Here is a 230,686-nt window from a genome sequence, read left to right on the forward strand (position 1 = left end):
CCACGATCGACCCAGCGACAGGCACCCTGACCTACACCGCAGCGCCCAATGCCAACGGCACCGCGATCGTCACCGTGCAGCTTAAAGACAACGGTGGCACCGATCTGGGTGGGGTAGATAGCTCCGCACTCCAGACCTTTACCATTAACGTCACGGCAGTGAATGATGCTCCGATCTTCACCCTGCCCAATCCACCAACCGTTGCCGAAGATACCACGTTGGCGATCGCAGGCCTCAGCCTCACCGATGTGGATGCAGGCAGCAGTCCACTGGTCGTCACGCTCTCGGTGACAAACGGCACGCTCAAGCTAGGCAATACCGCTGGACTCACCATCACCGCTGGCGCTGATAACACCAGTAGCGTTGCCGTTAGAGGCACTCTCAGCGATATCAACGCAGCGCTGGCAGGACTCAGCTACCGTGGCAACCTCAACTTCAACGGAGCAGACACTCTGGTGTTGAACGTGAGCGATCAAGGTGCAACGGGTTCTGGGCCAATCGGCACCGATAACCGAACGCTGGGCATCACCGTTACGCCCGTCAACGATGCTCCTGTCATTACCGTTCCTGGTAGCCAGACCGTTGATGAAGATACTAACTTAACGCTGTCTGGCGTGAGTGTTGCGGATGTCGATGCCAACAGCACTCCCATTACTGTGACGCTCACAGCCACGAATGGCACCTTAACGCTTGACCCAGTGGTTGCGGGCAGCAGTACACTGACCATCACTGATACGGTCACGAACATCAACACGGCGATCGCCAACCTCACCTACCGAGGCAAGCTCAACTACAACGGGGCCGACACAATCACGATTACGGCAAATGATCAGGGCAATACAGGCTTTGGTGGTGCCTTGTCTGACACCAAGACCATTAGCGTTAACGTGAATGCTGTCAACGATCCACCCGTGCTAACCGTCCCAGCAGCACAGACGGTCAACGAAGACACCAATCTGGTCTTCAACGGGGGGAGAGCCATTACCCTAACCGATGTAGACTCCGGCACCAGTCCCATTCAAGTGAACTTCACCGTCAGCAACGGTACTTTGACGTTGGGTGCCGTTGGCAGCGGCGGCACACTCACGGGTAATGGCACGGGCGCTGTCACCTACATTGGCACCCTGGCAGCGCTGTCACCTATCCTCAACACCCTGACCTATCGCGGTAAGCAGGATTACTTCGGTGCCGACACGCTGAATGTCACCGTCAATGACCAGGGCAATACAGGCTCCGGTTCACCGGGCATTGCGACTGGCTCTGTTGACATCAGCGTCGCTTCAATCAACGACGCGCCTGTCTTGCTGACAAACCGTGCATTGACACTGAGTGAAGGGACTTCTGGTGTGATCACCAACTCTCAACTCCGCACAACGGATGTAGACAATACAGCAGGGCAACTGGTCTACACCCTGTTTAGCGCACCGAATCCACTGACCAGTGGCAGCTTGCGGTTGTCCAATGGGGGTGGCACTACGGCAACGCTGGCGGCTGGTGGCACCTTTACCCAGGCCGATATCAACAGTGGCTACCTCTCCTACCTCCAAAATGGCAGTGAGACCACAAGTGATAGCTTTACCTTCAGAGTCTTTGACAATACACCTGGTAGTATCACCGTTCCTGGTAGCGGCAACGCCACCTTCAACATCGTGATTAATCCGGTGAATGATGCACCGACGATCGTCAACAACGCCAGACTCAACCTGACCGAAGGCGCAACGAGTACCATCTCTAACACCTTGCTGAGTGTCAGCGATGCCGACAACACAACGGTGCAATTAAAGTACACCTTGAGCAGTGCCCCTAATAACGGGAATCTGCGCTTGAATGGTGCGGCTCTCAGCCTCAACCAGACCTTTACTCAGGATGATATCAACAGCAACCGGATCTCCTATCGCCACAACGGTAGCGAAACCACCAGCGACAGCTTCATCTTTACGGTGAACGATGGTGCAGGCGGCACGACGGGCAGCAGAACGTTTAATGTTGGTATTACCAACGTGAATGATGCACCGACGATCGTCTCTGCGGGGCCTGCAACGGTGAACGAAGGCGCAACGCTCAACGTCACCAACACGCTACTGCGCACGTCTGACCCAGATAACCTTACCTCAGAGTTGCTCTACACCATCTCAACAGTGCCGATCTCAGGCACCCTCTTCTTGAATGGGACGGCCCTGGCGAATGGTGCAACCCTGACGCAACAGCAAATTGATCAGGGTGCGCTGACCTACGTTCACAACGGTAGTGAGCCAAGCGGCAACGACATCTTCGTCTTCCAGGTGTCGGATGGCACGACGACTTTGAGCAGTCGCGTCTTCAATATCAACGTCAACCCGGTTAACGATCCACCTGTACTGGTCAACAATACAGGATTGTTGTTGGCTGGTAATACGCCCTCATTAACGGTGATTGGTAGCGATCTGCTTCAGGTGTCAGATGTGGACAACACAACGGCTCAACTGACCTACACGCTCACCTCTGTTCCCAATCCAACGGTAGGTATTCTGCGGCTTAATGGCACCCAGATCAATGCCGGAGGCACGTTCACTCAAGCCGACATTGATTCGGGTAACCTCAGTTTCGATTACCTCGGTAACGGCAGTGGTGAAACCTTCCAGTTCACAGTCTCAGATGGTGGTGCTGGAGGCACGCTCTCTAATGCGTTCTTCTACATCAACTTCAACTATTCGTAAGCTGAATCGCCAATGACGTAACGTGATGTTGATGGGTGCTGTGCCATGATGGTGCAGCACCCATTTTTGATGGCATGGCGATCGTAGGGGCACCGTGAGCCGCATATTCAGTTTTGAGTTTTGAGTTTCAGGAGAGGTGATACCGATTTAAAGAATGACGGCTACAGATCAATCGGTGGGTAGGGGCAAGGCATTGCCTTGCCCCTACAGGATGTGTCGCATTTTCAATTCAAATTGGTATGAGAAGTGTAAGAATTTTGAGTTAAATTTCCGTCTTCTCCTGCTCCCCTAGCTCCCTCCGCATCCCAACTCCCAACTCCCTCTCTCATGCCCCCTGCCCTTCTGCCTCCCCTGCTCCCCCTGCCCCCTTAACTGATCGCTCTGCACCAAAAAGGAGATCGTCAATCCATCCGCTATACGCCAAAATCTTTATAGGGAACTAGTAGGTAGTTTGCAGCATGGATATCAAGCATGGCTTCGTTAGCGCGATCGGCAACACACCCCTGATTCGGCTGAACAGCTTCAGCGATGAAACAGGTTGCGAAATTTTGGGCAAAGCCGAATTTCTCAATCCGGGTGGCTCGGTCAAAGATCGGGCAGCGCTCTTCATCATTCAAGATGCCGAAGCAAAAGGGCTACTTAAATCCGGTGGCACTGTTGTTGAGGGTACCGCAGGTAACACAGGGATTGGGCTAGCACACATCTGCAACGCCAAAGGCTACAAGTGCCTGATTGTCATTCCTGAAACTCAGTCGCAGGAAAAAATTGACTTGTTACGAACGCTGGGTGCCGAAGTGCGTACCGTTCCCGCTGTGCCCTACAAAGACCCCAACAATTACGTCAAGCTCTCTGGCAGACTCGCCGCCGAGATGGAAAACGCGATCTGGGCAAACCAGTTTGACAACCTGGCAAATCGTCACGCCCACTACGCCACGACAGGCCCCGAAATTTGGGCACAAACGGATGGAAAGGTCGATGCCTGGGTAGCAGCAACGGGCACAGGCGGCACGTATGCTGGAGTTTCTCTTTTTCTAAAGGAGAAAGATCCTAGCATTCAATGTGTTCTTGCAGACCCAATGGGCAGCGGCCTCTATAGCTATGTCAAAACAGGTGAACCAAAGATGGAAGGCAATTCGATCACTGAAGGCATTGGTAACAGCCGTGTGACTGCCAATATGCAAGGGGCACCCGCAGATGATGCCATTCAAATTGATGATACTGAAGCTGTGCGCGTGGTGTATCAACTGCTAGAAAAGGACGGGCTGTTTATGGGTGGCTCTGTGGGTATTAACGTAGGAGCCGCGATCGCCTTGGCAAAGCACCTGGGGCCGGGACACACGATCGTGACGGTGCTTTGTGACAGTGGCAGTCGCTATCAATCCAAGCTCTTCAATCGGGAGTGGCTAGCGACAAAAGGACTGTTGCCAGCAGCATGAGGCAGGTGTGATGAACGATGCATACACCCTACGGGCCGCTCTTTCGCCAGATAGATTTATCGTGAAACAGTATAAAGTTTCGCTAAACTGCCGATTTCGTCAAATTCGGTAGCTTATAATACAGATATAAATCAAATCGTTCATCTAGCCGATACTCATCTAGTCAATCTTAGTTTCGGTAGACGGAAGTAGGGAGAAGTCCCGAAGGAACGCGCCTCAACTCACAACACGCATTAACCAAGAGGCGAAGACCATGCAACTGACTTACCGGGGCGTTAACTACGACTATCATCCTCGCAGCGCTGAAGCCGCCCGCGAAACAACCGTTTATCGCACGATTCGCCCCATTTATAACCTGCATTATCGTGGCGTTGTTTATGCAGTTGACCCGAACGCAGAGCCTGTTTTGCCCTCCGTTCGGTCATCGGCACAGCTAACCTATCGTGGCGTTGCTTACGCCTTGAATGGTGGTGAGCACCCTATTGCTGTACAAAACAGAGCGAGTGCTGTCTCCAGCAAGCCGCACTTTCAGAGGAAAGCCTCTAATAATGCAGAGTTTGTTACGACACATCGCAGTAATCTCCGCACCAATGTACAGCGTCGCCTGCAAATTGCACGCGAACAAGGTGATCAAAACCTGGTTTCGTTGCTTGAGCGTGAGCTACAGCAAATCGTTTAAGGCTGCTTGCAAACTCTGACTTGCTAAATGATTTAGGACTTACGCATTTGGCCTCCAAACCTCCAATTCTGGGGGCTTTAACTGGCTCAGTTCTCTCAAAAATGGGGGCTAGGGGGCGAAAGATGACTGCTCTTGCATAAATCCTAATGATTAATGAATCCTGGGCTACAGTATCTGTTGCTCAGGATTTTTTAGTAAGAGGGCGATCGTGCAGCCTAGCCTTCATATTCGCTATCAATCTCAATCTCTAGCGTTTCTTCGTCAATGCGCACATAGAGAATGTTCGGTCGGCAGCAAACCTGGCAATCTTCTACATACGACTGCTGACTACCGCCGCTAATATCGACAAACGTTGTATTTTCCTCGCCACAGTAGGCACAGTAGTATTCCGCTGTATTCTGCATCCCTCTCCCCCTCAACCCTGTCCCCTATACCCTACACCCAACCCTACGGTGAACCAGATAGCGCGGCCATTGGTTGCTGAAACGATGCCTCTGCGGTTGCCAAATGCTTCAGCAGCGTTGCTTGCGGTAGTGGCCCCTGCAAATGGCTCCAGGGAAGCACTTGCTCGTGGTTCCAGTTGGTGTGAACGTAGAAATCCAATCCAGGCAGTTTGCCGCGCAGTGCTTTAAACGCACGACGGTAGCTGCCGAGCGAATCGCCATAGTGACGGGTTAATTCGAGGAGGTGAGACAGGCGACGATCGCCCCTGGAAAGCAACGCCTGGATGATTGACCAGTTGTAGCTTTCAGGACGAAACTCAATGCCTTGCGATCGCAGTTGTTTCTGTAGCGATTGCAACCGCTTTTCGGCTTTTGTATTGACGCCAAACCACTGAAAGGGCGTGTGGGCTTTAGGGACAAAGGTGCTGCATCCAAAAGTTAGCCGCAAGCCGGGCACCGTTTTTTTGATGTCGCGCAGCATTGCCACCGTTTGATCCAGGTCTTCTGGTTCTTCATCTGGTATGCCAACCATGCCGTAGAGCTTGAGATTACTCAACCCACCTGCTTTGGCATTGATGGCTGCCTGAATAATCTCGTCATTGGTTAGCTTTTTATTGATAATCTGACGTAAGCGATCGCTTCCACTCTCCACCGCGATCGTAATCGAGCGGGTGTCATGTTTGGTCAGCGTTTCTGCCAGCTTAGGCGTGACAGTGTTTGTTCTCACTGAAGCAAGACTGAGCCGTACTTGATCGTATTCAGGACGATTGAGATAATCGAGCAGCGTTTCAAATTCGGGATGTTGAGTGACAGACGCGCCCAGCAAGCCAAGGCGATCGGTCACGGTCAACCCCTGCGCGATCGCGGGTATTAGCGACTCGTCTACGCTCGCTGTCCGAAACGGGAGCGTGAGATAGCTGGCAAGGCAGAAGCGACACATTTCTGGGCAGCTCCGCACCACTTCAATCATGTAGATGTTTTCCCACGCCGCTTTCTCCGTCACAACAGTGGAGGCTGAGAGTGTATTGCCTCGATAGGTTTGCTTTTCGATCCGCGCTGGAATGCTGGTATCAACGGGTGCGATCGACTCCAGCGCACCATCTAGACTGCGATACGTCATGGTGTAGAGACTGGGGACATAAATTCCTGGCACTTGCGCGAGATGGCGGAGTTGGGTCGCGCGATCGGCATGACGGATCGATCGATACGCTTCGATAAATTCACCCAGCAGCCGTTCGCCATCGCCCAGCAAAATCACGTCAAAAAAGTCTGCAAACGGTTCTGGATTTGCTGTTAGCACTGGGCCACCACCAAATACAAGCGGATGCTCATCTGAGCGCGCGATCGCCCGAATGGGAACCTCCAACTGTTCCAGCAAGCTCAGAATGTTTACATAGTCCAACTCCCAGGACAGAGAAAAGCCCAGTAACTCTGGTCTGGCGGGTAGCGGCTCCTGAGCATCAGTAAACAGGCGGCTCACCTGCACATCCGTCCGCGTTGCCAACGTTGCCCACACCACTTGATAACCCAGGCTTGTAATCCCCACGCTGTACTCATTGGGAAACGCAAAGATCGTCGGCACAGCATCAGACCCTGGCGTTGCTGGGGTAAATAGTAGACGTTCGGCTGCAAAAGGAGAAGTCATGAAAGCAACAAGAAGGGAACCACAGATCAGAGGTATTACAGCAGCAATGAAGCCCTTGCAACCCTCTCTTTGTTGTAGCCTTTCTTGCCCACATCAGTCCTAAATCATTTGTGAAAAGCATACTGGGTTTGGCTCAATTAGTAATCAGCGGTTAGTAATCAGCGGTCAGCCGTCAGTTTCCTTCTTGGTCGCCCCCTTTTCTTGTATGCCCAAAGGGCTTTAAGCTCCCAATTCTGGGGGACTTTGAGTTCTTGCTCCCCAAGTTGGGGGCTGAGGGGCTGGTTTTAGAGAATTTGCGTAAGTCCTGCTTCTAAAAACCAACCACTTTTCTGGTATGCCCAAAGGGCTTTACAACCAACAACTTCATTTAGCTCTCAGCGGTCAGCCTGAAATTTTAAGCTGGTAGCTGAATCAAAAGCAAAGCAGAGAAGCTTAACACAAAGGCGGAAACGCCTGAAGCAAGGCAAAAGGTTTTAATGTTAAGACAAAAAAATTCAGCATGAAGTCGAAGAAACTCACACGCTCTTTATAGAAATTACCCTGATTACTTTCTGATTGCTGGAATACAGGAGTCAGTTACCTCAGTAATTTACGCAGGGTTGGTATGAGCGCACCTTGATTGCGCCCCACATTAAGTCCTCGCTGGAAGCACTGAAGGGAATCGTTCTAAGACTCATTTACGGCAGACATCATGCCATCCGTGACCCACCGTTGGCTAGACTCCCCCTGTTGATGGCACTGATGCCTCAATCGATTTCGTTCTGCTAGCACTTATTTTCTGTTTGTTGCTAAGCCAACTGCTGCACACAGCCCACCTTCTCAGGCTTGTGACGGGTGCGATCGCCCGATCGTCCGTTGCAGCACTGAGCCGTATGGGATGGCCCTCCCCAACCAGGATGATGACTTTGAAGACATACCCGACCCAGCATCCGCCGAGGTTAACGCGACCAAAACGCATGCGGCTCCATCCCTTTTTACACCTTGGATTAACAATGGCTATCCTGCTGACGGCTGGAGCCGCAGAGACGCTCAGCCACTGTTCCACAGCCCTTGCAGAATCAACAGGCCTTGCAGAATCAGCGCCAGAAACGGATGATCGCCCAGTGCTGCCATCGGCTGTGGCGTTAACCCTTGCTTCGACGTCAAACTCGACAGCCAGCCAGACCTTTGCCTATAGTGCGCACACCACAATAATTGACGCACTGAAGGGTGAAATGGTGCCCCCGGCGCAACTAAATGGATCGCTCACTGCCGATCGTGACTTTGCTCTCTACGTAGACGCGTCTCAAACTCAGATTCAACAGTTAACGCCACACGTCAGGCGATCGTCTCTACTCTTAGCCGATTCAGGCGTGCCAGCTCCGTCAGATAAAGTGCTGAAGCAAGGCAGTTCAGTACTGGGTGTGCCGTCGATTCAATTACAGGGCGTATTTAAGCAGGAAGGCAGCGACACCTCGGCACGGGCACGAGTCACCACCTTCTACCCCGTCACTCCCAACGCAGGCTTTGGCGCAGAAGTGGATTTGACGACAGGTAGGGGGTTTGCTGATTCGCAAGAAACCGGGCTGAACTTGAACGAACTGTATTTTGCTGGATCGCTGCCGTCCCTGCCGACCTTGCGGTTTGTGGTGGGGTTGATGGATCTCACATCCTACTTTGATCGCAACAGCTTTGCCAAAGATGGCGCGACGCATTTCTTCAATTCGGTGTTTCAAACGAACCCAGCGCTGGCCGCCGCAGGTATTGCCTCCCGGCCGGGCTTGCTGGTGAACTGGAGCATAACGGACGATATTGACCTCAAAGCAACGACGTTTTCCTCAACACGCAACCTGGGTGACTTTCATCTGGATGGGTTTGCGGGTGAAGTGGGGGTACGCTTTGGCACTGCCATCATTCGTGGCACCTACGTGTCCTCTCGTGATGCCAGACAGCGCAGTGGCTTTCGAGAAATTTTTGATATTCCTCGATCAGGCCGATTAGGGCCTCAACCGGGCGATCGTGAAGAAGCCTATGGCATCAACGGTGAAGTCTACATTCCCAACCTCAAATTGGGACTCTTTGGGCGCTATGGACGCTACACCAATCTCGCTCTGGATGCCAGCGGCACAACCTACAGTGCCGGGTTGAACTTCTTAGATATCTTTTTGCCGAGCGATCGTCTGGGACTTGGCTACGGGCGGCAACTGTCGAATGATGACCTGCGGCGCGATCGGGGCGACAACAACCCCGATGTGCTGGAACTGTTCTACGACTTCCGCATCACACCCAATTTACGAGCAGCCGTGATGCTTCAAGAGCGCAATAGCTTCTCAGACACCGTTTTAGGTGTACGTGTCCGGACAGATTTTGACATTTCGTCAGTATTCAGGAGGTCGAGATGAAGCGTGAGCAGAAGGCAGAAGGTAGAGGGCAGAAGGCAGAAGGCAGAAGGCAGAAGGCAGAAGGCAGCATTCATTCAGAACGCAAAACTCAAAACTCAAAACTCAAAACTCTTACACCTCTCACCTCTCACCTCTCACCTTTCCTGAAACGCAAAACTCAAAACTTAGAACTCAAAACTCTCACCCCCCACTCCCTACTCCCCACTCCCCACTCCCCACTCCTGCTAGGTTTAGCCAGTAGCTTACTCATCGCGTTGTCTGGAATGCCGTCTCAAGCGCAGACCGCATCTGCTGGGCAGGGCTATACGCTGCTGAACCAGGGGTATGTGAATGATGCGATCGCCGCGTTTCAAAGGGCATTGCAGCAAAACCCCCAATCGCTAGAGGCCAAGCTTGGGCTGGCGATCGCCTATCAGAAAGCAGGACAGGATGCCAACGCCTGGAAAGCCTATCAGCAGGTGTTGGTGCAGGACTCGAAGAACCTGACGGCGCTGTCTGCGATCGGTGTGCTGGGTGGCTATCGACCGGAATGGCAGGCACGCGGCATTGAGGCGCTGACCACGTTGCTCACGCTGGCTCCAGAGCGAACGAGCGATCGCACGCAGCGGGCCGTGCTGTACGGCTACCAGGGACGTTTTGCTGAAGCTCTAACGGATTATCAGATTCTGCTGCAAAAGCCTACTCCAGCCGTGCTTTTAGGAGCGGCTCAGGCATATACCTACAGCGGCAACTACACAGAAGGCGTCACGTTATTTGAGCGCTACCGTGCAACGGGTAAAGCGTTACCAGCCGATGCCGTGATTGCCTACGCAACGGCCCTGCGAGAAACGGGCCAGCCTGATCAGGCTATTCCTTTGCTGGAGGAGCAACTGGGGCAGTTAAAACCAGCGGATCGACGATCGATTGAAGTGCGATCGTCCCTGGCAGCCGCTTATGAGGCCAATCAGCAGTCTGATCGGGCGATCGCTGTCCTCCAACCGTTACGCAATCAGCCAGGAGCCACACTGCCTTTAGCACGGGCACTCAGCCAGGTCGGTCGGCAAGCGGGCGATACCACGCTGTATGCCGAAGCGATCGAGCAGTATCGACAGGCCTTGCGTCAGACGGCGAACCCATCACCGGGATTGGTGGCAGAAGCGGCGGATGTGTTGAGCGAATTTCCACCCGCACGGCAAGAAGCGCTGTCGCTGTATGAGCAGTTGCTTACCCAAAAGTCAGAGCCAGGATTGGTGGTGAAGCGGCTGATCATCGCCCGTCAGCTTGGGCGAGTCACCGCGACTGAACTACGCCAACAGCTTCAGACCGTTTTACAACCGCTGCCTGCTAGAGCGGTAGAACGTCAGGCGATCGCGCTGGCATTGGTTCGCCTTGATCCTCCTGATCCAGCGCTGCTTCCCCAGTACCAGGAACTTTTGCAAAGTGGAGTCGATGCACCGTTCTTGCGCTTCCGCGTCGCCCAAATTTGGGTAGACAAAGGGGATTTTGAACAAGCACGGCAAGCAATTCAAACATACAGTGCGACCTCGGCAGGTGCCCGCGATCGTGCACCTCAACTACTGCTAGCCGAGATTGAGCGACGCGAAGGCAAACTGGATGCCAGCGCTCAACGATACGAAGCCGTAATTGCCAGTAACCCACCTGCCCCCGTCTTGTCAAACGCCCTGCTGGGTTTGGCAGATGTGCGACAGGCGCAGGGGCGATCGGACGAAGCCTTGCGCGTATACGACCAGGTTCTGGCAAGCAGGCCGCAGGATCTACGCACCCAGCTTGGTCGCGCCAGCGCTGCCTACCGTGCCGATCGCATCACCCTGGCTGAAGCCGAGACGGTGCTTGCGGCATGGCTCCAGTCACCGTCTGCTACAGAAACACCACCAGAGTTGTTTAGCCTCGTCGAGACCCTGCCAGCCGACCCCAAGCGAGAAGCCCTTTACAACACGCTGCTGGCTGTGCAGCCCGATAATCTTCCCATGCAGCGGCGTGCCCTGCAAGTGCTAGCAGTTCGTGACCCGGCTGGAGCACGATCGCAAGTCGAACAATTTGCAACGCGCAACAAGGGCAATCTCAACGCCTACTTTGTGCAAGGTGATCTGGCGCAAACGCTGGGCGATTTGCCGCTGGCAGACCAGGCATACAGCGCTATTTTGCAGCAGCAGCCCAATAATGTGGACGCGATCGCCGCTCTGGCAGGAGTGCGCTTTCAACAGCAGCGCTATGCCGAAGCCCAAACGCTTTACCACCGCGTGCTGGCATTACGCCCCAATGACCTCGATACCCGTCGCATTCTCGGTGAACTCAGCCTTGCCCAAGACCATCCAGGTGTTGCATTACAGCAGTTCAAAGCGTTACGAGCGCAAAGTAGCAATGCTCCCACTGCAACAGCGACCCAGAGCAACGCAACCGATCGCAAAATCGAAAAAATTCAGGTCGATCTTCTAAGACGACGCGGCTTTCAACCCTCATGGGAGCGGTACTAGAGGGTTTTTAGTTCTGAGTTTTGAGTTTTGAGTTAGAGAGCGGTCAGCGGTCAGCGGTCAGCTTGCTTCCAACAACTAACAACTCCTCTTCTACCTTCTACCTTTTGCCTTCTACCTTCTGCCCTCATCCCTCATTCCCCGTCCCTCTGCTCCCCCTTCTGCCTTTTACCTTTTGCTTTCTACCTTCTACCCATGCACCCTACCCGCTTTTCCCCGCCCCGCCTTTTGCTATCGATCGCCCTCTTCCTCTTAACCCTCGCCTTGAGCCTGGGTTTGGGGTGGCAGACTGTCACCATTGCTCAGTCCAATCCGCCTGCTGAAGCGCCTGCGACATCGGGTATTGATAAAGTGCCAGCGCCACCGCAAGTCTCTGGTGAAGCAGCCGCGAAAGATCCGGATGTTTCGGATGCGGCGAAAAAAGGGACGATCGTGTCGCCATTGGCAGCGGGTCAGTATGTGCTGGAGTTTAACCGCAGCCCAGTGGTGGGCAATCGGTTGCGGCTGCGGAGCATTTATGACGAAACGCGGCTGCGCTTTACGCGTCCTCGTGCCTGGAAGCCCAAAACAGCGAAGCTCCAGGTTCGGTTTCGGCACTCGCCTGCGCTGTACGCCACTCGATCGAACCTGACCGCTTATATCAACGGTGCTAGCGTAGGCAGCCTGCCGCTAAACAAAAAGCAGGCGGAAATCGGTAGCGCCGTGTTTGACATTCCGCCAGACATTATTCAGGACTACAACGAAGTCGTCTTGGCCGCGCTGCAAAACAACTCGCCTACCTGCACGCAAGACCCGTTTGACCCATCGCTGTGGACGGAGATTTTACCCGATTCCAAGCTGGTATTTGACTTTCAGCCCCAACCGATCGCGCTCAACTTCAGCCGCTATCCCTATCCCATCTTTGATGATCTCAGCCTGGAACCCAACCAGCTTGCCTACCTGCTGCCCAACACGGTGGAAGAACCCTGGCTCACAGCGACCACTCGCTTTCAAGCAAATATGGGGCGGTTTGCGCAATACCGTCCGCTCAATACGCGCCTGCTCACGACGATCGACCAGATGCAGCCCAATGAGCGGCTGGTTATCATTGGCACTCCCAAAATGCAGCCTGCGCTGGCGCAACTCTCCCTACCGCTGTCCGTAAAAGACGGGAAGGTACGGGACAAGGAAAAGAAGGTTTTGCCGAACGATGTGGGTGTGGTCATGCTCACAACAACGCCCGATAAGCTCCACCCCGTTCTGGTGATCACAGGCAACGCAGCCGAAGGCGTGGCAAAAGCGGCACAGTTTCTCATGCAGCCGCGCGATCGCCAGTTGGGTACCGGACAGGCGGTCGTGGTGCGGCAAGTCACCGATGTCCCGACACCATCGTCGCGCGAGTGGGCAGGCTATCTCCCCACTGGCAACCGCTTTCAGCTCAAAGATTTAACCACCTTTGACAGCAAGCCCTACGAAGATATGACCGTTCGGGGTGCCGATGCCCCGGTGATGGAGTTTGACTTCCGCGCTCTGCCCGACGACCAGTTTGCGACGGGCAACTTCATCAACCTCAACTACAGCTACAGTCCCCAGGTCAACCCACTTACCTCTCTGGTAGAAGTGCAGCTAGACGGGTTGGCACTTGTCGGTAAAAAGCTCGATTCGGTCACGGGCGGATCACACGAAACGCTGAGAGTCGCCTTACCCGAAGACCGCATCAAGCCCAACTCCAAAATTCGCATTCGCTTTCAGCTTGACCCTCGTGAACGTCGTTCCTGCAACCGGGCGCTAGACCAACAGCTTTGGGGTACCGTGCATGCTGACACCAGCTTTGAGCTAAACCGTACCAACGTCGCGCAGGTACCCGACTTGAAACTGCTGCAATTTGGCTATCCCTTTGCGGCTCCCCAGGATCTGTCCAAAACCACGATCGTCCTCCCAGAGACACCCACTCAAACCGATCTGGCACTGCTCCTCGAAATCAGTGCCCGCTTAGGACGACTCAGCAAAGCAGAAGCTGTCAAGCTAGAGGTGTTCCGTGCTGGGAAGTTGCCCACGACCGAACGGAGCGATCGCCATTTGATTGCCATTGGCACCCGTGAGCAATTTCCCCTTCCCGATGCTCTCCAGTCCGAAGGGTTCACCCTCCAGGAAGCCTTTCGCCGTCAACGCGGGCAAAGCCAGATCCAGACGCTCCCGGATGCCGAAGGCATGGTCAAAGAAATTGTGTCGCCCTGGAACCGCGATCGCGTCCTCCTCCTACTCAGCGGACAGACCCGCACCGGGTTAGATCAAGTGCGCGACCTGCTGAACCGCGATTTCCTCTTCTTCCAACTGCGCGAAGATACCGTGCTCATTGGCGCTGGTGAACCAGACCCCAACCCGTACAACCCCAACGCCTACACGCTGGAGTTTTTGCAACAGGCAAAGCAGAAACAGCAATTGAGCGAAACCAACCTCCTCGATCGCTTCCTGCAAACCCTCCGCGTGAGTTGGTTTATTCTCGCCCCCGGTTTTGTAGTCGCGGCACTGCTGCTGTATGCGATCGCCCAGTCGTATTTGGGGCGGTTGGGGAAGAAGAGGTGAGAGGAGAGGGGGCAGGGGGCAGAGGGGATCGGGAGATGGGAGAAGGTAACAGGTAAAAAATCAGGACTTATGTACTTTGACCAAAACCTCTGAGGTTTGCGTAAACCCTAAGAATAAAGCTCGACTGATTAAGTTCTAAGCTCAACCGATCGCATTACAAGCTCGACTCAGCAAATTACAAGCTCAGCCTATCTAATCACAAGCTCAACCTATCTAATTACCAGCTCAACCTATTCAATTACAGGCTCGACTCAGCAAATCACAAGCTTGACCAATTCGATTTCAAGCTCAGCCTATCAAGTTACAAGCTCAGCCTATCAAGTTACAAGCTCAGCCTATCCAATTTCAAGCTCGACTCAGCAAATTACAAGCTCGACCTATCCAATCACAAGCTCAACCTACTCCACTCCACGCTCGGCCTATCACTAAGCTCGACTTACCCAATTTCAAACTCAAAACGCCCCTGCCTCCCCTGCCTCCCCTGCCTTCCCTGCCTCCCCTGTCTCCCCCCTTCCCCCTTTCCTCCCATGCTCAAACTCCCCCTCCGGGTACATCAGCAACCAACCGAAGCCTCACCAGTCTGGCAGCAATGGCTTGCAACGTGGTTGGTCGATCGCGTGCCTGCCTGGTCTGAGCGCACGTTGCAGTGGCTGACTCGCTACCAACTCTTGCTCCTGTCAGGTGCATCTTTGTGGTTGTTTGTTCCCCTAGTGACAGAACGCCCCCCTACCTGGCAGCAGGCAGTTCTTGCCGCAGTCTTGGTGGCGATCGGCTACACCATTGTGAGTCTGGAAGAGCAGCAGGATGAGACAGAGCGGAGTGAAAAGCTGCACCTCTTTCTCATTGCGTTGAGTGTGCTGACGACCCTGCGGTATCTCTACTACCGCACGGCGTACACCATGAACCTGGATAACTGGCTCAATGGGTTTTTCTGCCTGTTGCTGTATGTGGCAGAACTGTACGCGATCGGCACGTTGATGCTGGCTTATTTTCAAACGTTGAAGGTGCGCGATCGAACCCCTATTGACCTCGCTACCATTCCGCAAGACGACTGGCCTACGGTCGATATCTACATCCCCACTTACAACGAAGATGTGGAAATTGTCCGCAAAACGACCCTGGCTGCACTGGCAACAGATTATCCTGCTGACAAAAAGCAGGTGTATGTGCTGGATGATGGTCGAGCCGAAAAGTACAAAGAGCGTCGGGAAGCCCTGCGTCAGATGTGCGAAGAACTCGGCTGCATCATGCTCACACGCGACAACAACGACCACGCCAAAGCGGGCAATATCAACACGGCCCTGACCAAAACGACGGGTGACTTGGTGATGATCCTCGATTGCGACCACATTCCAGTGCGCCACTTTCTGCAACACACCGTCGGCTTCTTTCAAAACCCTAAAGTAGCCCTGGTTCAAACCCCACACTGGTTCTATAACCCCGACCCCTTCGAGCGCAACTTGCTCACTGGGGGACAGGTACCTGTGGGCAACGAGCTGTTTTACAAAGTGCTGCAAAAGGGTAACGACTTCTGGAATGCGGCCTTTTTCTGCGGCTCGGCGGCTGTCATTCGCCGGAGCTACATTCTCGAAATTGGTGGCATCGCAACGGAAACCGTGACGGAAGACTGCCACACCTCGCTGCGGCTCCATTCCCTCGGTTACGAAACGGTCTACTACGACAAAATTATGGTGGCGGGGCTGGCACCCGAAAAGTTTTCGGCCTACGTGGGTCAGCAGGTGCGCTGGGCACGAGGCATGGCGCAAATTCTGCGGCTCGAAAACCCCCTCTTTAACCGCAAGCTCAAGCTGCGACTGGCGCAACGGCTCTGCTATTTCAGCGCGACCTCCCACTTTTTCTTTGGCTTTCCCCGGTTGATGTATGTGATTGCCCCAGTGCTATATCTCTTGCTGGGCATCAATTCGGTGAAGGGGTTGGGCTTCGAGACGCTGTGCTACGCGCTGCCGCACATTCTGCTGTCGATGCAGACCAATCACATTCCTTACAAACACGTCCGGTTTTCGTTTTGGAATGAGATTTACGAATTTGCCTTGTCCTTTCAGGCGGGCATCGTCACCATGCTGGCGTTGGTGAATCCCAAATTGGGGACGTTTAACGTCACGGATAAAGGGCTGACGGTCACGAAGCGCAGCTTTGATTTAGAGAGCGTGCGCTACCTGGTGTTTTTAGGTGCCATTACAGGGGCATCGCTCATTGCCGTGCCCTTCTGGTTTGTGGTCAGTCCAGAAGATGGTCAAGCGGTGATCATCAATGCGCTCTGGTGTGTCTTTGATCTGATCCTGGTGCTGGCGGCCTGTTTGGTGGCGTTTGAGCAGCCTCAACTGCGGCAAGCGCATCGACTACCGCGTCAACTGCCCGTCGTCATTCACAGCGATCGCCAAACGTGGACAGGTACTACCACCAACGTGAGCGAAACAGGCGCACGGATTTCACTGGATGTGTGGCCTAACATTCCAGATATCGTGCGGATTGAAGTCATTGGTGATTACGGGGCACGGGTATTAGTTGATGCCCATGTGATTCGCGCGATCGCCACTGACAAATTGCAAACCGTCCTCTCCGTACAGTTCATCAACCTGAGCCGCATCCAGCAAGATGACCTGAGCGTGGTGATTTATTCTGATGTCAAAGAGTGGTATTCGCAAAAGCGCGCCACAGCGGATAATCCGCTAACGTCGCTTCAGTTTATTATGAGCAGCTTTGGGCGAGTGTTTCGTGAATTTCAACCCGAAACGGGCATTAAAATTCGTAAGCAAGTATGTGCGGTTGCTCAACTGTACTGGGACGGTTGGGAAGGGCAATCTTACTCAGCTACCGTAACTGAAATTGGCATTCGGGATCTTCGCTTAGAGCTGCATGAAGAAGCCGTGCCAAAGTTAGCGCAGCTTCAACAAGCAAAACCGCAAATTGGGCTGCTTATTGCGCGTGATTCTGATAGCTCCTTTGCACAAAGCCTGGTGGCTGAAGTGCAAAGCGTCGAAGGTTTCCTGCCTGCTTTAGATGCATCATCTCTGGTAGAAGATCATCTGACAACACCCGATCGCACGGTCATGGAGTTACGTTTTCCCACATCGCTAGATCGTCAACAACAAAGCAAAATTAAGCAGCTATTGCGATCGCTAGATTAGCTCGATCGATTCTGAACAATAGCAGGTAACAATGATTAGTCTCCAGGCTACCTCGGTTTCATGATATCTACTGAATCGTGTCACAAAATCAAACACTAAAAAAACAACCCGCGAAGCATCAAAGGCTGAAATTAACTATTGCTCAGAGGATGGAAAATGTGCCTTAGAAATTTTACTGTCCGTAAGTTTAAACTACTTTCAAAATTATTTATGCTTCATAGACTTCAGTCTGAGTTAAATGCTTCTTCATCATTTCTTTATAAGTTTTTCTTCTTTTTGGGATATGCTCATTAATAACTAGGAAACATCTAACTTTAAGTTGATTTCAATCAAGCATTACCAGTTTCAAGAGGCTGCATTTCTACCGCTTCACTGAGCTCAATTGCATTTACCTCTCAAACTGACCTCTGCTACCATCAATTTGATGACCGAACCTTTTCTAATTGAACAATAAGACTGCAACCACGATCAAGTAATCAGTTTGATTGACCCTCAGCATCCATCTCTATAGGGTTGTAACCACTGATGTGAATTATAAAGGTTGCTGTCCCTATGTGAATGAATGGTTGCTCCTTTTGCGGTGCTTTTCGATAGGGGTTAACAGCTAAAAGTACTGAAGCAACGAGGCTTGTAGTTCTCAAAGTCTTCCTGCACAGCCGATTGACTTCTGTTCAGCCGCATTACTTGAAGCAGAAAGTTTATTTTTTCCATCTTTGCACTGAGTATGCATCTAGTCTGCAGATATTTTAGTTGAAAACATTTAGCAAACGTATTTGCCCTTTTAAGCGCTTAATTGCCATTGATTGTCCTGAAGCCGTCTATCAGGCTGTGCTGTATTAACGATGAAATTTTATTCTTCCACTGATCTTTTTGAACGCATCAGAGCCGATTATCATGAACACCATGTCTATGGTTGACCATAAACCTTCTCAACGATTGCATCCTTTAAGCCTTTTAGCGCAAGCTAAAAGCCGTCAGGTTAGTGGCTGTTTGCGAGTTTCTAGCAATGCAGCACTATGGTCGATTTATCTTGATCAAGGCGAACTAATTTATGCATCCTATTCCGTCGATCGCTTTGAACGGTTGGATCGCCACCTGCGCCAAATCAGCCGACAAGCGCCAAGCCTGGTGAGCGCTGTGCGGGTACAGGTGCGCCTCTTGTTTGAAAGTGCTCCAGAGATGCGATCGAAAATCTGTACGGATTATCGTGCTCTTTGCTGGTTAGTAGAACAGCAGCATCTGACCTCTGAGCAGATGGCGAGTCTCATTGAAGAGTTGGCTAAGGAAGTCATCGAATCGTTTCTTTCGGTGCAGGAGGGCAGTTATGAATTGATTGAGAAAGAGAAGTTCGATGAGTTTCCCATCTTTTATCGGCTTGACTTGCGCCCTCTAGTTGAGTTTTGTCAGGAGCGGGTACGACAACAGCGATCGGTGAAGCCATCGCTGCCATCACCCAATCAGCGTCCTAATTTTGTATCACAAACAAAAGTGCTTCAGCCCCCTGTAGCACCCGGCAATTTGACAGATCAAGCGCCTGTTTCTACTACGGCAGAAAGCTCTAGAAATGGTGTTAAATCGCCTGAAAAGGAATCGCTTACCGCTCAGTATACGATCGTGTGTGTTGACGATAGCCCCACCGTTTTGCAAGCAATTAATAGCTTTCTGGATGATACAAGCTTTGCCATTGTCATGGTGAATGATCCAGTACGAGCACTGATGCAAGTTGTTCGTAGTAAACCGGATTTGGTACTGATGGATGTGGAGATGCCAAATCTGGATGGGTATGAACTATGTTCCCTCTTACGGCGACATCCAACCTTTAGAAATACCCCCATCATTATGGTGACTGGTAACACGGGCTTTATCGATCGAGCCAAGGCGAAACTTGTTGGTGCATCGGGCTACCTCACAAAACCATTTACACAATCAGAACTGCTCAAAATTGTATTCAAACACCTTAGTTGTTAGTACCCGTTTTTAATTGTTAGTTTTTGGTGCTTAGAAGAGAAAGGACGCTGCATCATTCCAGGTCGCTAACGACTGGCTTACTAAAAACTAACAACTAACACCTACATCGTTCGCAGATTACGAAGAGGAATTGTATGAGTTTAACGCTGATGATCACGATTTTGGTGGTTGAAGACACCCCGTCGGAACGAGAGCTGATGAGCCACTACTTACGCGAAAGTGGCTATACCGTGATCAATGCTGTGAGCGCCCAAGAAGCGTTGAATAAAGCCGTTGAGCAAAAGCCCGATGTCATTATCACGGATGTTGTCATGCCCGGTATGAGTGGGTTTGAACTGTGCCGCAGTTTGAAGAAACATCCGGTGACTGAAAACGTTCCCATCATTATTTGCACCTCTAAAAATCAAGAAATCGATCGCCTGTGGGGGATGAAGCAAGGAGCTGATGCCTATGTCACAAAGCCTTTCACCCGTGAACAACTGGTGCGAGCTGTAAAAGCGATCGTGGGTTGAGCCAATGACAGTATCAGCATTGACCCTGCCTAAAAACCGCCAGCCTCATGCATTGGGAGAGGCGTACCTCAAGTTTTTGCTCGACCCTCAAACGCCGATCGTGCTGCCCATGAAGCAGGTACAGGAGGTGTTGGTGCTGTCGGCCAATCGCCTCACGCCCATGCCAAACATGCCTGCCTGCATTATTGGGTTGATGAACCGCCGCAGCCGTGTGCTTTGGGTCGTCGATTTGACGCGAATGTTGGGCACCCCAGCGCTCGACTTGAATACCCAGCAGCACTCTCTGGTCATCATTCGTCCGGGCAATCTGTCGCTGGGCGTTGTGGTGCAGCAGGTAGAAGGCATGGTGTGGATGACACCTGACCAGATTCAGCCGCCACCCAGCCATGTGCCATCCAGCGTGCTGACGTATCTGCGGGGATGTGTCTTGCAAGAGCAAGAGATCTGGTTTGTGCTGGATGCTCCGAGCGTTTTTCAATCACCCGTTTTTCATAATTCGTCCGATCTACCGTAAGTGTTGCTCAAAATCTTACTCAGCAGTTTGCGATCCTTCTCCCCTTAGTACTTTGAGATGCCTGCCCTATGGTTAACCGAATTGATGCTGCGAACCACTTAACAGATCGAAACTCGCACCCAAATGGCACAAATCAACTGAATGGCGATTCTCGCGGCGAGATGCTGCGCGATCGTGGTAGCCTGTCAGCGGATCAGCCTGAGGCACTGGAGGCTGATTTCCTGCCAACGCCAACGCTGGTTAAACGCCGACCCTTCTTGATCCAATTGTTCTGCAATTTGCCGATCGGTCGCAAGCAGGCCCTAGCGCTCATTGTCTGTGAACTGGTTCCCATTTTGGGTCTGGGTCTTGGGTCTATCTTTGTACTGACCAGCAGTTTGCGGACACAGCTACTAGAGCAGGCCAAGTCAGAAGTTTCCGTTGCGGAAACTAGCTACAACAGCAAGCTTGACCAGATAGGCTATGGCTCACGGGGGCAAGCTGACAACACCACGCTGATTAATGCTGCACGCACTCAGTCTCAGAGCGGTAAGTTGAATGCGGATCTGTCAGCCCAGGCACGGCAGCTTTTGCGAAACGAAGTCAAAGCCCGCAAAATGGAGTACGCCACGCTGGTGGATAAAGATTTGCGGATTGTGGCAAATGCCAATGCCGATCGCCAGGGCGAAACGTTTGACCCCAATGGGTTAGTCAGCAAAGTGCTGAAAACGCCTGCTCAGATCAAGGCAAGCGCCATTGTACCCTGGTCTGAACTGGCGAAAGAGGCACCTTCGCTACCCAGTGGTCTGGAGAAACAGGATGTGCTGGTACGGTACGTGGTGACACCCGTCAAAGACCCGGACACCAAAGCCATCGTTGGAGCACTGGTGTTTGGTGACATGGTAAATGCTAAACTCTCGACCGTGGAAGACATTAGCAGCGGCTACAACGCTGTGTATGCCCGTCAGCCTGATGGGTCGTTTACAGTGGCAACTGCCCTTAACAAGGTGCCGTCTGATACTAAGGCCAATACTCCCACTAAACTGACGCTCCCTAAGACAGACCTGCTGGCACAGGCCGCCGCCGCCAGAGGGGGTACGGTTACACAGCGGCTGAACATTGGGGATCATGCCTACACGATCGCCGCTAAGGCTATTCCTGAGCAAACCGTAGAAACGCCTGATGGTGCAGCATCTACCTTTGGCGACAAGCCCACTGTAATTCTGGTCAGAGGCGCGCTAGAAGACGGACTCAATGGACTGATCTCCAACAGCTTGCGGCAAGAAGCGGTGGTGCTGGTGCTGACGCTGGTAGTCGTTGCGCTCTGGTCAGCCGCCTTCCGACGATTGGTGCTGCGGCCTCTAGAGAACCTGGAACGAGCTACCCAGGCGTTTGCTGATGGCGATCGTACCCAGCGTGCTCAAGTCTCCTCGTTAGATGAAGTGGGGCAACTAACCATTGCGTTCAATGCAATGGCAGACAGTATTGTGCGCTCTGAAGCCGCCCTATCTAACCAGGGACGGCAGCGCGACCTGCAAGCACAACAGTCAGAGTTGCTGAGTAACGTGGTGGTCAAAATTCGTCAGACGCTCAATTTTGATGACATTGTGCAAACCGGGGTGGATGAAATCCGCGAGTTTTTAGAGGTCGATCGTGTCCTGATCTACCGCTTTAACGATGACTATAAGAGCGGTATCATTACGGCTGAATCGGTTGGTAGTGGCTGGATACGTGCTCTGGGGCAAACCATTGAAGATCCACTAGTGGACGGGGCGATCGAACGCTACAAGAGTGGACGCGTCTGGCACACTACCGATATTGCTTACAGTAATTTGAGCCACTGCCACTGCGAAATTTTGGAGCGTCTTCAGGTAAAAGCGAATGTGGTAGCACCCATCAAGGTGAATGGCAGACTGATGGGTCTGGTCTGCGCTCACCAATGCTCAGGCCCCCGCAACTGGCAACCGTCTGACATCGACTTCTTTAGCCAACTGGCTGCCCAGATCGGTTATGCCCTGGATCAGGCTGATTTGCTCAAGCAGCAAGAAATTGCGGCCAGACAAGCGCGTCAACTCAACGAAATCACCTCTCGGATGCGCGAAACGCTTGATCCGCAGCAGATTTATAACGCCACCCTCAAAGGGACGCGGGATGCACTGGGAGTCGATCGCACGCTCATCTACTTATTTGATGAAAACTGGCAGGGAACGATCGTGGCTGAATCCATAGCGCCAGGGTTTCCAGTGGCCCTGGGTGCCCAGATTGCTGACCCCTGCTTTGCCCAAAGCTATGTCGAGAAGTATCGCAAAGGACGCGTGCAGGCAACGGCAAATATCCACGACGCTGGCCTGACCGACTGCCACCTCAGTCAACTTGCCCCCTTCCAGGTCAAGGCAAATCTGGTTGTGCCCATTCTGGTCGAAGACTCGCTGCTGGGTCTGCTGATTGCCCATCAATGCGCTGAACCCCGTCAGTGGCAGGAAGGCGAAATCAACTTCTTTCAGCAGGTGGCGATTCAGCTTAGCTTTGCGATCGAGCAAGCAAAACTACTGCAACAACGCGAAGAAGAAGCCAGACTCGATCGTCAGCTCAACGAAATCACCTCACGGATGCGCGAAACCCTTGATCCACAGCAGATTTACAACGCCACCCTCAAAGGGACGCGGGATGCACTGGGAGTCGATCGCACGCTCATCTACTTATTTGATGAAAACTGGCAGGGAACGATCGTGGCTGAATCCATAGCGCCAGGGTTTCCAGTGGCCCTGGGTGCCCAGATTGCTGACCCCTGCTTTGCCCAAAGCTATGTCGAGAAGTATCGCAAAGGACGCGTGCAGGCAACGGCAAACATCTATACGGCGGGGTTGACTAACTGCCATCTCGATCAACTTGCCCCCTTCCAGGTCAAGGCAAATCTGGTTGCGCCGATTTTGGTGGAAGGCACACTGCTGGGTCTGCTGGTGGCCCATCAATGCGCTGAACCCCGTCAGTGGCAGGAAGGCGAACTCAACTTCTTCAAACAGGTGGCGATTCAGCTTGGGTTTGCGATCGAGCAAGCCAGAGTGTTTGAAGAGAAAGAGTGGGCACAAGTGAGTGCAGAAACGCTGTCTGAAGAACGACGACTGCAAACCGAAGCCCTTCAGATGCAGCTAGTGCAGTTGCTTGGCGACATTGAAGGAGCAGCCAGCGGCGATTTGACGGTGCGTGCCGAAGTCACAGCGGGCGAAATCGGTACAGTGGCAGATTTCTTCAACTCGATCGTGGAAAGTTTGCGGCAGATTGTCACCCAGGTAAAAACTTCTGCGCTGGAGGTTAACGCCTCGCTGGGTCAAAATGAATACGCCATTCAACAACTGGCGGAAGAAGCCTCCAAGCAGGCCGCTGAAACCACCCGCACGCTGGATTCAGTCGAACAAATGGTCAACTCGATTCAGACAGTTGCTACAAGTGCACGTCAGGCGGCGGCTGTGACCCGATCGGCGGCCACAACGGCTGAAGCTGGAGAAGATGCAATGGATTTGACCGTGCAGAACATTCTGGCGCTACGAGACACGATCGGCGAAACGGCAAAGAAGGTGAAACGCTTGGGTGAATCTTCGCAACAAATTTCCAAAGTGGTGTCGCTGATTAACCAGATTGCCCTGCAAACCAACCTGCTGGCAATCAACGCAGGCATTGAAGCGGCCCGTGCTGGAGAGCAAGGTCAGGGCTTTGCAGTGGTAGCTGAAGAAGTGGGTGAACTGGCGGCTCGCTCTGCGATCGCCACCCAAGAAATTGAGCAGATTGTAGACAACATTCAGCGCGAAACCAGTGAAGTCGTGGAAGCCATGTCGCTTGGCACCACGCAGGTTGTCGAAGGAACACGGCTCGTCGGCGATGCCAAACAAAGCCTGGGACAACTGCTGGACGTTTCACGCCAAATCGATACCCTGGTGCAGTCGATCTTTAACGCGACGGTTTCTCAAACGCAAACCTCAGATGCGATCGCGGCCCTCATGCGCGATGTCGTGCAGGTCTCTGAACGCACCTTCGACTCGTCTCAAAAGGTATCCAGCGCACTCCGTCAAACGGTCGAAGTCGCCCAAGAGCTACAGGAATCAGTCGGCACGTTCAAAGTGGGATGAGGGATTGGAGAGTTTTGAGTTTTGAGTTTTAAGTTTCGAGTTGCAAGCTGTTTCCGCACAACTCAAAACTCAGCACTCAAAACTCAAAACTGCTTGATGTCTAACAACGAACAGCTAACAACTAACAACTACCTAGCGTCATGCAGGACAAAGAACTCGAAATCCGGCGGCAGTTTCTCGATGAGGCGCAAGAGTATCTAGACCTTCTAGAATCATCCGTTCTGGGACTGTCAAGCAGTCGCATTGATATACAGCAGATTAATGCAGCACTGCGGGCCGCTCACTCGATTAAGGGTGGGGCTGGCATGATGGGCTTTTTGGCGCTGAGCGATCTGTCGCACCGCCTGGAAGATTCGTTCAAAGTCCTGAAGATTCAGAAGTCCATCGAAGTGGATCTGGATCTGGAACGGCTTTTGCTGGCAGCGATCGACTGCTTGCGGCACCTGGTCACCTGCGATCGACAGCATGTTCCGCTTGAAGCAGACTGGCTCACCGCCCATGCAACCCCTATTTTCGATCAACTGTACGATCGTCTGGGTGAACCACAGGCAGAAGATGCTGCCTCGATTCTCTCGCCTGACAGTGATGGGCAGGCGGTAATTGCGCTGTTGTTTGAAACGGAAGTTGAAGGGTGCCTTCAGCGCTTGGAAGCGGTACTATCCAACCCCGCTCAGCCCTGCCTGCGCGAAGAGTTGACCATTTTGGCGCAAGAATTGGGCGGACTGGGCGAAATGCTTCAGCTTGAAGCCTTCATTAGCCTGTGTCGATCGGTCACTGAGGCCCTTGATGTAGCGCCCGATCGCACAGAGACAATCGCCCAGTCAACGCTGCAGGCCTGGCGATACTCACAAACCCTCGTACTGGCAGATGCGTGCGATCGCCTACCCACCGCGATCGATTTGCAAGCGCTCAACCTGGCACCTGACGAGACGGAAAACCTTACAGACGCAGGCACCTGGCACGAAGACGCAGAGGCAATTGATTCACCTGATGCCTTTGACACCTGGCACGAAGACGCAAACAGCTTTGATTTCTTCCCCTCTGAGGAGCCGCTAGCCGATGTGCCACTGGCCGATGTGCCGCTGACCGAGGTGCAGTTAGGTCAGGAATCTGGCGCAGACGAGACGGTGCATGCCACGCCAGAGCCAGTCCAATCGTTGGCACGGCAGCAGCCAGTGAACACCGAATCGCAAGCCACCGACTTTCGGGTGTTGGACACAAACACAGACGTGAATGCCCCACCAGAGGAAGACTCGAATGCGACAGTGCGAGTGCCCGTCAAACAACTCAATCAACTGAACGACTTGCTGGGTGAACTGGCAATCCAGCGCAATGGGATGGATATGTATATCCAGCGGATGCGCTCAATGACCCATACCCTGACGCGTCGGGTTCGCTCTCTGGAGCAATCCAATGCCCGCCTGCGATCGTTCTACGATCAGGCAACTCCGCGCGCAAGCAGCGACTTTAAGCTACTCGCTCTCCGCCCTGCCTTACCAGAATCCAGGCAAAGCACGTCCCCACTCCCCACTCCCCACTCCGACACCCGCTTTGACAGTCTGGAAATGGATCGCTACGGCAAACATCATCTGCTGTCGCAGGAAATGATGGAAACCATCGTTCAAATTCAGGAAGTCACCAGCGACATTGAGCTAAACCTAGACGACACAGAGCAAACCGCGCGCGAACTGAACAAAACGGCAAAGCACCTGCAAGCCGGACTCACGCAGGTGCGCATGCGCCCACTGTCAGATGTGGTCGATCGCTTTCCTCGTGCCATCCGTGACCTGGCGTTGCAGTACGGCAGGCCAGCCAAGCTCAAGCTCAACGGCAGCAATACCCTGATCGATCGCAATATCCTAGAGGCGCTTAATGATCCGCTGATGCACCTGATCCGTAACGCTTTCGACCACGGCATTGAAGATCCTGAAATGCGCCGTGCTCGCAATAAGCCTGAAGAAGGAACGATCGAAATTCAAGCGAACCATCGCGGTAACCGCACCTTTATTACGGTACGGGATGATGGCGGTGGCATTCCCATTCATAAAGTGCGCGCTAAGGCCGAGCAGATGGGGCTAGATCCGTCCTTACTAGCGGCTGCTAGTGACCAAGAACTGCTCTCCCTCATTTTTGAACCGGGCTTTAGCACCAGCGATCAGGTGACCTCACTGTCTGGTCGCGGTGTCGGGATGGATGTGGTACGTGACAACCTCAAGCAAGTGCGGGGCGAAATTGCGGTCGATACGAAAGCGGGGCTTGGTACCACATTCACCCTTTCGCTGCCCTTTACGCTTTCAGTGGTGCGCGTCTTGTTAGTTGAGAGCAACGGCATGTTGCTAGCACTGCCTGCCGATGCGATCGGCGAACTGATCTTGCTTCAGACAGAGCAGGTCATTAACACGGCTGGCAGCGAGGTCCTCAACTGGGGCGGCACGCTGGTACAGTTGATTCGGTTAGCTCGCTGGCTGGTCTTCAATTGCCCACGGCAGCCCTATGCGCTGGAATCGCCACCCAGCATTAACGAAGCCACCGTTTTAATGGTGAGCCAGGGCACACAATTGTTTGGGCTACAGGTCGATCGCTGCTGGGGTGAGCAAGAAGTTGCCATTCGCCGCATCGAAGGCACACTGTCTCTACCAGCAGGCTTTGCCAACTGCACCATTATGGGAGATGGTCGCGTCGTCCCTCTGGTCAACGTCCCCGAACTGCTCCACTGGATCACAAGCTGCGAACGCTCCGGTTTAGCAACTCCGCCCAGTCCGCCTGCCATGCCTGCTATTGCGGGCGATCGTGCCTCCCGCCCCCCCTTACCTTCTAAAACCGCCGCCAAAATCCTCGTCATTGATGACTCCATCAACGTGCGCCGCTTCCTCGCCTTGACGCTAGAGAAAGCAGGCTACCGGGTCGAACAGGCAAAAGATGGTCAGGATGCGCTCGAAAAGCTTCAGGCCGGACTATCCGTGCAGGCCGTCATTTGTGACATCGAAATGCCCCGTCTGGATGGCTATGGCTTTCTCACTAAAGTCAAATCAAACCCTGCACTGGTACATCTTCCCGTCACGATGCTGACCTCCCGCAGTGGCGACAAGCACCGTCAACTGGCAATGAACCTGGGTGCAACTGCATACTTCTCCAAACCGTATAACGAACATGATTTGCTGCAAACGCTAGAACGCGTGATTAAAGGCGAGGTGAAGGTGTAGGAAGGGGGATGGGGAAGAGGGGGATGAGGGATGAAGGGTAAAAGAGGAATGGTACTAACTCAAGGAGGGTCGGCAGTGCTCACTCTACAAAATACTATAGGACTTACGCATTTGCCCCCAACCCCCCAATGCTGGGGGCTTTAATTGGCTCGGTTCCCCCAGCATTGGGGGCTAGGGGGCGAAAGATGATCGCTTTTGCGTAAGTCCTATACTAATGTTTTCGATCGGTGGTAGCAGCTTGTTTCAGTGACATTCGATTAAACAGGTCTTCGGAGTGCAGCGTGTGACGCGATCGTCTTCTTTGAACCTTAGAACATCACCGACGAAGCTCGAACCATCACCGATGAACCTCAGACCATTACCGACGAAGCTTAGAGCATAAAACACGAAGCCTTCATACCCAAGCACCAAAATTAATCCCTCATCCTTCATCCTTTAGCCCTCATCCTTCATCCTTTAGCCTTCACCCCTCACCCCTCACTCCCCTCCCCCATGTCCCTCCAACTTTCCCCCAAATCACAACGACTCCGAGCGCGCAAAGCCGAAGTGACTCACCAACTCATCGTCTTTCGCCTGCGTCAAGAGTGGTTTGCCTTACCCATTCACGTCGCCCAAAAAGTCATTCCGCTAGGCAAGCTCTACGGTGCTGGTAACGGCACAGATGTCAGTCTGGCACTGTACCAAGACCGAGAAATTCCTGTCCTCGACATCCAACGGCGCATCTTTGGTACTGGCAGTCAACCATTGCTACCGGGTAAGGCTGCATCCTCGCACCCTACTAACCATGCTGAACTTTCACCGGCGACGCCACTACTTTTACTGGTGCAAACTAGCGCTGAAACAACGATCGGCTTCCCGCTTGATACCCAACCCAGCCTACGCCGCGTCCCAGAATCCGCCTTTGTGCCACTCTCCCCTACTTACCTCGCTGGAGGACAGGTGCGCTGCGCTAAATGCCTGATCGTTCTCGACTCAGAGCAACCACCCATTTTCCTGCTGAACCTCGATCAGCTCCTGCAACTGCAACCAACTCTGCCGCCGCAAGAAAACATAGCGCTTCCAGGGTGAGAAGGCAGGGATGTTTTGAGTTTTGAGTTAAACAGCGGTCAGCGATCAGCCGTCAGCCGTCAGACATCAGCAGACAACTGTCCAGTTCCTTGTCTAATACCATTTCTATTTAATTAGGCTGCAGATCAAGAACCTCAAAGAGTGATGAAACAAAGCTTCTGTAACTCAAAACTCAAAACTCAAAACTGGTTTAAAGTCCAACAGCTAATAACTCCGCTATGAATGCTGCAACCCTGTTAGAACACTACGCGATCGGCGAACGAGATTTTAGTGGCATCGATTTAAGCTGGGCTGATTTCAGACAGGTCGATTTGTCAGCCGCTGATTTTTGGGAAGCCGACCTCAGTGACGCTGACTTCAGTGAAGCGAATTTGGCTGGCACCAGTTTCAAAGCGGCCAAGTTGACCAGAGCCAATTTGGTAGAGACAACGTTGACAGCCGCCGATTTGCGATCGACCGATTTAAGCGACGCTACCCTGCACGCTGTGAACTTGCAACAAGCGCTCTACGATCGGATGACTCGCTTTCCTGAAGGCTTCGACCCTGCGATCGCCAACGCCTACCTGATTGCACCCAAAAGTGTGTTGCAGAACGCTATCCTCACCCACACCGATCTCAGCGGCGCTGACCTGAGTGATGCCGATCTCAGACACGCCAATTTACAACAGGCTGCTTTGTTCGGAGTGAGTTTACGTCAGGCTAATCTCAGTGCAGCCGTCTTGCAACAGGCCAACTTACAGGAAGCTGACCTGCAACAGGCCAACCTTAGTGGAGCCAACCTGACCGAGGTAAATCTGACTGAGGCAAACCTGCAACGCGCCGACTTAAGCGGCACTACGCTGACAGATGCTGACTTAACAGGCGCAAATTTGCGGAAAGCCAACCTCTTTGGTGCCGACCTCAGCGCTGCCACCTTGCAGTCCGCGACGCTACAAGGAGCCGTTTACGACAGCCGCACTCAATTCCCCCTTGATTACCGTCCTGAACAGCACGGCGCATACCTCATTGCACCCCACGCGGTGCTGCACTATGCCGATTTGCGTCACGTATCACTCTCAGGAGCCGACCTGACCGAAGCCGACTTGACTGGGGCAAATCTCTCTGCTGCCGATCTCTGGGGCGCAAACCTCACGCAAGCCAACCTGACCGACGCAAACCTGACCGATGCAAATGTGTGGGGCGCAGATTTAACCGAAACCAACCTGTGCGGTGCCACCCTGACTGGCACAGACCTACAAGTCACTGCGTTGCCTGATGCGCTTTTAGATACGCCGGGACTGTAAGAAGGCAGAGGGTAGAAGGAAGGCTAAAGGATGAAAAAGTTACCAGAAGGCAGAACAGAATGACTAGAGGCTGAATTAACTCAAACTGCTCCTGACTTCTGACTCCTGACTCCTGACTCCTACCTTCTGCTTTTACCTTCTACCTTCTGCCCCCTGCCCCTCTCTCCTCCCTGAGGTTAGAACCGCTGACCAAAGCCAAACTGCAAGCGTGTGTCGCCTTGATTGGTGATGCCAAAATCGGCGCGAATGATGCCAAAGGGTGAATTTACCCGCACGCCCACGCCAAAACCCGCACCTGTTCCAGGCTTACGGCGCTGAACTCCTGGTTCGCCTAACACCTCATCGCTAGTGCCTAAATCAGAGGCAAAATCGGTAAACACAACGCCACCAATAAAGCGGTAGATGGGAAAGCGATACTCCGCCGATGCGAGAAAATAGCTGCGGCTGGTCGCCACATCTCCCACGCCATACCCACGGACTGAATTAGGGCCGCCCAGTACGTAAGCGTTGTAAGGTGCTAAGTCACCGATCGTGGTGCCACCCTGAAGATTGAAGGCAAAGACTTGGGGCAGTTGCGCGTCTGCTCCTGCTTTGATGAGATTGACTGGGATGAAGGAGGCGTAATTGGCCTGTAATCGATTACCCAGTGCTTCACCACGCCCGATCGGGAGTGACTGTTCTGTGCTGAGCGTTAAAACCGAGCCACGACTGGGGTTAACCACACTGTCGCGCAAATCTTGAAACGCTGTAAACGAGAGGGTTGTCAAGTCATCAATGCCCGTACCGCTGAGTGAAAGGGGATTGCCTCTGCCATCTCTGGCGAAGACATTGCCATCGCGATCACGCAAACTCACGTTTGTATAATTCAGTCCCACCGTCCCTTTCCAGGTTGGGCCTAACGGCTTGGTCGCATTAATGCCGCCACCAATCTTGCGTTCTCGGACACGGCTGCCATTGGACAGCTTAATGTCATCATCAAAGACCTGAGAAAGACCCTGCCGTCGAAAAAAGTTCGCACCATAGCCTGGTGTACTTGGGTCTGTGTCACGATACGGACTATCGAAGCGGGCATCGAACTGCGTATCAAGTGTTCCAGGCTGAACATTGGCACTAAACCGTTGCCCTAAGCCCGCAAAGTTGTTGTCCTGAAAATTAATAGAGGCGAATAAGCCCTGCTCGTCGTTATACCCGCCGCTAAAGTTGACCCGCCGTGCGGACGCTTCCAGCACGTTGTAAATCACTGCGACCCGCCGTGCATCCCCTTCAAAGGAAACGGTGGCCCCATCAAAAATGCCCAATTCGCTAAGTCGTCGCAAATCAGCACGGGCCACATCGTTACGGAATACCTGCCCTGGTTGCAGCTTAATCTGACGACGCAAGAAGTCTGGTTGGGTACGTCCTTTGATGGGCTGCCCCTTGTCATCAACAGGCTTACCCTCTTTATTTACAAAGCGCACCTGCACATCGCCAATGTAGCCCTCAGCGACCTCGACGGTGACAACGCCTTCTCGTGTGGGTTGTAGAGTCAACACGCGGGCCAGGGTGTAGCCATTTTGGGCATACCACTCGTTGATCCGCCTGACGCTTTCATTCAGCAGAGAAGGCTTAACCGCCGCACCCAGTTGTTCGCCAAATAACTGATTGGCAACCTCCAGCGTCAAGGCTTGTGCACCAGCGAGTTGGAGCGATCGCACCACGATCGGTTCAACCTGAAACACCACACTCAGCCCTTGAGGATTGGTACGACTGCTGACGCTGGCATTCGCAAACAGCCCGGTACCCAAAATATCGGCAACATCTTGTTTTAGCTGACTACCGCTCGTCCCACCACCAGGTTTGGTTTTAATTGTGTTGCGAACGACTTGCTGTAGCTCTGCCTCCACTCCCACAACCTGCACATCGGTAGCGGTTACCACCAGATCAGGCACTCCCCGATTAGGCGGAACGATCGTGCCTGTAGGAGCACGTTGGGTAGGCACAGGTGTCGTATTGGGGATTGTGGGGATCGCGGTTGGCGTGGTAGACGGCAGCGGCGGCACTGTTACCTTATCTGGTAAGGTCTCTGGTGCGGTTTCAGGCAAGGATGTACTGTCAGGGGTCGTCGCTTGCTGGGTCGGGACAACCCAAACTGGGGTATTGATCGAGGTTGAGGACGGTGTGGACGTGGATGACGACGCTGGTACTGCTGGTGCAGCAGGCGATAGAGGCGCACCAAAGGTGATGGCGGGTTGATCAGACCCAACAGGCAGTGCAGGGTTGGGGGGCGAGATCGAGGGTTCAGAGGACGGAGTCGCCTGCGGTACTGGGGCGATCGGCTCATAGTCCTGATAGTACTGGGTGCTGGCTGTTGTCGTCTGAGCCTCAGCAGTCGTCTCACTCGGTACGTTGGCAGGAGCCGTGCTTGCCTGAGCGATGGTGTTGCGCATTGGCTGGCTGCGGCTGGCTGATGAAGGCGGAGCGCTGGCGCTGGCGCTGGTTGTATGCACCCCTTCGCAAGTGGCGATCGCCGCTAGCGTACAGGCTGTCAGTATCTGTAGGTGCGTTAACGTCACGTTGCGGATAACCGATAGAGCATTCAAACCAAGTCAGAGGCGATCGCCCTAGCTGCTTTGATAGCGATGCTATAGGGAAAATGGACGCCCTGCCAAGTTAGCTCTTAACATTTTGCACGCTTACCCCGTAATTACGACGTTCTTTACAAAAAAATGTAGAACAACACTACATATAGTAGGGAGCTCAGAGCAAAGCTATGGGGTAGGGAGATTACGCGTAGGTAGAGCGGCTATAAGTCGATGAAGGTGGCTGCACAAACTGGAACTGAGCTTCGGCAAACGCAAGATTGCAAGAAAAAGACGTGTAGCCGTTCAGTCGCTTCAGCGAAATCACATTTCCGCTGCACTCTATGACGCGATAGAACGTTCCATTCTCAGCCGTCAGAATATCTCCAAGCTGAATTTTCATAGCGTCAACTTATCGGTATGAGAGAATTTATACTCCCAGTATTGCCGTATAGCGAATCGCTTTACGCTTGGCTCTGTGAAGAGTTAAACACGGTTCATAAACGCGCTGTGATCCTTTGCAGCGGCGAAAATATGTCTGTTCAAACTTAAACGTCTTCAACCATAGAGTTAAGCTACGTCTGTCCTTGATTGAGGCGACGCTGCCACTCGGCATCAATTTTGTCAGTCTGTTCCACATCCTGCTCCAACAGATCGCGCTCAGTTGTGTACGCCAGGTCGTCAGTGCCAATCACCATCTCAGTGGCAAATTGTTGAGCATACGCCATTTTTCCCTGGAGCTTGGCATTCGCTCGATTCAACTGCACCGCATACTCCTGACGTGCTTCATTACGTGCAGCAATTTTGCTGTTGCGCCATTGAATCCAAAAATAGCGTACCAATGGCACCGCTAAGAATGCAGAACCATAGCCCAGCAGCAGCCAGTAGATGGATTGTACAAACGCCACCAAGCCACCCAACGCAGCCGCTGCCGCACCACCCGCCAACAGTTTGCCCAAGGCTAATGCGCCCACCAAATTGACACCACCCAACCCGATCGCCAGCATCACTTGCCCTGAACTCGCCTGACTAAAGCGCCACGGAAATTCTTGAAAATAGGCTGAAACAGGCTTGGGATGAGTTTGGGTGGCTGTTGCTTGAAGTTCCGGAAAATGATAGACCATATCACCTTCAGGGCTAACTTCCGGTTGCCCATTAAAGCGAGTTAACACAGGCAGCATGTACTCCTCGTATTCCCGACTGTAGCCTTGACCAATGTTGTCGAGATAAGGTGCAATTTGCTCCGCAACAACGGCTCCACGCTCGTTTCGGATAACGGTGCCGATCGCCTGCCAGCGTCGTTCTTCTAAATCGGTATTAGGGTTGCCATCTCCAAACAAGAAGGAAAAGATGGCCTCTAAAAAGTTCAACTGGGGCTTTTCGTCATAGCGTGAACGCCGAAGGGTGGCGCGCTGCGGCTGATCATAATAGTTCGGGGAGAAGAACCAAAAGAAATCTGGCCCAAACCATAGATTTGGCATCCAGATGTCACCACCAGAATTTTGGCGATCGTCCCCATCACGACCTGCACTGGCGGCGGCCACAATGAACGCAATCGTCAGCAAAATCAGCGCGATGGAAACCATCAGCACAACGCCAAAGGAAAGCCGAATTAAGTAGAACAGCACTTTCCAAACTTTGTTCCACCATTCTTGAAGCTGCAACCGCAAATATTTTTGACGCAGCACCGCACGGAAATTTTGCGGAAACAAGTAAACGACCTCACCGGATTCTGCGACCTGGAGGTGCCCACCTGCTTCGGAGGCCAGCGCTAACAAACCCTGCTGCGCCACGTTTACGTTTAACCCTGCCTGACTGGCAACATCGCCAACGGTGACCCGGTAATCAAGCCGTTCCACCGCCTGCATAATGGTGGGATTCGGAGCCATCTTTGTGCCTCTGAAAAACCGATTCTCTCTCCAGTATAGAAGCTACATTTTTCCATCTGGGAGGAATCACGGCTAGGACAGTCACCACACGTTGGTTGCTTTGCGTCTAACCGTTGCCCTGCTCTCCGGTGTCTTCGCTTGCCCCTGTATCGCTCTGTCCCGTAGACCGAGATTTAAGGTTTGCGACTTGTGACCCTAAGATCGCTTCAGCAACAACACTCCAATAGCCCCCCGATGAACGCGACTCTGTTTCGTGCTACCCAAGATCATTGAGTGACCGCTTGCTTTTCTGATGCGGATGAAAGGACTTGAACCTTCACTTCTTACGAAACTAGAACCTAAATCTAGCGCGTCTACCAATTCCGCCACATCCGCTTATCTGGCTTAACTACTATAGCAAAAGCATGCTTTGCGATCGCGCGTCGTTTTCGACATGAGGACGGTTCAGGCTTATTAAAGCAATTGCTGCGTTTTGTAGTACGGCTCAGGTAATCTTTCCTTAACCATCGCCCGTCACAATGCCAGAGCTATCTGGTCGCAAGCCAACTCAAGCTCATTGTCCAGCCGTTTTGCGTCCAAGGAGACGTTCTAGCGGCTGCCATTTCCTGCTTTTGCTGGCACGTTTGATGAATTCCGAATCATCGCTTAAGGTTGTAGTGGTCCTCTTTACACTCTTGAAAGAATTCAAGATGTGCACCCATGCAGGGCTTAAACTGATGCGATTCGCTGTTGTAAATGGCTACCGTTAACGGGCGATTGCTCTGGCTGAAATGCTAGTCTTCGAGTAATCTAGCCTGCTTTATTCAATTTCAAGGAATTTATTTATGACTGCTACTCCTGTTCGCCCGACAGAACAAAAATACGAAGTCAAAGACCTGTCTCTCGCGCCTTTGGGACGGCAACGGATTGAATGGGCAGGACGAGAGATGCCAGTTTTGCGGCAAATTCAGGAGCGCTTTGCAAAAGAAAAGCCCCTTAGCGGTATTCGTCTGGTTGCGTGCTGCCATATCACAACGGAAACAGCACATTTGGCGATCGCGCTCAAAAACGGTGGTGCAGATGCTGTGCTCATTGCCAGCAACCCGCTTTCTACCCAGGATGATGTGGCAGCCAGCCTGGTAGCCGACTATGGTATTCCGGTCTTTGCTCAGCGCGGTGAGGACAGCGAAACTTACCTTCGTCATGTGCAAATTGCCCTGGATCACCGCCCCAACATTATTGTGGATGATGGGTGTGATGTCGTGGCAACGCTGGTGCAAGAGCGTCAGCAGCAGCTTCCTGAACTGATTGGCACCACCGAAGAAACCACTACCGGGATCGTGCGCCTACGCGCCATGTTCAAAGCGGGTGTGTTGACCTTCCCGGCTGTAAATGTGAACGATGCTGACACCAAGCACTTCTTTGATAACCGCTATGGCACCGGACAATCGACCTTAGATGGTATTATTCGTGCGACGAATATTCTGCTGGCAGGCAAGACGATCGTCGTAGCAGGCTATGGCTGGTGCGGTAAGGGTACTGCCCTCCGTGCGCGTGGCATGGGTGGCAACGTCATCGTCACTGAGATTGACCCGGTACGGGCGATCGAAGCCGTGATGGACGGGTTCCGCGTGGTGCCCATGTCAGAGGCGGCAAAACATGGCGATATCTTCATCACCGTGACAGGTAACAAGCATGTGATTCGCGGTGAGCACTTTGAAGCTATGAAAGACGGCGCGATCGTCTGCAACTCTGGTCACTTCGACATTGAAATTGATCTCAAAGCACTCGGCGCACAGACTACCGAAGTGAAAGACGTGCGGAACTTCACGCAAGAATATCGCCTGAAGAGTGGCAAGTCGATCGTCGTGTTGGGCGAAGGCCGCTTGATTAACCTGGCTGCGGCTGAAGGACACCCCAGCGCTGTGATGGACATGAGCTTTGCGAACCAGGCACTTGCGTGTGAATACCTCGTTACCAACAAAGGCAAGCTAGAACCCGGCATCCACTCAATTCCAGTGGAAGCTGACAAGGAAATTGCACGCCTTAAGCTTCAGGCAATGGGTATCGCGATCGACTCTCTCACTCCAGAGCAGATTGAGTACACCAACTCCTGGACATCGGGAACTTGATTGCGCCAAGCACCTGCACAAAGGTTGACTGCTAGCCTGACTAGCGTGAATTTACTATCCTGCTCTGGCAACGTCTGGGGCAGGATTTTTTAGGGAGGTGGGGAGTGGAGAGTGGGTGGTAGGGCGTTTTGAGTTAAGAGTTTTGAGTTAAAGAGCTATCAGCCGTCAACTGTTTAACTTCCTTCTAAAAACCAACAACTAACAACTTCTTCTACCTTCTACCTTTTTAGCTACTTCCGCGTTTTAAACAGCACCTCTGGGTCTTCAAGTTCGGCGTAATCAATGAACGTCGCAGAGCGGGGTTCGGTTGTATTAAAGCGAGCAAGCACTTCAGGGTGAATGGCATCAAGGGCGCGCGATCGGTGGCTGACGTAGAACGTAAAGTTGATGCTACCAACTCGAATGCGATCGCCATCTTTGAGAATACGACGTTGCCGAATCCGCTCACCGTTGACAAAGGAGCCATTCATGCTGTTCAGGTCAATCAACTGAAAGCCTACATTTTGCATGTACAGAAGCACCGCATGGCGACGGGACATGGCCCGGTCTTTCAACGGAATAGCGGCTTCTCGGTTACGCCCGATCGTCCAGACCATCTGAGGTTGGGCCAATGTCTGAGACTCATCTGGCAGATTGGTGATGATAAACGCTTGCTTCCCCTGTACCACACCCTGAATATACTTCAGCGGCTCGGAAGCTGTCTCCACCGCTTCGACTTTTGGTTGGCCTGCGGGCAAGTCCATCATTAACGTTGCCGCTTTGGCTAACGAAGCATCATCTCCGTCGGCAAACAGATCGAACGGTGCTGACGGTGCTACGGATGTGGCTACCAAGGGTGAGTCTACTAAAGGCTGCGGTGCTGCTGGCTGCCGTTGATTTTCAAATGAGCTAAGGTTTGAGTTCATTTGCGCTTCTAAACAATGGGTGTGTAACGACCGTTTCGGTTTAGGTTAGAGTGCCCTGGCAGCCATCGTAGTCTAACGGCAACTTGCCCCGCAGTGGACAGAAGCTGAACTGTCACGAGTATCGAACAAGTGACAGGGTTTGGAGAATGTCTGATTCAATTGTCGATTAACGAGGCGAGTGCTTTGAGGTGCAAGTGATCGATCGCAGAGGCAATTAACTCGATCGCAGAAGCAAGTAATAGAGGTACCCTGTATCGTTGATGAGTCCTGCTCGATCGCCTGCTTGTTTCCCGGTGCCCATAAACACATCAACGCGACCTGCCCCTTTGATTGCGCCGCCTGTATCTTGATCGAGCACGTAGCGGCTGACTGCGCGTTTGGCAAGTTGACCCATTGGATTAGCATTGGGAATCTGTGTTTGAATCAACGCTAGAGCACCGGGTGGAAATTGGGTTTTGTCCGTGGCGATCGACCGTTCTGCTGTGACGGGTACGCCCAAACTGCCAATGGCAGCGGCACCACCCGTTTCCTTAAAGAAAACAAAGCGGTTATTGCGAGGAAGGTAGATGTCGCGATCGGCTGGATGATCCGTCAGGTATTGAATCAGCAGAGGCAGCGTCAGGCCTTCGAGCTTAAATTTGCCCGCTTTGACGAGTTCTCGACCGATGCCCGTATAGGGATAGTCCGTTGTGCCAGCATGACCAACCGTCATGACACTGCCATCGGTGAGTTGCAGGCGTGCGGAGCCTTGCACCTGAATCAGAAATGCTTCCAGGCGATCGTGCAGCCATACCAATTCCAAGCCCTTCAGCCACCGATTTTGAAACTGTAATCCATTGGCTCCTTCTAGCTGGAGGCGGGTAGGGTGAGGCTTTGACCAGCTTGACAAAGCAGGCGGCTGGCGAAACAGTGGATAGCGAAAGTCCGCGGTTGGACGGCGACTGGCGACATAAACAGGTTCAAAATAGCCTGTAAACGCAACAGTGCCCTGACCATCCTTACCCGCAGCCCGGTAAAACACAAATTCGCGCTCGATCGCAGCTTGCAACGCCGTTTTAGATGCTGTGGTGAGCAGCAACTGTCGGAACCGCTTGAGACTACGAACAACTCGCTCACGGGTAATGCCAGGTGTTCGAGATAAACGATAGGCCGCGATCCCTTGCTCGGTTTGTAGGTAGCGCAGGCTGTAGTCGATGGCTTTTAGCAGCGATCGACGCTCCTCTGGTGTCTTGAGATCACCCTCAAATGGAATGCTTCCCGACTGGCGAAACGGTGCGATCGGTAAAGGCATCAGGGGAGGGATGGCTTTCGCTGGAGTAGAGGGCGATGGTTGTGCTGAGCGATTAGGCGTGGCTTGGTTCTGCGATCCTGCTGGCGTAACGCCAGCAGCCCAAAACGTACCCGCGCAGACAATGCTGATCCAGCGGCTTGCAGTTGTTCCCCTTACCCTCATCATGCTGGTACTAAAACCGCTCTACGCTGGAGCTAAAGACGGGTTCAACGCGAATGCCCAAGACTCGTGCGGGACGCAGCACCATATACTCGCCCTGCACATTCTTAATGGGCACAGTAATGAAGTCATTTGAGGCCGCTTTTGGCACCAGTTCACTGCTGTACCACTTCTGAAATTCTTGAATCGTGGCAAACCGTACTTCTTCGCGGTGTCCGCCATCAATCAAGATGTGCACCGCGTATTCGGTGGGTGTGCGAGCATACTTGCTGCGTCGTTGTTCACCCGCAGCCGCTCCCTGATTGGGCGTTCCCCCAGCGACAGCATCGCCTGGTTGTGGTTGGTTGAAATTGTTTGTCATAAGTTCGTTCCCTTAAGCGCGTGAGAACCTTCCCAATTATCAATGCAGTTGGGCTGATTACATAACATTGCCCAGAAATCGGTTTTAGCTATCAGCGGTCAGGTATCAGCTCTACCCTTCGGGAAGGCAAAGCCTATAGAGGACTTCCTGCTGTCAGCCCGCACTTTGAGTGCAGAGCGGGACAGGCGATCACGGAAAGTTTTATCAGCGGCGGTATGAGTTACCGGACACGATTGAACTGAATGTACTAGATTGGCTCAAAGCTGACCGCTGACCGCTGACGGCTTTAACTCAAAAGAGATTGAACCGTTGAAGCTGCGTTTGCACTAGCGGCGGTAGGCTTTTGTGGAGTTGCGCTTTGTCTTTGAAAACTAATCGATGTTGGCTGGGGAGATCAAAGGGAAACTGTCCGGGCTGGTCAGATCGCTCCATTTGCGTGAGGATAATCTGGTCAGCGCGTTTGCACTGTAAGGCATAACCCATCTCGACACATACTTTGGGGCTGGGGATCAGTTGAGGCGGGGTGCTGTCGATGTAAGCGATCGACGTACCATCAGCAATAAACAGTAGGCTCTGGCGGATCGATCGCATCATCTTGCTGCTCAAGCGTGTGGGGCCATCTGTAAGGCGATGGGATTCGACCAGTGTTAAGGTTAAGCGCGATCGGGGGTTGAGTTTTTCCACTAAAGCTTGCAGTTCATCGCGGAGTAACTCGCTGGATTCGGCATATTCCGTTTGGTAGCAGAGAAAGATCGTGGGTTCTAAATGCGTCAGGGCATCTTGTTTGGAGAAGTAGATTTCATGACTTTGCAGATCAATATTGGCGATCGCATAGCTGCCGCTTCCTTCAATGTAGAACTCGACAGCTTCCCCTTCGAGGTAGCGCTGAAACCAAAGTGCTTGCTTGACTTCTATGCTATCTTCCAAAAAATCTGCCCGCAGCCCTGATTTCAAGAGGCTATTTTTGCTCAAGCGCAGATCATGGGGACGCTTCTCTAGTTCTTTAATCGGCTCGTATTCCTGGAGATACCAAGCTTTGAGGGCAATAATAGCCATTCTGCGTTCCGCCTTATGGAGTTTAAAACAAGAGTGGCATTACAGCCCTTATGGTCTGAGCAATCGTTCGTGTGGGCACAACCATGCGTGTGGGCACATTGTATCTAGAGATGAACCGCTTGCACTAACCAATCTGGTTCCTTTGTTAAATTAATACAATTGTACTAAAAATTAGACAATCAATCCAAAGACAGACCTGCTCTCTATAAATTTTTGTTAAGCTTGCTGCCGATATGGATTGGTCGCAATGCTGCATGGCGGTGCTTTACCGTAAAGCAGCATTGCCTTGTCTAAGCTGAGTGGAGCCTGCTGTGATGAACAGAGTTATAGGTTGGAGGCAGATCGCTCGTCTGGTTTCACTGCCGATCGCAATCGCCATTGGGCTGGCTGCTTGCCAAGCACCATCAAGCCAGCGTGCATCATCCCCGCAATCAGATGCGGCTTCTGCGGCTCAACCATTGAAACTAGGAGACGCAACTGGCGAACTGGTTTATCAGGGGCAGCGACGGACGTATCACCTCTACACGCCAAAGTCGTACCGCCCCGATCGCCCCCTTCCCCTCGTGCTGGCTTTTCATGGCTACGGATCGCAAGGTAAAGACTTGGCAAATGGCTCTGGCTTTAACGACACCGCAGAGCAGAAAGGGTTTGTAGTGGTTTACCCCGATGGCATCGATCGCCGTTGGAATCCACTAAACAAGTTTTTGACGGGCGTTGATGATGTGGGCTTTGTGCCTGCATTGATCGACCATATCAAGCGCATTCGAGCGATCGACTCGCGCCGGGTGTATGCAGCGGGGGTGTCGAATGGTGGCTTTCTGGTGCAGCGGCTTGCGTGTGAATCGTCCTTTCAAATCGCGGCCTTTGCGTCTGTGGTTGCTACTCTTCCCAGTCAGTTGCAAGGCTCCTGCAACCCTCAAGTGCCCACCCCAATTTTGATGATCAACGGCACGGACGATCGCAAAGTGCCCTGGCAGGGTGGCAATTTGAGCTATGGCTCTATTTTGTCTGTCCCTGGGACGATCGAGTTTTGGCAGCGTCACAATAGCTGTCCCTCATCGGCACAGGTGAAGCAGCTAACGGGCGGGCGAGTCGAAGTGGCTCGCTATGCAAACTGCCAGGGTGGCTCAGAAGTCGAGCTTGTGACCTTGAAGGGGGTTGGTCATGTATGGCCCAGAGGTGGTTCGGGGCCATCGCAACTGCTCAATGGTAGTGAGGAAATTTGGAGTTTCTTTCAGCGCCACCGCTTAGGGCAGGGATGAAAGGGAGAAATCAGGAGCAGATCTGGCAGGGGCGATCGAGTTGGTTATGGAACCATAACACTGCAAATTTGCCCTGATTAAGTGCCTGGATGAAATACACAAGAACGGCCAATTGGAATTACTACAACGTTGAATGTCTAAGCATTAGCGCTATTTTTCGTCAATCTTCTTCAATGCTTCGGCTTTGTGGATGGCTTCCTTGCCGCTCTTCTCACTTTCAACCCGATACTCAGGCTGCTGTTTGGATGCGTCAAAATGGTGATTTTTGAAGTCCGTCGGTTCCGTAATGACCTCTTTAATCACCCCGCGCGACGTGCCGCCAGAAGAATGCCACTCCACACGATCGCCCTTCTTAAACTGCTTTGACATGATCGGTACTCCTTTAATGAAAGAATGCCAGCGTCCTGTACACTCTCAAACGCTTGTATGGCTGCTATTTCAGCTTTTCTGATAGTAAAAAAGCGATTGAGTAGATACGTCTTTCTGATGACAGATTCCGCTGTGGCCCTAAAGTGATGCTGTTAGGCCAAGCGAATTGATCTAAAGACGATGCTGACAGGCAAAACGAGGCGCTTTTCTATCATCCTCACTGTAAAAATTCTGGTCGTGCCTGTTGAGTCTGCTTCAGCAACGCTTCCAGCGATCGCCAGTCAGATTGCTCAATGTGGGCAATCATTTGGTTGAGCGTATCGCGGTAGGCATGGAGCGATCGGATGAGGGCAACCTGGTTGTATTGTGCCATCATGAGGCCGAGTTCGGGATTGCCGCCGCCAACGCGACTGGTATCTCGAAAGCCAGAACTGGCAAGACCACAGGCCAACTCTAAAACGGCTGGATCTGCTTCACCGATACAAGCAGCGATCAAGCTGGCACTGGTCATGACGGGCAGATGTGATATCCAGGCAACGGCGCGATCGTGATCATCAGGACGGCAGCGATAGATCCGGGTTTGCAAGGGTCGCACCAAAGCTTCGACAAGCTGAACTGCTCCTGCGGGTGTCGTTTCAGTCGGCGTTAACACGTAAGGCGCATTGCTAAATAAATCTGGTAAGGCTGCCTCAATGCCACTTTCAGCCGTGCCTGCCATTGGATGCCCGCCCACAAAGTTAGACCAGAGAGGCGCGATCGTCTTTACGACCCAGCCCTTCACCGATCCCACATCGGTTAACACGGTATCAGCAGTTAAGTGTGGCACTAGCTCAACAACAGTTGCTTGCATCGCTGCTAACGGCGTACAGAGAAACACCACTTCAGCAGATTGCATCAAATTAAGACTGAGGCCAGCATCATCAACGGCTCCGCGTGCGATCGCGCGTTGACAGGTGTGGGACTGACGGCTTACGCCTAAAACTGTGTGACCGTGCGATCGCAACGCCAGCCCTAGCGAACCTCCAATCAGCCCCAGCCCAACAATGCCAATGTTCATCTAGCAGTCCCAAATCCTTTGTAAAAGTGAAGGGGCCGTGAGTCAGGCTTGCATCAGAATCCACACTCTCAATCCAAGCAGATTGCGGTACGACGATGCCGCCCCATTTAACCTCAAAGCTTGTAGCCTATCGTAAGCTGCCGCAGGTAGTCGATCGCCACAGAGAGGCTTACCCTGATCACCAATTGATCACGCAGGCTCATTCACGCCTGGATCAGGAGCGCCATCACGCTAATTTGAGAACCACATACGGGCAATCTAGAGGGTGGACTGTAAACGCCCCGCTCGTGCTGATCACTTTATCGCTACACTAAAATACTTTAATGCATGATCTAATGGCTTTAGAGCAGCCTGAGCGCGTTGTAAAGGTAACCTGGATGAAACCTGAGGATGTTCTAAAACGCTATGCCGATGGCGATCGCGCCTTTGCAGGCATCAACTTGAATGAAGCCAATCTGAGCGGGGTGGATCTGAGTCATGCAGATCTGAGTGGAGCTGACTTAAGCGTGGCAAATTTAAGCGGAGCCAACTTGAGTGAGACGAACCTGCACCGCGCCAAACTCAATGTGGCGAAACTCAGCGGCGCTAACCTGACGAGCGCTAACTTGAGTGAAGCCATTCTCAACGTTGCCAATCTGACGCTGGCTGATTTGACTCGCGCTGAGCTAGGCCAAGCCTCTCTCGTCCGCGCCGAAATGTCCAGAGCAGATCTGAGCAGTGCCAACCTGAGCAATGCCAATTTGAGCGGTGCCGATCTTAAAGATGCCAAACTTCGCAATGCCAACCTATCAAATGCCAATCTCAGCCGCGCCGATTTGAAATGGACGGTGTTTACCGGGGCAAATCTGGCGGAAGCCAACCTTCATGGGACTGATCTCAGCAGCGCCGATTGCAGCGGAGCTGACCTCAGCAGTACAGAATTGCGGCAGTCTAATCTCAGCCGTACAAATCTCCGAGGGGTCAACCTGAGTGGCGCAAACTTGCGGTGGGCCGACCTGAGCGGTGCCGATCTGAGTGGCGCTGATCTCAGCGGTGCTAAGCTCAGCGGGGCGAATATGACAGGCGCGAACCTGAGCAACGCTAACCTGATTGGCACTACCTTAGTGCATGTCGATCTCACGCGGGCGAACCTGATTGGTGCCGATTGGGTAGGCGCAGACTTAAGTGGCGCGACGCTAACTGGCGCAAAACTCTACGACGTGCCTCGCTTTGGCATTAAAACGGACGGCATTATCTGCGATTGGGTTGATCTCAGCCCGATCGGTGACCAGAGCAAGATTTATCGGTTCTCTGATGATGCGGCGTTTTTTCATGCGGCACCGCCAACTGTGCGTCTGATGATTGATGAGGTGTTAAATCAAGATGCGCACTACGCCCTAGCCGTGACCTATCGCCAGACGGGGCAACACTATCATTTGGATGTAAATCCCCCCAATATTCAGGTGGGTCGTCGTCGCACCACGCTAGCGTTTGAGCTGAGCCGCGATGAGCAACTGTTTGCAATGTGTTGCATTGCCCTGTTTCCGTTTAAAGATGCAACTGAGGTAAACCAACGAACGATCGCTCTCGTCAAGTTGCTGCTGTCACCAGAGATGGAACAGCGATTTGGTACCGCAGAATGGTTCCCACCACTCAAAACAGCCCTTTCAATGACGATCGCGCAAGTCAACGAGTTCAAACTTTCAGACACATCTTTGCAAACCCTTGCCAAGATTCCCTTTTTTCAAGCGCCGACCAAAACGGTATTGGTGAACTCCAGCAATCAAACGTTGCCGCTGTACAGCCATCCTTTGTTTGGGAAACGCGTGATGGCAAATCTCGATCCAACTGTGGCCCCGATCGTGCCTCCTCCCTCGGCAACCCACCTGCCACCGTTAATCAGCCTGGTTAACTTCATTCAGGGCTTTCATGGCGGGAGTTAGGGGCAGGGGAAGCAGGGGGAGAGACGGCAGAAGGCAAAGGGCAGAACGTAAGAACTGACCGCTGAAGGCTCAGGGCATTTAAGCTCAAAACGCTCTTTTCTCACCTTTGCCAGGCACCAAGGGCACACAAAAAGACTGTCAGCCAGAGCAAAACGCTCCAGTGGGTGAGTTGAAGGGCGCGATCAATGATATTCGCAGTGATGGGCTGTACTGCATCGCCCAGTAGCGGTTTAGGTTTCGCAACGCCTCGATACCAGTTAATACCACCAACTTGCACGTCTAGCGCCGCCGCATACGCACATTCGCTCCAACCGGAGTTGGGGCTGGGGTCTTGGGGCGCATCGCGTTGGCACAGTTGCCAGACGTGGCGTGGTCTGCGGGAGAGGAGGGCGATCGTCAGCACCGTTAAACGACAGGGCACCCAGGTCAAAGCATCCTCGGTTTTCGCGCTGAACCAGCCTAAGTCGGTATAGGGGGCTTCGCGGTAGCCCACCATCGAATCCAGCGTACTGGCTGCTTTGTATGCCAGTGCCAGCGGCACGCTGCCCACACTGGGCAGTACAACTCCTAATAGCGCATAGAACAAGGGCGCAAGCACGCCATCTGTCGCGTTTTCTGTGACCGTTTCAAATACAGCGCGTAGAATGTCTGGTTCAGTCAGGCGATCGGTATCGCGACCCACGTACTGGCTTAGGCGAAAACGAGCCTCATCTAACGCGTCTGCTTTTAAGGAACTCAACACATCGAAAGCGGCCTCTCGGAGACTTCGAGCCGCAAAACAGCTTGCCAGGAGCATGCTAGCAACAACGGTGCCAAGTATTGGATGCAGATGTTTGGCGATCGCCACCAGCAGCCAGCCTGCTAAGCCACTACCCACAATCACGCCGCTACTCAACAGCGTTCCAGCGCACCGGAGAGCCAAGGGTGTCTTTGCGGATTGGAATGCAAATTGAGACACAGAGGCGATGACCCAGCCCATACCTTGCACAGGATGCCACCATCCTTTAGGGTCGCCCACCAAATAATCTAGTGCGATCGCCAGAATTAGAATACTTGCAGTGTCGTAAAACGTGCTATAGAGCACACGATCGCAGCTCCTGGCTAAACATGAGGATAATATTACAAACTATTACACAGCATCAGGGACAGGGAACGTGATGCCGCAAAATTAACTACGGAAGGGAACTGAGTCTAAAGCACCTGTGCCAACCAAGTTCTCAGCAGCCTCAGCTTCAGCTTGTCTACAAGTTCTGAATGCTAAGGCGGATTGAATGCTTGACGGTACAGGTCAACGTCGGTGTAGCGTTATAGTGCCCCGATACTCCTTTAACACACGACCCGTAACATCATCGGTTACATTCTTCTGGAGGAATCCATCAATGAGTATTGTCACGAAATCGATCGTGAATGCAGATGCTGAAGCGCGTTATCTCGGTCCTGGCGAACTTGACCGCATCAAGAACTTCGTCAGCACCGGCGAACGGAGACTGCGGATCGCTCAAACGCTGACCGAATCCCGCGAGCGCATCATCAAGCAAGCTGGCGACCAGTTGTTTCAAAAGCGCCCCGACGTTGTTTCCCCAGGTGGTAACGCGTATGGCGAAGAAATGACCGCAACCTGCTTGCGTGACCTCGACTACTACCTACGTCTTGTAACCTACGGTATTGTCGCTGGTGATGTCACCCCGATCGAAGAAATCGGTGTCGTTGGTGTGCGTGAAATGTACTCTTCTCTGGGAACCCCCATCGCAGCAGTTGGCGAAGGTGTTCGTGGCCTTAAGAGTGTTGCTAGCTCTCTCCTTTCTGGTGAAGATGCGGCTGAAGCTGGTGCTTATTTCGACTACGTCATTGGCGCTTTGCAGTAATCATTGTTTCTGCAACTGCTAAGTATTTGAAGATTACGAAACTCTGAGGACCCAAAATCATGGCACAAGACGCAATCACTTCCGTTATTAATTCCGCCGACGTTCAGGGCAAATATCTGGACACCGCTTCCCTCGAAAAGCTGAAAGCTTACTTCAGCACTGGTGAACTGCGCGTTCGTGCAGCGACTACTGTGAGCGCTAATGCTGCGGCGATCGTCAAAGAAGCTGTTGCTAAGTCCTTGCTGTACTCGGATATCACCCGTCCCGGTGGCAACATGTACACCACTCGTCGCTATGCTGCTTGCATCCGCGACCTCGACTACTACCTGCGCTATGCAACCTATGCAATGCTTGCTGGCGATCCTTCCATCCTGGATGAGCGCGTGCTCAACGGTTTGAAAGAAACCTACAACTCCTTGGGCGTTCCTGTTGCTGCAACCATTCAAGCAATCCAGGCGATCAAAGAAGTTGCGGCTGGTTTAGTCGGTTCTGATGCTGGTAAAGAGCTCGGTGTTTACCTCGACTACATCTCCTCTGGCCTGAGCTAGAGCTAAGCTGACAGCTATTTTTGAATTGTCATTCTAAATAGCCGATCACTTTTTGTAGGTTTGGAAGTCTGGAGTGAGTGCTAGCTTGTCAAAGGCTACCGCCATTCGCGTTTTGTTTTAACGGTCTAACATTGGCTTCTGACTTCCAAACTTGCCTAACCTTGGAACGCACTCTACGCTAGGGATCGCGCTTTTCGGCACTGTAGCGGTAAGAGCGGCTAAACAACCTTCCCAAACTGAATTCTGTTCAGATCCAAAATTTCTTCCCTTTGTTACGCCCTTACTGGAGAAATCATTCCTATGCGCTTCTTTAAAATTACTGCTTGTGTTCCCAGTCAGACTCGCATTCGGACGCAGCGGGAACTGCAAAACACCTATTTCACAAAGCTAGTGCCTTACGATAACTGGTTTCGTGAGCAGCAACGCATTCAAAAGCAAGGCGGCACCATCATTAAGGTTGAATTAGCAACGGGTAAGCCCGGAGCAAACACAGGTTTGGCTTAACCCACCTGACTGTTGACGTTGGCTCTGGCACTACGCTACGCAGATGTCACGACAGTATTGATTTAGATTTTTGCCCCATTGCTCAACGCAGCATTGGGGCAGTTGTTTATGAAATTGGATGGGTCGGTGAGTTCAGGGTGCTTATAGGCGATCGATTAAATGCTCTCCAACCCGTAGCGCATTGGCAATGATCGTCAACGCTGGACTCACCCCCGCATTGGATGGAAAGAAGCTGCCATCGACAACGTAGAGGTTATCTACCTCATGGGCACGGCAATGGAGATCCAGTACAGAGGTGGTGGGGTCTGTGCCAAAGCGACACGTACCACATTGGTTTGCCACGACGGACAGGGGCACTTCGCCGCTGGGATGTATGCCACTACGTTGGAGAACGGTCTGTTTCACAGATTTTTCGATCGTTTTCAGCACTTCTGTCCAACGGTACACTAGGCGTGCGTGCGCCTCGGTGTTGTTAGCCGTGTAATCCACATGAAGTTTGTCTCCGTTTATGTGCACTCGATTGTTGGGGTCGGGCAAATCTTCGGTCTGCACCCACCAACCGATCGATCGCGTCGCCAACTGTTGGAGTCCAAAATTGGGCAGCACTTTGGCAAACACCGAGAGAAGGGGCGGCGATTCGGCAAAAATGACATCTTGCAGCAAGCCACCAGTATTTTGAATGTGGCCCATTGGGTAGGGAAACTCTTTTTCACCCCAGTAAAAATCATTGACACTGACGCTGCGCTGAAATTTGCCGGAGTTGGGAGCGCTCAACTGCACGACAGAAGAGATTTGGTGCTTCATCAAGTGACGACCTACGAGATCGGAACGATTGGCAATGCCGTTGGGGTGCACCTCGTTTGCCGATCGCAGTAGCAGCGCCGCCGAATTAATCGCGCCACATGCCACCACAACTAGATCGCCCAAAAACAAATGGGGCTTACCATTCACATCCGCCTGCACAGCCTTCACCACTCTGCCCGACTCATTAGTGTGCAGGTACATCGCTTTCGCGTTGGTTTTAAGCGTCACATTAGGGCATTTGAGCGCGGGTGCAATCCCGCTGACCTCCGCATCATTCGTTGGGTCATCCTGTTGTAGCGTCAGCCCCAGCGGAAGGGGTGCGGGATGAAGTCCTTGCTGGGCGATCGCATCCACCACTTCCTGAATTTGCGGTTCGTGTGCCACGGCAGGAAAGGGATAGTCGGCGCTGTGCGTTGGCTCGGTGGGGTCCCCAGCGGCATAACCATGCACTTTGTAAAGCTGCTCTGCTTCTGTGTAATACGGCTCAAAGTCCTGATATTTCAGCCCCCACTCTGGCGAAAGTCCGTCTGGGTGCTCGACAGCTTCAAAATCGCGTTCTCGCATTCTCAACAATGACGCACCATAGATTTTGGTGTTGCCCCCCACAGCGTAATTCGTCTGTGGTGAAAAGGGTTCGCCTGCAAGGTCATACCACTGCTCCGGTGCATGGTAACGCTCTTTGCGAAACACATCCACATTGCTGCGGTTTTGCTCCTCAAGCGGCATAAAATCGCCCCGCTCTAAAATGAGAATTTTTTTCCCGGTCGGTGCCAGTTTATAGGCCAGCGTACCACCTCCAGCCCCTGTACCAATGATGATGATGTCGTAATACTGATCGTCAATAATCATTCGTGATCTCCGCTTGAGTAGATATTGGTTGGTAGAGGGAGGCAGAAGGCAGAGGGTAGAAAGATAAGGCAGAAGATAAGAGTCTGTTTGAAAAGTAGTAAGGAGTACCCGTAAGGAAAAAAGCTTCCTGGGGTTATAGGCTGAATTTATTGAAGTTTCAACAGTCCTTCGGAAAGTTATGACTCTAGCCTACGACAGCGAACTGACATTAGAGCCATTCGAGTTGTTCCAAGCGCTTCAGAGTGCTGAGCCGAAAACGGGTAGACCCCGCATCGTTGACTTGATGCAAGTGCTGCAAGCAATTGTGTATGTGCGCAGATTCACGACCATTTAGTGCAGTGGGTACGAGTCGCAGAAGACACGCGGCTACGCCAAGTGCGGCTAGCCTTGATGCACAGACTGTGCCCACAGCAGTCATGGTGCAGCAAGCCGTTGGCTATGACGGCGGCAAGAAGATCAAGGGACGCAAGCGGTTTACCCTGGTTGATACGTTGGGACTGCTGATTGCCGTGCGCGTGGCGGCTGCCGATATCCCCGAACGCGAAAGCGCAAAGCAGTTACTGCAACGGCTGCACCAGGAACGCTAGCGCCTGCCTCGCTTGGTTTGCATCTGGATTGATGATGGCTTTGCGGTGCAGTCTTCTTAATGTGGGTGACGGATATTTACCGTTGGGTGATCGAGGTTGCCCTACACCTTGAGGGGGGCAAAAGGCTTCGTCCTGATGCCTAAGCGCTGAACAGTCGATCGCACTTACGGTTGGCTGCATTGGTGCCGTCGGTTCAATGTGATACCAATTTGAATTGAAAATGCGACACATCCTGTAGGGGCAAGGCATTGCCTTGCCCCTACCCACCGATTGATCTGTAGCCGTCATTCTTTAAATCGGTATGAATTATGAGCGTCTACCCGCTTCCTCAGAGGCATTCATTCACATTGCGATGATTCGCCTCATGCTCCGTCGCCTTGCTTGAACTTTTTTGACTTCTCCATATTTCCAAATAGCCTCTTACACTCGTTATTAAGCATCTCGACTAAGCTGCTCAATAACGTACCCCGGAAATAGTGTTTCAACAAAACAGTGATGGAAATAGAACAAACGCCTAACAGTCTGCGTATCAGAATGATTGGAATACAGTGGGTAGTAATAAACTCCTCGATCGGTTTATTGCTAGTCATTGCCAGTGCGTCTCTACTCATATCCGACAACTGGACTCCACGCCTTTGGGGAGCAGGTTTGTTGCTGTTAGGAGGTGCGGTTCTCTTGATAACTCTTCTTACGGTTCCTTTGTGGACGGTCTACACGTTTGACAAAATGATAGGAGTTGTTCGATCAGAGCACAAAACGATTCTGTACCCTAAAGTAATTGAATGGCGGTTACAGGACATTCAATCAATTCAGGTTGATGCAGAAGAGGACAGCGATCGCATGACTCACTATGTCATTAACCTCGTCTCGACTTCGGGAAAAATTTTACAGTTACGAGAAGTTACAAATAATCCTGATAAACAAGCATACGAACCTATTGCTAAGCAAATTCGTCAGTTCCTAGATTTGTCTGACTAAGCTATCAGAAGTAAAAGATTATCTTAGTAGTTAAAGCATTTCACATTCGTTCTGTCTTCTTTAATAAACTGGCGATCGCCATAGAACTTTCAGGTTCAACTCAGCAATCAAGTAGGGAGGCAAAGAAAGCCAACTATTGAATCCTGTATCAACGATCGCATCTTGCGTAAAGACTTTGCCATCAGCGCGACGAATGGATAATGGAATAATGGGTTCAAATTCGGCATTGACCAAGCCGTTAATCATGCAGGTCTCCGGCTGCGTCCGCCGAATCTACAAACATGGCGAGAGCCAATGCGAACAATCCAAATTTGGGCATCGGGGTGACGGGCTTCAAGGCGATCGCAGGCAGCAATCTCGCTCTTATCTACTTCAGAATCCCCAGTTTCGATGTCGTTCACGTAGTGTTGCATTAGCAAATCGCCACTATCTTGCCATGATTGCCTTCCTCAACCTGTTGGCACACCTGATTCTCATAAATCTCATCGCCACGTCGAGCAAATTCTTCTTTGCTGTAGCGGGGGAGTTGAACAGTCATCGGCTTGACCTCATTTCAACGTTGTCTCTACAGCTTAACCCTGAGCAATGTAGGGGCGATCGCGAAAGCAACGAAGGTGAGCAAACAAGAAGTTGTTGGGTTTCGTTTCTCAACCCAACCTACAAGATCGGCGATCGTACTCAGATGATAAAGATGGTTTGCTTTGCAACAACGCACCCTACAAGATCGGCTGCTGTAAAATTAGGTAGAGGCTCACAAGAACCAACTGATGCTTGATCACCACAAAGATACCTTAGTCATTCTTGCTAAGAACATTGCTGTAGAAATGCATCACCATCATGCGGTTCAGCTTGTTGTGAGTTTGGATAAACCCTACAATGCAGTACTAGATAATCAACCTATTAAATTTGTGAGAGGATTTTTGATTGATTCAGATATTCCTCATGCTTGTCAGTCTGCCGATTCTACGGTGTTAGTGATTAGCGTCGATGCAACCTCTGCAAAAGGTCGTTTGCTGAAGTCACAATTATCAGAACGAACATTTATTTTGCTTGATGAACTCTTTTCTGCTGAAGCGATTGATGAATTTTCAAACTTTTATTGGCGGTACTGTGACAATCCTCAGCATGAATTTGATCCCCTGTATCTTATTCATAAACTCACTTATGAACAAAGGAATATAACTCCATTCGATGAACGATTACTCATTGCGATCGATTTTATCAATCAATACATTAGCAGGACTATTAAAGTTATCGATATTGCCAGACATGTTAGCTTATCTGAAAGTCGGCTCCGCCATTTGTTCACAGCGCAAGTTGGCATTCCATTAACGAAATATATTTTATGGGTTCGCGTGAAAGTTGCTTTAAGAGCAATGCTAAAGTCAGATACGGCTTTGTCCGATGCTGCGTATCAAGCAGGTTTTACAGATCATGCCCATTTCACACGAACTTTCAGACGCATGTTTGGGGTTTCTCCCTCTTTACTTCTAAAGTATGGTCAGTTCCTTCAGGTTTTTGGTTTATGAGCCAAGCTACAGCACAAAGTGACTATACTTGGCTCATTCGTATACGCAAGAACAACGGTCAGCTTTGAGTTTGAAGCTGAACCAGTTTCAGCGTCATATAAGGAGACAGGGGAAACCTGTTGAACTGCTCCCTCACATAAGATTCATCACGTTCTTTTACTATGAGATAGGCCCCAGCTAGGTCATTTTGAACATAGATTTGCTCAATAAATCCTGTTTGGGTTAATTCAGCGACGACTTCTTGTTCTTTAGCAGCAAGTGTCTCAAACTGATTCGGATCAACACCCGATATAGTCACCTCGACCATGTAGCGATTCATGCGGTTGCTCCAGCTTGTTGAGACAGTTGTAGCAGTGGCAAACTCGGATCAACCTCAATCTGACGTAAAACTAGATACCACTGACCATCAATTTTCCTGACTTGATCTTTGACAAAGGCACTCCCTCCCCGCTTCAAATCTTCTCGATTAACGACGGTCAGATACGACTCCATTGTTGCTTCGTCAGAATTTCCTTGAATGAGGGCATTCGAGCTACAGTGCCGTTTTCCCCGTGCAAAGGTATCTAACATGGCATAGAAGCCCTGGCGCAGTTCTTCTTTCCCTTTTGCAATTCCCCAGAAGCCCTGCAAAGCACCCTCTTCAGCAAAGGTTGCGAGGTAATTCTCAACATCTTCCTTGTCCAGCGACATTTCAAACCGTGCCGCTAGCTCCATGATTTCGAGCTTATCTAACGCCGTCAATTCCATATTTGACCTCACTTCTTCATATCACTGAACTCGACTCATTGAGAGTCCCTGAGTACGTTAACACTGGTCACGATCGCCAATCTTGAACAAAGCGGCTATTATCCACTTCTGGGTAAAGTCTCAGTGTTATGCACAGCAATCAGTTGCCACTGCCCATGTTGTTGCTGAGTGACCCCTTGCGGGTATCTCAAAGAGATCGCAGTCAAAACTCCATGTTTTGTTGGCAGACTGGTTCCATCAAGACGAGTGAGTCCACTCATTTTCCAACTGCTGTGGCAGATTACCAAATCATGTTTGAGAAATTTGACGGTGGTATCAGGAAAACTCATGCGAGTGTTTTTCCAGATGACTACCAAAAACGTTGGCATGTCCCTGCTTTAGTTCAGTTCGACCTTTCCACCACCGCCCTGCAATGTTGACACAATCCGCATCCTCTGTGAATAACTCTGCTAATCGCATTGCGCCATAAGTGTTCCAGGCATCTGCAAAAGATTGCATGATTGCTTTGATTTCTAGAATGTCTTGCTTGTAATGGTTCATAAGTTCATATGCCTGACTCACTGCTTCAGCATGTAATTTAAGGCAATGGAATATGATTCTTCTCAAAGTGTTCGCACTCTGAACTCTGGTAGTTAGAGGGGGTAAATCAACTTTGAGTGCGCTCAAACACAATAACACTGGCAGTAAGCGTCAGGCTTGAACAAATCGGCTATGAACTTATAAGCTTCCCTTCGAGCAAAGTTCAATATTTTTACTGGTAGTCACTGATTACAGAACACTTTTTGCTTAACATGGGGAAGAATGCGATCGCCTTCAGTACAAGCGCAATACCTCAATGCAGAGCAAGACAACTTGTTATTAGATAGACTCCATCTGCCCACCTACCCTGGTTAGGGCATTTGGACAGGCTCTTGCAGTTTAAGATCCTTAATTTGGGTGATTAGGCTGAAACTTTACAGTCTAAAAGCCCGATCGAGGTCACTAGGCTGCAACTTGTCCGCATACTAACTTTGCACAAAAGATAAAACTTAAAACTTAAGGTTTTTTGGAGTGTAACGAGGTCTGCTCCTCATTCCCCTTTAATAGCTACAAGCTCGATTGCCCGCTTCATGGACAAGCCAAGCGTTCGCACATTGAAAACTCTTAGAACATGTACCCATTTCTCAAGATTCGATAAGCATTTCTCGATCTTAAGTTCGGTTTTCTTGATTTTATATAAGTATTGCTTAACTTAAGTAAGCGTTTCTTGATTTCAGGTTTGTGTTTGCCATATTTAGTCCAGGTTTCTTGATCTTGAGTGTGCATTAGTCGATTGCAATCATTCAAAAGCGACCAATCGATAAATTCACGGATGCAGTGGAGCCTCAAGCGTTCAAAGATCCGTAATTTTGCTAGAAAAAATATGGTTGAGGTTGTTTGCTGGTGGGCATTCTGGCGTTATCACCTTACCCATGATGAGGACTATTTATGGCACGCTTAAAGCGCAGTTCAACCAGTGTCGATAAAGCCGAGCGTCGGATCGCAGGCTTGAAATCCATTAATCCAGCGCTTGATTTGGGCAAGGGGCTCACCATTAAGGCTTTCTCAGAACAGATTGAGGCCACTCGTCAACGGGTAGCAGCCTACAATACAACGCTGTCCCTGTTAGATGCAGACCGTGCCGCGATGCTAGAAGCCGAAAAGTCCTTAATGGCACTGTCGGAGAAGATGCTGTTAGGTGTTGCCTTTGAGTATGGCAAAGATAGTGCTGAATATGAAATGGCAGGAGGTGTTCGCAAAAGCCAGCGGAAGCGACCTGTTCGCAAGGCAGGCGAGAAAATTGCCAGTTGAGCTGATCGCCTGCACGGTTGTACGGAAATTTCTATCAAACAAAATACCCGTAGGGGCAGGTTTGACACTAAAGTCACTGGGTACAGGCAATGACGCGGGCAAAACCTGCCCCTACCGCGTGGTAGATTCTTTCTCGAAAATCTCCTAAGAAGACGATCGCGTATCACCCCAAGCGATCGCCGTCTTGCGTGCCGTTCGCACATTTCCGTCCAAGAGTTTCGACGGCCAAAGGTGCTGAGCATGCAATCAGTCGTTAGAGTTTAGACAGCCGATGCAGCCAGATATAATCAGACCCTTCAGGGCTACATTTGCTTTGAATCAGGCTATTGGAATAGAAGAGGTTTTGCCCAGAGCGATCGGTGAGATAGCCCGATGCTGTCCATTCGCCGTAGGGGTCATTTACATAGAAGCCGCTCTGGTTGTAGCCACGAATGACCACAATGTGACCAAAACTGGTGAAGTAGCCGTGGACAATGCAGGGACGACCCTCGGCGATCGCCTTACGAATGTCTACTAAGCTTCCCCGCAGCGTGAGATTGTCCTGCACGCCATAGGCTTTTGCCATCTTGGCGAGGTCATCTGGATCATGACGGCTTAAGCCGCTCGCATCCATATACCGATACAGTTCGTCTTCAAATTGAGCGGCACTAGTGCGCTGTTTAATCCGAAAATACGCCATCACCATCGAGAAACTGGTGACATTGCAAGCTCCAGTCGGGTTAACAGCGTTATCGAGCTGACTTTTGTAGGGAATGTTGAGATTCTTGCTGGCAGGCAATGTGCCTGCGGGTGGTTTTGAGGGTGGCATTGGCTTGCTATAGACAACCTTTCCCTGACTGTCAATCAACTGTACATGATAGCCGTAGACAAACCAGGTATTCCTGGGTGGGTCGCCCAGAAACTCCCCTAAAATGGCAACCTTAAGATGATCATTTTCAACAAATTTCCAGGAGCTTAGCTTAAAAACCGTCTCTGCCGCAACCGCGACTTTATCTTTAGCAAGGAGTTTTGCAGAATCGCCCGCCGATTGCTTGAATACCGTGCTTTGAACAACTTTGAGTCTCATCAACAATGCCCCCTCAGCAAAATGAAAGCATCGAACGGTCTACGGTCTACTGTATCGATGGTATCGCTAGCTGCACACTAGCTCGTCAGCACGCTTCAGGTGTGACCCATAGACATGGAGCAGATCGCCGCAATCGCGATCGTTTTCCTTGCCATGATCAATCTTTGCGATGATCAAATAGTGCTGCCTCATCATACAACTCCAAGGAAAGGTAAAGAGAACTGTAGAGGGCACTCGATCGCGCATCTCGACCCCAGCGCTTGCTGCCAGAATGCCAAAAGCCTAAAAAAAACACGAGTTTCGCGGTTCAAACCGCTACAGGTAGCGTAAACTCACAATCGGACGCACTAAAGCAAGCAAAATTCGATATCATGAAGCTACAGCAAGCGTTGAAGCCTATGACACGCGCGGGAATTGGGATTCGGACAGCCAATGCACGCTCCGAGCGGCTCACAGGGCAAATTCATGTGTACGATGGAGCCGGAAAAGGAAAGTCTCAAGCCGCGCTAGGGGTCGTACTGCGCTCTATTGGTTTAGGTATCCACTCGGATTGGCAAACGCGAGTGCTGCTGCTGCGCTTTCTCAAAGGGCCAGGACGCACCTATGACGAAGATGGCGCGATCGAAGCCCTACAACGGGGCTTTCCACACCTGATTGACCAGGTACGTACTGGACGATCCGAATTTTTTGGGCCTGACGACATCACTCGCTTTGACCAGTTAGAAGCCCAACGTGGTTGGGATGTGGCAAAGGGGGCGATCGCGTCTGGCCTCTACTCAGTCGTGGTTCTGGATGAGCTGAATCCCGTTCTCGATCTGGGCTTGCTACCCATTGATGAAGTGGTGAGCGCCCTCAAACGCAAGCCTGATCATATGGAAGTGATTGCTACAGGTCGAGGCGCACCCCAACCCTTGCTCGATGTCGCTGACTTGCATTCAGAAATGCGGCCTCACTATCACGCAGGAGCCAAAGAACAGGGCATTGCAGGCATTGAAATCTACACAGGTGCAGGCAAAGGAAAATCGACCAGTGCGTTAGGCAAAGCGTTGCAGGCGATCGGCAAAGGCATCAGCCAGGATAAATCCCATCGCGTGCTGATTATGCAGTGGCTCAAAGGTGGCCGTGGCTATACCGAAGATGCAGCCATCTCTGCTCTCAATCAAAGCTATCCCAATCTGGTTGATCACCAACGCTGTGGACGGGACGCGATCGTCTGGCGAGGGCAGCAGCAAGAGCTTGATTACGTTGAAGCCGAGCGCGGTTGGGAAATTGCTAGAGCCGCGATCGCCTCTGGTCTCTACAAAACCATCATCCTGGATGAACTCAATCCAACTGTGGATCTGGAGCTATTACCAGAAGAACCGATCGTCCAGGCACTGCTTCGCAAACCCCGCGATACCGAAGTCATCATCACTGGGCGCTGCAAAAATCCACCCGCTTACTTCGACCTCGCTAGCATCCATTCTGAAATGATCTGTCACAAGCACTACGCCGAAAAAGGCATCGACCTCAAACGCGGCGTTGATTTTTAATGTCCAGCTATCAGCGTTCAGCTTTTCAGCCTACCCTTCGAGAGGCAAGCTACATCCTTCTGCGCCTGTCCCCTGCTAATAACTAACAACCAACAACTAACAACCTGCTTCCTGCCTTCCAAAGCTACTCCACCTGCCTCATGCGATAGCCTAACCCATGCACCGTTTCAATAAGAGCATCTGGAGCACCTGCAAGGCGAAGCTTTTGGCGTAGTGCTCTAATATGCGTCTTCACAGCTTCTTCGGTAGGAGACTCATCAAGCGACCATAGCCGCTCAATAATGCCTGGTCTGCTTAAGACTCGTCGCCCGTTTGTGACCAAGAGTTCCAGCAGTGCATACTCCTTCGGTGTTAGAGAGAGGGGACGATCGCAGTAAGTCACATCATACGTGCTGGGATCGATCAAGAGATGTCCCCAGGTGATCTTGGGTTTGAGCGTGGCATTACCACGTCGGAGTAAAGCTCGAATTTGCGCCATCAGCTCCCCAAGATCGAAGGGCTTCACAATATAGACATCGGCTCCAGCATCAAGACCAACAATTTTGTCTGAAACCGTATCGCGGGCAGTCAGCATCAGAACAGGAGTAGAAATATTAGATTCACGTAATTTTTGGCAAAGCTCAACACCGCCCAGCTTTGGTAGCGTCAAATCCAGCACAACCAGGTCATACTCTAGTGCTTCCAACCATTGCCATCCCGTCAAGCCATCCTGTGCCGTATCGACCTGATATTGCCGATTAGTCAGAGCTTCCGTGAGCAGATCGGCAATCTGTACATCATCTTCAACAACAAGAATTCGCATTAGATGCTTGCTATGGAAACCTTTAATCTTTAGAAACTTCAGAATGAGATACTCAGCCTTGAACAAACTTCGTCTCACACCTGAAAGTAGCATACGCATTATAACAATCTCCTCTTTATAAAACGCTTGAAAACAGCTTTTAACCTGTGAGTTGATGCTTTAAAGTAATGGTTCAGGCGCATGGTTCGCTGATATGATGAGATAAACCCTATGAAATGGCGATTGAGAAGTATTATCTCGTTTCTCAAGCGGATAAAGCGATTGCTCAAGCGATTGCGATCGAAGTTCAAGGGAAAATGGATTCCACTAGGTTTTGGTTTAGCCCTCATACTCGTAGCTAGCATTAGTTCAATCTCCTATCGAAATGCTAAGCGCTTAACGCTCAATGCGGCTCAACTTCGGGAAAGCAATGAGCGCTTGCAAATGCTTTCTGGTCTGTCTACAACCCTTGCCTATACAGAATTTAGATATATAGGAGATAGCCAACCCGGTTATTTAAGTGAATTAAAAGAAGATCAAAATACAATCAGAAGCTTTAAATTTCAGCTCAACAAACTTAAGCAATTTCCGCCCGGTCTAGTCAAACAACAACAAGGAATTGATGCTCTCAGCTCTTTAATCAATCAACGAGAGACTCTATTTCAGACACTCGTTGAGCAGCGACAGAGCGAACGATCGAACGTAGCTGTTCAAGTCTCGATAGCCGCTCAAATGAGGCAGAATCAAAATGATATTCGTCAAGCTATTCTTGAACTGCAAGCCAGCGAAGAAGAGTTTTTACAGAATCAGGCTGAATACTTTCAGACTGGCTTTGAAAACAGAATGATACTTGAATTGATCGGTGCGTTGTCTACATTCATACTGCTCTTTGGCATTTATGGCGTGGCATCTTACCAGAAGACAAAGCGACAGCAGGCAGAAGCACGACAGCAGACCTTAGCACAGGCAAAAGCACTCAGTGAACTCAAGTTGCAGTTTTTTTCTATGATGTCACATGAGTTCCGGACGCCCCTCAGCCATATTCTTGGATCAGCTCAACTTTTAGAGGAAACGCTTAAACCTCTAGTAGAACCAATTAAACTGAAGAATCTCTACCGCATTCAAGCATCAGCCAAGTTGGTGACTCAGTTACTCAACGATGTTCTCACGCTGGCGCGGGCCGATGCAGGCAAGTTAGAGTACAACCCAAAACAGGTAGAGATACAAACATTTTGCCTCAATCTTCTCGAAGATTTTCATCTCTCCGATGAGTCTCAGCATGTCATTAAGTTTTTTCACCAGGGCAATCGCACGCATGTCTGGGTAGACGAAAAACTAATGTACTCAATTCTAAGCAACCTACTTTCTAATGCCATAAAATATTCTCCGCCCTTAAGCACGATCGCCTTTACACTTGTCACTAAACCAGACTCCATCACGTTTCACATTAAGGACGAAGGCATTGGGATTGAGAAAGGCGATCTCGCCGAACTATATACTCCTTTTGTGCGCGGTAAGAATGCTCATAAAATTATTGGCACAGGATTAGGATTAACCGTTGTCAAAAAATGCTTAGATTTACATGAAGGAACCATTTCAGTGGAAAGCAAAGTAGGAATTGGGACAACTTTCGTAGTGATTGTTCCGCAGGATAGCGATCGCCACTAATGGAATTATCTCATTTCTCTGCCATTAAAATCATTGTTTAAGAGAGGCATCTTCTTGTCGATCGTTGTTAACGCTTACAGCTTGAAGCAACAAAATCGGTGCTACAAGGGATCGGCAAATCCCCCCGAAATCCCCCCGAAATTCTCTCGATTTCTGCCGCTTGATTCGGTAAGCTAGCAGCAAGTTGACAATTTTCTATGTGACTACTTGCATGTATTAATTCGCTCCTCATTGTGCAATACAGCTTGTTTTTTACGCGATTCTTACAGGAAATTGTGTCAATATCTATCGGTTTAACAGGCCTTTTTTGCTTAATCCTAATTGGTTAGTAAATCGTCAATATGCTTTACCTGGTAAAGTTCAGCCTGTTGTATAAAGCAGCTTCAATCCGTTAAATCAGCAGGGCTTGAGAACGGCTTCGTCACCGCTAATTCATCTTTTGGCTGAAAATTTTCACTAGTTTCACTCATCATTGGGCTAATTGCGATGTCATTTACACACTTTAAAGTTTTCAGTCTATGCTCACGTTTACAAGGGGTTCTGCTCATCACCTTATTAAGTTGGATTCCCAGACAGCCAGGAATCTTGTTACGTCGCTTTTTCTACAGTAACTTTTGGCTCAATGTGGGTGAGAATTTCACAGTTGATCGAGGAGTTGAATTTTTTAATCCGCCTAACATTGAAATGGGTCATCAGGTCTTTCTCGGTCATCATGTTTACCTGGATGCTTCTGAACCCAACACGCGCATTTCGCTGGGCGATCGAGTGCGCTTACGCGATAACGTTCACCTCAGTGGCGCAGGAGAATCCGCTCGCATTGTACTCAAGCATGGGGTAACACTCGATCGAGGAAGCGACCTCCGTGCTTTGGAAGATGGCTACATTGAAATTAATGACAATGTTTATCTTGGCCCTTACGTATGTGTTGCAGGCCCAGGTCACATCCGCATTGGCAAAAATTGTCTGATTGCCTCCCATACAGGCATTTATGCAAACAACCACATTTTTAACGATGCTGCGAGTGCGATTGTTGGGCAAGGCATAACGGCTCAAGGCATTGTGATTGAGGATGACTGCTGGTTAGGGGATGGGGTCAAAGTACTGGATGGGGTCACAATCGGTCGAGGCAGTGTGATTGGAGCTGGATCAGTGGTGACAAAGAGCATTCCTCCCTACTCTGTAGCTGTTGGGGTGCCTGCTAAAGTAATCAAAAAACGCGGTTCTCAGCGCGGTTCTCTCAGTTTGGCGTTGTAAGACGAACGAATAGACAATGTGACGCTCCTGAATGCCATTCGATGATTGTGCCACCACATGATCACATGCAGCCCATGCAGCCTCTTTGTGGTCTACCAAATTGCTCACCAAAAGCGGAATAAGGAGAACCATGAGATTTAGTGAGTTTTTTGATTGTGCCTTTGTGATCAATTTGCCAGCAAGAACCGATCGTCGCCGAGAGATCACAAAGGAACTTGAAGATGCAGGGATGCCATTCAAACCAGGCGACGTTGAGCTCTTTGAAGCCATCAGACCTGACAGTCCCGGCCCTTTTGCTTCGATCGGCTATCGAGGTGCGTTTCTCAGCCACCTAAATGTTCTCAAGCAGGCGAAAGCAAGAGGGCTTAAAAATGTTTTGGTAATGGAAGACGATCTCCAACTTCGCCAAGATTTCAACCAGTATGAGGAGATTCTCCTGGCGGAACTTTTTGAAACAGATTGGGATCTGGTTCACTTTGGCTATGGATGCGACGAACGCTTTGACACTCACAAGGTGAACGTGCCATTACTTCAACCCTTTTCGGGAGAAATCATTGGTGCTCAATTGTATGCCGTCAATGGCAAAGCCTTAGATCAACTCATTCATTTCTTTGAAGCAGTCCTTCAGCGCCCAGCAGGACATCCAGAAGGTAGCCCCATGTCACCCGATGGCGTTTTCAATGTATTCAAGTGGCAGCACCCTGCGATCGTCCGGTTGATTGCAATACCCAGTTTTGGTAACCAGCGGAGTTCCCGCAGTGATATTTCTACCCAATGGTTTGATCAGCTTCCGGTTTTGAGTTCTCTTGCAGGATTAGCAAGAAAGCTGGGTTTCGCAAGAAGCATCAAGAGCATACTCAGATCACTCATTCCAGATACATCGGGCTGAAGCGGCTAGTGACGACTTTAACTTTGCTCTCGTTGAATATCTCTCTGAGTAATCGATGTAATCAAGCGTACAGTGGGCACAAACTACAGCAGGCGAAGACGATGCGATCGCATTACCGTCGCCGTTCTGAATGTTTAGCTTTCTTCATATAATGAAGGAGCACAGCTTGTTCACACAGAGACGCTGTTATTCAGGACTGCCCCATGCCTTCAAACGTTGACTCAACCTCTATGACAGAATCTTCTTTTACAGAAGGATCTCAAACGCTTGCGGCATCACCTGGATGGAAGATTGAACTGCTCTATGACGGTGAGTGTCCCTTGTGCATGAGAGAGGTCAACTTTTTGCGGCGGCGGGATGCAGGGCGCGGGTTGGTCGCTTTTGTTGACATTGCAGACCCTCATTACAATCCCGCATTGTACAGAGGAGTTGACTTTGAAACGGCAATGGGACGTATTCACGCCGTGCTGCCTGATGGCACAGTCATTCAAAACGTCGCGGTCTTCCGGCGCGTTTACGAGGTTTTGGGCATGGGGTGGGTCTATGCCGCGACAAAGCTACCCGTGATTGGCACGATCGTCGATTTTGTGTATGGTCTTTGGGCCGATCGACGGCTGGCGCTCACCGGACGGGCAGATTTAGCAACCATTGTCGCGGCACGACAGCAGCGAGTTAATGGCGACGCAACACAACGCTGTCGGTTGTAAACGGTTGTCTGCTGGCACATTAACGCGTTCACCATTCCCGGAATGCTGCTCAGGTCTACTGTAAGTAGAGATCTGTAGCAAAAGGTGATTTGATGACAAAGCTGACGCGGTCGCTGACCGGATTGGGCCTCACAACGATGGCACTTTTGATGACCCTGCCAGCCCAGGCAGGCACCCTTGAGATGCAAGTTTATCCGGCGATCGACACTCAAACGGTACGCTGTCCTGAAAAGGTCACGCTAACGGAAAAGCCTCAGCCGTACCGGGAAGGCGGTTACACAATCGATGGCAGTGCGAATCTCAGTCAGCTAGCCGATCGCTTTTCCGTTGCCAGTGCCGATGAGTTTAGCGTGACGTGGGTAGGGACGCTCAAACCTACTTATCGGCAATGCAAAGCCACCGCTCGCATCGTAAAGAATGATGAAGAAGCCTATCTGAGCCATTCTTATTTACGTCTTAGATTTACAGGTGGCAAGGTCTATCTCATCCTCGATATGACGGGCATGAGCGATGCCAACGGTTTGACCACTGCCATCCTTCGTAAAGGCGTCCGCAATGGGAATCCGGTTTGGAGTTGGGGCGGCACAGATTAGTCCCTACAGAGCCACGATCGCCATCACCACACGCATGTCTTCCAACAGCACCCATCCTTTTGCTCTCGCTTGCCATGTTCTATTTGTCTCAGAAGCTCATTGGATACAGCCTGACCCTTTTGGCTAGCAGTGGCTTTGGGCTTGCGCTTGAGTCTCAGTCAGCCCCTTCTATTCAACCGTCTAGCGCGATCGCGATCGCGGTACAACCAGCCGCAGAGATCCCCTTTGAGGTGTGTGGCGAAGCTCAAAATTGGGTCCGCCCACCCAGGGCAGACCAGCTTAAGAAGCTTCAGAGCTTGCCGCGCTATGCCAATGATCCCAACAGCCAGCCCCTGCAAAGCTTGTCGAAGCGGTTTTGGCAACAGGATGTCTTTTCGTTTACCCAATATGGGTTGAGCCTGCGGGTAGAGCCGATCTATCTATCAGGGCTGTGGACAGTTGAAGACACGCTCTGGAGGTGCTACAACGCGACCAACATCACCCAAATCAATGCGGGCAAAACCGCTGAAGTGTGGGTGTTATCCCACCGGGTCACGCGCATTCAGTGGACAGGTGAGCAATATGTCATGACTGTGCAGCCTTCCCGCACAGGCGTTCAGTTCATTCAATTTCCTCGCCGCGAGTCGCGATCGTCCTTACCGCTCAAAGTCATCACCGATAAGGGAACCAAGCTAACCGTCGTCGCTGGTAATTAGCACACAGCTTTAGACCACTGCGCCCAAATTTGATTACTCTGGAGAAGATAAGCAATTGCTCTGTATCGTCTTCGATATACTGCAACCATCGACTGCCAGAAGGATGATTTGCGATGAAGCGTCAGCACCCAAAACTCGCTTTCCAATCTCAGAGTGGGATTACGCTCTCGGTTTTGCTGCTATCGCTCGGTGCTGTGGTCAACCCAGCACGATCGTTCACCTCAACAGACACAGACTATAGCGGTCAAAAGCAGCTACTGGCGCAACTTCAGCCTTCTGCGAGCATAGGGCAACGGAGCGAGGCTGATCGCTCCCTGGCGCGCATGACGACCCTGTTCAACATCCTGCTGGGCGTTTTGATTGTGCTGTTGGGTGGGACGATCGCTGCCTTGTGGCTTCTTCGTCATGCCGTCATTCAAGAAATTGCCACCCGTGCTAAAGAGCAGCTAGAAGGTTTGCAGGAGCTTGAAAGTCAGATTGCGAAGACCCGCGAAAACGCCAAGCTCATTTTAGAAGAAGTGGAAGCGATCGCAGACGATACCGCAGACGAAGCTGAGCAGTTTCAAAAGGACGTGACCAAAGAGCGCGAGACATTGTTTGGACTGGTGGCAGAACTGGCGCAATCCAAGTCGCACATGATTGCCGAACTGGAAACCCAGCTTCACGCCTCCAAGCAAACCCTTGAAGAATTGGGTGAGGCTCTCATCGCCCAGCTAGCTGGTTCACAGTCCAACATTAATCAACAGCAGACCACGGCGCTAGAAAATCTGGCCGCCTCCGAGCAAGACTTTGCCGCCAACCTTGCCAAGCTACAAGCCGCCGCCGTTGCCCAACAAACCCTAATGATTGGGCACCTGGAACAGCTTAAAGCGGATGTCGAGCCTCATCTAGCAGTCGTGCGAACAGAGGTAGGCCATAAAAAGGAGCAAACGCTCCAAAATCTGGCCGCCTCCGAGCAAGCTTTTGCTGAACAATTAGCCGCGTTGCAGTTGACCGTGACTCAACAGCGCGATCGCAGCCTCGACAGTTTAGAAACGCTCAAGGCCGACTTTGCGCCCCAATTATCGCGCCTGCAAGCAGAGGCTCAACAGCGACAGGAAGCAGTGCTGCAAAAGCTCACCACCTCAGAACGCGACTTTGCTGGTCAATTGCTGGATCTGCACATCGCGGCCCGTCAACAGCGCGATCGCATCCTGGAGCAGTTAGAGAGCCTAAAAATGGACTTTGTTCCCCAGCTATCGCACTTACAATCGGAAGCACAGCAGCGACAGATGGCTCTCCTGGAACGATTGGAAGCCTCCGAGCGCGAATTTGCGACTCAATTAGTCGAGCTACAGTCGATCGCGCAACAACAAAAAGATCGCATCCTGGAAAATCTCGATCAATTGAAAGCGGAAGTGACACCCCAGCTAGCTGATTTCCACTTAGATGTGCAAGACCGTCAGCGCCAGGTTTTGGATCGTCTGGAAACAGCCGAGCGTGACTTTACGGCTCAGTTATTAGATTTGCAAGCGATCGCGCAACAGCAAAAAGACCGCATTCTCGATCATCTTGAACAACTTCAAGCCGACTTTTCGCCACAGCTTTCAGAGTTAAAAACAGGCGTAGAAAACCAGCGCGATCGCCTTCTGCAAAAGCTAGAAACAGCTGATCGAGACTTTACAGAAGCTCTCTCCACTCTTCAAACAGATGCCCAAAAGCAAAAGCAAGCGATCTTAAGCAATCTAGAGCAGATCAAAGCAGAACTGGCTCCTCAAATTGCGGGTTTTCAGCTTGATGCCCAACAGCAAACTGAGGCAAAACGCGATCGTATCCTGGCCGATCTCACCGCTTTAGAAGCTGAGTTCACCGCTCAAATCACCGATCTCAAAACTAATCTCTCTGGTCAAAAAGACAATACCTTACAAACGATTGAAACGTTACAGTCTGATCTTGTCACCCAACTGACAACCCTTCAAACATCCGCGCAAACTCAAAAAGATGACATCTTGAAGCAGCTAGCAGAGGCATCTCCTGTTTCCGAAGAAGCGGTTGGCAAATTGCAGCAAAACTTACAAGAGTTAGTAGGGCAGCTTGAGTTGCTCAAAGCCAACCGTCCTGAGTTGTTTATTGATGTGAATAAATACATTGCTCAGGGACACGAACTATTTGCCGAAGAAAACTACGAAGCTGCCATCTTGCGCTATGACAAGGTGGTTGAACTTCAGCCAGAGAATGCAGAGATTTGGTATCAACGAGGGCTAGTCTTACAAAAAACACAGCGTCATGAACCCGCGATCGCGTCCTTTGATCACATGCTGAAACTCAAACCTAAGGACGATAAAGGTTGGTTTAGTCGAGGCGTTAGTATGGCGCGGCTCAAGCGTTATGACCACGCGATCGAGTCCTACGATCATGCACTGGAGAGTAAACCTGACTATCACGAAGCACTGGTCAACAAGGGGGTAGCGCTAGGCATTTTGCGCAAGCACCAGGATGCCTTTAATGTGTTCGATCGCGCCATTCAATTTAAACCGGATGATGCTGTTGCCTGGATGAATCGAGGCTTGGCGCTGGAAGCACTGGGACGCTATAAAGATGCAATGGCCTCGTTTGATGAGGTGATTCACTTTAATCCCGATTCTTACAAAGCGTTAGATAAACGGGGTTATGCTCTGGCTCAACTCGGTCGTCATAAAGATGCGATCGCTAGTTTCAACAAAGCGCTGGATTTGAAGCCAGACTACGCCAGTGCTTACTACAACCGTGCGATCAGCCATGCCTTTTTAGGTGAAGCCGACTTTGCGCTGGAGAGTTTAGAAAAAGCGATCGAATACAACCCCAATTACCGCGTTGAAGCCAAAACCGATGTTGCCTTTGACGAGCTTTGGAATGATGACTGGTTTCAGAAACTAGTCGGAGCGTAGTTAAGAAGTTGCTGGTTGCTGGTTATTAATTGTTGAATGTCCGCACTAAATTTAGAGCAATTTAGGAAAAGCTTTTTTGCTGCTTCATCCGTTTGCAATCAGCTTGCAGAAGCTCAGCTTAATCTCTAACTCACCTTAAGAAGACGCTTAAGCTAACAACTAACAACCTTTTACGTTTTCAGCCTTCACTGTTTGGCAGGGTGACTTGTACCGTTGTGTATTGTCCGGGCATGCTGTCGATCGCCAATGTGCCCCCATGCACTTCCACCAACCGTTTAGCGATAGCAACCCCTAGACCAGAACCCTGCTGCTCATAGAACTTGCGCTCAAACTGCATATAGGCTCCCAAACTGGCAATTTGCTCAGCTGTCATGCCACGCCCACGATCGCTGACGCTCAGTAACAGCCCTGTGGCTGTAACCCTTGTCCTCACAGCCACAGAGGTTCCGGTAGCTGAAAACTTAAAGGCATTACTCACTAACTCTTCTACAATTTTCTTCAACTTCAAATCAGAAATTTGAATGCTTCGGTTTTGCAGATCTAGCTCTAAATCGGCTTCACGCCCTTCCTGATGAGCGATCGCGGTTGCAACATTTGTAATCAAAATTTCTGGAAGGCGCGTTTCATCGCTGCGTAGCGCCAAAAGGCGATCGGGATCTCGTGCTGTAATCTCCAAGTCTGCGTAAAGCAAAAAGTTTTGGATGAGCCTAGAAAGCCGCTCAGCAGCATTGTGGATGCCTTGGGCAAGTTCTAACATTTCGTGCCGATCAATGCTCTGGAAATCGTCCATTAGCACCTCAGTCAGCCCCAAAATGCCATTCAACGGCGTGCGCAACTCGTGTGGCAAAGATAAGGCAATACTGCTGCGTAAGGCATCAAGTTGTTTCTGCGATTGCCTATCTACAGCGGCCTGTTTACTAAAGCGACTGGCGATCGCTGTCAGCAATTCGTCTGCTGTACAAGGCTTTGCCAGAAAATCGTCCGCTCCCAAGTCCATTCCCTGCCGAAAATCTTCTTGGGTTCCCCGCGCTGTAAGGAAAATGAACGGTATAGCAGACGTGTCTACGTGTTGGCGTAGCCGCGTCAGCACCTGATAGCCATCCAGCCGGGGCATGGTAACATCACACAAAATCAAATCAGGGATATGCTGCTGCGCTAACTGCACGCCCAGATGGCCGTTTTCTGCGCTCAAAACGCTAAACCCCTCTACCGCAAGCAGCTCTAACAGCGATTCACGAATAGATGTTTCGTCTTCAACTACTAAGATTTTCTTCATCGCTTGTTTGCCCTACTGCACAGACATTCTATTTGATCTGTTCGGCACCGTACAGAGCAAAAAGAGCTGCATTATCAAGCTCACAACATCATTAAGCTCACAATATATCATCGAGTTTGTGCAGACTTAGGCAAGGTTAATCTAATGACAAACTGCTAAACGCTCCATGCTTTTTATGTATAGCTTTTATAAATATGCTTGTCATTCAACGGGTTACCCTCACAACAAATTACTTCACCAGCGTCCACTTTAAGATTCCGCTTTTTGCATGAGCGTGACAGCGCCTTGGCAATCGCCGCACCAGTAACCGTTACTCTATACCATGCTTGATTGAGCCTAATTCTTTGAGACGATCGACTGAAGGTGTTGCAATTCTCGCTAGATTCGCCAAACGGCCCCCTCGCGGCTGATAGAGTAAGCAGTAGTCTTCCGTTGATTTGCAGCATGGGAACCAGCTCCGCAGAAACTCCCGCCGATCGTCAACTATTCATGCACCCTCTTGAGGCTAGCGATTTTCAGCCCTGGAGACATGTGCCCTCAGCCAAACAAATGTTGTTTGAACGCGCGCTGGCACCCGAAACCGCCATCGGTGGTATCGTATCTCCTCAGACTCCAGAAGCCTTAGCGACGGTCATCAGGGAGAGCGATCGTCAAACAATCTTACCCTGCGGTGCTGGTAGCAAACTTGCCTGGGGTGGCATCATTCAGCAACCGGAGACAGATAGCTCACTGCTTGTGCTGAGTACCGAGCGCTTAAATCGGCTCATTGATCATGCCGTGGGTGATCTGACCGTCACAGTTGAAGCAGGCATGCGGTTTGCAGACGTGCAGACAATCTTGGCAAAGGCAGGGCAGTTTTTGGCAATCGATCCAGCGCATCCAGACCAGGCCACGATCGGTGGCATCGTCGCTACAGCCGATACGGGTTCCTTGCGGCAACGCTACAACAGCGTGCGCGATATGCTGCTGGGGTTGTCATTTGTCCGCGCTGATGGTCAGCTTGCTAAAGCGGGGGGGCGGGTCGTCAAAAATGTCGCAGGCTATGACCTGATGAAGCTCTTGACTGGCTCTTATGGGACGCTGGGCATCATCACACAGGTGACCTTTCGGGTCTACCCTCTACCAGAAGCCTCGCAGACTGTTGTGTTGAGTGGGGAAGCGTCTGCGATCGCGCAAGCAGCCCAAACAGTACACAGTTCGGCACTCACCTCTGCCAGTGCCGATCTTTGCTCTGCATCAGTGGTTACAGAGCTAGGAATCGGCAAAGGGATGGGGTTGGCAATTCGTCTGCAAAGCATTTTGCCCAGCGTTCAAGAGCAAGCCAACCGTTTGATCCAATTGGGAGAAGCGATCGGGCTAGCCACGGTTCATCTCACGGGGCAGGATGATGTCACTCTATGGCAACGTTTGCAAGAACGCATAACGGCGGCTCACCAGACAGAGGTCATTACCTGCAAAATAGGAATACAACCCTCTGAAGCTGTAGCGCTGCTGACTGAGATCGATCGTCTCTCCACTCCACCCTGGTGTGGACAAATTCACATTGCCAGCGGACTGGGTAGACTGGTGTTCGATGCCACCACGCCGCCAGAAACCCTCTTAAGCATTCGATCGATCTGTCAAACCAATAGCGGGTTTTTGTCTCTGCTTCAGGCTCCGATCACGCTCAAGCAGGCGATCGATGTTTGGGGTTATGCAGGCAACGCGCTGCCTATCATGCGCCAGTTGAAACAGCAATTTGATCCGCATCATCGTCTCAGCCCTCACCGATTTGTAGGCGAAATTTAAGTCATGAGTACCCGTTACGAGCAGTTTGAACCAGTTCTCAGCAATGAAGAGGGAAAGTATGAAGGCTTAAGGCTAAAGGCTGAAGAGCCAAGCGTCAATTCATCCTTTAGCCCTTATCCTTTAGCCTTTGATTCCCATAACCCTCCCGATGCCAAGCTCATTGATGCGTGTGTGCACTGTGGCTTTTGCCTGTCTACCTGCCCTAGCTATCGCGTCATTGGCAAAGAAACGGATTCGCCACGGGGCCGCATCTATTTAATGGATGGGGTGAATGAGGGACAAATACCGCTCTCTTCGGCAACCGTGCAGCATTTTGATTCATGTCTGGGCTGCTTGGCCTGCGTCACCACCTGTCCGTCTGGTGTGCGGTATGACAAGCTGATCGAGGCGACCCGTCCTCAAGTAGAGCGCAACCATGCCCGATCGCTCCCCGAAAAGCTTCTACGACGTCTCATTTTCTCGACCTTCCCCTATCCCGATCGGCTACGGCTGCTGCTGCGACCATTAGGGCTTTACCAGAAGTCGGGGTTACAGAAATGGGTGCGATCGCTCGGCGTACTCAAGCAACTGTCGCCGCAACTCGCTGCGATGGAATCTATGCTGCCCAAAATTTCACCCCAGGCTTTTCAAGACCCTTTGCCTGCAATCATTCCGGCGCAAGGAAAGCAACGCTACCGGGTTGGCTTACTGCTGGGCTGTGTGCAGCGGTTGTTTAATCCTGAGGTGAATAACGCAACGGTACGAGTATTAATCGCCAACGGTTGCGAAGTCGTCATCCCTCAATCCCAGGGGTGCTGCGGTGCCTTGACCCATCATCAGGGGCAGGAAGCGCAAACTCAGGCATTGGCACGTCAACTGATTGATCGCTTTGATGACCCCACTCTGGATGCCATTATCATCAATGCGTCTGGTTGTGGACATTCCCTTAAGGAATATGGCAGCATCTTGCACGATGATCCGCACTACCGGGAGAACGCGATCGCCTTTGCCAGCAAAGTCAAAGATGTGCAGGAATTTCTCGCCGATGTCGGTCTTACAGCCCAGCTATCGCCCCTACAAGAAGCCCCTCTGACGCTGGTATATCAAGATGCCTGCCATATGCTGCACGGGCAGAAAATCAGCGTACAGCCGCGCCAACTCCTCAAGCAGATTCCGGGCGTACAGCTACGAGAACCTGTCGATGCAGCGCTGTGCTGTGGAAGTGCGGGTGTCTACAATATTTTGCAACCTGACGTTGCCGCAGAACTCGGTCAGCAAAAAGTAGAAAACCTGCTAAATACAGGCGCGTCTCTCATTGCTTCAGCCAATATCGGTTGCTTTGTGCAGATTAGCAAACACCTTGAGCTTCAGGGCAAGCCCATCCCTGTGCTACACCCCATGCAGTTGCTGGATTATGCGATTCGAGGCATTACCTTAGATGCGGCCCTGGCTGGGAAAACGGGTGCGATCGAGCGGGAGATCATCGCAAGCTAAGCCCACTGCTTGAGTACCTCTAACGCCTGAGAGAGCTTCATCACATCGGGAATTACCTCCAATGAAGGAGAACGCGACAAAGACCGCAGTCTTACAATGCGATCGTAATGACTCAAGCAAGTAATGAGGTGTCTTAATGAGTACTGGAATTTCGACGAACAACGACGTCAAAAGTAGTTTAAACGGGTCGATCGTCGTCAGTATATTGCTGATCTTGTTGGGAAGTGCTGCGATCGCTTTTCCATTCTTTAGCACACTGGCTGCTGAAAGCTGGATTGCCTGGATCATCCTCTTTAGCGGTATTTCAAAACTCGTCTACACATTTCAAACGCGAGAGCAGGGTGGCTTTGTTTGGCAGTTGCTGCTGAGCCTACTGTATATTGGTACCGCTGTACTGTTGTTCGTCTATCCCCTACAAGGCATCCTTACCTTGACATTAGCACTGGGTGCCTTTCTACTAACAGAAGGCGTGTTTGAAATTGTGTATGCTTTCCAAAAACGCAATCAGCCCAACTGGGTTTGGTCTTTGGCAAATGGCATTACAACGCTCGTTTTAGGTGGCTTGATCTGGTTTGAGTGGCCGTTTAACGGACCGTTTGCGATCGGTCTATTGGTCGGCATCAGCATTATTTTTACAGGTGTCTCCAGAATTTTTCTGGCGATCGCGGCTCGTTCATCCTTGAGCCAACCGCAAGCGAGTTAACGCATCTCCTGGTTCGCGAGCGATCTCGTCGCTGTAATGGACGCAATGAATCTAGAGCACAAACGCAACGCGCAACGTAGGGACGTTACATGTAACGTCCCTACAGATGGATCTGTCGTGAAGTCTACTTAACTCGGTTAGGACTTACGCAAAAGCGGTCATCTTTCGCCCCCTAGCCCCCTAATGCTGGGGGAACCGAGCCAGTTAAAGCCCCCAGCATTAGGGGGCTGGGGGCAAATGCGTAAGTCCTACCGGTATCAAAACATAAAGTCAGGGATTCACTGTGCCATCTGGCATGGTCGCTTCTTTCAGATAAGCGCCTGCAAGGTTTGTTTCTCGCACGTTAGCACCAGTTAGATTGGCTCGATGCAAGTTAGCGTCTTGAAAATTGGCTAGCGTCAAGTTCGCCCTACTCAAGTTGGCCCCTTGCAGGTTTGCCATCATCAGGTTTGCTCCATGCAGGCTAGCACCACTCAAGTTCGTCATACTAAGCGTCGATTCGCGTAAGTCAGCTTCTCGTAGGTTAGCGCCTGTTAATTGTGCTTTGTACAGGTTCACCCCAATCAGAGTCGCGCCTACCAAGTTGGCTTTGTGCAACGTGGCACCAATCAGATTCGCCATGCACAGATTTGCCAAACTCAGGTTTGCCTGCTTGAGCTTTCCCTCATAAAGCGTTGCCCCGATCAGGTTCGCCATACTCAAATTCGCCATACTCAGATTCGCCATACTCAGATTCGCTTCGCGCAAGTTTGCCATACTAAAGTCTGCCTCACGCAAGTCCGCTTTATAGAGACTGGCTTCACGCAGGTTAGCTTTGTAGAGAAGCGCGGTGTAAAGGGTAGCTCCTTCAAGGATGGCCGTGCTGAGGTTCGCTTCGCGCAAGTTTGCCATGCTGAGATCCACCTGGCTCAAGTCTGCCTCACGTAGATCCGCTTTATAGAGATTGGCTTCACGCAGGTTTGCTTTGTAGAGAATGGCGGTGTAAAGGGTGGCTCCTTCGAGCATGGCAATCCCAAGGTTTGCTCCCTCAAGGTTTGCCATGCTGAGATCGACCTGCTGAAAGCTCACTTCTCGAAGGTCAGCTTTGTAGAAATTGGCTTCACGCAGGTTTGTGTCCCGCAGGTTGGCACCTTCGAGATTTGGAATTTTCTTCGGATTGCGTCCCCACCAGGTGTTCCAGGCTGTTACACCCTGTTTGAGCAAAGCAAGGTGTCCCTCGTTTGCCATTTAGTCGTTCCTCTAAGTGTGGAAAAGTAAGTGTGCGGAAAAGCGGGTCGTCGTAAAATCTACTGAGTGTAGTGTGCCCAGTTCGATCGCACGCAGCAGCAGTTTTTTTCCAGAATGCGATCGCGCCGCCGTGCAAAGTAACCGCACCCTATAAGGCAACTGACGATGAGCTAAGGGGAAGGCTACTCACAGCAATCGACGAGCCGCATCACAATCCGCTTGGATCTGCGTTTTCAAAGCATCAAGTGAGGAAAATTTTTGTTCTGATCGCAAAAATGCTTCCAGATTCACAACGAGCGTCTGGTCGTACAAATCGATTGACCAGTCAAAAAGATGTACCTCGATCGTCTGTGTAGTGCCATCAACCGTTGGACGGTAGCCAATATTCATCACACCTCGCAACGTCGGCACCGCTGATAGATCAACCTCGCTACCGCGATCGCAGCGGTGTACTCGCACGGCATAGACACCAGAGCACGGTAAAAACTTGTCGGGAGGCAGTTGCAGATTCGCCGTCGGAAACCCTATGGTGCGCCCAAGCTGCTTTCCTTGAATAACCTTACCAATCAACCGATACGGGCGGCCCAAAAGCTGATTCGCACGCATTATATCCCCCTGCTGCAAAGCATGACGGATAGCAGAACTACTGATGCGATCGTGGTCTAAGTTTTTGAGTGGTGCAATGCTCACTGCAATCCCATACTTCGCCGCGATCACCTTTAGGGTTTCGGCGTTGCCCGATCGCTGTCGCCCAAAACAAAAATCGGCACCAATACTCACCTTTGTTGCTTTGAGCTGTTTCAAAAGAATTTTTTCGACAAACTCCTCTGGCCCCAAACTGGCAAGAGCCTGGTCAAACGACAGCAAAACAAGCTGTTCAACCCCTAAAACATTGAGCTGCGCTGCTTTCTCAATCAACGGAGTCAGCAAAAGGCGCGACTGCTTCGTAAAAAATTCTTGTGGATGGGGATGAAACGTGACGACCGTCGCATGGATACGATCTAATCGCTTGACCGACTCTGAAAATGATAAAACAGGTTGAATCACCTGCTGATGCCCTTGATGTATCCCATCAAAGTTTCCTAGAGCAACAGCAGTTGGAGTCAGAACAGTCGTTGGCGATGAAGTAACCCACACGCTTTACATTTTGACATACAAAGGGGAAGGACGATCGATGCAAGGAGAAGAGTTTTGAGTCGAAGTACTGAACTCAAAGCGTTCCATCTCTCTGCGCCTCCGCGTCTCTGGGGTTGCGTCCTCCGTCTGCCAACTAGACCGAAACCCCAATCTCAGCCTCGATCGCCGCTTCGATCGCCACGGGGTCGGGGCTGGAAACAGACGGCGAAATTGGGATGACTAACCCTTCTCGCGCCATTAAGCTATTGGGGAAAGCCGCTGCGACCTCTGCCCCAACCTGATCGAGAAAGTCATCACTGTGCAATGGGTCGTGATGAAAGATCACCAGCGTCTTGACGTTAGCGGCTTTCGCAATTTTGACAGCTTCTTGCCAAGTCGAGTGCCCCCAACCGACTTTACTAGATCGTTCAGAGTGATACTCTTCGTCGGTATAGGTCGCGTCATAGATCAGCAGATCCGCTTGATCAGCCAAAAACAGGACGTTTTCATCCAGGCGATCAGGGAAGTGCTCCGTATCGGTGACATAGGCGGCAGCATGTCCGCGCCAGCTTACGCGATATCCCACAGCTTGCCCTGGATGATTAAGCAACGCATTCTCGACCAAAATGTCGTTGATGCGAACGGCCTGCCCAACTTCAATGTCATTAAACTTCAGGTCGGCACCCATAATTTGTAGCGGCACTGGAAAGTTTGGATGCAGCATTTGATCATTTAGTCGCTGCTCCATCGTGGAACCGTTAGGCGCGATCGCTCCGTAGATATGAAAGCGATTCCCTTTAGCAAACGCTGGCACAAAGAAGGGAAAACCCTGGATGTGATCCCAATGGGAGTGGGTGAAGAACATATGGGCTTCAAGCGGCATCTGGGAAAGCAGTGATTGTCCCAAAACGCGAATGCCCGTACCGCCATCAAAAATCAGGCGATCGCCCCCAACCCTCATTTCTACACAGGGCGTATTGCCACCGTAACGCACCGTGGCAGAACCTGGACTAGCAATACTTCCCCGAACGCCCCAGAAGGTGGCTGTGAACTGATTTTCCGTGTTGGACATGGGTATTTTGTGCAAGATTCGATCAAGCTTCCAGGTTGTTCACGGTTCTCAACCGCTAGAATATCAGCCCTGGACAGACGCTAACGTTGAAACGGATACTCAATTTGCCCCTTCAAGGCAGCTTTATAAAAATTGCCTGTTGTGTCAGTGATCGCGATCGCATGACTCAGTGATCTCATGGTAGAGAGTGTAGCGTTTGATTAAATCAAACACCATAATGGTGGCAGATGCTTCAATGTTTCATCGAGCTTTTACTTAAGGTGCCCATTCAGCGACGCACGCACACAACGTTGGTTCATGATTTTTTATCTCCGCAGGGTTGTGCAACTAGCCACTTGTAAAAAATAACAGTTCCTTTGGGCTTGCTAATCAAGATCGACCACTGGTTTAGTACTCTACAGAAATTAAGTACCGCCTTTCGGAAACAGCGGACAAGCTAGTCACATTACGCTTTCTGGGCAAGCGGCAGATCAAACGTCCAGTGTTTCAAACTGGCTAACCCGGTGGCTGCCGTCAAGTTGTATTGCAGCGGAGTCACGGTGATGTAGTTTGCGCGAATGGCCTCTACATCGGTCGGGGCTTGATCGGTCACCTCCGAAGGTTCAGCAACGTCTTCCAGCAGTTCGCCTGCCAGCCAATAGTATGTTTTACCTCGCGGATCAAGGCGCTTCTCAAAGACATCAATGTAACGACGGACACCTTGCCGGGTCACTTTGACGCCCGCGATCGCCTCTGCTGCTACCGCTGGCACGTTCACGTTTAGTAACAGCAGTTCTGGCAGGGGTTGTTTGGCAAGTTGGGCAACCAGCGATTCTGCAAACGCGGCGGCTGGCTGAAATTCAGATGATGCAAAGCTGGCAAGGCTGAACGCAAGACTGGGAATGCCCTCAATCACGCCTTCCATTGCGGCTGAAACGGTACCAGAGTACAGCACATCCGTGCCCAAATTAGACCCGTGATTGATGCCAGACAGCACCAGATCGGGGGGACCATCCAACAGTGCCCACAGCGCTAATTTCACACAATCTGAAGGAGTGCCGGAACAGGCCCACGCTTTCACGTTAGGGTGAAACACCGACTCTACAATGTCCGCGCGAATGGGTTGATGCAAGGTGAGTCCGTGTCCAGTTGCCGATCGCTCACGATCAGGACATACCACGGTGACATGATGCCCTGCCTCAGCAAGACGGTTTGCCAGAGAGCGAATACCCAGAGCGAAAATGCCATCATCGTTGCTAATGAGTAGTTTCATGAATCGATAAGGAGTGGGGGTAGGGAGTGGGGAGTGGGGGGTAGGGAAAAGGCTAAAGGATGAAGGTTAAAGAGAAGGGAAGTTTGGGGTGCGATCGCGGATGCCGCCACTCAGCTATTAAACTGAAGAGTGAATGGCATTGTCATTTGACTTCTAACGTCTGCCCTGAGCTTTTAACTGTTAGCCGTCAACTATCAGCCGTCAGCTATCAGCCATTGACTCAAAACTTTTAGCCTTCAGCCTACTGCTACGCAGAAGCAAGCTACATCCTTTAGCCTTTCTGCCTTGCCTTCTGCCTTCCAGTTACAAACAACCAATAACTAACAACTTCATTAGTATGACTGTTCAGCTTCAAGAACTCGCAGCGCAATTAGAATCCATTCGGCAAGAAGCACAACAGGCCCTCGCAGCGATCGACTCGCTAGAGCAACTGGAACAGCTTCGGGTGAAGTATTTAGGTAAGAAAGGCCCCATTCCTCAAGTGTTAGGCGGTATGGCGAAGCTCGATGCGGGCGATCGTCCACGGATTGGCGCACTGGCAAACGAGGTCAAAGAAGCGATCCAGGTAGATGTCGATCGTCGTCGTGCAGCACTACAAGCGGCTCAGATTCAGGCGCAGCTTGAGGCAGAAACGCTAGATATCACGATGTCTGGCGTGTATCGTCCTCAGGGACGCATTCACCCCATCAATGGGATGATGGATCGGGTCACCGATATTTTTGTGGGGTTGGGCTATACCGTTGCCGAAGGGCCAGAAATGGAAACGGACTATTACAACTTTGAGGCGCTGAATTTTCTGCCTGACCACCCCGCCCGCGATATGCAGGACACACTGTACCTGCCAGACGGCAACATCATGCGCACCCACACTTCGTCTGTGCAAATCCGCTACATGGAGACGAATGATCCCCCTGTACGCATTGTGATGCCAGGACGCTGCTATCGACGGGATACGGTCGATGCTACCCATTCTGCGGTGTTTCACCAGGTAGAAATTCTGGCAGTCGATGAAGGACTAACCTTCACCGATTTAAAGGGCACGATCAAAGTCTTTCTAGAGCAGCTATTTGGCGAAGTGCCCATTCGGTTTCGTCCGAGCTTTTTCCCATTCACAGAACCATCTGCCGAAGTAGACGTGCAGTGGAAAGGACGCTGGTTGGAGATTATGGGCTGTGGGATGGTAGATCCCAACGTGCTGAAAGCGGTTGGCTATGACCCCGAAGTGTATACAGGCTTTGCCGCTGGTATGGGCGTTGAACGCTTAGCAATGGTGCTACACCAAATTGATGACATTCGCCGCCTTTATACCAGCGATTTGCGTTTTTTACAGCAGTTTTAGCCTGCTTTGGGGTGTATCTGTCGGCGCTCAAGCATCGCTTTCAAACGCTCTAGTGGGTAATCAGAGATGAAGCTGTCCCACGGTCTCTTTTGCCCAGCGGCATTGTAGACGTACAAAACCCCGTTAATCATACGGCTCGACACAATCAGGTCTAGTGTTTTAGCCAGGTGCAGGCACTGTGTCAATTCAAGCTGGGTCATAGTGTTCAATCAGGGAGCAATCGCTGCTCAGGGTACATATCATTCTGAAATCATCCTAAGCAGATGTGACGGTTAACACCTGTGATTTCACACCAAGCGATATGAAATTTATCAAAGCTTTAGCGTGCTCACAAATCAGGTTGCTACGCTCATACCAAATTAAATTGAAAATGCGGCACACCCTGTAGGGTCAAGGCATTGCCTTGACCCTACCCAGCAATCGATCTGTAGTTATCATTCTTTAAATCGGTATCACAAGGCTCTAAACTCCCAATGATCTAAAGCTTTGGTTTTTCTCAACCGCGTTTATGAGACGGGTTCAGTTGAGTTTTGTATCTGCGATCGGCTTTCTCTTTCAAGCATGTCGGCCTCAAGGAGGGCAACTTAACCAGGATCAAGTGCCCTCTGCCAATGATTCTCGGTGCTTATTCCACTTTCAGCAGGACAAGACGCTTAGGCGAACGCCGGATCAGCCTGCTGCTGTTGAGCCAACTCCATCAGCCGACGAATTCGTTCTTCGGTTGCAGGATGCGTGCGAAATAACGCCTGTAAGCCCTGTGCTGAAAGCGGATTGACAATCAGCAGCGGAGACATCGCCGGGTTGCCGTGCATGGGAATCTCATGACCCACAGCTTCCAGTTTCTCAAGGGCATGGGCTAGCGCGATCGGATTGCCTGTAATCATGGCGGAACCCTGGTCAGCCGAAAATTCACGCGTCCGAGAAATGGCAAGCTGGAGCAACATTGCAGACAGAGGAGCCAGGATGATGAGAAACAGCAACCCAAAGGGATTAGCCCCCCGTTGATCGTCACGGGTGACAGGGCCGTACAGCGCACCCAGACTTAGCAGCCGTCCTAAGTAGGTGATCGCTCCTGCTACAGTGCCAGCAACAGCCTGAGTCAGTGTATCTCGGTTTTTAACGTGAGTCAGTTCGTGGGCAATCACGCCTTCTAGCTCCTCAGTAGTCAACAGTTTAGTAATGCCTTCTGTCACCGCGATCGTGGCATGGTTAGGATCGCGCCCTGTAGCAAACGCATTTGGAGATTTGGTCGGCGCGACAAATAGCTTGGGCATGGGAATGCCCGCGCGATCGCTGAGACGAGCCACCATATCGTAGAGTTCCGGCGCTTGCTCACAGGCGATCGGTTGCGCTTGATAAGCGGCTAAGGCGGCTTTGTCCGAATAGAACCAGGAGCTAAAGCTAGTAACCGCAGCAATCCCTAATCCCAACAAAAGACCGGACTCGTCACCGACTAGATAGTAACCAGCGAGTACAAAGATCCCGCTCAGTAAGCCTAACAGTCCGACGGTTTTGATTTCATTGATACCAACCATACATGCTTCCTAACGAGAACAAATAACGAATACGGCATTAGCGTTCCAATTAGAGTCTCAAATTCAGAGCTGTATTGTCTCTATCCAGTGAATGAACTTGCGCTCTCACCGCCATTTTCATTAGCATTCTCAACACCCAAAACCCTACACTCGCAAAGGCAGCGCTCTCGCTTTCCCCAATAAATTACCGCTGCGGTTTAGGTCTGCAATACCGTGATTCGCTAAACTTGAAGCTTCAGATCACTGACCAACGGTAGTAAGCTTTAGCTTGAAGCGTCGAGGTAGCGGTCTTGCATGGTCAACTGTTATACTACACGTATACTACACGTATACTACAAGTATCACTTATAGCATCTGACGCATCTGTTGCAGCTATGCGCCAACGCTAAATATTCAAGCTTCTATTCATTCGCATCGAACCCTAACCTCTAGTCTTCAATTCCATGACTGTGACAGAACCCGGCTCCTACAAAGACACTGTTAATCTTCCCAAGACCAACTTTGACATGCGCGCCAACGCAAGCAAACGGGAACCGGAACTACAGGCATTCTGGGAGGCGGAACAGCTTTACCAGCAGCTATCGCAGGAGAACCCAGGCGAATTGTTTGTGTTACATGATGGGCCACCCTATGCCAACGGTTCGCTGCACATGGGGCACGCGCTCAACAAGGTGCTGAAAGATATCATCAACAAATATCACCTGCTGCGGGGACGGAAAGTGCGCTACGTGCCGGGTTGGGACTGTCATGGGTTGCCGATCGAGCTAAAAGTGCTGCAAACCCTTAAATCTGAGGAGCGTAAAGCGTTAACACCGCTCAAATTACGTCAGAAAGCAAAAGAATTTGCGCTCAAAACTGTTGACGAGCAGCGACAGGCTTTCAAGCGCTACGGCGTGTGGGGCGACTGGGAGCATCCTTACCTAACGCTGAAGCCCGAATACGAAGCTGCACAAATCGGCGTGTTTGGGCAAATGGTGCTCAAAGGCTACATCTACCGGGGCTTGAAGCCTGTGTATTGGAGTCCCAGTTCTAAAACGGCGCTGGCAGAGGCGGAACTGGAGTATCCCGAAGGGCACACCTCACGGAGTCTTTACGCCGCGTTTGAAGTCAAGCAGCTTTCGCCTGCGCTGATGATGGGTCTCGATTCTTTTATGGGTACGGGCGAATTGGGCGTTGCCATCTGGACGACGACTCCCTGGACAATCCCCGCGAACCTTGCCGTGAGCGTGAACCCAGAGCTAATCTACGCGGTTGTGGAAGTGGGCGAAAACGCGCTTGGTCGGTTTAAGTACCTGATCGTGGCGAAGGATCTGGTCGATCGCCTCTCCGAAGTCCTCGGCACCACGCTGACGGTGCAAGCAACGATGGTGGGCAGAACGCTGGAGCATACGACGTATCAGCATCCCCTCTTTGACCGTCGCAGCGAAATCGTGATCGGCGGTGATTACGTTACGACAGAAGCTGGCACAGGCTTGGTGCATACTGCGCCAGGACACGGGCAGGATGACTATATTGTCGGCCAACGCTACGGTTTGCCCATCCTTGCACCCGTCGATGATGATGGCAACTTCACCGAAGAAGCGGGACAATTTGCGGGTTTGAATGTGCTGGGCGACGGCAATACAGCGGTGATTGCTGCGTTACAAGACGCAAAAGCCTTACTGAAAGAAGAACCCTACGTCCACAAGTATCCTTACGATTGGCGTACCAAAAAGCCAACGATCTTTCGCGCTACAGAACAATGGTTTGCCTCGGTCGAAGGCTTTCGCGATCAAGCCGTGAAGGCGATCGCAGACGTGCGCTGGATTCCTGCTCAGGGCGAAAACCGCATCACGCCAATGGTCGCCGAGCGATCGGACTGGTGTATCTCGCGTCAGCGCAGTTGGGGTGTGCCCATTCCCGTCTTCTATGACGAAGCGACTGGAGAGCCATTGTTGACCCGGGAAACGATCGCGTTTGCGCAGGCGATCGTCGCTGAAAAAGGCTCCGATGCCTGGTGGGAACTGCCCGTTGAAGAACTGTTGCCAGAACCTTACCGCTCCAATGGCCGCAGCTATCGCAAAGGCACCGACACGATGGATGTGTGGTTTGACTCCGGTTCTTCCTGGGCAGCGGTTTTGGAAAGTGATGAGTTCAAAGTTTCGAGTGATGAGTTACCAGAAAACTCAAAACTCTCTAGTGCAGCGGCGCAAAGCACACCTCAAAACTCAAAACTCAAAACTCAAAATATTCCCTTCGGGAACGCTACGCGAACAAAACTTGCCTACCCCGCTGACATGTATCTCGAAGGGTCTGATCAGCATCGCGGTTGGTTTCAGTCCAGCCTGCTGACCAGCGTGGCCGTGAATGGATTCGCACCGTACAAGACCGTCCTGACTCATGGCTTTGTGCTGGATGAGCAGGGCTACAAGATGAGTAAGTCCCTCGGCAATGTCGTTGATCCAACAGTCATTATCAATGGTGGCAAAAACCAGAAAGAAGAACCACCTTATGGTGCTGACGTGCTGCGCCTGTGGGTATCGTCGGTGGATTACTCCTCAGATATGCGCCTGGGCAAAACGGTTTTGAAGCAGATGGCGGATGTTTATCGCAAGATCCGCAACACGGCGCGCTTTCTGCTGGGGAATCTGCATGATTTTGATCCCGCTAAAAAGGCGGTTCTTTATGAGCAACTGCCGGAACTCGATCGCTATCTTCTCCATCGCATGACCGAAGTGTTCAGCGAAGTAACGGATGCCTTTGATAGCTTCCAGTTCTTCCGCTTCTTTCAAACCGTGCTCAACTTCTGCGTGGTTGATCTGTCTAACTTCTATCTAGACAGCGCTAAAGATCGGCTGTATATCAGTGCGGAAGATTCTCCCCGTCGTCGCAGTTGCCAAACTGTTTTAGCGATCGCCCTCGAAAATTTGGCAAAAGCGATCGCGCCCGTGCTTTCCCACATGGCAGAAGACATCTGGCAAGCGCTGCCGTATACTACGCCTCACAAATCAGTCTTCCAGGCGGGTTGGGTTAAATTGAAGGATCAGTGGCGTGCACCAGATCTGGCGACGAAATGGCAAACGCTTGCCCAAAGCCGCGATGAGGTTAATAAGGTGCTGGAGAAAGCTCGCGCTGACAAGGCGATCGGCTCTTCTCTAGAAGCCAAACTGCTGCTGTACACCACGGATGCTCAACTCAAGCAAACCCTGCAAACGCTCAATCCTGCCGATAGCTTGAGCGGGAATGGCGTGGATGAGTTGCGCTACCTGTTTCTTACGTCTCAAGTGGAACTTTTAGACTCTACGGAACGCTTGGACGGCTTGAAATATAGCGCTCAAACGAACGCTCTTCAAATTGGCGTGGTGGATGCAGATGGCAAAAAGTGCGATCGCTGCTGGAACTACTCAACCCACGTCGGCGATTCAGAAGACCATCCACTTCTGTGTGAACGTTGCATTCCCGCATTGGAAGGAAAGTTTTGAAGACGACAAAAGATAATTAATCTAGACTGAAGCAAAAGTCGCAATTGAGATTGGTATTTTGATCATCGACGACCAAAATTAATCTAACGAACCAAGTCGGTCTAGCTGGATATAACTCAATGCAGAGAAATTTACGAAGGTTTCTGCATACGACATAACGTACCTGGAGGAGTTTGATTTAAGGCTCATGGGCAGTAGGCATTAGTATTTTTAGGCTTAGAAAGCTTTTGGACTGCCAGATCTGTTTTGTGTTTTAGTACAATACCCATAATCTTTTCGAAACCCAAAAAACCAACCATATCTATGACATCTAAAACTAATTCTAATTCTCTTAATAGACAAATCAACGGGATGATGGATAAGTTCAAAAATAGTGCTCGAGGTATTCTTGAGTTTACGTTTCAAGAAGTGCAGAGTTATGAAAATGGGGTTTATGGAGTAGCTTTCGCAAAACCTTCGAAGAGATTGGCAGCTTCACTGGCTGTTGATCGAGAGTTGCTGATGCTGTTTTCTAATTTCCCAGATCAACAGGTGCGGACAATCAAATTTGCTAATAAATTAATCAGTAGCTCCGAAGCCAGACTCGAATCCACAGTTGCAATCATTGTGCATAAGGATAGAAGAGGCAACATGAAGCTTAAGAATTGGGGGCGAGAACTTGGTTTAGCCATTCTTCCAGTATTAGCTGCGGATACTATACCAGCAGGCGAAGAGCTTCAAAGACATCTAGCTTTTGAATTATTCTCTCACGATCCATTTGATGTAACGGGTCCAGTATCTGATGACGCACAATTTTATGGGCGACGTTCTGAAGCACAGGATTTAGCACGTAAATTGCAAACAGGTCAGATTAGGACCTGTTTGGGAATTCGCAAGATCGGTAAAACATCAATTCTTAATCGTATTATCAATGAAACTAAGGCTAATCATGATTGTGTATGCATAATGATTGACTGCTCCAAAGACATGGTTTGGCAAATGGGAGCAGCTCAACTAATGGCTTCAATTGCAGATGCCATCAAATCTTGCCAAAAGGAGCAAAAAATATATCGCGCAGTGGAAGTCAATACAAGCGAGCTTGAAATTTCAGCTTGCGCTAAGGATTTAGAAAAATTAATTTTAGATAGCGACCGTCCAATAATTCTGTTTATGGATGAAGTAGATTACATTACTCCAAGTAGTCCTACTAGTCATATTTGGAAGGGTGACTTTAATATATTTTGGCGTAATTTAAGAGCTGTTTATCAGGAGGTGCTGAGACATAATTCCATGCTCTCGCTACTAGTAAGTGGAGTCTCAAGTAGATGGTTCGCTGCTGGAACAATCGAGGGGATTGAGAATGCAGCATTAGCTTTTGTTCCCGAAGAGTATGTCTCTCCACTTCCGCGTGGCGCGACAGTAGCCATGCTGAAACGGTTAGCACGTCATGCCGGTCTACAATTTGACGAGAATGGTTTAGAGAGCATTGCAGAAGTATGTGCAGATATGCCCTATTGGGTTCGAAAAGCATCTTCTTATATTCATCGAAGAACTGAAATTGCTTCACGCCCCTTAAAGCTTGAGTTCGAACAAGTATCTAAATTGTTAGAAGAATTCGTCAGCTATGAAGGTGCGACGCTTGCTCAAGTTGCACTATCTCATCTTTTTAGCGTTCATCATGAATTAGAGAAGTATGTGAAGCTATGTAGTTTAAAAAGTGCTGAAATAGTTCCCAAATATTATCTTTCAGTTTTAGAAAAATATGGAATTATATCAAAGCCTACTCAATTCGGCACACCCGACAGCGCCTACGAAATATCAGGATTGATAATGAGAGAAGGATTAAAGCTTTATCTGGAAAGGCAGGATTCCACTGAGATATTTACCTCGGAAACAGTCAAGAAACTTGATACTGTTTCCAGTGAACTTGGAGAATGGGCAGAAGAGCTTGCATTAATTAGTAGACGGCGTAACTTACTTGAAAAAAAGCTCCGCCAAGTTTCCTTAAACTTTATAAAGTACGACTCTTTGATGGATAAAAATAAGGCTTCTACAGCTTCAAGAATTTCTGCGATTATTGGGGGAACAAGCGATCGAAAAATTGCGAATCTTAGTGCAGACGAGATAATTGAGAAGTTCAATTGGACTGACTTATCTAAATTAATAGCTAAGGAATGGCAATTATTTGCAAAAGTCTTCGGAGACCAAAAACAGTTTGAACAGGATTGCAATGTCATCAACGATAGATTCGATGCTCACGCAAAAGATTTTGATGTCGCTGATATGGCTTTGTATCGTAGAAGTCTGAAGAGGCTTGAGGATTCTATCGCTAAGTTATAGTTATAAAAATTTCCACCACTAGCGTGAATAGACCATTAAGATTTCTAAGGCGATGAGTAGTAAACTCAATTTTTTAAGATTTATATCAATGCAGCTCTTGAAGGCGTTATATGTCAACAGCATCAAGCTGATTCATTATATCTGAAAGATATCTGGAAGATGCTGAATTAATTCATTAATCTCCTAAGTATTGGACTGGTATTTTCACAATGATGATGCTTTATAGCCTTCTGGAGCATAGAAAAAATCGTGATGAATACAAAATATAAACAGGCTCTTTTGCCAACAATGTCTGTACAAACAAAAGCTCAAGTGTTGTCTCTTCTTCAGAAATATCAACCAGAACTACAGCAGTTTGGTGTCAATCGGTGCGGTATTTTTGGGTCGTTTGTTCGTGATGCTAACGTTCATGAACAAAGTGATGTTGATATTCTAGTTGCATTTGAGCCAGACCAAAAAACCTTTGATAACTTCATGCACTTGTCTTTTTTCTTAGAAGAGCTTTTTGGTAGAAGCGTTGACCTCATCACGATCGAATCACTCAGCCCTTACATCGGTCCGCGCATCTTAGACGAGGTGGAGTATGTCTCCATCGGCTCGTGAGTATTTGCAGCATATTCTCGATGAAACGGCTTACCTCATAGCCAGTTCTGACAATCTCAGTAAACTAACTTTCGTACAGGATGAGACCCTAAAACGCGCGTTTGTTCGGAGCATTGAAGTAATCGGTGAGGCAGTGAAACAACTTCCTGACGCGCTGCGACAAAAATACGATGCGATTGAATGGCGCGCACTGGCGGGAATGCGCGATCGATTAATCCACAGCTACTTCGGCGTTGATTACGATATCGTATGGGACGTGGTCGTTAACAAAATCCCTGCACTCAATGCAGAAATCAGAAAAATACTTGAGCATGAATATCCATAAACTTTGACGCTTAGATTGCTACTGCATAGAGAGCATAATTGCAATCCCATCACAGTTCAATGGCAGTAAAAGAATTGACACATCCAAAGTTCAGGTACGATTCACAGAATAGCAATCAGGCATTTCTCCTCAAAACACACAAGTAGAAATGCCTATCTTTTTCACCAGCTAGACCAACTCTTCCTCTTTGTGAGTTTCGATCGTGCAGTCAGAGGTGGGATGAGACACACAGATCAACACATAGCCAGCCGCAATTTGATCTTCATCCAAATATGACTGTTCTGATTGATCAACAGAGCCTTCAACTAACTTTCCAGTACAGGTAGAACATACGCCCTGCCGACAAGAATAGGGCAACTCCATCCCTTCATTTTCTGCCGTTTCAAGGATGTACGCATCATCGGGAACGTCTACGGTTTGGTCAATGCCTTCTGCTTCGTTTGTGAGCTTGATCTTGTATGTTGTCGCCATAACGGTAAACCTCTAATTAACATCTTGAATGAGAAAAAGGAAGTCTGATTCATTGCCGAAGCGGTTAACCAACAGGCGAAAGTAAAGGTGGGTGAGAAAGCAAATTTAATGTGCAAATGACGCTTTCACTGCAAAGATTAGCTCAGGGACTGTTGTGACCTCTCTGCCGAGAGGTAGCCCTTGAACTCTTATACGGTCTGCAAAAAGATGGATTTCCGCGATCACTCTGCTTCTCAGGCACTCTCTGCAACAAAAAGCCCTCACCGTATACAGTGCTTTTCTTCAAAGAAGAAGCCACAATGGTGAAGGCTATGGGTAGAAGATACTAGTTGAGAGTTAGCCAGCTAAGGGCAAAAAGCGGCACGATCGCCCCTTGCAGTCGAGATCATCATTTAGGCATTATCCAGCGCTGCAATACCGGGCAATTCTTTGCCTTCCAGCAGTTCCAAACTGGCACCGCCGCCCGTAGAAATGTGGCTCATTTGCTCAGCAACGCCGACTTTCTCGACGGCTGCAACGGAATCACCACCACCAATGATAGTTGTTGTACCTGTTTTGGTGAGGTCTGCGAGGGTGCGGGCGATCGCCTCGGTGCCCACCGCAAATTTATCAAACTCAAACACACCCATTGGGCCGTTCCAGATCACCGATTTGCAGGTGGAAAGCGCATCCTGGAAGACTTTTACGGAGTCGGGACCAATATCCAGACCCATCCAACCGTCGGGAATGCTTTCAACGCTAACGGTTTGAGCATTTGCATCAGCCGCGAAATTGTCTGCAACGACCACATCAGTAGGCAGGAGCAAATCAACGCCTTTTTCTTTGGCTTTCGCTTCCAGTGCTTTTGCCAATTCCAGCTTGTCTTCTTCCACCAGAGACTTACCAACGCTGAGACCACGCGCCTTGTAGAAGGTGAAGATCATGCCGCCACCGATCAGAAGCTTGTCTACTTTATCCAACAGGGTTTCGATGACGGTGATTTTGCTGGAGACTTTGGAACCGCCCACGATCGCCGCCAAGGGACGCTGGGGGTTTTCGATCGCGTCTTGCAAAAATTGCAGTTCTTTCTCAATCAGGAAACCAGCCACGGAGGGTTTGAGATAATGAGTCACGCCTTCGGTAGATGCATGGGCGCGGTGCGCGGTGCCAAACGCATCGTTTACATACAGGTCAGCTACCGATGCCAATTGCTTGGCAAATTCGGGATCATTTTTCTCTTCACCTGGATGGAAGCGCACATTCTCTAGCAGGAGAACATCACCATCCTTGAGAGCCGCCACTTTAGCCGCCACATCATCGCCAATACAGTCGTCTGTTTTTACGACTGGCTTACCTAGAAGGTCAGACAAGCGCTTGGCAACAGGCGTTAGGCGAAACTTGTCGGTCACGCGAGCAGCATAATCGTCCCCTTTGGGTCGTCCAAAATGACTTGCCAAAATAACCTTTGCACCTTTAGAAGACAGGTCTTGAATCGTTGGCAAAGCAGCACGGATGCGTGTATCGTCTGTGATGTTGCCCTGGTCATCTAAAGGAACATTAAAATCTACCCGCACGAGGACGCGCTTACTAGACAAATCAGAGGATGATAAACTTGCTAGAGTCTTCTTAGGCACCGAAAGAACCTCCTAAATGAGTCTTTTTACCTATTGTACCGAAGTACGTCCCTCCGGTCATAACTACCATGTTCAAGACTGTACTTTTTCCGATCGACCGTAGCCGCGAATCGCAGCAGGCGGCTGAAACCGTGGCTGGCGTAGTCAAAATTCACAACAGTCGCTTGATTCTGCTGTCAGTGGTTGAACCACCTGCTGAAGATGGCACGAGTGATGCTATGTCTTCGCCAGAGGCGATCGCCGAACTCTTGACCACTGCAAAGTCTTTGTTTTCTCAGCAAGGAATTGAAGCCGACGCGATCGAGCGCGAAGGGAAACCCGCCTTCACCATCTGCGATGTGGCTGATGAAGTCGATGCCGATTTAATTGTGATGGGCTGTCGTGGCTTGGGTCTTACCGATGAAGGCGTTTCGGATAGTGTCACCAACCGTGTCATTAACCTATCGCCCTGTCCCGTACTGATTGTGCCTTAGACAACGCTGTGTCTTCTAAAGAGCAATGGTTGCACATTTCCAGAAGTTGACACCGCAAGAGTATCTGCACTGGGAGCAGCAGCAGGAATGTCGTTACGAGTATGTCAACGGTGAAGTGTTTGCCATGACAGGCGGCACGATTCCTCATGGCACCATTGCGTTAAATCTGGCAACAGCCCTGAAGCTGCATCTTCGCGGAAGTGGTTGCCGCGTTTTTAATTCTGATATTAAGGTTGGCATTACAGAGAAGGGACCGTTTCACTACCCTGATCTATCAGTCAGTTGTGATGAGCGCGATCGCACAGCGATTGAGTTTATTGAGCATCCTTGCTTAATCGTTGAAGTGCTCTCACCCAGTACCGAAGCGTATGATCGAGGTGGAAAATTTGCCCACTATCGCACTATCAAAACGCTTCGAGAATACGTTCTGATTGATGCTGAGCAGGTTAGCGTTGAGTGCTTTCGGCTGAATCAAGCAGGCAAATGGGAGTTGACGCACTATTTGGCTGGCGATGAGGTTGAGCTGACGAGCATTACGTTTCGCTGCCCGATCGCGCTGCTTTACGAAGATGTGCCACTCCCATCCAGCCATGATGGTTGATTAAGGCTAGCTCCAATGGGCAGGATCAAGCTGGTAGTAGTTTCGCAGCACATCATAGAGTTCTGAATGATAGCGCTGCATTAGTTCAGCTCGTTCAAAGAAGGTTTCCGTCGCTACTGCAAAAAATTCTGCGGGAGCGGTTGCGCCATAGGCATCCAGGACTGTTTTGGCTCCACGCTGCACGTCGCGTTGCAATTGCTCATATGCTTGCCGAAAGACACGTGCCCAAGTGGTGCGATCGGTAGCACACGCAAGAAAAGGTACTCCATCAGCCGTGCCATCTTCTTGATCAAGCTGATGGGCAAACTCATGGAGGATCACGTTATGACCATCGTGCTCGTGCATCGTATCGTACTGGATGCTATCCCAAGACAGCACAACCAGACCCCGATCCCACGATTCGCCCCGTCTCGCGGTCTTCTCTTGCACCACGTAGCCGCCTAGTGATTGTGTGGCATTCACCACAAATGCGCCTGGGTAAACCAAAATAGCGCTGAGTCTTGGGTAAAACCGTTCGTTTTGATTAAGCAACAGCAGGCAGGCTTGGGCAGCGATCGTCACTCTCATTTCATCGGTAATACTCAAGCCACCGCAACCTGTAAAAGTTTTTTCTGCCAAAAAGATCTGCATGTAACTCCGTAATCGCTTTTGCAGTGGTTCGGGCAGACAGCTATACAGAGGGACGTTGCGATCAAGGATTTTCTGCCATGAAGGAGGAAACGGGCGATCGCGAATGTGATTGCGTCTCAGGCGCTTAAACAGCGGTGCCGCCAAGATCAAGCCAACGACGATCGCCAACCCACATAAAAAGAGAATGGTTTGAACCATAGCGGTGCTGACCAGAAAGTGGCTGGATCTATGCGTCTCATCAATCCACTGTAGCCCGATGGTTAAAGCCGCGACATTAACGCCAATCGCTCAGGCAGATCTATACTCTCCCCTGACGATCGTCATATATAAAAGGGCACTGTAAAAGAGACCTTCACCGTCCTAAGAGTTCTTTTGTATGTCTCGTGCTGGCAACAATATTCGCAAAATGGCGCTGAGGCGGCGCTTCAAAGCTATTCAACTCTTCATCGCAACTGCACTGCTAGCCTGTCTGCCCTTTGCAGGAAAAGCCTTTATCCAACAGTTAGCAGTCATTACAAATACAGCGATTGTCGTGCCTGCCTGGTTATATCTAGTGTGCTTCAGCATGGCAGCCTTAACGCTGTGGAGTGGGTTATTTCTTTGGAAACGCGCCAACCATGCAGATCAGGGTGCAAAAGGGGAGGAAGACATTGCCGCGATGTTGACACCATTAAGCAGCGAGGGATGGCAGCTTGAGTATGGCATTCGTGATCGTCGTCTGGGAGACATCGACATCTTTTTGCTCTCACCCAAAAAGCGCGCTTACACGATCGATGTCAAATCGCACAAAGGGCAGGTTAGCAGTCAGGACGGCAAGCTCTATCGACAGTACGGCAAGAAAAGATATCCTTTTGAGAAAGATTTTTTGAGTCAAGCCAAGCAGCAGGCGATCGCGATGAAAGAGCAAAAAGGGTGACGAAGCGTAACCCCGATCGTTGTTTTTTCCGCTGCTAAGGTTGAAATTAGTGCAAATCCTATCAACCATGTCTATGTCTTTGGCAAAGAAACTCTCCTCAGTCAGCTACGATCGCTAGAGCGAATGTAATTTCTTGCTCAACGTTTATGTGGCTTCTCCCATGACAACGCCTTCGATTCAGTGGTATCCCGGACACATCGCTAAAGCCGAAAAAGCGCTGATGGAGCAGCTCAAGCGGGTTGATGTCGTGCTGGAAGTGCGAGATGCGCGGATTCCTCTTACGACAGAGCACCCTCAAGTGCAGCAGTGGTTAGGCAGCAAAGGGCGAGTACTGGTGCTGAACCGGATTGATATGATCCCTGCATATGCGCGGCAACAGTGGACGGAATGGTTTCGATCGCAGGGCGAAGAACCGTACTTCACCGATGCTCAACATGGAAAAGGCATTGAGACGGTGTTGCAAGCCGCTCAAAAAGCAGGGGAACAGATGAATCAGCGTCGGCGCGATCGAGGCATGTTACCCCGACCTGTGCGCGCCGTTGTCATTGGCTTTCCAAACGTCGGCAAATCAGCACTCATCAACCGTTTGCTGAAGCGACGTGTGGTGGACAGCGCTCGTCGTGCAGGGGTCACCAAGCAATTACGCTGGGTCAGAATTTCTGACGAAATTGAACTGTTGGATGCACCTGGAGTATTGCCATCCCGACTCTATAATCAGGATGCTGCACTTAAGCTGGCGATTTGCGATGACATTGGTGAAGCGGCGTATGACAACCAACGGGTCGCGGCAGCATTGGTGGAGATGCTCAAGGATTTGGTGATCGAGTCCGTCTTGCAAACGCGCTACAGCCTGGATGCACAGACGCTCACAGGTGAAAGCTATTTACATGAACTGGCAGCCCGTCGGCACCAGGGTGACGTCGAACGGACTGCACGGCAATTGCTGAATGACTTTCGGACAGGTGTATTAGGCGCGATCGCGCTAGAGCACCCACTGCTGTAACGAAAAGGCCAACAACATTGAGTAGCCGTAGAAAGATCTAACGATCAGGGCTTGGTTGATGACGAAACGCTCTCCCCCCAAGCACTCTCCCAGAGCGGGAGCAAGAAGATTCGATTCCGGTTCTCTCTTGCAAGTTGAGAGAGGGTGGTTTGGGCAATTCAACAGGCTCAGTTTAATTGCATCTATTTGCTTATTAGATAGATTTCTTAATAGTTGACAAGTTTATAGATTAATGGGACATCTTTATTCATTCTTTACAGAAATTCTCCTGACCTTCAGTATGATTGCGCAAGAAGCTTTTCGCTAGCGTCTTCCATTAGCGCTTTACAGGTTTTAACCACTTCGTGTAGACATCAAGATCGGTGTGATTTTGAGCATGCACATTAATCAACATCAAAGCTGGATTTGTTTCTAAGGCGTGCTCTGATCAGCGATTCCAGAGAGACATTCTTATGTTTAGCTCTCTCAAACCCTCAACTTTTATATATAAAGGTACTTTACTAATGCATACGAAGCAGCAGTTAAGCTTACAATCGTTTCTCGTTGCGGATCACCAGGTCAGTTTTGAAGCTGATATTCCAGCATGCGTTCTTCCTGATAGCCCTTCGGTGCAGGCCAATCGCGTTTACTTCAGCAATCCTAAATGGGCAAAAACTTATTTTGAAGCTTGTCACCGCGATCGTGCATTTAGGGAGCGTTGGTATGCCGCCGCCGGCAGTTGGGACGACAAGATTGTAGTAGACATCGGCTGTGGTCCGGGCAATCTCTACGCAAACCTGGGTGGCAAACCAACGTTATTACTGGGGGTCGATGTTGCCCAGGGTTCATTGAAAATGGCGCAAGAGCTCGGTTACACGCCCTTACTGGCTGACGCTCATCACCTGCCACTGGTTTCAGAGTTTGCTGATGTTGTGGCAATCAATGCCAGTTTGCATCACTGCGATGATATGGAAACCGTTTTGGCGGAAGCGGCACGATTAGTCCGACCTGGCGGCATTTTAGTCGTTGACCATGAGCCACAACTGACCGCCTGGGACTACAAAGGATTAGGGCTGTTGCTTTACAAGATGCGTTTGGGAATTATTTATCGCTTTTTTCTACGCAGCCTAGACGCTCCTGACGAAGAGCGATCAAAGGCATTGGCAACGGAAGTGCATCATCAGCCAGGTCATGGCGTTACCTCAGCGTTGTTTCATCAAACGCTAGAACCAATGGGCTTTCGCGTGAATGTTTATCCTCATAACAATGCGATCGGCGCTGATGCCTTGAACGGTGTGTACGGCGACCCACCTCACTGGCGTTATCGCATCGGACAATTGCTCTCTGGTCTTAATCCCTATTCTGCGGATGCGGCGTTGTCGTTAATGTGCGTTGCTGTACGTCAGGTTTGACACCATAACGCTTAGCTCAAAACCCCAGCAGGTTGATGATGCTGAACACACCGCCGATCGGCGACAGCACCGAACCCAATGTATCCGTCACAGCGGCAAAGCCCGATCGCCGCACGACGATCGTGTCATTGTTGCGCATTGCGGGATTAGTCTTGTCGTTTAAGCCCTGAGCAAAATCAACATCAACATCGCGTCGTGCCACAGTGCCGTTCGGATTCAACCGAATGAAGGTCACTTCACCTTTTTTCGCGCGATTATTAAAGCCACCCGCTGCCAGCAATGCTTGGTTGAGGGGCGTATTGGGTGGCACCTGAACAGGACCAGGACGAATCACTTCACCGACCACATTTACGGTGATGCGATCGGGCGCAAAGCTAGCGACCGCGATTTTTGTCGCTTCGGTGTTGTTCAGAGCCGTTGCAGTAGGAATGACGATCGTATCGCCTTCCTGCAAGGGTAAATCCTGGCGCAGATCACCCGATTGCAGCAAGCTCCAAAAATCAACGTTGATGGTTTGGGTCGCACCGGCCTGCGTCGTGCGTCGAATCTCTACACGCCGAATATCGGCAGCTTGAGTGATACCACCCGCCGTCTGAATCGCCCGCGTGACCGTAGGAAGCTTCAAATTTGCGTTGGTCGGCAGTGGATTAGAAGACGAACCATTGGGCTGATTGGTTGGGTTAGTTTGGTCAGGTGTCAGAATGTAGGGGCCGGGACGGTTCACCTCGCCCACTACTGCAATCCGTAAAGGGCGATCGCTGGGAGCCGCAAACGTAGCAGCCGCCAACCGCTGAGCTTCTGCCAAATTGGTTGTGGTTGCCGATGGAATAAAAATACTGTCACCATCCTGCAAGCGCAGATCTTGTCGCAAGTTGCCTGTGCTCACAAGCTGCCACAGATCTACCTTGATGATCTCATCCGCACCCACGTTATAAGGACGAGGGCGGTGGACTTCAATCTGTCGAACATCGGCGGACTGGGTGACACCTCCAGCCAATTGAATTAACCGTGTCACGCTGGGAACCCCAGTATCAACATTGGTTGAAACCGCTTGCACATTGTAGGTGCCCGGTCGATTCACTTCACCCGCAATCGCCAGTCGCAGTGGTCGCGCCGCCAGTAGTCCAATGGTGACGATCGGTCGCGTTAAATACGGTTCATACTTTGCAGCAATGGCGGCGGATGCTTGTTTTAACGTTCTGTTCTGCACAACAACGGCACCGACCTGGGGTAGATTCACTGCACCATTAGGCAACACCAAATATTCGCCGCTGTACTCCGGTACGTTGAAAAAATCAATGCGAACACGATCGCCAGAACCGAGCAAATACCCATCCTCAGTCAGGCTTTGCGACGCCTCAACTGTCGGCGCTACGGAAGGATTTGATGTGCGATTAGGAACTTGAGCCATACTTGCAGATGGCAGCAGAAGTAACCCGATGACAATGGCAGACGAAACTTGCACCATAACCCTACTTGACTAGGACAGCGATGACACGATCGCACCAAACCTGGACGTACACTGTGTCTTAACAGACTAGATTAAGTTCGTAAAGACGAAGATAGGAAGCTGAAAGTTCCTTAATTGGAAAAAATGGATTTGCGTGATTAAGCTTCGCATGTCGATTTAAGTGATTGGACACCCACTAGCGAAAAAAATCTCTTTTTTAAAGTGCTTTAGCTTTATAGCAAACACCAACTTTTTGATACCACATAAAACTATGCGTTACTTGCCATCAGATCGACGCAGCTCCGCTACTTTAGCCATCATAGTTCATTTTCGGGTAGCAGCAGCGGTAGAATTGATCCGTAATTAAACGCCTTAAAAGGTATAAGATTTACACCTTGACACGTAGAGTTTGTGGGGAGTCACAAAAAATATGCTTTACTATTTCTGCGTTTTAGTATTGAATCAAACTGTCGTGTCTGGTCGCTTTTACTATAGTGACGGCTAATAGCAACACTACATTTCTCTGGAAAGATTTGGTAATCTAAGCCTCAAGGGAGATGCTTTGTCCCTGAGTATTCTTTACGCTTTGTTAAGTTTAGCGATTGGAGTAATCGTCAACGTTAGCTAGTGACATAGGTTTCCTTACTGACGTTCTCTGCATCAATGAATACTTAACGCAATCCAGGTTGGTTTCTGCTGGTAGTTCCTTTTGAGTTGATGCGCTTAAAGTTGATGTGCTTGAACCTGCCCATCGTCGATCAATCGCGATCGAATGCAGTCCACGAGTTCATCTGTTCTCCGATTCGACCTTGACCATCACAGGAGCTTTGAACTTTATCGCCTAAAGCAGTTTGGCAAAATCGCGATTATGCCGTGAGTTGAGCCACTGTACAGAGATTGAGTTCGTCACCACAGCGTCACATTATTAGCTATGAAAATTGCCTTGGTGCATGACTACCTAACCCAACGAGGTGGGGCAGAGCGCGTTTTTGAACTGCTTTGCAAACGCTACCCTGAAGCGGATATTTTTACGTCGCTGTATGATGCCGAACGCACCATTGATCTCCACGATCGACTGGTGCACACAACGGCTTTGCAGCAAATTCCCGGCGCTAGCAAGCACTTTAGGCTGCTGGCTCCGCTCTACTTCCCAGCCTTTCGATCGCTGGATCTGCAAGACTACGATCTCATTATCAGCAGCAGCAGCAGCTTTGCGAAAGCTGTTCGTAAGCGCCCTACAGCGCATCACATTTGCTTCTGCCATAACGTTACCCGCTTTCTGTGGGATACCCGCAATTACCTGCGGGAATACACGACGTTTAGAAAGCTGTATCCACTGCTAGAAAAAATCTTTCAGCAGATGCGAAAAGTGGATCTAAACTACTCTCAAGAACCGGATCTTTATATTGCCAATTCAAGCATTGTCGCAAAACGTATTGAAACCGTTTATGGCAAGCCTGCAATGGTCATTAACTATCCGATCGACAGCAGCAAATTTGTGTTCTCTGGGCAAAAAGAAGACTTTTACCTCACCTCGGCTCGGCTGATTAGCTATAAACGCACAGACATTATTATCGAAGCGTTTAACTGGTTGGGTTTGCCATTACTCATTACAGGCGATGGCCCCGAACGAAAACGTCTAGAGGCAAAAGCGATGCGTAATATTCGCTTTCTAGGGCACGTTAGCGATGTCGATCGCACCCATTTGATGTCGAAAGCGCGCGCAGTGATTGTAGCAGCGTTAGAAGATTATGGTCTTGTGCCCGTTGAGGCAAATGCCAGCGGTACACCCGTCATTGCCTACGGGGCGGGCGGCGTTCTAGACACTCAGGTTCCTGGTGAAACAGGGATCTTATTTAATCGTCAATCGCCAGAGGCCGTGCAGTCAGCGCTCCTAAAAGCTAATGCGATTAAGTGGAATTATCGCAACATTCGAGAACATGCATTAAGGCATTTTTCAGAGGAAGCCTTTTTTGGCAAAGTAGAGCATGTTATTGGAGCAATCTAATGGGTCTCAAGCTTTTTTACTGACACGAGATTGCGGCAGTAAGCCGATTTGTCGATTCGATGGGTTATAAGAGGGGTGGTAGTTGTGACTGTTGGTCATGTCGTCAGCACAGTTGAATCTGATCCAGGTTATGGGCAACTAGTCGTTGCTCTATTTCGCCGAAGGCTTTGGCTGATCGGAATTTTTCTGGGCGTTCTATCAACGGTTACGGTTTACACTCTGCTCAAAAAGCCGCTTTACCAAAGTTCGATGCAGCTCTTAGTAGAGCCTAACTATCAAAGCAAGAAAGACTCTGGAGCCGGAGCCGAAAATCAGTTCGCCGACAGCACCGTTGAAGTGGATTACTCAACGCAGCTCACTCAAATGCGAAGTTCTCAATTGTTGCAAAAAGCGGTGGCCTTACTACAGTCTGATTACCCCAAACTTGAGGCGGCAGAACTTCAAAAGGCGCTGATTTTAACTCAGGTTGAAGAAGACAAGGTGAAGACCAAAATTTTTCAGGTGGTCTACACCAGCGACGACCCGGAAAAAACGCAGAAAGTACTCAAAGCTGTCCAGCGCGTTTATCAGGACTACAACCGAGAGCAACAAAAGCTGCGGTTGACTCGCGGCTTAGCGTTTGTCGATGAGCAACTGCCGCTGGTAGAAAAGCAGGTCGATCGCGCTGAGAATGAGATGGAGCGGTTCCGCAAAAGCCAGAATTTGGTCGATCCGGAAGTGCAGTCGAAGGCGTTGATCGATGCACTGAGCGGTGTGCAAAAAGAGCAGCAAAGCAACCAGGCGCAAATGCGAGAAGTGCAGGGTCGCTATCAAACGCTGCAACAGGAACTCGCGCTGTCGCCTCAACAGGCACTGATCGCAGCCCGGTTGAGCCAATCATCTCGCTATCAGAGCCTACTGAACGAAATTCAGAAAAGCGAGCTGGCGATCGCGCAACAACGTCTGCGCTTCAAGTCCGCCAGTCCCTATGTGCAACAGGCGATCGACCAGCGCCAACGCCAACGCGACCTCCTAGCAACCGAAGTACGGAGAGTTTTGGGCAGCAATGCTGCTCAGGTCAATACCACAGGTGAGTCTGGGCTGAGCGTCGGGCAGTTGAGCGCCACCGATCTCACCCTAGCGAGTGCCCTGGTCGATGCTCAAGTGAACCTGTCAGCGTTGCAGGGGCGTGCCCAAAGTCTGAGTGAAGCAGAGCGATCGCTCCAGCAACAACTCCGACGCTTTCCCGGTCTGCTGGCAGAGTACGGTCGCCTTCAGCCCAAGGTGGAGATCGGACGCAACACCTTGCAGCAACTGCTAAAAGCCCGCCAGGATATTGCCCTCGAAATTGCGCGCGGTGGCTTTGACTGGCAAGTGGTAGAAGACCCTAAGCTTGGCAAACAAATTGGCCCTAACCTGAAGCAAAACATTTTGCTGGGAGCCGTTGCTGGCCTCATGCTGGGCAGTGTCGCCGCCTTCATTCGAGACACGATGGACGATGCCGTGCATACGCCGGATGATCTCAAGCAGGTGGATGTGCCGCTGTTAGGCATGGTGCCAGCACTCCAGCATGAGGAGGGGCTGGCGGCGCTAGTGCCCTTCCGTGAGGCTGGTTTCCCTGAGCCATCTACGATGCAGGTCGTCCACTGGCAACCCTTTCGTGAATCCCTGGACTTGATCTATAAGAATATCCAGTTGTTACCCAGTGCGGCTGGCTTACGTTCCCTGGTGGTCACTTCTGCTTTGGCAGGTGAAGGCAAATCGACGATCGCCCTTGGGTTAGCTATCAGCGCTGCTCGGTTGCATCAGCGTGTGTTGCTCATTGATGCCGATCTGCGTCGCCCTAGCTTGCATCAGCAGCTTGACCTGCCGAATGGCTATGGGCTTTCCACCTTGCTAACCCGGCAAACCTCTTTCCGGCAAAGCAGCGAAATGCAGCCATCGCATCGCTATACCGATCTTCCCCTGTCGATTCTCACGTCTGGGCCAGCGCCCACCGACCCTGCCCAACTTTTAAGTGCCGAGCGCATGGGCGATTTGATGCAGGCACTGGAGCAAGCCTATGACCTTATCATCATCGATGCGCCGCCAGTGCTGGGCATTGTCGATGCCATGCTGGTTGCGTCATTTTGCAGCAGCGTGGTCTTAGTTGGGCGGATTGGTCATGTCACCCGTGCCGAACTAACGCAAGCAACGGCACTTCTGAGCAAACTCAACGTGATTGGTGTCATTGCAAATGGCTCTGACCTGACGACCAATCACTACGTCTCCTACGAGCGAAAAGGACAATTAGCCCCCCTGTAGATGGATCAAACGCTTACCGCCTGGGTAACAACGGCACTTACCGCCTGGGTAACAACGGCTTAGTCAAACGGCACTCTAACCCCCAAAAGTCCCCATTATGTCTACCCTTTTCCTTTCCCAGCAGGCTACAAAAGGCAAAACTCACCGCGATCGCGCAGCCCATTACGCGCTCACATGGCGGCAGAAACAACTCTTACTCACGCTGACTCCTCAGCCGACGACTCCACCCCTGACCGCTTTGGATAGTGAACAACTCTTAGCAGAGTGCCTGGAGCGATCGCCTATTCACCTGGTAAAGCTTGCACCTGAGATCGGCGAGGCGTCCCTGGCGATGTGGGCCGATGCCTGCGCGAAAACCAACAAAGCTGCTTATCTGAGCGTACCCAGTACAGCTTCTCTGCCCAAAAAGCAAAGCCGCTTGAAATGGTGGCTGAAGCGCATCGTTGATTGGAGTGTAGCAGTGCTGCTCATGCTGGTCATCGGGCCTCTGATGCTGGGACTGAGCGGGCTGATGCTGCTACAATCTCCAGGGCCTATTTTCTTCAGTCAGTGGCGTGTGGGTGAACGCGGCAAGCTCTTTCGGATTCTCAAATTCCGCACGATGGTGACGGGTGCAGAGTTGTATCACCATCAGGTCATGGGGCATCAGGTCGGTCTACACAAGTGCGAAGATGATCCTCGCGTCACGCCGATCGGTCGTTGGATGCGGAAATATAGCCTGGATGAGTTGCCACAGATCATTAATGTGCTGCGAGGCGAGATGAGCCTGGTCGGTCCGCGTCCCTGGGCACTGTATGATGCGGTGCGCCTCAGCCCGACTGTCCAACAACGCTTAAACGCCCTTCCTGGCATCACGGGCATCTGGCAAGTGACGGGTCGATCGCACCTGCGGGATCTGGATGCCGTGAATCGGGTTGATTTACGCTACCTCGGCGATTGGTCGCTTCGTCAAGACTTCAAAATCCTGCTGCTGACCGTGCCAAAAGTGCTTTCAGGGTTTGGTGCGTTCTAAACTCAGGTGGACGCGCTTGCTGACGCTTCAGCTTCCATTGACAATGAAGGCAACGGCAACCACTTTACCGAGAATTCATGCTGCTAAGACTTCCTGCGCCGATCCAACGATCGCTCAAAAACACGCTGAAAGCCACGACATTCTGGCAAGAAAACCACACGATCCTGCGTGAGTTCAAGCATTTTCCGCTCGTAGCCACGATCGCGATCGGGTGCGCCATTGGGGCAGCTTCCTTTGAAGGGTTTAGCTTTGGCTTTCTGCTGGCATTCTTACAAAGTTTGGTCAGCCCCGATGCACCACCCTTTCAAACAGGTGCAGGCTGGTTTGATCAATGGATTCTAGGGGTTAATGAGTCATCGACCAATCGCCTTTATCGGGTTTCAGCACTGATTTTGGCGGCCACCTGGATTCGTGCAGGTTTTAACTACTTAACGCAGGTTTATACCGAGTTGACCCAGCAAAAGCTGGTCGATCGCCTGCGGAAACAAATTTTTGAGCAACTGCAAGCCCTGAGCCTTGGCTATTTCTCGAAAACAAATGCGGGTGAGCTACTGAACACGCTTACCAGTGAAATCGGTCGGCTGCAAGCGGCTTTTGGCCTGCTGTCATTCATCATCACCCGTAGCCTGACGCTGAGCGTCTACGTGTTTCTGATGTTTCGGCTCTCCTGGCAACTCTCGATCGTGTCGCTGACGCTGTTCTTTTTGCTAGCAGTCGGCATCTCTCAACTCACTACATACATTCGGCAGGCCAGTGCAGGCGTGTCTACGGCAAACGGTCGCTTTACCGCGATCGCGATGGAGTTCATCAACGGCATTCGCACCGTCCAGGCCTTTGCAACCCAGGACTTTGAGCGGCGGCGCTTCTACGCAGCCAGTGGTGAGGTTGTAGAAGCCTCACTACTGGCATCGAAACGCTATGCGCTCGTGAGGCCACTGGCAGAAGGATTAGCCACAACGGTACTGATTGGCATGATCATCCTGGCGCTGACCGTCTTTGTCACAAACGGCATTATGCAAACGGCGTCGTTGCTGACGTTCTTGTTTATTCTGTTTCGCCTGGTGCCTGCGGTGCATGAAATTAATGGCAGTCGCGCGGCGATGAGCGGCTTTTGGGGATCGCTCAACAATATTCGAGAATTACTAGATACCCACAACAAGCCGTACCTGAAGAGTGGGCATCGTCCCTTTCCGGGCTTACAGCAGGCCATTACCTTCCGATCGGTTGACTTTGGCTACGATCCCGAACAGCTCGTCCTTACCAACGTCAACTTGACCATCAAGCAGGGTGAAATGACGGCCTTGGTTGGTGCATCTGGAGCAGGTAAAACAACGCTCGTGGATTTAATTCCCCGCTTCTATGACCCCACCAAAGGCAGCATTCTCATTGATGGCGTTGACCTGCGAGAGTTCCAGACTAACTCGCTGCGGCGGCGCTTTGCGATCGTCAGTCAAGACACCTTCATCTTTAACACCACGGTGCGCAACAACATCGCCTATGGCAGTGAAGATGCGACCGAAGCAGATATTATTGAAGTCGCCAGACTGGCAAATGCGCTGGAGTTCATTCAGGACATGCCAGAAGGGTTTGATACTCGCCTCGGCGATCGTGGGGTACGGCTCTCAGGTGGGCAGCGCCAGCGGATTGCGATCGCCCGTGCCATTCTCCGCGATCCAGAAATTTTGATTCTTGATGAAGCCACCAGCGCTCTGGATTCCATCTCCGAACGGCTCATTCAGGCATCGCTCGAAAAGCTGGCAGAAGGACGCACCGTGCTGGCGATCGCCCATCGTCTTTCCACCATTATTCGAGCAGACAAAATTGTCGTCATGGAGCAGGGGCGCATCGTCGAAGAAGGGCCGTATCAAGCATTGCTAGAGCAGCGCGGCAAACTCTGGAACTATCACCAGATGCAGTACGAAATGGGTGATCAAGCCCAAGCCAGCCCTTCTGCGATCGCGGCGACTACAACCCCTGAAGCGTTCTAATTCAAACTCATTTTCATACACCAGATTGTCCAAGCCTTGACGCATTACACCCCGCATCGTCTGCTATGAAAGCGCTGTTTATGAACAACTACCCAATGGATCAGGCTTGGGAAAGCTGGCAAAACGGCGAGTATCCCGGACATCATCTTTGGGGCGCAACGCATCTTGCCAAGCATGGTATTGAAGTGGAAATCGTTCCCTATCAAACCTTGAAGCTCTTGAATAAAATTGGATGCAAACTAGGCTTAGGGGATCATCTCGACCAGCAGCTACGCGTTTTGTTTCATCGCGCTGATTTTGATGTGGTGTATTCTGCCTGCCAGACGACAACGTTTCTGCTGTCGGTACTGCGATCGCTCCGCCTCTTTCACAAACCGATTGTGGCTCTCATTCATCATCCCCTGAACCACACACTCAAAGAGACGCTTTTTCTCAAGGGGCACGATCGACTTCTGTGCCTGAGTCCAACCATTATGGAACCCTTCGCTCAAACCCCAAGAATTCACAAAAAAATGGACTTAATTGAATGGGGAGCCGATTTACCGTTCTATGATCAGATGCAACCGGAAGCGCTAGAACAAGAAACCGTTTTGAGCGCGAATCAAGCACCTTTTATTGTTAGCGCTGGCAAAACCGAGCGCGATCACGACACATTAGTCAACGCGTTGCTTCATCTTGATTGCTCACTTCAAATTTACTGCTCTGCCCATACAGCCCCGACCTTCAAAAACTTACCCGATCGCATCACCATTCATGCCAGTCATTCAGCCCACAATGCCGTTTCTTACCAGGAAATCTTAGCTGCTTATCACCGCGCCTTTGCGATCGCCATTCCACTCACAAGCACCAACAATCTAGCGGGTTTGACCAGCCTGTTGGATGCAATGGCTGTTGGCAAACCCGTCATTATGACGCGCAACTCACACATTGAACTAGATATTGAAAAAGAAGGCATTGGCTTCTGGGTTGAACCAGGAGATGTTCAAGGTTGGCAACGGGCGATCGCCTATTTATTAGCAAACCCTGAAGAAGCTTCAGCGATAGGCGATCGTAGTCGCCATCTCTGCGCAACGAAATATAACCTGGATACCTTTACCAACACCCTCGCTAGAACATTGAAAAGCGTCCTGGTCTAACCCTTAAAACTCAAAACTCAAAACTCAAAACTTTTCCCTCCCCTCCTAGCCCCTTTTGTAGGAGAGACTATGCCCCCCATTGATGCTCACTTAAACCAGGTTAAAGCGCTGTCTGACCACGCAGGTTCTCTTGCGTTTGCAGGAGCCGCCCCGTTGTCGATCACCATTCCTACCTACAACCGCTGTGAGTCAGTCGTTGCGCTGGTGCAGCAATTGCTTCCCCAACTATCACCAGAAGACGAGCTTTTGGTTGTAGACGACGGTTCGCAGGATGGCACAACGGACGCATTGCGTAACCTGAATGCTGTCAAACTGGTGCCCAACCCATCCAACTATGGCATGGTCAAAACCTGGAATCGTTGCCTGGAGGTTGCATCACGGGATTGGATTTGTATCATTCACGATGACGATCGCGTGGCACCCACTGCACTTGCCACCATTCGACGCGCCTGCACCATCGTCGGTGAACCCGCACTGATTGCCCACCGCTCCGTTGACTCGCACCTGGATCAAGCGTTTCGCTATCGCTTGGCGGCACCCGGAGCTTGGGCCGTGATGCATACTCCGACCACGCCATCTGGTGTAACGGTGCACCGTGCTGTTGTGGATGCGATCGGCGGCTTTGACAAACAATTTCCTTACTCTTGTGACCTGGAATATTTTGCGCGGATTTGCGCTCGTTATCCGTCGCTGGTGATCGAAAGTCCTGAGCTTTTGTATTACAACCAGCACGATCAAAACTATCAGTATAAAACCTGGCGACAGGCCGATTTTTGGCAGCAATTAGAAGCCATTGAACAAACCGTCCTCAAGTATGCAGGACTCAGTACCACAGGTGAAAATCACTTTCGCGATCGCATGTCTCATTACGCACAACACATGCTGCAAAATGCGGCGCAAGCAGACGATCAAACCCTGCTCCGACATATCGGTTGGATGCTGTGGAAACAGCCCTATTTAGGTCGTCGAGTCCGTCTTACTGCGGGTATCGCGGCACTCTTCAATTCGTATGTAAAACTCTAATGTTTCTGACCCTAATATTCCTGAACCATGCTCAGCATTATTACCCCGGTTTATAACAGTGAACGCTTTATTGCCGACTGTATTGAAGGCGTGATCGCGCAGCGCTGCTCTAACCTTGAACACATTATTGTGGATGGTGGCTCCACCGATCGCACCGTAGACATCATTCAACACTATGTCGATCGCTACCCTCATCTTCGTTGGCGTTCAGAACCTGATCAAGGACAATCGGATGCGATGAATAAGGGCATCGTCATGGCGAAAGGCACGGTTATGGGCGTGCTGAATGTCGATGATAGCTACGAGCCTGATGTCTTGAATCAGATTGGCGATCGCTTCAAAACTCTGCCGGAACCAACGCTTTTGGTGGGAAACTGCAATATTTGGGATGATGCGGGCAATCTCCTTGAAGTCAATAAGCCAAGTAAACTCCAATTATTTGATTTAGTCACCGGGCTAAATGTTAATCCCTATCCCTGTAATCCTGCCGCTTACTTTTATCACACCTCACTCCATCAAAAAATTGGCTTTTATAACCTGAATGATCACTACTCTATGGACTTAGAGTTTTTGCTCAGAGCCGTGCAAGTGGCAGACGTTGTTTATGTTGATCAAGTCTGGGGCAATTATCGCCGTCTGGAAGGCACGAAAACCGTAAACGACATGAAAAATGGACAGACAAGCCAGCGAGTCATGCAGTTATTAAAACAGTACCGCAACGATCTATCCACATTACAGCGATGGCAGCTAACCCTGTACGATCGCTGGGCAACCATCGCCTATTTTCTCAAAAAACCTCAAGCATTCCCCCAGGCTGTGAAAGCAAAACTGTTCAAAGCCTCACCAAATTTAAGCTAATTTTATTTTTGAAATCTTTTTAAAGCATGAGCATTCAATCACACCAATTAGCACTAAAAAAAGCGCAAAAGACCTTCTCTGCGCCTCCGCGCCTCTGCGGCCGAGCAAGCGCTAGACAACTGATTTAACCCGATCCTAGGCAAGTTTTTGAGAGGCTGTATGCAGTTGAACTCTATGCATTTGAAAATAAGCGTTTTAATTCGGACGAAAAACGAAGCGAAGGATATTACCAAAACACTTGCCCTGGTGATGGATCAATCGCTGCCGCCCGATGAAATCATCGTGGTTGATTCTGGCTCGACGGATGGGACGGTAGCGCTGGTTCAGCAGCACAGCCATGTCCGGTTACTCACCATGCGTCCTGAAGACTTCACCTTTGGACGATCGCTCAACCTCGGCTGTGCTGCAACAGACGCAGACATTATCGTCATGCTGAGTGCCCATGCGTTTCCCTACGATCGCAATTGGTTGAAACATCTGGTACAACCCTTTGAAGACCCTTACGTAGCAGGGGTGTATGGTAAGCAAGTTCCTCATGTGGATGCCGATCCTCCGGTTGAGCGGGATTACCGCAGCTTCTATAATGATCAACCTCGTATGCAGACCAATCCAAACGATGGTGGCGATCGTGCGTTTTCTAACGCCAATGCCGCCATTCGTCGCCAGTGGTGGGAAAAACGTCCGTTTGATGAAACGCTCTCTGGCTGTGAAGATGTGGCCTGGGCCTGGGCAGTGCTCTCGCTGGGCACCAAAATTGCTTATGCCCCAGAAGCAGCGGTCTACCATTCACACAACGAGCAATTACGTCAGGTTTACAAGCGCACCTGTCGAGAAACGCTCGCACTGCATGCTCTCTATGGTCACGAAATGGGGTTGCGCGATGCCTGGAAAACCTGGCGTAAAGCCGTATCAGCAGATTGGCAATTCATTCTACATGAGAAGAAAAGCCGCCAATGGCTACTGAGATCGCCGCTGTACCGTTTGTTCTGGACGTATGGCTATCTGAGACCCAGCCTGCCAGTCGCCTTGTGGAAACCCATGCACAAATGGTGGGCACGGAAACAAGCCGCCCCCAATGAGGCTGGCAGCGTATGAGGGTTTTGATCATCACATCCGCAACCGTATGCGGTGGAGCAGAAGCCTATGCCCTCACGATCGCTCAGGCTGCCGCCCAGTCTGGTTGGGAAACCCATGCCGCCTTCCCGCTAGCTGACGCAACGGCCTCTCTACGGCATGAAATGACAGCGCATCACGTCACCTATCACTCGTTGGAGATTGCAGAGCCGTTGAGTCGAGGTATACGGGCAATGGGCGATGCCTTTGTGCGATGGTGGCGCACGCGATCGTTGCTGCTGACCCTCAAACCCGACGTGGTGTTGATCAACTTACCCTGGGCTGACCATTGCCTGGGTAGCATACTTGCCTGCGGTCAACTACGCGTACCCACTGCCGTCATGTTTCACCTGATACCGCCAGAGAAGATTCCGCTGAGTCGATCGCGCCGTCAACTCTACACCTGGGCACGCAACCGGGGGCAACAGTGGCTCACCAACTCGACTACAAACTGCTGCTTGCTCGCTGAATTATTTGAGATGTCTGCCGACGACTTACAGTTCATTTACAACGGCATCACGCTGCCCGCGCTAGAAGACTGCACGCCTGAAAAACGAGCAATGCTTCGTCAAGCAGTGCGTCAGGAGTTAGGCATACCCAGCAGTACCCGATTGCTGCTTACGGTAGGTCGGCTTGCGCCTCAAAAAGGGTATACCGATTTGCTGGCAATCATTCCAAGCGTTCTGGCAGACCATCCCGACACCCGCTTTGTGTGGGCTGGAGCAGGTGAACAGCAGCAGGAATTGCACGATCGCTTACGTGAGGCCGAAATCGATCACGCTGTACTCATGCTCGGTCATCGGACTGATCTGCCTCGACTACTTCAAGCCGCCGATTTATTTGTCTTTCCCACTCGCTTTGAAGGTCATCCCTTTGCGCTGCTAGAAGCAATGGCCTACAGGCTACCGATCGTCACCACCAACGCCAGCAGCATTCCCGAATTTATTGAGCATCGGGAACAGGGGTTGCTCTGTCCAGTAGGTGACAGCAAAGCGCTGCTGCATACACTCCATTGGGCACTGCAACATCCAAAGCAAATGCAGCAAATGGCGGAGAAGGCAAACCAACATGTGAACCATTTTTCTCAAGAACATATGCTTGAACAGACCTTAAATCGGCTTCAAACACTCGCATTTTTGACAAAGAAAGAGAGCAATCCAACAACAGCTAGAAATCGTGCACTGGAACCTGTAGTTAAGGAGCAAAAGCGATGCTGAAAAATAGTGACTATTGTTTTATTAAATTCAGATTGAATGTGACTTAAGTCCTGATTCATCTCTCTTTAATTGTAATCAGAGTGATACGTTTCAAACAGATAAGGAGCAAGGTTTATGGTTAGATCAGGCTTGAAGTTCATAAGCTTGATTGATTCAAGCCATCGCCTATATGCTGAAAGTCTCAAAGAAGCTGGTTACAGAGGATGCTGAAGCGTTTGATCAACCCCGTATTTGTCTACTTGATCCTGGTATTGAAGACCATGACAATAAGCCCAGTGCTAATTTAGGCGATCTCATTATTCAGCAAGCTGTTTTTCGCGAACTAAGTTATTTATTTGGGCACCAGAAAATTCTCAATCTCTCCACCCATACACCGCTAGAAGAAAAGCACTTTCAGCACATGCAAACCTGTGCTGTTATTTTAGTAGGCGGCACAAATTTATTGTCATCTAACATGAATCACTATAATCAATGGAAAATTTTCTTTCGTGATGCCCTGCGTCTGCGAAAGCGCGTCCTCCTTTTGGGGGTGAGCTGGTGGCAATATCAGGGCCGACCCAACCTCTACACAGCAGGATTATTGCATTTGGCTCTCTCGTCCAGCGGAATGCATTCAGTGAGAGATAATTATACGAAGTCGAAATTAAAGTCCATTGGCATTTGGAATAGTTTGAATACAGGTTGTCCAACTATGTGGCCGTTAGCCAACCTGAGTGCTGACGAGATTCCACAGCAAAAAGCCCAAAATGTGCTGTTGATGCTAACCGATTATGCTCAGAAACCTGTCCTCGATCGCAGGCTGCTAGAGTTAATCTCTACTCACTACAAAACCGTTTATTTTTGGCCCCAGGGAGCAGGCGATCGTGACTACGTTACCAGCTTCGATTTGCCTGTACATATCCTTGATCGATCGCTGTCTGCACTAGAGAATTTCCTAGAATCAAATTTGTCATTGGATTATATTGGCACTCGACTACATGGTGGCATTCGATGTCTGTTAGCCAAGCGACGAACGTTAATTCTGAAGATTGATCACCGTGCCACCGAAATTGCCCATGAAACAGGGTTACCCTCTGCCGATCGAGACGACTTTAAACTGATAGAGCAATGGATTCAAGAACCTTTCATGACCAAGATTTCGATTAATACCGCTGCCGTTGAGCAGTGGCGAAATCAATTTGCACTCACGAATGCTTAAGATAGTTCCCACGACAAGAAATTCAGCCCGTAGCTAGATGTCAAGACAGTTTGTGTCGTGTCATTCCTTCATAACGGGCTCGCTGGATGAGTGGCCATTGGTTGAGTATGCTATCAAGCAAGAACGGGAACATTTCCGCGTCCTTTTCCATCGCGTTTATCAAGACTTACGACCTTGCCGTCATTTGTTGAAAGCTGCCCTTCAGCGCTACTACCCACTCATTTTTCCAGTTGTTTCGCCTGAGTGTTGTCCTATGCGGGTGCTCTTCGTTTCCACTCACTTTCCTCAAGATCTGCGTTTAGATGTGCAGGGCACGTATAAGCGCATGGCGATGTTTTTAGAAGCAATCAAGTCGTTTGCCCACATTGATCTGCTCTTTTATGTGCCACCTGGAACCGATACGTCCCGATCGGCGATCGCGGCAACCGAAAAAGCCCTCTCGCAGCACTGGCAGGTTCCGGTCACGCTCTTTCTGTGCCCAGAATTTGAGCATCCCTATCCCTTACCGAAGTGGCAGCAGCAAGCACCAGGGATGTTTAATTTCTTTCAACAGCGCGATCTGATACGAACGAGTCAACCAGAGCAGATTCAAGCCTTTGAAGCGTGTCTGAACCGTAAGCCCGATGCAATCTTTAGCCATCGGTTGCGATCGATGTGTCCTGCTTTGCTCACCCGCAAACCGCTGCCACCCGTGTTCTTTGACCTGGATGACATTGAACACATCGCCTTCCTGCGAGACATTCGGCAACCGCCTACTCGACTCATTACGTTGCTCTACTACCTGCAAATGCCCGCGCTGTGGTGGGGTGAGCGGCAGGCCATCAAAGTAGCGCAACAGACTTATGTGTGTTCACAGCAGGATCAGGCTTACCTGACCAATCAGGGCTTAGGAGGCGTCGTAACCATTCCGAATGCGGTCAACATTCCACGTCCGCAACCGCTGACAACTGAGCCAACCCTACTCTTACTGGGTGCTTACCATTACTATCCCAACATTAACGCTGCTAATTTTCTGATTGAGCAAGTTTTTCCTTATATACGGCAGCAAAGGCCAGAGGCACGGCTCATCATTGCTGGTAAACAACCGGAGAATATCCGCAGCTATGGCAGTGGTGTACCGGGAGTCGAATTCACTGGCTTTGTGGATGATTTAGACGCGTTATATCGCCGATCGCGAATCGTGTGTTGCCCCATCCTGTCGGGAGGTGGTACACGAGTCAAACTGGTCGAAGCGGCGGCCTACGGAAAACCAATGGTTTCCACGCGCATTGGTGCGGAAGGATTGAATTTTGTGAATGGTCAGGATTTTTTGCAGCGAGATGAGCCACAAGCTTTTGCAGATGCCTGTGTAAAGCTGTTGCAAAACGATGACCTGTGCGATCGCTTGGGTGCTGCCGCTCGGATGACCGCGATCAAACATTACGATCGCGCCAACATTATTCATCTCATCCGGAGGTCTATACAACAGACGTTAGGCGCAAACTCAAAGCGTCCTGTACTCAGCCAATAAATTAGTCTAACTGCATTCGTTTTTGCATTCGTCTATGGAAGTTTTACAACTATGTCCCAAGCTCCCGCCTGCGATCGATGGCATTGGTGATTATGCTATCGCATTAGCCAATGGCTTGCAGCAGCATGATATTCACACGCATTTCATGACGTTTAAGCAGGGCAACGAAGCGGTTGGCTTCCCTATCAGTGAGCTAAACACCGAGAGTCCTCAAGCCTTTGTGAATGCCATCCCTACAACCATTCAAGCCGTTCTTTTACACTATTCAGACTACCCCTACGATCCCAAATTTGGCGCGCCTTATTGGTTAGTTGAAGCACTTAAGGCGATGCAACAGCAGCGATCGCTGCCCCTACTGATCATCTTTCACGAATTTCCCTCTTTCTACCTACTCAAGAAAACCTTTTACCGCTTTCCCTGGCAGCAGCAAGTTGCCTGGAAACTTGCCAACCTCGCAACTGGCATTGTCACTAACAATGCCGTCACAAAAACAGTATTAGCAGAACGTTTACAGCAGCCTATCCTGAATCTTCCGGTCTTTTCTAATATTGGTGAATTGCATGAGCCTACGCCACTAAAGCAAAGAGAAAAGAGCTTAATCGTCTTTGGCACACCCGGACGACGTGCCAGAATTTATCAGCGATCGCGCGCCATGCTCATCAATAGCTGTCAACTTCTCGGCATTGAAGAAATTTGCGATGTGGGTCCATCATTAGACCTTGAGCAGTTAGATATTGCAGGGATTCCTCTAATACAAAAAGGCGAACAATCTGCTCAAGCGATTAGCCGCTTACTCTCTGACTCATTGGCAGGTATTGTCTATTCAACTGATAATGGACGCTTAGCAAAATCAGGAGTATTTGCGACCTACTGCGCTCATGGTTTAGTGCCGATCGTGACGCAGAAACAATCTCCCTTGATGGATGGTCTGCAAGCGCAAACTCATTTTTTGTTCGCTGGGTTGCAAACACAGTCATTGTCTATGCAAGACTTGCAGGCGATCGCTCAGAAAGCCCATCAATGGTATAACAAGCACAACCAGGAGAACACCGTTAAATACATTACGTCTGAACTTCAAAAAATAAGCAGGATATAGAAGTAAGCATCAGCAATATCAGCTTTTTCCTAATTCATCTACGAGCATCGACCTATGCAAAGGAGCCAGACCGAACCATCCACAAAGGCAGCACCAAAACCATTGAGGCCAATTTCGGTTGTCATCATTGCTCAGAATGAAGAGGAATGCATTGCGAATGCCATTCGATCGTGCCAACCGTTTGCCGATGAAATTGTCGTAGTGGACAGTGGCAGTCAAGATGCTACGGTTCAAATTGCTCAAGACCTTGGCTGTCAGGTGTATCACAACCCCTGGTCGGGCTACTCAAATCAGCGTAATTTTGGTGCTGATAAGGCACAACACGATTGGATTTTCTTTATTGACGCGGACGAAGTCATTGATCAGCCGTTAGCAACCGCCTTGTTGAAGTGGAAACAGGCACCGATGATCGCGGCCAATGCCTTCTCTGCCATCCGTATTGGCGACTTTTGGGATACATGGCTTGACACACGACCGGAGTATCACACCCGCCTCTACAACAAGACAATCTTTCGGATTAAGAATGTGTTGGTACATGAAGGCCCTGATATTAAGGATGCGCCCGTTGTAAAACTGCCAGGAGTCATCTGGCATTACGGCTTTCGCGATATTAGCGATCTGGTTATTCGCTTTAATCGGTACACCGATCTGGATGCCCAACAAGCTCACCGCAACGGCACCCGCTTTAGTCTGCTCCGCTTACTGCTCAAACCCTTTGCCAAGTTTGTGCAGCAATACCTCTGGTACGGCATGTTTCGTCACGGCATGGCAGGCTTTGCGCTTTCTGGCTTATGGAGTTTCTACATCTTTTTAAAGGAGATTAAGCTGTATGAAATTGATTGGAAAGAAGGGCGATCGCAACGCAAGGAATAGTTTTGAGTGAAGGGAGCGGTCAGCCGTCAGCTATCAGCGGTCAGCTTCTTTCCAACAAACTCCTTCTGCCTTGTACCTTTTGCCTTTTACCTGCCCCCTACCTCCATGCAAACCGACTCCGCCGCACCTATTCATCGTCCCCAGTTTGGTTTACAGCCAACGCTGGCGTGGACGGCGATGCTGGCACTGGTTGGGTTTTCGCTGCTGTGCCTTGTGGCTCATGCGGGTGGCCTGTTGCGGCTAGCGTATCCGGCAGGAGCATTGCTGGTTGGGTTACTCCTATTCCAGCGGTATCCCATTCTTTACGTCGGGTTTGCCTGGTGGGTCGCGTTTCTAACACCGTTTGTCCGGCGCTTGATTGATGTTCAGAGTGGATGGGTTGATCCAAGTCCTGTGCTGTTGGCACCGTTTCTGGTGATGATGTTGACTGGCTTGACGTTTGTTCGCCATTTGCCCCGATACCTGCGACAGGATGGGTTGCCGTTTATTTTGTCGGCTGCGGGTGTGATCTATGGCCTGCTGATTGGGTTAATTAAGTATCCGCCAACCGCTGTCGTGGTGCCGTTATTGAACTGGTTAGCCCCGATTTTGTTTGGCTTTCATTTATTTGTCCATTGGCGTCATTACCCTGCCTACCGCCAAAATTTAGGGCGCGTATTTTTGTGGGGAGTGCTGGTGACGGGCGCTTATGGAGTGCTGCAATACCTGATTGCACCGGAATGGGATCGCTTCTGGCTGATTAATTCCAAGTCGATCGCGTTTGGTACGCCGGAGCCGTTAGGCATGCGCGTCTTTAGCACGATGAATTCACCAGGGCCTTTCGCAACTGTCATGATGGCGGGCTTACTGCTGCTGTTTAGCAGTCATAGTACGCTACGTTTTGCGGCAGTGGGGGTTGGCTATCTATCGTTTCTGCTGTCGCTGGTGCGATCGTCCTGGCTGGGCTGGGCCGTCGGGGTGGCGATGTACATTCCTTCGCTAAAGCCAAAATTACAGATGCGGCTGATTGTCACGATTCTGGTGATGGCAGTCTGTGTAATTCCGTTAGTGAATATGCCACCTTTTGCAGGGGCGATCGCTGCACGGTTGCAAACCTTTTCCAACACACAGAACGATGTGAGCTACAACCAGCGCTTGGAGGGCTATGGGCAGATTTTAGGCGATGCTCTAGCAGAGATTCCTGGCAATGGGTTGGGCTTTGTTCTTACCAATGACAGTCTGGGAAGCAACGATAGCGGCATTCTAGCGATGCTGTTTAATCTGGGTTGGTTTGGCACCATTCCTTACTTAGGCGGTATGATTCTGCTATTTTTTAGCCTGTTTCGTGGCACAGAAACTCAGTCTGACTCGTTTGTGAGTGCATCCCGCGCTATTAGTCTGGGAGTGTTTGCTCAAATTGGGTTAGGCAGCTCAACACTCGCGCTATCAGGCGTTGTGATGTGGGGCTTTGCAGGCATTGCTTTGGCAGCCCAACGTTATTACCGCTATCAACATCTACGTCCACCCGACGTGAACAGCGAGTGACGAGGGTGGGGCGTGGATGACTGTGCGTGAGGAGGATTGAGCTGTGAAACCGTTTGTGAAACCGTTCGTTAATGATGGCGTAACCAACACGATCAAGACCAAAATGAGCGATCGTGCCCTTCCATCGGGGGCGTCACAGCGATCCACAAAACCTCGTCTGGATGGCATTCAAATCTGCCGAGGCATCGCTGCGCTGTTGGTGCTCTTGTTTCACATGACTCAATTGAGCCAAGAAAAGCTGGGCCAATCTTTTTTAGGCAATCTTTTTGCGTTTGGTAGCGCTGGGGTCGATTTTTTCTTTGTTCTCAGCGGCTTCATTATTTTCTTTGTGCATCAGGCAGACGTAGGGCGGCGCGATCGCGTACAACCGTTTCTTCTTAAGCGTTTAATTCGGATTTACCCGCTTTATTGGCTGATCACAGTAGCCATTTTGCCCATTTATTTTCTGTTGCCAAAGTTTGGGTATGGTTATGAGCGCAATCTAACCGTTATTGTCAGATCGTTGTTACTCATACCACAGCAGCATTTTCCAATTTTAATTGTGGGCTGGTCATTGAGCCACGAAATGCTCTTTTACCTCCTTTTTGCCCTTGCCATTGTCTTTCCTGTCCAGCATTCTATTCGCTTACTGTCAGGATGGCTCTTTGGAACACTCATTCTCTTTTTAAGCAATCTTCTTAGTTTGGGAAATCTGGAGCAATACGGTTTCATTCAATTTCTTTTTAATGCTCATAACTTAGAGTTTGCATCTGGCTGCCTGGTTGCTTCTCTCGTTTTACAAAAGCGCTTTAGAGAACAAAAACCCTTCTTTCTTCTGTTTGGAACATCTTTATTCCTCCTCTTTGGCATTGCCCAAGCCGAGCGATCGGTCAACTTCAGTCCCATTCTGGCTTACGGCATTCCTTCAACGCTGATTGTACTGGGAGTCGCCTCTTTAGATTTACAGCGATCGCACCAGCCGTCAAATAATCGCTTACTACGATTTTTTACGTCTTTAGGGGATGCGTCTTACTCCATTTATTTGACACACTATCTTTGCTTATCTTTGCTGTTGAAATTGATCCTGGCGACCCATCTGATGCAAGTCATTGGGTATCCGGCAACCATCAGCTTACTGCTACCGATCACAATCGGTATCGGCTATCTAACGTACAAATGGCTTGAGCAACCCATGACGATAGGGTTAAGACAGATACTTTTTAGCAAAACGATCGTGAATCCAACCGCAATAACGACTCAGCCTCCCAACCTGGCTAGCCCAACCAAAGCAATGAAGATTCTTTTTCTTGATCAAAGTGGCGAACTGGCGGGTGCGGAACTTTGTTTGCTGGATCTTGTGCAACCGTACCGCGATCGTAGCCTCGTTTGTTTATTCACTGATGGCCCCTTCCGAACCACCTTAGAACAGCAAGGAATATCTGTAAAAGTACTCGCCAGCCAAGCGATAGAAGTGCGCAAAGACAGTGGTTTGGTGCGAGGGCTACAAAGCCTCAGTCAACTGCTGCCGCTCGCCGTCATCGTTTCAAAACTTAGCCGCGACTATGATGTGATCTACGCCAACACGCAGAAAGCTTTGATAGTTGGTGCATTGGCAAGCTTAGTCAGTCATCGTCCTCTGGTTTATCATTTGCACGACATTTTGTCGATCGACCACTTCAGCCGTACCAATCGCCGTCTCGCGGTCACATTGGCAAATCGCTTTGCTCGTCAGATCATTGCCACCTCTAGCGCCAGTCGAAGGGCGTTTATTCAGGCAGGTGGACGAGCAAATATCGTCACTGTCGTCTACAACGGCTTTGAGCCAGCCGCTTATCAGGAGCCGAGTGTGGATAAAACTCAGCTCAAGCAACAGCTTGGGTTAGACGGTCAATACATCGTCGGGCACTTCAGCCGTCTGTCGCCCTGGAAAGGACAGCACATTTTGCTAGAAGCCCTTGTTGACTGTCCTACCGATGTTGCAGCCATTTTTGTCGGTGATGCCCTGTTTGGTGAACAAGACTATGTGCAAACACTCAAGGCGCAAGTCGAATCTTTGGGACTACAAAGCCGAGTGCATTTCTTAGGCTTCCGTTCAGATGTGATACCGCTCATGCACGCCTGCGACCTCGTGGCTCACACCTCCACCGCACCCGAACCTTTTGGGCGCGTCATTGCCGAAGCCATGCTTTGCGGAAAGCCTGTCGTGGCCTCTGCCTCCGGTGGCGCTGTCGAACTGGTAGAACCAGGCGTCACGGGTTGGCTAGTGCCTCCTGGCGATGTCAAAGCCTTGGCAGCCACGATCGCCCATTGTCGTACACAGCCAAACGAAGTAAAGACGATCGCTCAGACCGCTCAGTCTACAGCCGCTCAGCGCTTTGATCTCAACCAGATTCGTCAACAGATTGACCACCTGTTAAGGAACGTTGTTGGTTTTTAGTTTTTAGAAAGCTGGCTCCTGGCTTCTGATTCCTGACTTTTAATTTCTGGCTTCTGATTCCTGGCTTCTGAGTCCTGACACTTAACCTCAAAGCGCTCCCCCCGTCCCCTGCTCCCCTGCCCCCCCGCCCCCCCTGCTCCTCTATACTCTCTTAATCCCATGCCGCAACCTTCACCTAACCCAACCCTCAGTGTCTTCCTCCCCGCCCTTGAAGGTGGTGGTGCCGAGCGTGCCATGCTGCACCTGGCAGAAGGTCTGGCCGATCGCGGCTTTGAAGTCGATCTCGTTTTGGCAGAAACGAAAGGAGCCTACCTGGATACGGTGCCATCTTCCATTCGGATTGTGGACTTAAAGGCACGATCGCCGCTACTGGTATCGAAAACCTTTGCCTTGCGTCGCTATTTACAGCAGGAGCAACCATCCGTCCTATTTTCGGCACTGGATATTCTCAGTTCTGCCACCTGGGCACAACGGCTAGCCGGAGTACCCACCCGCATTGTGATGTGCGTGCAAACAAACCTCTCACAGCAGTTTCGGGATCATCAGCCCAACACGATCGGGCGCATCAGACCCAAACTGGTGCGCTTGTTTTACCCCTGGGCGGATGCGATCGTGGCGGCGTCTAGAGGTGTAGCAGACGATGTGGCAAAGCTTACAGGCATCCCAGCAGACACCATTCGCGTGATTTACAACCCGGTTGTCACGTCCGCCGTACTCGCAAAAATGCAGCAGCCCGTTGACCATCACTGGTTTGCACCAGATGAACCACCCGTCATTTTGGGCGTGGGGCGACTGGTCAGCCAAAAGGACTTTCCAACGCTCGTTGACGCCTTTGCAATTGTGCGTAAGCAGCGATCGGCCCGACTCATGATTCTGGGTGAAGGGGAAGACCGGGCAAAGCTAGAAGCACAAATCCGCCAACTGGGTTTGCAAGACGATGTAGCGCTTCCTGGGTTTGCCGAAAATCCCTATGCTTACATGGCTCACGCCAGCATCTTTGCTTTGTCCTCCATCTTTGAAGGCTTTGGCAATGTGGTTGCCGAAGCAATGGCGACAGGTACGCCGATCGTCTCCACCGATTGCCCCAGTGGCCCCGCCGAAATTTTGGACGGTGGCAAATACGGCAAGCTTGTTCCTGTCAACGATCCAGCAGCTTTGGCAGGCGGCATCTTAGCAACCCTGGTAGACCCGATCGCTGCTAATGTCCTTCGCCAACGCGCTCTAGAGTTTTCAGTCGATCGCGTGACCGAGCAATATATTGATGTGCTCTCACAGCTTGCGCCGCCTAAAGTTCTTCAAGTTAGCTAGAGCCAGTTGGAAGGCAGAAGGCAGCGGCAGCAAAGGAGGTAGAAGGTACAGGCGACCACTGATTGCTGACGGCTCTCTTTAACGCAAAACTCTCCCCTAGCGTCCCCACGCCCCTTTCTATGCGCATTCTGCACCTACTCAATCACATTCAGGAAATTGGCAACGGCATTGTCAACGTTGCGGTTGACCTGGCATGCTTACAGGCAGAAGCCGGACATACCGTTGTCGTTGCTTCTGGTGGCGGAGAGTACGATCGCCTCCTGACTCGTTACGGCGCAAAACACGTCTTGCTTGATCAGCGCCGCCAACCGCTCAACCTGCTTCAGGCTGGCAGACAATATCAGAAGCTAGTGCAGACCCTCCAACCAGAAATTATCCATGCCCATATGATGACGGGAGTGGTTATGGCGTGGGCACTGCGAGGCAACACTCGCTATGGGCTGGTATCTACAGTCCACAACGAGTTTCAGCGTAGTGCAATCCTGATGGGGCTTGCCGATCGCGTCCTTGCCGTCAGTCAATCTGTTGCCAACTCAATGGCACAACGAGGCATTTCCCAGGTAAAGCTAAGGGTGGTCCGCAACGGCACGTTGGGAAGCCCCAGAGAACGGGTATCAGAGCTGCTGCCTATCACACTCCAGCGTCCGTCGATCGCTACTCTGGCTGGCATGTATCACCGCAAGGGCATTGCCGACCTGATTAGCGCCTTTGAACAAGTAGCAACAGAGTTTGCTGACGCGCACCTCTACCTAATTGGCAATGGCCCCGATCGTGCCGCATTCAAGGCACAAGCACACGCAACAGCCGTGTCAGACCGGATTCACTTTGAAGGCTACCAGGCAGAACCGCAGCGCTATCTCCAGGTGACTGACATTTTCGTTCTGGCCTCTCGACAGGAACCGTTTGGCTTGGTGCTATCAGAAGCCCGCGAAGCAGGTTGTGCGATCGTCGCCAGCAACGTCGATGGCATCCCAGAAGCACTGGACGGGGGTAAAGCCGGAATATTAGTGCCAGCAAACAATCCAACCGCATTAGCAGAGGCGATCGCCCAACTCTTACGTGACCCAGAACTGGTGAAGACGTGGAAAACGCGATCGCGCCAAAATCTCGATTGGCTCAATGTTTCGCGCGTCCATACAGAAACCCTAACCGTCTACAGTGAGTTGCTGGCAGAAAGAGAGTGAGTTAGCCATCAGCGCTCAGCTATCAGCTTTTAGCCTTCATCCCTATCCTTCATCTCTTTACCTCCTGCCCTCTGCCTTCTTTCACTCCTACGTCCAATAGAGCACTTTCGCCTGCGGAAAGCGGTGGGCAATTTCCTGCTCAAAAAAGCCACGCAGTGTCTTCATTGTCTCCGTGGGGTAGACATACTTGGTGCCGCCAAACTTATTGCGCTTGACGCTGCGAGTGGACTCGTCCAGGTCGAGCGTTGTCTTGGGATACCAACTGAGCAGCACATCCTTGGAACCTGGCGTAAAGCGATGAGAAATCAACTCAAAGGTGAAATCACAATCAAAGTCGATCGCCGCCTCGATCGCGTCAAAAAGCTGAGTATAGTGAACCTGCCAATCATCAATCGGCATGATGGGAGCAATCACCAGTCCAATGGGGTAACCGCCACCACCTTGTGATCGGGGTAAACCCAACCGTCGTAACGCCTGCAAGCGCTTGGTCACAGAGGCCGTACCCCCTTCAAGCTTCTGAGCGATCGGAGCCGCATTCACACTCACCCGGCAGCGCGTGTGCCCGTTATGCGGTAAGCCAAGCAGATGATCGACACCATCAAACTTGGAAACCCAGCGAAGATGAGCATCGGGACGGGTGCCAAAGTAGCGAATACACTCAGCCAGACTACCCGTCAAATGTTCAATGCCAAGCGGGTCAGTGTAGCAACTGACCTCATAGGATGTCATCTGATCAGGACGCTCATACGCTGCCAGGTTCTCTAGAATCTGCGGCAGATTGGCGTAGGCCCGAATCACAGGTGGCCCTTGCAAGCTACCTGCCAAATAGCAGTATTGACAATGGGCAGGACAGCCTTCTGCCAGGTGAAACTGCCAGTCTGCGGAGGGCGGAATGGGGCTGAGTTTGAAATGGCTCGGCGGAGCCACCACGACGGCAAGGGTACGCTTGGCGATCGCATACGTCTCGCGGTCATCGTCACCTCGCAAACCTGTCAGTCGATCGCGCGGCAAGGTTTCGATCGGCAGATCGAGAGCCTGCACACGCGACAAAATTTGCTGACCCCAGAGCAACTCTAGGGCTGAAGGTGTAAACAAAACACGCTCAGGCATCCACAAACGCGCAGCAGAATGAGGCGATGCTGACTCTGAATGGGATAACGACTCAAAAACGGTTGTAGACACTATCGATAGCCTTGATGAAGATACTTTAATGGTATCGATGGCGCGATCGCTCGATCAACTTCACAGCGACGGATCTCCACATTAAGGCGACCGGATCACCCAACATAAACGGCTGCAATTACGAGCGGGTAGGTAACGGAGCTATCAGCCTTTCAAGACTCTTGTTCAGTCAATCCGGCCCTGACAGACAGCCTAGCAGTCTGACGACCTTGTTCACCCGCTGCTAGTAACCTCTCGGATTCAATCAATCAATTTAATACGGTCGGTATGCAACGGGATTGTTAGACTGAATTTCTGAGAATAGGCTGTCCTGTTGCGATCGCTGATTCAATGATGTTGGCTGCCTGATGCACTCCCCCAGAATTTTGAATTGCTGCTTGCAAACGCAATGCTTGAACTTTGTACGAATCTTCAGTCAACACTTTGTGGATTAACGATCGCAAGCTAGCAACGGTTAAGCGCGAAATCGGTAGCATCTCTCCCACGCCTGCCCAGACGATGCGGGCAGCGGTTCCAGGTTGGTCATTTGCGATCGGAATAGCAACCATTGGTACTCCATTGGCTAACGATTCTAGAACTGTGTTTGGGCCTGCGTGCGTGATTGTAAGGGCGGCTCTTTTAAGCAACTCTAACTGCGGCGCATAACCAACAACCAAAGGTTTTCCAGGCAAGGATGACATTGCCTCCAGCGGCATTCCGCCCCCCAATGAGAGCACCAACTGAACATTGAGTCCAATACAAGCAGCAGCAATTGCCTCGAATACTGGGAAAATCTGATTTTGAATTGTCCCCATTGATGCATAAACCAGCGGTTGCCCAGTTAACTGCTCCCACGGAAAAGAGGCGCTCTCGCGCCCAAGAGAACTGTGATAAGGTCCAGTAAAGTGAAAGTGCGGTGGCAGGTTAGCGCGAGGAAACTCGAATTCAGCAGGCTGCTGGCTGAGCTGAGCCAGTTTAGAATAGTTGTCGTTCGGATGAGCATGGGGAGGCAATTTCCACCGTTGCCGATACTCCGCCATCAACTTCCTGATAGGCTTCGTCAAGACGGTTGATAAGGTATAACCAAGTCGGTTCCGTAATTTGGCATTCCAAGTCGGGCTATACTGCCAAGTCGTAAAGATAGGTGGAATGCTAATGTCTCGATTTATTGGCAATGCGGCGCACAGGCTAATAAATGGGATCTTAAGGTAATCTGCAACTGTTCCTCCAACCGGGGAGCATTGATCAACCAATAGGGCTTCAATTCCTTGAGATTTAATCACCTCCGGAGCATCTTGGAGAATCACTCGCATATCTTGCTCAGCAGTTTTAAGAGAATGCCTCAATGAGGCTATTCCACTTAATTTGCCTCTCTGGGTCAAAATTTTGGCATCTGAACCAATCGGTCGCTCCGACTTACCAATTGCCCTAAATCCGAAGCCCGTGGCAAGTATCTTGTCCTGAGCATCCAAAATATTCAGAAAAGTTACACGATGTCCACGTCGCTCAAGCTCGTATCCTAGGACAAAGTGAGTAGTCAAGTGGCTTCCTGTAGGAGAAATAACACCAAAATGAGTCATCAGAATTCAAGTTAATAATTGGGAAGCAAGTGAGCATAAATTCAATTAAGGTTAACGGTTCACTTGAGCGGCTGTCAACAGCTTTTGCAATGCACAATTTTTTTCAAAAGTCCGCTCCAAGCGAATTATTAGATCGTGATTTTACTGTCATCATACTAAGTTAGAGTAATTGTATTTTCCTACACAAAATTGACTTTTTTATTCTGTTTCCATCTTTATCTTTCAGACAAAAAAGACTTACTGAGTGATCTTCCTTAAAATCTATAATCTCCGTCTCAATTGTCTCATCTTCTAGAAGAATTTTATACCTTTTCACTAAATCAGAAGAAGGGAAAATTAACCTGTAAACTCCTTCATTGTTTGGACCTTCAATAACACCACCCTCTAATTTTCTTGTTTTCTTATAAAACTCAACTACTGCATCACTCTGGGAAACCTGAAGCTCGCTGAACAAATTAAGCTCAGGAAATAGTAGAATCTGTTTGTCTCTACGCGGAATTTGTATTTCCTTGAGTAGTTGTTCATTGTTGAATATCACTAGATTGAATAGTTCCTGGATATATATAGCAACATAGTTTGAATTGTCAGGGTTAATGATTTTTGTCGAGCTAGGACATATAACAAAAGAAAACAACTCTTCATCGACACAATCAATCTCATAAAGGTAATCAAATTCAGTTATCTTCTTTTTATAAATGGGCAAAATCTTGATATTTGGAATGTAGTAATTGAGGAAAAGATTTGCTTTTGAAATTTCATAAATTGGCTCTCCAAAGCATTTCAATCTTGAATACAAGTGGAGATTGATTTGACCCGATGTATGATACGAAAGTTTAGGTTTTTAATGTGAACGTTTTCAACTTCGCCAAGTGGCTCTTTCCACACTTGCTTTGTAAAATTGAAGGCTCCTTGTTCTGCCGTTTCAGGTGTTTTAGACATTCCAACGAAGTATATGTATAAAGAGCCTTCATTACTGTTAAAACTGAAGTTTATAAACCTGTAAACGTTGTCGTTTGCCTTAAAAAGGATTCTACTTTGAGAGTTGGGAGGCAGTTCCATGTGTGTCATCTACTCATACCACCACACAATATCTATTTGCAACTGACAGCCTACCAACATCTTTCATATTCACCATTCAATGCTTGGCAGTAACAGACAGCCTCAAAAAACGCCACAACGACTCAAACGAAGCAGTATGACTATGTATTAAGTGTCAAATCTGCGGGACAATGCTCTGATTTTTCAGGATTATCTTGCAGATCTGCGGGGAAATACCCCTTTATTAAGGAATTAAATAGAAAATTCATAGTTTGAGTCTGGGAATTTGAGGTGTTATCCGTCATCTGTGATGGTTAATCCTGAAGGTTAGAGTGTTATCCAGCATTTTTGCTGGATAACACCCCAGATAACGGTATTATCCCAACACTAATCTATGTTGCAACCCAGCCACCGCGTTTGCTCGATCAAGTGAGACGAAGGCTTCGCCTCAAGCGTTTCAGCTTTAAAACCGAAAAATCTTACATTCAATAGACTTCCTGCATGAATCAGATTTTGCCCCCCATCCCCCCAAATTTGGGGGGCATCAGTTTTAGCTTCCCCCAAACTTGGGGGACGGGAGGAGGCCTTTAAGTATTCGCGCAGGAGGTCTAATACATCCGCGATTACATCTTGTTCCACGACAAACGGCATCCTGGGGGGAGTCGGTGAAATAAGGGCATATTTGTCTCACCTTGCCATAGAGCGCAACGTAGCAGCATCCACTCAAACTGTAGCTTTGAGTGCCCTACTGTTTCTCTATCGACCCCATGCCTTGGAGCAAAAGTACCAAACGCTAATCAGCAGTGGTCGTGGCAGCTTGTCTTCCCTTCTTGGAAACGTTCGACGGTCACTTGAGTATTTATCCTTAGCCGTTAAAGCCCTGGCAAACCAAGCTGCTGGCTTAATTCTTGCCGCAAACGATAGATGATAGTGTTGGGTTCTAGCTGGTGAATGATGTCTTGAATTACCGTGTTCGGTCCTTGGGGTCCCCAGCTACAGCCTTGCTCAAGGTAGACCTGGACGGCGCGCCCAACCGCGTAGGCTCCGTAGCCTGCAATGCCGCCCTGGACGATCGCGGTGCCTGCGTAGGCCGAAAAGCTGGTTGAGGTTTCGATTCCAGACGCTGCTGCTGCCGCACTTTTACCCATACCCAGCAGTAAACCACTGCCTAACTCCGACAGTAAGAGACTACCGGAACTGAGCAGAATCGTTTGCCAAAGTTGACGGGCTTCGTGGCGAGTGACGGGTAGACCGTAGAGTTCAGACAGGGCGCGAATCATTGCCAGGTCAGAAACCGCACCGCCGACCAGATCAAGAACTGCGATCGGGTTGATGCCGACCGCGATCGCCTTGTATCGCGCAAACTTCCAGATCAGCGCCTCTGCATCCGTATTGCGGACATCGAGAATTTTGCTGGCAAGCACGGCTTCTGCGTCTCGTGCCTGAAACAGGGCGTTTAGAGCCAGCAGCGTACGGCCTTCCTGGTGCAGAATGGCAAGAATCTTGTGTTTCAGGCTGTCGATCTGTCCCGTTGGCGTTTCCCATTCATAAGTGGTGCAACCATCGGGCAATTCGACACGCACTTGCACAGGCATGGGATCAGCTGCTACCAGCACAATCTCATTCACCGATAGCAGTCGTTGCAGTTGCAGACCATCCGCACTTTTGGCGGCAAGCTGTTGCAAATTCTGATAAATAGCCTGCTGGGTCTGGCCAGGATAGAGATCAATTTTGTTGAACACCAGCAGCAGTGGCTTTTGTGCCTGCCGCAAGTCACAGAGCGCCTGATACTCGGTGCGCGTAATGTCGCCTGCCACCACAAACAGAATCAGGTCTGCCTGTCGGGCGATGTCTTGCGCTAGTTGTGCCCGCGCCTGTCCGTCAATTTCATCCAACCCTGGCGTATCAATGAATTCCACGGTGAGTGGCTTTGCCGTCGTGATCGTGAGCGAGGTGCTTTCTGCCTTTTCCCGCGTGCTTGCGTCTCCTCCTGGTGACCAGTAGACCGATCGTGGGGCTTGCGTCACGCCATTCAACGGCCCTGTTGGCAGCAGCTTTTGACCCAGGAGCGCATTCAACACAGCGGACTTCCCGCGACTCACCAAACCAAACACGGCAATGCGAACGACCTGGCTTTCGAGCTTGTTGAGCGTGACGGTGAGTTGCTCGACATCGCTGCGGAGGGTTTCGCGATCAGTGCCACTGGGCGGGCGGTTTTTTTCAGAGCGAAAAAAGGCGTTATAACGATTTAATGCCTGCCGGACACCGCTACGGGCACGATTGAGGTAGGTTTCTTGTAAATCAACTGCCGTCGATCGCGTCGTGGAGGTCGATCGCGTCGTAGGGTCAGATGGCAAATCGGATTTAGTTTGAGGCGATAGAGGTTGAGTCAAGGCTGGCAACAGAAAGACGGACGCTAGATCCATTCTCATCTAAAAGCTTGACTTCTTGCCGCTCATTTGAAGCAGAAGCTGGTTTGAGCGGAAGCCGAAGGGGTTCTGCTGCCAGCGGTGCTGCGGAGACTGGCTCTGCGGGTAAAAAGGACTCGACAGGTATAAAGAGTTCTGCTGGAAGCGGCTCTATGGTCAGTTCGGAGGGTGCTTTGGATGACGACAGTGAGACAACTCGTTCCATTGCCTGCCACACAAAGTCCTGCAGAAAGGCTAGCTGGTGATTTTTTTGAAAGACGGATTGAACGATCTGGCTGAAGCGCTCGATCGCCAGTGGGCTGGCTTCTGTGAGCGTGAGATTTGGCTCCTGCGCGTCAAAATACTCGATCAGGCTTAAGCCTACAATCCGAGTCAAGTACGCGGCACTGACGCCTTGAATGCAGCCACCCGCGACGTAGGTTAAGGCATTGACTTTGAGTAATCCGGCGATCGTCTGCGTGGACAGTTCCACCAACCCCAGCTTGAGCATCAGGCTACCGAGGGTCGCTGCCATTTTCTGTGCCTGTTGGAGCGAAAATTTTTGGCGATACAGCGTTCCCAAATCGAGAATCATTTGAGCGTTGATAGCGGCAGTTGCCAGCACATCTAACGTTGGGAGCGGGCTGGCAAAAGCAGTTCCGGCTGCAATCCATTGGAACTGCTCGACTACGGGCATGGCGCGCGTTCGACGGACATCATTGAGTACCGTTTTTGCCTGCGTCTTGAGGGCGATCGCGTGGTTCAGAGAGCTTGCCAGCACGAGCTGCTGACGTTCTTGCGCCAAAATGTGCTCTAGCCGTTGAGTCAAGTCAGCTAACTGTGGCGGTTGGTCTTCCAGCCATTCGTTGATGGCTCCATCCGGTTGATGCTGCCGTACTTTGATGGGTTGTGGTGCGGTGGCGATCGCGACCACATCGGGGTTGGTCAGCACGCCGCCTACCTGAATGCGCAGTTGCTCCAAAACAGTTTGACGATCGATGGGCAAAAACTGATCCATCTTGTTAAACACCAGTACCGTCCGTTTACTGGCTGCAATCCGTTTGACCGTTTGCAGTTCAGATTCAGTGATGTCTCCCGTGACAATAAACAACACCAAATCAGCAGAGAGTGCCTGCTGGAGCGCCAAAATATCTGCCGTTAAACCGCTGGTCGTGGTGGCGGTAAAGCTTGCCACTTCATTGAACTGCACCCGTGCCAAGGCACCATCGCCCAAAGCGGACTGTACGTATTGAATAAGAGCCGTTTTGCCGCTGCCCTTAGCACCCATCACGGCAAACCGCAGTTCGCTGCGATCGAGATCCTGCGCTAGCTGTGTCACCTGCGATTGCAACCGTGAGACACGCGGCACCGCTTCGGTACAGGCAACCTTCTCAACGGGATTCTCAACCTCCGCTGCAAGGTGAGTAAGCACCTGTTTCACTTCTGTCAGCGTTCGTTTCACGGTCGCCGCATCAAAGACCAGAGGCTTCTGTGGCTTGAGTGTTTTTTGATCAGCTTGCTTATGCAACCAGTGCACGCCTGCCGCGCCCAGCAGCGCAAAGACTGCGTAGAGACCCCATTCTCCAACGACATGATGAAGTAGTTCCAGGCTCCCAGCGCCCAGCGCCAGAAGCCCAGCGCCAATGATCAGGGGGCGTTGCAGGTTCACACTCATAGCCAATCGATATAGGGGTGGAATCATCTGGACAGCAACTGTTTGGAGCAAGACTTGTGTACGAAGACTGGCAAACCTCATCGGATAGCTATCCAGCGATCGTCCCCATACTTAAACGCTCAAGTCCATCTCAAGCAGCGCCCTCTCATTCTATCGGGATGGAGCGATCGTCTGAAGACAGGTAAATAAACGTAAAGCTCTCCCAGAGATACTGGTAGAGCTTTACAAGGTTTATGTGAACTTGGTGGCGGGGCATGGATTTGAACCATGGACCTTCGGGTTATGAGCCCGACGAGCTACCAGACTGCTCTACCCCGCGACGGCTCATTCAGTATAGCGACAAATTGCGCGATCGTGTCGGTTTATCAAAATCTCTTTTGAAAGAAGGCTGGGAAGGCGAGGGCAGCAAGGGAGGCGGGGGAAGCGAGGGAGGCGAGGGCAGCAAGGGAGGCAGGATCAGCTTTGCAATTGCCATCCACTGGTTGACGGGTCATTGATTACTGGCGCTGCTGCAAACTCAAAACTCAAAACTCAGAACTCAAAACTTCTCCCTGCTCCCCCTGCGCTCCTCCCCCTCACCCTTTCGGATTAAACGACCCAATCAACTCGCTACCGTCAGCGCTATAGACTTCCAGCGGCAAGGCGGCGTTGTCAGCGATCGCTTGAAGGGCAGTTTGCAGGGTTTCAATGTGATTGATGACACCGCCTAAGGTGCCTCGATCGCCCAATTGTCCGAGCACATAGGCTGTGCGAAGTTTACGTTCGTATACGCCAGTAAATTGCACACGAATGACGTTGCTTGCAATTGAGTAGCTGCACATTTGGGGCGATCCGGCACAAATTCGGTTCAGGTCAGCGCGCGTGCGTTGCATGGCTGCTGCAACTTGAAGTTGGGCTTCTGCCTGCTTCAGCGAAGTGTCGTAGGACGCTAGCAAGGGTTGAGCAGGTTCTGTATAAGCTGTGTTTTTAGGGACTTGCTTGACCGTGGCGAGTGCGTCTCGCCAGTTTGCAACTGCTTGTGACCATTGATTTCGGCGCTGGGCTGTTTCAGCGCGTTGAGCCGATGCAAGTGCTTGCGTAAAGGCTTTTTGGGCGATTTGTTCTTGAGTGGCACGATCGCGGGCAGCAGTCAGCTTTGGTTGGTAGTCCGTGAGAAGTTTTTGTGCTTCGGCATAGCTTGTGGTGGTGTTAGGAATCTGCTGCAAGGTGTTGATCACCACCTGCCAAGTAGTTTGAGCAAGCTGCCAGTTCTCAGGAGTCTGAGCAATGCCTTGTCTGGCTTCTGCGATTTTGACGGTTTCTTTTGCAGTGGTCAGCTTTTTCTGTGCCTGCTGCTCTGTCTTGATGAGGGTGTCGATCGCGCCCAAGTTTGCTCCATAGCTTGTCAAGCGCTCTTGGGCAAACGCGTAAAGCGATCTGTCCTGGGGAATGGCTTGTAGTTGAGCAATTGCTTCTCGCCACAGAGTTTGTGCTGCTTGCAAGCTAGTAACTGGCTGCGGCAAGGTTTGAGTGGTCTGAGTGGCTGTGCTGGCTTTTGCCTCGGCTGCCAAGACCTGATCGAGGGTTTGTGCCTGCGATCGATAGGTTTGTTGCAGCGTCTCTGCTTCTTGATGATGGCTTGACCAGGCTGGAATACCTTGCAGCAAGCGCGTTGCCTCTGCAAGCTGCTGCTGTGCCTGTTGCAGTTCCTGTCCCGTTTTTGCCGTCTGCATTGTTTGGGTCGATCGCTGGCTGAGCGTTTGTGCCGTCTGTAACGGTTCGCAGGCCCCCAACACGCAGGGGCGCGACATGACCCACAGCCCTGTGGCAAACCCAGCCACGCTGACCCCAATGCCTGCTAGAAGCCACGGCAGCGGGAACGATCGAGCCAGACGATGGGACGTTTCGTCACTGGGCGGCTCTATTGTTGGGTCTAATAGTGCAAGATCAGAAGGCTCGACATACGCTGGATCATAGATGGAGTCCGTTGTGCCCAGGTTCTGCTGGCTGAAGAAAGGGGTGTCGCCTCTGTCATCTTGCTCTCCAGGCTTGTCTTGCTCAAGAAAATCGGGGCGATCGTCCGGTTTTGCCAATTCAGCGACAGGGGCTTCTAACTCATCGGTTGCCGACTTTGCAACGAAAGGAGTCTCTAGCGTTGACAGCGACAGTGGAAAACTATGAGACGCATAGGGTTGCCGTTGTCCCAATACTCTTAAATAAAGCTTTGCCAGCGCGTCGTTTTCTAGAGCCAACTCATCACTAAATGCAGGCAGTGCGTCTTGAATCGCTTGCTCCAATGCGTCAAAAATCACCTTGGGATGGAGGCTGTCGTCTGGCGCGTGCTGACTCAGCACCATTAAATGACCTTGCTTGACCACACACTGAATCTGCATGGGTTTAGCCTTGGGCAACGATCGCAGGTGCACCTGCAACTGTTGAGCCAGATGCTGAAGAGATGGCTGGTGTGTTGTGGCTTCCATAAGGAATGCAAAGAGTGAGTTTTTAACATCCTACCCTCCCGCTCTGTTACGATCGCGACTAAAGAAGATTGCTGTTAATCACTTCTCTGCACGGTTTGCAGACAGCTCTCGCAACATCATGCTGATTCTCGCTTGAGGTCATGACGTTTTACCTTAGAGTGCCCCGTTGGCGATGCAACTATTCACCCATCTGTCATGAAACAGTCAAACGGTTGTGATACGAACGCTGGCACACTAGCACAGAATGGAGGATGCTCTCTATAGATAGGACTTACGCATTTGCCCCCTTTTCTTGTATGCCCAAAGGGCTTTAAGCCCCCAATTCTGGGGGACTTTGAGTGCTTGCTCCCCCTTTCTTGTATGCCCGCTAGGGCTATAAATTGGGGGCTGGGGGGCTAGTTTTACGAGAATTTGCGTAAGTCCTAATACTTAGGGACTCGCTGGGAAATAACATCCCACTGCTCATCTACCCCTCCACTCATTGCCCCGTTCAACCTGGGACTTTATGGGTTACCAGTTCTCCTAGTATTGTCCTAGACACTCGCTAGCTGCTGATCGCTGACCGTTTAAAGGCAACTCAAATGGATATTCTCATTGTGGAAGATGAAGCTGAGATTGCTCAACTCATCCAGCTTTATCTTGAAAAAGAAGGCTTTGCTTGTCGCCTCTGCCGTGATGGTATCAACGCGCTTCAGATCTTTCAGGAGCAGAAGCCAGATTTAATTATTCTCGACTTGATGATTCCAGGTCTCGACGGCTTGGAGGTGTGCGCACGCATCCGCCAGAAAGCAGGCATCAAAGATCCCTACATTCTGATGCTGACTGCTAAAGGCGAAGAACTCGATCGCATTATCGGCTTGTCTACGGGCGCTGATGACTACATGGTGAAACCGTTCAGCCCAAAAGAATTGGTGGCGCGAGTACGTGCGCTGTTGCGGCGAACGCTCCGTCAGGGCGGGGAAAGCCAAATCTACCGCACACAACACTTTCTGGTCGATGTTGATCAGCGATCGGCACAGCGCTACGTCAATGCTGATCAGCTTGAGCCGCTTGAACTCACCACGTTGGAATTCGATCTGCTCTCAACGTTCATGAGCTACCCTGGTCGCGTGTGGAATCGCACACAGCTAATTGATAAGCTATGGGGCAGCAACTTCTTTGGTGATGAGCGGGTTGTGGATACCCATATTGCCCGTCTCCGTAAGAAGATTGAACCCGATCCCACCAGCCCAACCTTTGTCAAAACGGTGATTGGGGTCGGCTATAAGTTTGAAGATCCCACCCTGTCCTAGTAATACCAGTTCTCAGTTCTCAGTTTTGAGTCTTGACAGACCACTAACCTTGGTACTAGCCCTTAAGGTATGACTGTGACTGGTTCACACCAAGTCTAAGAACCCAGTTTGAACGCGTCCACAAACAGGCTGTAAATCAACCCAATTTTGATTGCATTCAAACAGTCCAGCGCTAGCGATCGGGCATTTTCTGGGTTGCGACGGTAAACAACGGCACTGATAAGCTCAGCCAGAGCAACCAAAAGCGCCGCAATGACTACATCTAACTGCCCTCGCTGTCCTGCAACAAGAGAGATAGTGGGGCCTAGATAGTTGCCGAAAAGCAGGCTGATGATGATGACTGAGCTACGTCGCCACGGGTTACGTAGCCAACCACTCAGCCGATCGCCCGTCACATCGACTAACCGATTCAGTCGAGTATTTTGCATCGCTGTTTCCTCGATCGCAGCAATCATCTCGCACGTACAGAGAAGATGCTAACCAGGTCATTTGTTTCTGCTTAACTTTAGAATGTTTCTCTCCCCAATGGACGGAAAGATTGCTATCACTAGGGTAGGGCTGTAGATGGCAAGTGGACGATGACGGGCAAACAGGCGAGACAGATCAAGTCACGATGGCAATTTGGCCTTGGAGTGACCTTAGCAGCAGTGGTATGTGTGGCGAGTGGATGGGTTGTGTTGCAGCGCTTGACTACCAGCGCTATCGATCCATCCAGTATGGAACCGCTTACCTCACCCAGCAGCGATCCCAAGGCCGTCGATCGACCAACGCCGTCTCCCAGCACTTCAACGATCCCCACGCCGACAGTTACCCGATCAGTGCCGCCCCTGTCAGCAAATCAGCAAACGACTAGCACACCTCTCAGCAAAGCGGTTTTGAGGCAGGGGGTCTTCAGAGTTGGCAACCCAACCAGCTACCCTGTGCGAGTGGCGCTGCTGTCAAAAAAGGCTGTAGAGGCAGGAACAACTCCAGTGGGTAAGCCTCGCTACGAGCCTCCAGCCCATTGGGATTTTTCCCCTGAAGAAGGTGGCGCACAAGGGTTGCTGGTTTCCTTGCCCGATCGCACCCTTAAGCTCAAAACAGGGGATGTTTTGGTTGCCTTTGCCCAAGATGGCTCTGGACGCTACTGGGGACCTTACGTTGTAGACGAAACAGCCTTACCGCTTTGGAACGCTAAAGCCGCTGAGTGGCAATTGATCCTATCGCCTTAAAGCCCTGCGAACCACTCATAGCCTTGATCTTCCCAGTACCCTGTCTGCTGAGATAGCTCGCTAGCGAGAGTAATGCCTGCCACCCACTTGCTCTGCTTGTAGCCCAGCTTAATTGGAGACGCTAACCGCAGTGGTGCACCATTTTTTGTAGGGAGGGGCGCACCATTCATCTGGTAGGCCAGCAGCGTTTGAGGATGCAGCACTGAAGCAAGATCCCAGCTTTCGTAATAACCATCCGCCGACTGAAAGTAAACGTAGCGTGCCTCTGCTTTAGGTTGCGCCAGTTGAATCAAGTCGCTCAGCCTGACGCCACCCCACTGCACGATCGCCGCCCACCCTTCCACGCACACATGGCGAATCACCATTGAGGTCAACGGCATCTGCTGAAGAGCCGTCAGGTCAAGGCTAAGCGGCTTATTGACGGCACCATCGATCGTCAGGCGAAACGCGGCATGATCGATTCGGGGCACAAAGCGAAAGGTATTTTCAAGCAACGCGGCTGGCTCGATCGCGCTCACAGGAAACTCTGGCACCAGCTTGTGTGGCTTCAGCAGCAACGCATCCAGTCGATCGTTCACAGGCATAAACAGCTTGCCTACTCCACCTTCCACCAGCGTCAGCCCGGCTGTACTTACAACCCAACCCGCGCCCGTAAGTCCGGCAATTCTAAGAAAACTGCGGCGAGGAAGCGTATCGAAAGTGTCGTCGGGGGGGGACATGGTTGAGGGGTGAGGGGTGAGGGGAACAGGGGAGTGGAGGGAGCAGGGGGAGCGAAGGGAGTAGGGGGAGAGCGTTGGGCACGTCGCTACAGAGTTTGGAGTTTGTAGCAGTCGCCGCTGCCCAATGCTCCGTCAACTAATGCATGGAAACTGCAATAACTGATCAAAGACTGATCCTTTCCTCCCTCGCTTCCCTAGGTCCCCTGCCTCCCCCGACTTCTCTGCTCCCTTCATTCTTCAAAAAACATAGAATCAACCAGCCGATCGCCTCCTGCTCTGAATGCCAGCCAGGAGTGGACGATCGCAAACACAAGGACGATCGGCACCGTGAGAAAGTGAACGACTCTGAGGGCAAACCAGTCGCCAAAGAAAGCCACAATCCAATGAAATTGAGCAGGTTTGTACATGCCAATGCCGCTTAGCAGCGCTAACAACAGGATGGGAATAATCGACGTGTAGGCAATGCGGTGCCATGCGTACACGCGCCGCTTAGGATTTTTGCTCTGCTGCAAGGCTTTGATGTCATTATCGCCGACATAGCGATGCTTCCAGCGTTGGGCCAAGAGAACGTACACGCCATACCAGAGCAAATTCAGTGAGAAAAACCACATGGCGGCAAAGTGCCAGTGCCGTCCGCCCGCTAGCCAACCACCGAGCAAGCCAATAAAGGGAAAGTGAACGCCTTCTCGTCCGCCAAACACCGGGTTGGCATTGTAAATCTGCAACCCACTCGTCAGCATGAGAAACAGGCTAATGATATTGACCCAATGAAAAAGCTTGGCAGGCGGTGCCTGAAGCGATCGACGGGGCTTAGCAACGGACGATGAAGTCACTGTTTCAGTTTGTAACGACGGCTCACTCTACTGTACCGTGTTGGGCGCGATCGCGCTGACTAGCAGAGACCGAGCAGCATCAACCACTGTGACGCACATGATAGGCGCTCTCATCGCTGCGATCAACCTTCAGCCGTCTCTTGTCCTCGTCACCCAGCTATGCGCTCGCGCCTTTTCTTGATGACGAGTCTGAGGTGTTCTTTCTTGCCAATGTGGGCAGACCCGATCCAGACAAGCCTCTACCCTGAACAATGGAACTCTTGCACGCTTAATGGGTCTATCACGGTAAAGATGCCATACGAGGTTAGGCTGATGATTTCTACAGCGTTTAAGGTTAGTGTGCTGAGTGTTTTTGCGATCGCCAGTGGTTTAGCATCGTCTACAGCAGCAATGAGTGCCCCGGTGACTTCAGCTCAGCCCAAAGCGCTAAAGCCACAGCTCGTGGCGCAGGCTGCCTCTTCTATTCCATCGCTAGAGCAAGCCGTTCTAACCCAAATCAATCAGTATCGTGCCAGTCGCAAATTGGCCCCATTGACGTTAGATTCGCGCATTAGCGTTCAGGCACGGGCACACAGTCAGGCAATGGCAAGTGGGCGCACCCCATTTAGTCACGATGGGTTTCAGCAACGAGTTCAGGCGATCGCCCGCGCCATCCCTTACAGTCGTGCCGCCGAAAACGTAGCGTACAATCAGGGCTACAGCGATCCGGTACGTCAGGCTGTACAGGGTTGGCTGCAAAGCACAGGGCATCGCCAGAATATTGAAGGCTCGTTTGATCTCACAGGTATTGGCATCGCTCAAAATGCTAAAGGAGAGTATTACTTCACCCAGATCTTTATTCGTCGTCGCTAGGGCTGTCATCAATGACTCATACACACAACTTGCAGCAAGGGTTCCAGTCCCTAGCCTTGTTTGTGAGGGCGGGCGCGGCAAGGCTAATACCTCAAGCTTTTTGAGCTTAATTGATGACGCGCCCTAGCCGATACCCGGTACCCTATACTCTGTACTCTAGCTCTTAATTCAGATGGTATTGGCAGATTTCCAGATTTGCGATCGCGACCTGTCTGAAGCACAACTCGCCGAGTATTTGCAGGCAGACGCGATCGCGGTTGACACAGAGACGATGGGATTGCTGCCCCAACGCGATCGCCTCTGCTTAGTGCAACTCTGTGATCCGAGTGATCACGTTTCGGTGGTGCGTATCGAACGGGGACAGACTGACGCACCAAACCTCAAGCGCTTGCTAGAGTCAGACAGTAGCGTCAAGGTCTTTCACTTTGCTCGCTTTGATGTAGCGACATTACACCACCATTTGCAGATCAACGTCCAGCCGCTTTTTTGCACAAAAGTTGCCAGTAAACTTGCTCGTACCTACAGCCCCAAGCATGGCTTGAAGGATCTGGTGCAGGAGTTGGAACATGTAGAGCTTGACAAAAGCGCTCAAAGCTCAGACTGGGGCAATGCGGCAAACCTGTCACCCGAACAACTCCGTTACGCCGCCAATGATGTCCGTTACCTGCTGAGTGCTCGTCAAAAGTTGATCACCATGTTGAAGCGTGAAGAACGATGGGAACTGGCGCAGCAGAGCTTTCAATGTATTCCTACGATCGCGCAATTAGACCTTCTGCAATACCAGGGAGTGTTTGAGCATTGATGCAAGCGCTTGAACGGCGCTATACCAACCAACGCGCCATTTAAAGGTTGGTTCTGTTCATCCTCTCCTCAATCAGATTGAGCGCTAGACAGTCGTTAAAATAGCGGTATGAGCCAACAACGTATTGAACCCCAGCCTGGGCAGGAATCCGTTTGGGATTATCCGCGCCCACCCCGACTAGAAGAAACTAACAAGCGCATCCAGGTAATCTTTAACGGTGTCACGATCGCCGATACGCAACGGGCAAAGCGCGTCCTGGAAACCAGCCATCCTCCGGTCTACTACATCCCTCTAGAAGACATCAAGCAGGAGTATCTGATCAAACGTGCGCGATCGACCTTCTGCGAGTGGAAAGGCCACGGGGCTTACTACAGCCTTGCAGTGGGCGACAAACGCGTGGATGACGTTGCCTGGTACTATCCCGAACCCACTCTCGCGTTTGCTGCGATCGCAAACCACGTCGCATTTTATCCCGCACCAATGGATGGCTGCTATGTAGATGGTGAAAAAGTAACGCCCCAACCTGGCAATTTCTATGGGGGTTGGATCACCAGCGATATTGTAGGCCCTTTTAAAGGAGCGTTAGGTACTTGGGGGTGGTAGCAAAGGGCTTGCAGTAGCGACTTTTGCCTCCTACTGCTCCCGTTCAGCCACAACGCCTCCACAATGCCTAAAGCCGCTTTTCAAGGTATTGACCAATCATTATTTGCTCCCCTGCACGCGACATGATGGTCTGACGAGTGCGATAGTTACGACCGACCAACTTCAACTCTTCCTCAAACACAGAGCCTTTGTACTCGGTGCGTAAGCAAAGTGTAGTGGGATGGGGAAAGTGGAATGCGGCTGAAATGGGCTTGGTTGTTGCAAAGCCGCGATCGCGGTACAACGTCGTACCAGCTGCGCCAAAAAGCGTGGAACCTGCCGATTGAGGCTTTCCAGTAGCCGAATCATGGCTATCCCAAAGAACTTCGGCCCCGCAGCTTAGCAAGGTTCCATCAAGGCCATGCAACTCTGCCAAATGGCTCAATTCAGAACTATTTTGTTCTAAAAAGCGAATTTCAATCACACTAACGACCTCTTTCGTCTCGCCATCTGGCAATGTGTAGTAGCGTCGTTCCGATTTCCAGCGCCCTACCGATTGCTGAAAAAAGTCAGCGATCAGGGATGCTTCAGATGTGGCATTCAGATTTAGTAAAGCAGTCACTTCGTTCAATCCTCACTCTAAGCTGAAACGATGGCTTGCAACGGTCTCACGCTGGGTACACTCCTGAGGGCTAGTTCCAGATTGTTACTTTTCTTAATATATAGCATTACGCTTCGGAGAAGTGGGTAAGCAGTCGCTACATCCTCTTGTAACCAGAAAGTGTAATCTGTCGTTTAAAAGACACTTCCCGAAAACAAGATACGGAAGCAGCGTTCACAGCAGAAAACGCCTCTGCATGTATCTGCTCTTTACGATTACAGTTTTAACAATTCGTTGAACAAGTCGCTACTCCCATAAGGAGTACTGTCGTGCCAGACTGTTACGCTAAATGGGTTTATGCTAAGCGGGTTGAATTTGCCTGGTTGTTACTTCTTGGCTGAGATTAGCCGTGTGTTCTCCAGGACGGGTTCCCACTATTGATCCGCTTTCTCTACAATTCTTCCTAGACCACCGCACGCCTTCATTGATTGACTGCACGGCCTTCGCGGTAGCCGTTGAAATGCAGGGACTTCTGTGGTTTGCTTGCGCGCGCTCCGTCCTCCAACCGATATTTCAAATCGCTTCCTTCTACCACAATGTCGCCCAGCGCGGTCTTCACGTACAGCTTCCCGTGGCGAATCCGTAACACCTGTCTCAATTCAGGATGAGAGAGGGCAGAGTCTAGCGCTTCGGGTTTGTCGAGAAAGTTCGCTGGTGTTGGAGTCGATCGTTCGAGGGTAGTCCTAGTCGGTTGGTCGGCTCTATTGAACGGCTGGAGCGATCGAGCAAGTTTGGGTGCTGTTGTTGGCGGGGTTTTCTCAATGGTCTGCGGTGTGGGCGATCGACGTAGCCAGATCAGCCACTCGTCGCCCGTAAAAGACACTTCGCTCACCAGGGTCGTTACGAAGAGAGTGCCCTGGCTGCAAACAATGTTGCGAATGGGATACCAGGTGTCGCGGGCAAAGATTAAAAGATCCATATGAATGCCATGTATGCCGCTGTGACGGGCGGTTCTCCACCATTCCTTCCATAGCTCTCTAGCGGTGGCATGAGCCAGCTCATAGCCTGCCGGAATATCATCGGCTCGGTACTGCAAAAAGCCTGGTTGATCACCGCTGGGAGTCGGCATAAAATGACGAGCCAGCAAAATTTGGTGGATAAGTGTACCGTACTCAGACTGTTGCCGCACCAAAAGGGTTCTACGACTGCCAGCACATTTAAGAGAGGCAATCAGCCCTCCTCGTTTTGCCAACAGCTGAATGCTATCGAAGGCGGGTTCAATCCGTAGATTCTGGTTTGCCGCTAACGTTGCTTCACCGCTGATAAATTGCTGAATTAAGGTCGCGTCATCAAAGGTAGGCATGGCTCAAAGAAACTGTGAATGTTAGATGCGTTTTGGGTCGCTCCAGCCTTGTGGTTGACTGAAACAAGCCGCTTAAAAGCAGAAATGAGGTGGTAGCGAGGCCCGATCAACACAACGGGATGAAATGCTGAGAAGCGATATGGAGGGCGCTGTTGAAGAAGAAACGTCTGTTCTTTGTCTGATAAGGCTTAAAGTGGTACCTGATGCCTGCACTCAATGAGACAGTTTGATTGCAACCATCAGCGCAGAGCTGTATTCAAGCATGGCTGAAGCAAGCCTTTAAGCCTGAAGATTGCATAGATAGAGCGTTCGGCAAGCACTTGCAGACTGTATTCAACACAACGCAAACTCAGTTGAGAACAGTTGAGGCGGTGCTGCTTTGGCAAACATGCGACGAGACGGTAATGCCAGCAGTTTCTAATGCCTGTTTTTGCTGGATACTTAACGCTAAAAACGGCTTTAGGACGATCAACGGCTTTGGGGGGCAGCCACGATCGTCGTCACAGTTCATGTCGTTTGGGAAACGTTCAAACGTCTTTGCGGTTAGCCAAGTGGGGGCACCGGGCTTGCTGCGTTGTGAATGAACAGCATTGCAGAAAGTTGTAATGTTGTAGATGCGACCTCACACCGATTTGCGTTCACATGTAACTTGCGATCACAATTAAAATCATAGGATCTGACAAAAGCGGTGTTGGTGTCTTTATCGAGTCTTTGAAGAAAGAGCCAGCTTTCTGAGTATGGTATGAAGCTGATTGAAATCGAATCAGTGTTTATCCCAGGTAAGCTGGTTAACCCAGGTAAGCCTTTTTGACCTGATCGTCGTTTAGCAGATCGTTGGCAGCGCCGCTGAGGGTGATCCGTCCAGCTTCTAAAACATAGCCGCGATCAGCATATTGCAACGCCAGGGTGGCGTTTTGTTCTACCAGTAGGATGGTTACGCCTGCGGTATGGAGGGTTTGAATGATGCCGAAAATCTCGCGTACGATGGCAGGTGCCAGTCCTAAGCTTGGCTCGTCGAGCAGCAGCAGTCTGGGGCGACTCATGAGAGCGCGGGCGATCGCGAGCATTTGCTGTTCACCACCGCTGAGCGTACCTGCAAGCTGATGGCGACGTTCTGCTAAACGGGGAAAGGTGAGGAACTGTCGCTCGATATCCGCTTTGATACCGAGGCGATCAGTGCGGGTATAGGCACCCAGTTGCAAATTATCGAGCACCGTTTGTCGTGCCAAAATTCTGCGCCCTTCAGGGCTATGAGCGATGCCTAACCTGACAATTTTGTAGGCAGGTTGACGCGTAATGTTTTGTCCGCTGTAGAGAATGCACCCGTCCCGAATGCTGATAATGCGTGAAATGGCTCTCAGTGTAGTCGTTTTGCCTGCGCCGTTCGCTCCAATAAGCGTGACAATTTCGCCCTCGTTAATGTCGAGATCGATCGCCTGTAACGCTTGAATGCCACCATAGTTGACGCTGAGCTTTTGGAGGGTGAGCAGGGGGGGGAGCATGGAGCAGAAGGTAAAAGTGGGAGTGGGAATCGGGAGTGAGTTGGTTTATTCGGCTCCGAGGTAGGCTTCGATGACGGCTGGATCGTTTTTGACTTGAGCGGGTTCACCGAGTGCGATGAGTTGACCGAAATCGAGAACGGCAATGCGATCGCACAGACCCATGACCAGCGGTACGTGATGCTCGATGAGTAGTACGGTCAAGTTGAACTGGTTGCGAATCTGCCGGATAAAGCCGCTAAGCTGATGTTTCTCACTGGGATTCATACCTGCGGCTGGTTCATCTAGCAGCAGCACTTGCGGTTTTAAGGCGAGGGCACGGGCGATTTCTAAGCGACGTTGATTGCCGTAAGCGAAATTTTGGGCTTGTTCGTCAGCGCGATCGCCCAGACCGACCAAATCTAAAAGTTCGATCGCCGTGTGTCGGCTTTGCTGCTCTTCTTGAGGGGCAGGTGGCAACCCCAGTACGCCTGTAAACACGCCACTACGGTTGTGGATGTGCTGAGCAATCATGACGTTCTCTAGCGCTGAAAGATTGCCAAACAGCCGAATATTTTGAAAGGTACGAGCGATGCCCCTGGTTGCAATTTGATGCGGGCGCAAGCGGGAAATGTCTACGCCCTGGTAAAGCATTTGTCCACTAGATGGTGGAATCAGCCCGGTTACAAGGTTGAACAGGGTCGTTTTGCCTGCTCCGTTAGGGCCGATCAGGCCAAACACCTCACCTTTTTTGACAATAAAGGAGACGTTGTTGACGGCAATGAGGCCACCAAAGCGGCGGGTCAGTCCTTTTGCCTCTAGCGTCGAGCCATGATCAGATTCTGGGCTAGCATAGGCAGGTTCCACTGGAGGCATGGAGTCGTTGGCAAGCAAGACGAGCGGTTGATGCTCTTATTGTCTCCGATCGTGCTCAGTTTTTGATGGCTAATTTTTGATCTTGAACTGAAAGTCGTCTACGGTTTCTCGTTATGACCATTACCAGCATCTTCCCCGCGATCGGTCTTGGCATCCTGCTCTTTTGGGGTGCAAATCTCATCGTTGATCGTTCCTCTTTTTATCAAGCAGCGATTCAATCTTCTGAAAAAGCTCAATTTAAAACGTTGGACGGGCTAAGAGGCTTTTTAGCACTGGGCGTCTTTTTGCATCATGCTGTGATCAATTACCAGTATTTTCAAATTGGCACCTGGCAAACTACGCCATCTAACGTTTATGCCTTCTTAGGGCAAGGTGCAGTCGCGTTCTTTTTTATGATTACGGGGTTCTTGTTTTGGTCAAAAATGATTGCCAAACCTAGCTTTAATCTTAAGGACTTCTATGCCAAACGTGCCTTGAGAGTGTTACCAGCGTACTGGTTTTCGTTGGTGCTGATTATTCTTATTGTTCTGATTTTGTCTCAATTCTCACTCAAAGTGAGCTTGGCAAGATTTTTAATGCAAATTGGTAGCTGGGTTGTGTGCGGCGTTTACGGTTTTTCAAATACGAATAAGGAGCTGTTTCCTGATCTTAATTACAGCTCAGTTGGGCTAATCAATGCCTCCGTGCAGTGGACATTAACCTATGAGCTACAGTTCTATCTTGTGTTGCCGCTGCTTGTTTGGTTTGTAAAACCCTGGAGGTTTTTGGGGTTATTTCTTGGGTTGCTTACGTGTAGTTTGATCACGCCTTATGTGCCGTTACTGACTGTAAGGGGCTTTCTATTTGGGATGGCAGCTGCTTACTTAGTGAAACGGTTAGGATCGAAGCAGTGGCTTTCCGGTGGATGGCTTTCGCTATGCATTCTATTGCTTTTAGCAGCGATTCCTCTTTTGATCGCACCGCCCTATATTGAGAATATGAAGGCGATCGTACTTATTTTTTGTGCCTTCGTTTTCATTGCCAGTGGTAATGATCTCTTTGGGTTGCTGACCGCTCCTGCATCGAGATATCTTGGCACAATTAGCTACAGCGTTTATCTGCTGCACGGCATTGTGCTCTTTTGCGTTTTGCGACTGGTCAATTTGGTCTATCCCATTCAGGGTATGAACCCAATTTACTTTTGGATGATGGCAAGTGTTTGTGGTTTGCTTGTAATTGCTTTGTCGGGGATCAGCTATCGGTATGTTGAGTATCCATTTTTGCGGTTAAAGCCCTCGATGAAGCGTGTGGAAAAGCCAGAACTTGCCCGAACAAGTCCTGTCCCAGTAAAAAGTAAGGATGGCTAACGATCGCTATAGTTTGAGCGCAAAATGGTGGCTGGTAATTTCCATACGCTGACGAAAATAAAAGCGATGAGCGATGAAGCGCTGCACGCCAGAATCGAGACTCAATTGCTGGCAATTATGCGCTCTGGCGTAGTTAATGAGCCATTGAAAGAGTGCTTCGCCATAGCCATGAGAACGATCGCTCGATCGCGTGACCAAATCATCGACGTATAAAAACTTGCCTGAGGCGAGGCATTCTGATAATCGAAACCCTGCAACGGCTTTAACCAGTTCTTGGTCATCGAGATAGGCCAGTTGATAGCCGTTCTGCTGTTGTCGTTGCACCTGTTGGACGAACTTGGATGCCAAGAGATGAGGGCGTAGTTCGAGCATGATGGGGAAACAGCGATCGAACTCCCTCTCTGATACAGCAAGGGCAATATGGTACATCTAGGCTCTCTGTCTGGGTTTGCGTGGTTTGAGCAGGTTAGGAGTGACCAGCCCTTGTGGGAAGAAAACGGAACCGATCACAATCAGTAAGCCAAACAGAATCAGACGACCATCCCGGAGGAATTGCGCTATCCACGAGGGCAGTCCGGGTGTATCGGCAGCCGCACGGAGAATCTCTGGTAGCGCGGTGAAGATCATGCCGCCCACTACAGGCCCAACTACCGTTCTAGAGCCGCCAATCAGCACGAAGGTCAGATAAATAATGCTGGCATCAAAGGTTCCTTGACGGGCATTCCAGGTGTTGAGGAAGTGAGCGCTAACTGCACCAACAATGCCTGCCAACATAGCACCTAGCGCAAATGCCAGGACTTTGTAGTAGGTCGGATTAATGCCCATCGCATCGGCGGCGAGTTCATCTTCACGAATGGCGATGAAGGCCCGACCGATACGGATATTTTCAAGGCGATAAACAAACGCGATACTGATAGCCAGTAAGGGTAGGACAACCCACAGATAGTCGATCGCCGCATGAAACGGTTGTGGAATGCCGAAAATGCCGACTGCGCCACCTGTGATCTCCAGGTTGAGCGCGAGAATGCGAAGAATTTCGACGAAGGCAATGGTGGCGATCGCGAGATAGATACCCCGCAGCCGTAGTGCTGGAATGCCCACCAAAATCCCCAACAAGCCACAAACAAACCCAGCCACCAGCATCTCTAGCAGCAGGAGTGGAATGGGAAAAACTCCTTCGGGTTTGAAGACCTGCGTTGACAAAATCGCTGCGATGTAGCCCCCTAACGCATAAAAACCAGGACTTGCCAGTGATAGCTGTCCTGCCATGAGCGGTAGGTAAAGCGATAGCCCCAGCATGGCTCCCAAAAGCATGGAGACGATGAGGAAGCCATAGGTAGAGAGAAAATCAAACATCGGAGCCGTGTGGAGTAGTTCGTTTTTAGCGTTCAGTCTGCTTTCTCTGCGCTCAAAACTGACGATCGCAGGGACACGATCGTGAGTATTCTACACTGCTTGCTTTCTTCTCTTGATGTGATGATTTGGTGGTGAATTAAAGGACGTAGAAGCGATGCGTTCATTGCTGTAAACGAGCGCATGCCCTCAAGCCATCTCTCTTCGTCAGCTTGAGGGCATGAAGACGGCGCTACAAAGATTTAAGCAGCCCAATAGTTTTTCTTGATCCAGTCCTGCATTTCGGTTTCAGATTGTGTCACCAGCCGTTGCCCTGTTTTGGGGTAGTAAACGCTCCAGTACGCGTGCCCTTTGCCGTCGGCGAGTTGCGTTACTTGAAGCTGGTACAGGCTAGGAACGGTATCTGAAAAATGATCCCACAGGTGTTGAAACCACGCTTGCACAGGGTTAAAGGATGCGTGTTGTACCGCTTTGCGCTCTCCTATCAACTGCTCATATTCACGCTCTAGCAACGCGGTCAATTGCTCGTTGTGACCAGTTCTAGCGACCTCTAAACGATGGGTGAGTGAGGCGAGCATGCTGGAGAGATGTTTAAGTTTCAGGTCAGAATCGTTAATTAGTGTAGATGTAGTCATAGTCGGTCAGGAGTGCCTTATTCGTCCAATATCACTCTTACCAGTTTATCTTTCACCCATAGCATTTCGATAATTACAGTCAAATTTGATACAAAATTAAATCGTTCTGTAAATTGGCTCTATGTGCATCCATTGCCAATTTATCCTTCACGGCAAAAAAGAATGCTGAATGGGAGGGTTGATATTGAGGTCTGATGATGAACCGTAGAGACGCGGAGACGCGGAGTTTTGATGAGTTAACGCAGCAGACGATCGGAGCGTGTATTGAGGTGCATCGTCATCTAGGGCCAGGGCTATTGGAGTCTGCCTACGAGCACTGCCTCTGCTATGAGCTATCGTTGGCTGGTCTGGAGTTTGAGCGCCAAAAGCCATTACCCATAGTCTATAAGGGTGTCCAGCTAGATTGTGGGTATCGTCTGGATGTAGTGGTGGAGGATAGGCTGATTCTGGAGCTAAAAGCGGTTGAGGTGCTTCTACCCGTTCACAGCGCACAATTGCTAACCTATCTCAAACTCTCTTGCTTAACTGTGGGATTGCTAATTAATTTCAATGTCCCTGTTCTCAAGAGCGGTCTGAAGCGAATTGCCACCAACTTTCAAGAAACCTCTGCGTTCTCTGCGCCTCAGCGGTGAGATGAAACCGCCGAGACGCTAAGTTCACTGAGAAAAGGGTTAGATGAGGAAGCGGACGAATTTGTTTTTGCCGAGTTGCAACACTTTGCCAACGAGATCATCGGGAACATTGAAGACACGATCGACCTCCTCAACCTTTTCCCCATCTAACCGCACGGCTCCCCCTTGAATTTGACGTCGTGCATCCGAACTGCTTTTGCATAAACCACTGGCACTGACAAGGAAGAACAGCTTGGCAGGAAATTGTACTGAAGACAGGGAGAATTCAGGAACCGTATCTGCCTGAGTCGTATTGCCTTGCACGAGGGCGATCGCATCTTGTTGTGCCTGTTTCGCAGCGGCTTCACCGTGATAATGGGTAACGACCGTCAGCGCCAGCAGCTTTTGCGCTTCGCGGGGATTCTCAGGGATATGGTTGATCGGCAAATTGGTGAGCAGTTCAAAGTAGGACTTAAGCAGCGTATCGGATGTTTTCTCTAGCTTGGAGTACATAGTGAGCGCATCTTCTGACAAGGCCACATAGTTTCCCAGCGATTTCGACATCTTTTGAATGCCATCGGTACCTAGCAAAATGGGGACGAGTAGCCCAAACTGGGGACGTAGCCCGAAGTGACGCTGCAAATCTCGACCGAGCGCAATGTTAAATTTTTGATCAGTGCCGCCAAGTTCAACATCGGCTTCGATGGCAACAGAGTCGTAGCCTTGCATGAGGGGATACAGGAATTCATGCAAATAGATGGGATCGCCCTTGTCATAGCGTTCTGAAAACCCCTCTTTTGCCAGCATTTGCCCAACCGTTGTGGTGGCGAGGAGCTGTAGAATTTTGCTGAGATTCAGGTTCGACAACCACTCTGAGTTGTAGCGAATTTCCAAACGTCCTGGTGTTTCAAAGTCTAAAATCGGACGAACTTGATTCAGATACGTCTGGGCATTGGCGCGCACCTCGTCTTCGGTTAACTGACGGCGGACTTCTGATTTGCCTGTGGGGTCGCCAATACGAGCGGTAAAGTCACCAATAATCAAAATAGCGGTATGTCCCGCATCCTGAAACGCTCGCAGCTTCCGCATCGGAATGCTATGCCCTAGATGAATGTCCGTCCCGGTCGGGTCAATGCCTAACTTGATACGAAGAGGGCGATCGCTCTGCGCTAACCGTTGCTCCAGATTCTCATCACCGCTGGTAGACTCGACCTGATCGGGAAAAATTTCGCTGATGCCACGTCGCAGCCAGGACAGATTAGACATTGTTATCAAAAAACACGGAAGGGTAACAGGGCACAGAGCCTCAAATGCTTGGTAAGGCTAACGCGCATTGGCACTTCCTTAATGAAGTTATCAACAAGCTGCCTGCCATTAATTTAACGTGGTTTGTCATCCATCCCGTAGTTATGATGTTAACCTTGCTGCTAAAGCCGTGCGGATACCTCCGTTTCGGGCATGAATAGTATGATTGAGTACCTGTGACGCGATCGCTGACTACCTAACACGATCGCTAAAGACTGCCCTGTTTCATCGTTGCAAGGATTTAAAGTCGTCGTGGCATCCAACACTCTTCAACAACGCAAACACCCTGGCGCACCAGACACGATTTATCAGATCGTTAAAACCGTTGGCAAGGTGACGGGTGGTATGGTACTTGGCGTCACGATGCTGACGAGTTCTGTCGTCGCTGGTGGGCTGGTGGGTCTAGCTATCAGCTTTCGTAACTTGCCAGATGTGCGCATTCTCCGTAGCTATGTGCCCAGCGAGACGACCCATATCTACGATGTGAAGGGCCAGCTGCTGACCAGCATTCATGGCGAGGCAAACCGAGAAGTCGTGCCGCTAGACAAGATCTCGCCCAACCTCAAGCGGGCTGTGTTGGCGATCGAAGATAGCTACTTCTACTCTCATCATGGAGTAAACCCAGGTGCCGTCATGCGCGCCTTCTTAGCAAACTGGTCAACAGGGTCAACGGTTGAAGGCGGCTCGACCCTGACCATGCAGTTGGTCAAAAACCTGTTTCTCACACCGAAACGTGCCTTTAGCCGCAAAGTGGCAGAGTCTGTGCTGGCGCTCCGGTTGGAGCAAATCTTCTCCAAAACTCAGGTCTTTGAGATGTACCTGAACCAGGTCTACTGGGGACACAACACCTATGGCGCTGAAACGGCAGCTGAAAGCTATTTTGGCAAATCTTCTGCAAACCTGACTCTGGCGGAATCTGCCATGATGGCAGGGCTGATTCAAGCTCCCGAAAGCCTTAGCCCTTTCATTGACTACAAGGCTGCGAAGCAACGGCAGCTAACTGTACTGCGTCGCATGAGAGATTTGCACTGGATTACGCCCCAAGAGGAAGTAGCTGCCCGGAAACAACCCATCAAACTGGGTAAAATCACGTCTTTTCAAGGTAGCACCATACCCTATGTCACCGAAGCAGCAGTGCAGGAGCTGACAAAGCGGTTTGGGAAAGATGCTGTCCTTAAGGGTGGGATGCGAGTACAAACCACAGTTGATACCAAGCTCCAGCGTGTTGCTGAAGATGTTGTCGCTCGTGGGCATGCAAATTTACTGAATCAGGGCGTCTATGCTGACCAAATGGCTTTAGTAGCCGTCGATCCGCGCACCCATTTTGTGAAGGCGATGGTTGGTGGGGTGGATTATCGTAAGAGCCAATATAACCGAGCTATGCAATCTTTACGGCAGCCTGGTTCGGCATTTAAACCGTTTGTCTACTACACAGCGTTTGCCTCTGGTAAGTTCACGCCCGATTCAACGATTTCGGATACGCCTGTAAGCTATCCCGATGGTTACGAATACTACTCGCCGCAGAACTACGATCACACGTTCCGTGGCTCAATGCCTATCCGATCGGCCTTGGAACAATCGCGCAACGTTCCAGCCGTTCGCATTGGGCAAGAAGTTGGGTTGAACAAGGTGATCGATGTCGTCCGAACGATCGGCATTCGCAGCCCGATCGAGCCTGTGGTTTCCTTGCCACTTGGTTCGGTTGATCTCACGCCGTTAGAAATGGCTGGAGCCTACGCTACCTTTGCTAGCAACGGTTGGTATTCGGAAACAACCCTGATCGTGCAGGTTACAGACAGCACCGGCAATGTTTTGCTAGATAACACGCCGAAACCACAACTGGTACTCGATCCGTGGGCAACCGCTTCGCTGACCGACGTGCTACAGGGCGTCATCAACCGGGGAACGGCAGTGGCAGCAAGGCTTGATCGTCCCGCCGCTGGTAAGACGGGCACCACATCCTCGGAACGAGATATCTGGTTTGTGGGCTATGTGCCTCAACTATCAGCCGCCGTATGGGTCGGGAACGACGATTACCGTCCGCTAGGGCATGGCGCAACGGGTGGCGGGTACGTTGCACCGATCTGGCGTGACTTTATGCAACAGGCACTGCAAGGTATACCTGTAGAAAATTTTCGATCGCCCTCAGAGTTTAGCCGACCCTAGAAAGCGATTAGTTTTTAGTTGTTAGAAGAATTGTCTAACAACTAGAAACCTTTCTTGAATGCCCAAAGGGCTATACAACCAACAGCTATCACGCCGTTCTCTCGACTTCAGCTTTCATTCGCTCTAGCGTGCGGTTCATTTGGTCAAACATTTGCTGGGGAGTCATACCAAACTGACCGAGCTGGGTGCGAAGCTGCTCCACAGTCATTTGGGCCATAAAATCTTCAGAGAGTTCAAAGCGCTTCATGAAGATACGGTAGCGCTCCATCATAGTTTCCATCTGTTCAATGAACAGCTTTTTACCTTCGCGATCGAACTTCCCATAATCAGCCCCAAGCACCATCAGCGATTGATAATCCTCAAAAAGCTGTTTGGCGTCTTGCTGGACAATTTCAGAATCAAAAAATCCCATCGGTTTAAATCTTCGCTATTGATATGTGCCAAGGCAGACTGTGGTCGCGCTTGACACCATTATCTTAATTCAATGCCCGATCCGTTTAAATCAGCGATCGGTAGGGGTTTCACTACCTAAAAGAAGAGGGGCATTGTGTCTGGCACTGCACCAATCGCTCAAGCGTACCCGATCGCCATTATCGGCATAGCTCACATAGCTCAATAATTTTAGTTTGCAATGTGATCAGATCATCGGCCCCTCGCTTCAAGCTGGCTTCTAGCTCTAGCAGCAACGGCAGGGTCTGCACCAGCGTTTGGGAGGACAGTGACTCTACCTCTTTCTGCAAAAAATAGAGGCGCTTGGGGTTGCGCAGTTCGGCGGCTTTGGCAATCTCTTGTTCGCTGCGTTCGCCTGCATCTCGCATCACTTTAATCCACAGCCAGGTGCGAAACTGTGTGACCAGGCTACTGACGATGCGTAGAGCGGGTTCATTTTGGCGCAACAAGTCCGCAACTAAGTCAAGCGCCTGGGATGTTTGTCCCTGGCGGATGGCAGCGGCTAGCTGGATGGTGCTTTGGCTGTTGGCGGTTACAAGTGTAGCGATCGCCACTTCATCTAGCGGTTGATGCGAGTCACCGACATACAGCCACAGTTTTTCTAGTTCGCTATGCAGTTGCCGCGTGTCGTTGCCTACCAAATCGGCTAGCAGTTCCGCACCGTGAGCAGTTAGCTTAACCCCAACAGCTTGCGCAATTTGCTTCACTTGCTTGACCAGCAAATCGGTTTTCCAAGTGGGAATGAGAGAAAATTCTTGAAGCGTGGCGTGCTTTTGGAGTAGTTTTGTAGACTTTAAGCGACTGTCTGGCTTGTTGCTGGTGGTCAATAGCAAAGTGGTGCTTGCGGGCAGCTCTGGTAATGTGCGTTCTAGCTCAGTCAAAATCGCTTCAGGACAGCGCTGACAGAGCGTGGTTTCGGCTAGCCAGATCAGACGATGAGCTGCGCCAAAGGGTGGAGTCATAGCTTGATTTAAGCCCTGCATGATAGCATCGGGCTGCTCAGCGGTGATTTTGTCGTAATTAAAGCTGCTCCAGACGGGATCAAGCAGTTGCCGATGGAGCGTGGTTGCTGCTTGGGCGATCGCAAAGCTATCTTCGCCCCAGTACAGGTAAATTGGCATTTTGAATACCTCCCGTTCTCGCCCGTAATTGTATTGTCCTAGCAATCCTGCCCAATTGGCTTTAGATTATGGTGGGGATCAACTATTTTTGCACGCTGGTCTTTGACGGTTGGGTTGTGCAGGTGAGCATCGGTCAGTATCTACGCATAGCGAGATGCATCAGCTCTCTAAAACACCCAGTCCTAGAGAAGCACCCAGTCATAGATATGATGAAATAATCTTGCGAGGCGATCGACATTGGACGAGAACTATCAGACTTATCTGAATCGGGCGATGCGTTTGATCCTACCGGAAACGTATCGCTCTCAGGTGCAGCATCTTCAGGAATCTCCCAAATTTCAACACGACCCGGCAAGTGGTCGAAAAGCAGCTCCGTTTCCCGGCTATACGATCGTGACGCCGCCAGGAAGCGAGGACACAAAAAATGTGACTTTGCACGAGAGCCTGAACCAGTATCAGCAGCAACTTCTGCATAAGCTGGGCGGGGAGCTATTTGTGCCTGTGCCACCGGAAAGCTTTCACCTTACGGTGGCAGATTTAATCTGGGATAGTGCCTTTCGTGATGCCAGTCAGGAGAACCCTGGGTTTGAAGAACAGCTTCAAACCCAGATTGCAACGATTTTCCGTCAATCTCATGCGATGGTTGAAGGGAAACCTCTACAGTTTCAAGCACTGGGGCTGATGGTCATGCCACGGGCGATCGCGGTGTGTCTAGCGCCGACCGATGAGCATTCTTACGATCGTGCGTTGAAACTCCGCCGCGCCATCTTTCAGAACTCAGATTTGATTGGGTTAGGCATTGAACAACAGTACTACTTTACGCCTCACATCACGTTGGGGTATTTCGGCTCTATTCCTTCGTCTGAGCTACTTGCGGCTCTGAGCGACAGTTTTGTACAACTCAACCAGCAATGGCTGGAGCAGGAACCTCAAGCGTTTTGGGTCGATCGGGTTGAGTTACGCAAGTTTGATGACATGACCCGCTACTACCGCGAACCAGATTGGGCCATCTTCGAGTTCTAAGATCGTTGCATTGTGAACGTATCTTTCAGCGCTCTGGTGGTTGAGCTAACCGCTACGAGGCTAATGGTTGAAGCGCCTGTAACCCTGATTGACTGCCAAATCTTTCAATAATCGCCTGCACCGCCCTGCACTTTGAGGATATTGGTGGCGAGCAGATTCACGTCGCTATTGTCACAGGTTTCACTCCGATGCACCGTGTAGTCCATCCAATTCAGCCCATGTTTGGTGCGATTGCGGGCGTCAACATCATACGGCGAGTCAATTAACTGATGATGGGGCGGGAGCTGCTTCACGCCATCAAAGCCTTCATCACGCAGCGACCATCCCAACCCATCCTTCCAATCAATTCGACTCCGCATCGCTTCGGCTGCCTGTCGATCGCTCAGTCCTTCCATGAACTGCGTCACCCTCACCATCACTAATGGTTCAGGCGAGTAAGCCGCTTGTCCGCTCGTGGCACAGAACAACTCGGCAACTTGTTCATCCTCGTAGACCACTCCTAACTCATCGCGCAGGTTCAGGTACACATTCCCTTTTGGAAAAGCTTGTCGGGCAATCCGAGCGGTCTTAGGATCGCGGATTGAATAACTTCGACAAGTGAGATGTTCTGTAGGGGGCGCACGACCGTACGCCCGTACCTCAAGATCACACTTTAATTAATTCTCGTTCCTTAGCAGGGATCTGTTCAAAGTTTTGGGGTGTAGAGTTATAGCTGTTCTCCCTGTCCAAACCCGGTGCGTCGCTCCACTGATCTTCCAATCGTGCCTTTTTTTCTTGAATTCGCCACCAGTATCCTCAAAGTGCAGAACGGAGTAGGCGATTACGAAAAGATTTTTCATCCAATCATCTCTGCCTTCATACAGACTGCCGCGTAAAAAAAGATACCTCGCCTGGTAGGGAAATCTAAGAACGTTGTTTCTTATCATTAAAAGAGGCTCTAGTAAGCGGAAAGGAAATTACTAAGTGGTCCGACGCAATTAAACTGAACGTGCTACATGGGCTGACCGCTGACCGCTTTAAAAGTGCGTCCGTTTAATCGAGTTTTACATAGCATCTCAAATTTGAAGGAGTAACAAATGCCAAGACTTGTTGGGAAGCAGTCTCATACGGGCGAAAACATTACAGCGCTAATCACACTTGCTGCGGTCATTGGTGTTGCACTGGAATATATTGGCGTCATAAATGTAGTTCCTGGTTTTGGACGTGACGATCGCTACAGCCCACTACAAAGCCATGTCACTAGTGAACATGTAATAGCTCGGCATCAGCATTAAAAGAATGCGTTGAAGCAGAGCACACGGACACAAGATCTCATCGTTTTAGCAGGAGTCATGAGGGATAACAGCCATGCGTAAAGGCAGTGATGTCATCGGTAAAGTCGTCGTTACTTACGACACAGGTTTAAGAATTGAACGCATCCAAGATTTAATTTTTGATCAGGAAAGTAATCAAATTTTGGGTTTCTTGGTGCAGGAGAAAGGTGTGTTTCGCGATGCCAGAGTGATTCTCTTAGAAGAGGTTATGGCGATCGGTGCCGATGCGGTTGTCGTTGCATCTCAAGCGTCGGTGATCAAGGCGCACAAGCATCCCGAAATCAAAGCCATTTTGCGTCATAACAACGTCCTGAAAGGCACCAGAATTTTGACCACAGACGGGCTTAATCTGGGTACGTTAGTCGATCTATTTTTTGACAATCGCTCTGGTACGGTTGCAGGCTACGAGTCCTCCGGTGGCTTGTTTTCAGATGTGTACTCTGGGCGATCGTTTGTGCCCGCTCCCAAAACATTAAAAATTGGACGCGATGTCGCCTTTGTACCACCCGAAACCGCTGAGCTAATGCGTGAGCAAGTTGGTGGCATTAAAGGTGGCATTCAGGCGGCTGGTGGCAGACTGCAAGAAACAGCAGATACCGCAAGCCGTAGACTGCAAGCATCGGCAGATGCCGCGAACCGTCAATTGCAGGCATCGGCTGAGGTGGCTAACCTACGGCTCCAGGAAGCGGGACAGGCCGCTACCGAAGCACTACAGACTGCAAGCGAAGCCACAGCCGATCAACTGCAAGAGGTGGGCGGTAAGTTCCAGGACTTCGATCGCTCTGCCACAGCAACCTTCACCAATCAATTAGCTGACCCAACCGAGCAGCGGCTTTTTGTGATCGGTCGCCGCATAGAGCAAGACCTTTTTACCCAAGACAACACGATCCTGGCCCTGCAAGGTCAAGAAGTAGCGCCTGCTTTGGTTGAGCGTGCAGAGCAGTTGGGTATGCTGGATGCACTTTATGTTGCAACGGGCGGTAGTGTCACCGCACCATTAAGCCGCAACGTACAGCAAACGGCAGCAATGGCAAGCGATCGCATTCAGAATGCGACCCAAAGCGCGGCTGTAACGATTCGTCAATCTGCCAGTGAACTAGCGGCACGCAGTACGGTTGACCAGGCAAAAGGCCGTCGAGCATCGCGCATGGTGCAAACAGCCGATGGCTTTATCATCGCGGCTCCTGGGCAAATCGTTACCGACTCCGTGATTGCTGATGCCAAACTGCATGGCAAAGAAGTCGCGTTGTTAAGTGCGGTTGGGTTAGCGCCAGCAGAAGCCATTCGCTCCAGTGCCGATGATGCCTGGTTGGAAGGCCGATCGCAACTCCACGATCGCACTGCTCTTGCCCAAGAAAACATAAGCAACTTCTGGCAAACGTTACAAGAAAAAGCGCAGGAACTCCAGGGCCGCAGTGCCCGTGCGATTAAGCAGCAACGCATTGAGCAAGCGCTCGGTCGCCCAGTCACGCGTGTCATCCTCGATCCGCAGGACAACGTGATTCTCAATGTGGGTGAACTGATTACCCATCGTGCCGTGCGCTTAGCAGACGAGGGCGGCGTTCTCAATGTGCTGCTTGGCTCTGTCTATACGAAGGAACCCACGATCGACGATCGTGAAATTCGCGCCTCCGAGCATGGCACAGCCGCTCTGGAGTCGTACCATTAACCGTCTTTGCAAGCGAACTAATTGTGACACTGCCAGCAAATAAAACATACTGAGAACACCTCCCTGATTTCTGCCAGACTTTCAGGGAGACCGCTTATATGCGCTCAGTAGCGAATTGAGAGATGGTTAAATACCCCACAATCTTTGTCCTACAGTCTGTCTCAAAGCACGTAAGTAATTTACTTCAGAGTGAGATGCTCTGACTAAAGATGTTGCATTGATGTTAGTAACTTTAGGATGATAGCCTTTAATCGGTTTAAGTCCACATGGACTCGACCTTACTAAAAACTCTCCACTTCGATAGAGGCTCATCAATGTCGGATCTAGAGAGTTATAGACATTAACAACTTGTCCAACCAGGCTTGAAGTTGAACTTCCCCATTCTTTAGTCCTTCGAACAGCCCCACCAAGAAGAATCGTGTTGTTTAATAATTTCTTAGATGGCGACCAGTTTTTTAGCCCATAGTAAACAACCTGAACGCCGAGTGAGTAGCCAATTACTGACACAGATTTGTCTGGAAGGTTTTTAACTAATTGGTAGAAATGATCTCTACCGACGTTTTCAGCACGTTCCTTTACTCCGCTCCAATTGGCGCAAAGTTTGTCTGTTGAATCCCACCAAAGATAGTGGATTGAACCCTTCCATCCTGTATCTCTTAAAAACCACTTCCAGTCACTTTGGGTACTTCAATCAAAGCTATATTCTGACCTGTATCCCCTAATAATTATAAGTCCTTCAGACCAGCCTTTGGATGGTTCAACTTCAACTAGAAAAGGATCTTGCATGAGAATGTTGTTTTAGAAGAAACGCTCTGCATATGTAGAATTCCCTCAAGCTGATTCGTTTAATCAGGGCAACTAATTTTTTGCAAAATACTGGGCGATCGCAGAGCTTCCAAATTTTCACACCCCGTACAAAACATGGCGGTTGTCATTTCAGCCATCAAAATCTCGACCAGTTCGTAAAGTGCCGCTTCTGATTCGTGGGCCGCTTGCAAAAACGGGAGTGCCATGCCAGCCAGATCTGCACCCAGCGCGATCGCTTTGGCGGCTTCCAGCCCATCGCGCAGTCCACCAGAAGCAATGAGGGGCATGTGCGGGGCGATCGCTCTTACTGCGGTCAGACATTCTGCCGTCGGTAGCCCCCATTCTGCAAAGGTTTTACCCAAGCGACGCTGCTGGTCATCCGTTGCACGTTCGCTTTCCACCAAGGCCCAGGACGTACCGCCTGCTCCTGCTACGTCGATCGCGGCAATGCCCGCTTCCATCAGCTTGATTGCCATTGCGGCTGAAATGCCGTTACCCACTTCTTTGGCAATCACGGGCACAGGCAATGTCTCACACAACACCGCAATTTTGTCTAACAAACCTTGAAAGTTGGTGTCGCCTCTGGTTTGAATGCATTCTTGCAGCGGATTTAGATGCAGAATGAGGGCATCCGCTTCGAGATCATCGACCACACGGCGGCACTCATCCAGACCATAGCGGTAGTTCAACTGCACCGCCCCTAAATTTGCAAAGAGCGGAATATCACGAGCAACGGCGCGGACGGCAAACGTTGCAGCAACGTCTGGCTGCTCAACAGCAACCCGCTGAGAACCAACACCCATCGCTAACCGATAGTGTTGGGCAACGGCTGCCAATCTGTAATTGATGGCTTTGGCATGGTCTGTGCCTCCGGTCATAGAGGAGATCAAAAGCGGTGCGCCTAGCGTCTTACCAAGGAAGGTGGTCGTCAGAGTAATGTCATGGCGATCGATCTCTGGCAAACAGCAGTGGGTAAAGCGATAGCGCTCTAAGCCTGTTGTAATCTGGCGACACTGGACATTTTCATCCAGGCAAATGCGAAGGTGGTCAGCTTTACGAATCTGGGTTTCCATGAAGTGAGAGTGTGAGATGTGAGGTGTGAGCTATAAGCAAAGGCTAAAGCTGTTAACGTCACTTTTAGCCTTCATCCTTTATCCTTAAGCCTTTCTTCTACACCCTAACCCCTACACCCTGATTAACTCCACTCCATCGTGTCCATCAATGTCTTGGAGATAAACCCTGACCTGTTCTTCTTTGGCTGTAGGGAGTTGCTTGCCGATGAAGTCGGGATGGATGGGCAGTTCACGATGCCCGCGATCGACCAGTACGACCAGACGAATGACCTCTGGACGACCATAATCATTCACTGCGTTTAAGGCCGCTCGAATGGTGCGCCCTTTGAAAATGACATCATCTACCAGCACGACGGTTTTACCAGAAAGGTCGAAGGGAATATCGGTTTTGGCTGGAGTGCGAATGCCAATACTGTCCAAATCATCACGGTAGAAGGTGATGTCGATCGCCCCCAATGGCACCACCACACCTTCTAGTGCCTCAATTTGACGGGCTAACACTTCTGCCAGGTTGACCCCTCGCGTATAGATACCCAGGAGCACGAGTTTAGAGAGATCCGATCGTTCAACTACCTGCGATGCCAAGCGCGTCACGGTTCGACGGAGTTCTTCCGCTGAAAGAATTTCGACCACTTCTGGAGACATAAGAGTTAAGAGTTTTGAGTTGAGAGTTTTGAGTGTCGAGTTAATTTTTAACCTGCTTGAATAGCAAATACGGCTTTGCTATAGCGATCCTATTTGCTTTGTGAGTATGATTCTGATTTAGCTTACTCCTTCGGAGAAGTAAGCTACAGCGGTCAGCTTTAAATCTGGGCTGACGACTGACTGGGGCAGACATAACATACTTTTCACGAATGATTTAGAACTGCCCTATTCAAAACTCAAAATTCAAAACTCTCCTCTCTATCCTTCATCTTTTGGCTGCACTGCTTTGACAATGCGTGACAGTTCGCTTTTCTCATCAATTGCAATGCGTGTGGGTGAGCCACTAATAATGCGCTCAAAGTTGCGGAAGGAGTCTTTAATTTCGGGGCCACGCTCGCTAATAGTGTATTCACGAATGCCTTTGTCATGCCAGGAACCTCGCATCTTAAAGACATTGATTGCTCGTGCCATTTCACCTCTAATTTCAACGTATTGCAGCATCAAAATTGTGTCGGTGATGGTGGAGATATGGGAATCGGTGATGGAATGCGACCCCATAAATTGATCAGACGTATTGGTAAAGAAGCCCGTAATTTCTTCTTGTTTGGCAAAACCAGTGACGCCAATCACAAACTGACGAAAGGCGTTATTGCTGACACCACGAGCCAGAGCTGAAAGAGAATCGATCGCAATTCGTGACGGTTTAAATTCAGCAATTTCGGTTTTAATAATCTGCAAATGATCTTCTAAGCCTGCTGATTCTGGGTAGGCGCAGATAATTCTCAGTACGCCTTTTTGCTCCAATTCTTCAAAGTCGATGCCCCAGGAATAGGCATTGCGAGATAACTGAGCGCGTGACTCTTCATAGGCAAACAAAATGGCACGATCGCCTCGTTGGCAAGCATCTTGCAAAAACTTGCTCACCATCATGGTTTTGCCGGTTCCAGTTGCCCCCGTTGCCAGAATAATGGAGTCTTTAAAGAAGCCGCCGCCGCACATTTCATCCAGCGTTTTGACTCCAGATGAAACGCGCACATTAGACGATCGCTGAGTTAAACGCATCGCTCCCAGTGGGAAGATATTGATGCCGTTATTGGTAATGGTGAAGGGATACTCCCCCTTCATGTGGGTAGTGCCACGTAGTTTGAGAATCTCGATCGTTCGCCGCCGTCGTTCCCCCTCCAATACGTTACGAATAATCACCACATTATCGGAGACAAATTCTTCGACGCCAAAACGAGCGACGGGGCCATATTCTTCCACACGCTCTGTGGTCATCAGCGTAGTTGCGCCCACTTGCTTGAGGCGAGCGACCAACCGAAAAATTTCGCGTCGCACCACACCAGCGGAATCGTATTGTTGGAAAACGGCTGTTACAGAGTCGATCGACACCCGCTTCGCTTTGTATTTACGAATCGCATACTGAATCCGCTCAATCAAAGCTGATAAATCAAAATTACCTGCTATATCTTGCCCCTCTGGATCGGGAGATGCATCTAAAATAAAAAGCTTGCCTTCATTAATAAATTTCTGTAGATCCCAACCAAAACTGAAGGCATTTTTGATGATATCAGCGGGAGATTCTTCAAACGTGACAAAAATACCTGATTCGTCGAAATCAACAATACTGTGGTACAGAAATTGAATGGCTAATAGTGTTTTGCCTGTGCCGGATGTCCCACTAATGAGGGTTGTACGACCTGTGGGTAATCCACCGTGGCTAATGTCGTCAAACCCTTCAATCATGGTGCGAATTTTTTGCACACCGGGGATGTTGTGTTCGCCGTTTGGTGAACTTTGGCTCAGTTGGTTCATAGGATATGATTAAGACAATCGATAAACTGGCTTGTTTGTCGTTGTGCCGTACCGTTTTGCTATTGGTAGCATACGCCCTATCGTGAACAGTTTGATCGGTTACTCTAGCAAGTCAAAAGCGTCATCTCGTAGCTCTTCGTAGAGGAGATCCAGCCCAATGAGCACTTTTTCACGATCAGACAAGTCACCAATAATCTTACGTACAGGCGGCGGCAAAATTTTAGACAGCGTTGGAGTTGCTAAGATTTTATCTTCCTCGGCAAGTTGAGGATTCTTCAAAACATCAATCACTTTCAGCGCGTAAACACCTTGAAAGTCTTTTTCAAGAATGTCATTTAAGACTTTCAGCGCGCGAATTGAGCTTGGTGTATTTCCAGCAACGTAGAGCTTGAGGATGTAGGTTTTTTTAAGGGAGCTCATAGAAGGTTCAACAAGCATAAAAGCCAGGGCTGATGCCTCATTATTTTAGTGCGATCGTTTCCTAAAGAGACAGAGGTTGCAATACCGTTTCACGGATCAAGCTCACGCTTCTCTTGGTACAGAACGTCGATACATCTCGCATAGATGAGCGATCGTGTCAATCAGCGTCAGGCGATAATCTAGTAAAATGTCATCGCTACGGCCCTCCAATTTTAGCTGTTTCGCAAACTCATCCATCAAATCCATGTGGATTTCTACCACTTGCGACGTCGCAACATCGGCAAAGAAGGCAGAATTGACAAACTCATCAATGCGCTGATTGAGCGTGTCGTCTTCTCCAAAGTAATGTAAAACAATCTCTCGATATTCACTGCGGAGTTGCGCTAAGGCTTCTTGCTGCTGTGTTGCGGACAAATAGCGGAAGAAATTGCGTGGATTGCGCTTGTAATAAACGCCGAGATAACCCAGTCGTTCTTTGAGCTTTTCTGATAATCGCCGCTGTTGCAACATAAGGAAGTTTTGAGCACTGAGATCTGTCGCCAGATCAACCGTTGAAAGTGTGTTGCTTAAGCGACACGTTGGCGAAAGGTGAAGGAATTGATCGATCGCCCGTTCAATGTCATCGTTAACGGCTTCAAATTGATTCGGTGTAATCCACACTTCTGCTGTGTGATAGGCAAAGGCAAGCCCAAGGTAATCGACTGCTTTACTGACCCGCGTTGGCTCTATAGCAGCAGGAGAGGTGCTTGATTGGCTATTCTCAACGGTGGCTAATGGCTCTTCACTCACCACAACTGCTGGAAGCAGCGTTGCCTGACCGTGTAGCTGATGCGCAAGCTGAGGTAAGGTTGGGCTGCTACGTAGAACCAGGCAATCAAGGCTGTGCTTTTCTTGCTCCACAAAGGTGAAGAACTCATCGCTCGATTGCAGCAGTGTGATGAGATGTCGATCGCGGTCTAGCCAGGGTAAGAGTGCCTGAGTCAGCGGTTCAGACTCGAGGAAAATACCGATCGAGAGCTTAGAACGTTGCAAGTTAGGCGAAGGATGGTTCAAAACGATCTAAAACCTGGACACTGATTAAAACAGCCTTTGTTGCTCCTAGACCTCAAGCGTCTACTGCAAATGGCTCGAAAAGCTTTAATTTTTATTAAGATTCTAGCACTCAATTAATTATAGTTACAAACTAGCCGGACTCTGAGCATACTAGCCTGCTACAGGGGCATAATCGAGTGGTATTGCTCATCTATTGACCGAAATCGTTTACGTCTTCTTTTTACTCGTTGTGATTTCAGTCCTCGTTGTGACTTCAGCCACCTAAACATACCTAAGCATAAAAACCTCAGTACAAAAGTCTTTGTGTGCATGTGCTGATGGTGTCAGTGTCTCTAACTTTGATTGCGCCTGCTGGTTGTTGAAGTTTTGCTAAACCGTTGCCCGGTACAATTGCCCCGTTTTAGCGTTGCCTGCTTCGTGTCCCTGTTCTCTCAGGCAATCGTTTTATGGTCTCAAGCCTCCCTCGTCTTCAGTCCTTTCTTGAGTCTGCACCCTACTGTTTGGCAAGCGCACGGCTGACGGAAGCGCTTGCCATTTTAGGACAACGAACGACTGGTAAGGCTGCTCTTGCAGAGGTGCACGATCGACTGATATTGGTCAATGAACAGCACCACGCGATCGGCTGGGTGAGTGCGCAGCGCCTACTCCACCATCTCATTGTTGCAGGAATGCCAGGTCAACAACCGAGCGCTCAGAACGACCATTCAGAGTTTACAGGCGATGTGCTGCTGTTAGACATCACCCCGTCGATCGTCGAGCCGTTGTTGGTTGTCACCACTGATTTAGCAATCGATACCTTCTTACCGCAGTTCCAGTGTCAACCCCATGCTTGCTACGCGCTGGCGAATGCTGACGGTTGTTTTTTAGGGCTATTGGATAGTTCCCGACTGCTGTATTTTTTGACAACTCAGTCAACCCTGCTGTCAGCCCCTGTTACTCCTACTCCAGAAACAGCCCCGCCACCGTTCTGTTTGCTACCAGCAGCCCCTCTGCTGCACGAGCTTCTGGAGCATCTACCGTTACCTGTGATGTTGCAAACCCGAAACGGTCAGGTGCTAACGCAGAATTCGATTTGGCGTTCTCAAATTAGTGAACTTCTTGATCCCACCTGTCTACGTCAGGAAGTGGCTACGTTGTTAGAAATGCCGTTGGCCGAGCCGTCAATGGTGGGGGCTCAATCAACTGCTCGGCGGTTATGGTCATCCCCGGAGTCTTCTACCAGCCCATCACAAGATGACGCTTGGCTATCGGGATCGCACCCTTCACATCTGGGCTCGAAGGCGCACGCTAAAATCGGCAACGTGGAAATCCCCCCTACAGTCGATAATCTGTTAGAGGATAACCTTAGAGCGTTGTCGCCGTTGGAAGGCAGTTCATGTCAACTGGGATCAAAACCAGGCACTTGTATTTGCGTATGCCCCCTCAAAGATGGGCAGGAGCAGATCTTACAATTTGTCCGTATTCCATTGACTAAGCTGACATCGCAGGCAGCTTTGGAATTGGGCGATCGGACGCAAACGGTAGCAACTGCTGTCAAAACGCAATTTATCCAGGAATCAGCTTCCCCTTCACAGTTGTTTCGACTGGCAGCTTTGCTGTCTACGCTGCATGACAATAGGCCCACTGCTCAAGCGTCGCAGAATTTTTATCAAGTGGCTTCTGAGCGGTCTGAACACGATCGCTCACTCGGCAGTCATCTCGCGGAGTCTGCCCCTGATGACCCAGCTTTAGCTTCTGATGAACTTTGGTTGATTTTGGCGCAAGATGTCACTGAGCAGCAGCAGCTTGCTAGAGAGCTGACCGCTAAAAATGCTGATTTAGTTCAGCTCAATCGGCTCAAAGACGAATTTCTGGCTTGTATTAGTCACGAACTGCGCACTCCTCTGACGGCTGTTTTAGGGCTGTCTAGTTTACTAAAAGATCAGACGTTGGGTGCTTTAAACCAGCGTCAGGTTCACTACGCACAGCTCATCTACCAGAGTGGTCGCCACTTGATGGCTGTAGTGAACGACATTCTAGATTTGACCCGTATAGAAACTGGACAACTAGAGTTAGTGCTAGAGCCAGTCGATCTGGAAACGGTTTGTCAACGCGCGTTTGCACAGGCACGGCAGCAGCAACTGCAAGAGAGTCAACCTGAATCTGAATCACAGCCTCACCAGCCAACCTTCTCGCTGACGTTAGAACCTGGTTTGGGGCTGCTACTAGCCGATGAGCAGCGCCTGCGCCAGATGTTGGTTCACCTGATCTCGAATGCACTCAAATTTACCGAACCTAACGACCCGATCGGTCTAAAGGTCGGTTATTGGGGTGGCTGGATTGCTTTCACTGTCTGGGATACAGGGGCTGGTATTCCGGCTGAAAAGCAGCATTTGATTTTTCAGAAATTTCAGCAGCTAGAGAACCCGCTGACGCGACGGTTTGAAGGTACAGGTTTGGGATTAGTGCTAACGCAACGTCTGGCGCGGTTACATGGTGGTGATGTGACATTTATTTCTAAAGAGGGAGAGGGCAGCCAGTTTACCATTCTGTTGCCGCCTAAGCTGCCAGAGGCGCAGGGTACATCAAAGGGGTGCGCTGAGATGCTTTCACATGTAGACACGGTGAGAAGCGAAGCCGCACGTACTACTCAGAGTCGATCGCAGCCTTCGATCAGCAGTGGTACGCCGACCTTATCAGGCAGTGGCTATGCACTGGACGTTTCTGCTTCTCAGCGAAGTCAGTTGGTGCTCATTGTGGAAGCCGTTCCTCAAGGTGTTGAGTTGCTCTCGGACGAGTTGACAGGGTTAGGGTATCGCGTTGTCATTGCTCGCTCAGGCACTGAGGCCTTAGAAAAGGCGCGTCGCTTGCAGCCATGTATTATCTTTCTGAATCCGGTGCTACCGTTGCTCTCCGGGTGGGATGTGTTGACCCTGCTCAAGTCAAGTTTGGATACGCAACAGATCCCAGTGGTCATGATGGCTACTAAGGTTGATGAAGAGCAGGCACAGCAACGACAGGCCGATCACTTGCTGAGTCTGCCAATTCAACCCAAACGGCTCCAAAAATGCCTCCAGCAATTAGTGGTCGATCGCCAGAACGCGGCACACAGCCCTCGTTCTGCTATCCTGACCGTTTTACGGCTTAGCCCTGGCGTCTGGGCAAGTCCACATCAGCCCATTCCTTCAACTGCTCTGGATGCTCTCTTGCACTCATGCCAGCATCGCATCCTAGAGGCTGACGACCTGGAGCAGGCAGAACTGCTAGCGCGGGTGTGGAAACCAAACGTTGTCTTGCTGGACGGCGTTTTAGCCGATGCCACTTCCTATTTCCGACTGTACTGTCAACATATCTTTCTTGCCTCGTTGCCGCTTGTTACGATCGACCAGGCAACTTCCCAGGCGGCAAACCAGGCGAAGGGCCTACTCGTCTTTCCCTGTCTCTCTGCCTCTAGCGCGCTGCCGACGATCGAGCCGAAGATGGAGATCGCCACCCTTCTACAAGTGATCCAAATCGCGGCTGGGTATGCGTGGCGGCCTTTAGTGCTGGCGTTGGATGCCCTTACGCTGCCGATGTCGCTAGAAACTCCAACGTCGCCAGATGCGGCCACCCGCTTTTTGGATAGCTTTCCTATGGAAACAGAGTGGTTGCAAGCGCTCATCCAATATCTGCACACCGCTGATTTGCGCGGCTCGATTGGCCGCTGCTGGCAGGAGGTATTTCAGCAGCTAGAATCTCATAGCGTGGATGTGCTGTTGCTCTGTTGGACAGATGCGATCGCGCAGTCATTCACCATCCCCATGCTGATTTCACTGCAAAGCCTACATAAGCGGCCACCAATCCTGGTTTTAGATCATCGCCAGCATTACAGAACCTCTGACACAGAGCCGATCGCCCCTTTGCCAGACGCGCTCCAGCAGATCGCCACAAACATTTTGCCCGCACCTCTACCGATGACAGAACTGCTACATCAAATTCATCTAGCAATGAACGTGAGCAAACGGTAGGTACGGTCTACACCGTTGATACAGGGGCTGTCATCAATGACTCATGCACATGACTTTTGGCAAGGGTTCCAGCCCCTAGCCTCATGTGTGACGACGGGTGCAGTAAGGCTGATACTTCAAAGTTTCTGAACTTAATTGATGACGGACTCTAAAACACGAGAGCACTTACAGCCACCCTCATACGAGTCAACCACAGATTGTAGAGTGGCATTGTCTACGACTGTCGCAAAGCGGCGTTTTGAAGTATTGTGGGCACTGTTCACAATACTGAGAATTGCTGTAAAACGGCTTGCAGTGGTGCTTACTTGTTGCTCGCTTCAGATTTTCCAACGATGAATCCAGCAATATAATCAGCACTGCTGAGCGCTTGAGACTCAGAATCTGGCTTGTCAGACTCCGTTTCCCCAGAATCCTCATCGACAGGCTTTGACAGATAGGGGTTGTCAAACCTACAGTTCGCGCTATCTACGGCGCACGCCTTACCAGCCGCACGGCCTTCGTTCCACGCTCCGCTCCGAACATCATCGTCTGCCCTCGCTTGCAGTGCAGGAGCAGTAATTGAGGCAAAAACAACGGAAGCAACGATCGCGCTATAGAGGATTTTCATAGTTGATCAGATGAAGACTCATCTAATCTTTACCCAAAGCTGTAAAGAGATCAGTGAAAATACTATAAATCTTTTGTAAAGCCTCTGTGTTTATACTGATTATGCTATCAATCCCTAGCCACCATCGCCGCGCAGCCTTCTCTGTCGAAGCTAGAAGTAGCGAGCAAAGTAAAAGCCAAAGCCTGCATGAAGCGACGGCTTGAAGCTAAAAAAACACTACTTCCTCTTAAGAAGATGTCTGAGAGATCCTTTTGTGTCAAGCTAAGCGTCTCGAAAGAGAGGGAGGCTTCTGAGCTAAACGCGCAAAGCATACATCCTTCGTTGCGCTCTGCGCTACTCAAGACGACAAATTAGCTTGTTGGCAATCGCCAAAACTTTCTTCAGACGCCTTGCGTAACCTTTCTTTTTTCAGCTACCCTCTTGCCGGAAAACAGCGATCGCCCAGTTAGCAGCACAAGTTCTTTGTTAAGCCCTTGCAAAATGACCAACCAACCAGCACCTTGAACGATGACCAAAACTACGATCCATCCGGTTTTTTGTGAAAACTCGTTGGTCTTTGGAGTAGAAGCAGTAAGCGTTGGCTTGAAAGCTGTTGAAACGATAGCCGTTGAGTCTGTCTTCGGTGATGGTGATGCAGATCGCTCTGGCTGTATCGCCCATAATCGCGGTGACTGTGATGAGGGCACCTGACCTGATCGCGCAATCTCGGCGTTGAGCTTGGCCCAACTGCTGGCTTCTACCACTCCGTCAGCCAAAAGCCCATGCGCAGATTGAAATTGCATCACTGCTGCTTGAGTCTTGAAGCCAAAATCGCCATCGATCAAAGATACCGCATATCCTAGACGAGCTAGGCGGGCTTGCAAGCGAGCAACCTCTGCCCCTCTACTACCTCGCCTTAGCACGGTAGAAGGGTTCGCTTCGCGCGATCGCGCTGACCATTCCACAGTGGCAGGGGCATCAGGTGCAGTGGGTTTAATGGCTTCGTCATGTACCTGCGGCCGTGCGAGCACATGCAAAACTGGTATAGCATCCGGTTGAGATGCTTCGGCCAGCTCTTGGGTCGGCTGGGCTAAGGTGGGGGGACAGCCGACACAGGTGACTAAGAACAAAGATGCGGGAATAACCATAGGGGTGGAGGGGCGTCTATTGACAATATATGAGTAACTAAAGAGCCGTTGCTGGTCGATCCACCCTTAGTGCTGGTGGTAACAAACGAGCGCTGTAGATCCCCTTAAAATTACTTGGCTTAACACGTTGAAAAAGCTGCCAAACCAGCGATCGCAGAACCTAACACTCTCGTTGCATACCTAAATGAGAGCCTACCTTAAAGTTTTTGGAATAGTAGAAAAATTTTTGAAAGCATATAAAACCTTCATACCCTTCAGGCGCATGGAGAAAAGCATCGTCAGGTTCGTGATCGAGCCAAACCTCTCGCTTTGACCCACGAACACCAGCCCTTCTAAGCTACTAGACCCCAAAAAAAACCGTTGAACATCTCTCGCTGTTAGCGTAGCGTTCAACGGGTTTCCGACGCTTAGAGGTTTACCACAGATACACGCAACTGTGAGTCGTAACCTGTCGTTATGCTGCCTGGAAATACGCCTCTAATGCTTCTGACCCGCCAATCAGTTTGCCATCGATAAAGACTTGAGGCACCGTCGTCGCGCTAGCAATAGCCAGCAAAGAGCGTGTTGTGAAATCTTCGCCCATTACCAACTCTTCGTAGTCCAACCCGTGGTCTTTGAGCATAGTCTTGGCCTTGGCGCAAAACGGGCAGCCCACTTTGGTAAAGATCGAAACGCACTTAGGTTTAGCCGCCTCAGGATTGATGTAGCGAAGCATCGTATCAGCGTCCGACACTTTGAACGGATCACCAGGTTCCTCTGGCTCGATAAACATTTTATCGATGGTGCCATCCTTCACCAGCATGGAATAGCGCCACGATCGCTTCCCAAAGCCCAGGTCTGTTTTGTCTACCAACAAGCCCATGCCATCGGTGAACTCGCCATTACCATCTGGGATCAACTTAATGTTGTCTGCTTCCTGATCTTTTGCCCATTCGTTCATCACAAACGTATCGTTTACAGACAGGCAAAGAATGTCATCGACACCGTTTTCCTTAAAGGCTTTTGCCAAAGCGTTATAGCCAGGAAGATGGGTAGAAGAACAGGTCGGCGTAAACGCTCCTGGCAACGAAAAGACGATGACCGTTTTGCCAGCAAATAGCTCGTCAGTGGTGATATTTACCCACTCATTGTTCTGGCGTGTCCGAAACGTGGCAATGGGAACTTTTTGGCCTTCTCGATTGGGCAGCATACGGTTAGCTCTCTTAATGAATAAACGTGGTCGTTTAACAACATGCAAATGCAGCCGTCTTATCAACACACTACACCCCATCACTGATTTAAGAGTGCCATGTCATAGACCTGATAAAACGTACTCGTTATGAGTATGATGTATCACGCCAGAGGCGTGGGTGGATGACCGTCCGGCAACTTACTGCAAAATTCGTCATCATAGAGAAGAATCTGCCCCCTTCTCTTCAGTTGATGGTAGCGAACCGTATGGCACAATTTCAGATTCAGGCCCCCTTTGAGCCGACTGGCGACCAACCCAATGCCATTCAAGGTCTGATTCGTAGTATTCAGGCAGGCAACCGTTTTCAAACGCTACGCGGTGCAACGGGTACAGGCAAAACGTACACAATGGCGCGTGTGATTGAGCAACTTGGTAGACCTGCCTTAGTGCTGGCTCATAATAAAACGCTAGCCGCCCAACTTTGCAACGAACTGCGCGAGTTCTTCCCCGACAATGCGGTGGAATATTTCATCAGCTATTACGACTACTACCAGCCTGAAGCGTATATCCCGGTTACGGATACTTATATTGAAAAGACAGCCTCGATTAACGAAGAAATCGATATGCTGCGTCACTCGGCCACGCGATCGCTCTTTGAACGGCGTGATGTAATCGTCGTCGCCTCCATTAGCTGCATCTATGGTTTGGGGATTCCCTCAGAGTACCTGAAAGCTTCGATTCCTTTGCGTGTTGGTACTGAGATGAACCCGCGCCAGATTATCCGAGATCTCGTCTCTGTGCAGTATACGCGCAATGATTTGGATTTGGGACGGGGCAAATTTCGGGTCAAAGGCGATGTGCTAGAGATTGGGCCCGCTTACGAAGATCGCATCATTCGTGTGGAGTTTTTTGGTGACGAAATCGATGCTATTCGCTATATCGACCCAGTCACGGGCGGCACGCTGCAAAGTATGGAAGGGGTGAACATTTACCCTGCCCGACATTTCGTCACACCCGAAGAGCGCTTGAAGGTTGCGTGTGAAGCGATCGAGCAAGAACTCAAAGACCGTTTGTCAGAACTCGAAAAAGACGGCAAGTTGCTAGAAGCCCAGCGGCTAGAACAGCGCACCCGTTATGACTTGGAAGTGCTGCGCGAAGTTGGCTTTTGTAACGGGGTAGAAAACTACTCGCGCCATCTAGCTGGACGCGAAGCAGGTTCTCCCTCCGAATGCCTGCTCGACTACTTTCCCAAAGACTGGCTGTTGGTCATTGACGAATCGCACGTTTCCATTCCCCAACTGCGCGGCATGTACAACGGTGACCAAGCGCGCAAGAAAGTATTGATCGAACACGGTTTCCGCTTACCCAGCGCGGCAGACAATCGCCCCCTTAAAGCGGAAGAGTTTTGGGAGAAAGTGAACCAGTGTGTGTTTGTCTCTGCAACTCCGGGCGAATGGGAGCTAGACCAGTCGGGTGGCAAGTTTGAGAGCGAAACAGACGCAGGCAAAAGGGGCTATATCCGAGGTACAGGGCATGTCGTAGAGCAAATCATCCGACCCACAGGTATCCTCGACCCCGAAATCTTTGTTCGCCCAACGACAGGACAGGTGGATGATCTGCTGCACGAAATTAAGGAACGAATCCCCTTGCAGGAGCGCGTGCTGGTGACAACGCTAACGAAGCGGATGGCCGAAGACCTAACCGAGTATTTCCAGGAACGCGGCGTAAGAGTGCGCTATCTGCATTCGGAAATTAATTCGATCGAGCGTATCGAAATCCTCCAAGACCTCCGCAACGGTGAGTTTGATGTGCTGATTGGGGTGAACCTGCTGCGAGAGGGGTTGGACTTGCCCGAAGTCTCGCTGGTTGCCATTTTGGATGCAGACAAGGAAGGGTTCTTGCGAGCAGAGCGATCGCTCATCCAGACGATCGGACGTGCCGCCCGCCATGTCAAAGGTCAAGCCATCCTGTACGGGGACAACCTGACCGACAGCATGGAAAAAGCCATCAGTGAAACCGAACGCCGCCGTGCAATTCAAATGGCATACAACGAGGAACACGGCATTACACCAATCTCGATTATCAAGCGCACGAACAACTCAATCTTGACCTTTTTGGATGTGTCTCGTCGCCTTAACGCACAAGAGCTACAAGAAGTCTACGAACACTCGCAGGATCTGCCCCTCGAAAACATCCCCAATTTGATTGCACAACTCGAAACGCAGATGAAAGAAGCCGCGAAAAAAATGGAGTTTGAAGAAGCCGCAAAGTACCGCGATCGCATCAAACATCTACGCGACAAGTTGCTCGGTCGGTAAAGATGGTTAGCGATCGCCCTGTCCCGATCTACTCGTGAAACCGTTTGCTGAGATCGGCGGAGAAGGCGATCGCCCTTACCCCAACCGCGATCGCGCTGTCACCTCACCCCATCACAAATGTGGCGATCGCTCTCTTTCACATCAGGATTGTAGGTCAAATACCCTCGCACCCAGTTGCAACCCCGCGCAACAAGCTGATCAGAGTTTAGCGTTTCAGCATTCCAGAGTTTGACGGTTTTATCTGCGCTGGCAGAGGCGAGCAGCTTTCCATCTGGACTAAAACTGATACTATTAACAGTCCGAGCATGCCCTTTAAGAGTTGTAACTTCCTGCCCGTGCAACCTCCAAAGTTTGATGGTTGCATCATCACTCGCAGAAGCAATTGTTTTACCATCAGGACTGAATGTGACTGCCGTAACTGGAGCGTTGTGTCCCCTAAAAATTTTAAGTAGTTGGCCATTCAAATCCCAAAGTTTAACTGTTCTGTCATCAGTAGCTACAGCAATTGATTTTCCATCAGGATTGAAGCTAACGCTTCGAACGTAATTGGCATTCTTAATTGTTTTAAATATTTGACCATTGAGATCCCAGATCTTTATTGTCCCATCCCATCCACCAGAAGCAAGTTTTTGTCCATCAGGGCTAAAACTAACGCTACTGACTCCACCATCACTACCTCCTGCGAATGTTTTAATCACTTGTCCGCTGATGCTCCAGAGCTTTACTGTATCATCCCAACTAGCAGAGGCAAGTATTTTCCCATCAGGGCTGAAACTCACACTACTGATGTTCTCCTCAGTACTACCTCTCAAAGTCTTAAGCTCTTGACCGCCCATACTCCAAAGCTTTACTGTATGGTCCGAACTGCCAGAAGCGAGTATTTTCCCATCAGGACTAAAACTAACACTATTGACAAAACTGCCATGACCTTTCAGAGTTACAGGTTTCTGTTCGTCCAAACTCCAAAGTTTAACAGTTTTGTCGTTACTAACAGAAGCGATGGTTTTACCATTAGGGCTAAATTCTACACTCTTAACTGGATCAGTATGCCCTTGAAATGTTGTGATTTCCTGTCCGTCAAGACTCCAAAGTTTGACAGTTTTGTCATTGCTAGCGGAAGCAATGGTTTGACCATCAGGACTGAAGCGAATGCTATTAATTAATTCACTATGCCCCTTAAAGGTTTTGAGCTTTTGACCGCTCAAACTCCAAAGCGTTACTGTTCTATCCCATCCACCAGAGGCAAAAGTTTTTCCGTCAGGACTAAAACTGATACTTAGAATTAAGCCGCCATCGACTTTAACGGTTGTAAGCTCTTGACCTTTGAGATTCCAAATTGAAATGTTTAAATCAGCGCTAGTAGAAGCAATAGTTTTACCGTCAGGGCTAAAAATTACGTTGTTAATCCAAGTGGACTTCTTAATAGTTCTAATCACCTGACCATCTAAGCTCCAGAGCTTAATAGTGTTATCAGTACTAGCGGAAGCAATGGTTTGACCATCCGGGCTGAAGCTAACATCCAAAATCTCACCATTATGTCCTTTTATAGTCTTGAGTTCCTGACCACCTAAGTTCCAAAGTTTGATCGTCTTGTCATAGCTAGCAGAAATAATAGTTTTACCATCTGGACTAAAGCGGACACTTGAAACCCACTCACTATGTCCTTTAAGCGTTTCTAATTGCTTACCGTTCACATCCCATAGTTGAATTGTATTGCCACTGGCAGAAGCAAGGATCTTGCCATTTGGACTAAAACTGACACTGTGGAAATCATCGCTTAGACCTTTGAGGGTGATCAGTTTCTGTCCTTCTAAGTTCCATAGTTTGACCGTGTGGTCACGACTAGCTGTAGCAATGGTCTTACCGTCTGGGCTAAAGCTTACACTTCTGACGAAATCAGTGTGTCCATGCAATCGGTTACGTTCTCTCACACCGTAAACTGCTTGTCGTAAAATTGCTGCTACTTGCTCTTGGGTATCACTATTCGCCCATGTCACTGTTTTAAGACGATCGGCAGCTTTCAACGCCACCACTAGAGCATCAAATGACTGATCGGCATTAAACAAAGCATCTGAAGAAGTGCTGAGGGCGTTGATTTCGTTGATCTTTGCGTCTCGGTATTGGCTAAAAGCGAAGAGTCCCAGTCCGGTGGCAGCGGCTAAACCACCCACAGCAGCGACCAGCGCGATCGTCGTAGCTCGTCGTAGTTTCTTTTCACGCTGAAGCTCTGTTATTTGTAGATCGCTCTCTGCCTTTCGACTCTCATTGATGTACTCGCGTTGCAGTTCGGTCGATCGCGGTTCTTTCTCGGCATTTTGCGTCAGCCATTGAATCACTGCTTCCAGTTCACTGCCCCGCAGCAGCAAATCAGGGTTGCGGGTCTTGTTGTCCCACTCGATCGCCTTCACTAAAATGCGTGTGTGCTGCTGTACGTGCGCTAAATCGGTGTCGATCGCCTGTAGCAGCAGTTGAAAGGCACCGTCAAAGTCATCGGTTTCGCGGAAGAATAACCAGTTGTGTCGTCTGAGCGCATCGTGAGCCTGTTTTGTGTCGAAGTCATCGCGTCTGACGACAGGTACTAATCGCTTATGCTGCAAAACAGCATGATCTACCTCCTGATTGCAAACCTTTGAAGCTACCGAATCGGGACTGATTACAAAAATGAACGTATCGGTGGCTTCGATGCCTCGTTCGATTTCTTGCCACCAGTCGGCGGTGAGGGGGATGCCTTCCCAGTCCACCCAGGTATCGCGATCGTGTGCTTTCAAAGCCTCATGGAGCGTCTGCACAAACGCCTTGTCTTTACGTGAGTAAGAAATAAAAACGTCTGTCATACCGCCCCATTGGATATCGCAATGCTTACTTAGGCTACCCGCATTTATACGACGACTCAGAGAAAACAACGAATCTTTTCCAGGTTTGGTTTTCCGCTAAAGACAAGACCTCCGAGGTTTTCAAAACCTCGGAGGTCTACCCTGATATCAATAACATCGCCTCAAAAACTAGGCCTAGTCTGCGTTGACAATTTTGGGGACTTTGAAGAAATCGCCATCCCGATCGGGAGCCGATTCCAGCATGGCTTCTCGTTCTGGGTGGAGTTGTAGAACGTCTTGGCGCACGACATTGCTCACATCGATCGCTCGTGTCGTTGGCTCCACTCCAGCAACATCCAGTTCATTCAATTGCTCAAAATAGCCCAGGATATCACCCAGTTGTGTAGTCAACAGGGTTTCTTCATCTATGGTCAATTCGAGACGAGCAAGATGAGCGACTTTACGGACTTGTTCACGATCAAGCATGGATAGTTGTTGGCAATTAGTTGTTAGTTGTTAGTGATCAGCTCTAGCTAACAGAAGCGATTAAACAGGTTTAAGCACTGACAGTTAAATGGACAAATACCCAAAGCACCATTGTTGTTGGCTTGTTCTTTCTAACTACTAAAAACCAACAACTGCTTAAAAGTAGACATCAATCTGCGATCGACCCGTAGTTTTCAACCAGTTCTGCGCCTCAATGTAGTTATTAGGCGCAACGCGAATGGCGCGTTTCCAGTATTCGGCGGCTTGCTGGTAGAACGATTCTGCTTCGTCATCATTACCTGCTTCTTTAGCCATTTCACCTTTATAGTGAAAAATAACCGCCACGTTGTTTAACGCCTGAGGCAGTCTAGGATTCAGTTCTAGCGCCTGATGGTAGTGCTCTAAGGCACGATCGTGGTCGCCATTGCTGGCATAGATGAGACCCATGTTGTAAAGGATATAGCTGCGATCGTAATCGTCATCCTCTAGCTTGAGCGCTTCATTGTAGTTATCGAGCGCTTCAGCATACTCTCCATCACCCTGTGCAGACATGCCGTCGCGGTAGTAGGCAAATGCTTCTTTCTCTTTCTTGGTAGCAGGCAAAAGCTTCAGAATGATGTCTGCCATTACGGTAAAGCTTTTGTCAATGAAGTTGTCGTTGCGTTGGGATCTTGGCATAGCCTGCAAAGTAGGTATGAAAAGAGCAGAGTGGTCAGAAAAGCAGAGCTTAACGACGTTCACTTAGTCTAGCGCCCCTTGGGAACCACTGATTAAAAGATCTATAGCAAAATCTTTGTTAGCGATCGTAGGAACAACTGGCGCAACAGCAGTATTACTGAAATCTTTATGTGATGGCAGTCACTCAAACGGGTGAATCCAGTCAGTTTAAAACGCCCAAGCTGTCACACCTTGGGAAGACGATGTTCACAAGGCAGACCGCTTTTTATCACCCCTGAAAGCAAACAAGTCACGCATAGTGAACTCAGGGCATCTACTTAAAGTTTGGATTTTCGATGTTGCGGAATACCCGTGCAAAACGATCTATTCAGTAGAGCTACTGAGGTGCGATTGTCGCATCAAAGCAATGGCTCTAAAGGCTAAGCAGAATACATCTGCGTGATCACACTGGATGTCTTTCACGACACGTCGTTGACTCATCCCACTCATGCAAAAGCCAGGGCTTCGGCTGCCACACCATGCCCTGGCTGACTCCACCGTTTTAGTTATTGAGGAGCTAACATCTCATGGTAAACAAAAAGGCTCAGATCGCAGACTGGCAAGCTCCATTTTTCGATCGGTCAGCCACACCAACGGGCCTTACATCCCATTCCTTCCTGAACAGGCGAGATTATGCCGATGCGGATATTATTCGTCTGGCGGCCTTCATCCGCGATAACCCAAACCCTATCCTGGCGTTTAATCCAGATGGAGACGTGATCAAGACGAATCCTGCTGCTGTACGCTTACTCAAACGGTTGCATGTAGAACCAGGGGCAATTTTGCCAGCAGAGCATCCGCACATTGTGGCGGCTTGTTTGACTGGGCAACAAAAGGAGCACACGATCGAGGTCATGGTAAATAACCACATGCTGTCGCTGACCTATCATTCACTATCGGCCTTTAAGCTGGTGTATCTGTATGTGATTGAACTGACCGACTATCGGCAAGCAGAGGCCGAACTGCTGCGCATCGCCTCAAAAACGGTTGACATGGCTAAACAAGCGATCTTACAACTGCAAGCGTTTCGTGAGGCGTTGCCGCAACCGACCGGGTTGATCAGTGCAACTCCTCATGCAGAGATGATCAACCTGCATACGACTCTTGCCGAGATGTTTGTTTCAATGGATGGCTGTGTATTTGCCTCAGCATCGGGAGCAAACCCGTATACTAGGTAAAGGCCCCTTCAAAGCTGATTGACTGACAAAAGTTTTGCAAAGCTGCTTGCTCCGTTATCTATCCGCCCGTGATTCAAAATCCGGGCTAACGGTGTGACACTCATTAAAACGGGTTGAAAGCTCCTGGCAGTCCTCTACTCTTCGGGAAGGCAACGCCTACAGAGGACTTCGTTCTGTTAGCCCGCACTTCTAGTGCAGGTCAGGTCAGGCGGTTGCTAAAAGCTTTGTCAGTCAACCAGCGGTTGAAGTTTCTTCCGTCTCATGCCGCAGTGCCGTTGATCGCTGTTGAATTTCTGGGATCGCAAAAACCGCCTGGAAGGGCAAGCCATGTTGCTCATAGAGTGCGGCTCCACCTTGCAGGCGATCGACCAGTGAAATGACTCCATTGACGTGATAGCCTGCCTGCTGCAGCCGTTCCACCGCTTTGAGCGCAGATTGCCCCGTCGTCACCACATCTTCTAGCACGGTCACAGAACTCCCTTCAGGCAAATCAGGCCCTTCGATGTAAGCGCGAGTGCCATGTCCTTTAGCTTCTTTACGAATGATGAGAGCAGGGAGCGAAAGCCCCTCATACGCTGCAACGACACTCACCGCCGTTACGATCGGATCGGCTCCCAGCGTCAGCCCAGCGACCGCTTGCGTGCCTTCCGGCAATAGAGGCAGCACCAGACGACCTACTGCCAGACCGCCTTGCGGATGAAGTGTGACCTGCTTGCCATTGATGTAGTAGGATGCACGTTGCCCTGATGTGAGTAGAAAATCACCTTCCTGGTAAGCAACCTGACAGAATAGATCTAAAAGTTGCTGACGCAAGGTAAGTAAATCAACCGTCGCAATTGACTGTGATCCATTGGTCAGCGATCGAGTATTTTTAGTCATAGATTCGCGTAAACTCAGTAAAATTAGTGCAGGCTAGGAAAGTGCAGACCAAGCGATGAATTGGGTAAACTGCAATCAACGGATGAGCAAGTGGCTAACAATAAGTGGCTGTGAAAGCTTTTAAGCTTAAACGCTTTGAGCAAAAACCGCGAAACGATTGACCTGATCTTGCATCTTAGTCCTAAACACAAACGTTCACAGTTCAAAACATTGAGGAGTGATTTTATGGGCATTGGCTATAAGAGCGCGACCGTTGGACTTGCAGTCATTGTATTCTCTACCATCGCTGCTTCAGCTGCGATCGCCCAAGACACCTTTGACAATCCTACAACTGGGGTGCCTAACAATATTCCCGATCAGCTAGATCAAGTGCAGTACTCGAACGATCGTGACTTTTTTAGTAATCGCTCGATTCCGAGACAGGTGAGCTACATTTTTGGACCTGGCATTCTGGTGCGCAACTCGTTTCCGGACAACGAAATTGCCCGTGATGGTAAAGCAATTTTTGAGTTCTATCAGGATTTGTTGTCTCGCCAAATGGCAAGCCGCTCAGTCATCCGCACGCCTGACCTACCGACCCAATTTAATCAGTCGATTCGGGAAATCTCTTTCGAGGCTGAGCGTCCGCTGACCACCACTCTGCCACCTGTAGAATCTACCCCTCCCACCCCTACCACGCCGTTGCAGACAAAGCCACGCGTACCAGCTCTTTGGTAAGCTCACTCTTTGGGAGCATGGACGGTATTGTGCCGTTGCAGGGTAATCCAGGGTGCAGGGGTCGAACCTGCCTGAGGCGAATTATGAGTTCGCTGCCTAAACCGCTCGGCCAACCCTGGGTTGCCATTATTGTATCCCGATTTTTGGTTCCCGCTTTTTTGACTTAGCTTCTAGTCAGAAAAGGTTTGTGTAAGACGTTAGAGACAATCGATCTTTGCGACGACTAAAATGTTTATGCTGCACTGCCAGCATCTGTGTCTAAAATTGGAGCGATCGCATTCATTTTGGAGCAGTGCGATCGCTTCGCAGTCGATCGGCTGCCCTTTTGTCTCCTGCTAACGACTCCCCATGAAACTGAACTCCACCATAGCGCTAACCCTACTTTTGCTGGTGTCAATGCTTGTAGCTGGTCTGGTCAGCGCGTCCTGGGGATCTTCGCTCGGTCGAGAAGCACTAAAAGGGATTACACAACCAGATACCCGTCCTACAAATAGTAAGGTAGGTGGTCAGGCAGGTAGCACGCGGCGAGAAGAACTTGCCGTCTTGCCAGAAGATGACATCATTGCCAACGTTAAAACTCGGATGAATGGTGGCGCGGTTAAAGATGCCAATCCTAGCTCATCTGTTAGCTCTAAAGCGGTTTCCCAGAATGAAATCGCGAAGACGCAACTGCCGATGACGGCAACGAGTCAGGATGTGGTGCTAGAGATTAAGTCGGTACGTAAGCAAAGTGAGTCTTTGGTGTTGGCGGTTAGCCTGCGGAATAACGGTAAGCAGCCCGTCCGCTTTGTCTACGATGCGCTAACTGTGTCAGATGAGCAGGGGCGATCCCTCAAAGCAAGTACAGATGGATTGCCTGTCGAGTTGCCAGCTTCTAGCAGCGCCTTTCCTGGTACCATTAGCATTCCGGCAAACCTTCTGGATGGGGTTCAAAAAATTTCGCTTTCTCTGCCTGATTACCCAGACAAGCGGCTACAGCTACAGGTGTCGAATATTCCCCTTGTCCAGTAGAGGATTCTCGCTTCACTCTTCTACAGGAGAGCCTTTCGATCGTGCTGTACATGACAGGCTGGTTGCCGCTTTGCTTGGTTTTGCCTCTGGGTTTGATCGACCAATCCACCGCTTCTCTTTCAGGATCGGCCATCTTGTCACGCCTCCTATCGGTTTTGCTGCTGATTGCGATCAATGCGTTTTTTGTTGCCGCTGAGTTTTCGATGGTGTCGGTGCGGCGATCGCGCATTAATCAGCTAGTGGACGCTGGGGACGTGCAGGCTCGCACAGTGCAAAACCTCCAGCAGGGTATTGAGCGGCTCTTGTCTACCACTCAACTCGGCATTACGCTCTCTAGCTTGGCGCTCGGTTGGATTGGCGAAAGTGCGATGGCAGGTTTGGTCGCTTACTGGCTCAACCAGCTACCACTACCCACAGCGTATCGGCAGGTGTTGACCCATTCTGTGGCAATCCCCACCACCTTTTTGCTGATTGCCTATCTGCAAATTGTGCTGGGCGAACTTTGCCCGAAATCGGTTGCCTTGCTTTATGCCGAACAACTCGCTCGCTTTTTGGCGGCACCCAGTTTGGCGATCGCCCGGTTCTTTCACCCCTTTATCTGGATTCTGAACCAATCGACTCGACTGCTGCTGCGTTTAGGCGGCATTCAATACACTGGGCAGGGGTGGTCAAATCAAGTCACACCCGAAGAACTACAGCTCATCATTGCAACGTCCAGCGAATCTACCGGGTTGGAGGCTGAAGAACGTCAGTTGCTTAGCAACATTTTTGAATTTGGCGATGTGTCTGCGGGGGAAGTGATGGTGCCGCGCACCAGTATGGCGGCGATTCCTTGCGATGCCACCTTTAAGCTGCTGTTAGAAGAAGTAGCCCAGTCTGGACATTCGCGCTACCCCGTAGTTGGTGAATCGCTGGACGATGTGCGCGGTCTCATTCATTTTCGAGAGTTGGCCGAGCCATTAGCACAAGAACCTGTTGACTTGTCCCGCCCGATTCAAGCTTGGCTGCGCCCCGCACGGTTTGTACCGGAATATATGCTGTTGAGTGAACTGCTTCCCCTGATGCAGCGATCGCGTCAGAGCATGGTGATGGTGGTGGATGAGTATGGTGGCACGGCAGGTCTGGTGACGATCGAAGATTTGATTGCCGAAATTTTGGGCAACACGGTGGAGCCTGCCAACGACCAGGTGATTAGCATTCAAATCTTGAACGAGCAAACGTTTCTTGTGCAAGCGCAAATGGATCTTGAGGAAGTGAACGAGACACTCAATCTGAATTTGCCGCTAACGGATGACTATCAAACGCTGGGCGGGTTTGTCCTGTTCCAGTTACAAAAAATTCCTTCACCTGGAGAAACTTTACGCTACGGCGAGTTTGAATTTACCATCATTTCTGCGGAGGGGCCTCGGTTGCACCAAATTCAAATTCATCGGCTGGATGCATCTGAGACAAATCTAGATGATTTTGCGGTGTCTGCCACAGAAGACGATGCCAACACCAATGTCGCTCCACTCGATCGCTCCACAGATCTAGATAGCTCTCCTTTTCTATAACGTCCGCTCGCGTGAAGTTGCGTGGGCTAGCTGCGAGGGAAGGCATACCAATCGCGTCCATTCCCCAGCGCAAACTGAAGCGAATGGCTGAGCGTTTTGCTGCATTGAGTCACAAAAATGATTACAGACAGAAACGCTAAAGCGCTAGCTAAGCCAAAAACTCCTCGGTAGCCAATCGATTCAGCTAGAAACCCCAACGCTGGCCCTGCGATCGCAATGCCCAAGTCAAACCCGGCAACGCAAAGCGAAAAAACTCGCCCACGTTCATGCGCTTCAGAACGATCGGCCAGTAGCGCAATCATCAACGGCAAGAAAATGCCTATGCCGCTCCCTTCGAGCAAACCTGCTAGCAGAAACGCACTGGCACTTTGAGCAGACCACAACAGTAGCATCGTAAGAGCATAAAGTAGCAGCCCCAGCGTAATAAACCGCCCACGACCATAGCGGTCAGATGCACGTCCAGTTAACAGACGCACACTAAAACTAGCCAGGGCTGCTGCCGTGTAGAACAGCCCTGCATTAAGGCTCACGCCCGCTTCTTGAATAAACAATGGCACGAAGGTACTCAGTACCCCAAACGCCAGCCCGACTAGCAGCAGCGCTAAGGCTGGAGTCCGCAGCCGTGGGCTGAACACTAATTGCCAAAATGATGTACGGTCAGCTTCTGTGGTCGGCTCCATGGCCGGAGTCGGTGTTCGCAGCCCAAGCCCACTCACGAGCCCTACGATTCCCAACCCGGCTGACAGCAAAAATAAGGGTGTGTAGCCTGCCCATGCTTGCAAAAACCCTCCAATTGCCGGACCGATCGCCACCCCAATCGGATTGACTAAACTCATGTAGCCAATCACTTCTCCCCGATTGGCAGGCGGTGACAAATCAACAGTCAGCGTACTGTAGGCCGTTGTAAAGGCGGCAATGCTAAGCCCATGAAAAGCGCGCACCGCAATGAGCAGGGGAATAGATTGGGTAAGCAAATAACCAATGGGTGCGATCGCCGCCGCCGTCAGCCCAATGAGCAGCACCAATCGCCGACCCCGATGATCAGCCAAGTGCCCGACCCACGGACGAAACAACAACAACCCCACCGCAAATGCACCCATCACGATGCCAATCTGATACGTAGCACCGCCAATGTCTCGAATGTAGAGTGGCAAGGTTGGCAGCAACGTGGCAAGGCTTGCCCAAAACAGCAAGCCAACAGCAAACAGGAGCAACAGATTTTGGCGGGTTGCTGGTTCAAAGATGCTGAAAATTTTCAAGAATGCCTTCCTCTAGCAAACAAATTCTTACCGACTCTGAGGGCCGACAGTTGCACTAACAGGTTTCGTTACATAACCGAAAGGATAGTTGGCAACGAGTGGAGCGGCCACAAAAGTTAGCTGCCCAAGCAGGCCCTTCTCTTATGATGAAGAGTTTCTGCTCAGATGGCTACGACACAATCGTCTTATGAGTACGATCGCCATCCACAGTTGGTAAAACGTAAAAAAAACAGAGCCGCTTTAAGGCTCTGATCGGCAATAGCATTTTAATGATGGACTTCAGGCGATCGAGCTGTGAGCCACTTAAAGTGCCTGACGGGAAACCAATTTTTCAAAATTTGCCTGAGTCTGATGCAGCATTTGTTCACGGCTGTCACCAGTTTTCGTCAAAGTTGGCACTAAATTGCGGGCTTGAAGCGCCATATGAAGCTGAAGGTGAGCAACATACTCGCTGAAATCTTCCCGGCAACCATTTGAAGACTGAGGTAAAGGCGAATTCAAGACGTTCTCCTTCTCGACACTGGATCGTAAACCAACGTTACGAACGTAACATGCAAGCTTTTTTTGCTCCTAACTTTGCAACGAAGATTAACGGTTAGCGCATGGAATAGTTGAGAAGCGTAACAGTTTTTGCTTGTCACGTCGATGATTGCTCATGCGATCGCACATTGCAACAGCTTTCTAGCCTCTAAAGTCTTTGTTTTTAATTGATTGGATGTAACCTATGCTTCATCCAAAGCACGACTTGTGTTACAGTTTCGTACCGTGTCTGGACGCATAGCTCAGTTGGTTAGAGCACCACGTCGACATTGTTGTACCAACCTCACGATACCCACGATATATGACTCTATAGCTTCCCTATCTACTTACGTGTGCAGAAATGTATGTGGAAGGTAAGTAGAGACGCGCAAGATTGAGCTTCAAAACCGGAATGGACCCTGCTGCATGATGAGTCAACCACTTTCAGCGATAAGGGCACTACTGTTTGCTGGAGTCACTTAGCTCCGAACCTATAATAACCGCATCAGTTGCCTGAGACGTTCTGGTAAGTGGCTAGTAGATGAGAACTACCTGCCAAGTAATCCCTACCGCAACCTTAAGAACTGTCCAGTAGAGCGTGTTCGCATTAAACCCTTCACTGCTGATTAAGTAACCCTTATCCGGACTGCGCTGTACGACGCTATGCAACCGAAATGACAGCAGGCCATGAGTGGTGGTGCTGGTGGCATGTTTGCCATCAAAGCAGAAGTCCTTCATCAAGATGGGCCTTCCTCAGTCCAGTTTGACGCCTTTTGCGACATCTTGGCACCTGTACTACTGGGCTTTTGGAGGATGTCTTAGAAGTCAGCTTGGCAGTAAAAAAGCTCTCTGGTGTACGCTGCAAAGACTACGTCCAGCACCGAGAGAGCCACATGAGTAAAGCATATCCCAGCAATCTGACTCCAGCCAATTTGACTTGCTCAATGACTTGCTGCCAACCCCGAAACCGGGTGGTCGTCCCCGTACTGTCGCTCTGTGGGCTGTGCTCAATGCCATTTTCTACTTGCTGTGTGAAGGGTGTTGCTGGCGGACATTGCCAGGAGACTTTCCCGCTTGGCAGACCGTCTATACCTATTTCCGCAACTGGCGCAAGGACGGTACCTGGATCAAGATCCATGACCACTTGCGGGAGTGGGTGATACCGAGTTAAAGAATGACGGCTACAGATCAATCGGTGGGTAGGGGCAAGGCATTGCCTTGCCCCTACAGGATGTGTCGCATTTTCAATTCAAATTGGTATGAGAGTGGAGCAGGCGCGTCAACCGAGTCCCTCGGAAGCCATCATCGACAGTCAAAGTGTGAAAAGTGCTGCGATGGTCAGTGCGTCTGTCGGATGGGACAGTGGCAAATTGCTCAAGGGACGGAAACGGTTTTTGAGCGTCGATACGTTGGGTTTGGTGCTGCGGGTCTTAGTGACTGCTGCCAACGTCGGTGAGCGCGAAGGCAGCAAACAGGTGCTCAAACGGGTCAAAAAGATGGACAAAGCGGTGTCTTGTCTGCAGACGAGCTGGGTTGATGCTGGCTTTGACGGCGCACCGTTGATGCAATGGGTGATGGACGTTTGCCGTTGGATCGTGCAAGTGGTACTGCGACCGGAGCAGACGAAGGGCTTCGTGTTACTCAAAAAGCGTTGGGTCGTGGAGCGCACGTTTGGTTGGTTAATGGGATCACGGCGCTTAGTCAGAGACTATGAATTATTGCCGGAAACCTCGAAGACCTTGATCGACCTCGCGATGATCCGGCTCATGGTAAGGCGACTGGCATAAAATTTGACCCCGCAAAACTTTTAAGACATCCTCTTAAGTAGGTAGCCACAATTAATTGTAAAGAGGGGTTTGGGCGCTTCGCCTCCAACAGCATCTTCAACTTAATTACGTTCAGTTACTTAGAGAACAAATTTCATTTTCCCTCGCCTTTCTCTATGCCTAAACAACGTCTCGATACCTTGCTTGTCGAACTTGACCTTTGCGACACTCGTCAGCAGGCGCAAAGGTTGATTCAGGCTGGAGAGGTGATGGTGAATCAGAAGGTGGTGGATAAGCCAGGAACGGAAATTGATTTGCAGGCAAAGATTCAGGTGAAGCAACGATCGCCCTACGTTTCTAGAGGGGGTGAGAAACTGGCAAAGGCGATCGCGCATTTCGCCATTTCTGTAGTCGATCGCATCTGTTTGGATGGTGGTATTTCGACGGGTGGTTTTACGGATTGCTTGTTGCAAGCAGGGGCAAAGCACGTTTACGGAGTGGATGTGGGCTACGGACAGGTTGCCTGGAGTTTGCGACAAGATCCGCGAGTCACGCTGAGAGAACGCACCAATTTACGTTATCTTGCACCCACAGATCTATATGGTGGCGATCGCTTTGCCGATTTAGGCGTGGTCGATGTTTCGTTTATCTCATTAACAAAGGTAGTGTCTGCATTATGGCAACTGCTTCAGTCACCGCGTGAGGTAGTGCTGCTAGTCAAACCTCAGTTTGAAGTGGGACGCGCTTTGGTAGGCAAAAACGGCGTGGTGCGCGATGCCCAGGATCAGGCGATGGCAATTCTAGAGGTTTTGCAAGCAGCGCAGGCATTGGGCTGGCACTATCACGGTGTTACCTGGTCGCCCTTACTAGGGCCTGCTGGCAATGTTGAGTACTTACTGTGGCTCAAGGACGTTGAGCCTTCATCTCCGTCTGAACTGGAAAGACAGCATCGTTCTGATTTGACGATCGCCTCTCAATACGTTCAAAACCATGTGATTGCTCCCAATTTAAGCAGCTTGAAGCAGTTAGCGCTGACGGCACAGCAGACTTTAAACCGTTGAATATTGCTTGAGTAATTAACAAGATGAAATCTTTCCACTGGCGCTATTCATGACTACTAAAAAACTGCTGGACAGTTTTTGCCAACGAGAAATGGGCAGCCAAGGCGACAAACAATAAGTTGACAGAAATAGTTGCAAGAGCATCAATCACTAATCCAGCATGAGTTGGATAAAAGCGATTCATCGGAAAGTCTTTATAATATGACTTTGGATACAGTTTTGGTAAATCATGGCTACCGTGAAGTATAAAGTGATAGACCATTCTTGAACTATCACTGCTAAGTAGAATCGCTACAAATCCAGCCCAAAAGAGGATACCGATCCACCTTCCATATTTTTTTCTTCGCTGTAATCCCCATAAGCCAATGGCTGCTAACGTTAAGTAACCGCCAGTAATCATAAGTTCAAACATCCTTTGAGTTGAATCGTTTGAGCAAGTCTCAGATTCAGAGCTTGGACAAACCTGGAATGAATTGCTCACTGCTCTTAGGCCAAGGAAAAGCATGAGAAGTAGTAAACCTTGCGTTATCCAGATGCTTGCAGGACGACCAATTTTGCTGCTCATTACTATAGTTTGTGGACTGTGCCTCACATTAGCTTAAATTACAGGCCGCCCAATCACTGCGTTTCTCAGGAGACAATCAAACCATCCTTCACGTGAATCGTGCGGCTCGTTTGCGCAGCAATGTCTGGTTCGTGGGTCACGATGACGATCGTAATCCCCTGTCGGTTCAAATCAGTCATCAAGTCCATCACTTCTTGAGACGTTCTACTGTCGAGCGCTCCGGTCGGTTCGTCTGCCAGCACCAATGCAGGGCGGTTCACCAGAGCACGGGCGATCGCGACCCGCTGTTGCTGCCCACCTGATAGCTGATTGGGACGGTTCGACAGTCGTTCTGCCAGCCCCACTCTGGTTAGCGCTTCCATTGCCCGTTTTTGGCGTTGCGGCTTTGAGACGCTAGCATAAACCATTGGCAGCATCACATTGTCCAGCGCAGTCGATCGCGGCAGCAGGTTAAATTGCTGAAACACAAAGCCAATCCGCTGATTGCGAATAAACGCCAGTTCATCGTTATTCAACGTCGTCAGGTTACGACCTTCCAGCACATAGTGCCCACCGCTGGGTCGATCGAGGCACCCGATGATATTCATCAAGGTAGATTTACCGGAACCAGAGACCCCCATGATGGCGACATATTCTCCTTCCTCGATCGTTAGATCAATGCCCTTGAGTACAGGCACATCAATATCACCTAATCGATAGGTTTTGGTGATATTTTCCATCCAGATCATCGTTGCCATAGAGAAGGAGATGGGTGAGGAGTGAGGGGTAAGGAGTGAAAGTTTTGAGTTTTGAGTTTTGAGTTTTGAGTTCTTAGTTAACTTTGAGCATTACAGGCTAAGTTGAGCAGCTTGCAACCCAAGCTAAAGTTGTATGAGAATTCTTATGTTTAGACCATATATGTAGCGCAACTCTCATTCCATCTGATTAGAAGCTGTCCATTTTGTAAACGCTGCCGCACAAACTAAAATGAAGAACATCAATGCACTTCCAACAAAGGCTAAGCTTAGTGAAGTGAGATTCCAATCATACCTAGAGAGACCAACAAGCCTACTGTATAACCAAACGCTAGAAGCTATAAGAACAAGGACATTCCAATTCCCCTCCGGAGCCTTTTGAAATGTATATGCAGCTAATTCTAGAACTGACCAATCAGCTCTATCCAATGTTCTTATCGTCTGCCTCATTAGATTGACTACAGAAAAGAAGCTGATTGCTACAACAACAAGCAGCGTTAGTGAGGACCAATTCAATAATCTGTTAACAAAAGCATCTAGCATGTGTAGGTTCTCTTACATCAATGAGTAGTTTATACAGTTCTAAAGTACCCCTTACAGTGATGCTCACCACTATTAACGCATCAGCTACCAGGATTGATGGGTTACGCTACGCTAACACATCCTACTAGAGACTGACTCCTAACTTCTAACAACTAACAACTAACAACTAATAACTTCTTCACTCACTTCTTAATGCCGCGATCGGGTCAAGCTGTGCGGCATTGCGAGCAGGAATTACGCCTGCTACAAGCCCAATGACGAAGGAAAGTCCAAAGCCTGCGACGATCGACCAGACGGAGATAACAAAAGGAAATTTGAACAGTGTGGCAGCAAGCAAGGCAATGCCAATACCTAAGCCAATACCAAGCGCGCCGCCTGCGATCGACACCATCACCGCTTCGGTCAAAAACTGGTTCAGGATCGCGCTATTGGTCGCTCCGACAGCTTTGCGAACGCCAATTTCACGGGTGCGCTCCACGACCGAAACGAGCATGATGTTGGCAATGCCAATGCCGCCGACGACGAGCGAAATGCCCGCGATCGCGCTCACCATCACGGTAAATAGCCCCACAATATTGCTGAAGGCATTAATGATATCGGCCTGATTGGTAATGCGAAAATCGTCTGGCTCTGGCGGATAGATGTTGTGCCGAATTCGTAGCAAGTTAGTGACTTGAAATTGCGCGGCATCGAGCGTTGCAGCATCTTTCGCCTGCACCCAAAAGCCACTGACGGCCGTACCGTTGAGTGAGTTATTGCCAACAATACGAGCCGACATATTAGTCAGGGGAATATAGATGCGATCGTCCTGGTCTTGTCCGCCAACCGATCCCTTCGTTTCCATCACTCCAATGACATTGTAAAGCTCGCTTTGAACGCGGATTTGGGTACCGATCGCCTTGCCACGGGCACCAAAAAGTTCGTCTCGAATGGTACTGCCGATCACAGCAACCGGCCTGTCACTATCCAGATCTTCTTGACTAAAAAACTGTCCCTCTTGCGGGTGGATATTCTTCACATCGGGATAGCTTAAATCTGTGCCCAAGAGCGTTGTAGAGTCGTTTTGTCCTTCATATACGACCTGTACACCACGCTGTAAGTAGGCCGTCACACCCTGCGCGGCGGGCGCTTGTTTGGCGATCGCCTTCGCATCCTCCCAAGTGACGGTCGAAGCGGTACCCGTTCCCTGGCTGATGCCACCCGTGCGTGCCACGCCCGTTAGGACAAGAATCACATTCGTACCCAGCGCTTGAATCTGCTGTTCCGTTGCCTTTTGCACCCCTTGTCCAACAGACGTAACCGTAATGACAGAGGCAATCCCAATAATTACGCCTAGCATAGTTAGCCCGGTGCGAAGCCGATTACTCCACAATGCCTCCAGCGACATCGTGAGGACTTCCAGCAGGGAAACACTAGTGGGGTGAATGCGCGTAAGCTGTGCCATAAAACCTCCTAAAGTGGATGTGTACGCCTCTTAAGGAGGGCCACCAGGGGGACGGGGACCACCGCCACCGCCACCACCACTACCACCGCTACGACCGCCGCCACCGCCATTGCCGCCGCGTCCACCACCCATCCCTGGGAAGAGAGAGGGCGTTCTCGACTGGGGGCGATCGCCCTGTGGGAAACTCGTCAACACCCGTTCTCCTTCTTGCAGCCCAGAAAGCACGACCGTTTTGCCATCATCCGTCGATATGCCCGTTGTAATGGGGCGAAACTCAGGACGACGGCTTCCCTTTTGACCGCCAATTACCTGTACGCCACTCACCCCGTCTTGACGCACGATCGCTACCGTAGGGACGACCAGCACATTGTTTAAAGTGCCAACGTCGAAGTTGACGCTAGCATTCATCCCAGAGCGCAGAAGGTTTGCAAGATCAGAGACAGACGATTTTACTTCAAAGCTAGTGACGTTTTGCGTCACGGTTGACTGTGCTGCGACTTGAAGCACCTTGCCATCAAAGGTCTTACCGGGATAAGCATCCACTGTGATTTTGACAGGCTGACCGACTTTAATTTGGGCGATGTTTGTTTCAGCTACGTTTGCTGAAATCTGGTTGGTTGAAGCCAGGGCCAAAATCGAAGCGGAGGCTGAAGACGCAGAACTACCCGCTGTTGAAGGCGTAACGAAGGCACCCGGATCAGCATATTTCTTAGTGACAATGCCACCAAAAGGCGCGCGAATAACCGTGTCGTTTAGGTCTGCTTGAATGGTTTCCAGCGCCCCCTGCGCACTCAAGACCTGTGCACGCGCGGTTGCTACATCTTCTGGTCGAGACCCCACCTTTTGTAAATCTAACGCCTGCTGCGATTTTCGCACCACTGCTGCGGTTTGATCACGACTCGCACGAGAGGTGATGAGATCTCGCTGTGCCAGCGCCCCATCCCTGAATAGCTGCTGGTTTTGCTCAAACGTCGATTCTGCCGATGCCAGCGCCGCTCGGTCATTTGCCAGTTGTGCAGCAGCTTGGGCAACATCTTGAGGACGATTACCTGCAACAGTCTTATCAAGGTTGGCCTGTGCCTGTGCCAATTGCCCTCTAGCTTGCGTGTATTGACCTTGCAAGTTAGAAGCGTCCATATAGGCGAGAATCTGCCCTTCTTCCACTCGATCGCCCTCTTTGACCAGCAGTTGCTTCAAAATACCAGACGACTTGGGACTCACATTCGCCGATCGCTCAGGCAGCACGGAGCCATTAGCTGAAATCGTTACTGGTAGAGTTTGACGCTCTACCAATGCGCTTTGCACCTGGCGTCTCATCTCTCGTCGCTGTGCCGCTGTCATTTGATTAAAGACAACAAACCCGCCGCCTAAAATCAGAGCCAAAACCAACAGCCCTGCCGCCCATTTCGGTATTCCACGTTTGACCAGATTCTTCACCAGCTTGCTCTCCCCATCTAGCCGTTGTGCACGCTGCTCAAAACTAAAGATGCTTAAGTCAATCACTCCAATCAATCGACGCGCGATCGACGCTTCAGCAACAATCTGTACCTTTCTTAGACTGTATTACCGAATGCAAGGTTCAACCAGCGACTTTAATCCAGATTTAGAACGCTCACTTAAGGACTGCCAGACATCCCACAACCCCTACTTAAGTCCTATGCTGCAAACGGAGATGCCTTGAACCGACACCTGCATATGAGCAACCTCATGACAGAGCCATACTCCATCAAGAGACCAACAGCATGTGTTACCTACAGCCCTCTCACCACTAGCCACAGACAGAGACCTAAAGCCTAAGACATTTCTGTCACAGGGTCACAGGGCTTAAACGCGCTGTTTCCACAAGGTGGATGGGCCTCTACCTGTAGGCGACACACAAGATAGATACGGGCTGAAGGCGATCTCTGTACACAGTCGATCGACCCGTGTAACCAGTTCCGGAGTGGATAGTAGCAGGCACAGAAAAGCGAGATAGGCTGCCAGCTATTGCAAGCAGCTAACCAGATATGAGATAGCCAGAGAGCTTTGATGAAGAGAAATACCTATAAAGGTCTCCCGTACCGTTTAGCTAAAAGCTTAGCTGGATTACACGCGCTCGTTGAGCAAGGCAGAAAACCGCTCGTCTTCCCGAAGGGCATCAAAGTCGGAGTTGGTTCGAGCAATTTCACGATACTCGTCTGGGTTTAGCGCAACGGCAAGCTGCAAATTTTCAAGCGCCAGATCAAGGTTGCCTTGGAGTGCATAGCAGCAGGCTTTGTTGTAAAGAGTATGAGGACTGTTGGGGCACAGTTCCAGGGCCTTGTCGTAGCTTCTGAGTGCTGCCTCTAAATGCCCTAAATGGTAAAGAGCATTCCCTCGGTTCGTCCAGGCTTCTTCAAAATCAGGTCTAAACTCTAGCGCCTTGTCATAACTGGCGACAACTTTTTCAATGTGATCGAGTTTTCGTAACGCCAAGGCACGGTTATACCAAGCCCAGTAGTAGTCTGGCTTGAATTCAATGGCGCGATCGTAGCTCAGAACAGCATCATCATACCGCCCCAGATTGCGTAGTGAAATGCCCCGGTTATACCAGGCCCAGTAGTAGCTTGGTCTGAATCTGATCGCTCGGTCGTAGCTGTCGATCGCCTCACTGTATCGCTGCAAGTCGTCTAAAGCGCTGCCTCGGTTATTCCAGGCTTCTGGAAAACCCGGTTCATAGTCCAGCGCTTGGTCATAGCTCGCGATTGCGCTTTCATAGCGTCCCAGATGATATAGAGCGTTGCCCCGGTTATACCAAGCATCGGGGTTATCGGGCTGGAGTTGTAGCGCGCGATCGTAGCTGGCAACAGCAGCGCCAAAATCCTTCTGTTTATTTAGATAAAGCCCTTTCTGGAAAAAGAAGGCAGCTTCCACATCCTGAACGTGGCTCATAAGTCCAGTATCTCAATGATTTCCTGTGCTCAATATGCCCAAGAGAGAGAGCAGAGAAACAGGGGCATGAACTATTACGCCAAATTGGTTAAACGCCTAGAAAACCGACCTTAAGCGCTGGTTGCTCAAACTGAAGTCGGTAGACAGCTACATCCAACTTCAGCCACCCTGTCCTGTGCTTACAAGACAATACACCCTCAAGCCACCCCAATACACTACTGTACCTGGACACGATCATGATTCTCATGCTGTTCAGTACACCTTTTTAGCACCTTGGCGTCCTTTTAAGGCGATTTTCCGGGAGGCACTCGTACTTCTGGGAATACTGACAGTGGCGATCGTCGAAGGTTTTACGGCTGGCTCATTGATAGGTTAGCCTTTAGCAAAAGCAAAAAGCTCTTTTTTTGTGAAGATACGATAGAGACTCAGGCGATAAAACGAACCTGCGTCTATGATGACGGAGACCTGATTTCGACCTGAGCACTACGGAACTAACTGCAGGAGACTGACGCAAAACAAGCCATGAGACTGTTCAGTTTGATGCCCCTTGTGCTTGGCAAAAGCAAGTGACAAGAGCGGCAAATGCTATGAGCGGCAAGCGATGAGAGCAATTTTTCTTACCCGGATACATGAGAAGCATGGGACATACAGTTCCTTATAAGATAGTTCCTTATAAGCAATGCAACCGCTTACTTCCGTCGATGGCTGGCTTAGTCCTGCTGTCATTGATGCTGATTGTGGCTCCTTACACCGCAACCGCACAAGTGAATAGTAGTCCAGCGACTGCTTCAGGCAACTCGAATACCGACGCTGTTGAGTTCAATGATGCTTACACTCTCGCACCGGGCGATCGAGTTCGCATCGATGTCTTCAAAGTGACTCAGTACAGCGGCGAAAATCAGGTTCTTGTGGATGGTACCTTGAACCTTCCTCAAGTAGGGTATGTATCCGTTCAAGGCATGACCTTGAAAGAGGCCGCAGAAGCAATCTCAGCAAAGTATGCTAGCGTCCTCAGGTACCCGTTTGTCACGGTTAATCTCCTCACCTCAGCGGCAGTCAAAGTTGGCATTGCTGGTGAAGTCAATCGTCCCGGTTCGTACACCATTCCACCCGGAGAGGGTGGTTCGCAGTTACCAACTGTAACGCGTGCCATTCAACTAGCAGGTGGCATCACCCAGATAGCTGATCTGCGTAAAGTAGAAGTGCGCCGACTGTTGCGCTCAGGAACCAACCGGGTGATTCAAGTTAACCTGTGGGATTTTCTTCAAACAGGCAACCTCCGTCGCGATATTACCCTCCGCAGCGGTGACAGCATTTATATTCCGACTGTAACGCAGACCAATCTGGCAGAATCTGTTCAACTGTCAGCCGCGAGTTTTGCCGCTGATAAGAGTGTTCCGCTCAATATTGCGATCGTTGGAGAAGTCTATCGCCCTGGTCCATACACCGTAACGGCCTCCGCCAAAACTGGTGCCGCTGGTGAAACTGGTCAGACAGGCGGTGGTGGTAGTGAACGCCCCCCAACTATTACACGCGCCATTCAGGTAGCGGGTGGTATCAAACCCCAGGCAGATGTTCGTCGTATTCAGGTACGTCGCCTTGCCCGTAATGGGGTCGAACAAATCATCAGCATCAATCTTTGGCAGCTTTTGCAGTCGGGTGATCTTAACCAAGATCTGATCTTGCAAGACCGAGATACAGTTGTCATTCCAACAGCCACAGCACTCTCCGCCGCAGAATCAACCCAAATTGCTGCTGCCAGCTTTTCGCCCGACAGTATCCGCGTCAATGTGGTAGGTGAAGTCAAACAGCCAGGCGTGGTCAAGGTGCCCCCAAATACGCCGCTTAATCAAGCTTTACTTGCGGCAGGGGGCTTTAATATTCGTGCCAAACAGAAAAGCGTTGAGTTAGTGCGGCTCAATACAGATGGCACTGTAACTCGGCGAACGATCGCTATAGATTTTGCTCGTGGGTTAGACGAGCAGGGAAACCCCGCACTCCGCAACGATGACATTGTAGTCGTCAACCGTTCTGCACTTACAGTCTTCTCTGACAACTTAGGCTCTGTGTTAAACCCTGTGAATGGCTTTCTTTCTGTATTCAGCATCTTTAGAATTTTTACTCAATAGAGTTGCGAAGGAGTCAAACTGTATCGTATTCGAATCAAAGTTGCCTTTCAGTGTGAGATAGTCGCATCCAGATTATCATCTAGCAAGCAATAAATACTTGCGGGCCCCAGTCAGTACGTGTAGAGATCATCAAAATGGAGAATGAACGAACCTCTCAACCATTGGCAACCTCAGAGAATGGTAGACGCTTTCAGTGGTTGCCGTTAGCCAATTCAGCCCAAACGGATGATGTGGACGAAGGCGGCTTGAACCTGGGGCAAGTGGTCGCGACTCTGCGCCGCAGAATTTTCATCATTGCTGGAGTTACAACCGTTGTTACGTCACTCGCTTTACTGAAAGCTTTGACCAGCAAGCCACTTTATCAGTCCAGCTTCGAGATTTTAACCAAGCCTGTAACCGTTGAAAACCAGGTAATTTCGTCCGTTCCTCAAAGCTTGAGTAAAGAACAACAACAGCAACAATCGGCTGAAGCAAAAGGGATCGATGAAACAAAATTAAAGTTGCTAAAAAGTCCGATCATTTTATCGTCGATCGCCAAGCAGCTTCAGCTTAAGTATCCAGACATTGATGCGGACTCTTTAGCCGCAGGGCTGGTCGTTACAGGAACCACCACTAGCGAAATTCTAAGTGTGAGTTATCAAGATGGAAATCCTGATAAAGTCAAGGCAATCTTGTCTTTAGTGTCAGATGCCTATTTGAGATACAGCCTGGAAGAACGCCTGGCAGATGTTCGGCAAGGGATTGATTTTGTCAACGCTCAGCTTCCTCAACTTCAAAAACGCGTTGAAGCCATTCAAGATCAACTTCAGGGCTTCCGTCAGCAGTACAATCTCATCGATCCGGAGTCCAAGGGAAAACAGCTTACAGAACAAACAACGACTATCAGCCAGCAGTGGCTCGACACGCAGGTCAAATTAAACGAAGCGCGTGCGCTTTACCTGAACCTGAGCTTAGCTTTAGAACAGCAAACAGATGATTCTGCGGCTTCCACGGCCCTGAGTGACAATGCCCGCTATCAAAAATTGCTAAACCAAATTTTAGAAGTAGAAAGCCAGCGAGCAGCTGAATCGTCTTTGTACTTAGACAAAAGCCCAAACGTTCAAGTGCTGCAAACTCAAGAAAAAAACCTCCTTCCCCTATTGCAACGAGAAGGGCGGCGGGTACAGGAAGAAGTAGCGAGCAAAATTCGAGACTTAGAAGCTCGAAGCCGAATTTTAGCTCAAACTTCAACCGGGCTAAATCAGCAAGTGAAACAGCTATCAGCGATTTCCCGTCAGTACGTGGATATTCAACGGGAACTTACGATCGCGACTGAAAACCTGAATCAGTTTTTGACCAAGCGAGAAGCACTCCGCATTGATGCTGGGCAGCGAAAGACCCCCTGGCAACTCCTGACACCACCTACAGAACCGATTCCGTCTTCAGCCAATGTGAAGCGTACTGCTTTATTAGGAGCAATTCTAGGGCTTCTGGTAGGAATTGGCATCGCCTTGCTTCTAGACAAACTCAGCAATGTACTCCATACGTCAGAGGACGTTAAAACAACAACGAAGTTACCCATCTTGGGCGTCATTCCGTTCAATCCAGAGTTGGCTGCTTTAGAGACCTTGATTCCTTTGGATAAAGTTAGTTCTCTAACTGATATGGCTGGTCTAGTGCATCAAATGCGGCAACGCTTAGGTTTCAACAGCAGCAAAAGCCCACGTTACTATTCCGCCTCGCCCTTTCAAGAAGCGTTTCGATCGCTCTACGCCAATATTCTTCTGCTCAATCCTGATGAACGCATTCGCTCACTCGTCGTTAGTTCTGCTACACCTGGCGAAGGTAAGTCCACTACAGCAATTTATCTCGCACAAGCCGCTGCTGCTTTGGGTCAGAGGGTACTGCTAGTAGATGCTGACTTGCGTTTGCCTCAACTGCATAGCCGTCTAGACCTAGAAAATGGTGCTGGACTTAGCACAGTCATTGCCTCAGACCTGGATTTTGAGCGCGTTGTGCAGAAATCGCTTCTAGATAGCAATCTTTCTGTCTTAACCTCTGGTCAAGTGCCTCCAGATCCTACAAAACTGCTCTCGTCCAAAAAAATGCAGGGATTAATAGATCAATTTAACGCAGCCTATGACCTAGTCATTTATGACATGCCTCCTATTTTAGGATTGGCAGATGTCAAGTTGCTAGCACTCCGAACCGATGGCATTGTGATGGTTGTTGGTTTAGATAAAGCAAAGGCATCAGTAGTAACGCAGGCCTTAGAAACACTCAAACCAACCTCTATCCAGATCCTTGGAGTTGTGGCTAATGGGTCGAAAGAATTGATTCCAACCATGTACAACTCCTATCATCGCTATGGCTCTTCAGAGGCCATGAAGCGGGCTGATGAAGTCACCGAGACAGCGGTAAAGTCAGCAGGGGATTAAAGCCCAGTAACCACAAGGATAAAGACTTCTAGAATCTTTGTTTAAAGAATATATGGACGTAAAAAGCGTGAAAGAGTAACGAAACGTTTCTGCTATGAAAGTACTGATACTTTTGACATTAATTGGAGTAATTTGGCTCATCAGTTCGCGCCGTTATAGACATCGTTTTCTGAGACCGATCGCGATTCTAATCGTGATTTATTTGGGAGTAACCTCCCCTCTCGGTATATCGTTAGTAACTCAGGGTTTAACTGCGTCTTTACCGCCTGACTCAGGAGAGCCTGTGGATTCAATTGTTGTTTTAGGTCGTGGTGACGGCGTTCGTAACCGCCGGGTTGAAATTGCTGAACAGCTCTGGCGTGAAAAGCGGTCTCCTAAAATTTTTGCCAGCGGTATGTTAGATGCCGAATTTATAATTGAACAACTGAAAAACAACGGTATTGCCACTCAAGCGCTCAACGGCGAGCGGTGCTCTCAAACAACTGAAGAGAATGCCTTATTTACAGCCGCTGTACTACGTCCTCAAAACATACAAAAGATTTTGCTTATTACTGATCCACCGCACATGTTGCGATCGGTACTCTCGTTTCGGGCCTCTGGATTCACCGTCATTCCTCACACAAGTCCCTTGCCTTCTTATTGGGAGCCTGAACGTAGTGTTCCAGTGCTATTGCGAGAGTATACGGGTCTAGTTTCCTATGCTATTACTAATCGGTTTCGGCAGCGAAGTCCGTCTGAGCTAGAACATCCTCCCATTGATGTCATGATGAAACTGAAGACTTGGAACTGTAAGCTATAAATGCTTGGGGAAACACAGCTAAATCTTTTAAGTAGGAAGGCACCACTATTTTATGATGGTAAAGCCTTCTGGCATCCCCAAAAAAGCGGTAGCATTGCCCATGCAGATGTAAACCCTTTGGCATGGCTGCGCTAGGGGTTTTATGCTTCACCCCGACCTACGTCCATTTTAGATATTACACATACCTACTTAGAGAACAATTGGAGAAATATGTGCATTTCCCAAAATTTCACGTAAACTTTACGCAACAGAATGAGTTCAATTTACTTAGTACAGCTTGGCAATACACATGAGTGACTCTCCAGCCTTTTCTAATACGTCTTATCAAATTGAGAGGGAACTCGGTCATAATCGTGCCGGCGGTCGAGTGACCTATTTGGCAAAAGATACGCGCACTCAGAAGAACGTTGTCATCAAACAGTTTCAGTTTGCAAAAACAGGGGCGAGTTGGGCAGAATACGATGCGTACGATCGCGAAATTCAATTCTTAAAGCAACTTGATCATCCGGGCATTCCTCACTACATCGATTCATTCCAAACTCCCAATGGCTTTTGCATGGTGCAAGAGTACAAACATGCCACGTCTTTATCAGAGAACCGTAGCTTTAACCCAGAAGATATTCGACGTATCGCGATCGCAGCGCTAGAAATCCTGGTTTACCTTCAGAATCGGATCCCTGCTGTCATTCACCGCGATATTAAACCCGAAAACATTCTTCTCGACGCAAACGGCGCTGTTTATTTAGTCGATTTCGGCTTTGCGCGCGTCGGTGGGGAAGATGTTGGTGTAAGCAGTGTGGTCAAAGGAACGCTAGGATTCATGCCACCAGAGCAACTGTTTAATCGGCAACTGACAGAAGCCTCAGATCTCTATGGGTTAGGTATGACATTGATTTGTCTGCTGACTGGTACAAAATCTGACCGCATTGGAGATCTCGTTGATATTAGCTATCGTGTTAGCTTCAAGCACCTAGTGCCATCGCTCAACCTAAAGTGGGTAAACTGGCTAGAGAAAATGGTAGAACCGCGTTTGAAAGAGCGCTTCCCCAATGCGCTAGCGGCATTAGCAGCTACGCCTACATCCCCTCTACGGCCTCCCGATGCTCAGTTTAGTCAAGCAACCTTAAAGTTTCATGCTGCTTGTCCAGGCGATCGTCTGACTCAAGTGGTCATGCTTACTAACCCTATCCCAGAAACCCTTTTAGAAGGAAAATGGGAGATCGCACCGCATCCGCATGATCCTCCCACCGCTCACTACTGTTGGCTTTCCGTTACCCCTGACGCCTTCGCAGACAATCAGGTAGAATGCCAGGTAACGGTAGATACTCGCAAGCTCATGGCAGGAAAAACCTATCACCGTAAGCTGCTGCTGCATACCAACACCCTCGCAAAGACCTATTCGCTCAATCTTCAAATTCAGACAGCAGCAGCGCCTGCGAAATTTTCCCATCTACCCAAAGGTCTTTTGCTGCTCCTAGGGGCGGCTACTCTTATCGTGAATTGGTTGGTGGCTTCAGTTGTTCTGAGTATGGGTACAGTTGAGAAGTCAGTTTCTATGGCTGGCTTTGGGGCTGTTGTCGGTACCGCGATCGGTCTCGAATTTGCAGCCTGGTTAATGCGATCGGCAGGGGGGCGTACTGGCTCTACAACTTGCACGCTGGCTGCACTAGGAGTAGGAGCTGTGGCTCTGATAGAGGCACTTGCCAGTGATCTCACAGCAGCAGGGGCTGTCGTAATTTTAAGTGCAGGGGCAGGGGCCATGAATGGCGCTGTCACTGGAGTGATGGCTGGTATGACAGTAGAAAAGCTAATGGTCGGCGACAACCCCAAAGCCATTGCTATCACAACGGTTTTGCTTATTGCAACGGTAGGCTCCAGCATCGGTCTAGGCTTCGCGATCGGGTTTATGAACTTAGCCATACTCACGGTACTGCTCAGCAGCAGCCTTGCTCTAGGCACTTTAGTAAGTCACCTTTACTTAAAACGAGCCAATATGCTCTTCTCTCACCGAAAGACGGAACGCTACTTAATTAAGCCTTGAATAATTACCAGGCAGTTTGGCTTTATCTCCAGCTTCGCTCTTCATAGCTCTGAGGTGAAAAAGAGCTGAATGGCAGTCAGTCGTACACGAAGAGGCCTCACTATTTTGATGCTTAGCTTAATTGACCAGGCTACTGACAGAACTTTCAGTATGAATGCGGAAAATAGCTTCACCCAATAGTGTCGCCACTGACAAAACTTTCAGTTGAGGAAAGTGCTTTTCCACTGGAATCGGAATTGTGTTCGTTACAATTACCTCTTCCAATCCACTGGCTAGTACCCGTTGAATCGCGGGGGGTGAAAAGAGTGCATGGGTTGCGCAGGCGTAGATTCGGCTCGCCCCTTCCCGTTGGAGTATCTTTGCTGCTTCGCTAATAGTACCAGCAGTGTCGATCATATCATCGACAAGAATGGAAGTCTTGCCTTGTACATCTCCAATCACATTCATGACTTCTGCTTGGTTGTGTCCCTGGCGTCGTTTATCCACGATCGCCAATGGTGCATCATTGAGCCGTTTAGCAAACGCGCGGGCACGAGCAACTCCACCAATATCGGGGGAAACTACCACAACATCACAGAGTTGCTTCTTCTGGATATAATCGACCAAAGTAGGGCCACCGTGCAGATGGTCTAACGAAATATCAAAAAAGCCCTGTACCTGAGCTGAATGCAGATCTAGAGCGAGGACGCGATCGGCTCCAGCCTGTGTGATCAAGTTGGCAACTAGTTTCGCAGTAATAGATTCTCGACCGGCGGTTTTGCGATCAGCTCTAGCATAGCCGTAGTAAGGAATAACGAGTGTAATCTGGCGGGCTGATGCTCGACGACAGGCATCGGTCAGAACCATCAACTCCATTAAATGATCATTCACAGGTCTACAAGTGGGTTGGATCAGGAAAATATCGCACCCACGGATTGATTCCTGAACCTGCACATAAATCTCACCATCAGCAAATCGTTTACAAACAACCGGAGTAAGGTCAACTCCCAAGGATTGTGCAATTTCCTGAGCCAGTGGAGGATTGGCGGTACCAGCAATGAGGCGGAGGCGTTGGGGGTATGTCACCTTTGCAGGTTCGACAGGTAAGAGAACGGGCGCACATGGAAGCATAGGTCAAACCTTCACGGAATACTCTAAGATCATTTGCTTGCAATGAAGCTGTGCATTCACAAGCTTGTGTTGGCTCGTTTGCACAACAATCGCACGCTTCAGCGCTTGAGGCAAAAATGTGAGAACAAAATCCCAGTAGGCATCCCTAAGCAAGATTAGAATTAACTTCAAACACGTAGAAGCTATCCCGCTACTCCTAGTTTGCAATTTGCTGCAGGTTCAATTCCATTTTTCAATAGACTTCCGCTGACCAGTATCACTACTTTGAAGCTGAGCCGGGAGAAATACAAGCAAAATTATTATTCTTTGCATCAGCTTTATTCAGCTTGCACGCAATTTAAACTGCCAGTTATGCTTACTTGCACGGACCGTATGGTGAGCCGAGCTGCGTCACCCAGCTTTAAATTCAGTTGATAGAATATAAAAAAACAGTAAAGATGAGACTAGAGAGGTTTAAATAGTTTTTCGCCTTGCTGTAGAAAGTAGTGGTCTGCGCGAAACTTGGTAGTGGTTTACGGGAGACAGCAGTTTGTTAGCTATCGCTAGCTACAGGCTGTGTCAGGTAGGAGGTTCGCGGCATAGAGCCAAAGAGCTTTATTGTTATATGTCTCTAAGTTGTATATCTCTAAAGAAGCTTAATGATTATTGACGCTCGATCATTATCTCCAGGTGAGATCCTTGAAACCCACGTTTGTATCGTCGGAGCTGGTCCCGCAGGTATAACGTTGGCGCGCGAGTTTGCCAATCAAAATTTTCAGGTGTGTTTGGTAGAAAGCGGTGGCTTTGAGTTCGATCAAGATACACAATCGCTTTGTGATGGGGTTGTTGTTGGCGATCCGTATCCAGAAATTTCTGAGACTCGTCGCCGCCAATTTGGCGGCACCTCACACTGCTGGGAAGGACCAAACGGTTACAATCAATCAGGTTTTCGCTGCTTACCTCTAGATGATATCGATTTTGAGCAGCGTGATTGGCTTCCCTATAGTGGGTGGCCTTTTACTAAAGCTGAGCTCAATCCGTTCTACGAGCGAGCACATCAGGTTTGCCAAATTGGACCGTTCGCTTACAGCACGGATGCTTGGGAAGTAGACCGTGCTGTACCACTTCCTTTCAAAAGCGATCGGGTCACTACAACCATGAGTCAGTATGGGCTGAGAGACCCATTCACTCACGAATATCCAGAAGAGATTAAGCGCACTTCGAATATCACCACCATCGTTTATGCCAATGTGGTTGAGATTGAGGCTGACAATACTACGCAAGCAATCACGCGTCTACGGATTGCCAACCTACAAAATCGGCAGTTCTGGCTAACTGCAAAAATCTTTATCTTATCGGCTGGAGGCATGGAGAACGCACGCTTACTGCTTCTATCGAACCAGCAGCAACCAGCGGGTTTAGGCAATCAAAACGATTTGGTCGGTCGCTTTTTTATGGATCGCCCTATCCTGAGCCTGGAGCTAGTGCCTTTTAGCCCTAGACTGCTTGATCAGACAGCTCTCTATGACATCTATCCCGTAAATGGTGTGCCCGTGATGGCAAGAGTGAAGCTGAGCGAAGCTGTGATGCGCCAAGAGCGTCTAATGAATAACGGGGCACAGATATTTCCTAGACCGTTAAAGCATCAACGCGAAGCGATTAATGCACTGAAGTCATTAGTGCTATCTATCCAGCAGAGGCGACTGACTACAGATGCATCCAAGCAATTCCAAATGGCGGTGCGTGGTAGTGACTATATCCTTGCAGCAGCATTTTGGGCTGCGATTAGACGATTGCCAGCGTTCCGACGTGGTGATTGGTCATATCTTCCTTTAGAAAAACGGCGGTTTTCAAAGTTTGAAATTTTCTATCAACTTGAGCAAGCACCTGATCCTAATAACCGCGTTACGCTAAGCCAAGAGCGCGACTGCCTTGGTCAACAGAAAACCGAAATTCATTGGCAACTCAACCCGATCGATGTGAAGCACGCTGCGCGAGTTCAAGAAATTTGGGCAGAGGAACTTGCTCATGCCGGATTTGGTACATTGGAGTTTGCTCGAAAGAAAGAAGACCTAAAATTTGAAAAAACTGCAATGCATCATCACATGGGCGCAACCCGAATGCATGGTGATCCAAAGCAGGGGGTTGTTGATGCGAATTGTAAGGTGCACAGCCTCGAAAATTTATTTGTAGCGGGTTGCTCTGTCTTTCCAACCTCTGGCTATGCCAATCCAACGCTCACAATTATTGCCCTTTCTTTGAGATTGGCTGATCACATCAAAACACTGATGCAATGAGCAATCAACTTGACGCGCATGCTTTTGTAGATGCCAACTTTCATGACTAAGATGAAATGATGAGAATTGGAGTTGTGGGAGCGAGTGGGTTTGTTGGTAATCGAGCAGTCGAGTTGTTTCATGCAGAAGAGACAATCACAGTTCGCCCAATTGTTCACTCTGCTGCTAGCGTTCAACGCTTAACACACAAAGCAGACTATCGCATTGCCAATTCGTTTGATCAAGCTTCGCTAGAAGCTGCCTTTGAAGGATGCGATGTCGTCATTCATTCGATCTTAGGTAGTGCTGGGCTCATTCGTGGCAGCATTACGCCCACTTATAAAGCTGCTCAAAAGGTTGGAGTGCGTCGCGTCATCTATTTAAGTTCGATGATTGTTCACACGTCTGCTCCAGTTCCTGGTACAACTGAGTCTACTCCACTGATTGAGAAACAACCGTTTCTAACCCACACTGCTAAAATTTATGCCGAGCGAAAACTGCTGCAATTACGGCAAAGCGGATCAGTTGAGGTTGTCATTTTTAGACCAGGCATTGTGTTTGGACCCCGCTCACGTTGGATCACGGAACTGGCTGACCAGCTTGTTCATGGCACTGCTTACTTTATCAATGGAGGTCAAGGTATTTGTAACACAGTATATGTAGACAATTTAGTTCATGCTATGCGCTTAGCTTTGACACAACCAAATGCAGACGGCGAAGCCTTCTTTGTTGGCGATCGAGAATTGATAACATGGTTCAATTTTTATCACCCCTTCGCTGAATATTTGGGAATAAACCCAGATCAGATCCCTCTCGTTGACGTGCCCCAATTTACCCACAGCTGGAAGCAGCAGGCTTTAGGATCGGTATGGAACTCGACTGTTATACAAAAGCTGATTGCTTCTATTCCAAATGACTTTAAACAAGTAGCAAAGCATACACTTTCTAAAAAAGAGCCGCGTTCAGGTGAATTAACGGAATCAGCAGCTTCCAATTTTGAACGACAACCTGTAGTGAATGAAATGATGGCAATTCTACAGCAGTCACAATACAAGCTGCCGTTTACGAAAGCAGAAGAAATTCTAGGTTATGAACCACTTGTTTCTTTTCACGAAGGCTGCCAACGATCGATTGAATGGCTGGCTAGCCGCAATTTTATTCACTCACCCGTAAAAAATTAATGCTTAGTTAACTCATGTATGAATAACGAACTCTATTAAGTGCTTAACCCTACGAGGTCATTTTAATCAACGTACCTTCAGCTCAATGCTCTTAAAATAAGGCACTAGTAGCTTGAAAGTCTAATTAAATTTAAACAGCACTGGCAAGAAGGATTTAACCATTCTGGCATTAAACATCCTGTCGTAAGAGAAATATCAAGATCTCAACAAGTGTGGGCTGTAGAATCGACGAGCTTAAACAAGTGTGATACGTTTTAGATATAAGTTGTAAATATTCATTGCTATCTAATTGTAAAGCCTATTACTCCGCTACCTATGGCTTCAGTGCCTCAGTTTGGTTCAGTTGGAACTATGCGGCAGTAATTGTAAAGTCGTTAATCCGTCAGGTGAAATGAAGTATGGGACAGTTTAATCATTTTTTTCTAACCAAATTCAACGTGAGAAGCTTTCCAGAGCTTAGACCTGGTTGCGATCCTGCTTGGCTCGAAAACAGGTTCAGATTGTTCGACCAGTTCTGTTACCCGTCTGTCTATAATCAAACGAATCAAGACTTTAAATGGTTGGTTTTCTTTGATGCTGATACACCTGAAGCATTTAAACAAAAGATTTCGGATTATGCTGAAAAATGGCAGAATTTTGTGCCTTTATATTTAGACTTTCCGCTTCCTTACGGTCAGTTTCCAGATCGAGCCAGAGACATTGTCCGTGCGGTTGTCACAGATGATTGTAAGTACCTCATCACAACCTGGCTGGATAATGACGACGCAATTGCTAAAGATTACGTTCAAATGATTCAAGAGAACTTCAACCAACAAGAATGCGAAACTGTGAACTTCATGTTTGGCTACCAATTGTGTAATGGCAAAGCCTATTTTGACTTTGAGGTTGCTAGCCATTTTATTAGCCTTATTGAACGGTACAATCCTGATTCATTTAATACTTGCCTTTGCAGACCGCATAAGGAGCTTTATGAAGTTTGTCAATCTGCCAAAAAGATTTTGTGTAAGCCAGCCTGGGTCGAGGTGGTTCACGACTCAAACTACATGAATGTTCATCGAAGGGGCTTTAGGGTGCCAGCAGGAGAAATATTGGATGCGTTTTCAATCAAAACTGATATTCCACACGAAGAAGAATCTAAGTTCCCCTTTTTTGTTGAGCAAGCAAATACGCTTCTATTCTTCCCTTACTACTTTCTTAGAAGAGTTTTTCTGAGAATCAAATACTACCAGTTTAATGAATTAAATATCAGTCATTTTCAACTAAAGAACTATTAGCTAGGTTAAGGTACAGTTTGGTAGGAGTGAAAATTTTATGAAGGTTCTAATTACTGGCGGTGCTGGCTTTATTGGCAAGTGGTTAATAGAAAAGCTGCCACCTGATGCAGAAATCATTGTAGTTGATCTGCTGGACAGGCAGGTTCATCGGAAATTGCATGGCTTTGCACCTGAAATCAAAGAACGGGCAAAGTGCATTCAGGCAGATGTCCAAGACATAGAAGCATACAAAGCAACTATTGAGGGAACAGATGTTGTTATCCATCTGGCATCCCAAACGGGCACTGGACAATCAATGTATGAGATCAGTCGCTATGTGCAGCACAATGCCAATGGTACCGCTAAGCTGTTAGAACTCATTTCATCGTTAGAGCAGAAGCCACGCCGTATTATTCTTTCCTCCAGTCGTGCAGTTTACGGAGATGGCGCTTATACGGATGGCGAAGCAATTCACTATCCTAAGGGGCGCTGCCTAGAAGACCTACAACAAGGAATTTGGGAGGTCTGTAGCAGTAGCGGTGAACTTTTGACTGCAGTACCTATGCAAGAAACCCACCTCACGAAGCCTACTTCTGTGTATGGATTAACCAAACTCTGGCAAGAGCAGTTGTTGCAAAGCTACTGTGAAAGCCAAAATATCGATTTAGTTACATTGCGCTTTCAAAATGTTTACGGACCGAAGCAAGAGCTGGGTAACCCTTACACGGGTATTATCGGTATCTTTACTAATGCGATCGCTCAGGGTAATTCCCTAGAAATCTTTGAAGATGGGTTGATGACCCGCGATTTTGTCTTTGTGGGGGATGTGGCTGAGGCTGTAATTAAATGTGCAATTTGTGAGAAACCGTTAAACACAGTGATTAACATTGGTATGGGTCAAGCTGTAACGCTACTGGATGTGGTTCAAGCAATCTCAGAAATTGTTGGTAAACCTGCACAATATACTGTTTCGGGACGCTTTAGAGTAGGAGATATCCGTCATGCAGTGGCAGATATGAGCCACTACAAAACCGTCTTTGGGCCGTGGATACCCACCTCGCTTAAGGATGGGTTAATCCAATATCTAGACTGGTATCTGGGGCAGGAACCACTCAGTCAGTCGGCTCTTCAAGCATCCTTTAAAGAGATGGAACAGACTGGTCTATTGCTAACCAAACAGAAATAAGCATCAGGCAATGAGCGGAGTCAACGTTTTACACCTGAGTACGTCCGATGTTGATAATGGGGGAGCACGTGCTGCCCATCGATTGCATCTAGGATTGCAGGCCATAGGGTGCACCTCTCAAATGATTGTGAGGGCAAAATTTGGGGCCGACAACACGGTTACAGCAGAGCGATCAGTTCTGACTAAATTGGGCCCACCTGCCTCTGGTTTACCGTTGAAGCTGTATCCAAAGTGTGACTCTGGCATGTTTTCGTCTCAGTGGTTGCCTGATGTACTTGCTTCTAGAGCCGCTCAAATCAAGCCAGATATTATCAACCTTCACTGGATTTGTAACGGATATCTGCAAATTGAAACGATCCCTAGATTGAAACAGCCACTAGTCTGGACGTTGCATGATATGTGGCCCTTTACTGGTGGGTGTGACTATGTTCGGGAATGTGAGAATTACAAAAAGGCTTGTGGAGCCTGTCCGCAGTTGCATAGCAATCTCTCTTGGGATCTCTCTCGCTGGGTTTGGCAGCGAAAAGCAAAAGCTTGGAAACATACTGACCTGACTCTTGTTGCGACGTCTTCCTGGATGGCTGATTGCGCACGCGCTAGCTCACTATTCCAAGATCGACGAGTTGAGTTAATTCCTTTGGGGTTGGATACTGAAAGATATAAGCCAATCAATCAAAAGGTTGCTCGTGATTTGTTAGATTTGCCTCAAGATAAGCAACTAGTGCTTTTTGGTGCAATTAATGCAACGTCTGACCCTAGAAAAGGATTTCAGCTTTTGCGACCCACACTTCAGAAAATTAGCAGCCGTGGATGGGGAGAGCAGATCGAGCTGATTGTTTTTGGTTCCTCTAGACCCGAAAATTCGATTGATCTGGGGTTCAAGACCCACTACTTAGGGCATGTGCGTGACGATCTTGTCCTTGCACTGATTTATTCATCTGCTGATGTTATGGTAGTGCCGTCTACCCAAGAGGCGTTTGGACAAACGGCCTCAGAATCTATGTCCTGCGGGACCCCAGTTGTTGCTTTCAATGCTACAGGGTTGAAAGATATTGTTGATCACCAGCAAAACGGCTACTTAGCAACTCCATTTGAAATCGAAGATTTGGAGAAAGGGATTATTTGGGTATTGGAAGACAAAGAGCGGCACCACGAACTCAAAGTTCAGGCTCGAAAGAAGAGCTTACGAGAATTTTCGTCTCAAGTGCAGGCTAGCCGCTATTTATCACTATACAAGGACGTTTTAAGAGGATTTGAGTGAGTTATTCTTGTGTCATCCTTCACATGATGATGAGCCACAAACGAGGCTTAAGTTTGATTTGAGCATGCTTATTTGAGGATGGCACTTCTTTACAGCGCGTAGATAGGAGTTAATAATTCATGAAATATCTAGCGAAGTTTTTATACGTTATTTCTGTTCGGCAAACTGAACTGACTCTAATTATATTTCTTTTTCTTACGATTTCTTTACTAGATGCTGTAGGTATTGGATTGGTGGGCCCATTTATTGGCTTGGCAGTCAACCCAGGGCTGATTCAGAAGAATGATATACTATCAAGCCTTTACAAGTATATAGGCTTTCAAGATACAAATAAATTCATTGCATTACTAGGTTTAATAATCATCGTAACTTTTTATCTTAAATCATTCTTCTACTACCAAATTCAGAACTATGTTTATAAGTTTTGTTACGCTCGGCAGGTTAAATTGCGCCTCAGATTGATGGACGCTTATCTCTCTGCTCCTTATACGTTTCATTTGAGAACTAACTCCGCTCATATTCTTCAAAATATTGGTGGCGAATCTGCAAACTTTATTTATTCAATTGCGATCCCACTCTTAAACTCAGTTGCTAATGGCTTTGTTCTTCTAGTTCTTCTGTTGCTACTAGCTAAGACAGATTTTGTAGCAACGGTGAGTGTCTTAGGTCTTCTCCTGGTTGCTATTGTTCCTTTTCACTACTTTAGGCACAGTGTAGCTCGTTGGGGAAAAGAAGGGCTTGAAGCTAACACAGAAACGGTACGGATTACCAATCATGCCATTGGTGGATTGAAGGAAACCAAAGTGATTGGATGTGAGGAATTCTTTAAAGCTCAACTCAACGGCCAAACCAACAAATATGCAAAAGCTGCGAGCCGTTTCCATGTTTTCCAGTTACTGCCGCGCATCGTAGTAGAGACTCTTTTGATTACGTTTGTTGTAGGGTTCGTATCCTTATCTTTGGCTTTTGAACAGCGTGCAGAAAGCCTAGTTTCTGTATTAGGTATTTTTGCGATAGCGTCAATTCGTCTAATGCCATCTGCCAGCCAACTTATAGCTTCTATGGGCTTGCTCCGTAATAATGAACCTACTCTTGACAGGCTCTATTTGGATCTTAAAGAGTTAGAGGTCTCAGAAGCTAGATGTCTTGCGGAAAAAACTCGTGGAGCAGCTTTAGAGAGTTTTAATCAGGAGAATTCTGGTCATTTGAAAAGTCTCAAAACAGAGACTCTCATGTTTAGAAATAGAATAACTCTTGATAGAATCAGCTATTGCTATCCCGCCGCCGCTTCAAATGCTCTCAAAGAGGTTTCATTAACAATTCACAAAGGTGAGTCGATCGCTTTGATCGGTAAGTCAGGCGCTGGGAAAACTAGTTTGGTAGATGTTCTTCTGGGGCTGTTGATTCCGCAGTCGGGTGATATTCAGGTTGATGGTTTCTCTATATATGAGAGGTTGCGTTCTTGGCAAAATTTAATTGGTTATATTCCACAATCTATTTTTCTAATCGACGACACGATTGCAGGGAATATAGCTTTTGGGGTTCCATACAATCAAATTGATCAGCGAAAGCTAGATAATGCAATTCGTCTCGCTCAACTTTCAGAACTGGTGGCGCAACTGCCAGAAGGTATTCAAACCGTAGTTGGAGAACGGGGTACTCTATTGTCTGGAGGGCAGCGTCAGAGAATTGGGATTGCTCGTGCTCTCTATCATGAGCGAGAAGTTTTAGTGCTGGATGAGGCAACCTCTGCGTTAGATAACGAAACAGAACAATTAATTAGTGAGTCGATTCGGTCATTGAGTGGCACGAAAACTATCATCATTATTGCTCACCGATTGACAACGGTTAAAGATTGCGATCGCATTTACACAATGAGTAAGGGACAGATAATAAACAGCGGCAGTTACCAGGAGATTGTGTTAGGAAATCAGATTCCTCAATCGTGATTGCGCTCTATAACAATCTTCTTTGCGTGAGTAGAAATGCTTAAAGGGTTTGGATTGCTAAAAAATTTAGAGATGGTTTGTAAGAATCAGAATGACCTCTTTAATTGGTGGCCTCATAGTTCTAGAACAAGAATAAACCATCAAAGCGCGGTTCCTAAACGACTCCAAATATTGAGATCGGTGTGTTGAATGTTTGATTGAAATTGTGCTTGATATTGATAACTATCGATGTACAAGGCGGACTTTTTATAGAGTGTTTGACTTTGGCGGTCGTGATCCTATTTGGATGTGGTACGGCGTAACAACCCGGTTGAAGTGAGATTGGCAGAGTTGTACATTTCTAAAGCTAGATAACTCTGGAACAGGATATTCAGTTGGAGCAAAACCTAACTAACCTCTTTCCAGCCTTGCTCGAGGCGTGCCATAATGATGCGACTGTTGCCTGAGTACGCTAATGGTACAAGCATCTCAACGTTTAGACGCTATCCATAGCGTTTCAAGAGCTTTTGAGCCGAGTGTAGATCTTCATTTTCGGTTGCCTGACCCGAAGGATGAGCAAATCCCCGAAGTGGAGTTTCAGGAGCAGGTGGAGCAGGCGTGGCAAGTGTGCGATCGCTTCGACCTACAAACCGACATTTGGCGCGGGCGGATCTTGCGAGCTGTACGCGATCGCGAAAAGCGACATGGCGACGAACGGGGTACTGGCTTTCTTAACTGGCTGAAAGATCGGGAGATCAGCAAAAGTCAGGCATACGCGATGATTGAATTGGCAAACAGTGCCGATACGTTGCTAGACGGCGGCTACTTGGAACCGGAAGATGTCAATCAGTTTAGCAAACGCGCCTTTGTAGAAACGGCACACTCGGCTCCTGAAGTGCAGCAGATGGTGAGCGATGCCGCGCATCGGGGCGATCGGATCACCCGCCGCGAAGTCCGCCAGTTGTCGGATGACTGGACGGCGATGACTTCCAACCTGTTGCCTACCGAAGTGAAGCAAAAAGCGGCTGACCACACCATCCCGGCAAAGTACCTGGCTCCGCTGGTGAAGGAAATGCAGAAGTTACCAGAGAGCCATCAGACATCTATTCGAGATGCCGTTGCCGAAACGCCCGATGTCGATACGCTGAAGCAGGCAACGTCCGAAGCAAAGTATCTGTGGCGCTATTTGGAAGCCGCTGCCAATGTGCAGGCATTAAACAATGAATCGCTGGATCTGGAACTGGCCTTGGAAGAAGCGCTTCGCCTTGGGTGCCTTAGTTCTGCGGCTGATCTGGTCAACCACGCTGCCCAACTTGAGCAAACTGTCACGAAGCTCTACCTTACCTGGAAGCGGCTTAATGCCTTATCCGAACGGCTTTACCTTGATAGTGGTGCTAGTACGCCTCATTTGAGAACCCTCCTGAGTTGCCTTTCCCCCCTCTCCAATGACATCATCGAAACCTCGCTGACAGGCGGCGGCGATCGCACCATTCGACTGCAAGTGCTAACAAACGTGGAACTATCAGAAGCTTAGCCGCTGGCCTCCGTTACCTGCGAAGCAACCGCTTACACCGTTGCCAGAGCAAACGGGGGTTAAGCCAATGGCGATAGCGTTCTGCCACGTCCTTGCCCACCAATAGTGCCCCAATCCAAAACAGTAGCTCACCGAAAATGAGCAATCCTGGCACTAATGCTGCTTTTTGGGCAAGAGTCAACGGCAGTAGCGGCACCCCTGCGATTGCCACCCATGCCAGACACGAAACAACAATGAGCACGACACCAAGCTGCTTCATGACAATCACCTAGCCCCTGTCACTGCTTTCCCTCTCATGATGAAACATCTCTGCGTTTTCTGTGGGTCCAATCCAGGTGCTCGACCGACTTACACCAGCATGGCTCAAGCAATGGGGCAGGCAATGGTTAGACGTGGGCTAGGTTTGGTGTACGGCGGCGGTAACGTGGGCTTAATGGGCACGATCGCAGATGCTGTTCTAGATGCAGGCGGCGAGGCGATCGGCGTGATTCCCCAATCTTTGGTGGCAAAAGAGCTGGCTCACAAAGGGCTGTCCCAACTTCGCATTGTTGGCTCTATGCACGAGCGCAAAGCCATGATGGTTGATCTAGCGGATGGTTTTATTGCACTTCCAGGCGGCTTTGGCACGTTTGAAGAATTTTGCGAAGTGCTGACCTGGGCACAGCTTGGCTTTCATCAGAAACCGTGTGGTTTGCTCAATATAGAGGGCTATTACAGCCCACTGATCGCCATGTTCGATCATGCGACTGAGGAAAAATTTGTGCGTCCTCCTCACCGATGGCTCGTTTTAGAAGCCCAAGACCCCGATCAACTGTTGGATCAATTCGCATCCTACGAGCCGATTACCTTTCAAAAATGGATCGATCACCAGGAAACCTGACGCTAAGAGGACTTACGTACCTGAAGCTTAAAGCCTGATCCCCTTGCCCCTCTTAACAAAGGAGAAACTCCAAAAGCCCACTTCTCATAAGGATTTGGGGATCTAATCACGTCAACTCTGACTAGTTTTGACGCTACGACGACGAAAGTCAATCAATTTACACCACAATCGTGTCCTATCCAAAGGCCAGGTTAAGGTATCTCTTCTGACTGAGGAGAATATTAAAGGTAAAGAGGAAGATAGGTGATGTAAATAACAAATCTATTTCCGACCTTGTGCATGGTCAGTGTGTGAGGTGGAAGGAGGAAAAATGGTTTTAGGACATCATAAGCGTGCAGTGGGAAGCTTTTCTAGCTACCGAGATGCAGAAACGGCTGTGCGTGAGCTAAGAGATAGCGGTTTCCCAATGGATCGCGTTTCCGTTGTTGGACGTGACACTGATCGAGCGGCTGAAATTGCTGGCAACGATGCCAACGCTCGACTGAGCGACAAGAGCAAGCAAGTGGCGCATGATACTCAGGCAGATGAAGGCGCAAAGAAAGGCGCAGTTGCAGGTGGAACACTGGGTGGTCTAACAGGTTTGCTAGTTGGTTTGGGCGCACTAGCAATTCCGGGTATTGGTCCTGTGATGCTGGGTGGCGCGTTAGCTACCGCACTGGCAACAACCATTTCTGGTGGCGCGATCGGTGCAGCAGCAGGTGGCTTGGTTGGCGGTTTAGTGGGTCTCGGCATTCCTGAAGATCGCGCTAGAGTCTACAACGATCGTGTGTCCAGGGGCGATTATCTGGTAATTGTCGATGGCTCTGAAGATGAAGTGCGCCGAGCAGAAGGCATCTTGAGCCATCGCGGTATTCAGGAGTGGGGCGTTTACGATGCGGCAGCGAACGAGAACGCCGATCGTGCTACCTATCCTGCTGGGACGCTCCATACACCCGGAACGCCTTACCCAACGGGCGAAACTACAGCAACACGTCGCGATCCGTTGCTGTAGATATTGGCAATTTCTACGAGGGCGATCGGGGAGGCCGTTCAGGCACTCGATCGTTCCTCCCTAACCATACAAATTTGAGCGAGGACACTACGATGAAGAAGATTATGCCATTGCTGCTGAGTGGCGTTGTGCTAGTGAGTGCAGCCGCCTGCAACAATGCCAAAACAACGTCAGATGCGCCCAGTTCTACCGATACAAACGGACAGGTGCCAAAAGCTGAAAATGCTCAGAATGCTCAAAAAGACGCAACAAACGACGTACGTAAGAAGCAGATGGAGTCTGACATCCGAGCACGGGAACAGCGGAACGACGCTGGTGGCGATCAGATGAAACGGGCCGATGGCGATCTAGAAAGTGAAGTTCGCACTAAGTTAGAAGCAAACATCCCTAATGGTAAGCTCACTGTAGACTCCAAAAACGGTGACGTGACAGTTGCCGGAACCGTTCCAACTCAAGCACAACTCGCAAAAGTTGAGCCACTAGCGAAGCAGATTAAAGGGGTCAAGAATGTTGCCGTTAAAGCAACCGTTGCGCCTCCTAAAGCGAACTAATCAAAGCAACGCGATCGCTCCCATTGCCTAGGCGCGATTGTTCACGGCTCTCGAAACCTTGGCAACGGAACAAACCTTTTCCCTCACTCCTGCTCTAGGGGTGAGGGGAAACCAGTGCAGTCATTTAAAGGAGAATGTCCTTAAAAGCACGGCTGCGTCTGCGTTTGTTTACAGCGGACACAGGATCGCTTTGTATCTCTAAGTAATTAAACTCTTGCACTTTCAAAACCCTCAAGTATAATCGCAGCAAACGTTCCGAGGGATTTTAAGACATGAATAAAGGTGAACTCATTGATCAAATTGCAGCCAGTGCAAACGTAACGAAAAAAGACGCTGATGCTGTACTGACTGCTACGTTGGAGGTGATTCTCGAAACGGTAGCCGCTGGAGACAAAGTAACACTGGTTGGCTTTGGTACGTTTGAAGCACGCGATCGCCAAGCACGGGAAGGACGCAACCCCTCTACCGGCAAACCGATTCAAATTCCGGCTACCAGAGTACCAGCCTTCAGCGCTGGCAAAGTCTTCAAAGAAAAGGTACTCGAAAAAGCATAGCCGCGGTGAGCGATCGCACCCATCAAATCAGTTCTGCTTCGGGTTTTGAGAGCCATTGATAGCTAGCGTAGAAATCGGGGTTCTTCACCAGCAGATGCTCGACCACTCTCCAGGATGCATCTCGTCGAACCCCGGTTTCTGCCAGCTTCATGTGAATGCGTAGCTTCCAACTAGCGCGCCCAATTCCTTTCTCCGTAGGTTGGCGGGTGAGGGATTCAAGACATTAATTCTCTAAGGAAGGGCCTGTAGGCACATGGATAGATGAGCGATCGAGGGCAGCTAATTAGGTGTGTTTGGCTTTAGTTGATCACTGGGAAGAAATGTGGCATCTTTCACCTCACCCAGTTCGCCCATCCGCTTTGCTTCGCCCTGGTTGTAAGAAAGAGACACCGCTCCAGCATTACCCGCTTGTAGCACGAGCTTTTTTCGTGCTGTCCACGTTTTTTGCTCACCTTTTTTCAAAATGCCTTCATACTCAGTCTTACCATCAGCAATCACCTGAAACCAGGAATCGTCAGTTAAATTGACAGCCACTTGAACAGGCGAGTCGGTTTCTGTCGTAGCGGTAGACTTGGCAGAGGCAGTCGGCAATGGACTGTCCGAACTCTGCGGCGATTTGATCGGCGCTGTTGCAGCACTGGGCGCTGGTGACGGCGATACGGAATTAGCTTTAGGCGCTGGCGCTTCTGCGTTTTGTGCCTCGATCGCAGGCTTAGGACGATTGAGGAAATTAAGCAAACCAACCCCAATGAGAAGTATCACGACCGTTCCTAGCAAGATCCAAGGTAGATTAGAGCGCTTTGTAGCATTGGCACTGCGCTGGAGAGTCTCTAACGGTATCTGGATTGGTTCTACAACGGTACCTACCGCTATTGGCTCAGCGGCTGGAGGGTCAACCCGTGATTGCTCAAGGGAAGGGCGTTCCGAGGAGGGATGCGCTGCCTCTGGCACGTTTCGCTCAACCAGAAACGAAGCCTGTGGCGTAAAGGTTTTAGCCAGGGCCATGCCGTCTAGCCCGATCGCGTCGGCGAAACGACGAATGAAGCCCTGCACAAAGACAGGTTCAGGCAAACGCTCTACTTGCCCGTCCTCAAGCGCTTGCAAAAGACGCTGCGGAATGTATGTTTTGACCGCAATTTCGTCTAAAGAAACCCCCCGGTCTTTGCGCTCTCGACCGAGGTACGCACCGATCGTTCTAAGTTGCTCCACCTGTGTGGCATCGAGCTCCTTCATGAATCTCCCTTACAATCCTTTCAAACTCGTGTTGACTCTGATGTTAGTAAAGCAGCCTGATGTCAATGCGTAAACCCGCAAAGAGCACAGCGCTGGTGAAAATCCTGGCACGATCAGTATGATAGAGAGACTGTAAAGAACTGTAAAGTTCATGCAAGAAAAAGTAACAAGGATCTGAGACTTATCCTCTAGCAAAGGAGTTAGTGCCGCAATTGTCAGAGGCAACGATTGCAGATGAATGAGAAGGTCGAGTGCTGCCTTCTCAATTTCACTACTAGAGAAAGACTTGTATGTCAGCATGACCAGCGAGAATTGACACTCGAAAGCGTTTTTCTTGAGTTCACGTTTTATGAACATTGATCACGTCTGTTTCTATGTGAGGGACGCGATCGCGTCCCGTAACTGGTTTATCCAAAAGTTGGGATTTCGCCCAGTAGAAAGCAGTGCGAGTGGTCGTTGCACCATTGAAATTGTCCGTGCAGGCGCAATCTATTTTGTGCTAAGTGCAGCGACAGACGCTTGCAGTCCCGTTGCTAGGTTCTTGCAGCACCATCCTCCTGGTGTTGCCGATGTCGCATTTCAGGTCGAGGATATCGAAGCCACGATCGCTCATGCCGTGCAACAGGGCGCAAAACTACTTCACCCCCTGCAAACGCAAGTGCAGGCTCAGGGAACGTTAAAATGGGCAACGCTTGAGGCTTGGGGCGATCTCACCCATACCCTGCTAGAGCGTCGAGGGCTAACCTCACTACTCCCCCAACTCGCCGACACCTCGGCAAACGTGCTTATCGAGCCAGCCTGTATTGTAGAGTCCTCCGGTAAGCCAGCGGAACTGTTTGTGGGCATTGATCACGTCGTCTTAAACGTAGCCGCTGGAGCACTGGAACAAGCCGTCAACTGGTACGAACAGGTACTCGGCTTTCATCCCCAGCAAGGTTTCACCATTCAAACAACTTACTCGGCCCTGTGCAGTCGCGTGATGCGTCACCCTTCCAGTGGAGTGCAGTTGCCTATTAACGAACCCGCTTCATCAAACTCTCAAATACAGGAGTTTCTGGAGGTCAATCGCGGCCCCGGTGTCCAACACATTGCCCTTGAAACGACCAATCTGGTGCAGGCGATTGCCCAACTGCGGGAGCGGCAACTATCGCTGATTCACGTACCACCAACTTACTACGCACAATTGCGGCAACGCGCTGGGCTATCTTTGCCAGAAGCCCTACTCCAGCAGCTAGAGCAGCAGCAAATCTTAGCCGACTGGCAGCAAGAGCAGCAGCAAGCGGTCTTGCTTCAGACATTCACCCAGCCCATTTTTGCGGAGCCAACCTTTTTCTTTGAACTGATTCAACGCCAGACGCTTGGAACGCTTGATCGCCCAGAACGGGCACAAGGGTTTGGAGAAGGCAATTTTCGCGCCCTGTTTGAAGCGATCGAGCGCGAACAGATGAAACGCGGCAGCTTACACCCCATTTCCACCGCAGAAACTAGCGTAGAAAGCTACTGACCAGCCACAAAATCACGAAGGTCACAACACTCACAAAAGCGTTTGCATTCAGCCCAATGCTGGCAATTTGAGGCAGCAGCGCCGTCCCCAATAACCCTCCCGCCAAGAAGCCAACGACCAGCCCCAGCAGGCCAAGCAGTACCGTTCTGCCAAGCTTGCGCTCTTTACGATAGAGGAAATAGAAACTTGTGCCCATCCCCAAAATCAGCGCCATCTGTATCACATTAGCGGTAGGAACAGCAATCACCAGGGCACTCAGCGCGGTCAAAATACCTGCTGGCAGCAGCACATCCGTCAAACTAGGTGTGTCAATCAACCGCTGTAGCCAAGCAGTCCCTTGATTCGCGAGTACGGGTGGCGGACTAGCAGGCGGCGGTGCTGCTTTTTCAGGAAAGCGGATGCGATCGGGCACCTTAATTTTGCCTTCCTGCCGCAGACGTAGCCGATCCATTAACACGGCATCATAAGCGGCTTCAATGCTTTCTAGCTGCTTGCGATCGCCTTGATGTTGAGTAAACAGCCGATCACGAGCATCCTGAATTTCCTCAAAGCTGGAAGCCTCTGTTACCCCAAGCTGTTCGTATGGACTTTGGCTACTCATGATTTGCTTCTCCACCTCTATCCCAAGCTAACTTAGTCTGATACCTGTTCACAAGCATTTTTAGAATTGATCACCAAATTTTAGCCCTACAGCCTTGGGCGGCGATCGTCCCCTTTTTGACCCATTCTCTAACACCCATCAGGATTGTCCGCGACACACCGCCAAAGCTGAGTCATACTATTGCTGATAAGCGTGCGGATTGGAGGCGGTATGCTCTGTATTAGCAAATGAGGTAGAAAGCAATAGAATGTTGCTGTCGTAAATTTTGCTGCCGAGGGCATACTGAACTTAACCATCAACCAGCTTATCGACAATTGACTAGAATGTTGGATGCGCAACTTGACTTAGCATAATGTCTTCTCAAGGTTGTGTAGCTATCTTTCTCACACGGCTTCGCGACTTTACCTGTCCAGCTCCTATTCCTTCTCCAAACGCAAGGTTATGGCTATGGCTCCAGCCAAGATTCTCGTAGTTGATGACGATCCTGCAATCCGGAATCTGATTCATCGCTTCTTAACCAAGCAGAATTATCAGATGGAATCAGCAGAGGATGGTAAGAGTGCATTAGCAACGTTCGAGCTATTTAACCCCGATCTGGTGATTCTGGATGTAAACCTGCCAGATGCCAATGGTTACAATCTTTGCCAGGAAATGCAAAGCCGCACCAACGTCTTTATTCTTATGCTGACGAGCCGTACTGACGAGGCCGATAAAATTAAAGGCTTCTCGCAAGGCGCTGATGACTATATCACTAAACCGTTTAGCTTAGGTGAGTTAGGCGTGCGAGTCGGCGCAATATTAAAACGCCAACGTCCCGTCACTTCCGCAGAGCAGCAGTGTCTCATCTTTGACCAACTGATGATTGACCCCGTGCGTCGCGAGGTGAAATTCAATGATGACATTATTCCATTGACAGCATTGGAATTTGACTTGCTCCATTTTCTAGCCAGTCATCCTGGCCGCGTGTGGCGACGCGCTGAGCTGATTCAAGAAGTCTGGGACTACGAATACGTCGGCGATCAACGAGTGGTTGACGTACACATTGGTCAGATCCGCAAAAAAATTGAGATTGATACCAGCCAGCCAGCTTTGATTCAAACGGTTCGGGGTGTCGGCTACAAATTTGAGGCACCTGGCTATGGCAAGCCAGAAGCCAGCGCCTAGTAAAAAAATCCAGGTAATGGGACTATGACGAACGTGGCGACAGTAGAGACTAAGAAAATTCTGGTGGTCGAGGATGATCCAGCGATCCGCAACCTTATTCAACGCTTTCTGAACAGCAAACAGTCCTATCAAGTGAAATCGGTAGGAGATGGTAAGAGCGCGATCGCCAGCTTTAAAGAATTTGACCCCGATCTAGTCATTTTAGATATCAACTTACCCGATACCAATGGCCTGCATCTTTGCCGCGACATGCAAGCCGCTACGAATGTTTGCGTCCTCATGCTCACCAGTTCTACCGACCAAGCTGCGAAGCTCAAAGTGCTGGCTGATGGTGCGGATGACTACATGACCAAGCCGTTTGATTTGGAAGAATTGGCCGTGAGGGTTGAAGTTGTGTTGCGCCGCATGCGAGAGCGTACATCCCTCCAGGAAAAGCCTCTGCTGTTTGCGGGACTGATGATTGACCCACCCAGGCGGGAAGTGAAGCTCAACGGGGAACTGGTGCGGCTCACAGCGCTAGAATTTAACCTGCTGCATTTTCTGGCTAGCCATCCGGGACGGGTGTGGACACGTACTGAACTCATTCGTGAAGTTTGGGGACACGAATTTGTAGGCGATCCCCGTGTGGTGGATGTGCACATTGGTCAAATTCGTAGCCACATCGAAGTGGACACCAGCCAGCCTATGCTGATCCATACGGTGCGTGGTGTAGGCTACAAGTTTGAAGCAGCCGACGCCGGAGCGCAGGAAGGCAGTAGCGACTCCTAGTACGCTCTAACGAGCACGTAAAACCTAGACTAGACGCCTTCAGGTAAGAACCTTACAGGCAACGTCCTTACGGCCATCTCGAAAGCAATTGGGCGGCTCGGTTCCTCTTCCCTGAGAATTTAAAGTTTGACAGCGTCTCGTACCCCTACCAGGTGGGATCGGCGTAGAGGTTAACGGTCAGGCGCGATCGCCCGTCTGGCACAGCGCTAATGCAGCTACAAACGGATTCTTCGCCGTCTAGCTCCACCTCACAGGCATGGCAAGACCCCATTAAACAGCCTGTTGGGATCGACACACCAGCGCGATCAGCCACCCTTAGCAGCGATTCCCCCGGTTGCGCGTCGATCGTGACATCGTTAGGCAAAAAGTGAATCCGAACGCTCATCAATGGAAAACTCCTGCACTGCAAGGTTGCTAAGACTCCAGGAGTCAAGCGTGCTGATGTTTCCTGATTTTAGCGCGTAACGCCAGACTCCTGAGGGGTGACTGCCTGACAGTTTGCTGTCAGGAGTCCTTATTTCCACTAGTAGTCTGTCAAGATCAACAGTGGTGGGTAGGGTGCGACTGCGTGGATGCGTCAACGAGCCGTTCAGCACAGACACTCCTCTACCCATCGACCCTATTCATTTAAAGTTGATCTACTAGGGTTGAGGCACCCATACCGAGACAGAACCTGCATCGCAGCGAAAATCAGCCCATCCCTCATCGTTGGTTGTAACGGGTTCGCTGATGTGTTCGGTGATGTCAATGTAGGTACGGTTGGGTTGTCCCACTTCCATCCACTTGGTGCCTTCACCACCATTGCTAAGCACCACTGCCATCCCACCAGGGTTTTCGTCGTTGCCTAAGCGAGTCCAGCCGATCGTATTGGCATGATCGAAGTAATCGTACTGGTCGCCATAGGCATAGGTTTGTCGAGCATACAGGAATTTATCGATAATCCACTGATGGCTGTCGAGCCAAATTTCGTACTCATTACCATCGCGCCCAGTATCTTTGTAATGAGCACCATAATAGTCAGCATAGAAGAGGCAGGGATAGCCTTCGCTGCGGAGGAGGATGAGGGCATAGGCCAACGGTTTAAACCACCCCTCGACCACAGACTCTAACGCCTGTAGGGGTTGAGAATCGTGGTTATCCACCAGGGTCACGGCTAGGGCGGGCTGATCCTTCACCAGAGTGTTATCAAAAATCTGCCGCATGTCGTAGTCATTGCCCTGCTTGCTCGCAACGCTAAAGTTGTAGTGCAAGGGCGCATCAAACAACAGCACATCGCCACCCGTAACTTCAATAAAATGGTGAAGCGCTTCTACTTCATACGACCAGTATTCACCGACCGCAAATAAGTTGCGACCAGCATGTTTACGACAGTGATCTAACCATTCTGGAAAGAAGCCTGCTTTAACGTGCTTCACAGCATCGAAGCGAAAGCCATCAACGTCAGTGGTATCGACAAACCATTCCCCCCAACGCTTTAACTCATCGCGAACTTCGGGTTGCTCCATGTCCAAATCGCAGCCCATCAGGTAGTCAAAAGCACCCTTCTCCAGATCGACCTGCTCGTCAAATTGCTTGTCTTTGAACAGGTAGACAGCGTTTTCACCTTCGTTATAGACGTTATAGTCTACGGCATCGAAATGCCACCAGTGCCACTCCATCTCAGAGTATTTGCCTTTGCGGCCAGGGAAGGTAAAGTGCGTCCACACTTTAATGGTTTGCATGTCGCCGATCGGCTGGTTGCGATCGTCCGGGTTATAGGGCGTTGCTTCGACCTCTTCGGGTTCATCTGCGCCGAGCTTGTGGTTAAGGACGACATCTGCATAAACGCGTACACCTGCCTCTTTTGCAGCCTTAACCGCCGCGATGTACTCTCCTTTGGTGCCGTACTTGGTTCGCACAGAGCCTTTCTGGTCAAACTCACCGAGGTCAAAGATGTCGTAAACCCCGTAGCCGACATCGTAGCCGCCGCCTGTGCCTTTGTAGGCGGGGGGGAGCCATACAGCGGTAACGCCTGCCTCTGCCAGCCCTTTGACCCTTTCAGCAAACTCTTGCCACAGTTTGCCATCGGGTGGGATATACCAATGGAAGTACTGCATCATCACACCGTTTAACTGAGCCATGTATATCCTCTAGTAAGATTGATTGTTAAGTTTAATTGTGACCAGAAGTACTATATCTGGAGTATGTAACCGCGTTTCTCTACCAGGAGATAGAAACGTCAACGGCTTACATCGTGGCGATCGCATCAAGCTTGTTCTTCTGTGGGAGATAGCCCTTGGGCCAGGTTCTCCTGGAGTGCATCCAGCACGGCGATCGGATCAGCCGCTTCTTGCATGACTTCCGCTTCTGGATCACGTCGATCGCTAACCTCTGGCAAATCAGCTCGAAGTTCTTCTAACAGCGCAATGATCTTGGCAATTTTCTGCTCAGAAAGCAAGTTGAGCTGTAGCATCAGTTGCGATCGCTGTTCCGCAAAGTTTTCCTGGCGCGTTTGTCGTACTAGCACTCCAGTTGAAATGACGAGAGCGGCGGCATCTAACCCCTGCGACGACCAATGAAACGGGGGCACATGAAAGGGCAACAGAGATTTAAACCCACTGCCTACAATCCAAAGCGCCAGGATGATGAGCAAGCTATAAAGAAAGGTCGATCGACTAAAGAACGTTGCGATCGCCTCCAGTAAGCGCTGGTGAGCTGGAATCTCGCGCACGTCCTGGTTGTGTAGTGCCGTAATCGCTTCAATATTGCGGGTGACTGGGTCTGGCAACGGCGCTGTAAGCACTGGGTGGCGAACTGCTTTCACGTTGCGTGCATGAGTGGCTGCATGAGCCGATGCCTCGGTACTGTTGTCTGCGCTGGGCATGATGATGTCACTCGTAAAGCTCGATGCCCCGATTATTGCGTAGAGTTGTGGTTAACTGTGATTGTGCGCTGGCTCAATGTCGTATGTGGCTTTGGAGCAACAGTTGCTTGGAGTACGGGTACTTGAGTTGAATCGGCGTGGAGAGCATGTCGCATCCTTTCTACTCAAAGATCATGAGAGGTTGTAGATGCTCGATCGTTATCACCATCCATTCAGGCGTAGCGATTCTTTACCAAAACATGAAGAATATCTAAACGTTCACACCTTTTCAGAAGCTTTGACTGTACCGTTTGTAAACATAGGACAAACGGGTACGTTGCACCGAAAGGGTTAGGGATTCTAAGCGCGCCAGCATAAGGGTGCGCTTATTTTGTGGGTAAAGGTGATACGGGCGATCGGTGTCCATGCTTCAGCGCTGAAGTATTTGAAAGCCCCCCCCTCAAAACCTCTCTTGCAGTCTTCTTGCTAGAGAGAGCATGGCTAATCTGCACCTTTTGAGTTTGCGACCTCCCAGATGAAGCTTAAGACGCTCTTGCTAGCGGTCTTGCGGTAAAACAGCCGACAGATTCAAGTGTGGCTCAACGGCATCAGCAAGGGCATTCAGCATCAGTTCGCGCTGTTCGCGATAGTTGGGCACACCTGTAGGAAGAGATTTTAAGCCGCGCTGCTGCCGCAGACGATTAAGCCAAGCGCGCCGCCAAGGGCCGTTGTCAAAAATGCCGTGCAGGTAAGCTCCCCAAACAGATTGTGTCTCATCCACAACGCCTAAATTAGGGTCGTCAAATAGCTGCTGGATATTTTCGCCTTCAATGAGGCGAGTTCTACCCTGGTGAATTTCGTATCCTGCAACGGGTAACCCTTCTTGCGGAAAGTTGGACGTGACAAGACGTTGTCGGGCCACCTTCTGCCCAGCAATGACAGTTTTGAGCGGCAACAGTCCTAACCCTTTGTAGCGGCCTTCGTGGCCTTCAATGCCTTCTGGGTCAGCCAAAATTTTGCCCAGCATTTGGTAGCCACCGCAAATGCCCAAAACTGTACCACCAGCGGCAACATAATTTTGGATTTCTTCTGCCATGCCCGTTTTATGCAGCACGATGAGATCGGCGATCGTCGTTTTAGAGCCAGGAATAATCACCGCATCTGGGTGCCCCAAGGACTGTTTGGGGCTGAGATATTTGACCGAAACGGTGGCTTCTGACTCTAGTGGATCAAAGTCCGTAAAGTTGGAAATGCGCGGCAGTCGAATGACGGCAATGTTGAGGTCACCTGTGGGATTGCTAGAGCGACCATCAATGAGGCTCAGAGAATCTTCGGCTGGAAAGCTCTGGTCAAGCCAGGGGATTACCCCAATCACTGGAATGCCTGTGCGTTCCTCTAACCATTTGATGCCGGATTGCAGCAGCGATCGCTGTCCCCGAAATTTGTTGATGACCACACCTTTAATGAGCGATCGCTCGTCTGGATCGAGCAATTCAAGGGTGCCAACGACATGGGCAAACGCACCGCCACGATCGATATCCACGACCAGGATTGTGGGTGCATTCAAATACTTAGCAATCCGCATATTGGTTAAATCGCGGTGCTTAAGGTTAATCTCTGCGGGACTACCTGCGCCTTCACACACCAGCATGTCAAACTCTTCACCGAGGCGACGGAGCGACTCTTCGATCGCCTGCCAGCCAGTATCAAAATATTGTTCGTAATACTCAGCCGCTCCTACCTTGCCAACGGCTCTGCCCTTAATGATCACTTGAGAGGTCATGTCTCCCTGAGGCTTGAGGAGAATGGGGTTCATTTCGACCCAGGGTGCTACACCAGCCGCCCACGCCTGTACTGCCTGTGCATGACCAATTTCACCACCACTGGCTGTGACATACGCATTAAGCGCCATGTTCTGCCCCTTAAAGGGAGCAACTCGCCAGCCACGACGGCTAAGAATCCGACAGATAGCCGCCGTGATTAATGATTTTCCTGCGTGGGAGGTGGTACCCACAACCATAATGGCTTTCATGCAAAACCCTCGTGAGACAGACTAAAGGCTAGAGACTGCACCTTGCTGCTGGGCGGTAAACTGAAGGCAAACCAAGCCATCGAGCCGAGCGGTACAGCTAACAGCAAAACACCCGTAGGAACCCATGTTTCCAGTTCATCCTTCATCCTTGCTTCCTAAGTCTTGATCTATTTTTCTCTAATGCATTGCCCTGGTCGTTATATGGGTAGACGAAACCAGCGGTTCCAGTTGTGCTGAAGGCGATCGATGAGCGTTGGCGTCATGCAAACAGAGCCTCCCTGAGTTTGCCATTTCTGCACCAATTGGCGGCCCAGCGGTGTGACTCGAAAACTATCGGTTAACCCCTGTCCATCCACTTCTCGTCGCAACAGCCCCACCTGAATCAACCAGAGTAGCTCTGCTTCAGCAATCAATTCTGAGAGAGGCGTTTGGGTGTACTGGTTTTCTACTCCAGAGTGCCCCGAAATTGCAGTGAGGGAAACACTTTGCTGCACCATTGTCGTAAACAAGTTGAGCTTAAAAGGGGCACAGCGCATGGCCTGCTCCGCTCGATGCACCGTTTTATCGGGGTACTCAATGATGTGCCGAATCCTAGAGTTAGCCGTCATTGCTATTTGCTAATACAGTATAAAGTTTAGATTTGAACGTTTAAGTTGGCACTCAATGCGACCAAAGCTGGCGTACATAATAGAGATGCACTAGCTATAGAGGTGCATTAGCGAGGCTAGCTCCTATCTTATGCGTTTTATTTGGGTTGCGCATGGGTTTAGCTGTGCCACAGGGCAGATTGAGCGGTTGAACGCGCGATCGCAGAGAATTCCGTTGCATTCGATACATCTTTTCTCAATCTGGGTTGCTAAAAGTACTTTAAAGCGCACTGTATACAAAAACGTTGCATCGCCCTGTCACTCGTGGCTTTTTAATCGATGAGACTTTAACAGGTGCTGTTCTCTCACTCGATCGGCAGCTAACTGGATTCGTTCCATGCGGTGAAAGTCGATGAGCTGACCCAACAATTTAACCGCTTCTAGGGTTCCAGTTTGAGCTAACGCTTGGGCGATCGGTCCGAGAGAAGCAAGCCAAACTGGGTTTCATGCTTTGAATGACATCAAAGCGCTTTATTGGCTACACGGCGGGACAAAAGCCCGGGAGGAACAAGTAACCATGCTTTATGGTGCTTGCACTTTCGGGTTTTTTGCTGCTTCTACCTCCAGGCAACTGTATAGTACCTCAGACAATCATCGTTGTTCGTGCTACTTGCTCCTTAGCGCTTAAGGAGATCACGACCTTAAGCTGCCATAAAAACCAACAGACAGAGAGTAGACAGTCAATCCATTCCGTTTTGCCATTTTTGCTTTCTCGCGAGGACACGCAATGAAATTTCGATCGCTACTTCTCAGTGCAGGACTTTTTTTGGTCAGTCTAGCGCTGATTGTAAGCTGCTCTAATCCAGCCAGCCAGATGTCTACTCAATCAGATGGTTCGCCTCCACCATCCGGCAGTACTGGCAGTGCGACTGTACGGTTAGGGTTTAGTGCATGGCCCGGTTGGTTTCCGTGGCAGGTCGCTCAGGATGAAAAAGTCTTTGAGCAAAACAAGCTCTCTGTAGATCTGAAATGGTTTGATGGCTACCTGGAGTCCATCAATACGCTCACTGCGGGGCAGATTGATGCTAACTCCCAGACTCTAAATGACACCATTAGTGCGGTTGCAGGGGGTGCTGACCAGGTTGTCGTGCTGGTAAATGACAACTCTACTGGAAACGACAAAATTATCGTGCGCGAAGGCATTAATTCGATCGCCGATTTGAAAGGGAAGAAAGTCGCAGCAGAAGAAGGTACCGTGGATCACTTCCTACTGCTTTTGGGGTTGAGAAAAGCCGGTTTGTCCCCGAAAGATATCAACTTCCAACCCCTGGAAACTGGCAAGGCAGCGGCGGCTTTTGTCGCCGGACAGGTGGATGCTGTTGGCGTTTTCGCACCGTTTACCACTCAAGCACTCAAGCGTCCCAAGAGTAAGGAACTGTTTAGCTCAAAAGAGTTTCCAGGAGCGATCCCTGACCATCTGGTCTTCACGCGCAAGTTTGTGGATGCCCACCCCGATCGAGTGCAGTCAATGGTGGATGCTTGGTTCGCGACTCAGGATTACATTAAAACTAACTCAGACAAAGCCATTGAAATCATGGCTAAACGGGGTGGCGTTTCTGTCGCTGAGTACAAAGACTATGCAGGCGGCACCAAAATTTTTACCGTAGAGGAGAATCTGAAAGCCTTTCAGCCTGGTAAAGACATGACATCACTCATGTTTGCAGCTCAGGAAATGTCGCGGTTTCTCACTGATGTTGGTCTGGCAAAGACGAAGCCAGATTTGGTAAAGCTCTTTGACGATCGTTTTGTCAAAGCCTATGCTGCGAAGGCAAAGAAAGCTTGACAACGTGATTGATTGTTGTTCGTTGTTAGAAACTGGCTCTGCTATTGACTGGCAACGAACGACACAGCCACGCCTTCAAATCCAGGTACGGTTACGCCAGCGTCCGTTACTCCCCTCAACACCACAACACCATGAGTCCATCTAGCGCACCGATCAAGCCGAGCGGCACGACCAAACCAGCAACATCTTTGCGATCGACCACGTTTTGGCGTCTCGCTGAAGACATCCCATCATCAATGACCTGGGGTTTAATGACCGCTTCGATTTTAGTGCCGCTGGTGCTGTGGTGGCTTGTGACCACATTCGGCACGATCGATCCCAAGTTTCTACCGTCTCCCGCCAATGTCATTGCTGCCTTTCAACGGCTCTGGAGCACAGGCGATTTACAGAAAGATACGGTAGCTAGCCTCTGGCGAGTGGGTGTTGGCTTTTTCCTTGCGGCCTTGGTTTCCATTCCCGTTGGGGTGTTAATGGGTAGTTTTGCCAGCATTCGCGCCCTGCTGGAGCCGCTTTTTGGGCTGGTACGCTATATGCCTGCGCCAGCTTTCATCCCCTTGCTCATTCTGTACTTGGGCATTGGCGAGGAGCCTAAAATTATGCTCATTTTTATTGGCGTATTCTTCTTCAACTCCCTCATGGTGATGGATACCGTCAAATTTGTACCGAAAGAGTTGATTGAAGCTACCTATATGCTAGGTGGAAACCGCTTACAGACGCTGTTACAGGTAATTGCGCCCTATGTGCTGCCCGGTATTATTGATGCCTGCCGCATTAACCTGGCAGCCGCATGGCAGCTAGTGATTGTCTCTGAACTGATCGCCGCCACAGAAGGGTTAGGTCGCCGGATTAGCGTTGCAGGGCGCTTTCTCAGAACTGACGAAATTTTTGTGGGGCTGATTGTGATTGGAGTCATCGGCTTAGCCTTTGACTTGCTGTTTCAGTACTTCTTGCGCGTTTCCTGTCGTTGGGCAAGCCAGAAGCGGTGACGTAGGGAGTGAGGGGTAAAGAGCGAGGTGTGAGTTGAGCAATCAGCGGTCAGCTTCTAGCCTTTAGCCTTCATCCCTTAGTTCTTACCCTCTGCCTTCCGCCTTTTGCCTCCTTTAAAATTCGGATGCAAAACTCAAGACGCTTCCAGCCACACGATCGCGATTAACCACTTTAGAGGTCACTCTATGTACTTACAAATCAACAAACTGAACAAAACCTTTGAGACCGGACAAGGAACACTGGTTGTCTTGAAAGACATCAACATGGTGATTGAGCAGGGCGAGTTTATTTGTGCGGTTGGCGCATCAGGCTCTGGTAAATCGACGCTGTTGCGGCAGATTGCGGGACTCGATAGTCCGACAACAGGGGAAGTTAAAATCGATCATCAATTGGTCACGGGGCCGGGGCCTGATCGCGGGATGGTGTTTCAGCATTACACCCTGTATCCGTGGATGAGTGTTCAAGAAAATGCTGAATTTGGCCTCAAACTTCAGGGCCTGGGCAAGAAACAGCGGCAAGAGAAAGCCAGCTATTACCTGAGTGTGGTAGGGTTAGCAAAATTTGCCAAGGCGCTTCCCAAAGAGCTATCGGGTGGGATGAAGCAACGGGTCGCGATCGCCCGTGCCCTTGCCTCGGAGCCAAAGGTTTTGTTGATGGATGAACCATTTGGTGCGCTCGATGTCCACACTAAAGAAGCGATGCATGAATTTATGCTCAATCTCTGGCAACGCACACGCATCACAGTCTTTATGATTACCCATGACGTGGAAGAGGCCGTCTTTCTGTCAAATCGCATCTATGCATTGGGGGCACGTCCAGGAACCGTTAGAAAAGAAATCGTAGTGAAACTGCCCGAACGCAGCCATGCCGTCAAACGTCACGCCATTTTTCATGACTATCGGGATGAACTCATGGAATTACTGCGGAAACACGGGCAAGAAGCCGTCGCCATCGCTGCTTAATAGCATGATTATGGTTAAACTGGGTGGGCTAGCACGATCGCGGCTCAGAGACATTCAGAACCACACGCTAAACGGTTGCCTTTGCTGGTGACCGCATAGTTGGTATACACAAACCTCTAACCAATTGCTATAACTGCTTCAATACGCTCAAAACGCATCACGTTCAATCCGCATCGCATGGCTAATTCAACCATCGCTAAAGATGAAGCCTTTGGTATTGTGCCCATTCTCCAAACGGCTCACGAGCAGCAGTTCCTTTTAATTCAGCATCACGCAGGCCACTGGGGCTTTCCTAAAGGGCATGCTGATCCGGGAGAATCTGCCCTGCAAGCCGCATGCCGTGAGTTTGTGGAAGAAACTGGCATTTCGGACTACACCCTGATTGAGGGCATCTCGTTTTCAGAGCAGTATCCCTTTACTCGCAGCGGGAGGCGCTTTGAAAAAACGGTCATTTACTTCCCTGCATGGGTAGAGACCACGACCGTTCAGTGTCAAGCCAAGGAGATTCAAGCGTATGTGTGGGCTGAGTACGAGCAGGCGATCGCCAAGCTAAGCTTTGATGGTGCGAAGCAGGTTTTGCGCGATGTGCAGAAATATTTGCAGAGTAGAGAGTAGGGAAGCAGAGGGAGCGGGGGAGGCAAGGGAAGCAGGGGGGATGTGGAAAACGCAACGTAGTCTTTAATTCCTTCCCCTTCATCCCGGCTCTTATTGGCATATGACATCGAAGTGTACACTCAATGCCTAAATTTACCTGTGAGTGCGGGGAGCCGATTCATCTCCGTGCAGTTCCCCACTCTCAAACCTTTGCTTTAGCTTGGGAACCACACATCGAGACATTTATGAACGAGTTGCTGACACTGCATCAACAAGCAACGTCCGATGACGAGTTCTATCGCCAAGCTTATCTGCGTTCTACCGCCGATCGAACACTCGACGTAATCCAGAGGTGATTGAATGCTCAGAATGTGGTCGTCTGATCGTTTTTGCGAAACCCGGTGATCGCTGGTCGGTTATGATCTATGTGCCCGAAGCTGATCGCTGGAGGAGACGTATTCGTTAAGGGTGCTGATGGAAGGGAGGCATATTTCAACCCAAGCTGCCAATGATGCGACACCATTTGAAGAAAGTTGAGTTTAGTGCCTACCTTTACGAAGAATCGCTGGATTCAGATAAGCGGATCGAATTGTCCGCGATCGAGCAGAATTTCGCCGTAGTCAGGAATCCAGACAAGCCACTGCTGTTCGGACTGTTGGCAGAGAAGTAAGGCTTCGTCTGAGCAATAGGTCGTTGGGAGCGATTGCAGCTTGACCCATGTGGAAGGCGCGATCGCCGTTGGAGATATATTCCTCGCTATTGTAGAGCCAGAGGAGGAATGCTGAAAGGCCCACTCCAGCGATTGTCGCTGAAGGCACCGTCGAAATTCAATTTCTAGTCTCATCGCTCGTCTGCTTGTTGCGCTCAGATTCAGAAGACGTGTTGCGGGGCGATCGCTCTCTTGGTACAAAAGCACCACGAATAAAGAACAACACACGCAACCAGCCAGAAATTAAGGCGCAAACGTTAATTTCGTATTATATGCTACAAAACTTTCTGGTAGTTGTGCTGTGTTTGTTTTAGAACGTTACGTACTGCCCAACACCCACCAATGCCACCCAATCGGTATTACAATCCGTAATGATCCCGTAACGCAAGGAAGTGAACCTATGCCCTTATCTGTGGGTGATACCGCTCCAAATTTCACCGTTAAAGATACGATCGGCAAGACGGTTACGCTGTCTGAATATGCAGGCAAGACTGTCGTGTTGTACTTCTATCCCAAAGACGACACCCCTGGTTGCACAAAGGAAGCGTGCAGCTTCCGAGATAATTATGAGCAATATCTCAGTCAAGGAATTACGGTTTTTGGGGTGAGCCTCGATGACGAACTCTCGCACCAACAGTTCACTGAAAAATTTAACTTGCCGTTTCCGCTACTGGCCGATGTGGATGGCGCGATCGCCAAAGCCTACGACGTAATCATGGAGCGTAACGGCACCCTTTATGCCCAGCGCGTAACCTACGTCATTGGTGGCGACCGTAAAATCGAAAAAGTCTACACCTCGATCCAGACAGAAACCCACGCCAGCGATATTTTGGCGGAGATTGCTGCCTGATGCACGCCCTGTCGATCCCTACCTGGGTGATTCACATCTCTAGCGTCATCGAGTGGATTGCAGCCATCTGGCTCATCTGGACGTATGGCGAAGTGAGCCAGAATCGAGCTTGGTGGGGATTGTCGATCGCCATGCTGCCCGCCCTCGTGAGCGCGATGTGTGCCTGTACCTGGCACTTTTTTGACAATTCGGCATCCCTAGAGTGGCTTGTGACCCTGCAAGCCGCCATGACCGTTGTGGGAAACTGTACACAGATGGTTGCCGCGTGGTGGATCTGGCGATCGACCACCGTAGAGCGATCAGCCAGTAACTCGACGGCTTTAAACACCCTCATGCCGTTACCGCTATTGCTCCTTCTGCCGTCCGTCTTCCCAATTGCTAAAGAAACGCTATTTGCCGTTTCCCTCTTTCCTTATCTAGGCTTTCTCTGGTTTCTCACCCGTTCTGAGCAAACGCCACGGCTGGCCTTGATTGGGTTTTATACGCTGCTGGTGTTTGTCGCCATCACCATTCCCGCAGGGATTTATGCCAAGTCCGCTTATGGTGCAAATTTGGCCGATGTGGATTGGCTTCACGGTGGCGCAGAATCTTTTCTGACGCTCTCCAACATTCTGGTCGTGCTGGGCTTTCGGCAAGGCATTATTGATCGGCAATTAGAGCGATTAGTCGATCAAAAGTCATAGGTGAACATTAGTTGCTAGTTGTTTAGGACTTACGCATTTTCCCAAAAAGCCCCCAGAGTGGGGGCTTTAATTGTCTCGGTTCCCCCTTTCTTGTAGCTTGCTTCCCAAAGGGTATGCCCAAAGGGCTATGAATTGAGGGCTAATGGGGCAAAGATTGACCGCTTTTACGTAAATCCTATTGTTAATTGTTAGCAGAAAATTGACAGCTAATCGCTGACGCTGAACTAGCGCGAAACTCAAAACTGATCACACGAGGTTTCCACCATTGATCGGTAATTCTGCCCAGTACGGGTTAGCCTTGCATACTGCCAGTCCAGAGTTAGGCTTGGCAATGAGCAACTTTGCAGGAGACGATCGTACTCAAGTCTGGGACTTGGGGCGCGACTTATCGACCCATCTGCACGTCCATCTTGCTGCTTTTCTAACCCCTCAAACCTGGAAAGATCTGGCGTTTCTTGCTGTGGCGATTGGCCCTGGAGGGTTCACAGGTACTCGTCTTGGCGTGGTGACGGCACGAACTCTGGCACAACAGTTAGCAATCCCCTTATTTGCTGTCTCGACACTAGCAGCGTTAGCCCACGCAGCAGTGTTAAACCCAGCAGTAGAAAAGGCTTATCCTCATCTTGCTGTGCAGATGCTCGCTCAGCGTGGGGAGGTCTTCGGCGCAATCTATCAACCCACATCCGATGGCCTACAAGCCCTGATTCCAGACGCGGTGATGAGTCTGACAACCTGGCAGCAGACCCTCTCAGATTGGCATGACCCGTACCATCTCCTCCGGGCAGAGGGTGGACTGGGAGCCTCAGTTTCTGGCGTTTTGGCGATCGCCCATCAGCAGTGGCAGCAGGGACAAAGACCCCATTGGTCCGCCGCGCTTCCGTTTTACGGGCAGCATCCCGTCACCCTCTGAGCGCAGCAGACTTTGCAATGTTAGTGTAAAAGAAAGACATTACCCTCAGCAGTTTGCAGCGTTTCAGCTATGGTCACTCAACTGCCAGCTTCCCAAACATCAGGGCTTCTCTATCCCAGCAGCGACGGCCAATCAATGGCAGACAACACCAAGCAGTTTCGGTGGATTGTTGTCATTCAGCAAAACCTGGAGTGGTTGTTTGCTCACCAGGAGACTGTTTTTGTGGCTGGCGATCTTCTCTGGTATCCCGTTGAAGGCGACCCTAAAAGCCGCATGGCACCAGATGTGATGGTGGCGTTTGGCAGACCAAAGGGCGATCGTGGTTCCTATCAGCAATGGTTGGAAGCCAGCATACCACCTCAGGTTGTGTTTGAAATTCTTTCACCAGGTAACCGAGTCACCAAAATGTTGGAGAAACTACGCTTCTACGAGCGTTACGGCGTGGAGGAATATTACATCTACGACCCTGATGACATTGAGCTAACAGGTTTGACCCGCTCTGGGGAAGAGTTAGCAGTCGTCAATCAGATGTCTGGCTGGGTTAGCCCTCGACTCGGCATTCGGTTTGATCTCTCTGGAGACGAACTGCAACTCTATCACCCTAATGGTGCACCCTTTTTGAGCTACGTCGAAATTGCCCAACACGCTGAGCAGGAACGTCAACGTGCTGAGCAGGAACGTCAACGTACTGAACAAGAGCGTCAGCGTACTGAACAAGAGCGTCAACGCGCCGAGCAAGCCGAGCAACTGGCTAGTCAAGAACGCGATCGCGCTGACCAGGCTGAGCAACGAGCCGCGCAACTGGCATCGCAACTGAGAGCAATGGGGATCAATCCCGACGAGTGAGCTTGATGATGACAGTTGTCTAGTGGCGATCGCGTCAAGCAACTCAAGCCATCACAGCTTCATCACTTACCGTGAGATGCTACGCGGATCAAGCGCATCCCGTAGCCCATCGCCCAGCAAGTTAAACGCCAGCACGGTAAGAATGATTAGCAGAGCGGGAGGCCAAATCAGCCAGGGTTGCAACACCAGAATTGAGGCATTTGTCGCTAACGACAACATATTGCCCCAGGATGGATCGGGCTGCTGAATGCCTAAACCAATGAGACTCAGAATCGATTCTGCCACAATGAAGTCTGGGATTGAAAGCGTCGCCGAAATCACGACATAGCTGGCAGTTTGAGGCAATACATGACGCAGGATGATGTAGAGCGATCGCCCACCCATCGCTCGCGCTGCCTGGACAAATTCACGCTCTTTAATGGACAATACCTGCCCGCGGATCACCCGCGCTAAGCCTGCCCAACGAATAAAGGACGTAATCAAAATAATGAGCAGAAAGCGTTGGGCGCTGCTGAGCCCCGGTGGCAAAACCGCCGCCAGGGCCACTAACAGATAAATGCTGGGGATGGTCATTAACACTTCGACCAGTCGCATCAGTACGCTGTCAATCCAGCCGCCAAAGTAACCCGAAATGCCACCCACCAGCAGACCCAATGGAAAGGAAATGATAATACCAACTAGCCCAATGCTGAGGCTGATGCGTGCACCCTGTAGCAACCGACTAAACTGGTCGCGGGCTTGTTCGTCAGTACCTAGGAGGTTGAACTTCCCTGCTCCTGCCGTGCCAAATAGGTGCAGCTTGCCGGGAACGCCGCTGAACAGCTCCACTTCGTCAAATGTGGGATCGGTGAGCGAAAACTTGGTGGGCAGCGGTAATTTGAGTTGAAACAGATTGTACTCATCACCAATGACAAAAAGTTGCAGCGGCGATGGTTTCGTGCGATCAACCACTAACTGCCGATCGCCTGTGTTTAAATCTACAGGCCCCTGCGTTGTGGGATAAACATGCGGGCCAACAAAGGCTCCAGATTGATCCTGCCAATAGATCTGAGTAGGTGGCAACAGCGCTCCATCTTGCTGGGAGATGTACGGATCGTAGGGGGCAATGAATTCAGCGCCGATCGCAGCAATATAGAAGACCAGCAGCAGCACTGCACCGAACCGAGCCAGAGGGTTCTTCTTAAGTCGTTGCCACCAATTCATGTTGTAGAAAGTCTCAAAGATAAATCG

The 230,686-nt window shown here is 50.1% G+C and carries 198 protein-coding genes, 3 tRNA genes, 1 pseudogene and 2 riboswitches (1 of these 204 cut by a window edge); of the genes and pseudogenes, 110 read left to right on the forward strand and 92 right to left on the reverse strand.

Annotated features, from left to right (window positions below):
- The 3 genes from AC5JLP_RS17175 to AC5JLP_RS17185 form a co-directional block, all read left to right on the forward strand.
- Positions 1 to 2,696, forward strand: partial view of a cadherin-like domain-containing protein gene (locus AC5JLP_RS17175; protein ID WP_496069152.1) — the 3' portion only. The gene continues 5,509 nt to the left of window position 1, outside the view; the window shows 2,696 of its 8,205 coding nt (coding positions 5,510–8,205); its start codon lies off the left edge, out of view; its stop codon occupies positions 2,694 to 2,696.
- A gap of 458 nt (positions 2,697 to 3,154) precedes the next feature.
- Entirely contained in the window at positions 3,155 to 4,132 is a 978-nt protein-coding gene (locus AC5JLP_RS17180; RefSeq protein ID WP_496069153.1) for a cysteine synthase A, read from the forward strand.
- 135 nt (positions 4,133 to 4,267) lie between these two features.
- A riboswitch (Glutamine riboswitch) is annotated at positions 4,268 to 4,348 on the forward strand.
- 37 nt (positions 4,349 to 4,385) lie between these two features.
- Positions 4,386 to 4,811: a DUF4278 domain-containing protein gene (locus AC5JLP_RS17185; RefSeq protein ID WP_496069154.1), complete on the forward strand. Its 426-nt coding sequence runs from the start codon at positions 4,386 to 4,388 to the stop codon at positions 4,809 to 4,811.
- A gap of 215 nt (positions 4,812 to 5,026) precedes the next feature.
- Here AC5JLP_RS17185 and AC5JLP_RS17190 read toward each other — a convergent pair whose 3' ends face one another.
- From AC5JLP_RS17190 to AC5JLP_RS17200, 3 genes are all read right to left on the reverse strand, one after another.
- Complete coding sequence (locus tag AC5JLP_RS17190) at positions 5,027 to 5,215, reverse strand: CPXCG motif-containing cysteine-rich protein (RefSeq protein WP_190446902.1); 189 nt, start codon at positions 5,213 to 5,215, stop codon at positions 5,027 to 5,029.
- A gap of 43 nt (positions 5,216 to 5,258) precedes the next feature.
- Positions 5,259 to 6,899: a B12-binding domain-containing radical SAM protein gene (locus AC5JLP_RS17195; RefSeq protein ID WP_496069155.1), complete on the reverse strand. Its 1,641-nt coding sequence runs from the start codon at positions 6,897 to 6,899 to the stop codon at positions 5,259 to 5,261.
- Positions 6,900 to 7,687: 788 nt separating this feature from the next.
- Positions 7,688 to 7,828: a hypothetical protein gene (locus tag AC5JLP_RS17200; RefSeq protein ID WP_496069156.1), complete on the reverse strand. Its 141-nt coding sequence runs from the start codon at positions 7,826 to 7,828 to the stop codon at positions 7,688 to 7,690.
- A gap of 63 nt (positions 7,829 to 7,891) precedes the next feature.
- Between AC5JLP_RS17200 and AC5JLP_RS17205 the strand changes: the two genes are divergently transcribed.
- The 11 genes from AC5JLP_RS17205 (at position 7,892) to AC5JLP_RS17255 (ending at position 30,116) form a co-directional block, all read left to right on the forward strand.
- Entirely contained in the window at positions 7,892 to 9,280 is a 1,389-nt protein-coding gene (locus tag AC5JLP_RS17205; protein ID WP_496069157.1) for a carbohydrate porin, read from the forward strand.
- Positions 9,277 to 11,754, forward strand: a complete 2,478-nt coding sequence (locus tag AC5JLP_RS17210; protein ID WP_496069158.1) for a tetratricopeptide repeat protein — start codon at positions 9,277 to 9,279, stop codon at positions 11,752 to 11,754. Before AC5JLP_RS17205 ends, AC5JLP_RS17210 begins: the two co-directional genes overlap by 4 nt.
- Before the next feature lie 192 nt (positions 11,755 to 11,946).
- Entirely contained in the window at positions 11,947 to 14,316 is a 2,370-nt protein-coding gene (locus tag AC5JLP_RS17215) for a cellulose biosynthesis cyclic di-GMP-binding regulatory protein BcsB (RefSeq protein ID WP_496069159.1), read from the forward strand.
- 527 nt (positions 14,317 to 14,843) lie between these two features.
- Positions 14,844 to 17,465, forward strand: coding sequence for a UDP-forming cellulose synthase catalytic subunit (gene bcsA / locus AC5JLP_RS17220; protein WP_496069160.1), 2,622 nt, complete (start codon positions 14,844 to 14,846; stop codon positions 17,463 to 17,465).
- An 894-nt stretch (positions 17,466 to 18,359) separates the two neighbouring features.
- Complete coding sequence (locus AC5JLP_RS17225) at positions 18,360 to 19,433, forward strand: response regulator (RefSeq protein WP_496069161.1); 1,074 nt, start codon at positions 18,360 to 18,362, stop codon at positions 19,431 to 19,433.
- Positions 19,434 to 19,567: 134 nt separating this feature from the next.
- Positions 19,568 to 19,945 carry a response regulator transcription factor gene (locus AC5JLP_RS17230; protein WP_496069162.1) on the forward strand — a complete coding sequence of 126 codons (378 nt, stop codon included), beginning with the start codon at positions 19,568 to 19,570 and terminating at the stop codon, positions 19,943 to 19,945.
- A 4-nt stretch (positions 19,946 to 19,949) separates the two neighbouring features.
- Positions 19,950 to 20,459: a chemotaxis protein CheW gene (locus tag AC5JLP_RS17235; protein WP_496069163.1), complete on the forward strand. Its 510-nt coding sequence runs from the start codon at positions 19,950 to 19,952 to the stop codon at positions 20,457 to 20,459.
- Between the two features lie 68 nt (positions 20,460 to 20,527).
- A complete protein-coding gene (locus AC5JLP_RS17240) occupies positions 20,528 to 24,562 on the forward strand; it encodes a GAF domain-containing protein (protein WP_496069164.1) in 4,035 nt (1,344 codons plus the stop codon).
- Positions 24,563 to 24,702: 140 nt separating this feature from the next.
- Positions 24,703 to 27,765, forward strand: a complete 3,063-nt coding sequence (locus tag AC5JLP_RS17245; RefSeq protein WP_496069165.1) for a hybrid sensor histidine kinase/response regulator — start codon at positions 24,703 to 24,705, stop codon at positions 27,763 to 27,765.
- Positions 27,766 to 28,257: 492 nt separating this feature from the next.
- On the forward strand, positions 28,258 to 28,833 hold the full coding sequence (locus AC5JLP_RS17250; protein WP_496069166.1) for a chemotaxis protein CheW: 576 nt from the start codon (positions 28,258 to 28,260) through the stop codon (positions 28,831 to 28,833).
- 218 nt (positions 28,834 to 29,051) lie between these two features.
- Positions 29,052 to 30,116, forward strand: coding sequence for a pentapeptide repeat-containing protein (locus AC5JLP_RS17255; RefSeq protein WP_496069167.1), 1,065 nt, complete (start codon positions 29,052 to 29,054; stop codon positions 30,114 to 30,116).
- 176 nt (positions 30,117 to 30,292) lie between these two features.
- On the opposite strand, the gene AC5JLP_RS17260 is transcribed toward AC5JLP_RS17255, so the two are convergent.
- The 4 genes from AC5JLP_RS17260 to AC5JLP_RS17275 all read right to left on the reverse strand — a co-directional run bounded on the left by AC5JLP_RS17260 (position 30,293) and on the right by AC5JLP_RS17275 (position 34,938).
- Positions 30,293 to 32,695, reverse strand: a complete 2,403-nt coding sequence (locus tag AC5JLP_RS17260) for a BamA/TamA family outer membrane protein (RefSeq protein WP_496069168.1) — start codon at positions 32,693 to 32,695, stop codon at positions 30,293 to 30,295.
- A gap of 184 nt (positions 32,696 to 32,879) precedes the next feature.
- Entirely contained in the window at positions 32,880 to 33,077 is a 198-nt protein-coding gene (locus AC5JLP_RS17265) for a hypothetical protein (protein ID WP_496069169.1), read from the reverse strand.
- A 172-nt stretch (positions 33,078 to 33,249) separates the two neighbouring features.
- Positions 33,250 to 34,563, reverse strand: a complete 1,314-nt coding sequence (locus AC5JLP_RS17270; protein WP_496069170.1) for a hypothetical protein — start codon at positions 34,561 to 34,563, stop codon at positions 33,250 to 33,252.
- A 293-nt stretch (positions 34,564 to 34,856) separates the two neighbouring features.
- Positions 34,857 to 34,938, reverse strand: a tRNA-Leu gene (locus AC5JLP_RS17275).
- A 449-nt stretch (positions 34,939 to 35,387) separates the two neighbouring features.
- Between AC5JLP_RS17275 and ahcY the strand changes: the two genes are divergently transcribed.
- Positions 35,388 to 36,674: an adenosylhomocysteinase gene (ahcY, locus tag AC5JLP_RS17280; RefSeq protein WP_496069171.1), complete on the forward strand. Its 1,287-nt coding sequence runs from the start codon at positions 35,388 to 35,390 to the stop codon at positions 36,672 to 36,674.
- A gap of 230 nt (positions 36,675 to 36,904) precedes the next feature.
- Here ahcY and AC5JLP_RS17285 read toward each other — a convergent pair whose 3' ends face one another.
- The 4 genes from AC5JLP_RS17285 to AC5JLP_RS17300 form a co-directional block, all read right to left on the reverse strand.
- Complete coding sequence (locus tag AC5JLP_RS17285; protein WP_496069172.1) at positions 36,905 to 37,579, reverse strand: FHA domain-containing protein; 675 nt, start codon at positions 37,577 to 37,579, stop codon at positions 36,905 to 36,907.
- 214 nt (positions 37,580 to 37,793) lie between these two features.
- On the reverse strand, positions 37,794 to 39,035 hold the full coding sequence (gene mltA / locus AC5JLP_RS17290) for a murein transglycosylase A (RefSeq protein WP_496069173.1): 1,242 nt from the start codon (positions 39,033 to 39,035) through the stop codon (positions 37,794 to 37,796).
- Between the two features lie 7 nt (positions 39,036 to 39,042).
- On the reverse strand, positions 39,043 to 39,390 hold the full coding sequence (locus AC5JLP_RS17295) for a hypothetical protein (protein ID WP_496069174.1): 348 nt from the start codon (positions 39,388 to 39,390) through the stop codon (positions 39,043 to 39,045).
- Between the two features lie 291 nt (positions 39,391 to 39,681).
- Entirely contained in the window at positions 39,682 to 40,446 is a 765-nt protein-coding gene (locus tag AC5JLP_RS17300) for a hypothetical protein (RefSeq protein WP_496069175.1), read from the reverse strand.
- A gap of 314 nt (positions 40,447 to 40,760) precedes the next feature.
- On the opposite strand from AC5JLP_RS17300, the gene AC5JLP_RS17305 reads away from it, so the two are divergent.
- Positions 40,761 to 41,708 (forward strand): extracellular catalytic domain type 1 short-chain-length polyhydroxyalkanoate depolymerase, encoded by a 948-nt coding sequence (locus AC5JLP_RS17305; RefSeq protein WP_496069176.1) that lies wholly within the window; start codon positions 40,761 to 40,763, stop codon positions 41,706 to 41,708.
- Positions 41,709 to 41,858: 150 nt separating this feature from the next.
- On the opposite strand, the gene AC5JLP_RS17310 is transcribed toward AC5JLP_RS17305, so the two are convergent.
- Positions 41,859 to 42,077 carry a hypervirulence associated TUDOR domain-containing protein gene (locus tag AC5JLP_RS17310; RefSeq protein WP_496069177.1) on the reverse strand — a complete coding sequence of 73 codons (219 nt, stop codon included), beginning with the start codon at positions 42,075 to 42,077 and terminating at the stop codon, positions 41,859 to 41,861.
- A gap of 217 nt (positions 42,078 to 42,294) precedes the next feature.
- Positions 42,295 to 43,134 carry a prephenate/arogenate dehydrogenase gene (locus tag AC5JLP_RS17315; RefSeq protein WP_496069178.1) on the reverse strand — a complete coding sequence of 280 codons (840 nt, stop codon included), beginning with the start codon at positions 43,132 to 43,134 and terminating at the stop codon, positions 42,295 to 42,297.
- 377 nt (positions 43,135 to 43,511) lie between these two features.
- Here AC5JLP_RS17315 and AC5JLP_RS17320 point away from each other — a divergent pair, with 377 nt between their 5' ends.
- The gene (locus AC5JLP_RS17320; protein WP_496069179.1) at positions 43,512 to 45,056 is read left to right on the forward strand and encodes a pentapeptide repeat-containing protein; all 1,545 of its coding nucleotides are present in this window, start codon (positions 43,512 to 43,514) and stop codon (positions 45,054 to 45,056) included.
- 100 nt (positions 45,057 to 45,156) lie between these two features.
- Here the strand turns inward: AC5JLP_RS17320 and cbiB are convergent, their stop codons facing one another.
- Positions 45,157 to 46,140: an adenosylcobinamide-phosphate synthase CbiB gene (gene cbiB, locus AC5JLP_RS17325; RefSeq protein WP_496069180.1), complete on the reverse strand. Its 984-nt coding sequence runs from the start codon at positions 46,138 to 46,140 to the stop codon at positions 45,157 to 45,159.
- Positions 46,141 to 46,435: 295 nt separating this feature from the next.
- On the opposite strand from cbiB, the gene apcA reads away from it, so the two are divergent.
- The 3 genes from apcA (at position 46,436) to AC5JLP_RS17340 (ending at position 47,973) form a co-directional block, all read left to right on the forward strand.
- Positions 46,436 to 46,921: an allophycocyanin subunit alpha gene (gene apcA / locus AC5JLP_RS17330; protein ID WP_496069181.1), complete on the forward strand. Its 486-nt coding sequence runs from the start codon at positions 46,436 to 46,438 to the stop codon at positions 46,919 to 46,921.
- A 59-nt stretch (positions 46,922 to 46,980) separates the two neighbouring features.
- Positions 46,981 to 47,469, forward strand: a complete 489-nt coding sequence (apcB, locus tag AC5JLP_RS17335) for an allophycocyanin subunit beta (protein ID WP_496069182.1) — start codon at positions 46,981 to 46,983, stop codon at positions 47,467 to 47,469.
- 300 nt (positions 47,470 to 47,769) lie between these two features.
- Complete coding sequence (locus tag AC5JLP_RS17340; protein ID WP_496069183.1) at positions 47,770 to 47,973, forward strand: rod-capping linker protein CpcD domain-containing protein; 204 nt, start codon at positions 47,770 to 47,772, stop codon at positions 47,971 to 47,973.
- Between the two features lie 141 nt (positions 47,974 to 48,114).
- On the opposite strand, the gene AC5JLP_RS17345 is transcribed toward AC5JLP_RS17340, so the two are convergent.
- Entirely contained in the window at positions 48,115 to 49,626 is a 1,512-nt protein-coding gene (locus AC5JLP_RS17345; RefSeq protein ID WP_496069184.1) for a GMC oxidoreductase, read from the reverse strand.
- Positions 49,627 to 49,804: 178 nt separating this feature from the next.
- Here AC5JLP_RS17345 and AC5JLP_RS17350 point away from each other — a divergent pair, with 178 nt between their 5' ends.
- Both AC5JLP_RS17350 and AC5JLP_RS17355 read left to right on the forward strand, forming a co-directional pair.
- Positions 49,805 to 49,960, forward strand: a complete 156-nt coding sequence (locus AC5JLP_RS17350) for a hypothetical protein (protein ID WP_496069185.1) — start codon at positions 49,805 to 49,807, stop codon at positions 49,958 to 49,960.
- A 4-nt stretch (positions 49,961 to 49,964) separates the two neighbouring features.
- The gene (locus AC5JLP_RS17355) at positions 49,965 to 50,213 is read left to right on the forward strand and encodes a transposase (protein WP_496069186.1); all 249 of its coding nucleotides are present in this window, start codon (positions 49,965 to 49,967) and stop codon (positions 50,211 to 50,213) included.
- Here AC5JLP_RS17355 and AC5JLP_RS17360 read toward each other — a convergent pair.
- Positions 50,184 to 50,501 carry a hypothetical protein gene (locus tag AC5JLP_RS17360; RefSeq protein WP_496069187.1) on the reverse strand — a complete coding sequence of 106 codons (318 nt, stop codon included), beginning with the start codon at positions 50,499 to 50,501 and terminating at the stop codon, positions 50,184 to 50,186. The two genes, AC5JLP_RS17355 and AC5JLP_RS17360, sit on opposite strands and share 30 nt — an antisense overlap.
- 207 nt (positions 50,502 to 50,708) lie before the next feature.
- On the opposite strand from AC5JLP_RS17360, the gene AC5JLP_RS17365 reads away from it, so the two are divergent.
- Positions 50,709 to 51,191 carry a hypothetical protein gene (locus tag AC5JLP_RS17365; RefSeq protein WP_496069188.1) on the forward strand — a complete coding sequence of 161 codons (483 nt, stop codon included), beginning with the start codon at positions 50,709 to 50,711 and terminating at the stop codon, positions 51,189 to 51,191.
- Between the two features lie 60 nt (positions 51,192 to 51,251).
- Here the strand turns inward: AC5JLP_RS17365 and AC5JLP_RS17370 are convergent, their stop codons facing one another.
- From AC5JLP_RS17370 to AC5JLP_RS17380, 3 genes are read right to left on the reverse strand one after another with little or no spacing between them, the layout of a single operon-like run.
- Entirely contained in the window at positions 51,252 to 51,437 is a 186-nt protein-coding gene (locus AC5JLP_RS17370) for a hypothetical protein (protein WP_496069189.1), read from the reverse strand.
- Entirely contained in the window at positions 51,434 to 51,604 is a 171-nt protein-coding gene (locus AC5JLP_RS17375) for a hypothetical protein (protein ID WP_496069190.1), read from the reverse strand. Before AC5JLP_RS17375 ends, AC5JLP_RS17370 begins: the two co-directional genes overlap by 4 nt.
- Positions 51,604 to 51,729, reverse strand: a complete 126-nt coding sequence (locus AC5JLP_RS17380; protein ID WP_496069191.1) for a hypothetical protein — start codon at positions 51,727 to 51,729, stop codon at positions 51,604 to 51,606. Before AC5JLP_RS17380 ends, AC5JLP_RS17375 begins: the two co-directional genes overlap by 1 nt.
- Before the next feature lie 229 nt (positions 51,730 to 51,958).
- On the opposite strand from AC5JLP_RS17380, the gene AC5JLP_RS17385 reads away from it, so the two are divergent.
- Positions 51,959 to 52,720, forward strand: coding sequence for a helix-turn-helix transcriptional regulator (locus tag AC5JLP_RS17385; RefSeq protein ID WP_496069192.1), 762 nt, complete (start codon positions 51,959 to 51,961; stop codon positions 52,718 to 52,720).
- 58 nt (positions 52,721 to 52,778) lie between these two features.
- Here the strand turns inward: AC5JLP_RS17385 and AC5JLP_RS17390 are convergent, their stop codons facing one another.
- The 3 genes from AC5JLP_RS17390 to AC5JLP_RS17400 form a co-directional block, all read right to left on the reverse strand.
- Positions 52,779 to 53,039, reverse strand: coding sequence for a muconolactone Delta-isomerase family protein (locus AC5JLP_RS17390; protein WP_496069193.1), 261 nt, complete (start codon positions 53,037 to 53,039; stop codon positions 52,779 to 52,781).
- Entirely contained in the window at positions 53,036 to 53,467 is a 432-nt protein-coding gene (locus tag AC5JLP_RS17395; protein WP_496069194.1) for a nuclear transport factor 2 family protein, read from the reverse strand. Before AC5JLP_RS17395 ends, AC5JLP_RS17390 begins: the two co-directional genes overlap by 4 nt.
- Positions 53,468 to 53,782: 315 nt before the next feature.
- Positions 53,783 to 54,007, reverse strand: a complete 225-nt coding sequence (locus AC5JLP_RS17400) for a YybH family protein (protein WP_496069195.1) — start codon at positions 54,005 to 54,007, stop codon at positions 53,783 to 53,785.
- A 927-nt stretch (positions 54,008 to 54,934) separates the two neighbouring features.
- Between AC5JLP_RS17400 and AC5JLP_RS17405 the strand changes: the two genes are divergently transcribed.
- Positions 54,935 to 55,297, forward strand: a complete 363-nt coding sequence (locus tag AC5JLP_RS17405) for a hypothetical protein (protein ID WP_496069196.1) — start codon at positions 54,935 to 54,937, stop codon at positions 55,295 to 55,297.
- A gap of 253 nt (positions 55,298 to 55,550) precedes the next feature.
- Here AC5JLP_RS17405 and AC5JLP_RS17410 read toward each other — a convergent pair whose 3' ends face one another.
- Positions 55,551 to 56,363 carry a C39 family peptidase gene (locus AC5JLP_RS17410; RefSeq protein WP_496069197.1) on the reverse strand — a complete coding sequence of 271 codons (813 nt, stop codon included), beginning with the start codon at positions 56,361 to 56,363 and terminating at the stop codon, positions 55,551 to 55,553.
- 371 nt (positions 56,364 to 56,734) lie between these two features.
- Here AC5JLP_RS17410 and AC5JLP_RS17415 point away from each other — a divergent pair, with 371 nt between their 5' ends.
- On the forward strand, positions 56,735 to 57,895 hold the full coding sequence (locus AC5JLP_RS17415; protein WP_496069198.1) for a cob(I)yrinic acid a,c-diamide adenosyltransferase: 1,161 nt from the start codon (positions 56,735 to 56,737) through the stop codon (positions 57,893 to 57,895).
- A 124-nt stretch (positions 57,896 to 58,019) separates the two neighbouring features.
- On the opposite strand, the gene AC5JLP_RS17420 is transcribed toward AC5JLP_RS17415, so the two are convergent.
- A complete protein-coding gene (locus tag AC5JLP_RS17420; RefSeq protein WP_496069199.1) occupies positions 58,020 to 58,697 on the reverse strand; it encodes a response regulator transcription factor in 678 nt (225 codons plus the stop codon).
- A gap of 210 nt (positions 58,698 to 58,907) precedes the next feature.
- Here AC5JLP_RS17420 and AC5JLP_RS17425 point away from each other — a divergent pair, with 210 nt between their 5' ends.
- The 7 genes from AC5JLP_RS17425 (at position 58,908) to AC5JLP_RS17455 (ending at position 67,388) form a co-directional block, all read left to right on the forward strand.
- On the forward strand, positions 58,908 to 60,344 hold the full coding sequence (locus AC5JLP_RS17425) for a sensor histidine kinase (RefSeq protein ID WP_496069200.1): 1,437 nt from the start codon (positions 58,908 to 58,910) through the stop codon (positions 60,342 to 60,344).
- Positions 60,345 to 60,929: 585 nt separating this feature from the next.
- Positions 60,930 to 61,598, forward strand: a complete 669-nt coding sequence (locus tag AC5JLP_RS17430; protein ID WP_496069201.1) for an acyltransferase — start codon at positions 60,930 to 60,932, stop codon at positions 61,596 to 61,598.
- Positions 61,599 to 61,728: 130 nt separating this feature from the next.
- Positions 61,729 to 62,487, forward strand: coding sequence for a glycosyltransferase family 25 protein (locus AC5JLP_RS17435; protein ID WP_496069202.1), 759 nt, complete (start codon positions 61,729 to 61,731; stop codon positions 62,485 to 62,487).
- Positions 62,488 to 62,717: 230 nt separating this feature from the next.
- Complete coding sequence (locus AC5JLP_RS17440) at positions 62,718 to 63,194, forward strand: thiol-disulfide oxidoreductase DCC family protein (protein ID WP_496069203.1); 477 nt, start codon at positions 62,718 to 62,720, stop codon at positions 63,192 to 63,194.
- 92 nt (positions 63,195 to 63,286) lie between these two features.
- Positions 63,287 to 63,787 carry a hypothetical protein gene (locus AC5JLP_RS17445; RefSeq protein ID WP_496069204.1) on the forward strand — a complete coding sequence of 167 codons (501 nt, stop codon included), beginning with the start codon at positions 63,287 to 63,289 and terminating at the stop codon, positions 63,785 to 63,787.
- A 74-nt stretch (positions 63,788 to 63,861) separates the two neighbouring features.
- Complete coding sequence (locus tag AC5JLP_RS17450; RefSeq protein WP_496069205.1) at positions 63,862 to 64,482, forward strand: hypothetical protein; 621 nt, start codon at positions 63,862 to 63,864, stop codon at positions 64,480 to 64,482.
- A gap of 113 nt (positions 64,483 to 64,595) precedes the next feature.
- Positions 64,596 to 67,388 (forward strand): tetratricopeptide repeat protein, encoded by a 2,793-nt coding sequence (locus AC5JLP_RS17455; protein WP_496069206.1) that lies wholly within the window; start codon positions 64,596 to 64,598, stop codon positions 67,386 to 67,388.
- A gap of 178 nt (positions 67,389 to 67,566) precedes the next feature.
- Here the strand turns inward: AC5JLP_RS17455 and AC5JLP_RS17460 are convergent, their stop codons facing one another.
- A complete protein-coding gene (locus tag AC5JLP_RS17460; protein WP_496069207.1) occupies positions 67,567 to 68,664 on the reverse strand; it encodes a hybrid sensor histidine kinase/response regulator in 1,098 nt (365 codons plus the stop codon).
- A gap of 444 nt (positions 68,665 to 69,108) precedes the next feature.
- Here AC5JLP_RS17460 and AC5JLP_RS17465 point away from each other — a divergent pair, with 444 nt between their 5' ends.
- The 3 genes from AC5JLP_RS17465 (at position 69,109) to AC5JLP_RS17475 (ending at position 72,628) form a co-directional block, all read left to right on the forward strand.
- Entirely contained in the window at positions 69,109 to 70,452 is a 1,344-nt protein-coding gene (locus AC5JLP_RS17465; RefSeq protein ID WP_496069208.1) for an FAD-binding oxidoreductase, read from the forward strand.
- Positions 70,453 to 70,455: 3 nt separating this feature from the next.
- On the forward strand, positions 70,456 to 71,925 hold the full coding sequence (locus AC5JLP_RS17470) for a (Fe-S)-binding protein (RefSeq protein WP_496069209.1): 1,470 nt from the start codon (positions 70,456 to 70,458) through the stop codon (positions 71,923 to 71,925).
- A gap of 136 nt (positions 71,926 to 72,061) precedes the next feature.
- Positions 72,062 to 72,628, forward strand: a complete 567-nt coding sequence (locus AC5JLP_RS17475) for an HdeD family acid-resistance protein (protein ID WP_496069210.1) — start codon at positions 72,062 to 72,064, stop codon at positions 72,626 to 72,628.
- Positions 72,629 to 72,898: 270 nt separating this feature from the next.
- Here the strand turns inward: AC5JLP_RS17475 and AC5JLP_RS17480 are convergent, their stop codons facing one another.
- From AC5JLP_RS17480 to surE, 4 genes are all read right to left on the reverse strand, one after another.
- The gene (locus tag AC5JLP_RS17480) at positions 72,899 to 73,855 is read right to left on the reverse strand and encodes a pentapeptide repeat-containing protein (protein ID WP_496069211.1); all 957 of its coding nucleotides are present in this window, start codon (positions 73,853 to 73,855) and stop codon (positions 72,899 to 72,901) included.
- A gap of 186 nt (positions 73,856 to 74,041) precedes the next feature.
- Positions 74,042 to 74,992 (reverse strand): bifunctional riboflavin kinase/FAD synthetase, encoded by a 951-nt coding sequence (locus tag AC5JLP_RS17485; protein ID WP_496069212.1) that lies wholly within the window; start codon positions 74,990 to 74,992, stop codon positions 74,042 to 74,044.
- Positions 74,993 to 75,125: 133 nt separating this feature from the next.
- Positions 75,126 to 76,043 carry an MBL fold metallo-hydrolase gene (locus tag AC5JLP_RS17490; RefSeq protein WP_496069213.1) on the reverse strand — a complete coding sequence of 306 codons (918 nt, stop codon included), beginning with the start codon at positions 76,041 to 76,043 and terminating at the stop codon, positions 75,126 to 75,128.
- A gap of 445 nt (positions 76,044 to 76,488) precedes the next feature.
- Positions 76,489 to 77,295, reverse strand: coding sequence for a 5'/3'-nucleotidase SurE (surE, locus tag AC5JLP_RS17495; protein WP_496069214.1), 807 nt, complete (start codon positions 77,293 to 77,295; stop codon positions 76,489 to 76,491).
- Positions 77,296 to 77,632: 337 nt separating this feature from the next.
- Between surE and pheS the strand changes: the two genes are divergently transcribed.
- The gene (gene pheS, locus AC5JLP_RS17500; RefSeq protein ID WP_496069215.1) at positions 77,633 to 78,634 is read left to right on the forward strand and encodes a phenylalanine--tRNA ligase subunit alpha; all 1,002 of its coding nucleotides are present in this window, start codon (positions 77,633 to 77,635) and stop codon (positions 78,632 to 78,634) included.
- On the opposite strand, the gene AC5JLP_RS17505 is transcribed toward pheS, so the two are convergent.
- Positions 78,631 to 78,834, reverse strand: coding sequence for a hypothetical protein (locus AC5JLP_RS17505; RefSeq protein ID WP_496069216.1), 204 nt, complete (start codon positions 78,832 to 78,834; stop codon positions 78,631 to 78,633). The two genes, pheS and AC5JLP_RS17505, sit on opposite strands and share 4 nt — an antisense overlap.
- Before the next feature lie 453 nt (positions 78,835 to 79,287).
- On the reverse strand, positions 79,288 to 80,169 hold the full coding sequence (locus AC5JLP_RS17510) for a M48 family metalloprotease (protein WP_496069217.1): 882 nt from the start codon (positions 80,167 to 80,169) through the stop codon (positions 79,288 to 79,290).
- Positions 80,170 to 80,612: 443 nt separating this feature from the next.
- Between AC5JLP_RS17510 and ileS the strand changes: the two genes are divergently transcribed.
- From ileS to AC5JLP_RS17530, 4 genes are all read left to right on the forward strand, one after another.
- A complete protein-coding gene (gene ileS / locus AC5JLP_RS17515; protein ID WP_496069218.1) occupies positions 80,613 to 83,630 on the forward strand; it encodes an isoleucine--tRNA ligase in 3,018 nt (1,005 codons plus the stop codon).
- A gap of 303 nt (positions 83,631 to 83,933) precedes the next feature.
- Positions 83,934 to 85,949, forward strand: coding sequence for an ATP-binding protein (locus tag AC5JLP_RS17520; RefSeq protein WP_496069219.1), 2,016 nt, complete (start codon positions 83,934 to 83,936; stop codon positions 85,947 to 85,949).
- A gap of 252 nt (positions 85,950 to 86,201) precedes the next feature.
- The gene (locus AC5JLP_RS17525) at positions 86,202 to 86,552 is read left to right on the forward strand and encodes a nucleotidyltransferase family protein (RefSeq protein ID WP_496069356.1); all 351 of its coding nucleotides are present in this window, start codon (positions 86,202 to 86,204) and stop codon (positions 86,550 to 86,552) included.
- Entirely contained in the window at positions 86,533 to 86,877 is a 345-nt protein-coding gene (locus AC5JLP_RS17530) for a HepT-like ribonuclease domain-containing protein (RefSeq protein ID WP_496069220.1), read from the forward strand. Before AC5JLP_RS17525 ends, AC5JLP_RS17530 begins: the two co-directional genes overlap by 20 nt.
- A gap of 168 nt (positions 86,878 to 87,045) precedes the next feature.
- On the opposite strand, the gene AC5JLP_RS17535 is transcribed toward AC5JLP_RS17530, so the two are convergent.
- On the reverse strand, positions 87,046 to 87,348 hold the full coding sequence (locus tag AC5JLP_RS17535; protein ID WP_496069221.1) for a 2Fe-2S iron-sulfur cluster-binding protein: 303 nt from the start codon (positions 87,346 to 87,348) through the stop codon (positions 87,046 to 87,048).
- Positions 87,349 to 87,740: 392 nt separating this feature from the next.
- Complete coding sequence (locus AC5JLP_RS17540; RefSeq protein ID WP_496069222.1) at positions 87,741 to 88,961, reverse strand: phosphoglycerate kinase; 1,221 nt, start codon at positions 88,959 to 88,961, stop codon at positions 87,741 to 87,743.
- 68 nt (positions 88,962 to 89,029) lie between these two features.
- Between AC5JLP_RS17540 and AC5JLP_RS17545 the strand changes: the two genes are divergently transcribed.
- The gene (locus tag AC5JLP_RS17545; RefSeq protein WP_496069223.1) at positions 89,030 to 89,434 is read left to right on the forward strand and encodes a universal stress protein; all 405 of its coding nucleotides are present in this window, start codon (positions 89,030 to 89,032) and stop codon (positions 89,432 to 89,434) included.
- A 25-nt stretch (positions 89,435 to 89,459) separates the two neighbouring features.
- The gene (locus AC5JLP_RS17550) at positions 89,460 to 90,035 is read left to right on the forward strand and encodes a Uma2 family endonuclease (protein WP_496069224.1); all 576 of its coding nucleotides are present in this window, start codon (positions 89,460 to 89,462) and stop codon (positions 90,033 to 90,035) included.
- A 6-nt stretch (positions 90,036 to 90,041) separates the two neighbouring features.
- Here AC5JLP_RS17550 and AC5JLP_RS17555 read toward each other — a convergent pair whose 3' ends face one another.
- Entirely contained in the window at positions 90,042 to 90,863 is an 822-nt protein-coding gene (locus AC5JLP_RS17555; protein WP_496069225.1) for a M90 family metallopeptidase, read from the reverse strand.
- A gap of 178 nt (positions 90,864 to 91,041) precedes the next feature.
- On the opposite strand from AC5JLP_RS17555, the gene AC5JLP_RS17560 reads away from it, so the two are divergent.
- The 3 genes from AC5JLP_RS17560 (at position 91,042) to AC5JLP_RS17570 (ending at position 93,975) form a co-directional block, all read left to right on the forward strand.
- A complete protein-coding gene (locus AC5JLP_RS17560) occupies positions 91,042 to 91,581 on the forward strand; it encodes a nuclease-related domain-containing protein (protein WP_496069226.1) in 540 nt (179 codons plus the stop codon).
- Between the two features lie 160 nt (positions 91,582 to 91,741).
- Positions 91,742 to 92,584 carry a ribosome biogenesis GTPase YlqF gene (ylqF, locus tag AC5JLP_RS17565; RefSeq protein ID WP_496069227.1) on the forward strand — a complete coding sequence of 281 codons (843 nt, stop codon included), beginning with the start codon at positions 91,742 to 91,744 and terminating at the stop codon, positions 92,582 to 92,584.
- Between the two features lie 503 nt (positions 92,585 to 93,087).
- Positions 93,088 to 93,975 carry a class I SAM-dependent methyltransferase gene (locus AC5JLP_RS17570; RefSeq protein WP_496069228.1) on the forward strand — a complete coding sequence of 296 codons (888 nt, stop codon included), beginning with the start codon at positions 93,088 to 93,090 and terminating at the stop codon, positions 93,973 to 93,975.
- A 16-nt stretch (positions 93,976 to 93,991) separates the two neighbouring features.
- On the opposite strand, the gene AC5JLP_RS17575 is transcribed toward AC5JLP_RS17570, so the two are convergent.
- A complete protein-coding gene (locus AC5JLP_RS17575) occupies positions 93,992 to 95,443 on the reverse strand; it encodes a polysaccharide biosynthesis/export family protein (RefSeq protein WP_496069229.1) in 1,452 nt (483 codons plus the stop codon).
- Positions 95,444 to 96,356: 913 nt separating this feature from the next.
- Between AC5JLP_RS17575 and AC5JLP_RS17580 the strand changes: the two genes are divergently transcribed.
- The 17 genes from AC5JLP_RS17580 (at position 96,357) to AC5JLP_RS17660 (ending at position 119,172) form a co-directional block, all read left to right on the forward strand.
- Positions 96,357 to 97,433 carry a glycosyltransferase gene (locus AC5JLP_RS17580; protein WP_496069230.1) on the forward strand — a complete coding sequence of 359 codons (1,077 nt, stop codon included), beginning with the start codon at positions 96,357 to 96,359 and terminating at the stop codon, positions 97,431 to 97,433.
- Positions 97,434 to 97,517: 84 nt separating this feature from the next.
- A complete protein-coding gene (locus AC5JLP_RS17585) occupies positions 97,518 to 99,716 on the forward strand; it encodes a GumC family protein (protein ID WP_496069231.1) in 2,199 nt (732 codons plus the stop codon).
- Positions 99,717 to 99,813: 97 nt separating this feature from the next.
- Positions 99,814 to 100,728: a heterocyst development glycosyltransferase HepC gene (gene hepC, locus AC5JLP_RS17590; RefSeq protein ID WP_496069232.1), complete on the forward strand. Its 915-nt coding sequence runs from the start codon at positions 99,814 to 99,816 to the stop codon at positions 100,726 to 100,728.
- 77 nt (positions 100,729 to 100,805) lie between these two features.
- Positions 100,806 to 102,716, forward strand: coding sequence for a heterocyst formation ABC transporter subunit HepA (hepA, locus tag AC5JLP_RS17595; RefSeq protein ID WP_496069233.1), 1,911 nt, complete (start codon positions 100,806 to 100,808; stop codon positions 102,714 to 102,716).
- Positions 102,717 to 102,796: 80 nt separating this feature from the next.
- Positions 102,797 to 103,852, forward strand: a complete 1,056-nt coding sequence (locus AC5JLP_RS17600; protein WP_496069234.1) for a glycosyltransferase — start codon at positions 102,797 to 102,799, stop codon at positions 103,850 to 103,852.
- Positions 103,853 to 103,921: 69 nt separating this feature from the next.
- Positions 103,922 to 104,875, forward strand: a complete 954-nt coding sequence (locus tag AC5JLP_RS17605) for a glycosyltransferase family 2 protein (protein WP_496069235.1) — start codon at positions 103,922 to 103,924, stop codon at positions 104,873 to 104,875.
- A gap of 27 nt (positions 104,876 to 104,902) precedes the next feature.
- Positions 104,903 to 105,733, forward strand: coding sequence for a glycosyltransferase family 2 protein (locus AC5JLP_RS17610; protein ID WP_496069236.1), 831 nt, complete (start codon positions 104,903 to 104,905; stop codon positions 105,731 to 105,733).
- A 159-nt stretch (positions 105,734 to 105,892) separates the two neighbouring features.
- Entirely contained in the window at positions 105,893 to 106,828 is a 936-nt protein-coding gene (locus AC5JLP_RS17615; RefSeq protein ID WP_496069237.1) for a glycosyltransferase family 2 protein, read from the forward strand.
- On the forward strand, positions 106,825 to 108,063 hold the full coding sequence (locus AC5JLP_RS17620; protein WP_496069238.1) for a glycosyltransferase family 4 protein: 1,239 nt from the start codon (positions 106,825 to 106,827) through the stop codon (positions 108,061 to 108,063). The genes AC5JLP_RS17615 and AC5JLP_RS17620 overlap by 4 nt, the downstream gene beginning before the upstream one ends.
- A 169-nt stretch (positions 108,064 to 108,232) precedes the next feature.
- Positions 108,233 to 109,261: a polysaccharide pyruvyl transferase family protein gene (locus AC5JLP_RS17625; RefSeq protein WP_496069239.1), complete on the forward strand. Its 1,029-nt coding sequence runs from the start codon at positions 108,233 to 108,235 to the stop codon at positions 109,259 to 109,261.
- 97 nt (positions 109,262 to 109,358) lie between these two features.
- Positions 109,359 to 110,771: a glycosyltransferase gene (locus tag AC5JLP_RS17630; protein WP_496069240.1), complete on the forward strand. Its 1,413-nt coding sequence runs from the start codon at positions 109,359 to 109,361 to the stop codon at positions 110,769 to 110,771.
- Between the two features lie 34 nt (positions 110,772 to 110,805).
- Entirely contained in the window at positions 110,806 to 111,867 is a 1,062-nt protein-coding gene (locus AC5JLP_RS17635) for a glycosyltransferase family protein (RefSeq protein WP_496069241.1), read from the forward strand.
- A 54-nt stretch (positions 111,868 to 111,921) separates the two neighbouring features.
- Positions 111,922 to 112,740 (forward strand): glycosyltransferase family 2 protein, encoded by an 819-nt coding sequence (locus AC5JLP_RS17640; RefSeq protein WP_496069242.1) that lies wholly within the window; start codon positions 111,922 to 111,924, stop codon positions 112,738 to 112,740.
- Positions 112,741 to 112,845: 105 nt separating this feature from the next.
- On the forward strand, positions 112,846 to 114,264 hold the full coding sequence (locus AC5JLP_RS17645; RefSeq protein WP_496069243.1) for an O-antigen ligase domain-containing protein: 1,419 nt from the start codon (positions 112,846 to 112,848) through the stop codon (positions 114,262 to 114,264).
- A 43-nt stretch (positions 114,265 to 114,307) separates the two neighbouring features.
- Positions 114,308 to 116,680 (forward strand): glycosyltransferase, encoded by a 2,373-nt coding sequence (locus AC5JLP_RS17650; protein ID WP_496069244.1) that lies wholly within the window; start codon positions 114,308 to 114,310, stop codon positions 116,678 to 116,680.
- Positions 116,681 to 116,839: 159 nt separating this feature from the next.
- The gene (locus tag AC5JLP_RS17655) at positions 116,840 to 117,988 is read left to right on the forward strand and encodes a glycosyltransferase (RefSeq protein ID WP_496069245.1); all 1,149 of its coding nucleotides are present in this window, start codon (positions 116,840 to 116,842) and stop codon (positions 117,986 to 117,988) included.
- Positions 117,989 to 118,107: 119 nt separating this feature from the next.
- A complete protein-coding gene (locus AC5JLP_RS17660) occupies positions 118,108 to 119,172 on the forward strand; it encodes a glycosyltransferase family 4 protein (protein WP_496069246.1) in 1,065 nt (354 codons plus the stop codon).
- A gap of 87 nt (positions 119,173 to 119,259) precedes the next feature.
- Here AC5JLP_RS17660 and AC5JLP_RS17665 read toward each other — a convergent pair whose 3' ends face one another.
- The 3 genes from AC5JLP_RS17665 to AC5JLP_RS17675 all read right to left on the reverse strand — a co-directional run bounded on the left by AC5JLP_RS17665 (position 119,260) and on the right by AC5JLP_RS17675 (position 122,697).
- Positions 119,260 to 120,282, reverse strand: coding sequence for a spore photoproduct lyase family protein (locus tag AC5JLP_RS17665; protein ID WP_496069247.1), 1,023 nt, complete (start codon positions 120,280 to 120,282; stop codon positions 119,260 to 119,262).
- A gap of 353 nt (positions 120,283 to 120,635) precedes the next feature.
- A complete protein-coding gene (locus AC5JLP_RS17670) occupies positions 120,636 to 121,646 on the reverse strand; it encodes a glycosyltransferase (protein WP_496069248.1) in 1,011 nt (336 codons plus the stop codon).
- 427 nt (positions 121,647 to 122,073) lie between these two features.
- Entirely contained in the window at positions 122,074 to 122,697 is a 624-nt protein-coding gene (locus tag AC5JLP_RS17675; RefSeq protein WP_496069249.1) for a hypothetical protein, read from the reverse strand.
- Positions 122,698 to 123,633: 936 nt separating this feature from the next.
- On the opposite strand from AC5JLP_RS17675, the gene AC5JLP_RS17680 reads away from it, so the two are divergent.
- Complete coding sequence (locus AC5JLP_RS17680) at positions 123,634 to 123,879, forward strand: phage integrase N-terminal SAM-like domain-containing protein (protein ID WP_496069250.1); 246 nt, start codon at positions 123,634 to 123,636, stop codon at positions 123,877 to 123,879.
- Here the strand turns inward: AC5JLP_RS17680 and AC5JLP_RS17685 are convergent.
- The 4 genes from AC5JLP_RS17685 to AC5JLP_RS17700 all read right to left on the reverse strand — a co-directional run bounded on the left by AC5JLP_RS17685 (position 123,824) and on the right by AC5JLP_RS17700 (position 129,493).
- Positions 123,824 to 125,377, reverse strand: coding sequence for a DUF697 domain-containing protein (locus AC5JLP_RS17685; RefSeq protein ID WP_496069251.1), 1,554 nt, complete (start codon positions 125,375 to 125,377; stop codon positions 123,824 to 123,826). The two genes, AC5JLP_RS17680 and AC5JLP_RS17685, sit on opposite strands and share 56 nt — an antisense overlap.
- On the reverse strand, positions 125,316 to 127,034 hold the full coding sequence (locus AC5JLP_RS17690; protein ID WP_496069252.1) for a slr1306 family protein: 1,719 nt from the start codon (positions 127,032 to 127,034) through the stop codon (positions 125,316 to 125,318). The genes AC5JLP_RS17685 and AC5JLP_RS17690 overlap by 62 nt, the downstream gene beginning before the upstream one ends.
- 242 nt (positions 127,035 to 127,276) lie before the next feature.
- A tRNA-Met gene (locus AC5JLP_RS17695) sits at positions 127,277 to 127,353 on the reverse strand.
- 256 nt (positions 127,354 to 127,609) lie between these two features.
- Positions 127,610 to 129,493, reverse strand: a complete 1,884-nt coding sequence (locus tag AC5JLP_RS17700; RefSeq protein WP_496069253.1) for a hypothetical protein — start codon at positions 129,491 to 129,493, stop codon at positions 127,610 to 127,612.
- A 581-nt stretch (positions 129,494 to 130,074) separates the two neighbouring features.
- Here AC5JLP_RS17700 and AC5JLP_RS17705 point away from each other — a divergent pair.
- Positions 130,075 to 130,785 (forward strand): response regulator, encoded by a 711-nt coding sequence (locus AC5JLP_RS17705; protein WP_496069254.1) that lies wholly within the window; start codon positions 130,075 to 130,077, stop codon positions 130,783 to 130,785.
- A gap of 95 nt (positions 130,786 to 130,880) precedes the next feature.
- Here the strand turns inward: AC5JLP_RS17705 and AC5JLP_RS17710 are convergent, their stop codons facing one another.
- Positions 130,881 to 131,213 (reverse strand): DUF565 domain-containing protein, encoded by a 333-nt coding sequence (locus AC5JLP_RS17710; RefSeq protein WP_496069255.1) that lies wholly within the window; start codon positions 131,211 to 131,213, stop codon positions 130,881 to 130,883.
- Positions 131,214 to 131,363: 150 nt separating this feature from the next.
- Here AC5JLP_RS17710 and AC5JLP_RS17715 point away from each other — a divergent pair, with 150 nt between their 5' ends.
- Positions 131,364 to 131,996, forward strand: coding sequence for a hypothetical protein (locus AC5JLP_RS17715; protein ID WP_496069256.1), 633 nt, complete (start codon positions 131,364 to 131,366; stop codon positions 131,994 to 131,996).
- Here AC5JLP_RS17715 and AC5JLP_RS17720 read toward each other — a convergent pair.
- The gene (locus AC5JLP_RS17720; protein WP_496069257.1) at positions 131,993 to 132,715 is read right to left on the reverse strand and encodes a molybdopterin-dependent oxidoreductase; all 723 of its coding nucleotides are present in this window, start codon (positions 132,713 to 132,715) and stop codon (positions 131,993 to 131,995) included. The genes AC5JLP_RS17715 and AC5JLP_RS17720 overlap by 4 nt on opposite strands.
- Positions 132,716 to 132,945: 230 nt before the next feature.
- A complete protein-coding gene (locus AC5JLP_RS17725; RefSeq protein ID WP_496069258.1) occupies positions 132,946 to 133,548 on the reverse strand; it encodes a cytochrome b/b6 domain-containing protein in 603 nt (200 codons plus the stop codon).
- 312 nt (positions 133,549 to 133,860) lie between these two features.
- Between AC5JLP_RS17725 and AC5JLP_RS17730 the strand changes: the two genes are divergently transcribed.
- From AC5JLP_RS17730 to AC5JLP_RS17740, 3 genes are all read left to right on the forward strand, one after another.
- Positions 133,861 to 134,400 (forward strand): CAP domain-containing protein, encoded by a 540-nt coding sequence (locus AC5JLP_RS17730; protein ID WP_496069259.1) that lies wholly within the window; start codon positions 133,861 to 133,863, stop codon positions 134,398 to 134,400.
- A gap of 172 nt (positions 134,401 to 134,572) precedes the next feature.
- On the forward strand, positions 134,573 to 135,202 hold the full coding sequence (locus tag AC5JLP_RS17735) for a ribonuclease H-like domain-containing protein (protein WP_496069260.1): 630 nt from the start codon (positions 134,573 to 134,575) through the stop codon (positions 135,200 to 135,202).
- Positions 135,203 to 135,310: 108 nt separating this feature from the next.
- Entirely contained in the window at positions 135,311 to 135,805 is a 495-nt protein-coding gene (locus AC5JLP_RS17740) for a DUF427 domain-containing protein (RefSeq protein ID WP_496069261.1), read from the forward strand.
- A gap of 67 nt (positions 135,806 to 135,872) precedes the next feature.
- Here the strand turns inward: AC5JLP_RS17740 and AC5JLP_RS17745 are convergent, their stop codons facing one another.
- The 5 genes from AC5JLP_RS17745 to AC5JLP_RS17765 all read right to left on the reverse strand — a co-directional run bounded on the left by AC5JLP_RS17745 (position 135,873) and on the right by AC5JLP_RS17765 (position 140,102).
- Positions 135,873 to 136,406, reverse strand: coding sequence for a phycobiliprotein lyase (locus AC5JLP_RS17745; RefSeq protein ID WP_496069262.1), 534 nt, complete (start codon positions 136,404 to 136,406; stop codon positions 135,873 to 135,875).
- Between the two features lie 460 nt (positions 136,407 to 136,866).
- On the reverse strand, positions 136,867 to 137,748 hold the full coding sequence (locus AC5JLP_RS17750) for a hypothetical protein (RefSeq protein ID WP_496069263.1): 882 nt from the start codon (positions 137,746 to 137,748) through the stop codon (positions 136,867 to 136,869).
- Between the two features lie 349 nt (positions 137,749 to 138,097).
- Entirely contained in the window at positions 138,098 to 138,259 is a 162-nt protein-coding gene (locus AC5JLP_RS17755) for a hypothetical protein (protein ID WP_496069264.1), read from the reverse strand.
- Positions 138,260 to 138,536: 277 nt separating this feature from the next.
- Positions 138,537 to 139,250, reverse strand: a complete 714-nt coding sequence (locus tag AC5JLP_RS17760) for an ABC transporter ATP-binding protein (RefSeq protein WP_496069265.1) — start codon at positions 139,248 to 139,250, stop codon at positions 138,537 to 138,539.
- A gap of 45 nt (positions 139,251 to 139,295) precedes the next feature.
- Complete coding sequence (locus tag AC5JLP_RS17765) at positions 139,296 to 140,102, reverse strand: ABC transporter ATP-binding protein (protein WP_496069266.1); 807 nt, start codon at positions 140,100 to 140,102, stop codon at positions 139,296 to 139,298.
- Positions 140,103 to 140,215: 113 nt separating this feature from the next.
- On the opposite strand from AC5JLP_RS17765, the gene AC5JLP_RS17770 reads away from it, so the two are divergent.
- Positions 140,216 to 141,448: an acyltransferase family protein gene (locus AC5JLP_RS17770; protein WP_496069267.1), complete on the forward strand. Its 1,233-nt coding sequence runs from the start codon at positions 140,216 to 140,218 to the stop codon at positions 141,446 to 141,448.
- A 6-nt stretch (positions 141,449 to 141,454) separates the two neighbouring features.
- On the opposite strand, the gene AC5JLP_RS17775 is transcribed toward AC5JLP_RS17770, so the two are convergent.
- From AC5JLP_RS17775 to AC5JLP_RS17785, 3 genes are all read right to left on the reverse strand, one after another.
- On the reverse strand, positions 141,455 to 141,877 hold the full coding sequence (locus AC5JLP_RS17775; RefSeq protein ID WP_496069268.1) for a GNAT family N-acetyltransferase: 423 nt from the start codon (positions 141,875 to 141,877) through the stop codon (positions 141,455 to 141,457).
- Positions 141,878 to 142,804, reverse strand: a complete 927-nt coding sequence (locus AC5JLP_RS17780; RefSeq protein WP_496069269.1) for a branched-chain amino acid ABC transporter permease — start codon at positions 142,802 to 142,804, stop codon at positions 141,878 to 141,880.
- A gap of 239 nt (positions 142,805 to 143,043) precedes the next feature.
- Complete coding sequence (locus AC5JLP_RS17785) at positions 143,044 to 143,436, reverse strand: hypothetical protein (protein ID WP_496069270.1); 393 nt, start codon at positions 143,434 to 143,436, stop codon at positions 143,044 to 143,046.
- Between the two features lie 194 nt (positions 143,437 to 143,630).
- Here AC5JLP_RS17785 and AC5JLP_RS17790 point away from each other — a divergent pair, with 194 nt between their 5' ends.
- Positions 143,631 to 144,068 carry a GxxExxY protein gene (locus tag AC5JLP_RS17790; RefSeq protein ID WP_496069271.1) on the forward strand — a complete coding sequence of 146 codons (438 nt, stop codon included), beginning with the start codon at positions 143,631 to 143,633 and terminating at the stop codon, positions 144,066 to 144,068.
- Between the two features lie 39 nt (positions 144,069 to 144,107).
- On the opposite strand, the gene tyrS is transcribed toward AC5JLP_RS17790, so the two are convergent.
- Positions 144,108 to 145,313 carry a tyrosine--tRNA ligase gene (gene tyrS, locus AC5JLP_RS17795; protein WP_496069272.1) on the reverse strand — a complete coding sequence of 402 codons (1,206 nt, stop codon included), beginning with the start codon at positions 145,311 to 145,313 and terminating at the stop codon, positions 144,108 to 144,110.
- 291 nt (positions 145,314 to 145,604) lie between these two features.
- On the opposite strand from tyrS, the gene AC5JLP_RS17800 reads away from it, so the two are divergent.
- Positions 145,605 to 147,518: a transglycosylase domain-containing protein gene (locus AC5JLP_RS17800; RefSeq protein WP_496069273.1), complete on the forward strand. Its 1,914-nt coding sequence runs from the start codon at positions 145,605 to 145,607 to the stop codon at positions 147,516 to 147,518.
- An 88-nt stretch (positions 147,519 to 147,606) separates the two neighbouring features.
- Here the strand turns inward: AC5JLP_RS17800 and AC5JLP_RS17805 are convergent, their stop codons facing one another.
- The gene (locus AC5JLP_RS17805; RefSeq protein ID WP_496069274.1) at positions 147,607 to 147,930 is read right to left on the reverse strand and encodes a DUF1825 family protein; all 324 of its coding nucleotides are present in this window, start codon (positions 147,928 to 147,930) and stop codon (positions 147,607 to 147,609) included.
- Between the two features lie 178 nt (positions 147,931 to 148,108).
- Complete coding sequence (gene holA / locus AC5JLP_RS17810) at positions 148,109 to 149,089, reverse strand: DNA polymerase III subunit delta (RefSeq protein ID WP_496069275.1); 981 nt, start codon at positions 149,087 to 149,089, stop codon at positions 148,109 to 148,111.
- A 237-nt stretch (positions 149,090 to 149,326) separates the two neighbouring features.
- On the opposite strand from holA, the gene AC5JLP_RS17815 reads away from it, so the two are divergent.
- Positions 149,327 to 150,112: a DUF1868 domain-containing protein gene (locus tag AC5JLP_RS17815; protein WP_496069276.1), complete on the forward strand. Its 786-nt coding sequence runs from the start codon at positions 149,327 to 149,329 to the stop codon at positions 150,110 to 150,112.
- 104 nt (positions 150,113 to 150,216) lie between these two features.
- Here the strand turns inward: AC5JLP_RS17815 and AC5JLP_RS17820 are convergent, their stop codons facing one another.
- Positions 150,217 to 150,639, reverse strand: a complete 423-nt coding sequence (locus AC5JLP_RS17820) for a transposase family protein (protein WP_496069277.1) — start codon at positions 150,637 to 150,639, stop codon at positions 150,217 to 150,219.
- A gap of 549 nt (positions 150,640 to 151,188) precedes the next feature.
- On the opposite strand from AC5JLP_RS17820, the gene AC5JLP_RS17825 reads away from it, so the two are divergent.
- Together AC5JLP_RS17825 and AC5JLP_RS17830 are read left to right on the forward strand one after the other, a co-directional pair.
- On the forward strand, positions 151,189 to 151,386 hold the full coding sequence (locus tag AC5JLP_RS17825) for a hypothetical protein (RefSeq protein ID WP_496069278.1): 198 nt from the start codon (positions 151,189 to 151,191) through the stop codon (positions 151,384 to 151,386).
- A 73-nt stretch (positions 151,387 to 151,459) separates the two neighbouring features.
- Positions 151,460 to 153,094 carry a PRC-barrel domain-containing protein gene (locus AC5JLP_RS17830; protein WP_496069279.1) on the forward strand — a complete coding sequence of 545 codons (1,635 nt, stop codon included), beginning with the start codon at positions 151,460 to 151,462 and terminating at the stop codon, positions 153,092 to 153,094.
- A 126-nt stretch (positions 153,095 to 153,220) separates the two neighbouring features.
- Here AC5JLP_RS17830 and AC5JLP_RS17835 read toward each other — a convergent pair whose 3' ends face one another.
- The 6 genes from AC5JLP_RS17835 to AC5JLP_RS17860 all read right to left on the reverse strand — a co-directional run bounded on the left by AC5JLP_RS17835 (position 153,221) and on the right by AC5JLP_RS17860 (position 158,907).
- On the reverse strand, positions 153,221 to 153,727 hold the full coding sequence (locus AC5JLP_RS17835) for a DUF726 domain-containing protein (protein WP_496069357.1): 507 nt from the start codon (positions 153,725 to 153,727) through the stop codon (positions 153,221 to 153,223).
- A 212-nt stretch (positions 153,728 to 153,939) separates the two neighbouring features.
- Positions 153,940 to 154,974 (reverse strand): type 2 isopentenyl-diphosphate Delta-isomerase, encoded by a 1,035-nt coding sequence (gene fni, locus AC5JLP_RS17840; protein ID WP_496069280.1) that lies wholly within the window; start codon positions 154,972 to 154,974, stop codon positions 153,940 to 153,942.
- A gap of 111 nt (positions 154,975 to 155,085) precedes the next feature.
- Positions 155,086 to 155,619 (reverse strand): bifunctional pyr operon transcriptional regulator/uracil phosphoribosyltransferase PyrR, encoded by a 534-nt coding sequence (pyrR, locus tag AC5JLP_RS17845; RefSeq protein WP_496069281.1) that lies wholly within the window; start codon positions 155,617 to 155,619, stop codon positions 155,086 to 155,088.
- 258 nt (positions 155,620 to 155,877) lie between these two features.
- Positions 155,878 to 157,434 (reverse strand): circadian clock protein KaiC, encoded by a 1,557-nt coding sequence (gene kaiC, locus AC5JLP_RS17850; protein WP_496069282.1) that lies wholly within the window; start codon positions 157,432 to 157,434, stop codon positions 155,878 to 155,880.
- Between the two features lie 99 nt (positions 157,435 to 157,533).
- Positions 157,534 to 157,854, reverse strand: coding sequence for a circadian clock protein KaiB (gene kaiB, locus AC5JLP_RS17855; RefSeq protein WP_496069283.1), 321 nt, complete (start codon positions 157,852 to 157,854; stop codon positions 157,534 to 157,536).
- A gap of 102 nt (positions 157,855 to 157,956) precedes the next feature.
- Positions 157,957 to 158,907: a circadian clock protein KaiA gene (locus AC5JLP_RS17860; RefSeq protein WP_496069284.1), complete on the reverse strand. Its 951-nt coding sequence runs from the start codon at positions 158,905 to 158,907 to the stop codon at positions 157,957 to 157,959.
- 446 nt (positions 158,908 to 159,353) lie between these two features.
- Here AC5JLP_RS17860 and AC5JLP_RS17865 point away from each other — a divergent pair, with 446 nt between their 5' ends.
- Positions 159,354 to 162,893, forward strand: coding sequence for an ATP-binding response regulator (locus AC5JLP_RS17865; protein WP_496069285.1), 3,540 nt, complete (start codon positions 159,354 to 159,356; stop codon positions 162,891 to 162,893).
- Between the two features lie 301 nt (positions 162,894 to 163,194).
- On the opposite strand, the gene AC5JLP_RS17870 is transcribed toward AC5JLP_RS17865, so the two are convergent.
- The 3 genes from AC5JLP_RS17870 to AC5JLP_RS17880 form a co-directional block, all read right to left on the reverse strand.
- Complete coding sequence (locus AC5JLP_RS17870) at positions 163,195 to 163,500, reverse strand: hypothetical protein (protein WP_496069286.1); 306 nt, start codon at positions 163,498 to 163,500, stop codon at positions 163,195 to 163,197.
- Positions 163,501 to 163,880: 380 nt separating this feature from the next.
- Positions 163,881 to 164,627: a peptidoglycan-binding domain-containing protein gene (locus tag AC5JLP_RS17875; protein ID WP_496069287.1), complete on the reverse strand. Its 747-nt coding sequence runs from the start codon at positions 164,625 to 164,627 to the stop codon at positions 163,881 to 163,883.
- 454 nt (positions 164,628 to 165,081) lie between these two features.
- Entirely contained in the window at positions 165,082 to 165,816 is a 735-nt protein-coding gene (locus AC5JLP_RS17880; protein WP_496069288.1) for a glutathione peroxidase, read from the reverse strand.
- A 248-nt stretch (positions 165,817 to 166,064) separates the two neighbouring features.
- On the opposite strand from AC5JLP_RS17880, the gene uvrB reads away from it, so the two are divergent.
- Positions 166,065 to 168,116: an excinuclease ABC subunit UvrB gene (gene uvrB / locus AC5JLP_RS17885; RefSeq protein WP_496069289.1), complete on the forward strand. Its 2,052-nt coding sequence runs from the start codon at positions 166,065 to 166,067 to the stop codon at positions 168,114 to 168,116.
- Between the two features lie 98 nt (positions 168,117 to 168,214).
- Here uvrB and AC5JLP_RS17890 read toward each other — a convergent pair whose 3' ends face one another.
- The 3 genes from AC5JLP_RS17890 to AC5JLP_RS17900 form a co-directional block, all read right to left on the reverse strand.
- On the reverse strand, positions 168,215 to 170,950 hold the full coding sequence (locus AC5JLP_RS17890; protein WP_496069290.1) for a toll/interleukin-1 receptor domain-containing protein: 2,736 nt from the start codon (positions 170,948 to 170,950) through the stop codon (positions 168,215 to 168,217).
- Positions 170,951 to 171,124: 174 nt separating this feature from the next.
- A complete protein-coding gene (gene gatC, locus AC5JLP_RS17895; protein ID WP_496069291.1) occupies positions 171,125 to 171,415 on the reverse strand; it encodes an Asp-tRNA(Asn)/Glu-tRNA(Gln) amidotransferase subunit GatC in 291 nt (96 codons plus the stop codon).
- A 156-nt stretch (positions 171,416 to 171,571) separates the two neighbouring features.
- Positions 171,572 to 172,093: a photosystem I assembly protein Ycf3 gene (locus AC5JLP_RS17900; protein ID WP_496069292.1), complete on the reverse strand. Its 522-nt coding sequence runs from the start codon at positions 172,091 to 172,093 to the stop codon at positions 171,572 to 171,574.
- A 566-nt stretch (positions 172,094 to 172,659) separates the two neighbouring features.
- Here AC5JLP_RS17900 and AC5JLP_RS17905 point away from each other — a divergent pair.
- Complete coding sequence (locus tag AC5JLP_RS17905; protein WP_496069293.1) at positions 172,660 to 173,310, forward strand: hypothetical protein; 651 nt, start codon at positions 172,660 to 172,662, stop codon at positions 173,308 to 173,310.
- Positions 173,311 to 173,541: 231 nt separating this feature from the next.
- Here AC5JLP_RS17905 and pyrE read toward each other — a convergent pair whose 3' ends face one another.
- Complete coding sequence (gene pyrE / locus AC5JLP_RS17910) at positions 173,542 to 174,189, reverse strand: orotate phosphoribosyltransferase (protein WP_496069294.1); 648 nt, start codon at positions 174,187 to 174,189, stop codon at positions 173,542 to 173,544.
- A gap of 225 nt (positions 174,190 to 174,414) precedes the next feature.
- Here pyrE and AC5JLP_RS17915 point away from each other — a divergent pair, with 225 nt between their 5' ends.
- Complete coding sequence (locus AC5JLP_RS17915) at positions 174,415 to 174,906, forward strand: hypothetical protein (RefSeq protein ID WP_496069295.1); 492 nt, start codon at positions 174,415 to 174,417, stop codon at positions 174,904 to 174,906.
- Positions 174,907 to 174,952: 46 nt separating this feature from the next.
- Here AC5JLP_RS17915 and AC5JLP_RS17920 read toward each other — a convergent pair.
- Positions 174,953 to 175,025 (reverse strand) — tRNA-Ile (locus tag AC5JLP_RS17920).
- A 229-nt stretch (positions 175,026 to 175,254) separates the two neighbouring features.
- Here AC5JLP_RS17920 and AC5JLP_RS17925 point away from each other — a divergent pair.
- Entirely contained in the window at positions 175,255 to 175,917 is a 663-nt protein-coding gene (locus AC5JLP_RS17925; protein ID WP_496069296.1) for a hypothetical protein, read from the forward strand.
- A gap of 12 nt (positions 175,918 to 175,929) precedes the next feature.
- On the opposite strand, the gene AC5JLP_RS17930 is transcribed toward AC5JLP_RS17925, so the two are convergent.
- On the reverse strand, positions 175,930 to 176,058 hold the full coding sequence (locus AC5JLP_RS17930) for a hypothetical protein (protein ID WP_496069297.1): 129 nt from the start codon (positions 176,056 to 176,058) through the stop codon (positions 175,930 to 175,932).
- Between AC5JLP_RS17930 and AC5JLP_RS17935 the strand changes: the two genes are divergently transcribed.
- Positions 176,052 to 177,470, forward strand: a complete 1,419-nt coding sequence (locus tag AC5JLP_RS17935; protein ID WP_496069298.1) for a hemolysin family protein — start codon at positions 176,052 to 176,054, stop codon at positions 177,468 to 177,470. The two genes, AC5JLP_RS17930 and AC5JLP_RS17935, sit on opposite strands and share 7 nt — an antisense overlap.
- A 26-nt stretch (positions 177,471 to 177,496) precedes the next feature.
- Here the strand turns inward: AC5JLP_RS17935 and AC5JLP_RS17940 are convergent, their stop codons facing one another.
- The 3 genes from AC5JLP_RS17940 to AC5JLP_RS17950 form a co-directional block, all read right to left on the reverse strand.
- Entirely contained in the window at positions 177,497 to 178,729 is a 1,233-nt protein-coding gene (locus AC5JLP_RS17940) for an MFS transporter (protein ID WP_496069299.1), read from the reverse strand.
- Between the two features lie 303 nt (positions 178,730 to 179,032).
- Positions 179,033 to 179,230, reverse strand: a complete 198-nt coding sequence (locus AC5JLP_RS17945; RefSeq protein WP_496069300.1) for a hypothetical protein — start codon at positions 179,228 to 179,230, stop codon at positions 179,033 to 179,035.
- A 552-nt stretch (positions 179,231 to 179,782) separates the two neighbouring features.
- Positions 179,783 to 179,986 carry a hypothetical protein gene (locus AC5JLP_RS17950; protein WP_496069301.1) on the reverse strand — a complete coding sequence of 68 codons (204 nt, stop codon included), beginning with the start codon at positions 179,984 to 179,986 and terminating at the stop codon, positions 179,783 to 179,785.
- 155 nt (positions 179,987 to 180,141) lie between these two features.
- Here AC5JLP_RS17950 and AC5JLP_RS17955 point away from each other — a divergent pair.
- Together AC5JLP_RS17955 and AC5JLP_RS17960 are read left to right on the forward strand one after the other, a co-directional pair.
- Positions 180,142 to 181,035, forward strand: a pseudogene (locus AC5JLP_RS17955) (transposase).
- 155 nt (positions 181,036 to 181,190) lie between these two features.
- Positions 181,191 to 182,075 (forward strand): TlyA family RNA methyltransferase, encoded by an 885-nt coding sequence (locus AC5JLP_RS17960; protein ID WP_496069302.1) that lies wholly within the window; start codon positions 181,191 to 181,193, stop codon positions 182,073 to 182,075.
- A gap of 43 nt (positions 182,076 to 182,118) precedes the next feature.
- Here AC5JLP_RS17960 and AC5JLP_RS17965 read toward each other — a convergent pair whose 3' ends face one another.
- The 5 genes from AC5JLP_RS17965 to AC5JLP_RS17985 all read right to left on the reverse strand — a co-directional run bounded on the left by AC5JLP_RS17965 (position 182,119) and on the right by AC5JLP_RS17985 (position 188,271).
- Positions 182,119 to 182,640 (reverse strand): hypothetical protein, encoded by a 522-nt coding sequence (locus AC5JLP_RS17965; protein ID WP_496069303.1) that lies wholly within the window; start codon positions 182,638 to 182,640, stop codon positions 182,119 to 182,121.
- A 65-nt stretch (positions 182,641 to 182,705) separates the two neighbouring features.
- Positions 182,706 to 183,377 (reverse strand): ABC transporter ATP-binding protein, encoded by a 672-nt coding sequence (locus tag AC5JLP_RS17970; protein WP_496069304.1) that lies wholly within the window; start codon positions 183,375 to 183,377, stop codon positions 182,706 to 182,708.
- 718 nt (positions 183,378 to 184,095) lie between these two features.
- Positions 184,096 to 185,361, reverse strand: a complete 1,266-nt coding sequence (locus tag AC5JLP_RS17975) for an ABC transporter permease (RefSeq protein ID WP_496069305.1) — start codon at positions 185,359 to 185,361, stop codon at positions 184,096 to 184,098.
- A 30-nt stretch (positions 185,362 to 185,391) separates the two neighbouring features.
- Positions 185,392 to 186,864, reverse strand: coding sequence for an efflux RND transporter periplasmic adaptor subunit (locus tag AC5JLP_RS17980; protein ID WP_496069306.1), 1,473 nt, complete (start codon positions 186,862 to 186,864; stop codon positions 185,392 to 185,394).
- Between the two features lie 582 nt (positions 186,865 to 187,446).
- Entirely contained in the window at positions 187,447 to 188,271 is an 825-nt protein-coding gene (locus tag AC5JLP_RS17985) for a tetratricopeptide repeat protein (protein WP_496069307.1), read from the reverse strand.
- A 638-nt stretch (positions 188,272 to 188,909) separates the two neighbouring features.
- On the opposite strand from AC5JLP_RS17985, the gene AC5JLP_RS17990 reads away from it, so the two are divergent.
- From AC5JLP_RS17990 to AC5JLP_RS18005, 4 genes are all read left to right on the forward strand, one after another.
- Complete coding sequence (locus AC5JLP_RS17990; protein WP_496069308.1) at positions 188,910 to 190,400, forward strand: polysaccharide biosynthesis/export family protein; 1,491 nt, start codon at positions 188,910 to 188,912, stop codon at positions 190,398 to 190,400.
- 134 nt (positions 190,401 to 190,534) lie between these two features.
- Complete coding sequence (locus AC5JLP_RS17995) at positions 190,535 to 192,817, forward strand: GumC family protein (protein ID WP_496069309.1); 2,283 nt, start codon at positions 190,535 to 190,537, stop codon at positions 192,815 to 192,817.
- A 283-nt stretch (positions 192,818 to 193,100) separates the two neighbouring features.
- The gene (locus AC5JLP_RS18000; RefSeq protein WP_496069310.1) at positions 193,101 to 193,616 is read left to right on the forward strand and encodes a YdcF family protein; all 516 of its coding nucleotides are present in this window, start codon (positions 193,101 to 193,103) and stop codon (positions 193,614 to 193,616) included.
- Positions 193,617 to 193,905: 289 nt separating this feature from the next.
- Positions 193,906 to 195,657: a protein kinase domain-containing protein gene (locus AC5JLP_RS18005; protein ID WP_496069311.1), complete on the forward strand. Its 1,752-nt coding sequence runs from the start codon at positions 193,906 to 193,908 to the stop codon at positions 195,655 to 195,657.
- Between the two features lie 117 nt (positions 195,658 to 195,774).
- On the opposite strand, the gene AC5JLP_RS18010 is transcribed toward AC5JLP_RS18005, so the two are convergent.
- On the reverse strand, positions 195,775 to 196,767 hold the full coding sequence (locus AC5JLP_RS18010; protein WP_496069312.1) for a ribose-phosphate pyrophosphokinase: 993 nt from the start codon (positions 196,765 to 196,767) through the stop codon (positions 195,775 to 195,777).
- A gap of 638 nt (positions 196,768 to 197,405) precedes the next feature.
- Between AC5JLP_RS18010 and AC5JLP_RS18015 the strand changes: the two genes are divergently transcribed.
- The 7 genes from AC5JLP_RS18015 to AC5JLP_RS18045 all read left to right on the forward strand — a co-directional run bounded on the left by AC5JLP_RS18015 (position 197,406) and on the right by AC5JLP_RS18045 (position 207,365).
- Positions 197,406 to 199,043 (forward strand): GMC oxidoreductase, encoded by a 1,638-nt coding sequence (locus tag AC5JLP_RS18015; protein WP_496069313.1) that lies wholly within the window; start codon positions 197,406 to 197,408, stop codon positions 199,041 to 199,043.
- A 56-nt stretch (positions 199,044 to 199,099) separates the two neighbouring features.
- Positions 199,100 to 200,203 carry an NAD-dependent epimerase/dehydratase family protein gene (locus AC5JLP_RS18020; protein WP_496069314.1) on the forward strand — a complete coding sequence of 368 codons (1,104 nt, stop codon included), beginning with the start codon at positions 199,100 to 199,102 and terminating at the stop codon, positions 200,201 to 200,203.
- 398 nt (positions 200,204 to 200,601) lie between these two features.
- Positions 200,602 to 201,477: a glycosyltransferase gene (locus AC5JLP_RS18025; RefSeq protein WP_496069315.1), complete on the forward strand. Its 876-nt coding sequence runs from the start codon at positions 200,602 to 200,604 to the stop codon at positions 201,475 to 201,477.
- Between the two features lie 37 nt (positions 201,478 to 201,514).
- Positions 201,515 to 202,642, forward strand: a complete 1,128-nt coding sequence (locus AC5JLP_RS18030; protein WP_496069316.1) for an NAD-dependent epimerase/dehydratase family protein — start codon at positions 201,515 to 201,517, stop codon at positions 202,640 to 202,642.
- 10 nt (positions 202,643 to 202,652) lie between these two features.
- Entirely contained in the window at positions 202,653 to 203,903 is a 1,251-nt protein-coding gene (locus AC5JLP_RS18035) for a glycosyltransferase family 4 protein (protein ID WP_496069317.1), read from the forward strand.
- 119 nt (positions 203,904 to 204,022) lie between these two features.
- A complete protein-coding gene (locus AC5JLP_RS18040; RefSeq protein WP_496069318.1) occupies positions 204,023 to 205,852 on the forward strand; it encodes an ABC transporter ATP-binding protein in 1,830 nt (609 codons plus the stop codon).
- Between the two features lie 454 nt (positions 205,853 to 206,306).
- Entirely contained in the window at positions 206,307 to 207,365 is a 1,059-nt protein-coding gene (locus AC5JLP_RS18045; protein WP_496069319.1) for a hypothetical protein, read from the forward strand.
- 13 nt (positions 207,366 to 207,378) lie between these two features.
- On the opposite strand, the gene AC5JLP_RS18050 is transcribed toward AC5JLP_RS18045, so the two are convergent.
- Positions 207,379 to 207,624, reverse strand: a complete 246-nt coding sequence (locus AC5JLP_RS18050) for a transporter suffix domain-containing protein (RefSeq protein WP_496069320.1) — start codon at positions 207,622 to 207,624, stop codon at positions 207,379 to 207,381.
- Positions 207,625 to 207,660: 36 nt separating this feature from the next.
- Between AC5JLP_RS18050 and AC5JLP_RS18055 the strand changes: the two genes are divergently transcribed.
- The 4 genes from AC5JLP_RS18055 (at position 207,661) to AC5JLP_RS18070 (ending at position 210,341) form a co-directional block, all read left to right on the forward strand.
- Complete coding sequence (locus AC5JLP_RS18055; RefSeq protein ID WP_496069321.1) at positions 207,661 to 208,245, forward strand: LOG family protein; 585 nt, start codon at positions 207,661 to 207,663, stop codon at positions 208,243 to 208,245.
- A 310-nt stretch (positions 208,246 to 208,555) separates the two neighbouring features.
- The gene (locus tag AC5JLP_RS18060) at positions 208,556 to 209,236 is read left to right on the forward strand and encodes a general stress protein (RefSeq protein WP_496069322.1); all 681 of its coding nucleotides are present in this window, start codon (positions 208,556 to 208,558) and stop codon (positions 209,234 to 209,236) included.
- A gap of 92 nt (positions 209,237 to 209,328) precedes the next feature.
- A complete protein-coding gene (locus AC5JLP_RS18065; RefSeq protein ID WP_496069323.1) occupies positions 209,329 to 209,787 on the forward strand; it encodes a BON domain-containing protein in 459 nt (152 codons plus the stop codon).
- 272 nt (positions 209,788 to 210,059) lie between these two features.
- Positions 210,060 to 210,341, forward strand: coding sequence for an HU family DNA-binding protein (locus AC5JLP_RS18070; RefSeq protein WP_496069324.1), 282 nt, complete (start codon positions 210,060 to 210,062; stop codon positions 210,339 to 210,341).
- A 22-nt stretch (positions 210,342 to 210,363) separates the two neighbouring features.
- Here the strand turns inward: AC5JLP_RS18070 and AC5JLP_RS18075 are convergent, their stop codons facing one another.
- Positions 210,364 to 210,492, reverse strand: a complete 129-nt coding sequence (locus AC5JLP_RS18075; RefSeq protein WP_496069325.1) for a hypothetical protein — start codon at positions 210,490 to 210,492, stop codon at positions 210,364 to 210,366.
- A 128-nt stretch (positions 210,493 to 210,620) separates the two neighbouring features.
- Positions 210,621 to 211,574 (reverse strand): helix-turn-helix domain-containing protein, encoded by a 954-nt coding sequence (locus AC5JLP_RS18080; protein ID WP_496069326.1) that lies wholly within the window; start codon positions 211,572 to 211,574, stop codon positions 210,621 to 210,623.
- A gap of 349 nt (positions 211,575 to 211,923) precedes the next feature.
- Here AC5JLP_RS18080 and hppD point away from each other — a divergent pair, with 349 nt between their 5' ends.
- Positions 211,924 to 213,078 (forward strand): 4-hydroxyphenylpyruvate dioxygenase, encoded by a 1,155-nt coding sequence (gene hppD / locus AC5JLP_RS18085; RefSeq protein ID WP_496069327.1) that lies wholly within the window; start codon positions 211,924 to 211,926, stop codon positions 213,076 to 213,078.
- Here the strand turns inward: hppD and AC5JLP_RS18090 are convergent.
- Positions 213,059 to 213,679: a CPP1-like family protein gene (locus AC5JLP_RS18090; RefSeq protein WP_496069328.1), complete on the reverse strand. Its 621-nt coding sequence runs from the start codon at positions 213,677 to 213,679 to the stop codon at positions 213,059 to 213,061. The two genes, hppD and AC5JLP_RS18090, sit on opposite strands and share 20 nt — an antisense overlap.
- Positions 213,680 to 214,126: 447 nt before the next feature.
- Here AC5JLP_RS18090 and AC5JLP_RS18095 point away from each other — a divergent pair, with 447 nt between their 5' ends.
- Both AC5JLP_RS18095 and AC5JLP_RS18100 read left to right on the forward strand, forming a co-directional pair.
- Positions 214,127 to 214,843 carry a response regulator transcription factor gene (locus AC5JLP_RS18095; protein WP_496069329.1) on the forward strand — a complete coding sequence of 239 codons (717 nt, stop codon included), beginning with the start codon at positions 214,127 to 214,129 and terminating at the stop codon, positions 214,841 to 214,843.
- A gap of 24 nt (positions 214,844 to 214,867) precedes the next feature.
- The gene (locus AC5JLP_RS18100; protein WP_496069330.1) at positions 214,868 to 215,611 is read left to right on the forward strand and encodes a response regulator transcription factor; all 744 of its coding nucleotides are present in this window, start codon (positions 214,868 to 214,870) and stop codon (positions 215,609 to 215,611) included.
- 145 nt (positions 215,612 to 215,756) lie between these two features.
- On the opposite strand, the gene AC5JLP_RS18105 is transcribed toward AC5JLP_RS18100, so the two are convergent.
- From AC5JLP_RS18105 to AC5JLP_RS18125, 5 genes are all read right to left on the reverse strand, one after another.
- Positions 215,757 to 215,996 carry a 2Fe-2S iron-sulfur cluster-binding protein gene (locus AC5JLP_RS18105; RefSeq protein ID WP_496069331.1) on the reverse strand — a complete coding sequence of 80 codons (240 nt, stop codon included), beginning with the start codon at positions 215,994 to 215,996 and terminating at the stop codon, positions 215,757 to 215,759.
- Positions 215,997 to 216,252: 256 nt separating this feature from the next.
- Entirely contained in the window at positions 216,253 to 217,731 is a 1,479-nt protein-coding gene (locus AC5JLP_RS18110; protein ID WP_496069332.1) for an alpha-amylase, read from the reverse strand.
- A gap of 125 nt (positions 217,732 to 217,856) precedes the next feature.
- Complete coding sequence (locus AC5JLP_RS18115; protein ID WP_496069333.1) at positions 217,857 to 218,474, reverse strand: DUF1003 domain-containing protein; 618 nt, start codon at positions 218,472 to 218,474, stop codon at positions 217,857 to 217,859.
- 535 nt (positions 218,475 to 219,009) lie between these two features.
- Entirely contained in the window at positions 219,010 to 220,485 is a 1,476-nt protein-coding gene (gene cobQ / locus AC5JLP_RS18120; RefSeq protein ID WP_496069334.1) for a cobyric acid synthase CobQ, read from the reverse strand.
- Positions 220,486 to 220,682: 197 nt separating this feature from the next.
- Entirely contained in the window at positions 220,683 to 221,093 is a 411-nt protein-coding gene (locus AC5JLP_RS18125; RefSeq protein WP_496069335.1) for an Npun_F0494 family protein, read from the reverse strand.
- Positions 221,094 to 221,501: 408 nt separating this feature from the next.
- Positions 221,502 to 221,639: riboswitch (guanidine-I (ykkC/yxkD leader) on the forward strand.
- Between the two features lie 220 nt (positions 221,640 to 221,859).
- On the opposite strand from AC5JLP_RS18125, the gene AC5JLP_RS18130 reads away from it, so the two are divergent.
- The 5 genes from AC5JLP_RS18130 (at position 221,860) to AC5JLP_RS18150 (ending at position 225,814) form a co-directional block, all read left to right on the forward strand.
- The gene (locus tag AC5JLP_RS18130; protein ID WP_496069336.1) at positions 221,860 to 222,915 is read left to right on the forward strand and encodes an ABC transporter substrate-binding protein; all 1,056 of its coding nucleotides are present in this window, start codon (positions 221,860 to 221,862) and stop codon (positions 222,913 to 222,915) included.
- Between the two features lie 131 nt (positions 222,916 to 223,046).
- The gene (locus AC5JLP_RS18135; protein WP_496069337.1) at positions 223,047 to 223,901 is read left to right on the forward strand and encodes an ABC transporter permease; all 855 of its coding nucleotides are present in this window, start codon (positions 223,047 to 223,049) and stop codon (positions 223,899 to 223,901) included.
- A 186-nt stretch (positions 223,902 to 224,087) separates the two neighbouring features.
- Complete coding sequence (locus AC5JLP_RS18140; protein WP_496069338.1) at positions 224,088 to 224,864, forward strand: ABC transporter ATP-binding protein; 777 nt, start codon at positions 224,088 to 224,090, stop codon at positions 224,862 to 224,864.
- A 177-nt stretch (positions 224,865 to 225,041) separates the two neighbouring features.
- Positions 225,042 to 225,479 carry a bis(5'-nucleosyl)-tetraphosphatase gene (locus AC5JLP_RS18145; protein ID WP_496069339.1) on the forward strand — a complete coding sequence of 146 codons (438 nt, stop codon included), beginning with the start codon at positions 225,042 to 225,044 and terminating at the stop codon, positions 225,477 to 225,479.
- 122 nt (positions 225,480 to 225,601) lie between these two features.
- Positions 225,602 to 225,814 (forward strand): hypothetical protein, encoded by a 213-nt coding sequence (locus tag AC5JLP_RS18150; RefSeq protein WP_496069340.1) that lies wholly within the window; start codon positions 225,602 to 225,604, stop codon positions 225,812 to 225,814.
- A gap of 215 nt (positions 225,815 to 226,029) precedes the next feature.
- Here the strand turns inward: AC5JLP_RS18150 and AC5JLP_RS18155 are convergent, their stop codons facing one another.
- Entirely contained in the window at positions 226,030 to 226,302 is a 273-nt protein-coding gene (locus AC5JLP_RS18155; RefSeq protein ID WP_496069341.1) for a hypothetical protein, read from the reverse strand.
- Positions 226,303 to 226,567: 265 nt separating this feature from the next.
- Between AC5JLP_RS18155 and AC5JLP_RS18160 the strand changes: the two genes are divergently transcribed.
- From AC5JLP_RS18160 to AC5JLP_RS18175, 4 genes are all read left to right on the forward strand, one after another.
- On the forward strand, positions 226,568 to 227,017 hold the full coding sequence (locus tag AC5JLP_RS18160; RefSeq protein WP_496069342.1) for a peroxiredoxin: 450 nt from the start codon (positions 226,568 to 226,570) through the stop codon (positions 227,015 to 227,017).
- A complete protein-coding gene (locus AC5JLP_RS18165) occupies positions 227,017 to 227,700 on the forward strand; it encodes a DUF3593 domain-containing protein (RefSeq protein ID WP_496069343.1) in 684 nt (227 codons plus the stop codon). The genes AC5JLP_RS18160 and AC5JLP_RS18165 overlap by 1 nt, the downstream gene beginning before the upstream one ends.
- A gap of 265 nt (positions 227,701 to 227,965) precedes the next feature.
- A complete protein-coding gene (tsaB, locus tag AC5JLP_RS18170) occupies positions 227,966 to 228,610 on the forward strand; it encodes a tRNA (adenosine(37)-N6)-threonylcarbamoyltransferase complex dimerization subunit type 1 TsaB (protein ID WP_496069344.1) in 645 nt (214 codons plus the stop codon).
- Positions 228,611 to 228,679: 69 nt separating this feature from the next.
- A complete protein-coding gene (locus AC5JLP_RS18175; protein WP_496069345.1) occupies positions 228,680 to 229,456 on the forward strand; it encodes a Uma2 family endonuclease in 777 nt (258 codons plus the stop codon).
- 66 nt (positions 229,457 to 229,522) lie between these two features.
- Here AC5JLP_RS18175 and AC5JLP_RS18180 read toward each other — a convergent pair whose 3' ends face one another.
- Entirely contained in the window at positions 229,523 to 230,659 is a 1,137-nt protein-coding gene (locus tag AC5JLP_RS18180; RefSeq protein WP_496069346.1) for an ABC transporter permease, read from the reverse strand.
- Between the last annotated feature and the right edge of the window lie 27 nt (positions 230,660 to 230,686).

The organism is Stenomitos rutilans (assembly GCF_059505485.1).

Coding starts and splice junctions, on each gene's coding strand:
- AC5JLP_RS17180 (WP_496069153.1), top strand. CDS start 3,155: ATGGATATCAAGCATGGCTTCGTTAGCGCGATCGGCAACACACCCCTG.
- AC5JLP_RS17185 (WP_496069154.1), top strand. CDS start 4,386: ATGCAACTGACTTACCGGGGCGTTAACTACGACTATCATCCTCGCAGC.
- AC5JLP_RS17190 (WP_190446902.1), bottom strand. CDS start 5,215: ATGCAGAATACAGCGGAATACTACTGTGCCTACTGTGGCGAGGAAAAT.
- AC5JLP_RS17195 (WP_496069155.1), bottom strand. CDS start 6,899: ATGACTTCTCCTTTTGCAGCCGAACGTCTACTATTTACCCCAGCAACG.
- AC5JLP_RS17200 (WP_496069156.1), bottom strand. CDS start 7,828: ATGCTGGGTCGGGTATGTCTTCAAAGTCATCATCCTGGTTGGGGAGGG.
- AC5JLP_RS17205 (WP_496069157.1), top strand. CDS start 7,892: ATGGCTATCCTGCTGACGGCTGGAGCCGCAGAGACGCTCAGCCACTGT.
- AC5JLP_RS17210 (WP_496069158.1), top strand. CDS start 9,277: ATGAAGCGTGAGCAGAAGGCAGAAGGTAGAGGGCAGAAGGCAGAAGGC.
- AC5JLP_RS17215 (WP_496069159.1), top strand. CDS start 11,947: ATGCACCCTACCCGCTTTTCCCCGCCCCGCCTTTTGCTATCGATCGCC.
- bcsA (WP_496069160.1), top strand. CDS start 14,844: ATGCTCAAACTCCCCCTCCGGGTACATCAGCAACCAACCGAAGCCTCA.
- AC5JLP_RS17225 (WP_496069161.1), top strand. CDS start 18,360: ATGAACACCATGTCTATGGTTGACCATAAACCTTCTCAACGATTGCAT.
- AC5JLP_RS17230 (WP_496069162.1), top strand. CDS start 19,568: ATGAGTTTAACGCTGATGATCACGATTTTGGTGGTTGAAGACACCCCG.
- AC5JLP_RS17235 (WP_496069163.1), top strand. CDS start 19,950: ATGACAGTATCAGCATTGACCCTGCCTAAAAACCGCCAGCCTCATGCA.
- AC5JLP_RS17240 (WP_496069164.1), top strand. CDS start 20,528: ATGGTTAACCGAATTGATGCTGCGAACCACTTAACAGATCGAAACTCG.
- AC5JLP_RS17245 (WP_496069165.1), top strand. CDS start 24,703: ATGCAGGACAAAGAACTCGAAATCCGGCGGCAGTTTCTCGATGAGGCG.
- AC5JLP_RS17250 (WP_496069166.1), top strand. CDS start 28,258: ATGTCCCTCCAACTTTCCCCCAAATCACAACGACTCCGAGCGCGCAAA.
- AC5JLP_RS17255 (WP_496069167.1), top strand. CDS start 29,052: ATGAATGCTGCAACCCTGTTAGAACACTACGCGATCGGCGAACGAGAT.
- AC5JLP_RS17265 (WP_496069169.1), bottom strand. CDS start 33,077: ATGAAAATTCAGCTTGGAGATATTCTGACGGCTGAGAATGGAACGTTC.
- AC5JLP_RS17270 (WP_496069170.1), bottom strand. CDS start 34,563: ATGGCTCCGAATCCCACCATTATGCAGGCGGTGGAACGGCTTGATTAC.
- ahcY (WP_496069171.1), top strand. CDS start 35,388: ATGACTGCTACTCCTGTTCGCCCGACAGAACAAAAATACGAAGTCAAA.
- AC5JLP_RS17285 (WP_496069172.1), bottom strand. CDS start 37,579: ATGAACTCAAACCTTAGCTCATTTGAAAATCAACGGCAGCCAGCAGCA.
- mltA (WP_496069173.1), bottom strand. CDS start 39,035: ATGATGAGGGTAAGGGGAACAACTGCAAGCCGCTGGATCAGCATTGTC.
- AC5JLP_RS17295 (WP_496069174.1), bottom strand. CDS start 39,390: ATGACAAACAATTTCAACCAACCACAACCAGGCGATGCTGTCGCTGGG.
- AC5JLP_RS17300 (WP_496069175.1), bottom strand. CDS start 40,446: ATGGCTATTATTGCCCTCAAAGCTTGGTATCTCCAGGAATACGAGCCG.
- AC5JLP_RS17305 (WP_496069176.1), top strand. CDS start 40,761: ATGAACAGAGTTATAGGTTGGAGGCAGATCGCTCGTCTGGTTTCACTG.
- AC5JLP_RS17310 (WP_496069177.1), bottom strand. CDS start 42,077: ATGTCAAAGCAGTTTAAGAAGGGCGATCGTGTGGAGTGGCATTCTTCT.
- AC5JLP_RS17315 (WP_496069178.1), bottom strand. CDS start 43,134: ATGAACATTGGCATTGTTGGGCTGGGGCTGATTGGAGGTTCGCTAGGG.
- AC5JLP_RS17320 (WP_496069179.1), top strand. CDS start 43,512: ATGAAACCTGAGGATGTTCTAAAACGCTATGCCGATGGCGATCGCGCC.
- apcA (WP_496069181.1), top strand. CDS start 46,436: ATGAGTATTGTCACGAAATCGATCGTGAATGCAGATGCTGAAGCGCGT.
- apcB (WP_496069182.1), top strand. CDS start 46,981: ATGGCACAAGACGCAATCACTTCCGTTATTAATTCCGCCGACGTTCAG.
- AC5JLP_RS17340 (WP_496069183.1), top strand. CDS start 47,770: ATGCGCTTCTTTAAAATTACTGCTTGTGTTCCCAGTCAGACTCGCATT.
- AC5JLP_RS17345 (WP_496069184.1), bottom strand. CDS start 49,626: ATGATTATTGACGATCAGTATTACGACATCATCATCATTGGTACAGGG.
- AC5JLP_RS17350 (WP_496069185.1), top strand. CDS start 49,805: ATGACTCTAGCCTACGACAGCGAACTGACATTAGAGCCATTCGAGTTG.
- AC5JLP_RS17360 (WP_496069187.1), bottom strand. CDS start 50,501: ATGACGGCTACAGATCAATCGGTGGGTAGGGGCAAGGCAATGCCTTGC.
- AC5JLP_RS17365 (WP_496069188.1), top strand. CDS start 50,709: ATGGAAATAGAACAAACGCCTAACAGTCTGCGTATCAGAATGATTGGA.
- AC5JLP_RS17370 (WP_496069189.1), bottom strand. CDS start 51,437: ATGATTAACGGCTTGGTCAATGCCGAATTTGAACCCATTATTCCATTA.
- AC5JLP_RS17375 (WP_496069190.1), bottom strand. CDS start 51,604: ATGCAACACTACGTGAACGACATCGAAACTGGGGATTCTGAAGTAGAT.
- AC5JLP_RS17380 (WP_496069191.1), bottom strand. CDS start 51,729: ATGACTGTTCAACTCCCCCGCTACAGCAAAGAAGAATTTGCTCGACGT.
- AC5JLP_RS17385 (WP_496069192.1), top strand. CDS start 51,959: ATGCTTGATCACCACAAAGATACCTTAGTCATTCTTGCTAAGAACATT.
- AC5JLP_RS17390 (WP_496069193.1), bottom strand. CDS start 53,039: ATGAATCGCTACATGGTCGAGGTGACTATATCGGGTGTTGATCCGAAT.
- AC5JLP_RS17395 (WP_496069194.1), bottom strand. CDS start 53,467: ATGGAATTGACGGCGTTAGATAAGCTCGAAATCATGGAGCTAGCGGCA.
- AC5JLP_RS17400 (WP_496069195.1), bottom strand. CDS start 54,007: ATGAACCATTACAAGCAAGACATTCTAGAAATCAAAGCAATCATGCAA.
- AC5JLP_RS17405 (WP_496069196.1), top strand. CDS start 54,935: ATGGCACGCTTAAAGCGCAGTTCAACCAGTGTCGATAAAGCCGAGCGT.
- AC5JLP_RS17410 (WP_496069197.1), bottom strand. CDS start 56,363: ATGAGACTCAAAGTTGTTCAAAGCACGGTATTCAAGCAATCGGCGGGC.
- AC5JLP_RS17415 (WP_496069198.1), top strand. CDS start 56,735: ATGAAGCTACAGCAAGCGTTGAAGCCTATGACACGCGCGGGAATTGGG.
- AC5JLP_RS17420 (WP_496069199.1), bottom strand. CDS start 58,697: ATGCGAATTCTTGTTGTTGAAGATGATGTACAGATTGCCGATCTGCTC.
- AC5JLP_RS17425 (WP_496069200.1), top strand. CDS start 58,908: ATGAAATGGCGATTGAGAAGTATTATCTCGTTTCTCAAGCGGATAAAG.
- AC5JLP_RS17435 (WP_496069202.1), top strand. CDS start 61,729: ATGAGATTTAGTGAGTTTTTTGATTGTGCCTTTGTGATCAATTTGCCA.
- AC5JLP_RS17440 (WP_496069203.1), top strand. CDS start 62,718: ATGACAGAATCTTCTTTTACAGAAGGATCTCAAACGCTTGCGGCATCA.
- AC5JLP_RS17445 (WP_496069204.1), top strand. CDS start 63,287: ATGACAAAGCTGACGCGGTCGCTGACCGGATTGGGCCTCACAACGATG.
- AC5JLP_RS17450 (WP_496069205.1), top strand. CDS start 63,862: ATGTTCTATTTGTCTCAGAAGCTCATTGGATACAGCCTGACCCTTTTG.
- AC5JLP_RS17455 (WP_496069206.1), top strand. CDS start 64,596: ATGAAGCGTCAGCACCCAAAACTCGCTTTCCAATCTCAGAGTGGGATT.
- AC5JLP_RS17460 (WP_496069207.1), bottom strand. CDS start 68,664: ATGAAGAAAATCTTAGTAGTTGAAGACGAAACATCTATTCGTGAATCG.
- AC5JLP_RS17465 (WP_496069208.1), top strand. CDS start 69,109: ATGGGAACCAGCTCCGCAGAAACTCCCGCCGATCGTCAACTATTCATG.
- AC5JLP_RS17470 (WP_496069209.1), top strand. CDS start 70,456: ATGAGTACCCGTTACGAGCAGTTTGAACCAGTTCTCAGCAATGAAGAG.
- AC5JLP_RS17475 (WP_496069210.1), top strand. CDS start 72,062: ATGAGTACTGGAATTTCGACGAACAACGACGTCAAAAGTAGTTTAAAC.
- AC5JLP_RS17480 (WP_496069211.1), bottom strand. CDS start 73,855: ATGGCAAACGAGGGACACCTTGCTTTGCTCAAACAGGGTGTAACAGCC.
- AC5JLP_RS17490 (WP_496069213.1), bottom strand. CDS start 76,043: ATGTCCAACACGGAAAATCAGTTCACAGCCACCTTCTGGGGCGTTCGG.
- surE (WP_496069214.1), bottom strand. CDS start 77,295: ATGAAACTACTCATTAGCAACGATGATGGCATTTTCGCTCTGGGTATT.
- pheS (WP_496069215.1), top strand. CDS start 77,633: ATGACTGTTCAGCTTCAAGAACTCGCAGCGCAATTAGAATCCATTCGG.
- AC5JLP_RS17505 (WP_496069216.1), bottom strand. CDS start 78,834: ATGACCCAGCTTGAATTGACACAGTGCCTGCACCTGGCTAAAACACTA.
- AC5JLP_RS17510 (WP_496069217.1), bottom strand. CDS start 80,169: ATGGTTGGTATCAATGAAATCAAAACCGTCGGACTGTTAGGCTTACTG.
- ileS (WP_496069218.1), top strand. CDS start 80,613: ATGACTGTGACAGAACCCGGCTCCTACAAAGACACTGTTAATCTTCCC.
- AC5JLP_RS17520 (WP_496069219.1), top strand. CDS start 83,934: ATGACATCTAAAACTAATTCTAATTCTCTTAATAGACAAATCAACGGG.
- AC5JLP_RS17525 (WP_496069356.1), top strand. CDS start 86,202: ATGAATACAAAATATAAACAGGCTCTTTTGCCAACAATGTCTGTACAA.
- AC5JLP_RS17530 (WP_496069220.1), top strand. CDS start 86,533: ATGTCTCCATCGGCTCGTGAGTATTTGCAGCATATTCTCGATGAAACG.
- AC5JLP_RS17535 (WP_496069221.1), bottom strand. CDS start 87,348: ATGGCGACAACATACAAGATCAAGCTCACAAACGAAGCAGAAGGCATT.
- AC5JLP_RS17545 (WP_496069223.1), top strand. CDS start 89,030: ATGTTCAAGACTGTACTTTTTCCGATCGACCGTAGCCGCGAATCGCAG.
- AC5JLP_RS17550 (WP_496069224.1), top strand. CDS start 89,460: ATGGTTGCACATTTCCAGAAGTTGACACCGCAAGAGTATCTGCACTGG.
- AC5JLP_RS17555 (WP_496069225.1), bottom strand. CDS start 90,863: ATGGTTCAAACCATTCTCTTTTTATGTGGGTTGGCGATCGTCGTTGGC.
- AC5JLP_RS17560 (WP_496069226.1), top strand. CDS start 91,042: ATGTCTCGTGCTGGCAACAATATTCGCAAAATGGCGCTGAGGCGGCGC.
- ylqF (WP_496069227.1), top strand. CDS start 91,742: ATGACAACGCCTTCGATTCAGTGGTATCCCGGACACATCGCTAAAGCC.
- AC5JLP_RS17570 (WP_496069228.1), top strand. CDS start 93,088: ATGCATACGAAGCAGCAGTTAAGCTTACAATCGTTTCTCGTTGCGGAT.
- AC5JLP_RS17575 (WP_496069229.1), bottom strand. CDS start 95,443: ATGGTGCAAGTTTCGTCTGCCATTGTCATCGGGTTACTTCTGCTGCCA.
- AC5JLP_RS17580 (WP_496069230.1), top strand. CDS start 96,357: ATGAAAATTGCCTTGGTGCATGACTACCTAACCCAACGAGGTGGGGCA.
- hepC (WP_496069232.1), top strand. CDS start 99,814: ATGTCTACCCTTTTCCTTTCCCAGCAGGCTACAAAAGGCAAAACTCAC.
- hepA (WP_496069233.1), top strand. CDS start 100,806: ATGCTGCTAAGACTTCCTGCGCCGATCCAACGATCGCTCAAAAACACG.
- AC5JLP_RS17600 (WP_496069234.1), top strand. CDS start 102,797: ATGAACAACTACCCAATGGATCAGGCTTGGGAAAGCTGGCAAAACGGC.
- AC5JLP_RS17605 (WP_496069235.1), top strand. CDS start 103,922: ATGCCCCCCATTGATGCTCACTTAAACCAGGTTAAAGCGCTGTCTGAC.
- AC5JLP_RS17610 (WP_496069236.1), top strand. CDS start 104,903: ATGCTCAGCATTATTACCCCGGTTTATAACAGTGAACGCTTTATTGCC.
- AC5JLP_RS17615 (WP_496069237.1), top strand. CDS start 105,893: ATGCAGTTGAACTCTATGCATTTGAAAATAAGCGTTTTAATTCGGACG.
- AC5JLP_RS17620 (WP_496069238.1), top strand. CDS start 106,825: ATGAGGGTTTTGATCATCACATCCGCAACCGTATGCGGTGGAGCAGAA.
- AC5JLP_RS17625 (WP_496069239.1), top strand. CDS start 108,233: ATGCTGAAAGTCTCAAAGAAGCTGGTTACAGAGGATGCTGAAGCGTTT.
- AC5JLP_RS17635 (WP_496069241.1), top strand. CDS start 110,806: ATGGAAGTTTTACAACTATGTCCCAAGCTCCCGCCTGCGATCGATGGC.
- AC5JLP_RS17640 (WP_496069242.1), top strand. CDS start 111,922: ATGCAAAGGAGCCAGACCGAACCATCCACAAAGGCAGCACCAAAACCA.
- AC5JLP_RS17645 (WP_496069243.1), top strand. CDS start 112,846: ATGCAAACCGACTCCGCCGCACCTATTCATCGTCCCCAGTTTGGTTTA.
- AC5JLP_RS17655 (WP_496069245.1), top strand. CDS start 116,840: ATGCCGCAACCTTCACCTAACCCAACCCTCAGTGTCTTCCTCCCCGCC.
- AC5JLP_RS17660 (WP_496069246.1), top strand. CDS start 118,108: ATGCGCATTCTGCACCTACTCAATCACATTCAGGAAATTGGCAACGGC.
- AC5JLP_RS17665 (WP_496069247.1), bottom strand. CDS start 120,282: ATGCCTGAGCGTGTTTTGTTTACACCTTCAGCCCTAGAGTTGCTCTGG.
- AC5JLP_RS17670 (WP_496069248.1), bottom strand. CDS start 121,646: ATGCGAGTGATTCTCCAAGATGCTCCGGAGGTGATTAAATCTCAAGGA.
- AC5JLP_RS17685 (WP_496069251.1), bottom strand. CDS start 125,377: ATGGATCTAGCGTCCGTCTTTCTGTTGCCAGCCTTGACTCAACCTCTA.
- AC5JLP_RS17690 (WP_496069252.1), bottom strand. CDS start 127,034: ATGAGTGTGAACCTGCAACGCCCCCTGATCATTGGCGCTGGGCTTCTG.
- AC5JLP_RS17700 (WP_496069253.1), bottom strand. CDS start 129,493: ATGGAAGCCACAACACACCAGCCATCTCTTCAGCATCTGGCTCAACAG.
- AC5JLP_RS17705 (WP_496069254.1), top strand. CDS start 130,075: ATGGATATTCTCATTGTGGAAGATGAAGCTGAGATTGCTCAACTCATC.
- AC5JLP_RS17710 (WP_496069255.1), bottom strand. CDS start 131,213: ATGCAAAATACTCGACTGAATCGGTTAGTCGATGTGACGGGCGATCGG.
- AC5JLP_RS17715 (WP_496069256.1), top strand. CDS start 131,364: ATGACGGGCAAACAGGCGAGACAGATCAAGTCACGATGGCAATTTGGC.
- AC5JLP_RS17720 (WP_496069257.1), bottom strand. CDS start 132,715: ATGTCCCCCCCCGACGACACTTTCGATACGCTTCCTCGCCGCAGTTTT.
- AC5JLP_RS17730 (WP_496069259.1), top strand. CDS start 133,861: ATGATTTCTACAGCGTTTAAGGTTAGTGTGCTGAGTGTTTTTGCGATC.
- AC5JLP_RS17735 (WP_496069260.1), top strand. CDS start 134,573: ATGGTATTGGCAGATTTCCAGATTTGCGATCGCGACCTGTCTGAAGCA.
- AC5JLP_RS17740 (WP_496069261.1), top strand. CDS start 135,311: ATGAGCCAACAACGTATTGAACCCCAGCCTGGGCAGGAATCCGTTTGG.
- AC5JLP_RS17750 (WP_496069263.1), bottom strand. CDS start 137,748: ATGCCTACCTTTGATGACGCGACCTTAATTCAGCAATTTATCAGCGGT.
- AC5JLP_RS17755 (WP_496069264.1), bottom strand. CDS start 138,259: ATGAACTGTGACGACGATCGTGGCTGCCCCCCAAAGCCGTTGATCGTC.
- AC5JLP_RS17760 (WP_496069265.1), bottom strand. CDS start 139,250: ATGCTCCCCCCCCTGCTCACCCTCCAAAAGCTCAGCGTCAACTATGGT.
- AC5JLP_RS17765 (WP_496069266.1), bottom strand. CDS start 140,102: ATGCCTCCAGTGGAACCTGCCTATGCTAGCCCAGAATCTGATCATGGC.
- AC5JLP_RS17770 (WP_496069267.1), top strand. CDS start 140,216: ATGACCATTACCAGCATCTTCCCCGCGATCGGTCTTGGCATCCTGCTC.
- AC5JLP_RS17775 (WP_496069268.1), bottom strand. CDS start 141,877: ATGTACCATATTGCCCTTGCTGTATCAGAGAGGGAGTTCGATCGCTGT.
- AC5JLP_RS17780 (WP_496069269.1), bottom strand. CDS start 142,804: ATGTTTGATTTTCTCTCTACCTATGGCTTCCTCATCGTCTCCATGCTT.
- AC5JLP_RS17785 (WP_496069270.1), bottom strand. CDS start 143,436: ATGACTACATCTACACTAATTAACGATTCTGACCTGAAACTTAAACAT.
- AC5JLP_RS17790 (WP_496069271.1), top strand. CDS start 143,631: ATGATGAACCGTAGAGACGCGGAGACGCGGAGTTTTGATGAGTTAACG.
- tyrS (WP_496069272.1), bottom strand. CDS start 145,313: ATGTCTAATCTGTCCTGGCTGCGACGTGGCATCAGCGAAATTTTTCCC.
- AC5JLP_RS17805 (WP_496069274.1), bottom strand. CDS start 147,930: ATGGGATTTTTTGATTCTGAAATTGTCCAGCAAGACGCCAAACAGCTT.
- holA (WP_496069275.1), bottom strand. CDS start 149,089: ATGCCAATTTACCTGTACTGGGGCGAAGATAGCTTTGCGATCGCCCAA.
- AC5JLP_RS17825 (WP_496069278.1), top strand. CDS start 151,189: ATGCCAAGACTTGTTGGGAAGCAGTCTCATACGGGCGAAAACATTACA.
- AC5JLP_RS17830 (WP_496069279.1), top strand. CDS start 151,460: ATGCGTAAAGGCAGTGATGTCATCGGTAAAGTCGTCGTTACTTACGAC.
- fni (WP_496069280.1), bottom strand. CDS start 154,974: ATGGAAACCCAGATTCGTAAAGCTGACCACCTTCGCATTTGCCTGGAT.
- pyrR (WP_496069281.1), bottom strand. CDS start 155,619: ATGTCTCCAGAAGTGGTCGAAATTCTTTCAGCGGAAGAACTCCGTCGA.
- kaiC (WP_496069282.1), bottom strand. CDS start 157,434: ATGAACCAACTGAGCCAAAGTTCACCAAACGGCGAACACAACATCCCC.
- kaiB (WP_496069283.1), bottom strand. CDS start 157,854: ATGAGCTCCCTTAAAAAAACCTACATCCTCAAGCTCTACGTTGCTGGA.
- AC5JLP_RS17865 (WP_496069285.1), top strand. CDS start 159,354: ATGGTCTCAAGCCTCCCTCGTCTTCAGTCCTTTCTTGAGTCTGCACCC.
- AC5JLP_RS17870 (WP_496069286.1), bottom strand. CDS start 163,500: ATGAAAATCCTCTATAGCGCGATCGTTGCTTCCGTTGTTTTTGCCTCA.
- AC5JLP_RS17875 (WP_496069287.1), bottom strand. CDS start 164,627: ATGGTTATTCCCGCATCTTTGTTCTTAGTCACCTGTGTCGGCTGTCCC.
- AC5JLP_RS17880 (WP_496069288.1), bottom strand. CDS start 165,816: ATGCTGCCCAATCGAGAAGGCCAAAAAGTTCCCATTGCCACGTTTCGG.
- uvrB (WP_496069289.1), top strand. CDS start 166,065: ATGGCACAATTTCAGATTCAGGCCCCCTTTGAGCCGACTGGCGACCAA.
- AC5JLP_RS17890 (WP_496069290.1), bottom strand. CDS start 170,950: ATGACAGACGTTTTTATTTCTTACTCACGTAAAGACAAGGCGTTTGTG.
- gatC (WP_496069291.1), bottom strand. CDS start 171,415: ATGCTTGATCGTGAACAAGTCCGTAAAGTCGCTCATCTTGCTCGTCTC.
- AC5JLP_RS17900 (WP_496069292.1), bottom strand. CDS start 172,093: ATGCCAAGATCCCAACGCAACGACAACTTCATTGACAAAAGCTTTACC.
- AC5JLP_RS17905 (WP_496069293.1), top strand. CDS start 172,660: ATGGTAAACAAAAAGGCTCAGATCGCAGACTGGCAAGCTCCATTTTTC.
- pyrE (WP_496069294.1), bottom strand. CDS start 174,189: ATGACTAAAAATACTCGATCGCTGACCAATGGATCACAGTCAATTGCG.
- AC5JLP_RS17915 (WP_496069295.1), top strand. CDS start 174,415: ATGGGCATTGGCTATAAGAGCGCGACCGTTGGACTTGCAGTCATTGTA.
- AC5JLP_RS17925 (WP_496069296.1), top strand. CDS start 175,255: ATGAAACTGAACTCCACCATAGCGCTAACCCTACTTTTGCTGGTGTCA.
- AC5JLP_RS17950 (WP_496069301.1), bottom strand. CDS start 179,986: ATGAAGGACTTCTGCTTTGATGGCAAACATGCCACCAGCACCACCACT.
- AC5JLP_RS17960 (WP_496069302.1), top strand. CDS start 181,191: ATGCCTAAACAACGTCTCGATACCTTGCTTGTCGAACTTGACCTTTGC.
- AC5JLP_RS17965 (WP_496069303.1), bottom strand. CDS start 182,640: ATGAGCAGCAAAATTGGTCGTCCTGCAAGCATCTGGATAACGCAAGGT.
- AC5JLP_RS17970 (WP_496069304.1), bottom strand. CDS start 183,377: ATGGCAACGATGATCTGGATGGAAAATATCACCAAAACCTATCGATTA.
- AC5JLP_RS17975 (WP_496069305.1), bottom strand. CDS start 185,361: ATGGCACAGCTTACGCGCATTCACCCCACTAGTGTTTCCCTGCTGGAA.
- AC5JLP_RS17985 (WP_496069307.1), bottom strand. CDS start 188,271: ATGAGCCACGTTCAGGATGTGGAAGCTGCCTTCTTTTTCCAGAAAGGG.
- AC5JLP_RS17990 (WP_496069308.1), top strand. CDS start 188,910: ATGGGACATACAGTTCCTTATAAGATAGTTCCTTATAAGCAATGCAAC.
- AC5JLP_RS17995 (WP_496069309.1), top strand. CDS start 190,535: ATGGAGAATGAACGAACCTCTCAACCATTGGCAACCTCAGAGAATGGT.
- AC5JLP_RS18005 (WP_496069311.1), top strand. CDS start 193,906: ATGAGTGACTCTCCAGCCTTTTCTAATACGTCTTATCAAATTGAGAGG.
- AC5JLP_RS18010 (WP_496069312.1), bottom strand. CDS start 196,767: ATGCTTCCATGTGCGCCCGTTCTCTTACCTGTCGAACCTGCAAAGGTG.
- AC5JLP_RS18015 (WP_496069313.1), top strand. CDS start 197,406: ATGATTATTGACGCTCGATCATTATCTCCAGGTGAGATCCTTGAAACC.
- AC5JLP_RS18020 (WP_496069314.1), top strand. CDS start 199,100: ATGATGAGAATTGGAGTTGTGGGAGCGAGTGGGTTTGTTGGTAATCGA.
- AC5JLP_RS18025 (WP_496069315.1), top strand. CDS start 200,602: ATGGGACAGTTTAATCATTTTTTTCTAACCAAATTCAACGTGAGAAGC.
- AC5JLP_RS18030 (WP_496069316.1), top strand. CDS start 201,515: ATGAAGGTTCTAATTACTGGCGGTGCTGGCTTTATTGGCAAGTGGTTA.
- AC5JLP_RS18035 (WP_496069317.1), top strand. CDS start 202,653: ATGAGCGGAGTCAACGTTTTACACCTGAGTACGTCCGATGTTGATAAT.
- AC5JLP_RS18040 (WP_496069318.1), top strand. CDS start 204,023: ATGAAATATCTAGCGAAGTTTTTATACGTTATTTCTGTTCGGCAAACT.
- AC5JLP_RS18045 (WP_496069319.1), top strand. CDS start 206,307: ATGGTACAAGCATCTCAACGTTTAGACGCTATCCATAGCGTTTCAAGA.
- AC5JLP_RS18050 (WP_496069320.1), bottom strand. CDS start 207,624: ATGAAGCAGCTTGGTGTCGTGCTCATTGTTGTTTCGTGTCTGGCATGG.
- AC5JLP_RS18055 (WP_496069321.1), top strand. CDS start 207,661: ATGATGAAACATCTCTGCGTTTTCTGTGGGTCCAATCCAGGTGCTCGA.
- AC5JLP_RS18060 (WP_496069322.1), top strand. CDS start 208,556: ATGGTTTTAGGACATCATAAGCGTGCAGTGGGAAGCTTTTCTAGCTAC.
- AC5JLP_RS18065 (WP_496069323.1), top strand. CDS start 209,329: ATGAAGAAGATTATGCCATTGCTGCTGAGTGGCGTTGTGCTAGTGAGT.
- AC5JLP_RS18070 (WP_496069324.1), top strand. CDS start 210,060: ATGAATAAAGGTGAACTCATTGATCAAATTGCAGCCAGTGCAAACGTA.
- AC5JLP_RS18075 (WP_496069325.1), bottom strand. CDS start 210,492: ATGAAGCTGGCAGAAACCGGGGTTCGACGAGATGCATCCTGGAGAGTG.
- AC5JLP_RS18080 (WP_496069326.1), bottom strand. CDS start 211,574: ATGAAGGAGCTCGATGCCACACAGGTGGAGCAACTTAGAACGATCGGT.
- hppD (WP_496069327.1), top strand. CDS start 211,924: ATGAACATTGATCACGTCTGTTTCTATGTGAGGGACGCGATCGCGTCC.
- AC5JLP_RS18090 (WP_496069328.1), bottom strand. CDS start 213,679: ATGAGTAGCCAAAGTCCATACGAACAGCTTGGGGTAACAGAGGCTTCC.
- AC5JLP_RS18095 (WP_496069329.1), top strand. CDS start 214,127: ATGGCTCCAGCCAAGATTCTCGTAGTTGATGACGATCCTGCAATCCGG.
- AC5JLP_RS18100 (WP_496069330.1), top strand. CDS start 214,868: ATGACGAACGTGGCGACAGTAGAGACTAAGAAAATTCTGGTGGTCGAG.
- AC5JLP_RS18105 (WP_496069331.1), bottom strand. CDS start 215,996: ATGAGCGTTCGGATTCACTTTTTGCCTAACGATGTCACGATCGACGCG.
- AC5JLP_RS18110 (WP_496069332.1), bottom strand. CDS start 217,731: ATGGCTCAGTTAAACGGTGTGATGATGCAGTACTTCCATTGGTATATC.
- AC5JLP_RS18115 (WP_496069333.1), bottom strand. CDS start 218,474: ATGCCCAGCGCAGACAACAGTACCGAGGCATCGGCTCATGCAGCCACT.
- cobQ (WP_496069334.1), bottom strand. CDS start 220,485: ATGAAAGCCATTATGGTTGTGGGTACCACCTCCCACGCAGGAAAATCA.
- AC5JLP_RS18125 (WP_496069335.1), bottom strand. CDS start 221,093: ATGACGGCTAACTCTAGGATTCGGCACATCATTGAGTACCCCGATAAA.
- AC5JLP_RS18130 (WP_496069336.1), top strand. CDS start 221,860: ATGAAATTTCGATCGCTACTTCTCAGTGCAGGACTTTTTTTGGTCAGT.
- AC5JLP_RS18135 (WP_496069337.1), top strand. CDS start 223,047: ATGAGTCCATCTAGCGCACCGATCAAGCCGAGCGGCACGACCAAACCA.
- AC5JLP_RS18140 (WP_496069338.1), top strand. CDS start 224,088: ATGTACTTACAAATCAACAAACTGAACAAAACCTTTGAGACCGGACAA.
- AC5JLP_RS18145 (WP_496069339.1), top strand. CDS start 225,042: ATGGCTAATTCAACCATCGCTAAAGATGAAGCCTTTGGTATTGTGCCC.
- AC5JLP_RS18150 (WP_496069340.1), top strand. CDS start 225,602: ATGCCTAAATTTACCTGTGAGTGCGGGGAGCCGATTCATCTCCGTGCA.
- AC5JLP_RS18155 (WP_496069341.1), bottom strand. CDS start 226,302: ATGAGACTAGAAATTGAATTTCGACGGTGCCTTCAGCGACAATCGCTG.
- AC5JLP_RS18160 (WP_496069342.1), top strand. CDS start 226,568: ATGCCCTTATCTGTGGGTGATACCGCTCCAAATTTCACCGTTAAAGAT.
- AC5JLP_RS18165 (WP_496069343.1), top strand. CDS start 227,017: ATGCACGCCCTGTCGATCCCTACCTGGGTGATTCACATCTCTAGCGTC.
- AC5JLP_RS18175 (WP_496069345.1), top strand. CDS start 228,680: ATGGTCACTCAACTGCCAGCTTCCCAAACATCAGGGCTTCTCTATCCC.
- AC5JLP_RS18180 (WP_496069346.1), bottom strand. CDS start 230,659: ATGAATTGGTGGCAACGACTTAAGAAGAACCCTCTGGCTCGGTTCGGT.